The organism is Vagococcus fluvialis bH819 (genome assembly GCF_900163795.1).
In the GTDB taxonomy this organism is placed as follows: domain Bacteria; phylum Bacillota; class Bacilli; order Lactobacillales; family Vagococcaceae; genus Vagococcus; species Vagococcus fluvialis_A.
In genome coordinates this window covers 1-230,686 of sequence record NZ_FWFD01000009.1, presented here as the reverse complement: position 1 = coordinate 230,686, position 230,686 = coordinate 1, and the positions used below count along the sequence as shown (strand labels likewise).

Below are 230,686 nucleotides of genomic sequence, written 5' to 3'. Positions count from 1 at the left end.
ATTTAAATATTTTAGTCGTTTTTGCGATTATTTTGCTAAGTTATATTTTAACTTGGAGAAAGTGGTTTGATAATCATACGGCAGACGTTTTTTCTAAATTAGTTTTAAATATCACATTGCCTTTAAGTATGTTTTTAAATATGACACAAAAATTTACAAGATCAGAGTTTTTAGAATTATTTAAGGGAATTGCTTTACCCTTTACATCTATTATCATTACATTTGGCATTAGCTTTATTTATGCCAAAGTAACGAAGGTCCCCATAACTAGACGTGGTTCTTTTATGACTATGTTTACGGCAGCAAATACTATTTTTATGGGGTTACCAGTAAATATGGCGATTTTTGGAGAAAAAGCAATTCCATATGCTTTGCTTTATTATATGTGTAACACAACCTTTTTCTTTACGATAGGCATTCTTTTAATTGCCAATGATAATCCTGAAATTGATATAAAAAAAGCCAAATTTAGCTTTAAAAAATTATTAAAACAATTACTTTCTCCTGCTTTAATGGGATTTGTAGTGGGAATAATGTGGTTACTAACAGGAATCGATGTACCAAAGCCTTTGTTTGATTTTTCAACTTATGTAGGTGGGATGACAACAGCTCTTTCCTTATTTGTGATTGGAATTATTATTTATCAAACTGGGATTAAAAATATCAAAATGAATAAAGATGTAGCAGGTGTCCTTTTAGGGAGATACTTTATTTCGCCTTTAGTGGTTTACCTGTTATCATGGGTTATACCCGTTCCTCCTTTAATGTTAAATGTCTTTATTCTACAATCAGCCATGCCTGTTCAAAATGCTATGCCGATTTTAGCGAGAAGTTATGGAGCAGATGAAGAGTTCACAACAAGTAGTTTAACGTATTCAATTTTAAGTTATTTTGTGTTTATCTTAATCATTTTAAAACTATTCTTTTAAAATGTGCTATAATGCCAAAGGGTAAAAAAAAGAGAAGGAAGGTGAAAGAATGAATTTATTTAAACAATATAATTTTCAAGAATTTATAATGAACGCTTTAGATGAAAAGAAATTTCTTAAACCAACAGCAGTACAAGAAAAACTAATCCCAGTTATTATGAATGGGAAAAACGTAGTGGGTCAATCACAAACAGGCTCTGGAAAAACACATACATTCTTACTACCAATGATGAATGCAGTGGATACTGAAAAAGATGAAGTTCAAGGAATTATTACAACACCAAGTCGTGAGTTAGCTGAGCAAATTTATCAAGCTGCACTTCAAATTGCTAAACACTCTCCAAATGAAATTAGAGTGTCTCAATATGTTGGAGGAACAGATAAAAAACGTCAAATAGAGAAACTTAAATCAAGTCAACCGCATATCGTAATTGGTACACCTGGTAGGATTTTAGATTTAGTAAACAGTCAATCATTAAAAACATTTACAGCTAATCATTTTGTTGTGGATGAGGCTGATATGACTTTAGACATGGGATTTTTAGAAGATGTTGATAAAATTGCAGCAACACTTCCTAAAGATTTACAAATGTTAGTCTTTTCAGCAACGATTCCAAATAAATTACAACCGTTTCTAAAGAAATACATGAGCAATCCTGTTGTGGAACATATTAAACCTTCATCTGTTATTTCAGATACAATTGATAATTGGGCTATTTCAACAAAGGGACAAGATGTTAATAAAGTTATTTATCAATTATTAAACATTGGACAACCTTATTTAGTTATGGTTTTTGCTAACACTAAACAACGTGTAAATGAAATTGCAGCTTATTTGAAAGAACAAGGTTTAAAAGTGGCAACCATCCATGGAGATATTCCTCCACGTGAAAGAAAACGTGTCATGAAGAACGTCCAAAATTTGGATTATCAATTTGTTGTGGCAACTGATTTAGCTGCTCGCGGAATTGATATTGAGGGTGTTTCTCATGTTATTAATGCAGAAATTCCAGTTGATTTGGAATTCTTTATTCACCGTGTCGGTCGTACTGGTCGTAATGGATTGGAAGGAACTGCCATTACATTGTATCAACCAAGTGATGAAAATCAACTGGCTGAATTAGAAAAATTAGGTATCGAATTTCATCCTAAAGTGATCCGTGGTGGAGAAATTGTCGATTCATATGACCGTAATCGTCGTGAAAAACGTGAAAAATCACAGAAACAATTAGATATTTCAATGATTGGTTTAGTTAAGAAGAAAAAGAAAAAAGTAAAACCAGCTTACAAGAAAAAATTACAATATGCTATTGATGATAATGAGAAACAAAAACGTAAAATCGATCGTCGTCAAACAGATCGTGCAAAGAGAAAATCAAGAAAACAAGATTATTAAATCTAAAAGAGACAAGTACAATCTACTATTTTTAGATTGTGACTTGTCTCTTTGTTATTTTAAAAGATATTCTTCTCAAGTTTAACGCAAATAATACCATCTTCAATAAATTCATCAGAAACAACCTGATAGCCCAGTTTTTCATAAAAAGGAACGGCTTGTTTTTCACCGTGAATTCGTGAAAGTGTACAGCTGTTTTTGCGGCCCTGTTGTTCAAGTTCTAAAATAACACGACGTCCAAGCCCTTTTTTTCGCCATTCACGTTTAACACAAACTCGGTCTGGCCTAACAGTTGTTATATCATCTTGTTGGTATCGACCAGTGGCAATCGGTGTCTTATCGTAAAAAATGACAAGATAATTCGTTTGATCGGAATCATAGGCATCAAATTCCGCTTTAGGTGAAATTTTTTGTTCTTGAACAAAAATTAGTGTTCTTAAGTAATAAGAAGCTGCTTTTACCCATTGTCGATTATCAAAAATAATTGAGATCATGAGAACCATCCTTTTCAAGTTTTATTAACACTTATATCATAACATGTTTAAGGAGATATCTATGAAAAAAAAACTAATAATAATTATTTTAAGTCTTTTGGTTTTAGTAACAGTCGTCTTAGGTGTCGGTGTTAACTATTTATTTAATTATGCGATTGTTTCAGGAGAAAAAGAGTTTATTAAATCAGAAAGTAAAGAAAATATGGCTAAAAACTGGTTGTTTGCAGATAAAAAATTGGAAACAATAACTGTACAATCAGAAGATAATTTAAGGTTACAAGCAAAATTGATAACAAATAAAAAGCCAACAAACAAAACAGTCATTGTTGCTCATGGTTATATGAGCGAAGGAAACGCAATGGGAAGATATGCACAACTATTTTATGATTTAGGTTATGACGTTCTGGTTCCAGATAATCGAGGTCATGGAAAAAGTGAGGGTGATTATACTGGTTTTGGTTGGTTGGACCGAAAAGATTATGTTAAATGGATAGATGAAATCATCACGCGTCAAGGCGTAGATGAAGAAATTATTTTATTTGGTGTAAGTATGGGAGCTTCAACAGTTATGATGACTAGCGGAGAAAAATTACCTAAGCAAGTAAAAGCAATTATCGCTGATTGTGGTTATGACACTGTCCAAAATGAATTAACCTATCAAATAAATGAAATGTTTAATTTGCCGGCATTTCCATTAATCCCACTGACATCTATTTATACTAAATTAAGAGTAGGTTATTCTTTTAAAGAAGCCAGTGCAGTAGATCAACTTAAAAAGAATAAGTTACCGTTGCTTTTAATTCATGGAGATGAGGATGATTTTGTTCCTACAGAATTCGTTTATAAATTAAAAGAAGCAACAAAAGGACCAAGTGAACTTGTTATTTTTGAAGGTGCAAAACATGGAATGAGTTATAGCACTAATCCAGACAAATATAAAACTATAGTGTCAAATTTTTTATCAATGTATTTAAATAAATGATGTTTTATTATTTTAATCTACAAAATTTTAAATAAAAATAAGTCAGTTGACAGAGTTAATTCTTTTCATTATAATTTGATAAGCGAGTAAAGAACAAATTTTGTCAGCAGTGAAGAGAGCTTTCTGTCAGGTGAAAAGAAAGACTGCTTAAAAATATTGGCTACTTTACCAAAAATGATAAGAAATTATCACGACTTACTTTGCGTTAAAAAGTACTTAAGAGGTAATGAATGCTAAAGCATCGTTGCAATCAAGGTGGTACCGCGTAAATCGTCCTTGACTGCAAGGTGCTTTTTTCTATTTTTAGGAGGAAAAAAGATGAAACCATTAACAAGTGTTGAAGTAAGACAGATGTATCTAGATTTTTTTAAATCAAAAGGTCACCAAGTAGAGCCAAGTGCCTCTTTGGTACCGATTGAAGATCCAAGTTTATTATGGATTAACTCAGGTGTTGCCACATTAAAAAAATATTTTGATGGTACTGTGACACCTGAAAATCCCAAAATTACAAATTCACAAAAAAGTATCCGCACAAACGATATTGAGAATGTTGGTAAAACAGCTCGTCACCATACGATGTTTGAAATGCTAGGGAACTTCTCAATTGGAGATTATTTTAAGAAAGAAGCCATTCATTGGGCGTGGGAATTATTAACAAGCGAAGAATGGTTTGCTTTAGATAAATCTAAATTATATGTGACTGTCTATCCAGAAGACACAGAAACTCGTCGAATTTGGCATGAAGAAGTTGGCTTACCACAAGAATCAATTATCGATATTGAAGATAATTTTTGGGATATTGGAGCTGGACCATGTGGACCAGACTCTGAAATTTTCTATGATCGTGGTCAAGCATTTAACGATGTGTCAGAAGATGATCCAGAGAATTACCCTGGTGGAGAAAATGAGCGTTACTTAGAAATTTGGAACTTAGTATTTTCTGAATTCAATCACACAGAAAACCATGAGTACGAACCATTACCACACAAAAATATTGATACAGGCATGGGATTAGAGCGTATGGTATCGATCTTCCAAGATGCACCGACAAACTTTGAAACGGACCTGTTCTTACCAATTATTCACGCAACGGAAGAAATGTCAGCTAATAAAAAATATGAGGATGATTTAGCGACAAAAACATCATTTAAAGTGATTGCAGATCATGTCCGCGCAGTATCGTTTGCAATTGGTGATGGTGCGTTACCATCTAATGAAGGTCGTGGGTACGTGCTACGTCGCTTATTACGTCGTGCTGTGATGCATGGTAAAAAGTTAGGGATTGATGAAGCTTTTCTTTATAAATTAGTACCAGTTGTGGGGAACATTATGGAGAGTTACTATCCAGAAGTTTTAGAAAAACAAGCGTTCATTCAAAAAATTATCCGCACAGAAGAAGAAAGATTCCATGAAACAATTAATGATGGCTTACAAATTATTACCGATTTAATTGCTTCTATGAAATCAGAAGGAAAAGATACACTTGCAGGAAAAGATATCTTTAAATTATATGATACATATGGCTTCCCGGTTGAATTAACAGAAGAAATGGCAGAAGAACAAGGCCTTAAAGTTGACCACGAAGGATTTGAAGTTGAAATGACAGCTCAGAGAGAACGTGCTCGTGCTGCTCGTTCAACAGAAAGCTCAATGAATGTTCAATCAGCTGTTTTATCAGAACTTAAAGCTGAGAGTGAATTCATGGGATACACTGAAACAAAAGCAACGGCAAAATTAGTGGCAATCGTTCAAGAGGATGCTATCCAAGAAAAAGTGTCTCAAAAAGACGCACAACTTGTTTTTGATATCACACCTTTCTACGCTGAAATGGGTGGACAGGTTGCAGATAAAGGAACGATTCAAACAGCGTCAGGCGAAATTGTAGCGAATGTTTTAAATGTTAAAAAAGCACCAAATAGTCAACCACTTCACTTAGTAGAGGTTGTTGGTGAATTAGTCTTAGGTCAAACTTATGAACTAGTTGTTGATGAGATGTTACGAAATAAAATTATTAAAAACCATACAGCAACCCATCTTTTACACCGTGCTTTAAAAGATGTATTAGGCGAGCATGCGAACCAAGCAGGTTCATTAGTTGCTTCAGGTAACTTACGTTTTGACTTCACTCACTTTGAACAAGTAACAGCTGAAGAATTGGCTGAAATGGAGCGCAAAGTAAATGAAAAAATCTGGGAAAGTATTCCAGTATCAACCATCGAAACAGACGTAGCAACAGCTAAAGAAATGAGCGCTATGGCATTATTTGGTGAAAAATATGGTAAAGTTGTCCGTGTTGTGAGTGTTTCTGATTACTCTGTTGAGCTATGTGGTGGGGTTCATGTTAGAAATACATCTGATATCGGTATCTTCAAAATTGTTTCCGAATCAGGAATTGGTGCTGGTGTAAGACGGATTGAGGCAGTAACAAGTAAAGAAGCTTTTGAACTTTTACATGAAGAAGAAATGGCGTTAAAAGAAATTTCTCATATGGTGAAAGCACCGCAACTTAAAGAGGCAGTTTCAAAAGTGAATACCTTACAAGAACAGTTACGAGAGTTACAAAAAGAAAATGAAGCTTTATCATCTAAATTAGCAAATGCTGAAGGAGATCAAATCTTTAAAGATATCCAAACTGTTAATGGTGCAACTGTAATTGCCGCTGAAGTTAACGTAAAAGATATGAATCAATTACGCCAATTAGCTGATCAATGGAAACAAAACGACTACTCAGATATTTTAGTTCTAGGAACAGCCCAAGACGGAAAAGTCAGCTTACTTGTGGCTATGAATAAAGAGATGAACGCTAAAGGCTTAAAAGCGGGTGACTTAATTAAAGAAATCGCTCCTAAAGTTGGCGGTGGCGGTGGTGGTCGTCCAGATATGGCTCAAGCTGGGGGCAAAAATCCGGCAGGTATGAAAGATGCTTTAGCAGCTGTGATAACATGGTTGGAAAGTAAATAGTAGGGTGTAAAAAAAGGCGCTTAGTTCCTCCAGTTGCCGAAAGAGCTGCCTATTTTTACTAAACTGAAAATAAAATAGTAAGGAGATGATTTTTTAGTCATCTCTTTATTTATCTAGGAGAATAAACATGACATTAGAAGCGATTATTTTTGATATGGATGGTGTTCTGATTGATTCTGAAAAATTTTATATGGAATCAGAGCAACTTATTTTAAAATCATTTGGAATAGAAGTGGAACCGCTTCACTTTAGAAAATATTGCGGAACGACACAAGATTATATTTGGAGTCATATTAAAGAAGAGTTTGATTTACCAGTTTCAGTGGCAGAATTGAAAGAAATAGCACCTGAATACTTATTGAAACTATTTAAAGAAAAAGGGGTAGAGCTGATACCGGGTGTCAAAAAGGTTGTCACTGATTTAGCAGACTCACCTTTAAAAACAGCAGTTGCCTCTTCAACGGGTAAAAAATTAATCAAAGAACATTTAACTGAGTTAGATATTGTGACTTGTTTTGATACATTGCAATCCGGAGAAGAAGTAGAGCATTCAAAGCCGGCACCAGATGTTTTCTTGAAAGCAGCCGAAGTGTTAGGTGTTAAACCAGAAAATTGTCTTGTTATCGAGGATTCACGAAATGGTGTTCTTGCAGCAAAAGCAGCGGGAATGACTTGTATTGGTTTTAATAATTTAAATTATCCACCTATTGACATCAAAGAAGCAGATGAGATTATTACAGACATGTCAGTTTTAACGTTAGATTTTTTAAAAGAAGGATATAAAAATAGTAAGCTTATATAAGTTTTGAACTCAACGGTAGAAAGTACTGTTGAGTTTTTTATGTGTCGTAAATATAAAATATAGATTAAATGTAATATTTGTAATTTATTTGTAATATTAGTTGCTTTATTGTCATAATATATTGTAGAATAAGGTTAAGAAAAGAAATAGTTATTTAAAGAAAGGATGAGTGAAATGAAAAAAGTAAGCGGATTATTTATAACAATGTTACTTCTGTCACTTTCTGCTCCAATGATCTCTTTAGCTACAGATGAGGTTTCCACAACATCAAGTACTAAAAAAGAGCAAGTCACTCCTGTTCTTGAAGTGAAAAATTTATTTGTAAAAGATGTTAACTTACCAACGGGTACCAAATGGGATGCTTCGTTAGGGTTTAATGGTGTAGAAATGTCAGATGGAACAAAACTTGCATGGAAAGACGTTGTTAATGATTTAATAGTAACAGGAGATGTGAACTCAGAACAACCTGGTACATATCCGGTGACATATACTTATGGGAATAAAAAAGCAACGATGAACGTGACTGTAAAAATGATGGAAGTAGTAAAAGTACAGGCAATTTCACTTAAAGATATCAATCTGCCATTAGGTATTGAATGGCAGCCAATTAACAGCTTTAATTATATCGAAATGTCAGATGGAACAAAACTATCATGGGAAAAAGTTGCTAAAGATATTAAAGTGACGGGCGTGGTAGATTCTCAAAAACAAGGAGTTTATAAAGTTAGTTACTCTTATGAAGATCAACAAGGCACAGCAAACGTGACTGTAAAAGATATGGAAGTTATTAAAGTACAAGAAATTTCAGTAAAAGATATTAATCTTCCAATTGGTGAAAAATGGGATGCTTCCCAAAATTTTAACTATATCCTATTATCAAATGGTGTCAAACTTTATTGGAAAGACGTTGTTAATGATATCAAGGTGGATCAACAGGCAATTGATACTAATCAGCCAGGAACACATAAAGTAACTTATACTTATGATGATAAGTCAGCGTCAGCAAATGTTACAGTTGGTATTTTTGAAGTTATTAAAGTTCAGCAAATTATATTAAAAAATACGACAATTCCTAACGGTAGTAAATGGCAGACATCTGATAATTTTGTAACCGCTAAAATGTCAGATGGAACTGAGAGAAATTGGGCAGAAATTTCTAAGGATATAAAAATAATTGGAACTGTAGATACAAATAAAGATGGTGTTTATAAAGTAACATACAGACTAGAGGATAAAGAAGAAACAGCAATGATTACTGTGACAAGTAAAAAAATACTACCTCAAACAGGAGAAAGCAAATCAACAATTATGTTTGTTATAGGTGTACTACTAATTCCTTTAGCTGCTGGAATAATGATTTACAAGAAGAAAAAAATTAATTTAGATTAAAATCGAAAAGAGGTTGACCATTTTAGGTCAGCCTCTTAATTATTTATGTGAATAATTTTTAATCGTCAAGGAATAAAAAGTTTACTTTACAGGCTATTGGAAGTAAACAGCTCTTCCGCCACCTTGTTTTTATTTTTTAAATAGCTTTTTATCTTATATGACTATCACAAATTCTATTTTTTTGATACACTGAATTACAAGAGGAAAAGGTGAAACGATGAAAGAAAATTATAATTATCCGTTAAATCCCGAATGGACAACAGAAGAACTGATCTTAGTAGTGAATTTATGGGGTATCTTAGAAGCAGCTTATGAAAAAAAAGTCACGGCTGAGGATTTTCTAAAAAACTATACTGAGTTTAAAACCGTTGTCAAAAGTATTGGAGAAGAACGTGAACTTGGTCGAGATTTTGAAGAAGCTTCGGGTTATTCTTTATACCATGTAGTTAAGCAAGCTAAAATCCAAAAAACGGGTATCCTTAAAAGAAAGGATTTTGACAAATGACAAATGAGACATTGATGAACCAAGTTATTGACTGGGTAAATGAAGCGGCAGATCAAATACGAGAAAAATTAATGTTACCAATTGAAATTGAAGAAAAAAGCAGCCGTCATGACCTAGTTACGAATGTGGATAAAGAAACTGAAACTTTTTTAGTTAATAAAATCAGAACATTTTACCCGGAAGACCATATATTAGGTGAAGAGGGTTTAGGAGATCAGTTAAAGGATACAAAAGGACGAGTCTGGATTATTGACCCAATTGATGGAACGTTAAATTTTGTTAAACAGCAGGAAAATTTTTGTATTATGATTGGTATTTTTGTAGATAATGTACCGATTTTGGGCTTTATTTATGATGTTATAAAAGATGAATTCGCTTATGGTGGACGTGAAACAGGAGTCTTTGTTAATGGTAAACCAGTAGAAAAAATAAAAAATATTGGTTTAAGAGATGGCTTAATTGGGGTTAACGGGGCAATGTTTTGTCACAATATATTTAAAGTTAGAGAAATCGCCACTGAAGCTGTGGGAGTCCGCATGTTAGGGTGTGCTGGACTTGATTTTCTCAATGTGATTAGAGGTAAACAAAATGGCTATATTTCAAATTTAGCACCTTGGGATTTTTCCGCAGGGGTTGCGCTTAGTGAGCCTTTAGGGTTAAAATGTTCTAAGTTCGATGGAAGTCAATATGACGTTCTAGGTGAGCGGCAATATTTTATTGTTGCAACTGAAAAAACCTATAATGAAATAGTAAATTATTAAATTTTTTAAAAAAAATCGTGAAATGAAAACTTTTCACTTTTTTTCAGGCGTTTTTTTTGTTATAATAAGCAGTCGGAAAAATTAGGCAAGCAAGGCTTGTCTATTGTTTTAATAGAGTGAGGAGAGTCTATAATAGTGAAATTAAGAGAAGATATTCGTAATGTGGCAATTATTGCCCACGTCGATCATGGTAAAACAACGTTGGTTGATGAATTGTTGAAGCAGTCAAACACATTTGATGATCATGCACAAATTCAAGAGAGAGCCATGGATTCAGGAGATATCGAAAAAGAACGTGGTATTACAATTTTAGCTAAAAATACTGCCATTAACTACAAAGACAAACATATCAACATTTTAGATACACCAGGACATGCTGATTTTGGTGGCGAAGTTGAACGTATTATGAAAATGGTAGATGGTGTTATCTTAGTAGTAGATGCTTATGAAGGGACTATGCCCCAGACACGTTTCGTATTGAAAAAAGCTTTAGAACAAAAATTAACACCAATCGTTGTTGTTAATAAAATTGATAAAGCAACAGCTCGTCCTGCAGAAGTTGTGGATGAAGTTTTAGAATTACTAATCGAATTAGGTGCAGATGATGACCAATTAGAGTTTCCAGTAGTTTACGCTTCTGCCGTGAATGGAACGACTAGTTTATCAGATGACCCAGCAGATCAAGAAGCAACAATGGACTATGTATATGATGCTATCTTAGAACATATTCCTGCACCTGTTGATAATAGTGATGAGTCATTACAATTCCAAGTATCGTTATTAGATTATAGTGATTATGTTGGACGTATTGGTATCGGCCGTGTGTTCCGTGGAACAATCAAGGTCGGGGATCAGGTAGCTTTAATGAAACTTGATGGCGAAGTTAAAAAATTCAGGGTAACCAAACTTTTAGGATTCTTCGGTTTAGATCGTGTAGAAATTCAAGAAGCTAAAGCTGGAGATTTAATTGCTGTTTCTGGTATGGAAGATATCTTTGTTGGAGAAACAGTTACACCTGTTGATAACCAAGATGCATTGCCAATCTTACATATTGATGAGCCAACATTACAAATGACTTTCTTAGTTAATAATTCACCATTTGCTGGTAAAGAAGGTAAATACGTTACTTCACGTAAAATTGAAGAACGCTTATCTAACCAACTACAAACGGATGTGTCACTAAAAGTTGAAGAAACAGAATCTCCAGATAAGTGGACTGTATCAGGCCGTGGAGAGTTACATTTATCAATTTTAATTGAAAACATGCGTCGTGAAGGCTTTGAATTACAAGTTTCTCGCCCAACAGTTATTTATCGTGAAGTTGATGGAACTCTTTGTGAACCTTTCGAACGTGTTCAAATAGATACACCAGAGGAGTACATGGGTGGCGTTATTGAATCATTAGGTCAACGTAAAGCAGAAATGCAAGATATGATTAACTCAGGAAACGGTCAAGTAAGATTAGTCTTTTTAGCACCTGCTCGTGGATTAATTGGCTATTCTACAGAATTTATGTCACTGACTCGTGGATACGGCATTATGAATCACACGTTTGATTCTTATTTACCTGTAATTTCTGGATTAGTAAGTGGTCGTCGTAACGGTGCGCTTGTTTCTATTGATCAAGGGAAAGCAACTACGTATAGTATCATGAGTATTGAAGAACGTGGAACTGTTTATATTGAACCAGGTACTGAAGTATATGAAGGTATGATCGTCGGACAAAATAGCCGTGAAAATGACTTAGGTGTTAATATTACTAAAGCCAAACAAATGACTAACGTTCGTTCTGCTAATAAAGATCAAACATCTGTCATTAAAAAACCAAAAATATTGACGTTAGAAGAATCATTACAATTCTTAAATGATGATGAGTACTGTGAAGTAACACCAGAAAGTATTCGTTTAAGAAAACAAATTTTAAATAAATCTGAACGTGAAAAAGCAGCTAAAAAGAAAAAAACTGCTGATAACTAAGAAAATGAGGCGATATCGCCTCATTTTTTTTTGTATATTTTACTATTTCATTTTGTATAGTAAAAAAGCCTAGAATTAATGCAAAAATCTTCTCATTTTGAAGAAATATAATGGTTTTTTTGCTATAATGGAAAAGATTTGATAAGAAAGGGTGTTCGTACATCATGAGTAAAAAAGATAGCCTCATCCAAGGCTTAAATCAAAAACAAAAAGAAGCGGTAATGACAATTAACGGTCCGCTTTTAATTATGGCTGGAGCTGGTAGTGGGAAAACACGTGTTTTAACTCATAGGATTGCGTACATTATCCATGAAAAAGATATTAATCCATGGAATATTTTAGCTATTACTTTTACGAACAAAGCGGCTAAAGAGATGAAAGAGCGTGTTGTTGATATTTTAGGCACGACAGGAGAAGATGTCTGGGTATCTACTTTTCACTCGATGTGTGTTCGGATGTTACGTCGAGATGTAGATGTAATAGGCTTTAATCGTAATTTCACGATTTTAGATAGTAGTGATCAGTTAACTTTGATGAAACGAATTTTAAAAGAAGAAAATATTGATCCAAAAAAATATGATCCACGTAGTATGATTAGTGCAATTAGTAATGCTAAGAATGAATTATTAACACCAGAATTATATACAGAACGTTATACAGGCTTCTTTGAGAAAGTTGTGGGAACTTGCTATAAACGTTATCAAAAAGAATTGCGTCAAAATCAATCCATGGATTTTGATGATTTAATTATGTTAACGATTCGTTTGTTAAAAGAAAATCCAGATATTTTAAAGTACTATCAAAATAAGTTTCAGTATATTCACGTAGATGAGTATCAAGATACTAACCATGCTCAATATACGTTAGTTAATATGTTGGCTAAGAGATTTAATAATTTATGTGTTGTTGGGGATGCTGATCAAAGTATTTATGGTTGGCGTGGTGCTGATATGCAAAATATTTTAGATTTTGAAAAAGATTATCCAGATGCAACGACAATTCTTTTAGAACAAAATTATCGTTCAAGTAAAAATATCTTACAAGCAGCGAATAGTGTGATTGATAATAATGATAACCGTAAGAAAAAAGCACTTTGGACTGATAATGATGAAGGTGATAAAATCATTTATTTTCGTGGTGAAAATGAACGTGATGAAACACAATTTATTGTCTCTAATATACAAAAATTAGTAGCTGAAGAGAATAAACAATATGGAGATTTTTGTGTTTTATACCGAACAAACGCAATGAGTCGTGTGGTTGAGGAAACATTCTTAAAGTCTAATGTTCCTTATAAAATGGTCGGTGGACATAAGTTTTATGATCGTAAGGAAATTAGAGATATTTTAGCTTATTTAAATGTAATCTCTAATGAGATGGATTCTTTGAGTTTTGAGCGGGTAGTTAATTCTCCAAAACGTGGAATAGGACCTGGGACAGTCCAGAAATTACGTGATTTTGCAGATATTCATTCTTGGTCATTACTTCAAGCAGCAATTGATGTCGATTTGACAGGTATTACTGGGAAAGCGCGTAATGAATTAGCTGGATTTGGTGCAATGATGGAAGATTTTAAAAACATGATTTCATTTTTAAGTGTGACAGAGTTAGTAGAACAAGTTCTAGATAAAAGTGATTATAGAGAAGATTTAAGACGGCAAAATACTTTAGAAGCTCATTCTAGACTAGAAAACTTAGAAGAGTTCTTATCTGTGACAAAAGAATTCGACAAGCGTTTCGAAATAGGTGACTATGATAGTGGAGAGCCAGAAGAAGAACAACCAAATAAATTAACGCTGTTTTTAAATGATCTAGCTCTAGTTTCTGACATCGATAGTTTAGAAGAAGGTCAGACACAAGTGACATTCATGACACTTCATGCGGCAAAAGGCTTGGAATTTTCTCATGTTTTCTTAATGGGAATGGAAGAGGGTGTTTTTCCACTATCAAGAGCCTTACTTGAAAATGATGAATTAGAAGAAGAACGACGTTTAGCTTATGTAGGAATTACCCGGGCAGAGGAAAAATTATTCTTAACAAACGCCTTTAGCCGAACTCTTTATGGCCGAACTCAGTACAACCGTCCCTCACGCTTTTTAGGTGAAATTGATGAAAAAGTGATGGAATCATTTGGACGTGAAAATAAAGTGGTTCGACAAACGCCAATTGGTGAAAGAAAAACACGTTCTAGTTACATTCAGCCAGAAAATACTAAGGTTTCTAGTAAAGTTCAAACGGGTGGTGAAACAAGTGTTTGGAAACCAGGGGATAAAGCAGAGCATAAAAAATGGGGCGTAGGAACAGTTGTTAAGGTTTCTGGGACAAGTAAAGACTTAGAATTAGATATAGCCTTTCCACAACAAGGAATCAAGCGATTATTAGCTGCCTTTGCACCAATTACTAAAGTAGACTAAGGGAGTGATAGGAATTGGATAAAGAACAAGTAAAAACAGAACTTTTGGAACGCAATCAACAATTAAAAAAATGGGCCAAAGAATACTATGAATTAGATACACCAACTGTGGAAGATTCTGAGTATGATCAGTTATACCAACAATTAGTAACTTTAGAGGAAGCTCATCCAGAACTTGTTTCATCTGACTCAATCACTCAGAAAATTGGTGGACAAATTTCATCTGGTTTTACTAAAGTAACTCATAATATTCCGATGATGAGTTTAGGAAATGCTTTTAATAAAGAAGATTTATTGAGCTTTGATCAGCGAATTAAAAAACTAACAGATATTACAATAGAGTACATGGTCGAATTAAAAATTGATGGATTGGCAATTAATTTACGCTATGAAGATGGTCAATTTGTACAAGGGGCAACACGGGGAGATGGTTCTGTTGGCGAGGACATTACTCAAAATTTAAAAACAGTTAAATCGATTCCTATGAAGTTAAAAGAACCTTTAACTGTTGATGTTCGTGGGGAATGTTACATGTCAAAAAAATCATTTATTCAACTGAATGAAACGCGAGAACAGTCAGGTGAAAACGTCTTTGCAAATCCGAGGAATGCAGCAGCAGGTAGTCTAAGATTGTTAGATTCAAGCATAACGGCTCAAAGAAATTTAAGTACATTCATTTATTCTGTAGCTGATACAGATAATTTTATGATGAGTACTCAAAGTGATTCGTTAGAGAAATTAGATACGTTAGGTTTTAAAACGAACCAACAACGTAAACTGTGCCAGTCTATTGAAGAAGTTTGGGACTACATTGAAAGTTTTCTAGATCATCGTCATGAGTTAGATTATGAAATTGACGGCATTGTAATCAAGGTTAACGATTTCAATGCACAACAAGAAATTGGCTTTACGGTGAAAGCTCCTAAATGGGCAATTGCCTATAAATTTCCAGCAGAGGAAGCTGAAACAGTTATTAGAGATATTGAATGGACGGTTGGTCGAACAGGTGTTGTGACCCCAACTGCTGTGATGGATCCAGTGCAATTAGCTGGTTCAACAGTGGCTCGTGCCAGTCTTCATAATGTCGATTTAATTAAAGAAAAAGATATCCGATTATTAGATGCAGTGATGATCCATAAAGCAGGAGATATCATACCTGAAGTTACGCGTGTCTTAGTTGATAAAAGAGATCCATCAAGTAAACCATACGAAATTCCAACGCATTGCCCTGCTTGTGAGTCAGAACTTGAGCGAATTGAATCAGAAGTAGCCTTAAGATGTATGAACCCAATGTGTCCAGCACAGATTAAAGAAGGACTCAACCATTTTGTATCAAGAAACGCGATGAATATTGATGGCTTAGGCCCTCGTGTTTTAGAGCAGATGTATGACAAAGGGATTATTAAAAATGTAGCAGATTTATACTTTGTGACAGAAGAAGAATTATTGACGTTAGATAAAATTAAAGAGAAATCAGCCAATAATATTTTATCAGCAATTTCAAATAGTAAAGATAATTCGTTAGAAAAATTAATATTTGGTTTAGGGATTCAACATGTAGGAGCTAAAGCAGCTAAGTTGATTGCTGAGAGATTTAAATATTTGGATGAGATCATAAAGGCATCTAAAGAGGAAATTAGTGCCATCGATGCGATTGGGCCAGTGATCGCTGATAGTCTGGTAAAGTATTTTGAAAATGAAGAAGTTCATGAGCTAGTTTCTGAATTAAAGCGTGCAGAACTTAATTTGGCATATTTAGGACAAACTGCAGAAGATTTAAATCAAATAGAGTCTCCTTTTAAAGATAAGGTGGTTGTTTTAACAGGAAAACTGACACACTTTAGTCGCAATGAAGCGAAAGAAAAAATTGAAGCACTAGGTGGAAAAGTGACGGGAAGTGTTTCTAAAAAAACAGATATCGTTGTAGCGGGTGAAGAAGCAGGAAGCAAGTTTGAAAAGGCAGAAAAACTTGAAATTACAGTGTGGAATGAAATTCAGATGGTAGATGCCATTGAAAATAGTACAAAAGTTGAATAAAATAGTGTAATGTATAAGTATTATGATTATTAGTAATGTAAGGAGCGAAAAATAAATATGGCAATCTCTAAAGAAGAAGTCAAACGTGTAGCTAATCTATCCAAACTTCAGTTTAGCGAAAATGAGTTGGAAGTTTTCACAACACAAATGGGGCAAATTATAGAAATGGTAGAACAATTAGAAGGTGTAAATACAGAAGGTGTCGCATTTACATCTAATGTAGCATCTGAAATCAGTGTTTTAAGAGACGATATTGTGATTCCTGGTGAATCTCGTGAAGAACTACTAAAAAATGTTCCAGAAACAAAAGATGGCTTTATTAAAGTGCCAGCTATTATGGATAATGGGGAGGCAGGCGCATAATGAGCGAATTATTTAAGTTAGGTGTCAAAGAGCTATCAGATAAAATTCAAACAAAAGAAGTCTCAGTAACAGAAGTAGTGAAAGAAACTTTTTCTAGAATAGAAGCAACAGAAAATCAATTAGAAGCTTTTATCACATTGAATGAAGAAAAAGCGATGGCAATAGCTAAAGAATTAGATGCTAAAGGGCCTTCAAGTGACAAACCGCTTGCAGGAATTCCAATTGGGATTAAAGATAATATTGTAACTAAAGATTTATTAACGACTGCAGCAAGTAAAATGCTACATAATTTTAATCCACCGTATGATGCGACAGTTATGACAAACATCTACGGATCAGACATGATCCCTGTTGGTAAATTAAACATGGACGAATTTGCTATGGGCTCATCAACTGAAACTTCATATTTCAAAAAAACAAAGAATGCTTGGAGTGCTGAAAAAGTTCCAGGTGGTTCTTCAGGTGGTTCAGCAGCGAGTGTTGCTGCCGGACAAATCCCAGCTTCACTTGGATCAGATACTGGAGGAAGTATCCGCCAACCAGCATCATATAACGGAATCGTAGGAATGAAACCAACATATGGACGTGTGTCACGTTTTGGTTTAATTGCTTTTGCTTCAAGTTTAGATCAAATTGGTCCTATGACTCGTAATGTAGAAGACAACGCAATGATTTTAAATGCAATTTCTAGTTATGATGTTAATGATAGTACAAGTTCTAAAAAAGAAATTCCTAATTTTTCATCATTGATTGGTGAAAGTGTTAAAGGAATGAAGATTGGTGTACCAAAAGAATTTATGACAGAAGGCGTGGATCCTGAAGTTAGAAAATCAATCGAAGAAGCGATTAAAACATACCGAGAATTAGGGGCAACTGTGGAAGAAGTCAGCTTACCTCACTCACCTTATGGCGTACAAGTTTATTATATTATTGCTTCATCAGAGGCCTCATCAAACTTACAACGTTTTGATGGAATCCGCTATGGTTACCGAACTGAAAATATAACAAATTTAGAAGATGTATATATCAATTCCCGATCTGAAGGATTTGGAGCTGAAGTTAAGCGTCGAATTATGTTAGGTACATTTTCATTAAGCTCTGGTTTTTATGATGCTTACTTTAAAAAAGCGGGTCAAGTCAGAACCTTAATTATTGATGATTTTAAACAAGTTTTTAGTGATTACGATTTAATATTAGGACCTGTTTCACCAACTATCGCTCATGATTTTGGAACGGATAAAGATGATCCAGTGACAGCTTACTTGCGTGATGTGCTAACAATTCCTGTTAACTTAGCAGGACTTCCTGGAATTAGTTTACCTTGTGGATTTTCTGAAGGAATGCCGATTGGATTGCAATTAATTGGTAATTACTTTGAAGAAGAAAAAATCTATCAAGCAGCTAGTGCTTTTGAAGCAGCAACAGAGTTTCATAAGATGAAACCTGTGATTTTAGGAGGTAATGCTTAATGAATTTTGAAACAATTATCGGACTTGAAGTTCATGTGGAGTTAAAAACAAACTCAAAAATCTTCTCATCTTCTGCAGCACATTTTGGGGCAGATCCTAATACAAATACAAACGTAGTTGATTTTAGTATGCCAGGTGTCCTACCTGTGATGAATAAAGGTGCTTTAGAATTTGGTATGCGTGCAGCACTAGCTTTAAACTGTACGATTTCTCAATCAACTCACTTTGACCGTAAAAACTATTTCTATCCAGATAACCCAAAAGCTTATCAAATTTCTCAAGCAGATGAGCCAATTGGTCATGACGGATGGCTTGAAATTGAAGTTGAGGGCAAAAAGAAAATTATCCGTATTGAACGTGTCCATTTAGAAGAGGATGCCGGTAAAAACATTCATGGTACAGATGGCTTCTCATATGTAGATTTAAATAGACAAGGAACACCATTAATAGAAATCGTCTCAGAAGCTGATATGCGCTCACCAGAAGAGGCTGCAGCGTATCTTGAAGCTATCAGATCAATTATCCAGTTTTCTGGTGTCAGTGACGTTAAAATGGAAGAAGGTTCAATGCGTTGTGATGCGAATATTTCGCTACGTCCTTATGGTCAAGAAAAATTTGGAACAAAAGCTGAGCTTAAAAATCTAAATTCAATTAGTAATGTAAAATTAGGTTTGATTCATGAAGAAAAACGTCAAGCAAAAGTTTTATTATCAGGTGGCGAGATTCAACAAGAAACAAGAAAATACGATGAGGCAACAAAATCAACCATTTTAATGCGTATCAAAGAAGGGGCTAGTGATTATCGCTACTTCCCAGAACCTGATGTTCCACGTATTGAGATTTCAGATGAGTGGGTTGAAGAAATTCGTCAGAGTATTCCTGAGCTTCCTGCGGCAAGACGAGCGCGTTATGTAAAAGAACTAGGATTACCAGAATATGATGCTATGGTTCTAACACTATCTCGTGATATGTCAGACTTCTTTAATGCTACTTTAGAAGAAGGCGCGGATGCTAAGCAAGCTTCTAACTGGTTGATGGGTGAGGTTTCAGCTTACTTAAATAGTGCAAAATTAGAGTTGTTAGAAACTAAATTAACACCTAGTAATTTAGCTGGGATGATTGAAGTTATCGCAGATGGCACTATTAGTTCAAAAATTGCTAAAACAGTCTTCAAAGAATTAATCGAGAACGGTGGAAACGCACGTGAAGTAGTTGAAGCTAAAGGATTAGTTCAATTATCAGATCCTGCTCAATTATTGCCAGTTATTAATGATATTTTAGATAACAATGAACAATCTATTGAAGATTTTAAAAATGGTAAGGGAAGAGCTGTCGGCTTCCTAGTAGGACAAATTATGAAAGCAACAAAAGGTAAAGCAAACCCAGGTGTTGTTAATAAACTATTGACGGAAGAATTATCGAAACGATAATCTAGTCAAAAAAGGAGTAAGGCCATGAAGGCAAGACTAATTTATAATCCAACATCTGGTAAAGAGTTACTTAAAAAGAATCTAGCAGATATTTTAAATGTTATGGAAAAAGCTGGTTATGAATCCAGTGCCTACGCTACCACAGCAGAACCTTTTTCAGCTAAGAATGAGGCTAAGCGCTGTGGATTAGCAGGTTTTGATTTAATTGTTGCAGCAGGAGGAGATGGTACCATTAATGAAGTGATTAATGGTATTGCTCCACTTAGCGAACGACCTAAAATGGCAATTATTCCAGGAGGCACAACTAATGATTTTGCGAGAGCTCTTCATATTCCACGAGATAATGTGGTTAAAGCAGCTGAGGTTATCTTAAAAAATCAAATGATTAAATCAGATATTGGTAAAGCTAATGATACTTATTTTATGAATATTGGTGCAGGTGGCTACTTGACAGAATTAACTTACGAAGTACCTTCTCAATTAAAAAGTGTTTTTGGTTACCTTGCCTATTTAGTGAAGGGAGCAGAAATGTTACCTCGTGTTAAGCCAATTGATATGAAATTGATTTATGATGAGGGCGTTTACGAAGGGAAAGCTTCTATGTTTTTCTTAGGCTTAACCAATTCAATTGGTGGGTTTGAACAAATCGCACCTGATGCTCAATTGGATGATGGAAAATTTTCATTAATTATTGTTAAAACTGCTAATGTATTAGAAATAATGCATCTTGTGACCATGATGATTAATGGTGGCAAACATGTGAATGACCCTCGTGTTATCTATACAAAAACATCAAAATTTTATGCAGAAGCAAAAGACAAAGATTTTCGTATGATGATTAATTTAGATGGAGAGTATGGTGGGGATGCACCGATGACATTTGAAAACTTGAAACAACACATTGAAATTTATGCTAATTTAGATGATATTCCTGACTCAGCAGTGTCTGGTGATATGGAAGAAGCAAGTGACCAGTTCGTTAAAGAAATGGAGCAATTAACGAACGAAGATTTAAATGGAGATGGAACAATCTCTGGAAACGAATAAAGAAAAAGGGCGGACTATATGACGAAAGAAAAAAAAGTAATACCTGTAAATAAGAATGACAAAGTATGGATAAAAATTGAAGATTTAACCCATGATGGGCGTGGTGTTGGTAAAGTTGATTATTATCCTATTTTTGTTGAAAATGCTATTCCTGGCGAGGAAGTTGAAGTAAGAATCTTAAAAATAACAAAAAAATTCGCTTATGGTAAGGTATTGCAATGGAAAGTCAAAAGTGAAAATCGTGTGGAAGATATTGTATCTGATTGGATCAGAACAGGTATTGCGCCATTACACCACATGACTTATGAAGCTCAATTAGAGTTCAAACAAAACCAAGTTGATAAAGTGATAAAACGTATTGGTGGGTTTGAAAATGTGGAAGTGAAAGCTGTTAAAGGAATGGAGGATCCATCTAAATACCGTAACAAAGCACAAATTCCAGTGCGCAAGGTAGAAGATCGTCTTCAAACAGGGTTCTTTAGAAGAAATAGTCATGATTTAGTTCCGATTGAAGACTTCTATATTCAAGAACCAGAAATTGACGCAGCTTTAATCGCAATTAAACCTATTTTAGAACAATACAATGTAAAGCCATACGATGAAGAAAAACAAGGTGGAAACCTTAAAAATATTGTAATCAGAAAAGGACATTATACAAATGAATTAATGATTGTTCTGGTAACGAAAAAGAAAAAAATCTTTAAAATTGGAGAAATATGTAAAGAAATCACTGCAGCTGTCCCTAATGTGACTTCAATTATTCAAAGTATCCATACTGAAAATAATAATGTTATCTTAGGCAAAGAATTTGTCCGTCTATACGGGAAAGAATATATCGAAGATCAGTTACTAGGGAATACGTATCATATTTCTGCTAAATCATTTTATCAAGTTAATACAAAACAAGCAGAAGTTTTATACCAAGAAGTTATTGAACGTGCTGAATTAAAAAAATCAGATATTGTTTTAGATGCTTATTGCGGTATTGGAACGATTGGTTTATCATTAGCAAATCAAGTTCAACATGTTTATGGTGTAGAGATGGTCCAAGATGCTATAGATGATGCAGAGAAAAATGCTGAAATTAATGGTATTGAGAATGTAGACTTTAAAGTAGGTAAAGCTGAATTTGTTTTCGAAAAATGGCTAGAAGATGGGATTAAACCAAATGTTATTATTGTTGACCCTCCAAGAAAAGGTTTAACAGAAAGTTTTATCGAAGCAAGTTCTAAAATGAATCCTGAAAAAATTGTTTATGTATCATGTGATCCAGCAACATTTGCTCGTGATTTAAAACTATATGCAGAACGTGGTTACACGCCGGATTATGTCCAACCAATTGATATGTTCCCGCAAACGTCACATATTGAGTGCGTGACAGTTTTAACTAAATAAAATCAATTTTATAGAATTCTAAAAAAATAGGTACCTCAAGATTAATCTTGAGGTACCTATTTTTAATACATTTAAAATAACTGGTTAAGCATTAAACATTGATCATAATAACTAGATTCAGCAATCGACTTATTAGGAGTAACCATAATAACTGCAACACCTGAAAGTCGGGTGAATTTTTTTAAAAGAGGCATCAAATTAATTAAGAAAGTAGTTGAGTCATTGGCTGAATCAAAAATAATGATATTTTGTTTCAAAGCAAGAGCACGAATAATTTGATAAATCATTTGTTCTGTTTCATTTAGAGAATTAGCAGGCTGAGATAATTCTTTTTTATCGATTTTAAAATGTATTAAAATATGATCTACTGTATTTAAATAATTCTTTTTATTTTTTTTTGAGATACCAAGTAATAAATTGTCTTGAACGGAGAGAAACGGAATCATGGTATTCTCTCGTCCCATAAGAGCGTAATAATTATCTTGCTTCAATGATTTAAAGAAAGAAGAAATATCGCTTCTATGGTTTTCTTGGTTAGATTCGAGTATAAGTGATAATTTATTTGAGAAATAACTAGAAAAAATTTCTTCTTGTCTGGTTCTACTTTCATTTATCATACGGTTTGATGCCTCCTGCTTAAAAAGAGTGTTGTGTAACTATAGAAACCCAATAAACAACCTAAAAAACTTGTTAAACATAATTTACTAAAATTAATTAAGATTATTGTAAAAGTTTTTCTGAAAGAATTACTTTTAACGTGAAATTCAAACAAAGTTGCTTCATTATATGGAGATAAACCATTTCTTACAGGTGTGGTTACTTTTGAATCTTTAGTTAATTTTGATACAGTTGATTGCTGATTAATGTTATTTGTTTCATGAATGGAAAGTAATTCTTCATCAAAGTAATTATTAACCATATTTCGATTGATATTAACAGAACGATTAATTAATTGATTCTGAAAAATTAAGAATAATAGCATAATAAAAGATAGACTTAGAATGATTGGAAGTAAAAGATCCATTAATAAGTGTTTTAAAATTATCTTTTTTTTAATTCCTATGTATTGCATGGTTTGGATGTCTTCTTTTCTATTTTTAGCAATATAAATACTTAATAAAAAGAAGATAAATATAGAACTAAGCAAGGATGCAACATAAAAATTATCATAAATAGTTGTAATATAATGATTGCTACTTATCAGTTGTTCATTAAAATTAGTGTTAGCTTGAGGAAGTATCGTCTTAAGATAATCCCATTTTTTTGAGATAAAAGACATCATAGCTTCTTGTGAATAGATAAGCTGAGATATAAAAGTCAATAAGAATAGTAGCAATGAAAATAACAAGAAAAATATGATAGTTATTTTCTTGTGATATTTAGCTGCTTTGTACGATTGTGTTAGAGTAGTCATTCTCTCAACCTCCATAATCAAAATTATAACTATTAGTTGTGAAAAATATATGAATAATCAAAAATAAAAAAAAGACTTTAGTTTAAATTCTAAAGTCTTTCTATCTTATTTCTTATTTTCAGTAGAAGAACTACTACTTGAGCTACTATTTTGTGTTCCGTTGTACTCTTGATATGTCTTTGTTTCATATAAATCTTCGGTTGATTTATTTCCGTGTTTAGAATAAACACTCGTTGATTTATTTCCTTTTTTCTCTTCAATAGCCTTTAATTTTTCTAAACCATTTTTATAATCGTAATCTTCTGGATTGATTGGTTCTAAGCCACTTTCAGTGTAAAATCTTAGTAAATCACCATTTGTTAAAGCGTCAGACATATTTAATTGTGTACTGGCTTTATTTCGAATCACATCTATTTCACTTAATTGGTCTTCGGTCAAGGTTTCTAAAAGTTCACTTGTTTCATTCAAGTAAACTGACTGTCCGATAATAGTATATTTAGGTGTTAATATGGTTCCATTTCTAAAGGCTACAATTTGATCGTTATCTTTAGAAAACAGATCTTGACCTAATTGAATATATTTAGAAGAATCGATTCCTAGTAAGTGTAAAAGAGTAGGTAGGACATCAATTTGTCCACCATATGTTTCCATTACTTTACCATTATCTTGGCCTGGAATATGATACATCACGGGAACACGTTGCATTTGTGCATCATCAAAATCGTTCCAATCATCTTTTGATTTTCCAACTAGATCAGCTAAATACTTGTTTCTTGAATTTGAAATACCATAATGGTCTCCATAAAGAACAATAATGGAATTATCATACAACCCACTTTTTTTCAAATAATCGAAAAATTCTTTAACAGCAGTATCTAAATAATTTGCTGTTGCAAAATAGCCATTAATTGTTGTATCTGGCGTTTTAGCAATTGGGAATCCAGCATTCTCATCTTTAAATTGAGAATAAGGATAGTGGTTTGTTACGGCAATAAATTTAGAGTAGAACGGTTGTTGTAGATGTTCTAAATACTTAACTGATTGTTCCATAAAAGGTTTATCATGTAAACCGTATTGGAATGAGTTTTTTTCATTAACATCATAATAACTTGCATCAAAGAAATAGTCATAGCCTAAATGCTTGTAAGTCTCATTTCTATTCCAGAAAGCTCCACCATTACCGTGGAAAACAGCACTTGTATAGCCTGCTTCTTGATTTAAAATGGCTGGTGCTGCTTGGAAGGTATTTTTATCACCTAATTGAGTAAATAAAGGACCTTGTCCTAAGCCAAAAAATGAATTTTCTAACATTGTTTCAGCATCACTTGTCTTACCAGAACCTACTTGATGGAAGGCATTGTTAAAACTATAAGTTTCATTTGCATGGTAGATACTGTTTAAGAATGGTGTGACTTCGTGTTCTACACCGTTCTCATCCTTTAATTTATAATCAATTAAAAATTGTTGGAAACTTTCTAAATGAATGTAGATAACGTTACGATCTTTAGCTATTCCAAACGTTTCCTTGTTTGGTTTTGATTGGTGCTCTTTAACATAGTTTTGAACATCAACTAAATCATTCTCACTGGCTTGAGCCCGTCTTTGGTTCGCATGGTAAGTCTGAACACCATCATAAACGGTAAAGACGTTCATACCTAAATATTTAACAATATGATCACGAGAGAAGGTTCTCTTTAGTAATTCTGGACGATCCATTTCTGCTAGCGTTAAATTAGCTGCAAAAAGGAAGACTGAAAAACTTGTTACTGCAAGAGCAGTTCTTGCTTTAATGGGACGGTCATCTAACTTAATTACTTTAAAAGCAAGTAATCCGATTAAAACAACAATATCAATCCAATATAAGAAGTCATATGGTCTAAACATGCGAAGCGCACTTTCTCCTAAACTAGATGAGACTTTTCCAGCACCGAGCATTGTATTAACTGTAATAAAATCAGTAAATTCACGGTAATAAATGACATTTGAAAATAATAACAGCGTTGTTAATGCCGAAATTATTATTATCGCAGTATATGCTCGTTTTGAATTTTTAACATATAATGAAGCTGAGAATAAAAAAATCGTCGTGGCAATTGGACTTAGAAAAAGAATGAAGTATTGAAAAGGACTTTCAATTCCTAAGTTAAAATCTACTAGGTATGCCATGATTGTTTTCGCCCATGTTAAAAAAGCTAAGAGCGTGAAAAAACCTAACCTCGTATTCAGTAGATTTTTATAGTAATTATGTTTCACATTTAAACTTCCTTTCTTACATTCCAACCCTTATTTACTAACTTTTTAGTTATATTAAACATACTAACACATTTTACCTTTATCATGAAAGAGTGTCAATTCCTATAGGTACCATTTTAAAAAAATTAAGACTTAAGTCTTAGATAAAAAAGTGTGGAACGCAAGAGACTAAACTGATATAGTAATATATAGTAAAGAAAAATGAGAAAAGAGTATTTTAATGAGACGAATAATTTTAAAAAATAAAGTAACACCTAAATTTAAAAAAAAGTATCCTTTAGTTCGTAAAGAAGATCTAAATCAAGATAGTGATGTAACTAACCCAGAACAAGTTTCCTTTTTTTCTGAAAATAATCAATTTATTGGTTATGGTTATTTAGGAATCCAGAATAAAGGATACGGTTGGATCTTAAGTTTTGATGAAGAACAACCAATAAATTCTGATTTATTAAAAGGAATATTAAAGAATGCAATTGAAAAAAGAAAAATGTATTTTCAAGATGACCAAACAACAGCTTTCCGACTTCTGAATGGTGAAGGTGATGGATTGGGTGGTTTAACTATTGATTGGTACGACCATTATTTAGTTTTATCTTGGTATAACGAAACTATTTACCATTACAAGAAACAGATGTTAGCTGTTTTAAAAGAAGTGTTGCCAGAAGTGAAAGGATTCTACGAAAAAATTAGATTTCAATCTGATACTATAGACAATTCATCATTTGTAGAAGGTCAAGTTGCCGAAGAGCCGTTGATTGTTAAAGAAAATGGTGTTAATTACGCTACCTATTTAAATGAAGGTTTAATGACAGGTATTTTTTTAGATCAAAAAGAGGTCAGAAATTATTTAGTTGACGGCTTTGCTGCTGGAAAATCATTACTTAATACTTTTAGCTATACAGGTGCTTTTTCTGTTGCTGCCACTGTAGGAGGTTCATATGAAACGACTAGTGTTGATTTAGCTAAAAGAAGTATTGAAAAAACAGAAGAGCAGTTTAGAGTAAATGGCATCGATCCAAGTAGTCAAAAAATTCTTGTAATGGATGTGTTTAATTACTTTAAGTATGCAAAGAAAAAAGAGTTATCTTTTGACATAGTCGTTCTGGATCCACCAAGTTTTGCAAGGAATAAAAAGAAAACTTTTTCGGTAAGTAAAGATTATGGTAAGTTAACAACTGAAGCTGTGGATTTAATTAATCCTAAAGGTCATTTAATCGCCTCGACCAATGCAGCTAATGTAACAATTGACAAATTTACGGAGATGGTTGAAAAAGGTATTGTGGAAACTGGACGTAAATTTTCTAAGAAAAAAACGTTTAGACTCCCCAGTGATTTTGAGGTATCTAAAAATTTTCAGGATGGTAATTATTTAAAAGTTTTAATTTACGAAATTTTATAAAAATGGTCAGAGAAATGATAGATGGGATAGATAATTATGTCTAAATTAAAGGTTAGAAACATAACGCTAGGAAGTGAACAACCTAAGGTATGTGTGTCACTAATAGCGAGTAATTTTGAAGAGTTGTTTGCAGAAGCGATGAGAATCAGTCGTTTGGACTGTGATGTGATAGAATGGCGTGCGGATTATTTTATGTATGTTAATGATATTTCATTTATGAGAAAAGCAGCTTATTTTATAAGGTACGCTATTGAAGATAAACCATTAATCTTTACCTTTAGAACATTAGGTGAGGGTGGTGGACAATATATTGAACCAGAATATTATTTTGAATTAAATCGTTATATGGTGCACACTGGTCTAGTGGATGTAATCGATTTAGAATTAGCATTATTAACTGAAATTCAAACAGATGTAATCCATTTTGCTAAACAAAATAATGTAAAAGTTTTAATTTCTAGTCATGATTATCAAGGAACACCTAATGAAAATCAGCTAACAGAAATGATTTATGATATGAGATATTTAGGAGCAGATATTTCTAAAATAGCGGTCACACCAAATGACATGCAAGATGTGCTGACGATTTTACAAAGTTCCAACAAAATTAATACTGAAAGAGAAGATGTTCCTTTTGTTATTATTGGGATGGGAGAAGTGGGGCGTTTAACAAGATTAACTGGTGAATTATTTGGTTCAGTTCTAACGTTTGCTTCTTCAGGAAAATACAATTCAGCGCCAGGTCAAATACCTATACCGGAGTTGCGTAGGGGATTAGACGTAATTGGAAAAAGAGATGAAGGTGTTTATTTTGGTAAAAAAGAAAAAGCATAAAACAAATGCAGTTCGATTACTCGAACAAAAAGGAATATCTTTTAGTATTTCTGAATATGCTTTTTCAGAAGGTCATACAAGTGCTAAAGAAACTGCTAAAGAATTAGGACTGGATGAAGCAAGTATATTTAAAACACTTGTTGCTGTTGGAAATAAAACGGGACCAATAGTGGGGGTAGTTCCTGGTAATAAGGAATTAGACTTAAAAAAGATTGCCAAAGCAAGTGGTAATAAAAAAGTAGAGATGTTACCAATGAAAGAATTAGAGCCTTTAACAGGGTACATACATGGTGGCTGTTCACCTATTGGAATGAAAAAAAAATTACCAACTTTTGTTGCGATAGAAGCTAAAGAGTTAGTTTTTTTTCATTGTTCAGCAGGAATGAGAGGCTTACAGTTAAAAATTAATCCTGAAGAGATAGTGAAACTACTTAATGGAGAATTTGCGGATATTACAATATAAAACAAGAGGCTGACATTTTAGTTAGCCTCTTAATTATTTATACAACAGTTAGTAATTAAAATAGCTAGCAACTTCAGCTGCATGTTTACCAGCGACATGTCCTGTCACAAAAGCAGCAGTAATGTTATATCCGCCAGTATATCCATTAACATCTAATAATTCCCCGGCAAAGAAAAGACCATTAACTAATTTACTTTCCATCGTTTTAGGGCTGATTTCTTTTAGTTCGACCCCACCACCAGTGACAAATGATTTATCTAATGGATAAGTATCGTACGCAGTGAACATAAAGTTTTTAATTTTATTAATGAAAGCAAGTTTTTCTGCTTCTGTTAATTGTTTTAAGCTATTAGAGGAGTCAATATTCACTTCATTTAATAGAAATTCTAAATAACGTTCTGGCAAGAGATTTTTAAGTCCGTTTTTAATAGATTTACCACCTTGTTCTTGGATACGTGCATCAACCTCTTTTAGAATGTCGTCTTTTTCAAGATGAGGTAGAGCATCCAATGAAAGTGGTACTTGGGGGTTTCCTTTATCTAACTCTTTATTTACAAACATACTACATCTTAAGGCAGCAGGTCCAGATACACCAAAATGAGTAAATAGGATATCCATCTCATGAGAAACAATAATTTTTTCTTTATCAGTTAGAACGGATAGTTTAATATCTCGTAAAGATAAGCCTTGTAGCGTTTTATTTAAAATAAATGTATCATTTGATTTTATAGGTGATTCTGTGGGAAAAAGCGGTGTGATTGTATGACCAAATTTCTTAGCAAATTTATATCCATCACCAGTTGATCCCGTGTATTGAAATGTTTTACCACCGGTTGTCAAAACAACACAGGGAGCAAAATACTCTTCACCTAAATCAGTTGTGACACTGGCTATTTGTCCATCTTTAGCTTTAATGTTTCTAGCAACTGATTTCATGATAATTGTAACGCCTAATTCTTTTAGTTTTTTCGCAAGTCCTTCTACTATGGCTTTTGATGTATTCTCTACAGGGAAAAGCCTACCATGATCTTCTTCTTTTAATGGAACACCGTTTGTTTCAAAAAATTCCATAATGTCGTAATTTGTGAATTGTGAAAAAGCACTATATAAGAACTTTCCGTTTCCGGGAATAAAGTTTATGATTTCTTCAGGAGGTCTGTTATTTGTCACGTTACAACGTCCGCCACCAGTTAATCTAAGTTTTTTACCTAACATTCTATTTTTATCAATAATAGCGACTTTTGCTCCATTTTCAGCTGCTGAAATGGCAGCCATCATGCCACTTGTACCACCGCCAATTATTATTACATCAAAGTGATTCATATTTAACCTCCTAGTATTTCGTTCTCTATTTTAACATAAAATTTTTGTATTATCGAAAAATTACGATATACTATGACTAATCAAGAAAAGGTGTGTGATAATATGACAGAAACTAAACAATACTTAGCCAATTTGGAAAAAGATCTTAAATTAAAGTACGCAGAGCAAAAGGAATTTATTCAAGCAGTTCAAGAATTTCTTGATACAGTAGAGCCTTTTTTAATTAAGAATCCTGAATTTGTAGAAAAAAATATTTTAGAAATGCTTTTAATCCCTGAAAGAGTAATCGAATTTAGAATCCCATGGATGAATGATAATGGCGATTGGAAAGTTAATATTGGGTATCGTGTTCAGTATAATTCTGCATTAGGTCCTTATAAAGGCGGCATGAGATTGCACCCAACAGTTAATCAAAGTATTATGAAATTTTTAGCATTCGAGCAAATTTTTAAAAATAGTTTAACCTCACTTCCAATTGGTGGTGGTAAAGGCGGGAGTGATTTTGATCCAAAAGGAAAATCAGATGGAGAAATCATGCGTTTTTGTCAAAGTTTAATGCAAGAATTACAAAAATATATTGGGCCAAATGAAGATGTTCCTGCAGGGGATATCGGAGTTGGTGCTCGTGAAATTGGTTACTTGTTTGGTGAATACAAACGTCTTAATGGTTATCATGCCGGCGTTCTTACAGGGAAACCTTTGTCATATTGGGGTAGCTTGGCAAGAACCGAAGCAACTGGTTATGGCTTAGTTTATTTTGTTTCACACTTATTAAAAGACCAAAATGATAGTTTGGAAGGCAAAAAAGTATTAGTTTCTGGTAGTGGAAATGTGGCAATCTATGCAATTGAAAAAGCGCAAGAATTAGGCGCAATGGTATATGGATGTTGCGATTCATCAGGTTCGATTATTGACCCAGACGGAATTGATTTAGCTCTTTTAAAAGAAATTAAAGAAGTGAAACGAGCAAGAATTAATACTTATCTGGAAGTCCGTCCGAACGCAGTGTTTTATCCCAATCAATCCGTTTGGGAGCTGGATTTCAAATACGATATTGCTTTACCATGCGCAACTCAAAATGAAATTCCAGAGAATTTAGCTGAAAAATTAGTTGAAAATGGTGTTAAAATCGTTGCTGAAGGGGCGAATATGCCAACCACTCTAGAAGCCTTAGAAATTTTAAAAGAAAATAATGTCATCTATTGCCCAGGCAAAGCAGCAAATGCTGGTGGTGTAGCTGTATCTGCCTTAGAAATGGCCCAAAATGCACAACGTTTACCTTGGACATTTGAAAAAGTAGATGCAGAGTTAAATCTTATTATGAAGAATATTTTTGAAACTTGTCGAGATACATCGAATGAATATGTTGGAGACTTCGACTTAGTTGCTGGAGCAAATATTGCCGGTTTTGAACGAGTAGCCAAAGCGATGTTGAGTCAAGGATTGGTATAGACGTTTGTTACAAGTAACAAGTTTTGAAATATTTGATGAAAATAACTACCAAAATTTCAAAAAAATGGTAAAATGTAGTGGTAATCGTGTCTAAAGACACAACAAAATATAGGAGGATGATTATGTCTCATATTAGTTTAGATTATTCTAAAATGGATAAATTTATTGGTGAACATGAACTTGGTTATATGCAATCAAGCGTTACTGCAGCTCATACTGCTTTAAGAGAAGGTACAGGAGCAGGTAATGACTTTTTAGGATGGATCGATTTACCAGAAAACTACGATAAAGATGAATTCGCAAGAATCAAAAAAGCAGCAGAAAAAATCAAATCAGATTCAGAAGTACTAGTGGTAATCGGAATTGGTGGTTCTTATTTAGGAGCTAAAGCAGCGATTGATTTCTTGAATCACTCATTCTATAACTTATTAGATAACGAAGAAAGAAAAGCACCGCAAGTTTTCTTTGCTGGAAATAGCATTAGTTCTTCATATTTAGCTGATTTAATCCATGTGATTGGAGATCGTGATTTCTCAGTTAACGTGATTTCAAAATCTGGGACAACGACTGAACCAGCTATTGCTTTTAGAGTATTCAAAGATTTACTAGTTAAAAAATATGGTAAAGAAGAAGCCAACAAACGTATTTACGCAACAACTGACAGAGCTCGTGGAGCTGTTAAAGTTGAAGCTGACGCTGAAGGTTGGGAAACTTTTGTTATTCCTGATGATGTTGGTGGACGTTTTACTGTCTTAACACCAGTTGGTTTATTACCAATCGCTGTGACAGGTGCTGACATTGATAGCATGATGAAAGGTGCTGCTGACGCTCGTATCGCTTACAGCAATGACGACTTAGCAACTAACGAAGCTTACCAATACGCTGCACTACGTAATGTTTTATACCGTAAAGGTAAAGTAACTGAGTTATTAATCAATTACGAGCCAAACTTACAATACTTCTCTGAATGGTGGAAACAATTATTCGGCGAATCAGAAGGTAAAGATCAAAAGGGTATTTACCCATCAAGTGCTAACTTCTCAACTGACTTACATTCATTAGGTCAATACATTCAAGAAGGTCGTCGTAATATCTTTGAAACAGTTATCAAAGTTGACAAAGCGCGTCACGAATTAACTATTCCTGAAATGGAACAAGATTTAGATGGTTTAGGTTATATTCAAGGTAATATGATTGATTTTGTTAATACAAAAGCTTTCCAAGGAACGTTATTAGCTCATACTGATGGCGATGTTCCTAACTTTGTTTTAACTATTCCTGAAACAGATGCTTACACTTTAGGTTACATGATGTACTTCTTCGAAATCGCAGTAGGTATCTCAGGTTACTTAAATGGCGTAAATCCATTTGACCAACCAGGTGTGGAAGCTTATAAAGCTAACATGTTCGCTCTTCTAGGTAAACCAGGATTTGAAGATTTAGCTAAAGAATTGAATGAACGTCTGTAAAAAATAGATTGCACTATTGATCTAAATATATATCATTACAGGTTAGAAAAGACACTTAAACTTTTGAAAGTTTAGGTGTTTTTTTATTTATACTTTACAACATAGACAATGAAATAATAAAAGCTAACATATTAACTAACTCAAGTTAAAAAATACTCTCATAGTAATTTCCTCTTTTAATTTATTTTATCGATAAAAAATTAGAAAGCGTTCTCTAATATACTATGGTTAATTGTAATTATTTTCACAAAATATAGAACTAAAAAGAAAATCATGTTATCTTAGGTGTGTTAAAAGAAAACTAGGGGGAGAATTAAAATGGCGATTGAAAAATTTGAAGCAGTAGTGGAAAGTGTTAATGGGTTGCAAGTATCATGTAAATCTAGAGAATTTGAGTTTACTTTGGATGAGCCTAAAAACTTAGGCGGAACAAATACTGGTATGAACCCTGTAGAAGCATTACTTAACTCTTTAGGTGCTTGTAAAGTAATTGTAGCTAAGAGTTTTGCAAGAATGCATAAAATTGACTTGAAATCGATTAAGATTGAAATAGAAGGAGAATTAGATCCTGACGGTTTTATGGGAAAAAATAAAGAAGCTAAAATTGGTTTTTCTAAAATCACAACTAATTTTTTTATTGAAGCTAATAATACGGATGAAGAAATAGAAAAATTTGTGACATTTATTAACCGGACTTGTCCAGTTGCAGATACTTTAGAAAATTCACCAATGATGATTTCAAAAATTATTAAATAAAATTTCTATCAAAAAAATAAAATAATGATCTTTTTATGAACGGTTGATAAATAACATTAATTTCAATAATAAGTAGATTCATTATTTCTAATTGTGTGTAATCTTTCATTTAACAAATTAGCAATATTTTGTTATAATTCATTTCGTAAAGTCTGAAATGGGAGGTGGAAGTGGCATGGCTAACAAAAATACACAAGGAAAATCAAAATTAGTTTTGAAATCTGTCCTATTTATTTATATTGTTGAACTTATTTGGTTCTTTTATTCTCAAATTATTGTAAAACTAATGAATGGACAAAAAATTGATTTAGAATCTAAGGAACTTGGTATTATTTTAGTAATTGGATTATTAGCTATTATTGTCTTTTTTGTCCTGAAAAAATCACGAAAAATAGGGAGTATATTGATAGGTGGCTTAATTGTAAGTGTTCTGTTATTTTGTATAATTGCGCCTTTGTTTGATGTCTATATTCCGATGATTTGGCAACTTTTTCACAATTTAAAATAAAATGTTGGTTTATTTAAACCAACATTTTTTTGTTTTATTAATTAATAATGGTTTTTTTCTGAAAGCGAGTATGATAGACTGTATACAGTGAAATAAAAGGAATGATAGCGATGTTAAATCTTTCAGATAAAAGAGAGCATTTTCGTTTTCCTGCTTATGATGATGAAGTAGGAGTAAAACTTGAAAAAAAGCGAAATAGAGAATTTTTAAAAGATATATTGGATGATGGATTTATTTATAATGAACCAATATCTTTTCCAAATAACTCAAGTAGAAAAAAAACAAAAAATAATATAGCTATTGATCCCGTAGAAATAATTGATGCACCTGATTATTTTGGAAAAGAGGCTGTATTAGAGACTGAAAAAATTTCAGCAGAACCCAAAGTTTCAAAAACAGCTTTTCATGAAAAAAAGGTTAAGTTAGATAAAAAAACAGTTTCGATTGAGAAGAAAAATACTTATATGGCTTCAAATAGTCAGAACTACAAATCGCCACAGTCTAGTTTCTCTAATAATTTGTTTGAAACAGATAATTATGGAAATGCTAAACATAAAAAGGCAGATAAAGGACGTTCTCAATTTGAGTCATCTTATGATTTACCTGGAGAAAAGAGTAAAACAATATTTAAACCCAAACATATTCCAGCCTCTTTAATTGAAGATAAAGGATCAGAAGATAGACCAAAACATAATCGTGAATTAATTGTTGATGAGCTAAGAAAAGTTTCGACTAACAATTTAATGATGATGGAAGAACAAATAGTCCTTGATCCAGTGTATGGAGAATCCTTTAATGATAACAGTATAAAAGAAGTTGAAATGGTAGATAATAAAAAAAATCAACGTCTTGAAAAAACATTGTCTGGTATTATTGAAGAAGAAAGTAGTATGAAGTTAGACAGTTATTATTTTGATTAGTTGAATACTTACGCGGTTCTATTACCCGTGTAAGTATTTTTTATTGATTATTTAAATAAATTGTACGATAATAAATAAGACATTTATGTAACAACATTAAAAGTACATAAGAGAAAAGGGGATTTTTTTATGGAAATTCATAAAAATAAAACATATCATTTTGTAGGAATCAAGGGCTCAGGTATGAGTTCATTGGCCTTATTATTACATCAAAAAGGATTTAAAGTTCAAGGATCTGATGTAGAGAAATACTTCTTTACTCAACGTGAATTGGAACGGGAACATATTAAAATATTACCTTTTAATGAACTGAATATAACAGATGATTTAATCGTGATTGCCGGAAATGCATTTCCAGATTCTCATGAAGAAATTCAAGCAGCTTTGAAAAAAGGATTAAAAGTAATTAGATATCATCGTTTTTTAGGTGACTTTATTGAAATGTATACAAGTATTGCAGTAACTGGTTCACATGGTAAGACAAGCACTACTGGCTTACTTGCTCATGTACTATCAGGAGTTGAACCAACTAGCTATTTAATAGGTGATGGAACAGGGCATGGGGAAATGGATGCTAGATTCTTTGCGTTTGAAGCTTGTGAGTATCGTCGTCATTTCCTATCTTATCAACCAGATTATGCCATAATTACGAACGTTGATTTTGACCATCCTGATTACTACGAAAGTATTGATGATGTGTTTAGTGCCTTTCAAGAGTTTGGAACAGGTGTAAAAAAAGGTATCGTTGCTTTTGGAGATGATGATTACCTGAGGAGATTGAAAAGTAACGTACCTGTTTATTATTATGGGATTAATGATAATGATGATTTTCAAGCTATTAATGTTGAGAGAACGACAATCGGCTCTCATTTTGAAGTGTTGCACAAAAATAAAATTATTGGTAAGTTTACAGTTCCAGCTTACGGATTACATAATGTAATGAATGCTCTTAGTGTTATCTCAATTAGTTATCTGGAAGGGTTAGATATGCAAAAAGTAGCTGACGAGATGGTTACTTTTAATGGTGTTAAACGTCGCTTTAGTGAAAAAAAAGTAGCTGATATGGTTTTAGTGGATGATTACGCACATCATCCAGCAGAAATTCAAGCAACTATTGATGCTGCAAGACAAAAATACCCAGAAAAAGAAATAATTGCTGTATTTCAGCCACATACATTCTCTCGTACGATTGCTTTATTGGATGAGTTTGCAATGTCACTAGATTTAGCAGATAAGGTTTATTTATGTGATATATTTGCATCGGCAAGAGAAAATGCCGGAGATGTTAAAATTGAAGATCTAGGCTCTAAAATTTCTAAAGGTGGAACAGTTGTAAATATTGATGATATGTCACCATTATTAAATCATAAAAATGCTGTTGTTATTTTTATGGGAGCTGGCGACGTTCAAAAATTTGAAGTTGCATATGAAACGCTTTTAGGTAATACTATAAGAAATAACATGTAACTGTTATTTGAAATGAGTTGGAAGGTGTGTGCAAAAGATGCTGAATCATCCAAAGAAAAATGGTAAAAAGATTAATGAGTTGGTAGAGGGTGAATCTTTAAGTATTACTGAAACGATTGAAGATAGCCAATTGTTATTGTACTTAGGTTTAACTAATGACGCTAATCCACTATACATTCAACACCAGTTCACAGAAAAAACAGAGTATGGTCAGCCCATTGTACCAAGTATCATGCTAATGGGAATTATTTCAAGTGTTATTTCTAAACACTTACCAGGTCCAGGATCAAATATTGTTAATTTTTCTTTTAATTTAATTCAACCTGTTCATCATTATGAGACACTTACGTTTCACTTTGAAGTGATTAAGATTGATTTGATGAAAGAAGTTGTTACAATCTCTGTAAGGGGGCAAAATTACGAAGAAGAACGAGTACTAGATGCTGTCGTAATGGTAAAACCAACGAAAATTAATGAAGATGATGAAAAGGACGTGGATATCTATGATGGACAATAATCAACAAGTTCAAGAAACAACAGGGTTATCTAAATTTTACAGTAAAGTTTATGGTTACCTTGGTTTAGGAATTTTATTAAGTGCGATGACGTCGTATGTTATGCTTAATTATTTTAAAGCGCAAGTAGCACAATTTTTAAATGGTGGCAGCCTTTATTTACTGTTGTTGTGGGGTGTACAAATTGGATTAGTTGTTTATCTAGGGAAAAATGCCTTTACTAACTCTGGTAAGACACTAGTGGGTTATATGGTCTATACTGTTTTAACAGGAATAACACTGTCTCTTACTTTGGCTATGTATACGACTGGGACAATTGTATTGGCTTTTACGACTACAGCCGGAATGTTTATCGGAATGTCTTTAATTGGTATTTTTATTAAGAAAGACTTAACTGCCATGGGACACGCGATGTACAGCTTGTTAATTGGTGCATTGATTGCGATTGTTTTAAATGTTTTCTTTATGAAAAGTTCTGCAGTAGATTTATTTATTTCTTTAGCTATGGTTGTTATTTTCTCTGGTTTAATTGCTTACGATAACCAAAAAATCAAAAAAATGTATCTACAAGCAGGGGAACAAACAGCTTCTGGATTAGCAGTTTATTGTGCTTTAACACTTTACTTAGATATTGTAAACTTATTCATCTACCTATTACGTATCTTCGGTAGAGATTAAAACTTAAATTTTTCGGACTGAAAAGTAGTTCTTACTTTTTCAGTCTTTTTTTATGTAGTAGATTCTTTTAGCAATCCCAAGCTATTTTTGTTAAAATGGTTTGGAAGTAGGGTGGAAATGGAGTGACAATATGTCAAAAAATAAATTACTATTAGTCGATGGCAACAGTATTGCTTTTAGAGGATTCTTTGCCTTGTATCAATCATTAGAAAGATTTAAAAATACTAACGGTTTACATACCAACGCGTTATATGCTGTTAATAATATGTTAGAAAACGTCTTAGAAAAAGAAAAACCAACGCATGCCTTAGTAGCTTTTGATGCGGGTAAAACGACCTTTAGGCACTCAGTTTATGATGAGTATAAAGCAGGACGCGCTAAAACGCCAAGTGAATTTAAAGAACAGATGCCTTATTTAAGAGATTTAATTGAAGGTTTAGGGATGAAACATTATGAGCTTGAAAATTATGAGGCAGATGATATTATTGGAACTCTTGCAACTCAAGTAGATAAAGACTTGTATGATGTGGTTATTATTTCAGGAGATAAGGATTTAACTCAATTAGCTTCTGACAATGTGAAAGTTAATGTGACCGTGAAAGGTGTGAGTGAAATTGAATCATATACACCAGAACATATCATGGAAAAGTATGGACTAACACCGAATCAGATTATTGATATGAAAGGTTTAGCCGGAGATCAATCAGATAATATTCCTGGAGTGACAAAAATAGGTGAAAAAACAGCGATTAAGTTATTAAAGGAGTTTGAAACTGTCGAAGGTGTTTATGAGAATGTTGAAACGTTTAAGAAAAGTAAAATGAAAGAAAATCTAATCAATGAAAAAGAAATTGCATTGATGAGTAAACAACTAGCCACAATCAACGTAGACTCACCCATTACAGTTAAAGTAGATGATTTAGTTTTTAATGGAAAAGATTTAGATAAATTAATTCCGTTTTACAAAGAAATGGATTTCAATACATTTTTAAATAAGTTAGATACTAGTTCCGTTGATGTCGAAATCGAAGAAAAAAAAGAAATTTCATTTGAAATTATTGACCAAGTGGTTGAAGACATGTTTGTTCCTGATATGACTCTTTATGTGGAAATGCTGGAAGAGAACTATCACACTTCAGAAATTGTTGGGATAGCATTTGGGAATCAAGATCATTATTATGTGAGCACTCAACTAGATATTTTAGAAAACCCAATATTTGTTAATTGGTTAGAAGATGAGAGTTTGAGTAAAAAAGTATTCGATGCTAAACGGACGACAGTTTCTTTAAATCGTTATGATATCAAAGTGACAGGGATTAAATTTGATCTACTATTGGCTTCGTATTTAATTGATTCAGCCAATAATAGTGAGGATTTAGCTGAAATTGCACAAAAATTTAATTACTATGATGTCGATCGTGATGAAGTGATTTATGGTAAGGGAGCTAAACGTGGTCTTCCAGAAGATGAATCAAAAACGCATGAACACTTAGCTAGAAAATTAATGGCTATTGAAACTCTTTATGAGCCAATCATGGGTGATTTAGAAAATAAAAATCAATTGGACTTATTTTTTGATATTGAACTTCCTTTAGCTAAAATTCTAGGTGAGATGGAGATTAAGGGGATTACGGTTAATGCAAGTCGTCTTCAAGAGATGAGAGGTGAGTTTGCGGAAAGACTATTAGAAATTGAGAAAAAAGTTTACGCAGAGGCGGGTGAAGAATTCAATCTAAATTCACCTAAACAATTAGGTGTTATTTTATTTGAAAAAATGGGACTTCCAGTTGTTAAGAAAACAAAAACGGGTTACTCTACAGCAGTTGATGTATTGGAAAAATTAAAAGGAGAATCGCCTATTATTGAAGATATTTTAGCATACCGTCAGATTGCTAAAATTCAATCAACTTATGTAGAAGGTCTACTAAAAGTCATTTTTTCTGATAATAAGATTCATACACGCTATGTTCAAACTTTAACTCAAACAGGGCGATTAAGTTCTGTTGATCCTAATCTTCAAAATATTCCTATCCGTTTAGAAGAAGGACGTAAAATTAGACAAGCCTTTATTCCTCGTGATAAAGATTGGCAACTTTTTTCTTCAGACTATTCTCAAATTGAGTTAAGAGTGCTGGCACATATTTCAGATGATGAGCATTTGAAGGCAGCGTTTCTTGAAGGACAAGATATTCATTCTAGTACTGCAATGCGCGTTTTTGGCGTTGAAAAAGAAGAAGATGTGGATAGTAATCTTCGTCGCCAAGCGAAAGCCGTGAATTTTGGGATTGTTTATGGTATAAGTGACTATGGCTTATCTCAAAATTTAGATATTACCAGAAAAGAAGCCCAAGATTTTATTGATACCTATTTTGAGAAATATCCAGGTGTGAAAGACTACATGGAATCTGTGGTTCGTGAGGCAAAAGACAAGGGTTATGTAGAAACGTTGTATCATCGTCGCCGCTATTTACCTGATATCAATGCTCGTAACTTTAATATCAGAAGTTTCGCAGAAAGAACAGCTATTAATACGCCTATCCAAGGAAGTGCTGCTGATATTCTTAAGATTGCGATGATTCAAATTGATGCAAAACTAAAAGAAGAAAACATGGAAGCCGCTATGTTACTACAGGTGCATGATGAGCTTGTTTTTGAGGCACCTAAATCAGAAATCCCTCGATTACAACAAATTGTAGAAGAAACGATGGCTCATGCAGTAGAATTAACAGTGCCATTAAAAGCAGATAGTAGTATCGGAAACACTTGGTATGAAGCTAAATAAAATGAATAAGTAAAAGGAAGAGGCGGTGTGGAATTGAATTTATCAATAGTATATAGATAAAGACCTCCACTTATGTCTTACCGATTATTTTATATAAGGAGTTTTTTTATGCCGGAATTACCAGAAGTTGAGACGGTCCGAAAAGGATTAGAGAATCTTGTTAAAGGAAAAACCATTGAGAATGTTGCTGTTTATTGGCCTAGAATTATTGAAACTCCTTTTGTCGATGAATTTAAAATTAATTTAATCGGTGAAACGATTGAGAATGTCGAACGTCGAGGTAAGTATCTTATTTTCAAGTTAACTCACTTTGATATGATTAGTCATCTACGGATGGAAGGTAAGTTTGAGTATCATTCCAGTGAAGATGCGTTATTGAAACATAGTCATGTGGTGTTTCATTTTAATGATAATACAGAATTAAGATATTTGGATGTTCGTAAATTTGGCCGTTTTGTATTATTTCCTAAAGATACGGCGAATGAGTATAAAGGGTTAAAAAAATTAGGTCCTGAGCCAGTTGCTTCAGAATTTGATTTAACGATGTTTATGAAAGAATTAAAAAAGAAAAAGAAAAGTATTAAGCCTTTGCTACTAGATCAGATTTTAGTAACAGGGTTAGGTAATATTTATGTGGATGAAGCATTATTTAGAGCACAAATCCATCCTGAACAAGAAGCTAATACCCTGAATCAAGCAGAGGTTAAACGATTGCATCGAGAAATTATTGCTGTGTTAGGCGAAGCTGTAGAAGCGGGAGGTACCACGATTCGATCTTATAAAAATGCTCTTGGAGATGCAGGATCTTTTCAAGTATCTTTACTCGTTTATGGTCAAAATGGAGAAAGTTGCCCGAGATGCGGTTCAGAGATTTTAAAGAAAAAAGTTGCTCAACGGGGGACACATTATTGTCCAATTTGCCAAGTGTACCATAAGAGGAAAGGAAGTTAATATGTCATTTGTATTAGGATTAACCGGAGGAATAGCCTCTGGAAAAAGTACTGTTAGTCAATATTTTTTAGAAAAAAATATTCCAGTGATTGATGCAGATATCATTGCTAAGGAAGTAGTAGAACCCAGAACGCCAGGACTTGCTAAGGTGATTTCACACTTTGGATCGAGTATTCTAACAGAATCTGGAGAGCTTGATCGAAAAAAACTTGGAGAAATAATCTTTAATAACGAGAAGGAAAGAGTCGAGCTGAATCATATTTTACACGGTGAAATAGAACATCGTGTAGATCAATTATTATCAGAGATGAAACAAGAAAATAAACCATTAATAATTATGGATATTCCTTTATTATATGAAGTCGATTATCAATATAAATGCGATGAAGTTATGACCGTTTTTGTTTCACAAAATACGCAAGTCAAACGGTTAATGACAAGAGAAGAGCTTAATGAAGAGGAAGCATTGGAAAGAATTAATACGCAAATGCCTTTAATTGATAAAGCATTACTTTCAGATGTTATTATTGATAATGAAGGGTCGATTCAAAATACTAGATTACAAGTAGACAGATGGCTTGCAATATTTGAACAAACAAGATAAAAGAAGCGATAAGCTTCTTTTTTTGTTTACTAATTAAAGGTAATCAGACTATACCTTTCTAGTTATCTCATGTTATAATAGCACTATTAATAAAAGAAATTTTCAGTAAATACTGATAAAATAGATGAGGTGAAGCAGATGCAATGTCCAAAATGTCATTATAACGGTTCTAGAGTAGTGGATAGTCGACCTGCTGATGATGGTAGAGCTATTAGAAGAAGAAGAGAATGTGAAGATTGTGGATTTAGATTTACAACCTTTGAAAGAGTAGAAGTTGCGCCTATTTTAGTTGTGAAAAAAAATGGAGCGCGCGAAGAATTCAATCGTGAAAAAGTACTAAGAGGTCTAGTTAGATCAGCTGAAAAACGTCCTGTTTCAATGGATGCAATGGAGCAAATTGTCATTAATGTCGAAAATCGAGTACGTAGTTTAGGTGAGAATGAAGTGTCAACAACAAAAATTGGTGAATTTGTTATGGAAGATTTAGTTAATTTAGATGAAATTGCCTATATTAGATTTGCTAGTGTGTATCGTCAATTTAAGGATATGAGCGTTTTCCTTGAAGAACTACAAGAAGTGATTGATAAGGAAAACAAATAAAAGAGAGTGAGCGATACCAGTGAACGAAGCATGGTCAAAATTAAAACCAAAAGATAAGTTTTCTGTAAAGAAAGCACAATATATTTCTGAAACGGATTATGTCGTTTTAAGCATGTTATATCAACCAATTATCGGTATGGATGGTTGGTCATTAATTAATGCATTACTGGTAGAGGATAAAATCGGGAAAAATCAAAAAAATCAGCAACATAGTGTTTTGTTGAATCAATTAGATATTGGAATTCCTAATTTTTATTTAGCTCGAGAAAAATTAGAAGCAGTTGGCTTGTTAAAAAGTTTTGTCAAAAAATTAGACAATGAAAGTCATTTTATTTACATTATCCAACCACCGTTAGAACCAAGTGTCTTTTTACATGATGACATACTTTCACTTTTATTAATCGAGAAAGTAGGATATCAAAAGGCAGAGGAATTAGGCCATTTATTTGATTATTCTACGGAGGATATGGGAGATTATATTGAGGTGACTAAATCTTTTACAGATGTCTTTAATTCTGTTTCTTCAAGATTAAAGAATAAAGAAGAAGAATTAATCAAAATTAAAGAAGTTGTGACGCCTAAAGTAAAAGTGGAAGAACTTAACATAATTACCAAATCATTTGATTGGCTTTTTTTTAATAGTTTAATTGAAAATTTGCATATTGAACAAAATCAAATAGAAGTTGAATTAAAAAGAACGATTGAATTGTTCCATCAACTCTACGGTATTAACGAACTTGAAATGTTCGATTATATTAAACAATCAGTTGATTATGTTAGCAATCGAGTGATTGAAAAGGACTTTAAGCAGTCTGTCTATAAAGGGTATCACAGTAGAAAAAAACAAGAAACTGTTCAAAATAATCAAAAAGATACTGTTAAGCGCTCTTTGACAGAAACTGAAAAAGAACAACTCAGAAAAAATTCGTTACGTTTAACCGGTTTTACAGATCAAGAAATTGCAGTGATCAACTCATGTGAAACAATTCCTCCTCTTGTTTTTTTAAAAGCTATAAAAAAACAAAAGGGCGGCTTTGTAAGTTTTAGTGAGAGTCAAACAATTGAAAATTTGAAAACTCAGTCAGGTTTGCCTGATGCAGTAATAAATGTAATTATCCATTATACACTTGTTGTTCAGGGAAAGCCTTCTATTGTTCAAAGCTTAGTTATGTCAATTGCTAATGACTGGGCACAGAAGAAAATTTTTTCACCGGAAGATGCAGTGAAGCAAGTGCAAAATCTTCAGAGAGAAAGAGAAAAACCAAAACAAAAAAAGAAAACAACATATATCAATCAAAATCAAAGAAAAGAAACGTTACCAGATTGGGCAAGAGAAGAAAATAATAAAAAAAATACACCACTTTCTAAAGATGAAGAAGCATTTTTTCAAGAGCAACTAAAAAAATTAACGAATAAGCCAAAAGAAGGTGACAATTAATGGAAAATATTGGAAAAGGAATTGATAAAGCATTAAAAGCTAAAAATTTTACAGGGAAACTAGATCAATTAATGGAAGATGTTATGAATGATCCAGATGTTCAAACATTTATCCAAGATAATCGTGAAAAATTAACGGATGATGATATTGTAAAAAGCTATGCGAAATTGTATGAATTCGTTCAAGAAAAAAAGAAATTCGAATTGAAAGATGCTACAATGATTGCGCCCGGCTATGAACCGCGTCTATTTATGAATTTTCATTTCATAGACGTGACTTATGTACCAACAGAAAGTTTAATTAAACAAAAAGAGCAAGCGGTAATTAGAAACAGAGTGAAAGCAATGGATATGCCAAAAGACATTAGAGATGCTAGGATGGATTATTTTGAAATTGACTTAGAACGTAAAGAAGCCTTTTTAGAAGCGATTAAATTTATTAATAATTTTGAAGATTCACCAAAGTCATTCCATCAAGGATTGTACCTTCAAGGAACGTTTGGCGTGGGAAAAACGTATCTTTTAGGGGCTGTTGCCAATACGTTAGCGGAGAAAGGTTTTCAAACTACGTTAGTACACTTTCCGACTTTTGCTGTGGAAATGAAGCAGTCAATTCAAAAAGATACTGTGGGTGAAAAACTAGATATGGTTAAAAAAGCTCAGGTATTAATGATAGATGATATCGGAGCAGATTCAATGAGTAGCTGGATACGAGATGATATTTTAGGAGTAATTTTACAGTACCGGATGCAAGAACAACTGCCAACATTCTTTTCTTCTAATTTCAATATGAAGCAACTAGAAGAAGAGCATTTACGTGTTACACAACGTGGAGAAGAGGAGCCGTTGAAAGCTAAAAGAATTATGGAACGTGTGAGATATCTAACAAAAGAGATCAATATGATTGGTGAAAATAGACGGATAACCGAGTAGGAAAAGTTTGCTGAAAACAAGGTGAAACTGATTGACAAAGGGATTGCGGACTAGTATAATTATTTTTGTTGCTTAAGGGGTGATTGAATGAAGTGGGCATTGGCTGAATTAAACAAATTCAAGAATAGTCAAGTGGATTTTAAAGAAGCATTAAATCTAAAAGAATCTTTACAAACAAGAGAACCATTTATCTTAGATTTGGAAGCTGTTTTAGTTGAAGGATTTATTCAAGTAGATAAATTAGGTTATCTCGCTCATTTTACAGTAGAGACTGTGATTACTTTACCTTCATCTCGTTCATTAGAACCTGTAGAAGTTCCGTTGTCTTTAGTAATTGATGAGGAATATATGACAGATTCTCAGATTGAAGCATTAAAAGATATAAGTGATGAGGAAAAAGAATTAATCATACCTTTAGAAAAAGATTTGATTGATTTAACTGAGGCAGTAGAGGATTATATATTGCTTAACCTACCATTACAGGTTTTAACTGCTGAAGAGGAACAAAGCACATTAGAACTTCCAAAAGGAGATTTTTGGCAAGTTTTATCTGAAGAAGACATCGCTTTTGCGGAAAGTATAGATTCAGAAACTAAGATTGATCCTCGTCTTGCAAAACTATCTGAGTTACTTGTAACAAAAGATGATGAGTAAGATTGGAATATATGTGTTTTTATAACACGTTTTTTATTGTTTAGGGAGGTGTAACAACTATGGCAGTACCAGCTAGAAAAACGTCAAAAGCTAAAAAAGCAAGACGTCGTACTCATTACAAATTGTCAGCCCCAGGTTTAACAGCTTGTTCAAACTGTGGCGAAATGAGAAAAAGTCATCATGTATGTCCTTCTTGTGGTCATTATGATGGAAAAAACGTTATGACAAAAGAAGCATAAAACATTTTTGTGAAAATGTAAAAACTGTAGACTAACCATGGGGTCTACAGTTTTTTTATATTCAGATGAATCTTATAAAAATGTTATGTAAACCTAAAGCGGTTGTGAAAAGTAATAGAGAAGAGAAAAAATATTTTATCTCCAGATAAAAACATTTAAACTAAAAACAACAGGCTAGCATTTGAGGCAGCCTGTTGTTTTTAATTTAATATTTAATACTATTTGTTTGGCTATAGTAACCGTGTAGGGGTCTTTCTTGCATTTCATAAAGTTCATCAATTGTTACGAAAGTATAACCTTTTCGTCGTAAGTTATCAATCATTTCAGAAACTGAGTTGACTGAAGGTTGATGGATATCATGTAAAAGAATGATAGCACCATTATGAATATTATTATTTACTACGCTGTTAATCATGTATGGGTTTCGAGATTCCCAATCTCGAGTATCAATACTCCACATGATAGCAGGTTTAGAAACTAGAGTTGAAACATTGTAGTTGATAGCTCCATAAGGTGGTCTGAAAGTTTTAGGTAACTTACCTGTAGCGTAATAAATAGCTTTATCTGTTTGACGCATTTGACTTTGAACTTGAGAGCTCGATAAACTTGTTAATTGTGGATGAGAATAACTGTGGCTTCCAATTTGATGTCCTTCGTTACTAACTCTTTTTGCGACGTTTGGATAAGCATTGACCCCATTACCAACCATAAAAAAGCTAGCTTTGACATTTTTAGATTTTAAAATATTTAAGAGTTGTGGAGTTGTTATGGGATTTGGCCCATCATCAAAAGTCAACGCAACGTATTTTTTATTTTTATTAAGTTTAGGAATAGCTCCTTTTATTTGTTTTTCAGGTAAAAGGTGATAGTTGACAGCAGGAGCAATTTCTTTAGGTGTTAATTTAACTTCTTCAACACCAAGTCCACGTCCTTTTAATGATACAACAAAATGATTATCTTTAAATTTTATCTGACTCCGGCTAATTACCGACATGTTTAAAACCTTATCAATAATATTACTTGGTTTTGAAGATGTGTCTAATATTTTTTGACAAACTATTTGGTGGACTGCCAGTAAACTTTCTGTATTAGGAATCAGTTTATTCATATCATAATTTTGAGCAGCATCTGTATTAATATAACCAATCCATTTATTTTTATTGTAGATGGTGTAATAGCTTGAGCCGTTATAATGATAATAAATACCTCGAGCTGTTAAAGTTTTGCCTTTCACAGTGTCCGTTGTATTTTGCTTACTCCAATTGAAATCACGCCAGACAGAATAATTGCTATATGAAAAAGTAGTGTCTTCCCAAAGAGAGTGATAAATGCCTTGTGGTCCTTCTGCAAGTGAGACACCATTCTTATTTACATAACCTAACCATTGATTTTTGTTATTAAAAAGTGAATAGTATGTGCTACCATTGTAATGTTTATACATTCCTTTTGCATATGTCGTTTGATTACGGTAGTTACCTGTAGTATTTTTCTTTTTCCAATTAAAATTTTGCCAGAGATCGTAATTACTTGTTGTTATAGAAACGTATTTGTTGAATTTTTGGTAAGATCCTTCAGGAGAATTTTTAACACTTGCTCCTGTTTCGTTAAGGTAACCCATCCATTTACCTTTATTATCATAAACACTTAGATATTTATTACCGTTAAAGTGATAATAAATGCCTCGAGCTTTGTAAGTATTACCGTAGTATGTAGAACTATGACCTCGTTGATTCCATGAAAAACTATTCCATAAATCATAATTTTTACTTTTAATCGTAATATACTTGTCATATGAGTGATATGTTCCCTGTTGTCCATCAGCTAAAGAAGTTGCTTTTTCATTGATATAGCCAAGCCAGCGATTTTCGTTATTATAAACAGAAAGGTATCGCTCCCCGTTAAAATTATTATAAATTCCCTTAGCAAGCAAAGTTTGTTTCATATGTTTATCAGATTTAGATTTAGGTGTCCAATTAAAATTATTCCACAAATCATAATTTTTTTTTGTTAGAGTTATGTATTTACCGTATGAAACGTAATTACCTTGTTTACCATCAGATTTAAGGGTATCTTTTTCTTTGATATAACCAACCCATTTCTGATTTTGATCAAAAACTGAGAGGTAATTTTCTCCATTGTAATGATAGTAGATACCTTTAGCAAAAAGAGTTTTATTTAAAAAATTTGAAGTGTTATTTTTTTATCAAAATTAAAATTTTGGTAAATATCTTGATTGTTATTAGTGATATTTATGTATTTTTCAAGTGGCTGATAGCTACCTTGAGGAGTTTCAGAAAGTGAAACCTCTGATTTATTAACAAAACCGATAAGTTCGTCTTTAGAATTAAAGATAGATAAATAAGTTGTCTCTTTAACTGTAATTTCTTCTTGTATTTTGAAAGTTTTTTGTTGTATTAAAACTGGATCAATTGTTTCAGTTAATTTTATATCTTTAAAAATAATTGTTGATGAAGTGGAGTTTGGAATAGTGGCATATTGATTTGTTTCAGTTCTTTGGATATCCGTTTGATTAATAAAACCTGTCACACCATTAGATGCCTCGAAATAATAATAGACTTCCTTTGTTGATGTTTCTATTTCTTTGCTTAGCTCAAGTATTAGATTACTGAGTATTTGAGAATCTTTCGGATTTTTATTATTTTCTAAATCCTCAGCTGATTCGAAATATGAATTGCTTTCTTTTAATAAAATACCGTGTTTTTTAGGAGATAAAGTTGTTTCTTCTAATGATTTTTTGAGTGTTTCCTCGCTTGTACTACTATTTGTACTTTGATTAACACTAGCAGTATTGCTAATCTCTGAACTTGAATTTTCGAATTCTGATGTTGATTTTGTGATATCTGTTATTGTACTGTTTGTTGTAGATGCACTAGCTGTAGCTAGAGTATTGACAGAACTTAAACTTAATAAAGCACCAACGCATATTAACTTAACCCATTGCTTATTCATTTGTACAACCTCCTTTATACCTTTCATTATACCAATATCAGCAGAAAAAAATAAGACTGATTCCTTATTATTATGAGAAAGAATGAAATAAAAAAAAGAGCCTGGGCTCTTATTTTTTTTCTGATTTGTTTAATCCGAAAGGTACACGACTTTCGGTACCATTTTTTATTCTTTTAATATTATCTCGATGTCTTATGATTATAAATAATGTAATCGAGGCAGCTAAAATTGTGAGTAGCCAATCTTGTTGTTGTAAGATAGCAGGGAAAAATATGGGTAGTAAAACAGTTGAGGTTGCGATAAGTAAAGCACTGAGCATACTTGTTAAACTAACCATACTTGTCAAATATAGTAGAATAATAAAAATACTAGCCGAATAAACAAAAAACAAAGGGCTATATGCAAGTAACATTCCAGCACTCGTAGCTACGGCTTTTCCACCTTTGAATTTACCGAAAATAGGGAATGTATGACCTAATATCGCAGCTACACCAAACCATAAAGGGTTAAGTGGTAAGTTAAAAATAATAGGAAGAGAAGTGGCTAATGTTCCTTTTAAAATATCCATGAATAAAACAATAGTTCCAGCTTTTTTCCCTAAAACTCGAAATGTGTTAGTTGTTCCTGTATTTCCGCTGCCAAAATTTCTAATATCTTTTTTATAAAATAGTTGACCAATCCAAACCCCAGATTGTAGTGACCCTAAAAGATAAGCAATCACTAAAAATAATACTTCTTTCAACAAAAAAACCTCCTTAGGTTAAAAGTAATTTTACCACGAAAGGTTTATTGCGACAATAGAATTAATAAGAGAAAGTCAGAAGATAATATAGCAAATTTATGTGTAATTAATTTTTTAAAATTGAAATAACTTGATACCATTTTTTATCGTCAGTTTGATATTTTTTGTAATTTGCTCCAGACATAGAAAAACCTAAAGCAGTAACCACAAAACCAGTAATCATCATTCCCACACTAATTAAAACAATTTTTTTACTAAATTCTTTGGAATATTTCATTAGAATAGCCTTCCTTTCTGCCTAAAAATTCTAGTTAATGGAGTACTTAATTTTTTGGTTAATGAAAAAATAACTTGAGAAGAGTAGGTTGTTCCAAGTAATAAAAGTAAGCCTAATCCAGCTGTGAAGATACCAACTCCTAATTGTGTCACGACATAGTAAATGCCGCTATTAAAAGTCGCCCCCACTAAACTCACGATACCTGTAAGTAAAAAAGCAAAACTTAAAGAACCTAATGTTAAAGGGAGACACCATAAAATAATAATACCTGAAGCAATCAATAAAATAATAGATAATAAAATTGATAACCATAGCGGTGAACCAATAATTAATAAGGTCCAAATTAAAGGACTTTTTGAATTTTTATGTATAACGTCGATGGGTTGATTTTTTTCTTTAGTAATAGTGGCTACAATATCATCTATTGCACCAATTTTAGCAACAGCTGATTCCTCTGTAAAGCCATCTTCAATGTAATCTGCAATGATTTCTTGATAATAATTGATGTGTGTTTCTGTATCGAGAACATTTCTTTTCAGTAGTTCACGTCTTAATGTAGTAATAAATTGATTTTGTGTCATCCTTCGTTAGCTCCTTTTATATAGTAATATACTTTTTCAATTTCAGACCATTCATCGTTAAATGAAATGAGTTTTTGAATCCCTTTAGTCGTTATTTTGTAATATTTTCTTAACCTCCCATTATGCTCAACTGAATAGGAAGAGACGAAAGAATTAGTTTCTAATCTTTTTAAAATAGGATAAAGAGTTGATTCAGATATTTCTAAAATGGGGGTCATTTTTTTGATAATCATGTATCCATATGAGTCGGCTTCTTTAAGAACAGCTAATACACAGTAATCAAGTAAACCACGACGTAATTGTATATCCAAAACATTATCCCTCCTGACACCTTATACTATACGAGACGATGTATAAGGTGTCAACAGGTATCTGATGAAATCAGACCAAAGTCTTACAAAATAAAATGGCATTTTAATTAAAAAAATGAATGTTAAATGAGTTAAAGTTTAGGGAAATCCGTTTAATTGTTATAAAGAATAAATAATAGGTATTATAAATGTAAAATATAGGTTTAAATCATGTAATTCATAGAATTATAGAATAACTGATGATATACTCAATGCAGTACAAAATGTACATAATAAAGCTTTTTAGGGGGAAATATTATTGTTTAAGAAGGTATTTAAGTATGCTGGCGTTTTAGCATTGGTTGTAACGTTGACTGCATGTGGTGGGAAATCAGATGGAGACAAAAAAAATTCAGATGGTTCAAAGTCAATTGATAAATTATCAGTTGGATTCGTTCCTTCACGTGACCCAGAAGAAATTGTTTCTGCTACAGATCCTTTAAAAAACTTGCTACAAGAAGAGTTGAAAAAAGAAGGATATGACGTTAAGAACATCGATATTACAGTAGGTACCAACTTTGAAGCTGTGGGTGAGTCGTTATCATCTGGAACATTAGATGTTGGATTTATACCAGGTGGAACATATGTATTATATGATGATGGTGCTGAAGTACTATTAACTGCAACTCGTGCAGGTCTTTCAATTGATTCTGATAAAGCAAAAGATTGGAATGATAATAAGCCAACAAAACCAACAGATAAGCAAGCTGAATCATATCGTGCGCTTATGATTGCTGGGCCTTCATCAAAAGGACAAGCATTAGCTAAAAAAGTTAATGAAGGAAAAGAATTATCTTGGGAAGATGTTAATGGGGCTTCTTGGAGTGTAATGAGTTCTTCTTCACCAGCTGGTTATATTTACCCGAGTTTATGGATGAAAGAAAACTTTGACAAAAACTTATCTGAGTTAAAAAATATCGTTCAATCTGATTCTTACGGTAGTGCCTTTGCTCGTTTGGCATCAGGTCAAGTTGATGTTGTATTAGCTTATGCAGATGCTCGTCGTGATTTTGAAAAGAATTGGACAAAAGAATATAACCGTGAAAAAGGTATCTGGGATGAAACCAACGTTATTGGCGTAACACCAGCTATTTATAATGATACAATTTCTGTTAGTAAAAATTCTAAGGTGATGGATGATGATTTGAAAAAAGCTTTACAAAAAGCATTTATCAATATCGGAAAAACTGAAGAAGGTAAAAAAGTTATCGAGATTTACAGTCATGAAGGTTATAAAGAATCAACATCTAAAGATTACGACAATGAACGTAAAGCTCAAAAGATGATTCAAGAATCAACTAAAAAATAAATGCCTCTTTTTGATAGAGATGAATAAACTGTGGCTATGTAAAAATAGCGACAGTTTATTTTTAAGAAAGGAATATTATGATTAAATTTGATAATGTCCAAAAGAAATACCCGAATGGATATGTTGGACTAAAAGACATTAATTTAGAAATTGAGCAAGGTGAGTTTGTTGCTATTATTGGTTTATCAGGTGCTGGAAAATCAACATTAATTCGTTGCATTAATCGGATGCACGATATTACAGATGGTACTTTAATGGTGAATGGAACAGATGTTAAAAATATTAAGGGAAAAGAAGTACGTGATTTCAGAAAAACCATTGGAATGATTTTCCAATCGTTCAACTTGATTACACGTGCCTCAGTTTTAAAAAATGTTTTAATTTCAGCGGTACCTGAATTATCTTGGTGGAGAAGATTATTAGGGGTTTTCCCAGAAGAGGCAAAAATTACTGCTTTAGAAAGTTTAGACAATGTTGGCATTTTAGATAAAGCGTATATTCGTGTGGATCAACTATCAGGTGGCCAACAACAACGTGTAGCATTAGCACGAACATTAGCAAAAAAACCAGAAGTTATTTTAGCTGACGAGCCAGTCGCAGCACTTGATCCTGTGACAGCAAAAGTTGTTATGGACGATTTTAAACGAATTAATCAAGATCTAAATATTTCTGTTTTAATCAACATTCATCATGTGGACTTAGCTTTAGAATACGCTGATCGTGTGATTGGTATTCGTAAAGGTGAAATTGTTTATGATGGTCCCTCAGATAAAGTTACACAAGACGTGTTAGATAAAATTTACTTGAAAGATGAACAGGAAGGTAAATAAACATGAAAACACTATTGAAAGGAAAAACCATTACTTTAAGCAATGGAAAAACGGTGATCGAAAAGCCATCAATCACACCATTTGTAGTTTTAATTCTTTTTGTTTTTACTGTTATTGCAATGAAAGTAACTAAATTTGATTTTTATGCACTTATTACTCGTGGAGAGCAATTTTTTGTTATTTTGAAAGGAATGTTTCCGCCAGATTTATCATTTTTAGATCGAGTTTGGGCACCGCTTTTTGATACGATTAAAATGTCTTTATTAGGTTCACTAGTTGGAGCAATTGTTTCAATCCCCTTAGCGTTGTTAGCTTCATCAAATATTGTACATAATCGAATGATTACAGGTTTTTTTAAGCTATTATTTAGTATCTTACGAACGTTACCAACAATTGTGACTGCTCTTATTGCCACTTTTATTTTTGGTCTAGGTACAATGGCAGGAACTTTAGCTATCTTTATTTTCACTGTAGCTTATGTTGGAAAACTAACCTATGAGCAAATTGAATCACTAGATATGTCAACTTTTGAAGCCTTGGAATCATTAGGTATGACACGTTTCCAAGCTTTCCGCTATGCAGTGGTACCAGAAATTTTACCTACTTTTTTATCAACGACTCTTTTTAATTTTGAAGGTAATTTAAGATATGCTTCAATTTTAGGTTATGTTGGAGCTGGTGGATTAGGTATTATTTTAAATGAACAATTAGGTTGGCGCGAATATGCGAATGTAGGAACTATATTAGTCGTTTTAGTAATAACAGTTGCTATTATTGAAACAATCAGTGAATACGCACGTAAAAAGTTACAATAGATGAAGGAGAACATAATGAATCAAGCAATAGAAGCAAAATTAAGACAAGAACCTTCTAAAAAAATGCAGTATTTACTGTTGACAACGATTATTGTTGGTTCTTTTATTTGGTCGCTTTCTGCGATTCAATTTAACGCAGTAGATGAAGGCGGTTGGAAAATAGCAAGTAAGATTATTCAAGGGATTTTAACACCCGATATGGACTTACTATGGAATTTTACTAATCAAGGTGTTTTTTACTTATTATTTGAAACAATTTGTATTGCATTTATAGGAACTATTTTTGGAGCTATTCTTTCGATTCCAGTCGCTTTTTTAATGGCACCAAGTATTGTTCCAAAACCAGTTTACTTAGTCATGAGATTTTTAGTTATTGTGATTAGAACAGTTCCGGCATTAGTTTACGGATTAATGTTTGTTCGTGTGACAGGACCAGGACCATTTGCAGGCGCTATGACGATGTCGCTAACATCAATTGGAATGGTCTCAAAACTATATGTAGACATCATTGAAGATATTGATCATGGTGTTCTTGAAGCAATGGATTCAATGGGATGTACAACATTTGAAAAGATTCGTTTTGGCATTATTCCTCAATTAATTGCTAACTTTTCATCAATAACAATCTATCGTTTTGATATGAATTTAAGGGATGCCACTATTTTAGGTTTAGTAGGAGCTGGTGGGATTGGTTCTCCACTTATTTTTGCGATGAACTCATATCGTTGGAATCAAGTAGGCTCAATTTTAATCGGTTTAATCATTCTTATCTTAATTGTTGAGGTTGTTTCTAACAAATTAAGAAATAAATTAGTTAATGGATAAGGGAGAGTTCAATGAAGTTAACAATATTATCAACAAGTGACACTCATGGTTACTTATATCCAACAGATTTTAGAAAAAGAGAACAATCTTTGGCTTTCGGCTTAACAAAAGTTAAAGAAAAAATGCTAACAATTGAGAATTCAGTTGAAGGATCATTATTAAAGATTGATAATGGGGATTTCTTGCAAGGTTCACCATTAAGTTATTTTTTAGCTAAAAACCCTGAAAAAGGCTCTATGGCTGATGTTATGAATGAGATGGGTTATGATTGTGGTGTTTTAGGCAACCATGAATTTAATTACGGATTAGAGTTTTTAGAAAATACTATTAATAAATTAAACTATCCAATTATTTGTGCGAATATTTTAAAGGATAATGGTGAATTTTTAACCAATTGTCCTTATATTATTACTGAGCGTGAAGGAGTAAAAATAGCGATTTTAGGATTAACTACGCAATATATTCCTAACTGGGAACAACCAAAAACAGTTGAAGGTTTAATCTTTAAATCAGCTTTAGAAACGGCTAAAGAGTTTGTTCCTAAATTAAGAGAAGAAGCAGATGTTATAGTTGTTAGTTATCATGGAGGATTTGAACGTGATTTAGAAACAGGAGAACCCACAGAAGTTCTAACAGGTGAGAATGAAGGTTACGCACTTCTTCATGAAGTTGAAGGGATTGATGTTTTATTAACAGGACATCAGCACCGTGTAATTACGTTAAATGAAGGAACTTGTCCGGTGACACAACCAGGAGATAAAGGCCGATATTTAGCTCGTGTCGATCTAAACTATGATGCGACGAGTCGACAAGTCACTCATTCAAAAGCCTCTTTAATCGAAATGGAACAAGTCACTGAAAATAAAGAATTGCATACTCATTTTTTACCATTATTAGATCAAGTCGAGAATTGGCTGGATGAACCACAAGGATCGGTAAGTGGTAATATGATAATTACAGATCCGATGGACGTCAGAATACATAGTCATCCGTATATTGAATTCATCCAAGATGTCCAAAAAGAAGTGACTGGAGTCGACATCTCAGGTACTGCATTATTTGATAATAATGGCACTGGTTTTGGTGAAAGCATTAGCATGCGTGATATTGTAACGAACTATATTTACCCAAATACTGTCGCTGTTTTAAATATTTCTGGAGCGGACTTGAAAGAGGCTTTAGAAAGATGTGCAAGCTACTTTGATTTGGATCAAGAGAATCAATTATGTGTAAGTAAAGAGTTTTTAGAGCCTAAAGTTGAGCATTACAACTATGATCTTTATAGTGGAATTGATTATTGTTTTGATATCACAAAAGAAAAAGGCAGCCGTGTAACACAATTATGTTACAATGGCCAAGAAGTGAAAAATGATGATCGTTTAGAAGTAGTGATGAATCAATATCGCGCAGTTGGTGGTGGGGACTATTTTATGTTTGGACCTGATAAAATTGTGAGAGAAATAACAATTGATATGACTGAACTGATATCAGATTATTTGCAAAAATACCCACAAATAAAAGCGACTCAACCAACCAATATAAAATTAAAAAAGTAATATTATTAAAAGGGATTGAAATTGACAAAATAGTCGGTTTCAATCCCTTTTAACACTTATTTTAAATAATCTATTGCTTCTTCTCGCGTCATATAAAAGTGAATACCATAAGTTGAATCAATCCAGCGATTATCGCAAAAATAGTCAGAATAAATCCATTCACCTTGATGGTAAATAAAATTTTCATCAACTAGAGATTGTGCATCATCATAAGTCTGAGTGTAATCAATATTTTTAATACTTAATACTTTTGCTTTATCACAACGACACGTATTATTTGTTGCTGAAGAACGTTTGGCGTCTGATGGAATGAGTAATTGAACCATTCTAAAATCCATGCATTGTTTGTAGGCAATAAATGCGCCAGTTTCTGGACAGGATAAATTTAGATAAAAAGCCTTTTCTTTGTTTTTTAAGTTATCTAATTGACAATCTACAATTAAAGAGTGTCTAAAGTTTGTTTGATCAACATTTGCATGGTTAAAACAGCAATTATTTAAGGTAGCTCCCAAAAAAATAGCGCCTTTTAAATTAGTACTGGAAAAATCACAAGAACAACAAATTGTATTAGAAAAATCAAAATATGACAAATTTTCGTTGGAAAAATCTTTATTAGTTAATTGTTGGTTAATAAAGTTAGACATTATTTTTTCCTCCATTTGAGTATTATTGATATATTAACTTAGTGTTTAAAGTCAATTTTAACAAAAATTAAACTAACAGATGTTAATAGACCAAGGCATAGAAAATAAATAAATGCAGTTAAAAAAGTCTCACTCCGTTCAACTAAAAAACCGATAGCAAGCTGTGCGACAGCACCACCTATTATACCGCCAGTTGCGATAGTCGAATAACTAGGAGCAAACTGAGCACCTTCGAACATTTTCATTGGAATTGCCATTAATGTAACAAAACCAATGGTCAAAAATAACGTTGCAAACCCAAGTACGAAAATAAATAAAAAGGGTTTATGAACAAAATAAGCAATAAATGCTAAGATCGAACCAATGATAGAGGTTACAATGATAACTAGTTTGTCTTTATGCTGAAAAAATTTACTGACAATATAGCCACCGACAATCGCACCGGTTAATGCAAAGACGCCTACTGCTGAACTAATCATTCCAGATTGTGTTAAAGTGACACCTCGATAAGAAGTTAAGAAAGTCGGTAACCAGTTATTTAAGCCGTACAGAAGATTGTTAATAAAAAATGCAGCCATAAATAAAAACCAAATAGTAGGGTTCTTCCAAACGGTGAAGATAGAAACACTTTCTTTTATTGTATGATCAATTAGCCCCTTTTTATCCTTTTTAGGAATTGAAAATGAAATAATCAAAGCTATAATAAGAGAAACGATCGTTAAAATACTATAAGCAAATCGCCAACCCTTCACTTCGATGATTGGAGATAGAAGGATAGGACCTAAAACACCTGCAACCCCAGATGATGAAATCAAGATTCCTTTTGCAAACGTTCTTTTTTCGACTGGAAAATTATCGATGACTTCTTTACTAGAAGAAGAAGCATAACCAGAATGAGCAAACATACCTGTAAGTAAGCGAACAGCTAAAAGCATTTGGATACTTTGACTCATTCCAAAAATTAAATCAAACATACCGATTAGTATTACTGATGTAATAACGACAGCTCTAGCTCCGAAACGATTGATTGCAAAGCTCATTGGAACTTGCATTAAAGCATAACCAATAAAAAAAGCACTTAAAATAAGTCCTTTGGTACTTTCTGACATTGGTAAATCTTTACTGATAGAAACAATCGAAATACCAACAGATAGTTTATCGATATATACCATGAAATATCCTAAAAATAAGGAACCTAATAAAACATTTAAATTAACGGGTTTCTTTTCTTGGTGCATATGACCACCCTTTCTTAATAACTACTCAGTTAAATATACACTTAAAAATGAAAGTAGGAAAGCCTTTTTTAGCTAAAATGGATATTTGATGGGCTACGTTAAAGTATTTTAAATTAAAATTCTCTTTCAAAGCTTTGCAACTTTTCAAAATTTATTATAGAATAGAAAAGTAGACGAAATGAAAAGGTGAAGCCAACTTGTCATCAAGTTGTTTTTTTTTGTTCTAAAAAATTTACTTTATCTTAAAATCATTTTGACGTACTATATAAAGAAGTGATTAGATATTTTTAGTATCTATTTAAATGATGTAAAGGAGTTTTTTCATGGTAGATAAAATTGAAAACCAATATGATGATACGTCGATTCAGGTTCTAGAAGGTCTTGAAGCTGTTAGAAAAAGACCTGGGATGTATATAGGCTCGACAGATTCTAAGGGGTTGCATCATTTAGTATTTGAAATTTTTGATAATGCGGTTGATGAAGCACTGTCTGGCTATGGTAATGAGATAGATGTAACAATTCATCAGGATAATAGTATTAGTGTTAGAGATTATGGTCGAGGTATGCCAACAGGGATGCATACATCTGGTAAGCCGACTGTGGAAGTTATTTTTACGGTACTTCATGCAGGTGGAAAATTTGGGCAAGGTGGCTATAAAACTTCAGGTGGATTACATGGAGTTGGAGCAAGTGTTGTGAATGCATTATCAAGTTACGTTCATGTTGAAACAGTTAAAAACGGTGAAGAAGTACAGATAGATTTTAAAGATGGTGGACACACAGATGGAAAACTAAAACGAATTAAATCATCTAAAAAGAAAAATGGTTCACTGATTACGTTTAAACCAGACCCAACAATTTTTTCAATGACTGTTTTTTCTTATGACATATTAGCGGAACGTTTAAGAGAGTCTGCCTTTTTACTTAAGGGGATTAAAATCACGCTTAAAGATGAACGAAATGAACAAGAAGAAGTATTTCTTTATGAAGACGGAATTAAACAATTTATTGATTATTTAAACGAAGATAAAGATACATTAACGCCAGTTATTTATTTTAATGGTGAAAAAGAAGGGATAGAGGTAGAATTTTCATGTCAGTATAATGATGGTTATTCTGAAAATACATTATCTTTTGTAAACAATGTCAGGACAAGAGATGGTGGAACCCATGAGGCTGGAATGAGAACTGCACTAACTAAATCGTTTAATGATTATGCAAGAAAAGCAAGTTTATTAAAAGAAAAAGATAAAAATTTAGAAGGTAGTGACTTTAGAGAAGGGTTATCAGCTATCATATCGATTAGAATTCCTGAAAACTTATTACAATTTGAAGGGCAAACTAAGGGGAAATTAGGCACACCAATTGCTCGTAATGTTGTAGAAACAGTTATCAGCGAACAATTAGGATTTTACTTACAAGAGAATAGTGAAATGTCTCAGATGCTAATTAGAAAAGCAATCAAAGCTCGTGAAGCCCGTGAAGCAGCAAGGAAAGCTCGTGAAGATAGCCGAAATGGTAAAAAACGTCGTAAAGGTGAATCATTACTATCTGGTAAATTAACACCAGCGCAATCAAGAAATCCTAAGAAAAATGAATTATATTTAGTCGAAGGGGATTCGGCTGGTGGCTCTGCCAAGCAAGGCCGGGATCGTAAATTCCAAGCTATCTTACCCTTACGTGGAAAAGTTATTAATACAGAAAAAGCAAAATTACAAGATATTATGAAAAATGAAGAAATTAACACGATGATTTATACAATTGGTGCGGGTGTGGGTGCAGATTTTGAGATTGCTGATTGTAATTACGATAAAGTTATTATTATGACCGATGCAGATACCGATGGTGCTCATATTCAAGTTTTGCTTTTAACTTTTTTCTATCGTTATATGAAACCTTTAGTTGAAGCCGGAAAAGTGTATATCGCTTTACCGCCTTTGTATAAAGTTCAAAAGGGTAATGGAAAAAAAGCAATTATTGAGTACGCTTGGACGGATGAAGAATTGAAACAAATTACTAATAATATAGGTAAAGGATACATGCTTCAACGTTACAAAGGTCTTGGTGAAATGAATGCAGATCAGTTATGGGAAACAACTATGGATCCAGAAACAAGAACATTGATTCAAGTTACTATAGAAGATAGTGAAAAAGCTGAGCGACGTGTGTCTACTTTAATGGGTGACAAAGTAGAGCCACGCCGCCGTTGGATTGAAAAAAATGTTCAATTCTCACTAGATGAAGATGGTAGTATTTTAGAAAGTACCACGCCAACAGAAAATGCAGGAACTACGGATAATAACTTTCCAGAAATTAATCTGTTTGATGAATAGAAATGAAGGAGAGATATGATAAATGAGTGAAGGACACGGAATTCAAAAGTTAACTCTAGAAGAGATTATGGGTGATCGTTTTGGACGATATTCAAAATACATTATTCAAGATAGAGCTCTACCTGACATTCGAGATGGATTGAAACCGGTGCAACGCCGTATTTTATATTCAATGAATAAAGATGGTAACACATATGAAAAAGCATTTCGTAAATCAGCAAAATCTGTAGGGAATATTATGGGGAATTACCATCCTCATGGTGACAGTAGTATTTATGAAGCAATGGTCCGAATGAGTCAGGATTGGAAATTGCGCAATCCTTTAATAGAAATGCATGGGAATAACGGTAGTATGGACGGCGATCCACCTGCTGCCATGCGTTATACTGAAGCTAGACTTTCAGAATTAAGCGGAGAATTATTAACTGATATCGAAAAAGAAACAGTCGATTTTGTCTGGAACTTTGATGATACAGAAAAAGAACCCACTGTTTTGCCAGCAAAATATCCGAATCTTTTAGTTAATGGTTCAACAGGTATCTCAGCTGGTTACGCTACAGAAATACCAACACATAACCTTGCTGAAGTTATTGATGGAGCAGTTTATTTAATCGACCATCCTAATGCCTCTTTAGATAAATTAATGGAATTTATTCCAGGCCCAGATTTTCCGACAGGTGGTATTTTGCAAGGGAAAAAAGAATTGAAAAAAGCTTATGAAACGGGTAAAGGAAAAGTAAACCTACGTTCTAAAACAGCAATTGAACCACTAAAAGCTGGTCGTGAACAAATTGTTATTACTGAGATTCCTTATGAAGTGAATAAAGCTGTTTTAGTAAAAAAAATGGATGAATTACGTTTGAATCGTCGTTTAGAAGGAATTTCAGAAGTTCGGGATGAAAGTGATCGGACAGGACTTAGAATTGTTGTTGAATTAAAAAAAGAAGTCGATGCAAATGCTGTGCTAAACTTCTTATTTAAGAATACTGATTTACAAATTAATTATAATTTTAATATGGTGGCAATTAATAACTTGCGTCCTGAACAAGTAGGACTACAAGCCATTTTAGGTGCTTATATTAGTCATAGAAAAACAGTTATTAGAAAACGTAGTGAGTTTGATCTTAAAAAAGCAAAAAACCGACAACATATTGTTAGTGGTTTGATCAAAGCTTTATCAATTTTGGATCAAGTGATAGCAACGATTCGTGGTAGTAAAGATAAAAAAGATGCGAAAATGAATTTAGTTGCTTCATATGCCTTTACAGAAGAGCAAGCAGAAGCAATTGTGTCATTACAACTTTACCGCTTAACTAATACGGATATCACAGCATTAGAAAAAGAAAATAAAGAGTTAGCTGAATTAATTGAAAAATTGATGCTGATTTTAAATAATGAAAAAGAACTTCTAAATGTGATGAAAACAGAATTAAGAGCAGTTAAAAAGCAATATCAATCGCCAAGAATGACTAAACTAGAAGAAGAAATTCAAGAAATTACGATTGAAACGGCTGTTTTAATTCCGCAAGAAGAAGTAATGGTGAGTATTACAAAAGAAGGCTATGTTAAACGCAGTAGTCTAAGGTCGTTTAGCGCTTCTAAAGAGGACCAAATTGAGATGAAGGAAACAGACAACTTAGTTTTTAGCGGACAGCTTAATACGCATCACCATCTTTTAATCGTGACTAACAAAGGAAACATGATTTATCGTCAAGTTCATGAATTATCAGATAAAAAGTGGAAAGACGTTGGGGAGCATTTCTCGTTAACGATCACATCTCTTGAAGCGACTGAAAAAATAATAGCCGTTTTCCCTTATGCTGAAATCGGAGAGAATCTTCAATTTGTTTTTGTGACAAAAGAAGGTATGATTAAACGGACTAGCATGAGTGAGTTTAACATTTGGCGAACCTATAAGAGTCGTCCGACATTAGGAATGAAATTAAAAACGGACACAGACGAAGTGATAGCTGTTGAATTAATTGATGGGACTCAAAGTAAAGATATTTTATTAGTGACCCATTTAGCGTTTGGATTATATTATGATTTAGAAGAAGTTCCTGTAGTTGGTGCAAAAGCTTCAGGAGTTAAAGCGATTAACCTAAAAGATCAAGATTATGTTGTGAATGGTCTTATTTTAGAGAAGAATGAAACATGTACTATTACGTTAGTAACTCAACGTGGTTCAGTAAAACGAATGAAAGTAAATGAGTTGAGTAAACTTGGTCGAGCAAAACGAGGGTTGATGGTGCTTCGTGAACTGAAAAGTAACCCACATCGTGTGTTTGCTGTTATTAAAAATAAAAAAGATCAAATAATACAAGTACAAACAGAATCGAACGCTGTTTATGCGATTAACTATAAGGATTTAGCGATTAATGATCGTCAGTCTAACGGTTCATTTGTTAATGATGAAAAAGTTGATGGTGGCGTAATCGAAGTGACAACACAAATTATTGAATAATCAATTAAATTTTAAAAACTACGAAACACAAGAATATTTTTGTGTTTCGTAGTTTTTTTAATTAAAGCACTTAAGCATGAATAGTTAGTGAAAAAATAATAATAATCACTTCTGTTATATGTCAGAAAGGAGGTTTTATCTTTCTGTTATAGTACAGAAACAGATTGAATTGATACAGTTTTAACAAGAGTTAATTTGTATAAAAGCTTATAACAATGCTTTTCAGAGTTAATTTTTAATAAAAAATAAAAATTAACCCTTTTTTTCACTATAACACTTGCATTGAGGTGTTTTTGTGTTATACTGAGCATGTAAAACATAAACGAAATAAAAAATTAAAAACAACAATTTTAAGGAGGCTCTCAATAATGGGACATTGGGATGGATTTAAAGGCGACAAATGGCGTACAAGCGTGGATGTTAGAGATTTTATTCAAAAAAACTACTCTGAGTACAAAGGTGATGACAGTTTCTTAGAGCCAGCTGCTGAAAGTACTGAAAAATTATGGGAAAAATTACAAGAATTATTCGAAGTACAACATGAAAAAAATGGTGTGTACGACATGGATAGTAATATTCCTGCTACAATTACTTCACATGAACCTGGTTATTTGATTAAAGAAGAAGAAAAAATTGTTGGTTTACAAACGGATGTGCCATTGAAACAAGCGTTTATGCCTTATGGTGGTATTAACATGGCAAACAATGCTTTAGTTTCTAACGGTTACGAAACTGATGAAGAAATGACAAAAATTTTCTCTGATTGGAGAAAAACACATAACCAAGGTGTCTTTGACGCATACACTCCTGAAATGAGAGCAGCTCGTAAAAATAAAATTATTACTGGACTTCCAGATGCATACGGACGTGGACGTATTATCGGTGATTACCGTCGTCTAGCTTTATACGGAATTGACTTTTTAATCGCTAAGAAAAAAGAAGACCAAGCCAATACTGGTAACAAAGTAATGACTGATGACGTTATCCGTTTAAGAGAAGAAATTGCTGAACAAGTAAGAGCTTTAAATTCTATTAAAGAAATGGCAACTTATTATGGCTTTGATATTTCAGTTCCAGCTAAAAATGCTCAAGAAGCAATCCAGTGGACTTATTTTGGTTACTTATCAGCTATTAAATCACAAAACGGTGCAGCAATGTCAATTGGACGTGTTTCTGCCTTCTTAGATATCTACATCCAACGTGATTTAGAAAATGGTGTTATTACTGAAAACGAAGCTCAAGAAATGATTGATCATTTAATCATGAAATTACGTATGGTTAAATTTGCTCGTACACCAGAATATAACCAATTATTCTCTGGCTATCCAATTTGGGCTACTTTATCAATCGCTGGTATGGGGGTTGACGGACGTTCATTAGTAACTAAAAATGATTTCCGTATCTTACATACATTAGTAAATATGGGACCATCTCCAGAACCAAACTTAACAGTTTTATATTCATCTCATTTACCAGAAGGATTCAGAACATTTGCTTCACATATTGCAAAAGAAAGTTCTTCAATCCAATTTGAAAATGATGATTTATTAAGAGCTAACTGGGGATCAGATGATTGTGCCATTGCTTGTTGTGTATCTGCAACTGTAATGGGTAAAGATATGCAATTCTTTGGTGCTCGTGCTAACTTAGCTAAAGCTGTTCTTTACGCTATCAATGGTGGTGTGGATGAAAAAACAAAAGCTCAAGTTGGACCTAAATACCGTCCAATGACAGGTGAAACATTAGATTATAATGAATTCATGGAACGTTATAAAGATATCATGGATTGGTTAGCAGAATTATATGTTAATACATTAAATGTGATTCATTTCATGCATGATAAATATGCTTATGAAGCGCCACAATTGGCGTTTATGGAATCTGAATTAAAACGTACATTCGCTACAGGTATTGCTGGTATCTCTCATGCAACTGATAGTGTTATGGCAATTAAACACGGTAACGTCAAAGTAATCCGTGATGAAGATGGTTTAGCAGTTGATTATGTGCCTCAAAATGAATTCCCAACTTATGGAAATGACAATGCTGAAGCAGATGCAATGGCTAACTGGATTCTAGAATATTTCATGACTCAAATTAAACGTCAACATACTTACCGTAATTCAACACCAACAACGTCACTTTTAACAATTACTTCTAACGTTGTTTATGGTAAAGCGACAGGTAATACACCTGACGGACGTCGTGCAGGTAAACCACTTGCTCCAGGAGCTAACCCAAGTTACCAAGATGGTAAATTCTTAGGTGAGAAAAATGGCTTATTAGCATCATTAAACTCGACAGCTAAATTAGAATATACTAACGCTCAAGATGGTATTTCAAATACTCAAACAATCAATCCTAACGGTTTAGGTAAAGATGACGCAACTCGCGTTAACAACTTACGTAATGTTATGGACGGATACTTTGACAATGGTGGTTACCACTTAAACGTTAACGTATTTACAACTGATTTGTTATTAGATGCTCAAGCGCATCCTGAAAAATATCCAAACTTAACAATTCGTGTATCTGGTTATGCCGTTAAATTCCGCGACCTTTCTCCAGAACAACAAGCAGATGTTATTTCAAGAACTGCTCATGAAAAAATGTAATAAAAAATAAATAATGAAGAGGCGGCTGAAGACTTCGGTCGCCTCTTTTAAAATAAGGGATGGAAAGTTATGACAGAAAAAGTTACTGGAAGAATTCACTCAACTGAAAATTTTGGAACTGTAGATGGACCAGGAGTTCGTTTTATCGTATTTATGCAGGGATGTCGCATGAGATGCGAGTTTTGTCATAATCCGGACACATGGAAGATCAATGGTGGACGTGAAGTGACAACTGATGAAATTTTAGAAGAAGCTTTGCGTTATAAGAGTTATTGGGGCGAAAAAGGTGGCATCACGATTAGCGGTGGCGAACCACTTTTACAGCCAGAATTTATCACTGATTTATTTAAAAAAGCCAAAGCTCATGGCATTCATACAACTATTGATACCTGTGGCCGACCGTTTACTTATGAAGAACCATTTATTAGTCAGTTTGATGAACTAATGAAATATACAGATTTATTATTATTTGATATTAAACATATTGATAATGAACAACATAAAAAATTGACAAAAAATCCGAATGATAATATTTTAGAAATGGCAAAACATTTATCTGATATTAACAAACCAGTTTGGATTAGACATGTCTTAGTTCCTTTTAGAAGTGACTATGATGAGTATTTAGTTCGTTTAGATGCTTTTATCAAAACATTGAACAATGTAGATAAAGTTGAAATTTTACCTTATCATACAATGGGACGCTATAAATGGGAAGAGTTAGGTTTAACGTATCCTTTAGAAGGAATCGATCCACCTACTCAAGAACGCGTGAAGAATGCACAAGATATTTTACATATTCAAGATTATACGAAATATCAAACGAGATAGTTGACTTTTATAATTGAGTTGCTATAATCTAATGATACTAATAGTAAAAGTACTTACTAGGGTTCCGTAATCATTTGATTAGTCTGGACCGAGAGTAAGCCCGTAGGTAATCAATCCTACGTACACGGAAGGATAAAAGCCTGGGAGATTTTTATTTCTCAGGCTTTTTTGTGTAAATTTTAAATTATAAGGAGAGATTGGTATGAATCGTAGTTGGTTTTTAATTTTAGTTGCAGCAGTTTTTGAGGTGATGTGGGTTGTAGGTCTAAAACACGCATCAAACCCATTAGAATGGGGAGGAACGATCATCGCAATTATGGTGAGTTTTTATTTAATGATTAAAGCAGGGGAAAAATTACCAGTAGGAACTGTCTATGCAGTATTCGTTGGACTTGGAACAACAGGAACTATTTTAATGGATGCTTTTGTCTTTAAGCAACCAGTCAATATAATGACAGTTGTATTTTTAGTTATTTTATTAATCGGAGTGATGGGGTTAAAATTATCATCTGACGATAAAAAAGAAAGTGAGGCAAAATAGTATGGCTTGGATTAGTTTAGTATTCGCAGGAGTTTTTGAAATGCTGGGTGTTAATAGTATTAATCAGTATGTGACAGAAAAATCAAAGAAAAACTTGGCTAAATTAATTGCGATGTTTGGCTTAAGTTTCATCCTTCTTTCTTATTCAATTGAAAGTTTGCCGATGAGTACGGCTTATGCGGTATGGACCGGAATCGGGGCTTCTGGAGGGGCTATTTTAGGAATTATTTTCTACAAAGAGCCTAAGGACCCTAAACGTCTTTTCTTTATCGGCTTAATTTTGTTTGCAGCAGTTGGATTAAAATTAATTAGTTAGTTGGCAACGTCCTTTTAGTTTTCCTATGGTATGATAATAGGAAAACTAGGAGGCGTTTTTTGATGGTAGAAAATATTAGTTTAATAAAACCGAGTATGGATTTTGAAAAGGGAATTTTAGCATATCAGGTTGAATTTTCGGAGTTCGTACATGGATCAAGTCTACTTGCTGAATTCGAAACGATTAATGGCTGGCTGGAGTATTTAAAATTATCAGAAAATAAAGAAACAATACCTAATAAAAATTTTGTTCCATGTATTGAGTATATGTTGGTGAATAATGACAGCAAAAAGGTTTTAGGATTATTAAATTTAAGACTAGAATTAAATGACTATTTAACTAAAATAGGTGGCTATATTGGTTATTCGGTTGCACCTTCTGAAAGGCGAAAAGGTTATGGCAGCCTGATGTTGAAAGAAGGATTGAAACTTGCTAAAACGTATCATATTGATCCAGTGTTATTGACATGTGATGATGATAATCTAGGTTCAGCTAGTGTGATTGAAAATAACGGTGGTGTCTTAGAGAATAAAGTATATATTGAAGAAGACAAAGTTTGGGTTAGAAGATACTGGATTGAAAATAATTAAGTCTGTGATTATCTAAATTTTCTTTCATAAACCTATTAAGATATTTTGGATTTATGCTATAATGAGGAGCAAGATATCGATATTGGAGGAATTAAAATTATGTCAAAAGTATTAGTTTTCGGACATCAAAACCCAGATACAGATGCAATTACATCTGCTATTTCTTATGCTTACTTACAAAATAAATTAGGGCTAGAAGCCGAAGCCGTTGCATTAGGCACACCCAATGAAGAAACATCATATGCACTTAACTACTTTAATGTTGAAGCGCCTCGTGTGATTGAAACAGCTAAAAATGAAGTGGATAGTGTCATGTTAGTCGACCACAATGAAGCACAACAAAGTGTTTCTGATATTAAAGAATTAGACGTTTTAGCTGTTGTGGATCACCACAGAATAGCAAACTTTGAAACAGCCAATCCTTTATACTACCGAGGCGAGCCAGTTGGTTGTACCAACACAATCATCTTAAAATTATACAAAGAACATGGTATTGAGATTCCTAAAAACATTGCTGGATTAATGCTTTCTGCAATCGTTTCAGATTCATTGCTATTTAAATCACCAACATGTACAGAAGAAGACGTGAAAGCAGCTAAAGAATTAGCTGAGATTGCTGACGTTGATGTGAACGTTTATGGCTTAGATATGTTAAAAGCTGGAACTAACTTATCAGATAAAACAGCATTGCAATTAATTGATGCTGACGCTAAATCATTCCCAATGGGTGGCAAAAACTTACGGATTGGTCAAGTTAACACTGTTGATGTGAACGATGTATTATCTCGTCAATCAGAATTGGAAATTGAAATGGCCAAACAAAATGAATTAAATAGTTTTGACATGTTTGTTTTAGTTATTACAAACATCTTAGAAAGTGACTCAGTCGTTCTTGTAGTTGGAGAACCTAAAGACAAAGTTGAATCTGCTTTTGGAGTTAAATTGGTAAACAATCAAGCAGTATTGAATGGTGTCGTATCACGTAAAAAACAAGTCGTTCCACCATTAACAAACGCATTTAACTAAAAAAGTAAAAGATCAAAACAAGAGATTTTATAACTTTTGTTTTGGTCTTTTTTTGAAAGGTGTTCCTTGTTATGATTGTTAAAATAAGTAATAATATATTCAATCCAGAAAAACAAAAACTAACTGAAAAGCCTATCTTTAATCAAGTGATTACCTATTTAATAGAACAACAAAATCAAGAAGTGACTTTACGAGATATTAAAAAAAATGTATCTGAAACAACTGATTTTGATCGATTGATCGATAATTTAATTGATTCTGATTTTGTAGAAAGGTATCATGGAAAATACTCGTTTTCTGGAGTCTTTGTTTCAAAAGAAAAACAAAAAATGCTTAATGAGCAGACAATAAATTATTTAAATAACGAAAAAATTTCTTTTATATCGCAATTTAATGAGGAAGTGAAATTATTACCTGTTGAAGAGCGTTTCTTGATTATTTTATATGAATTGTTTAAGGATCAATATTCATCAAAAATAACAGTTTACGAGCAAAGCGATCAAGCTAAAAAGTGGTTGAGATTGCCTACTAGATACACGGAAGTCCAAGTAAAAAAAGCCAGATATATTTCAATGGGAAGATATGTACCTTATTATTCCAATAATTTTGTTGATTTTTTTAATTATTTAAAAATGAGTCACAATGAGTCGCTAGATTCTTTTGTCAGAATTAGAAATAAGATCGGTGACGTGAACCAAGAATATTTTTTAAATTACTGTGAAAGAAAATTACGTCGCTTAGAAAAAGGAAAAGAATTATGGGTTCAAAAAAATGATATCTTTATGGAAACTTTATTTGAAATGGGCTATATAGCTATTAACAAGGATCAATACAGCTTCAATATGGTGCGATTATCATCAGAAAAACAAATTCCTTCTCTTTTAAAAATCCGCACTGAATTAATCGAAAATATACAAGGCAATTCTTTAGATCGACAAGAGCTGATGTTTATTGTTTCTTGTATTATAATTGAATGGTTAGAGCATCAAAACCTAATTCAAGACTTCAAAAAATATCATGGTGTGCTATAATAAAACATATAGTTTGGCATAACATCATTCGTTTTATATAATTGTTGTATACAAGGGGTGATGAAGTGTTTAAAAAAAATTAAAACTATTGAAGAATTAAAAAATAATATTTTAACGAATGAATTAGTATTTGTTTATTTTAGCCAACCAAATTGTAGTGTTTGTCATGGGCTAAAACCTCAAGTTGAAAGTAAACTTAAAGAATTTAGAAAAACTGTGGTGTTTATTGAAGTAGACGCAGTAGAAATCCCTAAAGTTTCAGGTGAATTTTCTGTTATGACAGCACCGGTTATCTTATTGTTTGTTGAGGGAAAAGAATATATGAGAAAAGCTCGATTTATTCCAATTCAAGAATTATATAGTGATGTAAAAAAAATCGTTGAGGGAACGGAAGCAGCGAAATTAATCGAGAGGGTGTAAGAATGAAGAAATTTTTTTCAATTTTAGTATTTGTTGTCATATTAGCTGGTGGAGGTTACTTTGTTTATAATGAATACATGCGAACTCAAAAGCCGGATGCAGTCGCAGTTGACACAGGAAAAATTACGGTAGATGAAATAAATCAAAAAGAATTTGAAAAATTAGATAAAGAAACCCAAGAAATTGCCAAAAAATATAAGTACCTAGAAAATTTTGAATCATTTGATCAATTAGATACTTTAAAACAAGAAGATGGTAGTTATAAGGTAGATAAGTACTCGGATGAAAAACTATTTTTAAAAGTTGCATCTAAACAAAAAGATGGTAGTGTCGTTGGAGTTTTTGATTCAAAAGAGTAGAATCTAGCAAAATGTTAGGTTCTTTTTTCTTTTTCACACAAAACTGTGATAGAATAGGTAGGACTTAGATTTAAGGAGCGAATAAATGGAATTATTAAAGTACACAATTAAAGATGAAAAAGGAAGATTGGATAAGGTTTTAACAGAAGCCTTCAAACAATTTTCAAGATCACAAATTCAAGCATGGTTAAAAGGTGAACATGTAACAGTAAATAAAGAAATTACCAGAGCGAACTATAAGGTTAAAGAAAATGACGAGATTATTATTGATCGTCCAGAGCCTCAAGTAATTGAAGCAATTGCTCAAGATATTCCTTTAGATATTGTTTTTGAAGATGACCAAGTAATGGTGATTAACAAACCCCAAGGAATGGTTGTTCATCCCTCAATGGGGCATCCTGATGGAACGCTTGTTAATGCGTTAATGAATCACAGTGATAAGTTGTCAACGATTAATGATGTGATTAGACCAGGGATTGTTCACCGTATTGATAAAGATACCTCTGGGTTACTGATGGTCGCTAAAAATGATGAGTCTCATCTCTTCTTAGCAGAACAATTAAAAGAAAGAAAAGCGTTAAGAAAATATGTGGCCTTAGTTCATGGTGTGATTCCTCACGAAAAAGGATCAATCAATGCGCCAATCGGTCGTAGTAAAGAAAATCGTCAAAAACAAGCTGTCGTTAAAGATGGAAAACCAGCTGTGACTCACTTTGAAGTATTAGAACGATTTGGTAAATTTACTTTAGTTGAATGCCAACTAGAAACGGGTAGAACACATCAAATTCGTGTTCATATGGATTATATTGGCTTCCAAATAGCAGGGGATCCTTTATACGGACCTAAAAAAACATTAAAAGGTAATGGTCAGTTCTTACATGCTAGAACGTTAGGCTTTGAACATCCAACAACCCATGAAATGATGACTTTTGATAGTGAATTACCAGAAATTTTTGTAGAAACTTTGGAAGAATTGCGCAAAAACATTGATTAGTTATTAATTTTAAGGTAAGATGATTTTAATAAATAAATAGAAGTCCTTTAAGAGTAGTCCAGAGAGGCTAAGAAGGAATTAAGTTAACCAATACTAGGGTATGTTGTACCTTGAAGTGGGTTAATTAATTTAAGTAGACAAATTCCCTCTTATTCTTTCACGGATAAGAGTTTTTTTATTGGATTTTTTTAGGAGGAAGCTAAGTGTTTGAAAATGAAATTGTTGATAAAATGACAATGAGTAGAGCTTTAACACGTATTACTTACGAAATCATAGAACGTCATAAAGGAATTGACGATATTGTTTTAGTGGGAATTAAAACAAGAGGAATCCACTTAGCAAGAAGAATTGCCGAACGATTAAAACAACTAGAAGGAATTGATGTGCCTGTTGGTGAGTTAGATATTACATTGTATCGTGATGATAATCATGAAGCTAAAAAAGAAGAACCCACGATTAACGCTTCAAATGTTCCATTTGCTATCGAGAATAAAGAAGTTATCTTGGTAGACGATGTTATCTTTACAGGAAGAACCATCCGCGCAGCACTTGATGCCATTATGGACATTGGTCGCCCAGATAAAATTTCACTGGCTGTCTTAGTCGATCGTGGACACAGAGAGCTTCCGATTCGTGCTGATTATGTAGGGAAAAATATTCCAACAGCAAAATCAGAACAAATTATTGTTGCGGTTGAAGAAGTCGAAGGATCAGATCGAATTTTGATCAGAAAAAATAAATAAGCTTTTTAATCAAGTCCAGAGAGACTAGGAAAAGCGAAGCAGATAGCTATATAGGGATAAATCTATTCTTTTATTGTCGATGTCTGTTTTCGTACGCCTCGTTTCTAATTTAGATACGAGGCTTTTTTTATACAAAAGGAGAAGATAAGAATGAATAAAGAATTTAGAAATCCAGATGTGGTTTTAGATATACATGATAAACCAAGCGGAATAAAGTGGTTAGGTCTTAGTTTGCAGCATCTCTTCACCATGTTTGGGGCAACGGTCTTAGTCCCCATCTTAGTTGGCATTAATCCAGGAATTGCCCTTTTCAGTTCAGGGTTAGGAACGTTAGTTTATCTTTTTGTAACAAAAGGAAAAATCCCAGCATATCTAGGAAGTAGCTTTGCTTTTATTGCTGCCATGCAGATGTTAATGAAAGATGCAGGTTACCCAGCCATTGCGCTAGGAGCTTTAACAACGGGAATGGTTTACTTGATTGTTTCCATGATTGTTAAAAAGGCGGGTTCAGCTTGGCTTGACCGCTTGTTACCACCGATTGTTGTTGGACCAGTTGTCATGGTAATCGGACTTGGCTTAGCAGCGAATGCCGCCAATCAAGCCATGTTTGAAAATTTAGGAACACCAGAACAACTTTATAATGTGAAATACATTGCAGTGGCACTTATTACTTTAGTTTTAACAATTATCTTTAACATGTATTTAAAAGGTTTCTTAGGGCTAATACCGATTTTACTAGGAATTGTTTCTGGCTATATCGTTGCTTTAATTTTCGGAATCGTTGATGTTCAACCGATTAAAGATGCGGCTTGGTTTGCAGTACCAAACTTCCAAGTACCATTTGTTACTTACTCACCTAAATTATATATAACAGCGATTGTCACTATGGCACCTATCGCTTTTGTCACCATGACGGAGCACGTTGGTCACTTGATGGTTCTTAATAAATTAACCAAACGTAATTTCTATGAAAATCCAGGCTTACACAAAACTCTAATGGGTGATGGGTTAGCGCAAATTGTTGCAGGTCTTGTAGGTGGACCTCCTGTAACGAGTTACGGAGAAAACATCGGCGTGTTAGCAATTACACGAGTTCACAGTGTCTTTGTTATCGGAGGAGCAGCCACATTAGCGATGATCTTAGGATTTGTTGGAAAATTAACAGCCATCATCCAAAGTATCCCTGGGCCAGTTATCGCCGGAATCAGCTTTATCTTGTTCGGAGTTATTGCTTCAAGTGGGTTGAAAATACTAATTGATAACAACATTGATTTTAACCAAAAACGCAATTTGCTTATTGCTTCAGTCATCTTAGTTATCGGAATTGGTGGCTTAACTTTCCAAGCAGGTACAGTAGCAGTCTCAGGTATGGCTTTGGCAACTTTATTCGGAATCATAATGAACGTGGTACTACCTCAACAAGCTAAAAGTGAAACGGAATAAATAAAATTTAACTTAATCAATAGGAGGAACGTACATGATAGTGACATCGGAAAAAATTAGTTTAAAACATCTTTTAACAGCGGAATCATTGAGTGATCAGGAAGTCATGGGCTTAATTCAAAGAGCTCAGCAGTTTAAACAAGGTGATAGGTCACAGCTAAATGAACAACAATTTTTCACAGCGAATTTATTTTTCGAAAACAGCACGAGAACTCATAAGAGTTTTGAAGTAGCTGAAAAGAAATTAGGAATTGATGTTATTGAATTTGATGCTAAAACTAGCTCTGTTTCAAAAGGAGAATCTCTTTATGATACAGTGTTGACGATGTCAGCTATCGGTGTTCATGCCTGTGTCATTAGACACGGTGAAGAGAATTATTACAATGAATTAATAGAAAGTAAAACGATAACTACTTCAATCATAAACGGAGGAGATGGGAGTGGTAATCATCCAACACAATGTTTACTTGATTTATTGACTATTTATGAAGAATTTGGTGAATTTGAGAATTTAGAAATTGCGATTTGTGGGGATTTAACCCATTCAAGAGTTGCTAACTCTAATATGAAAATGTTAAAAAGACTAGGTGCTAATCTTTTCTTCTGTGGTCCAGATGAATGGTACAACAAGCAATACGAAGCATACGGCGAGTTTATCACAATTGATGAAGCAATCAAAAAAGTTGATGTGATGATGATGTTAAGAGTACAACATGAACGTCACGAAGAAGGTCATGCTTTTTCAAAAGAGAATTATCACCGTGATTACGGCTTAACAAATGAACGTGCCCAACAAATGAAAGCTAAAGCAATTATCATGCATCCGGCACCAGTTAATAGAGATGTTGAGCTAGCAGATGAATTAGTAGAATCATACCAATCACGAATTACACAACAAATGAGTAATGGTGTCTTTATGAGAATGGCGATTTTAGAAGCCATATTACATGGAAAAGCATAGGAGGGAAAACATGAAAACATTAATTAAAAATGGTTATATTGTGACAAAAGATAATGAATTGAACCAAGTCGATGTTTGGATAGAAGGCACTAAAATTAAGGCGCTTGGAAATCTTGAAACAGAAGATTTGGAATTTGATCAAGTGATAGATGCTGAAGGCGGCTTAATTACACCAGGTTTAGTCGATGTTCATGTCCACTTTAGAGAACCAGGATTTGAATACAAAGAAACCATTGAAACAGGAAGTGCATCTGCAGCTAAAGGTGGATTTACCACAGTGTGTGCTATGCCCAACCTTAACCCAGTCCCAGACACGAAAGATAAATTAAACGATGTTAATCGAAGAATTGAAAAAGATAGTCACGTTAAGATTCTCCAATATGCACCAATTACAAAAGAATTAAATAGTGAAGAATTAGTTGATTTTAAGGCCTTAAAAGAAGCAAAAGCCTTTGCCTTCACAAATGACGGTGTCGGGGTTCAAACAGCAGGTATTATGTATCAAGCCATGGAAGAAGCTGCAAAAATTGATATGGCAATTGTCGCTCATACAGAAGATGAATCGCTTTTGTTCGGTGGGGTTATGCACAAAGGTCAGATTTCAGAAAAACTAGGCTTACCAGGTATCATGAGCGCCACAGAGTCCTCTCAAATCGCAAGAGATGTATTACTTGCAAAAGAGACAGGTGTTCACTACCATGTGTGTCACGTTTCAACAAAAGAAAGTGTTGAAGTGATTAGGCAAGCAAAAAAACATGGTGTTCATGTAACCTGTGAGGTTTGTCCTCATCATTTAATTATGAAGGATACAGATATTACAGAAGACAATGGCCGATTCAAAATGAACCCACCGCTTAGAGCGACTGAAGATCAACAAGCTTTAATCGATGGTTTACTAGATGGGACGATTGATTGTATCGCAACAGATCATGCCCCTCATAGTCATGAAGAAAAAAATCAAAGTATGGTTCATTCACCCTTTGGTATTATTGGTAGTGAGACAGCTTTTCAGTTAATGTATACACACTTTGTTCAAACGGGAAAATTCACTTTAGCGCAAGTAGTGAAGTGGATGACCCAAACACCTTCTGAGATATTTAATTTAAAAACAGGAACGTTAAATATAGGCAGTTGTGCGGACATTGCGATTTTTGACTTAAATAAAAAGTTAACCATAGAAGATAACTTTGTTTCAAAATCTAATAATACACCTTTTATTGGTGAAAAAGTCACAGGAGAAACACTATATACACTAGTAGATGGTCAAATAGTTTGGCATAGGGGAGAGTAGAAAATGAAACGATTGTTGATATTAGAAGATGGAACATATTTTGAAGGTGTCGGCTTTGGTGCACCAGGAATTGGAACAGGAGAAGTTGTTTTTACGACTGGAATGAGTGGGTACCAAGAAGTTTTGACTGATCCAAGTTTTAAGGGACAAATGATAATGTTTACTTACCCAACAATCGGAAATTACGGAATTAATCGAGATGACTTTGAATCAATGGAACCATCATGTAACGGAGTTATCGTTAAAGATTATGCAAGAGTAGCATCAAATTGGCGGAGTAAAATGACTTTAGATGAGTTTCTTAAAAATAAAAAAATACCGGGGATTTCAGGTATTGATACCCGTGCGTTAACTAGAAAATTAAGAGAATCTGGCACGATTAAAGGAAGTATTATTGATGTAGTAAACGATATTAATCATGAGTACGATCAATTAAAAGCAACCGTCTTACCTAATAATCAAGTCCATGAAGTGTCAACAACTAAAGCCTATCATATTCCGGGAGTGGGTAAAAACGTAGTGGTTGTTGACTATGGAATGAAACAAAGTATTTTAAGAGAATTAGTGGCTAGAAAGTGTGGCGTAACCGTTGTCCCTTACCATTACACAGCAGAACAAATATTAGAGTTAGCTCCTGATGGTGTTATGTTATCAAATGGACCAGGAGATCCTAAAGATGTCTTAAAAACATCTAGTATGATTTTAGGAATTCAAGGTAAAGTACCAATCTTTGGGATTTGCTTAGGTCACCAGTTACTTAGTCTTTCAAATGGTGCTGACACATTTAAATTGAAATATGGCCATCGTGGAAGTAATCATCCAGTAAAAGAGATTGCGTCGAACCAAGTTTACTTTACTTCTCAAAATCACGGCTATGCGGTGTCTCGAGATAGTTTGGATACAACAGAGTTAATGTTAACGCATATTGAAATAAATGATGGCACAGTTGAAGGAATTAAACATAAAAAATACCCATCATTCTCAGTTCAATTTCATCCAGATGCAGCACCGGGTCCACATGATGCTGTGTCATTGTTTGATGAATTTGTAGAATTAATGGAAACTTGGGGGATAAAAAATGCCGAAAAGAAATGATATTAAAAAAATATTAGTGATTGGTTCTGGTCCAATCATCATCGGACAAGCTGCCGAGTTTGATTATGCAGGTACACAAGCCTGTTTAGCGCTGAGAGAAGAAGGATACGAGGTTATTCTGATTAACTCTAACCCAGCAACCATTATGACAGATAAAGAAATTGCGGATAAAGTTTATATTGAACCAATTACGTTGGAATTTGTAGCAAAAATATTAAGAAAAGAACGACCTGATGCAATTTTACCAACTTTAGGTGGACAAACAGGGTTAAACATGGCGATGACTTTATCCGAAAGTGGGATTCTTGATGAACTAGATATTGAGCTTTTAGGTACGAAGTTAAGCGCGATTGATCAAGCAGAGGATCGTGATTTATTTAAACAATTAATGGAAGAATTAGGCGAACCAATTCCAGAGAGTGCGATTGTTACAACAGTTGAAGAAGCGTTAGAATTTGCAAAAGAAATTGGTTACCCTTTAATTGTTCGACCAGCTTTTACTTTAGGCGGAACAGGTGGCGGGATGTGTGACGATGAAGAATCGTTAATTGAGATTACTAAAAACGGCTTACATCTCTCACCTGCGACACAATGTTTAATCGAAAAGAGTATCGCAGGTTACAAAGAAATTGAATATGAAGTGATGCGAGATTCCAATGATAACGCCATTGTGGTCTGTCACATGGAAAACTTTGATCCAGTTGGGATTCATACGGGGGATTCGATTGTCTTTGCCCCATGTCAAACTCTATCAGACGTGGAAATTCAATTTTTAAGAGATGCGTCATTAAAAATAATCAAAGCGTTAAAAATTGAAGGTGGCTGTAATGTGCAGCTTGCCCTAGACCCACACAGCTACAAATATTACGTGATTGAGGTCAACCCTCGAGTAAGTCGGTCTTCAGCATTAGCAAGTAAGGCAACAGGCATTCCAATAGCAAAACTTGCTGCAAAAATTGCGGTTGGTTTAACACTAGATGAAGTGAAAAATCCAGTCACTGAAACAACCTATGCAATGTTTGAACCAGCACTAGATTATGTAGTAACCAAAATTCCGAGGTGGGCCTTTGACAAGTTTGAAAAAGGTAACCGTAAGCTGAGTACTCAGATGAAAGCAACTGGAGAAGTGATGTCATTAGGCCGTACGATTGAAGAGTCGCTACTTAAAGCAGTTCGCTCTTTAGAAATTGGAGCCTATCACATTGAACTAGAAGAATTAACCCCTTTGTCAGATGATGAGATTACCTATGGCATGATTCACGCTCAAGATGATCGCTTGTTCTATGTTTCAGAAGCTATTAGACGAGGCTTTACAATTTATGAAGTTGCTGACTTTACTAAAATAGATGTTTTTTTCTTAGATAAATTACTCCACATTGTTGAAGTAGAAACTCAAATCAAAGAAAACAAACAAAATATCGAAGTATTGAAAGAAGCGAAGCAACTTGGTTTTTCAGATGTTTACATTGCGGATAAGTGGGAGATGTCAATTAAAGAAGTCTATGACCTAAGAAAAGAAAAAAATATTTTCCCAGTTTACAAAATGGTAGACACGTGTGCCGCAGAATTTGCGTCTAAAACACCTTATTTTTATGGAACATATGAAATAGAGAATGAAAGTATCAAATCAGAAAAAGAATCGATTATCGTTTTAGGCTCAGGACCAATTAGAATTGGGCAAGGTGTGGAATTTGATTACGCCACTGTTCATTCAGTAAGAGCGATTCAAAATGCCGGGTATGAAGCGATTATTATGAATAGTAACCCAGAAACAGTTTCAACAGATTTTTCCATCTCAGACAAGTTATACTTCGAACCTTTAACCCTAGAAGATGTGATGCACGTCATTGAATTAGAACAACCAAAAGGCGTCATCGTCCAATTTGGTGGACAAACAGCAATCAACTTAGCAGAAGGGTTAACAGAACACGGAGTTAAGATTATTGGAACAACGATCGAAGACTTGGACCGTGCTGAAAATAGAGATAAATTCGAACAAGCATTAAAAGAATTAGGGATTCCGCAACCAGAAGGGGCAACAGCGACTAATACTGAGGATGCCATCGTTATCGCTGAAAGAATTAAATATCCTGTTTTAGTTAGGCCGAGTTACGTTCTAGGTGGACGTGCCATGGAAATTGTCTGGAGTACCAGCGACTTAAAGAGATACATGAAAGAAGCGGTGAAAGCCTCGCCAGAACACCCGGTTTTAATTGATCGTTATTTAGTGGGGACAGAGTGTGAAGTAGATGCTATCTGCGACGGTGAGAATGTCTTACTACCAGGTATCATGGAACATATTGAGCGCGCAGGAGTCCATTCAGGAGATTCGATGGCAGTTTATCCACCACAAAATTTATCGGAAGAAGTGATTGGAAAAATTGTAGATTATACAAAAAAACTTGCGTTAGGATTAAATTGTAAAGGTATGATGAACGTTCAATTTATCGCCCAAGATTCAGAAGTTTATGTGATTGAGGTTAACCCACGAGCTAGCCGAACGGTACCGTTTTTAAGTAAAGTTACTGGTATACCAATGGCGCAAGTCGCAACTAAATGTATTTTAGGGCAAGATCTAACAGAACTAGGCTATGAAGATGGTTTGTATAAAATATCTGACTTAGTTCATGTTAAAGCGCCAGTCTTTTCATTTGCGAAGCTTCAAGAAGTAGATACTCAACTTGGACCTGAGATGAAATCAACAGGTGAAGTGATGGGAACAGATAAAACACTGGAAAAAGCTCTTTATAAAGCTTTTGAAGCAAGTGGCATGCATTTACCGAATTACGGATCAGTTTTATTTACTATCGCTGATGAGTCAAAAGAAGAAGCACTTCAATTAGCCAAGCGATTTAGTGAAATTGGCTATGGACTTGTTGCGACAGAAGGAACTGGAGAATTTTTCAGAAGTCACGGTTTAGAAGTAAAAGTTGTCTCTAAATTAGACCAAAATAGTCAAGTAAATGTCTTGGATATGATTCGTCTAGGACAAACGCAACTGGTAATTAATACCACTGGAAATGAATCACAGCCAAAATCAGATGGATTTAAAATAAGACGAGTTTCAGTTGAAAACGGTGTGCCGTTAATGACCTCATTAGATACAGCTGATGCGATTTTAAAAGTTTTAGAAGATCGTAACTTTTCAGCCATCGCATTATAAAAGAATAAATAAAGGAGAGGGATTATGAAACAAGAAATGATGCTTATTGAGAGCCAGATTGAGCTGGCACCAAGAATATTTGAGTTAACATTGAAAGGAGAAATGGTAGACCAGATGGAAACATCTGGTCAGTTCCTCCATATTCGTGTCCCTCGTTCTGATTTATTATTAAGAAGACCTATTAGTTTAGCTGAAGTGAACCATGAAGAATCGACGTGTAAAGTAATTTACCGAGTAGATGGCTGTGGAACTAGAGCGATTAGTGAATTAACTAAAGGACAAGAAATCGATGTCTTAGGACCTTTAGGAAACGGCTTTACCACAGAGTTTGTAAAAGAAGATGATGTGATTTTTGTTGTAGGTGGAGGAATTGGTGTCCCACCTCTTTACGAATTAGGAAAAGGATTGAAAGATAAAAAAGCTAAACTAGTCTTTCTCCAAGGATTTGGCACAAAAGATGCCATTTTTTATGAAAAAGAATTTTCTGAATTAGGCATGCTAATGATTGCAACAGATGATGGTTCTTATGGCTATAAAGGTCATACGGGGCATTTAATTGAAAAAGCATTAAAAGTTTATCCTAATCCAGCAGGTGTTTTTGCTTGTGGTCCGACTGGATTACTTAGAGCCGTTGAAGGAGCGTTCACTGATCATCCACATGTGTATCTATCAATGGAAGAAAGAATGGCCTGTGGTGTAGGCGCTTGTTATGCCTGTGTGTGTCAATCGAAGGAAGACCTCACAGTGAATAAAAAAGTCTGTGATGAAGGACCAGTCTTTAAGTCAGGAGAAGTGATTATATGAGTCGATTAAGTGTGAAATTACCAGGTTTAGATTTGAAGAATCCAATTATGCCAGCTAGTGGTTGTTTTGGCTTTGGGGATGAATACAGTAAATATTATGATTTAAGTGTTCTAGGTTCGATTATGGTTAAGGCTACGACCTTAGAAAAGCGTTACGGCAATCCATCCCCTCGAGTAGCAGAGACACCAAGTGGCATGTTAAATGCAATCGGCCTTCAAAATCCGGGACTAGAAACCATTATGGCGAATCAACTACCTTCTCTTGAGAAGTATGATTTACCGATTATCGCAAATGTTGCCGGTTCTTCGGAAGATGAATACGTTGCTGTTTGTGCAAAAATTGGGGACGCTCCTAATGTAAAGGCGATCGAGCTTAATATTTCTTGTCCAAATGTTAAAGAAGGTGGGATTGCTTTTGGAACAAGCGCTGAGGTTGCTGCTAGTTTAACTCGCGCAGTCAAAAAAGTGGCTAAAGTGCCGGTCTACATTAAACTTTCTCCCAATGTAACAAGTATTGTTCCCATCGCAAAAGCTGTGGAAGAAGCTGGAGCAGATGGTATTACGATGATCAATACGTTACTTGGAATGCGAATCGATTTAAACACAAGAAAACCTGTTTTAGCTAATGGAACAGGTGGTTTATCAGGTCCTGGAATTAAACCAGTTGCCATTCGGATGATCAATGAAGTCACACAAGCTGTTGATATACCGGTTATTGGTATGGGTGGCGTGAGCTGTGTGGATGATGTGATTGAGATGTTTCTAGCAGGTGCCAGTGCGGTAGCTGTAGGAACAATGAATTTTACAGATCCGTATATTTGCCCGAAACTAATCGAAGAATTACCTAAGCGATTAGATGAATTAGGAATTGAAAGTATTGAAGCGTTAATAAAAGAAGTGAAGGAGTCACGTCAATGAAACGACCAATTATTGCCTTAGATTTTCCAAGTAAAGTAGAAGTTGACCAATTTTTAACTTTATTTCCGAATGATGAAAAATTATTTGTCAAAATCGGCATGGAATTATTTTATAGAGAAGGTCCAAGCGTTGTTAGAGAATTAACGACATGTGGACATGATGTGTTCTTAGATTTAAAACTACATGATATTCCAAATACTGTAAAATCAGCGATGAAAAATATCGCTTCATTAGGTGTAGCGATTACTAACGTTCATGCGGCAGGTGGTCGTGAAATGATGATAGCTGCTTTAGAAGGACTTAAAGAAGGTGCACAAACAGGTAGAGACGTACCTAAATTAATCGCTGTGACACAACTAACTTCAACGAGTGAAGAACAGATGCAGTCAGATCAATTAATTAAAGTGAGTTTAGAAGAAAGTGTTGCACATTACGCTAAAATGACAGAATTATCAGGTCTTGACGGGGTTGTTTGTTCAGCCTTAGAAGTAAGTACTATTAGAGATAAAACAAGTGAGAACTTCATTTGCTTAACTCCAGGAATTAGACCAAGCAACAGCGAAAAAGGGGATCAAAAACGTGTCATGACTCCTAGTCAAGCTAAAGCAATTGGTTCAAGTTACATCGTAGTGGGAAGACCGATTACTCAATCGGAAACACCTTATGAGAGTTATGTACAGATTAAAAATGAATGGAACGGTGAAAAATAATGAAACAAATCGCAGAACAATTATTAGAAATTAAAGCAGTGGCACTTAGTCCAAATGATCCTTTTACATGGGCAAGTGGTTTGAAAAGCCCGATTTACTGTGATAACCGTTTAACCATGAGTTTTCCAAAAGTTCGCCGTGACGTGGCACAAGGGTTAGCCAAAAAAATCAAAGAAACATATCCAGAGGTTGAAGTTATTGCAGGAACAGCGACAGCTGGTATCCCTCACGCAGCATGGGTTGCAGAGATTTTAGATTTACCAATGGTTTATATCCGTGGTAAAGCTAAAGATCATGGTAAAAAGAACCAGATTGAGGGGCAAATCTCTGAAAGTCAAAAAATGGTCGTTGTTGAAGATTTAATCTCAACGGGAGGAAGCGTACTTGAAGCGTGTGTTGCTGCTGAAAATGAAGGAGCTAAGGTTTTAGGTGTTGCAGCCATCTTCACTTATGAATTACCAAAAGGTATCAAAAATTTTGAAACTGCTAAAACATCGTTTGTGACCTTAACGAACTACAGTGAATTAATCGAGGTTGCTACAGAAAAAGACTATATTACAGAAGCAGACGCTGTTTTACTTAAGAAGTGGAAAGAAAATCCAGCAGAGTGGAATAAATAGAATATTTAATTAACAAGGAGATAACTTAATATTTCTTTGTTTTTTAGTATGATTAAAATTTAATAAGATATTAAATAACATAATTTGAAACAAGGTAGCGTGTAAAAATGTTATCTTGTTTTTGTTTTTATTAAGTTCAAAAAAAGAGTAGTCTTAAAAAATATCACTTCAATAAATATGTTCATTTCACAAATTTTAGATTATAAAAACATTTACATTTTGAATAATAACTCTTAAAAGTGTAAACGCTATATTAAATGAATAAAATTTTAATAATAAAGAACTGTCGTTGTTTTTTTGTGGTATTATATAACTATAAACAATATAAATTAACTCTTTTTATTTGTTTGTATCAATGTATTGGAAAGGGTGATGATTTAATTTATGAAAGTAACTGAATTACCAATTTTTCATGAAATTTCTCAAGGTCAAAAGAAATCATTTTTAACGGGTGAAAATTTCAAAAGCCAAGACGTATTAGGTGTTCATCAAATGGTTAAAGATGACACAGTGTATTATATTTTTCGAGTCTGGGCACCTCAGGCATTAGAAGTTTTTCTGGTAGGAGATTTCAATAATTGGCAAGATACAGAATTAATGTCTAAGGATGAAGAGACAGGTATTTGGGAAATTACTACAAACACACCTCAACAAATGGATTTGTATAAATATCACATTACACAACTTAATGGTCGTAAAATCATGAAGATTGACCCTTTTGCCAAAAAATTTGAACAAAGACCAGGTACTGCAGCTGTCGTTTATACTGAGACAGAAAAAAAATGGAAAGATGGACTTTGGAGAGGCAGAAATAAACGCATTAAACATGATAAGAGACCGCTAAACATATACGAAGTACATGCAAGTTCATTTAAACACCATTCTAATGGAGAGCCATACGGATTTAAAGAACTGAAAGATGATTTAATTCCTTACCTTATAAAGATGAATTATACTCATGTTGAATTTATGCCGTTAATGGAGCATCCTTTAGATCAGTCGTGGGGATACCAGTTAACAGGTTATTTTGCTTTATGTTCTTATTATGGAACGCCAGAAGACCTACAAGATTTTGTAGAAGAATGTCACCTAAACAACATTGGAGTGATTGTTGACTGGGTTCCAGGACACTTTTGTGTGAATGATGACGCACTTGCTTATTATGATGGAACACCGCAATTTGAATACACAGAAGAAGATCGAGCTAAGAATGTTCGTTGGGGATCAATTAATTTTGATTTAGGAAAACCAGAAGTCCAAAGCTTTTTAATCTCTAGTATTCTTTATTGGGTAGAGCATTTCCATATTGATGGTATCCGAGTTGACGCAGTTTCTAGCATGATTTATCGAAATTACGATGATGGACCATCTACGCTTAACCATGAAGGTGGTACTAGTAATTTAGAGGGATGTCATTTTTTAAAAAAATTAAATGCTGTCATGAAACATAAGCATCCTGAAGTTTTGATGATTGCTGAAGAAAGCTCATCTGAAACAAAAATCACAGGAAGTATCGAAGATTCTCTAGGTTTTGATTATAAATGGAATATGGGTTGGATGAATGATATTTTACGATTCTATGAGATGGACCCGTATTTTAGAAAAGATAATTTTAATTTAATGACTTTCTCTTTTATGTACATGCTGGACGAACGCTTTATCTTACCTTTATCTCATGATGAAGTCGTTCACGGGAAGAAAAGCTTAATGCATAAAATGTGGGGAGACCGATACAAACAATTTGCTCAACTGAGAAATTTATATACTTATTTAATGACACATCCAGGGAAAAAATTATTATTCATGGGAAGTGAATTTGGACAATTTCTTGAATGGAAGTTTAATGAATCCTTAGAATGGGCAGATTTAGAAGATGAAATGAATCAAAAAATGCAATTTTTCACTTCTGAATTGAATCAACTTTACAAAGAATCGTCATCTTTATGGGAATTAGAAGACAGTTCTCAAACAATTGAAATTATTGACGCTGATAACAGGGATGAAACGGTTTTATCTTTTATTAGGCAAGGCAAAAAGAAAAAAGATTTCTTGGTTGTTGTTCTAAATATGACACCAATTGAGCGAACTGATTTTCAAATTAGCGTTCCTTTTGAAGGAACATATACAGAAATCTGGAATACGGAAATGAAGGAATATGGCGGGACATGGGAAAGTCACAATATTGATTGTGAAACTTTTAACAATGGTGGAGAGTCTGAACATATCATAAAAACAATTGTCCCCGCATTAGGTGTTATTATTTTAAAGCCAACTGAGATTAAAATGACTCGAAAAAAATAACTGATCGAGAGGAGGCTGATGAAGGTTTGACTTCATCAGATTAGTATGAAAAAAGAAATGTTAGCAATGATTTTAGCAGGTGGTAAAGGCTCTAGACTTGGAAAATTAACTCAAAATAATGCTAAACCAGCAGTGCCTTTTGGGGGAAGATATCGAATTATCGATTTCACTTTGAGTAATTGTATTAATTCAAATATTTCAAATGTTGGAGTTGTTACACAATATGAGCCACTTGTTTTAAATTCACATCTAGGTAACGGGGATAGTTGGGGACTAGACGGAATTAATTCAGATTTAACAATATTACAACCATTCTCTGCCAACGATGGTAGTAAATGGTTTGAAGGAACGGCGCATGCCATTTTCCAAAATATGGATTATATTGACCGCATGGATCCTGAGTATGTATTAGTTCTATCAGGAGATCATATCTACACGATGGATTATGAAAAAATGTTAGAAGCTCATAAAGAAAAAAATGCCTCTCTTACGGTATCAGTTATTGAAGTACCTTATAAAGAAGCTTCACGATTCGGGATAATGAATACAGATAAAAATAATCGTGTGATTGAATTTGAAGAAAAACCAGAGGAACCTAAAAATAATTTAGCTTCAATGGGAATTTATATCTTTAATTGGGCTTATTTAAAAGAATTCTTCCTAACAACTCATCAAAAAGATGGTGAGATGTTAGATTTTGGTAAACATGTTATTCCTTCATATATAAACAGTGGAGAACGAGTTTATGCTTATGCTTTTAAAGGTTATTGGAAGGATGTAGGGACAGTAGAATCTTTATGGGAAGCTAATATGGAGTTTATTGATCCTAATAATGAACTGAACATACGTGATCGTAATTGGCGAATTACCACAAGACATCGCGTGTCTCCACCACAATTTTTAACTGAAAAAGCAAGTGTCAATGAATCTTTAATTTCTAGTGGCTGTTATGTGTCAGGAAATGTGAATCATAGTATCATCTCAACAGATGCTCAAATTCAAGAAGGAGCAAAAGTATCCGACAGTGTGATTATGTCAGGTGCTAGAATTGGAAAGAATGCGGTCGTTTATAAAGCCATTGTAGGCGAGAATGCTGTTGTAGGTGACAATGCAGTTATTGAAGGAAAAGAAGAAGTAGCTGTTGTAGGAAATGCTGAAATAATAGGAGTGTGTAGCGATGAAGACTAATAAGACATGTGCAATTTTAGCAGATATAAAAAAAATAGATGATTTACTACCATTAACTACCAGAAGACCCGTTTCTTTATTGCCGTTTGATAGTATTTACCGAATGATTGATTTTAATTTATCAAATGTTATCGATGCGGACATTCATTCGATTTATATGATTTTTAATCAAGGAATGACACAATCCGTAATTGATCATATTAGTGGTGGTAAGGAATGGAATTTAAGTAGTTTACCAAATCGCTATTTCATGCATTTCTTTGAAGGACTACAAGAGCGTGAGCCTGAGGATGATCATTATTATGATTCGGTTATTGAATATATCGAAAAATCAGATTCAGAATTCACTGTTTTTATGGGGAATAAAATGTTATGCAATCTTGATTTGAGTCAAGTAAAAAATGTCCATAAAATGCATCGTGAGGACATTACAGTTGTTTATAAAAAAATGCCTAAAAATCAGATTGCTGCAGGAGATATTATCTTAGATATTTCTAAAAATGGCAAAGTGGAAGGTATCTCAACTGCAAAAAATATGGAAACTGAGTTAGATAATCTGTTTATGAATATTTGCATCGTTAAATCAGATTGGCTAATTCAAGAATTAAAAAAATGGCGAACAAATGAAGATATTGTGACGATAGAAGATGTTTTAAAAGATGCAATGAAATCAAAAACAACGTGGGCATTTGAATATACAGGCTACTTAAGTAATATTTTTGATATTAAATCATACTATGATGCCAATATGGAAATGCTTGAATCCACTAAATTTTTATCATTGTTACATTCCAGTAAAAAAATCTATATGAAAAATATTAATGAAGTACCAACCTACTACTCAAAATCAAGTAGTGTAAGTAACAGTCAAATTGCTGCAGGATGTTTAATATATGGTAATGTGTCACGCTCGCTAATATCTTCTGGAACAATAATAAATGAAGAGGCAGAAGTTAATAACTCGATTATCATGGCGAAGTCAACGATCAAAAAGAATGCTATTGTGCGATACGCTATTTTAGATAAGAATGTAGTGATAGATGAGGGTGTACAAGTGATTGGTACATCAGAAAAACCAATTGTTATCAAAAAAAATGCTCATATTGTTGAAGATGTTATTCAAATGGAGGAACAAGTAGATGAAAGTCTTATTTTGCACAGCGGAGTGTAATCCGTTTTTTAAAACTGGTGGATTGGGCGATGTAGCAGGCGCTTTACCTAAAGAGTTAAAAAGAAATGGTATAGATGTAAGAGTGGTTTTACCCTTCTTTTCAAAAATTTCTCAAGAACTAAAAGATCAGTGTCAAGATATTGTAAATTTTACAGTCAATGTAGGCTGGAGAAAACAGTATTGTGGGATTAAATATTTAAATCATGAAGGTATCGATTATTACTTTATTGATAATTTATATTATTTTGATCGCCCTAATATTTATGGAGATTATGATGATGGCGAAAAATTCGCCTTTTTCCAACAGGCTATTATTGAAATGCTAGAGAAAATTGATTTTGTTCCTGATGTAATGCATCTCAATGATCATCATACAGCGATGATTCCTTTTTTGTTAAAAGAAAAATATAACTGGATTTCTGCTTATCAGCATATAAAAACAGTTCTAACGATTCATAATCTCGAATTTCAAGGGCAATATGGACCTGATCTTTTACCTGAATTATTTGGTATCGGAACCGATCGTTTTGACGATGGTACCTTACAATTTAATGGGGCATTGAATTTTATGAAGGCGGGTATCTTGTACGCTAATAAGATTACAACAGTTAGTCCAAGTTATGCCAGAGAAATCCAAACGACAGAATTCGGTTTTGGTTTAGATCCTATTTTAAGAATGGAATCTCATCATTTGAGTGGTATTTTAAATGGAATTGATTATGATGTCTTTAATCCAGAAACAGATGAGCGTTTAAATCACCATTACAATGTAGATAGTTTAGGTATTAAACAACTAAATAAAAAAGACTTGCAAGAGCGTCTAGGTTTACCAGTTAGAGAAGATGTTCCAATGATCGGTATGGTAAGTCGACTAACTTATCAAAAAGGCTTCCATATTTTATTACAAGAGATGGAGAATTTATTACAATTTGACGTACAAGTTGTTTTACTTGGCACAGGTGACCCAATGTTTGAACAACAATTTGAGTACTTTGGCTATAAATATCCTGAAAAAACAAGTATTAATATTTCTTTTGATGAAACTTTGGCTCAGCAAATTTACGCAGGATCAGATTTATTCCTGATGCCATCTGCCACTGAACCGTGTGGGCTTTCACAAATGATGGCCATGAGATATGGTACTCTACCAATCGTTCATGAAATCGGAGGATTAAGAGACAGTGTTCAATCTATGAATCCAATTACAGGTGAAGGAACTGGTTTTGGATTTGATAATTTCCAACCCTATTATTTGATGGATGTTATTAAAAAAGCGGTATTCTTATACTATGATGACCGAGAAATGTTTAACAATCTAATGAAACAAGCAATGACTAAAGATTTTAGTTGGAAACAATCGTCACAACAATATATAGCACTTTACAATGAATTACATAGTTAATTATTTTGTTCGTGTATTGAAAGGTAGATAAAAAATATAATGACATTCACCAAGAAAGAATTTAAAATCGAATTTAAGGAGAGGCTGCAAGAGCGCTTTGCACTTTCAGTCTCAGATGCATCAAGTAAAGAGTTATATGAGACACTCGGTAAATTAGTTACCTCTCATTATAGTGGGAATTGGAAAAATACGAGACAGGGCTATTTATCCGAAAAACAAAAACAAGTTTTTTATTTTTCAATTGAATTTTTACCAGGAAGAATGCTGAAAAGTAATTTACTTAACTTAGGAATTCTTGATGTAGTAGAAGAAGGACTGAGTGATTTAGGAATTGATTTAGAAGATTTAGTGCAAGAAGAACCAGATATGGCATTAGGAAATGGTGGTTTGGGACGATTAGCATCATGTTTTATGGACTCACTTGCTTCGATTGGGATGCCAGGTAATGGTAATGGTATTCGTTATGAATATGGCTTGTTTAAGCAACGTTTTGTTGACGGCTATCAAGTTGAATTACCGGATGAGTGGCTTAACCGTGGAAATATTTGGGAAGTACGTCGTGAAAGTAAAGCGGTGAATGTCCATTTTGGTGGTAAAGTGGACTTAATTGAAGAAGCTAATGGCCAATTAAAACCGATATATCGTGGTGGCTATTCAATTAAAGCGATTCCTTATGATACAGGAATGACTGGCTTTGAAAATGACACAGTCAATACAATGCGTTTGTGGAGTGCTGAGGTTACTCAAGAAGACAAAGCGAAGTTTCAAAATTTTGAAGGTAGACAAGAATTAGAGAATTTAACATCTGTTCTGTATCCAGATGATTCTAATGAACAAGGACGCCGCTTTAGGTTATCACAAGAATATTTCTTCGTATCAGCAGGGATGCAAAGTATTTTTAACTATTATAAGACGTTAAAATTACCAATGATTGATATGAATAAATATATCGCCATTCATATCAATGATACTCATCCAGCTATGTGTGTGGCTGAGTTGATGCGTTTATTAGTGGATGAAGAAAACATGTCTTGGGAAAAAGCATGGGATGTGACATCAAAAGTGATGAGTTATACCAATCATACGATTATGTCTGAGGCTTTAGAAAAATGGCAAAGTTCATTAATGAAAGAAGTTTGTCCTCGTATCTTCCAAATTATTGAAGAAATTGACCGTCGTTATGTAGAAGAATGGCAAGGTGTTTTTGATGATGACTTAATTAAGCGAACGCGTATCATTCGTCATGATCAAATTCATATGGCTCATTTGGCTATTATCGGTTCTCATTCAGTAAACGGAGTTGCAAAATTACATTCAGATCTTTTGAAATCAGTTGTGCTAAAAGATTTTTATGCCATTTATCCAGAGCGTTTTAATAACAAAACAAACGGTATTGCTCAAAGACGTTGGTCTCAATTAAGCAATCCAATGCTATCAAAAACGTTAGATGAATATATTGGTAAATCATGGCGTAAGGATACAACTAATTTACGTTTATTATTAAATCATCAGGACAATAATAAATTACTTTCAGATTTAGAACAAACAAAATTTGAAAATAAAAAGAAATTAGCTGCTTATATTAAAGAACATAATGATGTAACAGTTTCACCTAATGCTATTTTTGATATTCAAATCAAACGACTGCACGCATACAAACGTCAGTTAATGAATTTGATGCATATTATAAAATTATATTTAGACTTAAAAGAAAATCCTGAATTAGATATCACACCTAGAGTCTTTATGTTTGGAGCTAAAGCTGCACCCAGTTATCATTTTGCTAAGTCAGTAATCAAATTAATCAATGAGACAGCAAATTTAATCAATAACGATCTTGATATTCAAGATAAAATTAAAGTTGTCTTTTTAGAAAATTATAATGTGAGTTTAGCTGAGTTAATCATTCCAGCAGCTGATGTGAGCGAACAGATCTCTTTAGCATCTAAAGAAGCATCTGGGACATCAAACATGAAGTTTATGTTGAATGGTGCCATTACTTTAGCGACTCTTGACGGAGCTAATATAGAGATTAGAGATGCTGTCGGTGAAGAGAATATCGCAATTTTTGGGTTGACAGAATCTGAAGTATACCGTTATTACAATGAACAAAATTATAATTCAGCAGATATCTATCATAATAATCCAGTCATTAATCGAGTTGTTAATGCATTTGTAGATGGCACAATTCCGAATTGTTGTATGGAAGGACAAGAAATTTTTGATTCTCTAATTACTTATAATGATGAATTCTTTGTGTTAAGAGACTTTATGTCTTACTGTGATGCACAGGCTTGGATTGATGCCAGTTATAAAGATACTAAAAAATGGGGCAAAATGAGCTTAAATAATATTGCCCATGCTGGTCATTTTTCAGCAGATGATACTGTAAGAAAATATTCTGAAGATATTTGGCAAATAGAGCCAATTCGTAAGGGTTAGAAGAGGGGAAATCATTTTTGGACATTCAATATAATTCATGGTTAACTAAGTTTAAACAGCCCTTTGGTGCAATTAAATCAAATGATAAAGTTGAATTTAATATTTTTGTTGATTCCAAAGAGATAATTCACTCTGTCTCTTTGGTTATAAAAAAACAACAAGAAACCATTGAGATTGAAGAATTACCAATGACATTATTTGAAGAGAACAAGTACAAGTGCCACTACCAAGTAAAAAAAGGTAGTGGTTTGTATTTGTATTGCTTCAAAATACATGCTATCAATAAAGAGGGGCATCATTTTCATTTATATTATGGTAAAAATAAAACAGGTGGTCAGGGTCATCAGTACACGAGTGAGGCAGAAATTAGTTGGTATCAGCTAACAAGTTATTCTCAAATAGATGAAGCTCCTAGTTGGTATCGTAATGCCTGTTTTTATCAAATATTTCCAGATCGTTTTTTTAATGGCAATCCAGAAAAACAAGTAAATTCACCTAAAAAGAATACAATGATTTATGGAAGTGAAGAAGATCTACCTTTTTATATTAAAGATGAAACAGGAGACATTAAGAGATGGGATTTTTATGGTGGTAACTTAAAAGGGATTAAAGAAAAAATTCCTTACCTAAAAGAGTTGGGAATTACGGCACTGTACTTGAATCCTATATTTGAAGCCAATAGTAATCATCGTTATGATACCAATGATTATTTTAATATTGATCCTGTTCTTGGGACAAATGAAGAATTTAGGGATCTTGTAAATACATTACATGAAAATAATATGAATATTATTTTGGATGGTGTTTTTTCACATGTTGGTCGCAATAGTCGCTATTTTAACTATTCTGGAGAATACGGAAAGTATATTGGTGCCTATCAGAATCCTGAATCCAAATATTTCAGTTGGTTTAATTTTTTTAATTTTCCAGATGAGTATAAATCTTGGTGGGGAATTGCCGATCTCCCAGAAGTGAATAAGCACATTCCTTCATTTCAACAATTTATTTATGGTGACCAGGAGAGTGTTTTAGCTAAATGGGAAGATTATAATATTGATGGTTGGCGATTAGATGTGGCAGATGAGTTACCTAATTTCTTTTTAAAAGGGATCAGAGAAAAATTAAATCAAAAAGAGAATCAGGTATTAATCGGTGAGGTCTGGGAAGATGCTTCTAATAAAATAGCATATGGCGAAAGTAAAGAATATGCTTCTTATCCAGTTCTACATGGTGTCATGAACTATCCTTTGAGAGAGCAAATATTAGATTTAATCAATGAACAAAAGCCTGTTTGTGATGTTATCAGTGAGATGGTTACTTTAAAGGAAAATTATCCAAAATACTTTTATTATAATGCGTTGAACAATATTGGTACGCATGATACTGACCGGATTTATACAGAGTGTGGTGGGTCATATCAGAAGGTAGCGTTAGCTTTTGCTTTACTGTTTATGGTGCCTGGTGTTCCTTGTATCTATTACGGAGATGAAGTAGGACTAGAAGGGGAGAAGGATCCAGATAACCGTAGATTCTATCCTTGGAATTCACAGAATATAACCCTTAAAAAAGTTGTCCAAAACTGGACTAAATTAAGAGAAAGTCATCTTTCCTTATCAGAAGGTAATATATATTATCTATATAACACTAAAAATAATTTGATGGCGATTCATCGTTATGTTGATTCTGAAGAAAGTCTTTGTTTATTTAATTTCAGTGACTATGAAAAAGACTATTATGAAACAAGTTGGCAATGTGATGAATTAAATGCAATAGCAGTGTCCGAAATATTAAAAAGGTTTGACATCCCTAAGTTGAATGTATCAAAACAACACTATTTATTTTTAGTAAAGTCGAAACATAATAAAATATAAAAAAATATCCCCACTTTTTAAGTAAAAAAATTGACAACTTTGTTAATTAAAAGCTATTATATTAAAAAGAAATGGGGTTTTTTATGTTTAAAACGTATGAAAAAATACTTTATTCAATTGTTAATGTCTTTTTGTTTATATTGGCACTCTTGATTATTGCTTATATGGCCAGAGATTTGATAGGAGCGTTTAATTTAATTATGACTCCTTATGATCAAAGGTCATTGGAAGATATATCGGGTTATATTCTTTCTTTCTTTATGTTATTTGAATTTATTGTAATGATTGTTAAATACATTGAAGATGCTCATGATATTCCAATAAAATATTTGGTGATTATTAGTATTACAGCAATTTTAAGGCAACTTTTGGTTGTTCATAACGATGGATTACAGACACTATTATTAACTGTTTCAACGTTAGTATTAGCTATAGTGCTTTATGTACTAGAGCTCGCTAAAAAGAAAAAAATAGAAGATAAAAAATAAAAATTAGGGGTGAGCAAAATGGGATTAAATGAATTTATTTTAGGCTTAAATAATTTAGAGAAAATCACAAGAGCACCAGGTTTTTTTAAATATACAAAACATACGGTCGCGGCTCATTCTTATCGTGTAGCTTCGATTGCTCAAGTTCTAGGTGATATTGAAGAAGCTAACGGTGTGTCAATTGATTGGAAATCATTATATGAAAAATCTTTGAACCATGACTATACGGAGCGTTTTATTGGTGATATTAAAACACCGGTGAAGTATGCAAGTAAAGAACTAAGAGGGATGCTTCAAACTGTTGAAGAAAAAATGACTGAAGAATTTATTTCGCAAGAAATTCCTAATCAATTCCAAGATATTTATAGGAGACGTTTGTTTGAAGGTAAGGATGATAGCGTGGAGGGAGAAATTTTAGCAATTGCAGATAAAGTTGATTTACTTTATGAATCTTTTGAAGAAATTGTAAAAAGTAATCCTGAAGAAGTTTATATGGATATGTTTATTGAGTCTGTGCAAACTATCCACGCCTATTCACATAGGCCTTCAGTTAAATACTTTTTTCAAGAAATATTTCCTGAATTATTGAACAAAGATTTTTATGGTCGAGAGCATTTTATTGCTAAGATAGATCAAATTCATATTTAGTTATTTTAAAACAAAAAATGCTTAAATATATGCAACAAAACCATTGTAGTCTTAAATGTTATATGATAGAATAGTTATTGTAGTAATTGGATACGAGATTAGGAAAATATTTATTTTATATATAATTCTCCTATTAAGCGTCACATTTATTGCAATAATTCGCGTACAAAGATGCGCAATAGGAGGAACAGCACATGGCTAACGGTACAGTAAAATGGTTTAACGCAGAAAAAGGATTCGGATTTATCACTCAAGAGGACGGAACAGATGTATTTGCTCACTTCTCAGCTATCCAAGGTGAAGGATTCAAAACTTTAGAAGAAGGTCAAGAAGTTACTTTTGACGTAGAAGAAGGCCAACGTGGACTTCAAGCAACAAACATCGAAAAAGCTTAATTAAAGCTTACAAAACACTAGAGACTTGTTTCTAGTGTTTTTTTTGTCTAAAATAAGTGTTCAAAAAAAGAGGATGACCTAAATAAAAGTCATCCTCTTTTGTGTATTCACGAAAACCCTGATAGTTCGGGGTGAAATTAGCAACTTCTATGACAACTGAAGTTAAACGCCTTTTTCACCACTCTTTTTTTGAGCTCTTCTTGCAAAGAATGGGAAGATTGTTCCTAAACCAATTAAAATAATTGGAGTTAAAATATTCATAATAAATTGGAAAATGTAAGCTCTAGGGTCTTCAGCATAAGGAATCTTAGGTACAGCGCCTAAAATACAAGCGAAAGCTGTAAATAAGAAGCACCATAAACCTACAATATAGCCAATTTTGGGATTCTTGATGAATTTATAATCAGAATCAAACTCTTTATGCATTTTATTAATCATCATATAGGCAAAGAATACCCATAGATAACGAAGTGGCATCACGATTGAGTTTAAGTTTAGTAACCAAACATAGTTATCGTTCATATTTTTAATTCCTAAGCCAGGAACAATAATTAAAATACTCACTAAGATACCTGTTAAGATATAGCCTTTAACTGGCGTTCCTTTAGCGTTAGCTTTAGAGAAACTTTCAGGAATAAATTCCTTATCTGAATCAGCTAAAAGAATTTTAAGTGGCGCATCAATAGAAAAGGCAAGAGCTGAAATTTGAGCTAACATTTGAGCAATTGCGTAAACAACAACGAAGAAGTTACCCACGTTGTAATAAGCACCTAATTTTCCAAAGGCTTCATAAGCACCATTAGCCATTAAATCTTTAGGAACATTGTTACTATCAAATAACATACCCATTGAGAACGAACCTAAAATCGCACAAACACCGATCATAATAGCTAAAACAAGCATTCCTTTAGGAAATTCCTTTGATGCATTTTTTGTTTCATTCACATAAGGAGAGATTTTTTCAGCTCCACCAACTGCGAAAACTAACATTGAGATGGTTGTAAAATAGGCAAAATCAAATTTAGGAATATAAGATTTAATATTTCCCATATCTGGTGTAGCAAATGAGGCCCCAGTTAGAGAAGGTGCTGATACTGCTAATAAAATAAATAATAATGACATGATAAACATCGCAGTTCCTGCAACGCCACCAATCCTTTTTAATGTGGTTAATCCTTTTGAAGAAATCCATAAAAAGAATAAGAAAATCGCCAAACAAATCATAGCAATCGTTGTTGCGCTAGCTGTGTTAATAAAATTACCATTTTGTTTAAAGATCCAGCTTAGAGAAATAATAATACCTTGAGGTTTTTGTGCTAAGTAGGGGATATGCACGACCCAATAAGTCCAAGCAGCAAAATAACCAATTTTCTTAGTTGTTGTATTCTTAACCCAGCTACTAACACCACCAGGGCTGTCTTTAAATGTTGAACCTAATTGTCCGACTATTAATGCGTATGGTACAAAGTAAAGTGCCATGATAAGTATCCATGAAACTATAACAGAAAGCCCTTGTGTCGCATAATTATTAACGACATTTCCTAGACCCCATACAGAAACGAAAGCAATGATAGCAACGTTGTACCATCTTAATTGCTTAGATTTATCCATATTAAAATCACTCCTTTATATTTTAGTTACTTTAATATCATAATGATTAAGAGAAGGTATGACAATCAAAATATTAAGAAAAGAAGCTTAAATGATAAAGATATTAAAATTAAGTGAATTTTGAATAAAAAAAGAACACTTAAAAGTAAGTGTTCTTAGATAAATTTCATTTAAGGTGCTGTGCTAGAGCTCTCTTTTGTCGTTAACGATTTCTTATTAGGATTTAATAAATCAGTTGTATCAGAGTAATTAAGTCCTTTTAATTTAAAGATATCCTTACCATATGATAAACCAACACCACGGGTATCATCAAAACCAATACCACTATAAAACACATAGTATTGACCGTTGTCTTTTAATAAAGCACTCTTATAAAGTCCTTTACCATCGAATTGATGTTTATCACCAGAAGGGAAGATGATAGGTGTTAAATCGTCCCATGTTTTACCATCTTTAGATTTAGAGTAGTAGACGTTCATAACATGACGTTGAGAGAGTTGAATTGTCCCATCACTCTTGAATCCAGAAACAACTGTTTCATAGCCCAAATCTGTTTTTTGTACATCTAAATGCCAATGTTTCATCCCATCAGCATTAGAATAAGCCATTTTGACTTCAGTTGGTTTTGTCCATTTTAAGCCATCTTTACTTGTACGGTGCCAAATTTTAAAGCCATTAGCAACATACCAAACTTGATAACCGTTTTCATCTTTTACAAAGTCAGGAGAAATCCAATCACCTTTTTTACGATTCGCTTTATGGATCACTTTTTTATCGCTCCATGTTTTACCATCAGAAGAATCTATACGGTAAATGACAACATCTCCAGAAATATCATCTACATAACGCCAAAATAATTCTAAACGATTTTCTTCTTTGTTATAAATGATATTTGTATCAGAATCATACTGCAATGGTACTTCGCCATTAAATTTTTCTGACTTAGGTTCGTCTAAAGGGTTGTTATCGTCTGGGATCCATTCAATTAAATCGTTAGATTTGAAAACATGTGGGTTCTCATAAGTAGCAACGCCTTTAGGGTAGGCAGTAATTCCCATCCAGTATTTATAGCCATTCCATTTTTCTGGAAAACTAATAACAGATGGATGCGTATTTTCAATTGTATCATAAGCAGTAGGTAAGATGAGTCTTTCATGAGCATTAGCATGACTGACTACTTTTTTACCACTAACATACTGCACATTTGCATTATTAACGAATCCTTTTTTCTCTTTTACATATGTTATTGTATTAGGTAAAAATAAAGCAACTCCGGCAAATGCTACGATTAACATAAAGCAATTAAGCTTCCAATTTTTTAAATCTTTTTTGAAAAAATAACGATAGATAAAATAACTAAATCCAAATACCATAATACTAATTCCAACAAAAACTATTAACGCTTCTCTAAATCTCATAATTGTCCTCCATTTAATAACGCTTTATCAATTTTTTCTTTATTGGGTGTGATAAACAGTGTTTTTTGATTCTCATATATAACATAACCGGGTTTTGCCCCGTTTGGTTTCTTGACATGTTTCACTAATACATAGTCTACAGGAACTTGGGCCGATAGCCGATATTTTGAATAATATGCGGCTAGATTAGCTGCTTCTAATAAGGTTTCTTCGTCCACATCGTTACTGTTAATGATAACATGGGAACCAGGAATGTCTTTGGCATGTAGCCACGTATCAGTTTTTTTAGCTGATTTCAAAGTTAATTGATCATTTTGGAGGTTATTTTTACCTACAGAAATAATCAAACCAGTTGAAGATATGAATTTTTCAGGTTCACTTTTCTTTACTTTTTGCTTTTTCTTTCTTTGTCGATCTTTAATATATTTTTCGGCAATTAATTCTTCTCTAATTAAATCGATATCTTTTGGTGTGGCTAATTCAAGTTGATCAGCGACAGATTCTAAATATATTTGCTCAAAATTAGCTTTTTCAAGTTGTTCTTTAACAATTTTAACGCTGTTTTTTAATTTCTGATAGCGTTGGAAGTATTTTTGAGCATTTTGATTAGGAGATAGGGCTTCATTTAATGAAATATCAATAGGCTCATTATCTTTATAATAATTTAATAAGGTCACTTTTTTAGCTCCTCGTGGTACTTCGTGTAAAAAAGTTGTTAGAAGCTCACCTTTAATTCTAAAAATTTCTGCATTATCCGCATCAATTAAAGCTTGATCAAATTTCTTTACCTTTTTTTTGATTTTAGCTAAATCATTCTTAATTTTTTTAAAAAGTTCTCCAGCTTGCTGCTTAACGCGGTCCCTTTCAGCTTTTCCTTCATAGAAACCGTCTAATAAATGACTTAGTGACTTATAATAAACAAAAGTATTCTCCATCGATAAGAAGGGAATAGGGGTAAAGAATTCTTTTCCTTCTAATTGGTAAAGACAGGGGTTAGTCTGTTCGGATAATTCAGAAAAAAAGGCTTGCCAAATATTAAATTTATTTTTTAAATCTAAGTTTATTCGATAAGCTAACTCAGACGCGGTATCTTTACCAAAGCCTTGGAAATTATTTTGAATAAATGACGCATCTATATTGTCTGCTGTATTCATTAATTCAAATAATTGATTGTAAGGAATTTCAAAAGGATTTATTTTTTCTTGTTTAGGTGGAGAAATATAGTCTGCACCGGGTAAGATTGTACGATAGCTATTCATACTCGAACCAACATGTTTTATAGCATCAATTATTTTGTTAGATGACTGATTGAATAAAATGATATTGCTGTGACGGCCCATAAGTTCGATTGTAAGGATGATATTTTCTAAGTCTCCAATTTCGTTTCTGCTGGAAAAAGAAAAATGTAACACACGATCATTTTCTTTTTGAGAAATAGATTCAAGTAAACTTCCTTCGAGGTATTTTCTCATTACCATACAAAAATTAGGTGGAGTAGAGGGATTTTTATAATTAATTTCAGTCAGTTGAACACGAGAGTAGGAAGGATGAGCTGATAAAAGTAATGTATGATTTTTACTTTTATTTCTAATAACTAACATCAATTCATTCTCATAAGGTTGATGGATTTTTGAAATACGGCCACCAACAAGTTCATGGGTTAATTCTTTTGATATTAAGTGGGTAAATATACCATCAAATGACATATAGTTTCTCCTTTAAATTTAATAAAAATAGGGAAATAACAACCAAATTGTTATTTCCCTGTTTAGTTCTTTTAGTTTGGTCCGTTACCTTTGAACCAACCAGTCTTAGCATTGATTGTTACGACATAAAGTGGAAATTCTTCTGCTTTACTTTTCGGGAATATTTTTGAATTTGTAGTGGCGTATAAGTTATAGAAACCTTCACCATTTTCAATGTAAACAGGTTCAAGATAATAGCCACCTTCAGCTACGTAGCCTCGGCTAATAACTTCGGAAATAACTTTTTCTTGAATTCCAGGGTTCCAAGCCCAAGCATCATCATTATTATTGATATTACCGTCTTTACGATTTCCCCATTTATAATTAGGGTCTGTTGCTTTAAACGTACCACTAGAGTTGTTGTTATTATTGTTATTTGGGTTTGCTTGAATTTGTTGCTCTTGTTGAGCTATTTTTGCTTGTTCAGCAGCAAAAGCCTCAGCTTCAGCTTGTTTCTCTTTTTCTTTTTCATCTAGGAAAGCTTTTACTTTATCAAGTTTTTCAGAAAATTCTTTTTTAACTCCTGGGTCTTTGATAGCTTTAATCGCTTTTTCAGCGTCATCATATTGCTCTTTTGAAGCTTCTTTGACCACTTGATCTTCTTTATAAACAATAGACAAACTATCATTTGCTTTTGTTAATGAAGATTTTTGCTCTTCTGCTTCAGAAAATGCTTTATTATAAAGAATATCAAAGCCATCTTTTTCAGTTGCAATTTTATTCATCGATAGTTTATCTGCATTTTTTACATAAACTTTTGTATCCAATTGATCCGAATCAATAATAGGCTTTTTGAAAACTTCGTTGATCGCATTTTGCTTATTAAACTTTTCTTCAACAGTATCGAATTCTTTTTTTAAGTCCGCATAATCCTCTTTGCCCTTTAGTTTTTCTAAAGATTCTTTTGCTTTTTTGATGTCATCTTGTGTCACATTCTTTTTTAGGTAGATATGTTCAGACGAACTATATAGAGAATTAAGATTTAATTCTGTCGTTGAAACAAGTTCAGTTGTCGCTTTTTCTTCATTCTTTTTTTGTTGTGTAGAGTAGAAAGTTAAGCCTCCTACGATAAGGACAACTGTAGCAGACAATCCAATAATTGCTTTAGTTTTCTTTTTATTAGAAGAAGGTTGTTCTTTATTAGATTTAACCTCAACAGATTCTTTATCATCACTGACTACCACTTCAATTTCATTGATGGGTTCATTATTTACTTCTAACGGATCTTCAGAATGGATATCTAATGATTCTTCTTTATCAATAAAAGTTTCTTCGATCTCAGTTGTATCTTCAGAAGAGATATTTTCGTTAGAAATAGGTTGGTTTTTCTCTGTTTCAGGCTCTTTTTTTTCTTCTGATTGGTTGCTGATTGTTTCAGCTTCTTCAATAGTATCTGAAGTGTTATCTACTGATGTTTTTCCACGATGCTTAAACGTGGGCTCGCTGAAATTTTCATCAGACTTATTTTCAGTTTCTTTGAACGTTTTAAATGTTTGTGTTTTTTCAGGGTCAAAAGTTGCGTCATTTTCATTTTGTTCATTCATCGGAATAAAAAGGTCACAGTTTGGACAATACTCTTCTCCAGATTTGAATTGATGACCACAATTAGGGCATTTCTTAATTTCATTTGTCAAAATAATGTCTCTCCTAATCTTTAAAAATAGCTTTTCAATTAAACTATTATATACCATTATGAGTTAAAAATATAGTGAAAACTAAATATCTAACAAGATCAGTTACTGTTTTTATGATACTTGGTATTCTCAATCTTAAAATTATAAGTTATAATAGGACTATTAACAAAATAAGGTGGTTATTCAATGAAGGTAAAGACTACGAATAATGAGGGATTAGCGGGACAATTATTAACCGTATTAAAAAAGAAAAAAACGATAGCGATAATAGTTGTAGTCATAGCTTTTTTTATTATTAGTCATTTATTTGTTTCGGCATACAGAGAAACGATAAGAGAAAGACAGATAGAGTCAGTAGCGAAAGTCACATTTAAAAACAAACAATTTAAAAATGTTAAAAACGCTGATATCAATACAATACTATCGAGTAAAGAACCTGTTGTTTTAGGAATTATTAATCCTACCAACAATAAAGGTTACGATGAACTTGAAAAAATGTTTAATGAAGCAAAATCAATCGAAGGACTTCCAGAAATAGTGTATATTTATCAACCGATTTATGGTAATCAAAAAAGCGTTGATAATTTAAAATTAGACAAAAAAAATAATTTTTTGTTGATTGAAAATGGAAAAGAATCAAAACGATATGCATTTGATACATTAAAAAATGGTGCTTCAGAATTAGTTGATGAAGTAAACTTAATGATTAATCCTAAAATTCCGCAAAAAAAACCAAAGCGTGTTGAAAAGAAAGATGAGCTTGATTTTAATCCTAATCCTAGCGATGGCACACACACATCTGAAGTTGAATTTGAGTAATTATATATTGACTTTTATATTTTTTATGGGTAAGATATGTTTATTATTTTAACGAAAGAGGGATTGTCATGGAACAAATAACAAATAAATTTTCAGATTTTAAATTGAATAGCTTTTCATGGCAAACTTGGCGTAGATAGTTGTATTTAGGCTAATCATTTGGCGTGGGTACAGCTTTTTAGAAATTATTCTAAAAATATGTATCTATGTTGGGTAAAGATGAATTATACCGCATAGATTATGCGGTTTTTGTTTTGTCTATTATGATAGATGAGCGATAACCAATAATAGGTTATCGCTCTTTTTTTATTCTAAAGGAGGAAATATAAAAATGAAAAATAAAAAATTAAACATCACACTTATCTTATTATTCAGTTTCTTAATATCTAGCTTTATTATGGATAGTCAAAAATTAAAATCTGAGAATAAAAAATCAGATATTCCGGTAGTGGGAATCCTGCAATTTGTAAGTCATCCGGCATTGGATCAAATTTATCAAGGCTTAATTGACGAATTGAGAGAACAAGGATACGAAGATGGAAAAACGGTGAAAATCGTTTTCCAAAATGGACAAGCAGATCAAAGTAAGTTAACAAGCATGAGCCAACATTTGTTAAATGAAAAGTCAGATGTCCTTGTAGGAATAGCTACACCAGCTGCACAGGCACTCGCTAATCAAACTAAGGATATTCCCATTGTATTAGGAGCAATTAGTGATCCTGAAAGTGCTGGATTAGTCTTAGATAATGATAAACCAGGAGGAAATATTACAGGTGTTAGCGATCAATCACCTATTAAAGCCCAATTAGATTTAGTTCATCAGGTTTTACCAGAGAAGAAAAAAATGGGTGTTTTGTATTCATCTGCAGAAGATAACTCAGCTTATCAAGTAGATAAAATATCAGAAATTGCCACAAAAGAAGGGTATGATGTCAAAAAATATGCAGTCCCTTCTACAAATGAGATCCCACAAATGATGCAAGTTATGGCAAAAGAAATCGACTTTATCTATCTGCCAACAGATAATACAATGGCTAATGCCATGCAAACAATTGTTGATGTAGGAAATCAATATAAGATTCCGATTATCCCTTCTGTTGATACAATGGTTGAACAAGGTGGATTGGCAACGGTTGGTATAAACCAACATCAATTAGGCGTTCAGACAGGCAAGATGGTTGTTGATATTTTGAAAGGAAATAAAGAACCTAAAGATACACCTATTTATACTTTTGATACAGGTGATACAGTTGTGAATAAGAAACAAGCTCAATTATTAAATATCACAATTCCAGATAGTATTTTAGATAAAGCTATTATTAAAGGAGGACAATAAAATGATTGTATCAACAATTGCACAAGGTTTTTTATGGGCTGTTCTGGGATTAGGTATCTTTTTAACCTTTAGAATTCTTAATTTTCCTGATTTAACAACAGAAGGAAGTTTTCCTTTAGGTGGCGCTGTTTGTGTCACTGCAATTACACATGGCATATCTCCGATAATAGCGACTTTATTGGGCATTATAGCTGGAGTGTTAGCCGGTCTTACAACAGGTTTATTATTTACAAAAGGAAAAATACCGATTATCCTATCAGGAATATTAGTGATGAGTGGTTTAAATTCTGTCATTTTATTTATCATGAAATCACCAAATCTTTCATTATTAAATCAGAAAAAAATATTTGATAGTTTAAACTTTTTGAATTTACCACCTAATTTCGATAAAATTATCATTTCTCTTATTGTCTTAATAGTTGTAATTGGAGGTATTATCTTTTTTCTAACAACTAATATAGGTCAAGCATACGTTGCCACAGGAGATAATGAAGCAATGGCCAAATCGTTTGGCATTCATACAGATCGAATGAAAATTTTAGGTTTGATGGTTTCGAATGGTATTATCGCTCTTTCGGGTGCATTAATTGCCCAGAGTGAAGGTTATGCAGATGTGAATAAAGGAGTGGGAATCATTGTTATTGGTCTAGCTTCAATTATTTTAGGAGAATTGCTGTTTGGTAATTTGACTTTACCAGAACGCTTAATTGCGATTGTCATTGGTAGTATTTTATACCAACTTTTAATTTTAGTCGTAATCAAACTAAAATTTGATACGACTTATCTGAAGTTATATTCATCATTTATTCTAGCAGTATGTCTAATGGTTCCACAAATTAAAGATAGAATTTTTCCTAAAAAGGAGGTTATTAAATGAGATCACCCATACTAACCATTAAAGACGGTATCAAAGTAACTGATTCAGGCATGCGAATTATGGATCAACTAAATTTAGAAATTAACCAGGGTGATTTTATAACGATTCTTGGTGGAAACGGAGCAGGTAAATCCACGCTATTCAACTCAATTAGTGGTAATTTATTTTTAACTTCGGGTGAAATAATAATCAACGAAACAGTTATAACTCAACTTTCGGAGGAAAAACGAGCAAAATTTATCGGGCGAGTATTTCAAGATCCTAAGTTGGGAACAGCTCCCCGAATGACTGTTTCAGAAAACTTACTCATTGCTAGTTTGAGAGGTAAAAAGCGAGGCTTTTCTTTAAGAAAGTTAGCTAATAAGGAAATTTTGTTTCATGATCTTTGTAAAACGATTGGTAATGGTCTAGAAAATCATTTAGATACGCCTACAGGAGATCTTTCAGGAGGACAAAGACAAGCATTAAGCTTGTTAATGTCGACACTACAAAAACCAACCTTACTCTTGTTAGATGAACATACAGCCGCACTAGATCCTAAAACTGCCAAACATTTGATGACTTTGACAAATAATATTATAGAAGAAAATCATTTAACTTGTCTAATGATCACACATAGAATGGAAGATGCTTTGAAATATGGAAACCGTCTATTAGTGTTAGAACAAGGTAAAATAAAAAAAGATTTTAATCAACAAGAAAAAGAAAAATTAACAATGTCAGATGTCTTATCCTTTTTTTAATATATTAGTAATATGTAAACCATAAATTAGTTCTAAAGTCCAATAATAATTAGAACTTCCTTACGCTATAATAGAGTCTAAGGAGGTTTTTTTATGTTAAGTTTTGTCTTAGCTTTTGTTATATTAACCATTTATAATTATAAACATCAAAAAAGATTATTTAAAATAATGCATTACCGAGAGATTAATCATTATATTTTAGGGTATGGAGTAATGCTCTACTTGTTGATTATGTTAAAAGAAATTATTGGATTTCCAAGTTTATCAAATTGGCAGCGAGTTCTAAACGTACAAGGCAATATTTTTGATCCTAATATTAGTTTTATCCCATTTGGGACAGGAATACTTCACTCAGATTATTTAAATATCCTTATGTTCGTTCCTCTAGGATTCTTATTACCTCTTATGTGGAGCAAATATCACTCATTTAAAGAAACCTTAAAGTATGCCTTCTTCTTATCACTATTTATTGAGTTAAGCCAATTATTTACACGATTTAGAGCAACAGATATAAATGATCTTATCACTAATACTTTTGGAGCTGTTATTGGATGGTTGTTTTACTTAGCTGTATCAAAATGGCTTTTAGAAAAAGTAAAACCAATCCCTTTGTTTCAAGCAAGCCATTTTTTCTCTTTCGAGCCTAAGATGTATGTTTTGATTGCCGCAATTTGCAGTTTTATGAGTTAGGAGATTAAGATGAGTATTAAACTAGTTAAGGTAGATCAAGTTACAGATCAGCAACTTTTTATTTTTAAGAAGTCATTTTTACAAGAAAAAGAATTAATTCACGGTTCTTCTGGTCTAACAACAGCACCGGATATTAAAAAATGGAGAAAACAAGTGACAAAAAAAGAATTGAAACCATTAAAAAATCAAACAAAAGTAACGCAGTTTATGGCAGTAGACGAATTAAATAACTTAGTGGGAGTGGCGAGTGTGAATCATCAGTTGACTGGACAACTTCAACTAAATGGAGGTCATATTGCATATTCTGTTAGTAAACTTTATCGAGGAAAAGGGTATGGAAAGCAAATTCTAAAAGAAGTCTTATTTTTCTCAAAAATAGAGTTGCAACACTCACATGTATTACTCACATGTGAGTCAAATAATAATTTTTCTAGAACTGTTATTCTGTCGAGTGGTGGAATATTAGAAAGCAGAATCCAGATAAACCAAACAAATATAGAACGTTATTGGATAAATTTAAATAAAAATAATACTTTATAAAAAAGAAATCGATGTTTATACATTTCGATTTCTTTTTTTATTAACTTCTTATAAGTTTAAAAGAGGTTAGTTTCAGTTATTAATAACTGTTCATTATTATTTTTAATGGTTAGTTTTAGCTTTTTGTATGGTATACTGATTCTAAAGTAGGTGAGAATTATGATAGACATATTTCCAAATATAACAGATAATTTCGCGTTAAATTTTTTAAATACTCGATTAATGAGGAATGGAAAAGTAATAGAATTAATTCAATCGGTTGAAAATTTAAAAGAATGGTCAGAGTCTCCTATCGAAAAGAGTTCATCATACAATACACAACTTTCAATATTCAGTACTTACATAGAAGGAATAGATACGTTAGATCCTGTAATTACATTTAGAAACTATTTACACGAATTATTGGTTAGTTTCATCAATAGAGAAGTGACTGAAAATGAAATAAAAGAGCTAATTGAAGAAGAAACGCTAGCAAATCCTTTTTCTCTTATTTTTGTAGATAAAAAAGTGATTTACGTACCCACTAAAAATGGTTTAGAAGGTATTAAAGCCTTAGTTTTTTTATCGCTATCAGAACTCATTGAATCCAAAGAACTAAATAAAATAAGTCGGTGTGCTAATGATAGCTGTCCACTATTATTTATTAATAAAAACGGTAGAAGAAAATGGTGTTCGATGAAAATATGTGGTAACCGTTCCAAAGTTGAACGCTTTGAAAATAAAAAAAATAAATAAAGTATTTTCATTGACTGTGTGGTTACAACAAGATTTATACTAGTCGCAATAAAAGAAAGGTGATAGTAGATATGAAAAAAGTAATCAGTCAAATAGTCATTAGTTTAACCGTAACGGGTGTGGTGTTAACTTCTATTTTTATAATAGGAAATAATTACCAATTTAAAGAAGAAAAAATAGCAGTTAAAATAAAAAACAAAACATTGTCTTCAGTTATTGTGACTCCTAAAAAGGGAGAAGTAAAAGGTGTTATTTTCTTTGTTCATGGTGATGGCCCTCAAAACGCTACTCAGGATGGTGGTTATTATCCAATAATGGAACGTTTTGCTAAACAAGGGTTTGCCTCTGTTTCATGGGATAAACAAGGAGTAGGACAATCAAGTGGAAATTGGTTAGATCAATCAATGCAAGATCGCGCTAATGAAGTCAGTGATGTCATTGACTGGACAAAGAAAAATCGCCCAGAATTATCGGCTAAAATCGGCTTGTGGGGAGCTAGTCAAGCAGGTTGGGTAATTCCTAAAGTTGATAAAATGAGAGAAGATATTCAATTTTCTATCTTACTTGCTCCAGGAGTGAATTGGCTAAGTCAGAGTACTTATTTTACTGAAAATCAAGCCAAAAATAATGGTAAAAATGAAAAAGAAATCCAAACAGAAATTGATGGATTTCAAAAAGATAGTGATTTAATTTTAGAAAAAGAGAATTATGAAATATACCTTAAAGCTGGCGGAACAAGTAAAATGACAGAAGATCGTTATCAATTTGTTAAACGTAGTATGACTTTAGATGCTACTAATGATTTAAAAAAAATGAACAGTAACGTTCATCTGATTTTAGGTGAAAAAGATAAGAATGTAAATTCAAAGGATACAGAAAAAGCTTATAGAAAAAATGTGAATCCTGATAATTTGACAGTTAAAATGATAAAAAATGCAGAACACCGAATGGTAAACCCTTCGATTGCTAATTCTGAATTTTTAATGACCATTACAGCTGTGTTTTTACCTAAATATTATTTAGTAAGTGAAGAGTTTTTAAATTATTCAGAAAAACTTGTTAGAAATGAATAAATAAAATTAACTGAAACTAGTACATTTGTATTGGTTTTTTTATACAGTTGAACTGTACATTCTAACTGTATAGTAGTACTATATAGTTAGAATAAGGAGGTAAGTAAATGGAGAGGCCTAAACTACCCTTAACTGAAACTGTTTTTTATGTGCTAACTGCTTTTAAAAAACCAACATATGGTTATCTTGCTATAAAATCTATTGAAGAAATGAGCGAAGGAACTGTAAGAATTGCAGCTGGTACGATGTACGGAGCTATTGAAAATTTACTCAAGCAAAATCTTATAGAACAATTACCTTCAGAATTAGAAAGGCGAAAAATGTACCAAACTACAGAACTAGGTAACAAATTGCTGGTATTAGAAATTGAGCGAATGACACATTGTATATCGATTTGGAAGCAATCTTTAAAAGGAGAGGATTAATCTTGGAGAAGAGTAAATGTAAATATTTTTCAACTATTGAAAAAGAAGAAGCGTGGCTGAATAAAATGATGATAAATGGTTGGTCACTTATAGAGGCGCCTGGATTTGGGCAATATAGATTTATTGAAAATGATAATAATAATCTAGTTATCCGAATTGATGTCAGAGAGTTCAAAGAATATACTGAACGAAATGCATATGTTCAATTTATCAGTGATTCTGGTTGGGAGTATATAAAGTCAAGAGAGAAGAGTCATAAACTATATTTTTTAGGACAACTTGATAAGAGTAACGAATTATTTTCAGATGATCAATCAAAATATGAACGAGAATTACGATCTAAGAAAAAAATTGATACAACTAACAGTTTAATTATGCTATTTTATGTAATTCTTTTTTTTAATGAAAAAGATAAAGCGATTTTGTTTGATTTGAAAAAAGCCTTTTTAACACCAGGAATTTGGGAGAAAACAGGGGAAGCATTTAGAAAAGCCTTTTTATTTGAGTTACCTTTTGCGTTAGTGAGACTTTTGTTAGCGTTTGGCCCCTTTATTTTATTTGGTTATTTAATTTATCAATCATATTTAGTACGTAAGTCTATTAATCGATACAAACAAAGAACCTGAAATATTACTTCAGGTTCTTTTTACTGGACTATTTCCATCCGTGTATATTTAGCTTCTCGACTAATATGTTGATCAATTAGAGGAACTAGACGTTTGAAATGCTCTGTCTGTGTATGTAGATTCAGTGCCTCCTCATCAATCCAACGTTCTAAAAATAGGAAATGGCCTTCTTTTTTTAAATCTCGCGTCAATTCATAAGAAATACATCCAGATTCTTGTCGTGTTTTATAGACTAACTCTTCGTAATAGGGGAGGACAAGTGGAATTGATTCTACAATTATAAAGTCTTCAGCAATAAGTAATAACATTATTCTCTCCTTTATTTTTATTATGATCATTGTACCTCAAAGAAAAAGAGGGGGTCAATAAAAAAATCAATCCGAGATTATTCTCAGACTGATCAGGTGTCACTATGATTACCATTTTTTATTGAAGCTTTTACTGTAATCTTCTTTCGATGTTTCACTTAATTCAATAGCACATTCTTTATAGGCAGCTTCCCAGCTTGGTTGTCTAGTATCTTTATAGCCTTTTTCAGTGATAACATAATTTTCTGGTTTCAGAATCCAAACAATAGCTTGTTTTTCAACTAAAGTTTTAACAGATGATAAAATAACTTCGTCAGTAGCATTGTTATTACTTAGCTCTTTAATTAACGCTGTAACATCTGTAGTGAACATTTTTCCAGTGTAAGCATGTTCCCAGTGAAGCATAACATTAGAATTTAAAAGTGTATCCTCTTTACTCAATGATTTGTTTAATTTAGCAACATCTTGATCACTTAAGTTTTCTGCTACAGCAAGAAAACTAGGCTCTTCAATTATTTCAATGATTTTATCCATGCTAAATTTTAAACTGTAGTTGTGATTTCGTAAATCTTCTACACCTAAGCTTTTAGCAAAATCATCCGCACCTTTAGATACAAAAAGATTAAAGGGTAGGGTATTTCTCCAAGAAGCAGTCATAATAGTGATAGTCTCTGTGATCAGCATTGATTTTAATTCTTTTATCTGTTCATTTGATTCATGTGCAATTTCAGTGCTAAGAGTCACTGCAGTTTTAACTAGATCAGCAAAATAAGCAGTTCTACCGTTAATCAAAATTTCTCGATTGTTTCTGATTGTCTCCAATGTTATTTCTTTGGTTTGTATACTATTATTCAAATATTCCAGCTCCTAAATCTATTTTTTACTTATTTATTATAGCATTAATTTATGGGTTTGTATTTTTTTATAATGTGAATTTTTCAAAGAGGGCAGATGAACTATTTTTTAAAATTAAGAATAAACTAAAATTTCTCTTATTGGTTTACATAATATATATTAAACCAAGTTGATTTTAGAAGTTAAAATGTAGGTGTTTATGATTATTTTTAAGCATTCAATATAAATTCTTTATCTGTTTGTGTCTGTGACGTTTCATTTTCTATAAAGTTTATGGATGCTTGGTTGGTTATCTTTATGCACGTGAGCAATAATCTTTGTTATAGATAAATTCAACCATAATAAGTTAATAAGTTAATTAATTCTTTTAACATTTCATAAGTAATTTCTTGGCGCCAAAATTGACGATTCATTGTGTAACCAATTTCACAAAAAGTACCATTTTCAGCTAAAGAAACACTGATGATTCCAATAATTTTATATGTATTAATATCTTTTGTTTTTATAAAATAAAGCATTATAATAGTTATAACTAATTAAATTAATTGGAGGACTTTATTTATGCTTTTGGAAGAACAATTTGATCATATGGCAACTGGTAAAATGTATAACGATGTGACACCTGAATTAATCAACTACAGAGAACAAATTATTTTTAAAACAAATAAATATAATAAGAGTTTTGGTCACTCTGAACTGATTCGTACTGACCTATTGCGCCAAATTGTTGGAAAAATGGGGAAAACAGCGCATTTTGAACCTAATTTTAGGTGTGAGTTTGGCAAAAATATAATTTTAGGCGAAAATTTTTATGCTAATTTTGATTGTATCATGTTAGATGGCGCTAAAATTACAATTGGTGATAACGTCTTGTTTGGTCCTAGAGCAGGTATTTTTACATCTAATCACGCGATTGATCCTATTGAACGTGCTAATGGTGGTTGCTACGCAAAACCAGTAACCATTGGAAATAATGTGTGGTTTGGCGCTAATGTCACTGTCAATCAAGGTGTGACAATTGGCGATAATACTGTTATCGGTTCTGGTAGTGTTGTCACAAAGGACATTCCAGCTAATGTAGTGGCTGCAGGAGTACCCTGTCATGTCATTAGAGAGATAACTGAACAGGATAAAACAGATTATTCGGCTATAAATAGCTAGTTAGAATGAACGTTCTAGTTCGGTTTCAACTGAGCAAGTGGGTGAATTTTCATCAGGAGCTTCTACATAAACTATTTTGTTAAAACCAATTTCAGTCCAAAATTTCAAACCAAGATAATTAGAACCAGAAACGAGTAATTGACAGGTATTTATTCCTTTTTGACGGTATAAATTGTCTAATAATTCGATAGTTGATCTTCCAATGATATTTATACTGATAGGAGGGTTTCCAATTTTTTCTCTGATATCTTCTAATGGCTTTAAAGGCTCTCGACCTTCAACTTTAAGGAAATATGGAATAGATTCTTCGAAAATTTGATTTAAACTTTCTTGATGATCATTTGTACTTTTGGCTATTTTTATCATAACTGGTTTCTCCTTTACTCTAAAAACTATTGATTAATCTAACTGAATTATTGTCAGTAATCTCTATAATTTGAGTCTTTAATTGATTTTTAAGAACATAAACAGGGACACCATTACTATCAATACAGTAAGAAATTGGGATAGACACGCCACAATTTTTATAAGACCCATCAGAATGACTTGCTCCAATGACAATGGTATTAAATTTTTTTGCTATTTTAATTGCTTCGTTAAGCCAAAGGTCAAACTGCTCTTCTTTGAACATCCCGACTCCTATTGGTTGTAGTATAAAATCGTAATGAATAAGTGGTAAATCACGCATACCTTTAAGAATTTCCATACATAAGAGAAATCCAACGTTCTTTTGATGGTGAGAATCAGTGAAAAAGACTGGATTTACTAATTTTTCTTCATCATGTGAAGCTGTTTTTTTCCTGTTGTAAAGAATATCTCCGAAAGCGTCAATAACAATAGCCGTATCGCCATGATGACGTAAAGAACTAATGATATAGGTATGATATTTTTTAGCAAGCATCTTAGCTTTATTCAAACTATCAATGTTGTTTAGATAACCTTCAGGAAACAACATATAATCAATGTCAGGATAGTCAATTAGTAGTTTCTCAAGTGTTTCTAAATTATTTTCATGTTTTGCTTGGCAGAGTAGTGATTTCAATATTAATCACTCAATTCATCATAATTTTGTTCTAAAAACGCAAGTATACTATTTCTTATCTCATCATGTTTACTAGGTTGATAAGCTGTTTCTGGATTACTCCAATTAGAGGAATCATAAAGCCAAACAGGCATTTTACGGCGTTGTTCCTCTTCCCATTGATAACGCGGAAAGATATGCGCATGGAGGTAATTATCTGTATTTCCTAGAATATCATAGTTAATTCGTAAAGGTTTTAGAACCTCAATTAATGCGTCACCAATAATCGACATATCAAGAAGAAAAAGAGAACGTTCTTGTAAAGATAAATCGTTTAGAGAGTGTATTTCTTTTTTAGGAAGTAACACACAGTAACCTGGTAAAAATTGGACATCACCAAATACTAGAAAACCGCCTTTTAATTCTTTAATGAGCATAGGATTTGTTCCGTTTTGAGCCGATTTAATTCGATTTTCCTGCCATTTCATTTAATAACCTCCTTCTATCCATTTAAATTAAAGAATATCTAACAATTCACTAAAACCACTAATAATAAAATCAGAAGGATAGAGCAGACTTTCCATTTGAAACCTTGCCATACCTTGTTTAATTCTAATAGCTTTCATTCCCAACTGTTTAGCAGGGATTATATCATTATCAACACGGTCCCCAATGTAAACAGCAGATGAAGCATTTATATTGGCTTTCTCTAGCGCAAACTTAAAAATTTCTGGATCAGGTTTCTTTATATTTACATCTGCTGAAGAAACAATCAGTGAGAAGTAATCGAGAATTTCAAAAGAAGTTAATCTTTCTTTCAGTCCTACTCCTTGATTAGCAATGATTCCTAACTTATATTTTTGAGATAAGAGATATAAAATTTCTTTTACATTTGGATAAAGACACTCGTTTATATGTTGCCATTCAGGGCGTTTGTCTCTAACGTTAAATGCTTGCCAAGTGGCGTATAAAGGGCGTTTTTCATTTTGTTTGTAGTTATCTTCAATCATTTTTAAGTACGTACTTGGTGATACTTCGATGTTTTTTGTAGTTAATTGATGACTGCATCGAGTTGCATAATTAAGATAACTCTTTTTCTCATCAACTAGTGTTTCCCCAACATCGAAAAAAATCCATGAAATATCCTTCATTTTAGATACCAACTCCTCAATTCAATATTTAAAAAAGTAATAAAACCAAGAACATCACTAAAAATACGATAAAAAATGGTGGAATAAATTTAAAAATCCAAGCACTCAATTTTTTACCAACTTGTCGTTCTTTTTCAAATTCAGTCTTTTTTTGATCTTTTTTGAAATCTTTAAGACTTCGTGCTAAAAATAAACCATTTGTTTTATCCATAATAAATGCCATTAATAACAAAAACGTAGTAGTGAACAAACCGATAAAAGTAAATGCCAAAAGTGGTGTGAATTGATTTAATGAGGATTCCATAGTTAACACCTCACTTTAAGAAAGCTTGAATGGCTGCGAGTTCAGTGTCTGTCGGCATTATTTTGTGAGTATCAATCTCAAGCCATTTTTCTTTCGAAATCCCTAATAGTGCATAGAATTCATCATCAGAAATCTGTGTTTGTTGTCTTTTTCGGCTGACATCAGTTAACGCAATGATTAAATTAATTTCCTCGTCAGATATAGCTTGCTTGTCCAATTGATCAACCATTAATATTTCTTTAATCGAGTTCTTCGTTAGTAAATTACCTAAACCTTCAGCAGAACGTCGTATTTGGCGCATTAACCAATCTTTTTCTTCATACATATAAATTCCTCCTTAATTTTGTTAGTACTAATCAGAACTTAAAACAGCATGTTTGAATCATTTTCTCTCTCCTGTTCTAAAAAGACAGTTCTTTTCTACCTTTCTTGAAAGTAATCTCTTTCCGTAAAGGTAGACATAATATTTTTACGTGAAACTTGTTTAGTAATTTTTTAAATAAGTTAATAATTCAATTTTTAAATTTTCTGACAATTGACCTTCTGTTTCTAGTTTAAAATAAATGGCCTCTAGAAAATTATTAAAGTTACTTTGAATTTGGTAATCGATGACTTCTGTTAAAAGGAGTTTGATATTTCCTAGCCACTCCATAAATTCCTCTTCTGTTAATTTTTTATTTCCTAATAACTCAAGGATTACTACTGCCAGTCTTCTATCCTCTTGATGCGTTAAAGGTTCTTGAAGGTGTTTAAAAACAGACTCAATCGTTTTTAAAGCTCTCCTACTCTATTTTTACCAAAATCAGTGTGACAACATGAAGCTGCTAAAAAATCAACTCCCTATGCAATAGCATGAATCCACCCGTATTTCGTTGAGTGACCAGTTTGGCTTCTTTCTTTTCTTAAATATAAAATAGCTTGATTAAAAAAGTAATCTTTCTCTTCTTTTGTGAGCTGTCCATAGTACTTGTTTTCAACCTCATCATCTACAGCAATCAAACAAGCATTCATAAGTGCTGTGAAACTTCTTTGAAGCGTGCTAGGTATTCGTTGATGATATTGATCTAGAGTAAATTTCTCTTGAATTAATGAAAGTGAAATAGCATTATAAACAAGTTCATCTCTAATTACTGGATCAACATCCCCAATATGGTCGATTAACCATGTAACTTCATTATCTGTCCAAGTCATTTCTTCTAATTGTTCTAATTTACTTCTTACGATATTTTCCAAAGTATCACCTCTAGTCTTAGAATTTGATTTTTTTCTTGATTAAGAAAACTGTTGTTGCTCCTATAGTTACTAAAGAGATAATCATGAAACTGATAATCATCCATTCAGGCGCTTTAAAGACAATCGCAGTATAGATAATAATGGTAAATGGGATAATTTGTTTTAGAAAAAGATTCGTCACATTACTGTTGTTCTTTTCCTTCTTATTCCAAGAAATCTCGACGAATAACTCAATGAAAATTAATCCGATTATTAAGAAAGCTACAAGTTTGGGGAAGGAAATAGAAATTTTTAATAAATAGACAAAGGCACTTAGAACTAAGTTAAACACGCCAAAGAATAATAAGCATTTTCCTCGTAGTTTATTAGTGAAAGGTAAATATTCTTCCTTGTTCTTTCTAAAAAAATAAGAAGTATCGTTCCAAAGAGCATTTGGTGTAAACCGGGACAAGCTTCCGAATAAGCTTACAAAAGAAATGGCTATAAAAAACCAGACTGTTTCATTCATTTAAATCATCTTCTTTCTAACTTTTTTTATGACTAATTGTGGCCATTTTTCTTGCCAATTTTTCTTTGTGACTCGATTTTGATAGGTAAACATTCGTTCAGAGTCTTCTTCAAAGTAAGGTGTTGGTTGTACTAAGAAGGAAGTAATGTCGTCAATTCCATAAGGTGCTAAGAGTTCTATATTGCCTTCTTTAAGTCTTACGGAGATTGCTGTACAACGTTCAGGAAATTTGGACAAGGCATCTAGACTGCTTTTATAAGGTGCTGTGTTTGGATTATGAGAATGCATGTACACTTGATTTTTAAGCTCCCATTGATAATTAGGATAGCTACTCTTAAGTTCTAGTTCTAATCGAAGGGTTTCTTCATAAGTAATGGTTGGGTCAAAAAATATGACATCCACATCTGTTGTGAGTTGCGGTGCTTTTTTTTCAGATAAATAATCCCAAAAATAATTTCTAATTGTTCCAGCGCATAACCAACAATCCTTTAACTCGAGTTTTTCTATTATGTTTAAAAGAGCCATTAAGTTAGGTTCATCTCTAATAATTTGTTTAAATTCATCTAAAGTCATTACCTTGTTCTTTCCTCTTCTGCGTAGTTCAATATTAGTAGTATAGTAGTATTGAAACTTTGTTGCTTTTTATTGTTTAAAATATCTATTTGATAAGACTTAATACTCATCATTTTGTCCCCCTCAACTATAGTAATAAACTTTCTAAGTGCCACATGTTAATTATATCACTATCAAGTTAATTTTTGAATTTTGACAAAAGAGACAATCTATAATAATATTCATTGTAGGGAACGTATGTTTTTTCACGCGAAAGGAAACTAGAAAAATGAGCCGAGAAAAGATAAATAAACTAATTGAAATCGAAAATCAAAACCTACCTTGGTTTGTTAAAGAGTATTTGCACTCTAAAAGTATTGTCCCCTACTCTGCCGTGACTTTATATGAGTACGCCAAAGAGTTTCGTCGCTTTTTTGAGTGGTTAATCTCAGAAGATATCATCTCAGCTCCTACAACTCTAAAAATTGAGTTAGAGGACTTAGAAGAGTTAAGAAAAGAAGATGTAGAGCTATACAAATCTCATTTAATGCACTCACCAAAAGTTGGGACAGTAAAAGATAGTCGCTCTCGTTCGTTTGTGACGGTTCAACGATCCATTACAGCTCTTCGCTCATTGTTTAAATATCTAAATACACAAACGGAGACAAAGAACAACCAAGTCTACCTCTCTCAAAATGTTTTTCTGAAAATAGAAAACGTTAAGACAACCAAGACGCTCCAGGAACGTTCACGGAGTATTGAAAAGAAACTCCTACTGGATGATGAAGCGATTCTCTTTCTATATTACATTGATCAGGATTATGAAAACACTCTAACAAGCCACCAAGCAAAAGCAGCTTTTAAGCGAAATAAGATTAGAGATTTAGGGATTATTGCTTTGTTTCTAGGAACTGGGATTCGATTATCCGAGTTAGTGAATATGCAAGTATCTGATCTAGATACCCTGAATTTAGAGGCGACAGTCATTAGAAAAGGTGGATTTAAAGATATCGCTCTAATCTCCTCTTTGTTTATTGACTACATTGCTCAATACGAAGAAGCGCGTCAGCAACTTTACGCGCCAGATTCTCAAGAGAAAGCTTTATTTTTAACCACTTATAAGGGAGCAGCTAAAAGAATTGAACCTTCGACTGTTGAAAAAATGGTGGCTAAATACTCTAGTTCATTTAAAACGAGAATTACCCCCCATAAATTGAGACACACGGTAGGGACTCAACTCTATAAGAAAACCAATAGCTTATTGACTGTCTCTCATCAGTTAGGACAAACGGGAACAAGTGCGACAGCGATTTACACTCATATAGTGGATTCGGAACAAAGAGATGCCATGAATGATTTGTGGAATGATAACGAATAAAACCAGAGAAAACCGATATTTTTTCGGTCTACTCTGGTTTTTTGGTGATAAAAGAAGTTAAAAAAAGATAAATAATCCCTAGAATAGGTAAAACAATTGGAACTAGTCGATTAAGTTGATAGCTTAAAATGGTTTCTTCAAAGAGACCTGATTGAGCGGTATGTAAAATCGCATAATTAAAGGCAGAAAAACCGATAATTGAACCTATACTTAAAATGAATAGGCTAAAAATTAATAGTTGAAAAGCTATGTATAGTTGTATCATACGCGGTGTTTGTCCTAAGAGTAACATGGTGTGATGCTCTTCTTTTTGGGTTAGACTAAATAATTTTATATTTTTCTTCATGTTAAGTAGGGACATAATAAATAAGATACCAGTAATGATCACAGCACTATAAGCAAAAATTGCAATTGGTAGTAGATATGGCGTATTAAACTGAGCCTCTTCGATATTATGTTCAGCTTCCCAAAGCATCCCTTGTCTAATGAAGGAGAAAAAAAGAGCCAGATGTAACATAAAAAAGGTAAAACCACTTAAAAACAAATTACCGATTGTTGTTAGGATAATTCCTTTGGATCGAATGACTTCTTTTATCGCGTCTTGAAACGCATAGTAGACAACCATTAACTCACCTCTTTTTTGAATGTCTCAGCAAGTATCGATTCTCCTTTACTCTTTAGGTAAATATAGGGAATCTCTTTGTATTTTTTGTATTTCTCTGGATTGAGATTGAAATCTACGACTAACATATCACCGTATCTTTCTTCTAAAGCAATCATCTCTCGTAAGGCTACTAAGATTTTTTCAGAATCTCCTGTTACAAAAGAATTGCTTAATTGAGCTCTCGTTTCTTTATCTAAGTAATTTAAACTATGAGTGCATTCTTTTCCGTAATTTTTATTCCAACCTTCTTTAGCTGCGATGGTCCAGGTCATTGTTTGAACAACTTCTTCACGTGCTAATCGTAAATAAAACTCAGCTAGTAGCAATTGATTTCTTAGGGTTGCTTTTAAAATATTTGGTACCATCCACCAAAACTCGGTGATTGAATTTTCGACTTGCAGTTGGCTTGGTTTAGTTAAGTAGTAGTCTGATTCCGTTGGTACAGGGAGATTTTTTATTAGGTTGTCTTTATCTTCTATAATTAAAGTTAAGGAATCTTCAACTAAATAGTCTGTCAAAGTCTCTAGTAATCTAATTTGTAAGTCGATTCTAAGACCATCAACGTACTGAACCAAATAAACGTACCCTTTTCCTTTTAATAGCTCGTTAGGACAAACAGGATCATTCTCAGGTTCTGTCATGATTAAGATCTCACCGAATGTATTTAAAAAGCTAGGGTCTTTTATATATTTATCTAAATCCGTTGTAAAAAAGACCACGTCATAGTCTTTGAACTTGTCCTCTGGAATATTAGGATTTACTCTTGAGCCATTCATTCCGAAGACTTTTAAATCTTTTTGTTCACGGAAAAATTGTTTTAATTGTTGCATGGTTTCTGACATACTTAGTTGCCTCCTTCTTTTTTCATGTAGTAATTGATAAAGGTTTGCCCACGAAGGATCACCTGATTTTCTTTGATAACATCATAGCCAGACGCTTCAAAGAAAACTCGAGCTGTTTTTGAGGCATAGGTAGTGAAAGTCTCGCCTGGATGCTTATTTTCTAAAAAAGAAAGTAGTAATTGAGCAACGCCTCTTCTTTGATAAACAGAGTGAACGTATAAATGATCTAAGTAACCCGTATCATCCATATCAGCAAAACCAACAATTCGATCTTCTAGCGTCACAATAACTGCTTGATGATTTTCTAAGCCTTTTTCCCATGTTTCTGGATTAAAGTCAGCCCACGCTTCTACTTGATTTGAAGAATAGTCCTGTTTGTTGACTGTCTTAATTGTTTGTTTGATCAATGAGATAACTTCATCTCTATTTTCTTTTTGGTATTTGTCAATCTTCAACTAATAACTCCCCTTCGCTTAATCTAACAACATCATCGTTGAACTAAAGTATTGCTCAATAAAGTGAACTTTTTGATAAATCTCTTCTGTAGATACAGTCACACCCTCTTTAGCAACTATCCACTTATCTTCTATATCATCCTCTCTAACAATAACTGCGATGACTTCTCCTTTAAAATGTGTTCCCGTACAATCTGTTTCATCAAAGATATAAGCATCTTGCCATTCATCATCACCAGCAATGATTCCTTCTACATAACCATAATTTAGTGGGTAAACATTATTAAATCTATCCACGTAGCCTTTGGGGCGATCAATGGTCACTGTCACAGAAAAACGTTTCATGGCTTCCACTCCTTAAATCAATTTTGGTTAAACTTGCGGTAGGAATTGGGTAGGCTGTTTTTTTATTGGAATAAGCCTTTTTATTAATATGATGGAGAATGATATTAATTACTCCACCATGCGTTACAAGGCAGATATTTCCATCTGAGTTTTTGGTAAGGACTTCCCATGTATCGATAATGCGGTGATAAAATAATTCAGGACTCTCGCCTTCCGGGTATTTTTCCGTCCAATCTAGGGTTCTAAAATAAAGATTAGGATATAACTTTTCAGCTGTTGCGTTAGGCATACCTTCTAAAAGACCGTTATTCATCTCTCTTAAACGAGGATCATCAGTAATGGGCATCTCTGGTTGATAAGTCTTAAAAATAGCAGTAGTTTCTAAAGCTCGAGGTAAGTCACTGGTATAGAGATGATCTATCTGTAATTCTTTAAACTTCCGTCCTAGTTGATGAACTTCTTCTCTCCCTTTTGGAGTCAGAGGTGATTTTGACCAACCGCCTCGAATTTGATCATCATCTTGTCCATGCCTGATTAAATAAACAAACATTTAACACACCTACTTTTCAATTAGAATTTTTTGAACGGCTCTAGAATCATCCACAGATAATTCTAAGTTATTTAGGCGATACACATCTGTATGGGTTACTTTTTGAAGTTGATAGACAGCAGGTTTAACATCAGCGTCTTTAACATCATAAGTAAAATAAAATTGATAATTAGTAGGTCCCTCAAAGGCGATATCCGGAACGGCTGTATCATCGAGCTGTTTTGTAATTTCTTGAATGATTTTAATCTCTTCTTTATCTGTTACTGTTTGATAAGGTTTGAAGTTTTCAGCGTCAGTTTCAGTTTTTTCAACTTCGATGCCTGATAGTTTAATACTAGGATTATTTTGAGAACAGCTAACTAAAAAAATGAAACCAAGTAGAAAAAAACTAACTATTACTCGTTTATTTTTCATATAAAGCGCCTCCTTTAGTGTTCTTTAATTATATCGTTAAATAGACTGAGACACAAAAAGAAATGAGGCTCCTAAAGACAAGAACCTCATTTCTTTTTGATTAATCCGCACGTAAAGCAATTGCCGCGTCTTTTTTCGCAGCTATTTTTGCTGGAATATGTCCACCAATCATAGTTAGAACGGTTGAAACAGCAATCAATATTAACCCGTGAATAGGATTTAATTGTGCCACATTTTTTAAATCTGTCATATTGTATAGAAGACTGTTAATTGGAAAAGTAGCAAGCCAAGCAATACCAACGCCTAATGCACCTGATGCGATACCTAAGATACAAGTTTCAGCATCGAACACTCGGGTAATATCTTTTTTTCTTGCCCCTAGAGCTTTTAATACACCAATCTCTTTTGTTCTTTCAAGGACAGAAGTATAAGTAATAATTCCAATCATAATCATACTTGTTACTAGAGAAATACCAGCAAAAGCAATTAAGACATAAGTGATAGCGTCCATTAAACCACCCGTTAAATCGGTCATGGTACTAGCTAAATCTGAATACAGAATACGATCTTTTTTATCTTTTCCTTTATTGAAGTCGTCAAGATAACTTAAAACAGCTTCTTTATCCTGGTAGTTGTTTGGGTAAATCATAATGCTGTTTGGAACGCTTGATCCACCTAAATAGGCTAAGGTACTTTCTTTAGTCATCTCATCTAAAGGTTCATTGCTCATGACATTATTTTGACTTTCTTTTTGTGCTTTGACAATGTCAGAGTCTTGATTTTTTTCTACGATTTTAGAGGTTAGTTCATTACTATAGGCAAACCCAGGAGCTAGCAAATTCATTGTAGAGGATGATTTTACTCTTAGGATACCACTCACTTTTAAAGTTTCATTCTCCTTAGTGTTATACATATTTTGATACTCTTGACTTGGTACAAAATTACCAGTTGGCAGTTTTGTGTAGTAATCGTTATTTGAAATTAGCTTTAATTCTGTTCCAATAATAGTATCAAAGCTCAACGTATCATTTTCTTTAGCATCAACACCGATATTTTTAAGTGCATTGATGTTAGTACTGTTATTTCGATCCACAATTAAAACAATATCCGTTTCATCTTTAGGATAATCTCCAGCTAGAACTGTATAATTTTCTTTTAGAAAGTCATTAGAAGAACCATCTGAACTGGCAGGAAATGATGAAACACCAACACCTGTCATACTAGACATAGCACTTGCCATGGATCCACCTGTTTTACTGGCATCATTAGAGAATGATACAGGCTGGACTTTTCCATCTACTTCTCGTAATAAGTTCATGTTAACCAATCTTGTATAACCAATGCTGTTACTTAATTTAGGATCAATATTTTTAATGTAATCAACATATTTTTGATCTAGTTTATTTGTGTGTTGGGCTTTATCGCTATCACTCGTTTTTAAGGTGATTTCTTTTTTAGTTGAAAAGCTACCTTTATCAGATCCTAATGCTTCTTTAGGATTTTTGGTTTGATCGGTTGTGACTTTAGAGATAGTAATTGGAAATTTAGATAAAGTTTCTGATTGTGTTTGATTAATCTGTTTTTGGAAGCCGCTAGACAAGGCTAAAACAATACCAATACTAATGATACCAATACTTGAAGCAAAAGCAGTTAAAAAAGTTCTGCCTTTTTTAGTTCTTAAGTTGTTAAATGATAATTTTAAAGCCGTTATAAAGCTCATTTTTGTTCTTTTTAATTCGAACTGATCTTTTTTTTCTTTTTCAATATGAGGGTTTGAATCTGTTTTAATCCGACCATCAGAAAATTCGATGATTCTTCCAGCGTATTCGTGAGCTAACTCTGGATTATGAGTTACCATAATGATGAGTTTTTCTTTAGATAGCTCTTTGATTAAATTCATAATCTGAACACTTGTTTCAGTGTCTAAAGCACCAGTTGGCTCATCACAGAGTAAAATATCTGGATCGTTAGCTAATGCTCTAGCAATAGCTACCCGTTGCATTTGACCACCCGATAGCTGATTGGGCTTTTTATTCATATGATCTGTCAAACCAACCCTATGCAAAGCATCTTCAGCATGTTTTCGTTTAACCTCTTTTGAAACACCACTAAGTGTCATGCCTAATTCCACATTTTCAATGATTCCCAAATGACTAATTAAATTATAGCTTTGAAAAACAAAGCCGATTGAATTATTCCGATAAGCATCCCAATCACCATCTTTAAAGGTTTTTGTTGATTTTCCATCAATCACCATATCCCCTGAATCATAGTTATCCAATCCACCAATAACGTTTAACATCGTCGTCTTACCAGAACCACTAGCGCCTAATATTGCGACAAATTCTTGTCTTCTAAATGCAACTGAAACACCATCCAAAGCTTTTGTGACAGTATCCCCTACTTGATAATATTTTTTGATATCTTTTAATTCTAGCATCTGACCATCTCTTTCTTTAAGTAATGTTTAAAATATTAACATAGCTTTATTAACTCAAAATGAACAAAATTCATGTTGGATTCATCTCGTTCTGTTAAACTAATGAAAAGAAACAAGGAGGAAATCTATATGAACTATATTTTAATTGTTGAAGACGATGAAAACTTAGCGCTTCTTTATCAATCAACACTAAAAAAGCGCCAATTTAAGACAGTTATTGCTCAAAATGGAACTGAAGCTTTAGAACTATTTGATAACTATACGATTGATTTAGTCATTAGTGACATCATGATGCCAAACATGGATGGCTTTCAGCTAATTGAAGCCGTTCGTTCAGCGGGATATCAACTACCTTTTTTATTTATTACAGCCAAAGACTCATTTGAAGATAAAAAAAGAGGCTTTAAACTTGGTATAGATGACTATATGGTTAAACCAATTGATGTTAATGAAATGTTGCTACGTGTGGAAGCACTTTTGAGGCGAGCAAAGATTGTTTCAAGTCAAAAATTAATAGTAGGCGCTACGACTTTAAATAAAGAAACATTAGAAGTCAGTGATAATAACAAAATAGAGATGTTACCTCAAAAGGAATTTTTAGTTTTATACAAACTATTATCGTATCCTAATAAAATTTTTACTAGACAACAATTGATGGATGAAATATGGGGAATGGCATCGGATTCTGATGAAAGAACGATTGATGTTCATATTAAAAGACTACGAAATCGTTTAGAAAGTAATGCTGATTTTTCAATTGAAACAATTAGAGGACTTGGCTATAAAGTGGTTGTTCATTCATGAGAAAAAAATTACATTCACAACTCTGGATTTATTTTACCTTTTTTATCTTTTTCACAATCCTTTTTGTCCTAATTCTCTTTTTATTTTTAATTTTTCTTTTAAAAAAATATAATCTCTTAATTAATGGTCACTCAGAGCCTATTTTTCCTATCCTAATTGTAATGTTAATTAGTTTATTTATTGGTTTAGCACTTTCTGGCTTTATTGGAAGGAAAATATTAAAACCAATTGCCAAGTTAAGGGAATCGATGGGATTAGTTGCTAAAGGAGATTTTTCTATTCAGTTGGAAGAAAATCAAAAAATAAATGATGTTAATCAGCTGTATCATGATTTTAATGTAATGGTTACTGAATTACGGAGTATTGAAAGTATGCGTCATGATTTTGTTTCAAATGTTTCCCATGAATTTAAAACACCAATCGCAACTATTAGAGGTTATGTACAACTTTTACAGGATGATTCTCTTTCTTCTGGTGATCGAGAAATCTATCTCCATAGAATGCTAGATGGAACGCAGCAGTTGTCTTATTTAACAGATAACATTTTAAGATTAACAAAATTAGAAAATCAAAAAATTGGCTTAGAATATCACTCATTTCGTTTAGATGAACAGATTAGAGAAGTTATTCTCTTCTTACAGCCTAAATGGGAGCCACTAGAGATTGAATTTGAACTAGATTTGCCGACGACTTATTACACGGGGAATGAAGAATTGCTTTACCAGGTTTGGCTCAATGTTGTGGAAAATGGCATCAAGTATAATCAAGAGAAAGGTAAAATTAAAGTGATGCTTTTCTCTACTCCAGACGCTCTTTATATATCCCTTTCTGATAACGGTATTGGGATGTCTGAATCAACTGTTCGTCACGCCTTTGATAAATTCTATCAGAATGATGGTAGTCGGCAGTCAAAAGGGAATGGACTGGGTCTGCCTTTAGTTAAGCAAATAATTGGTTTACATCAAGGAACGGTTGAGATTGAGAGTGAATTAGCTGTTGGTAGTGAGATTAAAATACTATTACCTATAAAAAGAGTGAGTTAAAAGTCTGATTTGATATGACTTTTAACTCATTTTTTTATCTTCATTTAAAAAAATTATCATATTATTTCGGTTAATCATATAGCATGCTGCTTTCTTTGTGATCATATCATTCTCTTTTAAAAATTTAAGTGTATGCATATAATGACGATAACTGACACCTAGATATTCAGCAATTTCAGTATGTTTTTCATGGTATTCATCATCAATTGTAATATCAAGTAATAATTTAATTAGTCTAATTTTTAGTTCTTGTGTTTGTTGCTCTTTAAAGTGTTCTACTCTAAGGAGTAATTTTTTTCCAATATAATTAGCTAAAAAATAAAGAAATTCAGCATTGGGAATAAGTTTTGATTCTACTAAATCCATAGGAATCCCCAGACAAACCGTGCTTCCTAAAGCAATAACATCTTTAGTTTCTTCTTCTGCTTGGATAATGGTTAAATCCCCAATTAAATCTTGCTCATTTAAAAATTGTAAAATTAGTTGCTTGCCATTAGTTTGAGATGTCATAATCTTAGCTCGACCTGATAGAATGACATAAAGATAAGCCGGAACTTCATTTTGTCTGGTTATAAATTCTCCTTGCTTAAATTCAAAAACGATTGATTGAGACAGAATTGTAGTATCTATTCCTGCCATTTTTTGTTCAAAATTAATGGTTGATAAAGGGTAAAGTATTTTTTTCATATTTTCACCTCATAGTGTGCTATATCTCATACTAACATGTTTGGAAATGAGATACCATAGGCTTATCAAAGGAAAAAGGTGGTTATATTTATGAAAAAATTATTGCAATCATTACTGTATTACTTTATTAGTGCAATTGGTATTTCTTTAACGATTAAAGCCAATGTTGGGGTGAGTAGTTTTAATTCACTGAACGTCTCATTAAGCAATTTATGGGGTATTCAAATTGGGACAGTCACAACTTTATTAAATGTTAGTTTTTTAATAGGCTGCCTTATTTTAGATAAAGAACGTCGCATCTCAAAATATGTTCTTATGTTGGTTGCTGTTATGAGTTTTGGAGAAGTCATTAATTTTGTTTACTATCACCTATTAGGTAATATAATGTTGTCAGCTTATTCTCTACGTTTAGTTGTTTTTTTAATAGGTGTTTTGATTGCTGGAGCAGGTACCGGACAAGTTTTACGGTTGAGCTTATTAAAATTTCCGATAGAATCTTTTTGTCAGCTACTCGCAGATAAAACTAGATTTAAATTTTCAACTTATCGTTATGGTGTAGACATTGTCTGTGTTGTTATGTCTGTATTTATCTCCCTTACTTTTTCATTGCCTATCGTGATTAGAGAAGGAACGCTTATTAGTTTATTTCTACTTTCAGGAGTTATCAATTGGTCGAAAAATAAAAGTTTTTAAGCAGGTAAAAACTTGAATCCTCCCATTCAATATGAGAATATAAGAATTGAAGTATTTAATGAATAGGAGTTCATAAATGAAATTATCTGAATTTAAAATAAAATTGCCAGAAGAAATTGTGGAAGAACTAAAACTTTCAGAACAAAATACGATCTTTTTGAAAAAAGAAAATAATCGCATTGTTATCGAACGAAAGAAAAATACAGCAGAATTTCAAGACGTCTCCTTAAGATGGTTTTTAATACCTGTTATTCTAAGTAGCCTAGCTTTCTTTAGTTTCTTTTATTTTGAAAATAGTACTCAAATTCCAATGACTGGTGATCAATCTATTGCAAGTGCCGTTTCTGCTCTAGGTTTACTGAGTGGTGGGATATCTTTTATCTTCTTTTTTATTAAAGAAAAAAGGAATCATAAAAAGGATAATTTGAAGGATATTCTTTGGCGTAATGTACCAACCGTTATTTTTTCTTTTATTGTGATGTTGTCTTTAGGTATTTTATGTTTCTTTTGGATGATTGGTATCATGTTTGATGGCGCGAGTTTTGATATTTATACAGCGACCATGATTTTCTTTCTATTTACAGCTATTATTAATTACCTAATGATTTATGCCGCCCTAAGTTTTACATCGAACATGATTGTCAATCTATTAATTTTTGTCATAATCGGTGGTGTCTTTTTCGCAATGTTAACTAATAGCGAGAGTAAATGGTGGCAACATAATTTTAGTTTTTTAGGAACAAATGAAGCGGTTAATAGTTGGCAATTTAATTTAACTTTAATGTTATCAGCTTTATTATTAGTTGCTCTGATTGATTATCTTTTTGTTAATTTAAAGAAAAATGAGTACACTGGTTGGAAATTACTTATTTTAAGAATTCTTTTAACGCTAATGGCAATTTCATTAGGAGCTGTTGGTTTTTTCCCTAATAATGGGACAGGTCAATTGCATGTACTGCACACAAAAGCGGCCAACTGGCTTGTACTTTTAATCATTATTTTAATTATTGGAATTAAGTGGTTACTACCCAAAGTAACAAAAGAGTTCCTAATCATCTCTTATGGTATTGCGATATCTTTAGTTATAGCTAATTTTCTATTTCAAAATATTGGGTACCTCTCTTTAACTGTTTTTGAATTAATTGCTTTTGGTTTAGCTTTTAGTTGGATCTTATTAATGCTACAACATATCCAGAAGCTAACGCATTTTTCTAACACAGTCTATGAAATTGATCTTGAAGAAATCTAAAAAACATTCAACACAAAAATAAAATTGTGTTGAATGTTTTTTTATATTATTTTGGTTTACATAAAATAGTTATAAATATTATTTTAATGAGTGAATAAATTCTTTGTTTTTTGACACAGCAGATGTATCTTTAGCATCTTCAATCATACTAACTACAAGATATTTGCTTTCTTTGGCATCATAAGCTAAAACAAAGCTATTTTCCTGGCCTTTAGTGTCTTGTTTTTCTTTGATTTCTGCTGTTCCGGTTTTAGCTGCAATGCTATTATCACCTGTGGCTAAAGGGTGTGCAGTTCCGTTTTCATCTTCTACTGTTTTAATGAGTGAATTTGTGACTAACTCAGTAGCTGATTTTGATACAACGCCTTCTTTTTGTTTGACCTCTTCTCCAACAAGTATTTGTGGGTAGACAACGTTACCTTGATTAGCAAATGCTGAATACATAACCGCTTGTTGGATTGGATTAATCAGTAGTTGTCCTTGACCATATGAAGTATCAGCTAATAATATCTCAGATTTAATCTCATCATTACTAATTTGAGCGGGTGTCATTGGAATATGGACGTTCATTTTTTCTCCAAAAGGAAATTTTTTAAGCCCTGCTAAATACTTATCTTTTCCAATTTCTAATGCTTCTTGAGCAAAATAAATATTATCTGAATGAATCAATGCTGAATCCATGTTAACTACTGTTGCGGCATCTGTTATTCGGGTCACGAAATAATCGCCCCATGAACCATCTTTTTGCCACTTAAGCCCGCTAATTTCATGTGTTTTTTCAGGTGTTGTCACCTTTTCATCAATTCCAATAGCTGCTGTGATGGCTTTAAAGGTTGAGCCAGGGGCATAACCAGTTCCAAAACGTGCTAAGAATGGATTTAGCGGATCTTTTGCTATAGAATCGTATTCTTTTTGTGACATGCCTAAAACAAATTTGTTTGGATCGTAAGAGGGTGAGCTAACAATTGCTTTTAATTGTCCATTAGTAGGTGTTGTTACGACGGTTGACCCTGGTAAATTATCCAACGCTTCAAATGCACTTTTTTGAATTTGACGGTCAATTGTTAACTGAATATCTTTACCGTCTTGTTTTTTTTGTTCGATAAGGGTTTCTAAAAATTCTCCATTTTCATCAACAATCTCAATTTTCCCACCTGTTTTACCTCTTAATGCTTTATCAAACTGAGCTTCTAAACCTGTCTTACCAATTTCATCAAATCCTGTTAATGATTGGTCCTTTTCGATTTCCTCTGCTGTAGTTTTACCAGTATAACCAATTAACTGAGCACCTGCTTGTGCTAATGGATAGTACCGTTTGTTCACTGTTTGATTACTAATACCTGTTGTTTCATATTTTTCTAATTCTTCATTGAAATCCACTATTTTTATTGGAACGAAAGAATCTTCTTTGACCCACTCTTGGGATAAAATTCCCATTAATTGCTCTTCGGTCATATCAAATTTTTTACTAATCTCAGCTAGAGCTTGTTTTTTTGCGTCTCCTTCACCTAATTTGTTAGGGATAATTCCAAACTGAGGATAAGCATGTTCTGTAGCTAACGGCTGTTTGTTAACATCTTGAATTTCTCCTCGTTTAGGTGGCTCACTACTAATATAAACTTTATTTCCCTTTTCCATTTTAGAAAAAATTAAAGAGTAATTCCAATCAATAAGATATTGTCCATCTTCTTTGATTAATTTACCTGTCATTTTTTCCTTTTCTAATTTTCCAAAAGGTGTTGTCATATTGAAAGATAGATTAAACTCTTTTTTTGAGAGATTCTCAATATTTCCTTTAATACCAGCTATTCCTAAGCCATTAAAAATAGAATCGTATTTTTCGCTCACTTTTTTTTGATCTAACCCTTGATCTTTGACAGACTTTTTAGATAAAGTTGTTGCTAATTTATCAAAGTCTTTCTTTTCAAATGAAGTGACAAAATTATCCACGGCTTTTTTCTGTAATGATTTATCATGCTGCTGATAGGCAAAGTATCCTCCACCTGCTGCTAATAAAATAGCTGCAGTACTTGCACTAATAATTATTGTTTTTTTATTCATAGTACCCTCACTCTCACATTTCTTTTTTACTATAACATAGATTATTTAGTCAGGAAATGAGCTTACGTTTTTATTAATAATTTTTCTATCATAATCAAGTATCCATTAATTATATTTAGGATGATCGCAGTTCATTAAAAAAAGCCATATAATCACACTGATGATATGGCTTTTTTTGTCGTCTATTTCAATGTTTCGATATAAGATTCAGCTGCTGAGTAGTCACCCACATACGGTGTATCGACACCTTTTATTTTTTGATACTTATCTTGTCCTTTACCAGCGATAATAACTGAGTCATTTTTTTCAGCAAGTGAAAGTGCAGTTTGGATTGCTTCTACTCTGTCTACAATAATTTTTTGATTAACTTTTGGATTATTGATAGCCGCACTAATTTCCATAGCGATATCTTTAGGATTTTCTGAACCAGGATCATCAGCTGTTAAAATCGCAACATCTGTTAGCTCAGATAAAACTTGACCAAAGTCAGTACGTCTAGAAATACCTTTATCACCTGTGCTTCCGATAACCGTAATAATCTTACCCATTGGATGCGCTTGTTTAGCAAAAGTTAGTAGATTTTTTAGACTAGAATAATTATGAGCGTAATCGACAAAAACATTAGCGCCATTAGGATGTTTTAAATGCTCCATTCGACCTGGAACAAGTGTATTAGCTAACCCCTTTTTAGCCGCTTCTTTATTAGCACCAGCTATTTTTGTTGTAATCAAACTTGCTAAGGCGTTATCTTTATTGAAATCACCCATTAACTTGATTGTGTAGGTTTCATTAATATCTAAAGAATCTTCATGAGTAGAGTGGACAGTAAAGTCTAACAAACTATTATCGACAGTTTCCCAAGTATAATCAGCTTCTTTATCTGTACTACTATAAGAATAGTAGGGAATATTTTTACTTTCAGTTAATTCTTTTAATAAAATATAATCTTTTGTATCCGTATTTAAGACCATTCGTTTTGAATTTTCAATTAGTCTTCTTTTACAATAATAATAATCATCAAATGTTGGGTGCTCGATTGGCCCAATATGATCTGGTGAAATATTTAAAAAGATACCCACATCAAAAGTTAAACCATAGACACGATTCAACTTATAAGCTTGAGATGAGACTTCCATGATTAAATGGGTCATTTTATTAGAAACGGCTTCTGCCATCATTTTGTAAAGATCTAATGATTCTGGTGTCGTCAGAGCTGATTTAAAATAGTTTACACCATCTAAAGTTGTATTCATCGTTGATAACATAGCTGTTTTATTATCCGTTGCTTCATCTAAAATAAATTTTGTGAAGTACGCAGCGGTTGTTTTACCTTTGGTTCCTGTAAAACCAATAACTGTCAGCTTTTCTTGTGGTAAATCATAAAAATTCATACTAATTAAAGCCATTGCTATTCTAATATCCGTTACAATAATGCCTAACTTACTGTTAACTTCATAAGGTGTCTCTGAAATGTAATATTCTAAACCAGCTTCGATTGCTTTTTCCAGATATTCTTCTTTAAAGTTTAGACCTTTGCAAAAGAATAATGTATCAGGAGTTACTTTTCTTGAATCATAAGAAAGTTCCTTTATTTCTAATTCTACTGGTAGAGGTAAATTATAATACCAATTATTTTTGTAAACATACTCCTTTAATAAACCTGCTTCTTTTAATAAATTATCAATTTTAGTTAGTGTTAGTGTCATAGTCAACATCCTAGTATTTTTGTAATTAATTTATTTTAAAGATAAGTAAATTAATCCATTTTTTAATTCTATTTTATAGTATTGGGTCATTTTTTGTATGATTTGTTGTTTTTTTGAGTCTTCAATTGGCTGAAGCGACAATTGATGAAATAATTGACCAAGTAACCAAAGGACAGTTTCGTTAAATCCATGATTATGAGTGTCAGTTGTTACAGGTGTTTTAACAGTTCTTTGTTGCGAATTTTTTAAAGTTATATCTTGCAAAGTGGCATCAATCCAGATAATTTCATCTCGTCTAATGATTGCTTTTTCCAATTCTTCTAGTGTATTCACATACAGTGACGTCATCACAAAAGATCATCTCCTTTACGTCTAGGAACATCATATCATTTTTTGACAAATTTTCGTACCAATAAAAACATTAAATCTTCATTTTTTTTAAGTAAAATGAACTTACATTAAGGAAAGGACTGTTTAAATGAAACGCTTTATTTCATTACTATTTAAACTAGGACTAGTTTTTCTATTGTGTTACATATTTTTAACGCCAGAAGGTTCTGTCCGCCTAGGTATTCTAAGATCAGGTGATGTCAAAGGCTCAATAAATGCTGATATTACAAAGCTATCCGAAAATAAAGATCATTCCGTATATCAAATAAACAAAACTGTTGAAGACAAAGAAGGAACATCAGGTTATTGGAAGACACAAAATAAATCAGTTATTTACTGGAGTCAATCACTTAATCGTATTTAATCTTTTGTTCGCTTTACAAAGAGAACGTATATTCGTATAATCTTTTTAAGGAGCGAAGGATAAATGATTAAGTTAGACCATATAAAGAATAGTAACGTTGTAGAGATAATTAAAGAAAGTCAGCACTACCTCTCTTTCAATTGGGAGGATGAGGGAGCTTTTTTCATCATAAGAGTGCTTTTTGAAAAAGAAGTTCATCTGTCAATTTGTCAAAAAAGTGACAATGCCTTGTCTTTTGAGATAGAAAATAATCGTTTAAACCGGTTAAAGCAATTGTGTTTTGGTTACACTAAACCGATGAAAATAGTTAAAGGAAAAAACTGTCTCTACTTACAGTCTATTCCAGTAAACGAAAAGAAAAGCAATATCTTATTTTTGTGATAAGATATTGCTTTTTGTTATATTTTCCTGATAAATTCTAACATCATTTCTTTTAATATCTCAATATTCTGCTCATCAAATTTAGTATCTAATCCTGTATGAATATCATTAATATAATACCCAAATAAAGGTAATTTTTTAGCGGCAACCACTCCAACGCTATTTTTGAAAATCAATTGATCTGAAGTATAGATATGAGTCAGAGCTGGACCAAAGTGAGTAAATTTAGTTTCAGGTAGTGACACTTCTTCAACCGCCACCTTCAGTTGAGTAAATTTAAACGACTCTCTAAATTTTTTCTTATGAACAAAACAAAAGGTGTTTCCATTTGCGACACAATCGAAGTTGATTAAAGGGGTATCTTTGACCTCTGCTTCATGCTTTCGTTTAAAATTAGCAGCGCCGACTAACCCGATTTCTTCCTGATCAAAAAAGACAACACAAACTTTTTCACGCTCTTCCTTAGGTAAATCTTCTAAAATTGCTAGTAAAGTTGCGACCCCTGATGTGTTATCGTTAGCCGTATGTTTGTTGGCAAACCCTTTTGTTAATTGATAGAGGTATAAAATACAACTGATTCCTAAAATTAAAGCCATTAACACGTGGTTAATACTAAAATCAGCGATTAATGAGCCTATATGGTAGCTTGTAAAGTGAAGCAGTAAAATAGTGGGTAATAAGACCCAGACTTGGCTAATAAAAAAAGAAAGCCAGTTACTAAATCCCATAAATACCGGAATTACCCCATTAGGTTGAGTATCATAATGAGCTGTTAAAATAACCTCCGCAGTTTCTAGTTCCCCAATAACTAAGTTAGTGCCATTTTTTTCAAAAGCTTCTTCTCTTATCTGATAGTCGTAACTATTTAAATGTTCTTTTAACCATTTAATAAAGCGTTGTTTTTCCATTAATGATTTTCTGACTTGATACTGATTTAATAATGTTTGACTGCTACATCTCATTTCCTACGCCTCCTTGACCTGACATCTTTTAATCTATGTTATCTTTTCGTGTTCCCCTTTACAATAAGAACAAACGTTCGTATAATTAGTATATCAAATAAATGGAGTGATGATGTATGGCAAAAGAAAATTTAATTGGTGTGGTTGATAAAATTAAATGTTTATCGATGTATCCTAATATTTTACTACGTTTTACCTTAGTTATCGGTAGTGATAAAGTAAATTGTTTGGTGACTGATAAAGCTATCTGTCATCAACTACTCTTTTTAGAGAACGGTAAAAAAGAAGTCGCGTTGTTCGGTCAATACAATCAAAAACAGCAGTTGATTGTCAAAAAATTAGGGATTAGACATTCGGTAAGTATGGATAGACCCTTTTTAAAGGAGTGTGGCGCTTAATGAAATTGAATAATTATTACCATGATCGTGGGATTCAAAAATACATGGGCTTTTATCTCTCTGAACATACGAGAGAAATTGATAAAGAAAATCGTGAATCTAGGCGCTTTAATTTTGGATTAGAAGAGATGTCTTATGAAGCGATTTCTGAAGTCATTGAGATAGCTTTAGTGAAGGATCTACCCGTAGTGATTCAACCTAACGTGAAATCAATGGATAATCGAGGTTTTCGAGATAACATCATGGGAAAAGTTCTTGGTTTTAACGGAGATATTCTATTCCTTAGTAATGGACAGATACAGCTGGATTTAATTCGACACATTGTCATCACACCAAGTGTAAAGTGGTATTTGAAGGAAGGTGTCTCTTAAAGTGTGGCAAAAAAACAACCAATATTTTGATTACAGTGAAGAAAAAGTGGAGCCTATTTTATGTATTGATATGAAATCTTTTTATGCTTCAGTGGAGTGTGTGGAACGAGGTGAAGACCCTTTAAAAGCATTGCTTGTTGTGATGAGTGGTGGCGATTCACCTGGTGGGTTAGCCTTATCAGCATCACCAAAAGCAAAAGAAATCTTAGGTATTAGTAATGTCAGTCGAAGGTTTGAAATCCCCTATCATAAAGAACTCATTTTTGCGGAACCTCGTATGAATTTATATATTGAAAAGAATCTTCAACTAAATAATGTTTTTAAACAATACGTGTCAGATGAAGATATTTTGATTTATTCGATTGATGAAACCTTTGTCCGAGTGAAGGGATCGCAAAAATTATTTGGCCTCTCCCCTTACCAATTTGCTGAGCACTTTAGAGATGAAATCAAACTAAAATTAGGTCTACCGTGTACTGTAGGTATTGGCGACAACATGCTCCTAAGTAAACTAGCTCTGGATAACGGGGCCAAACATGAGCCGAGCATGATTGCTTCTTGGCACTACGAAGATGTTCCTGAAACCGTTTGGAAAATTAAAAAGATGACGGACTTTTGGGGGATTAATACCAAAACAGAAAAACGGTTAAATAATAAAGGAATTTATTCTATTTACGACTTAGCTCACTATGATTTTTTTAAGATGAAGGAATCTCTGGGAATTATTGGACAACAGTTAATCGCTCATGCGTGGGGAATTGATCGAACAGATATCTCAGAAAAATATACGCCAAAATCCAAAAACATTGGTAACAGCCAAGTATTGCTGAAAGACTATACTAATCCAGTTGAGACTAAACTTGTTCTTCGTGAGATGACAGAACAAGTTGCGGCAAGACTTCGAGCAAGAGAGATGCAAACTAGTTGTGTGCAGGTATCGATAAGTTATTCTAGAACGGAACTTTCTTCTGGATTTAGTCGCCAACTGAGTATTCCTAAAACGAATAGTTCAAAAGAATTAGTTTCCTATTGTTTACAACTTTTTGATAAATTTTATGATGGGAGTGCTGTTCGGAATGTTGCGGTTAATTTTTCCAAGTTGTCTACTGATACGTCTCTTCAACTTAATTTGTTTGATCAACCAGAAGAAAGCATGAGTAATCAGCTGCTTGATACAACGATTGATCAGATTAGAAAAGAATATGGATTTGATGCGATTTATCATACGAGTAGTTTGATGGAAGGCGCGACAGCTATTGCTCGCAGTCATTTAGTTGGTGGACATGCTGGTGGGATGGATGGGTTGTAACTTAATAACTTTTAACTCCTCGGTAGTATCATCTATTCTCTTATGTCATCAAATACCACTACCCTATTTATGAACCAAAGATTTCATTATATATTTTGAAAACTATAAATCGTATCATTTGTACTATTAAAGTCTTATATGTTAGAATTCACTTGTAACAAAAAGAATATCAAGGAGGTTTTTCTATGACTGATAAAGGTTTTACGGATAAAGTAAAAGGCAAGGCAAAGGAAGTGACCGGTGATATTACAAATGACAAAGGTATGAAAGCTGAGGGAATTGTCGATCAAGCGATTGGTAAAGCAAAAGAGGTCAAAGCAGATATTAAGGATATTTCCGAGGAGTTAGTCGAAAAAGCCAAGGAAAAATTAGATAAAAATAAAGATTAGTTAAATTAATAGATTTTTGAGGTTGGCAAATTTTATTGTCAGCCTCTATTTTTTGCAAAAAAACAAGCTAGAAAGCAAATAATCACCTTCTAGCTTATTTTTTATTATTCACTTTTCCTTGTCTTTCTTCTAGTAAGGAAAATAGCACTACTTGTAATGAGTGTCAGTAAACCTAGATAAAACATTTTATTGTTTAATTTTTCCCCAGTTGCTGGGAATTGTTGCTTTTTATTCGTCGTTTTTTTCTGTGGGTCTATTTTGTTTATAGTTGTGACTGGTAATATCGAGATATCTTTATTATTTCGTGTATTTATGATATCAAAACGGTCATAAGTTGTCTCATAAGTTGCTATTTTTTCTTGAGCAACTGAGTATTGGTACGTATCTAAAAGTGAGTCATATTTTTTTAACTCTTTAAAGCTGTATTTCCATTGACCATTTTGATCTGGAGTAACATCGATTGATTCCATAAGTAAATTTATTCCAAAAGTAGTCTGTTGATATAAATTTACTCTTACTTTTTCTGGTCGTTTACTTAGTTGTTTACTATCGTTTTTCCAGATGATATTACCAGAAACTTCTAATGTTTCTTTGTTTTGATAGGTGTTTCTAAAATTCGTTATGTTTCTTTGATAAGTTATCTCAGTTTGGTAATTTTTAATTTTTTCTTGTTCTACTCGGTACTCAATTTCATTACCTTCTTTATCATATTTTGGTAAATCATTAAAAGTATGTTTGTAGTTATTTTTTTTTTTGACTTCTATCTTTTCAATGGCATGTTGATCACCATAAAGTGTCACTGATACTTTTTCCGGTCGAGTATTTAACTTGTTATCGGTGTCTATCCACTCAACTGCTGCTTTCATTTCAATCAATTCATTGTTTTGATAATGATTTGTGATGATATGTTGATTGTTTTGAGAGTGATACTTTTCTACAGCTACTTGTTTTGTTGTGTAGCTGATTTCTTTGTTTATTTCATCGTTTTTAGCCAAATTTTTAAATTCAAATACCCAAGTATCTGTTTGTTGAGCTGAAACAATTTTAGTATCAATTAATTTTTGATTAGCATAAAGTTCAATTGTTACAGCTTCAGGTCGAGTGTCGAACTTATTACTGTAGTCATTCCACGTAATGTTACCTTCTACTGTTGTTTTTTCTTCATTCACAAAAGTATTCGTAAAATTAAATCCATCAGCTTTAACAGAGTATTCATTAGGCATATTACTCTGTTCTACGGTATAAGAGTAAGTCTTACCTTCTGAATCAACTTTCTTCAATTCATTAAACGCATAGGTACTTGTATCTGAAGTTGTAGAGATTACTTTCTCATCAACTTTCATTCCGTTCTGTTTAAGAATAAGCGTTAATTTCTCAGGACGAGTGTCGAACTTATTACTGTAGTCATTCCACGTAACGTTACCTTCTACCGTTGTCTTTTCTTCATTCACAAAAGTATTCGTAAAATTAAAACCGTCAGCTTTACCAGTGTATTTACTAGGTAGATTACTTTGTTCTACGGTATAAGAGTAAGTCTTACCTTCTGAATCAAATTGCTTTAATTCATCAAACGCATAGTTACTGGTATCTGAATCTGTAGAAATCTCTTTTTCATCAATTTTCAAACCGTTCTGTTTAAGGGCTAGTTTTAACTTCTCAGGTCGCGTATTGAATTCATTGCTGTAGTCATTCCACGTAACCTTACCTTCTGCTTTTGTTTTTTCAGGATATGTGTAAGTATTGATTATCAGGCTATCAGCGATACTTGTTTGATAGTTATCAATCGATTCTTGCACAATTTCATAGCCATAAGGCTCTAGATAATCATCATATTGTGGCAAATCATCAAAACTAAAATACCATTGATTATTTTGCTTATTTAAAGGAGCAGTTACCTTTATTGTTTTAAAAGGATTATCAGATGTTGACTTACCATCACTATCTTTTTGAATAAGCATTAGTTGCACATGATCTGGTCTACTAGAAAGTGATTCATTGCTATCAATCCAATTAATAGAGCCTGATAGATCAATGGTAGCAGTGTTAATGAATTTATTCTTAATTGTAAAGGAAGTTCCTGCCGTACTTAATTCATCCTTATTTAACAATTGATATTGATTGACGTCTCTCTGTGAAATGGTGTATTCATACAACTCACCGTCACTATCGAATTTAGGTAAATCTTTGAATTCAGCATAATCATTCATTTCTTTGGTAATCACTTTTTCTTGAAATTTCACTCCATTTTGATTTAATGACACAGAGGTACTATCAGGTCTGAGGTTTAATTTATTTTCTTCATCATCCCAAGTAACATCAACGACAATTGTTTTTTTATCTGTATTACGATAAGTATTCACAAATAAACTAGTATCATTAGAAATTTGCGTTAGTTGGTAGTTGTTAGGAACCTTTTCGTCTACTTTATATTTTATGGTATTCCCTTGTTCATCGTATATAGGTAGATTAGTTATTTCGTGGTACCATGTATCACTATCATCATTAGGGTTTTGAACAGTCACTTGTTCATCAAGAACTTCACCTTTATTGTTTGATAAGACAAAAGTGATTGATTCAGGACGAGTATTAAATTTATTGTGATAGTCATCCCATTTTTTGGTGATTGTTAGAGACTTAGTTTCCAGATTTTTATACGTATTAGTGATTAAGACATTCTTACTCACATCTCCAAAATCTAATGCGCTAAAATTATCAGGAAGCCATAGATAGCTAGTTTGATAATCCATTAAAGTCGAAGTACCACTACCAATATTTTCAATAGCACTATAACGGTAAGGAACACCGGTTGTATCATAACGTGGTAATTGACTAATCTTAAATGAAAATTCATCTCTACTTGTATCAGTCGTATCTAAGATTAACGTTTTTAAGAAGCGCTCATTTCGAAAGAAATCAATCGAAATTTTATCAGGACGTGTATCAAATTGATTATGGTAATCATCCCATTTTTTAGTCCCATTAATTTCAATGGTTGCTTGGTTTAGGTATTCAAAAGTGATATGTCTCTCATCTATTGAAAGAGATTTAGTATAACCTTCATTTAGAAAATCAGTTTCATTTTCAACAACAACTTGATATGAATAGTTGTTGTTTGTCGTATCATCTGTATTTTTTTGACTACCAAAAGAATAACGATAGTCGTTGTTTCTATTTAAAGCCAATGTTTGCGTCTGATCTGTTGGTTGATTGTCACGGAATAAACGTAAATTAATCGTTTCAAGGCGTGTTCCAAATTTGTTTTCATAATCTAAAATCGTCACAGTTCCTTCGATTTCAATTTCATCAGAAGTTCGGTAACTATTTTCAAATTTAAACCCTGTACTAGTTTGAAGTGGTCCTCGTGTTTGATAATCAGCAACTGTTTCTTGTCTAGCTGAGTAAACATAAAGATTACCATTTTCATCATATTTGGGAAAATCCGTGACCGTTTTTTCCCATGTATCAGTATTACCTTCTAGTTGTGTGCTCTTATCTGATAAGAGGCGATTATTTTGAAGAATTTCTACAGCGATATGACCAGGCCTTTTACCAGCGACTCCACCGTTGTCATCCCAAATACTTTCAAGGGTTAAAGAAACTTTTTCAGTATTTAGATAGGTATTTTTAATGATATCTCCTTTTAATTCTGAATGATAAGGAGAGTTTTCGGGAAGCGCTTCTTTAATCGTATAACGATACTCTTCTCCGAGACTATCATACTTAGGTAAATTTTCGAAGGATGAGGACCAAATATTCTCTTGTTTAGAGCCTGACACTAACATGTCTTTTAAGTAAGCATCATTTTGATAAAGTTCCACTTTTACTGAATCTGGTCGTGTATCAAACTTATTAGAGTAATCATCCCACATTTTGGTAATTTGTTTTGATACTTTGTCAGTATTTTTATGCTGATAAATAACATCTAAAGGATTACTTGCCTCAATTTTTTGCGTGTACTTATCGACTTCACCAAAATAAATTGTATAGTCGTAAGGTGTGGCATTAGGATCGTACTCTAACAAATCATCAAAGGTATAATGCCATACATCCGTATTATTAGTTGGAACTATTTGTGTCTGCCCAGTTGGTTGATTATTACGAAATAGACTAATTTCAATATTTTCAGGACGCGTGAGGAATTTGTTTTGATAATCATCCCAAGTAATCGCACCACTAACTTCTCTTTTACCTTCGTAAGTATTAGTAACCGCAAAGCCATCTTGACTAGATCCAGATACTTCAGTTTTGAAATCTGGAATTGCTGTAGTTTCTAGTGAATACTCAATCAACTCACCATCTGTTGTGAACTTTCTAACTTCTTCAAAGTTATCGTCAAAATTGTTCTCAGCTGTTAACATCTTATCATAGGATAAATCATGATTGTTAGTCAACGTTGCTGATACGTCAGGCTTATTCAGACTATCAGGTACGCCCTGCCACTTAACTTTGACTGGAACAACTGTCAGAATATCTGTAAATTTTCGGTTAGTGATTGTCCGAATTTCAGTGTCATCTTCAGTGACCCCAGTTTTTAAATTAATCTCAGTTTGATTTGAGGCATTTAACTGATAACCATCCGGTGCCTTTGTTTCAACTAACAGATAGTGATCAAATGTCAACTCGTTGAAAAATATCTTACCATTACTGTTGGTTTTTTTAATATCAACTATCTTTTCAGGATCGATTTTATTGCCCCTATAAAGGGTAAATTCAGCATCCGGTAACATAATACTTGTGTCTAAGGCATCTGCTTTATTTACAATAACACGCCCTGTTTTTCCTTCCACACCACCACCAGTTGAAGGCACAACACCAGAAACGCTTGTGGTAATGCGATGCTCACTATCTTTAGAAATATTACTTCCAGAAATAGATAAATTATTACTCATCACAAAAGGCATCCCTAAAGAATTAGGTGGATAAATTGGATTACTTGAAAAAAGTAAAGTGACTTTATTATTGGAAAAATCTTTTAGTAAGTCTATTTGAAAGGATCGTTCTGTATAAATTAACCGGTAATCCTGACCTTCAATCAACGGTTTATCTAAGCGAGAAATCGTATCATGTTCTGTTAGTTTAATGGTATTTTTAATGACTTTCATATTTTGCCATTCATTATTAGTCAAACTAACGTCTTTAATAGCTAATTCATTTAAATTAATCGTTGTTTTCCAATTGACTATATTGGTTCCTATATTGTTGGTTCCGGTCTCACTCAAAAAAGTTGAACCATCAGATATTGGGACCACGGAGCCACTAAACTCTTGCAAACTAGTATACTTATCTTGATACAAACCATTCATACTTAAGTCTTTTATACCATCGGGAATCATTTTACTAGTCGTCCTAAAGACGACACGACGTTGATAACTATTGGGTTTAAACTTAGCCGTAATTTCATTTGTTGCTGCATTGTATTGACTAGTGGCATTATAGTCGTTAGACCAGCTAGTTGATGAAGCTGAGTAGGAATATTCTAGTTTAACAGAGTTTGGGACAAGTTCTAGACCTTCCGTTATGGGAATTTTTAATTCAGCATTTTCAGCTAAATTTATTCTATTCTCATTAACATAAGCGATCCACTCAATCTGATTATTTTTTGGAAGGTACGTTCCAGTCATTTTTACTAGTGGCGACTTTCTCTGATCAGTAACTGACCATATCGCTTTTTTAGGACTTGTTCCATTTTTTGCTGGAGAATAGTTATAATCTGCTGTATTTTTTAATTTTCTTTCTTGATCAACAAAGGCAACTTCACTTACATCTGAGTTATATCTGATTTGATAAACAAACTTCCCAGCATTTTCCAAGTGAAGACTAAATCCATTTGTTTTACCATCTGGACGTTTTTTTAAATCTAACGTATATTTATCAGGTGAAACGGCTGTAAAACTATTTGTATTGCCTGTTGAACTTTTCTCAACAATGATTCCTTTATTTTCTTTAGATTCATCTAAAATAATATAACCTGAATCAAGTGTGTCAGTTATTTCTATTTTCTCTAATGTATCTACTTCTTGATACGGCCTTGGTTTGTTAGCAGTTATTGTCCAAGATGCTACATCATCTTTTACGGAACCTCTTTTTTCAACGGCGCTGTCTATATTACTCTTAGTTGGAGGAACTTTAACAGATGCTAAGCTATATTGCTTAGCAGAGTCGATACGATTACTTGCTAATCCTGATTCTCCACCTAGATATTTTGTTTGATAGTTAATCACTACTTTTTCGGTAATATCGCCTTGAAATTTAATTTTAAAACCTTTATTAGTCGGTTCTGAGACGTGTGGCAAGTTAGGTGTTAATTGAATACTTTCCTTAATAATCTCATGATTACTTCCTGAAATAGCATCTGTAATTATTGCTTCATCTTTAGGAATATGAACATTTTCAGGATTATAAACCGCTTCCCAAAACAAGGGTTGTCCACTTGCATAAGGTTGGGTACTACTTTTTGTGATAAGTGTAGCTCCTTGAACATTAACTTTCTGTATGTCGCTAGTCGACTTACTACCTGTAAATCTAGCAGTTGAGCTAATATTACCAATGACTCCAAAAGCAAGTGTTGTCTTTGTATAAATAATATAAGTTTCTTTTGAACCAGCAGGAAACTTAATATTTCCTTGACTATCTTTAACAAGTGTCACAGGTTCTTTTTCAATTATTTTAGAACCATCTATAGAAACATCTGCTGTGTAAGCCTTGATAATATCCAATTGTTTTAGATTGGTACCATCAAGTGTTTGTTTTAGAGTAGCACGCGTTAAATCTTCTTGGAGAGGATTTACAATAATTTTCCAGCTTAAGGATGTATAATGATTATTCTCTATTTTTTGATCAATAAATTGATGCGAAACTTGGGCTTGATTTGATTTGACATACACAAACCCACTCTCTATAGACGGAGGTACCTGTGTAAAAGGAACTTCATGTTTTCCTGGAAAATCTCCTGAATCTCTTTGAATTTGAAGCATGGCATAGATAGAGCCTCTAATCCCATTTAAATTTTCATTCGCCTTAAAAAAACTAATTTTAGCATGTCCCTCCGGACTGATAATAATCGTTCCGTGAGTTTCTCCTGATTGATCTTTTAGAGGTTGCGCTTTTCCCACAGAATTATCAATATACATTTTAACAAGATCAGTTTTCGGTAAATCAAATTCGAAATAATCTCCCTCTTGAATATTTAAGTAAAGTTCTTCTGGAATATCAAAATCATAAGTAACGTTGATTTTGTCACCTACAGAAATCGGAGCAAGTTCTGTTCCTGAATTTGTAATTTCAGCATCTTTTAGAATAGTAGGCTTGCCAACTTTATCTAAAGAAAGTTTATTTTTTCCGGTTAACGTTGTAATATCTTGCGTTTCTCTGCGTTCATTTTGTTCACTAGCAGACTTTAGTTCTGGAATTGATTCTGTGGTCTCTTGTTTTTTTATTTCTTCGGTTATTTTTGGTTCGGATACAGAAGATGATTCTGTTGAGCTTACGACGGAATCATCTGTTTGCTTCTTTGTTTCTTGGGTTATGTCTGTTTCCTCTACTCCTTCCCCAAACGCTATAATCGTATTGACTGATAATGAAAGATTAGTAACAATTCCCATCAAAAGCACCAACAGTAAAAATAAATTTTTACTTTTTTTCACTTCAAGTCCCCCTCTTTTATTTTTTGTAAAAAACGACGAATAAATGATTTTTGTGATGCAACTAAAAATGCTTTATCTGAAAAAGGTTTCTAATTATAGCTATCGACATTTTTAATCATTTTCTTAACGTTTTCTAATAAAATAAATTGAAATTTGTTAATTTGACTTATGATTAAAATACAGTCATAATGTTAAAATGATAGTTATTATTAATACTAATTTTATAATAAATACATTTAACACAGAAATTTAAATCAATAGAAATGAGGATTTTTATGGGATTATTTGATGGATTAATGGGGAACGCGAGCCAAGTGAAACACTCAGAAGTTGAAAGAGAATTAGAAACAGTTTTAATATCTGGAGAAACTATTGATCTTGCTTTCAAATTAGTAAGAGATTTAATTGTTTTTACAGACTCACGCTTAATTATTGTTGATAAACAAGGAATGACTGGGAAAAAATGTTCTTACAAATCAATTCCTTACCATAGTATTTCACGATTCAGTGTTGAAACATCAGGACATTTTGATTTAGATGCTGAACTTAAAATTTGGATTTCAAGTGGTGTTGAACCAGCAGAGTCACTGCAATTTAGAAAAGATAAAAATATTACTGCCGTTCAACAAGCATTGGCTATGGCGGTTTTAAAGTAGTTTATTAAGAATAAAAACATTATTTCAATGGAGAAATCTGTTGAGATAGTGTTTTTTTTATTTGGTTATCGTATATTATTAAGTGAAATAATAGAATTATAGGAGTTGGGTAAAATGGAAATTTTTAAAACAATTTTTTTAAATACTGAGTTAATGAAAATTTTGGGAATAACATTTTTATTTGGTTTATCTTTACATATATTAAAATTTACTATCCAAATAAAGCAAGCGCAAAAAATAAATCGAACAATTCATAGTTTAGCTGATAACTCTTTAGAATTAACACCTAAAGAGTACTTAGAATTAAGAAATAAAAAATTATATGGTGAAAAAGCACGACATGCTAATACTCAAAATTTTTCTGGTGTCTACATCCTTCATAATATAAGTAAAGATTTAATTTATGTTGGACAAAGTATTAAAGTGTTAGATAGAATTGGCAATCATTTTAAAGGGAATGGAGATGTTTATGCGGATTATAAATATGGAGATGAATTTAAGATTCGAACAATTTCATTAGATTTAAGTCCTTATGATAATTTAAATGACCTAGAAAGACATGCGATTAAAGTATTTGGTGCTTATGAGAAAGGGTATAATAAAAATCGTGGGAATAAAAGATAGCTATTATTAAGGAGTAATTTATTTTGAAATAGAAACTAATTTATACAGTGCTAGTCATTGTGACTGCCCTATTTATATTTATTCATGCTAACTCCAATCGATCTTTAAGATTTACGGTAATGCTTCACGGATTTCCTAAAGAGGCGCTTCATTCAAAAATTAACTATTCATTTCAAGATGGAGAGAATATAAAATATTACTTTTTAGATCCTACACCCGTTAGTTCAGCAACCGGACCTACAAATGCTTGGGAAGTTAAAAAGGTCAGTGTTTTTTATTTTTCTAGTTATTTTGGCGCTTAATAATCACCATGTATTCCTTCCCTATTCTTTGTTATAATATCTTTTTTTGGAGCAGGTTATATCTTAGGGACTGCTAAAAAGGGAGAAAATAATGAGAAAAAAGTTGAAGTAAAAACAAGTAGTTCGACGACAAAAATATCATCTAGTACGACTCAAGAAAGCAGTAAAGAATACACAAGCATAAGTTCAGTGAACAACGAACAAATTGCGCTAGATAAAATGGTTTCTTTAACAGGTAGATGGCAGTTCCACAATCAGGTAGTAATATTTATATTCATGAAGATGGTCATTGGTCGACGAGCGGTGTTGGTCCAGGAACTGATAGAGAGTTGAGTACTCAATTATTGTCAATATGATCAAGCTAGTAGTACAATCCAACTAAACGTCGATGGGAAAGCCACTAGTTTACAAATTATATCGAACACTGAAATAATTTAAAATTCTGGAGACGATGAATCAAGTCGATATGTTTTAATTCAATAAAATACTAAAATAATTAGTTTCTTTGATATGAGGTATTTGATGTTAATATATTATTTACTTTTAATAACTATTTCAGAGGGGATTATGTTTTGTTTCATATTTGCTGAAATAAGACTAGCAACATCAGAAGGTTTCATGAAGCGGCTTGTTTTTTCATTTGTTAGAATACCTTCCCAAAAATCAGTTTCCATACCACCCATATAAACACCACAAATACTAATATCAGTTGTTTTAAGTTCTAAATTAAGGCTCTCTGTAAAACCTTTAACACCAAATTTACTAGCACAATAAACAGATTCATTTATTTTACCTTGAAGTCCGGCTGTTGAAACGATATTAATAACTAAGCCACTATTATTTTCTTTCATCATAGGCAATACTTCTTGTGTACAAAAAATAGTGCCTTTTAAATTAGTATCAATCATTTGGTGAATAGCTAATTCTGGAATGTTTTCAGCTAAATCAAATGAGCCAAGACCGGCAGCGTTAATTAAAATATCAATTTTTCCTAACGTATTCTCTATAGCCCGAAATATATTGGAGACAGATTCTTTCTTAGAAACATCTACAGAATAGCAAGTAGTATGTTCTAATTGGTTTTGAATATTTTTTAGTTTGTCCATACTTCTGCCAAGTAGGACAACATGATTGCCTTCTTTTGAATATTCTTTGGCTAATTCAGCACCCAGTCCACTACCTGCTCCAGTGATAACAACTAATTTCATCATATAATATGACCTCTCTCTGTATGTTTTATTAAATACATTTTATCAAATAAAAGACTGTACTACCATTTTTAGTTTATGTATATATATAGGAAGATGACACAAAGAAACTCACTTTTCTGAATGTTTATTTTTTCTAAGATTATAATTGGTGATAGTGAATATAATAATTATCATACCAATGTAAAATAGTTTGTTTTTTCTTTTTTCTCCCGTATTATTATCTTCTAAAGTAGTGATCCTTTTTTTAATTGTTCTCTCAGATGTATTATTGTCTGTTTTGGATGTAAAAAATTCTTCATTAGTTCTTATATCAAGATTCTTAATAGAATTGCCAATTATTTTTTCTGATAAATGTTCCATTTGATTTTCTTGAGATGGTGACGTAGATTCTAAAGTATTTATATCCTGTTCCTGTTCTGCTTCTGTTTTACGATTGTTTTCTGCAAAAGCACTAATGGTATTAATCGACAGTGAAAAATTTGTAACAATGCCCATTAAAAGAACCATCAATAAAAATAATTTTTTATTATTTCTCATTTTAACCTTCCTTTCTAAAAAAGATTCTTATATTTATTATCGGTATATTCTAATTAAATTTTTAGCTGATTTTAATAAAAAATGATATTTTACAGATTTATTATCTACAAAAAAATAAAGGACTAGTCAAATTTTATCCTTTTTATTTAAAAATAATGATATAATTATAGGCGTAGTTATTTAATATGTTTAGTAATAAAGAGAGAATTTGGAGGATATATGTATGGAAAAGGAAAATCAAAAAGAAGCATTAAAAACATTAGGTAAAAAAGTAAGCGCTTTAAAAGAAAAGATTACAACAGAAGAAGCGACAAAAACATCTTTGATCATGCCTTTTTTTAGCTTGTTAGGTTATGATGTATTTAATCCTTTGGAATTTATTCCAGAATTTACAGCAGATGTTGGTATAAAAAAAGGAGAAAAAGTTGACTATGCTATTGTTGTAGACAATACACTCACTATTCTGATTGAAGCAAAGGCAATAACTGAAAAATTAAATAAACATGATTCACAACTATTCAGATATTTTGGAACAACAAATGCTAAATTCAGTATTTTGACAAATGGTCAAGAGTACCGTTTTTATACAGATTTAGAGCAAACAAATAAAATGGATAATATCCCTTTTTTAACCTTTAATATATCATCATTAAAAGAATCTCAAATTCCAGAAATTCTTAAATTTAGTAAAAATAATTTTGATATTAATGAAATAGTAAGTAGTGCTTCTGAATTAAAATATATAAATGCTTTGAAATTCTATATGGATGAACAATTTGAAACACCTTCAGAAGATTTCGTTAGATTTTTATCTAATAATATCTATGATGGCGTTAAAACAAAACAAATTATCGATAAATTTACACCTATTGTTAAAAAAGGTTTAAATCAAATTATTACAGAACTTGTTAATGAAAAATTATCTTCCGCTCTTAATACATCTGTTGAAGTAAAAGAAGTTGAATCAAAAGAAACTGAAGTAAAATCATCTATATTAGATGACTCAAATATTGTAACAACTCCTGAAGAATTAGAAGCGTTCACAGCAGTTAAAGTATTGTTAAATGAGGTTATAGATATCGAAAGATTATTTTATAGAGATAATCGCAGTTATTTCAATGTTTTATTGGATGATAATATTAGGAAATGGATACTACGATATTATGATTCTTCATCTAATAAAAGAATTGAACTAAATAATCCTGAACGAACAATCATTGAAGTCACTTCTCCATTAAATATTTTGAATTATAAAAATGAAGTATTAGAAGTTATTCATCAGTTTATCTAATTGTATTGTTTTAGTGGTTACTACTATTTTGTATATTTAAAAGCAAAAAACTTTCGATATCATTTTATCGAAAGTTTTTGCTTTTTCAGTTATCACAAACCCTTATTTCTTCTTACCTTCGTCCTCGTCCATCTTAAGAACTGCCATGAAGGCTTCTTGTGGAACTTCAACTGAACCGATTTGTTTCATCCGTTTCTTACCATCTTTTTGTTTTTCAAGAAGTTTACGTTTACGTGAGATATCCCCACCATAACATTTAGCTAATACGTTTTTACGTAGTGCTTTAATATCTGTACGAGCTACAATTTTAGTCCCAATAGCTGCTTGAATAGGCACTTCGAATTGTTGTCTTGGAATTAATTTTTTCAATTTATCAACGATTGCTTTACCACGTTCGTAAGAGAAATCTTTATGAACGATAAAGCTTAAAGCATCCACGTTTTCTGCATTAAGAAGGATGTCCATCTTAACTAAATTACTTGAGCGATAACCGGTTAATTCATAATCAAGTGAAGCATATCCTTTTGTTCCTGATTTTAATTTATCAAAGAAATCAAAAACAATTTCTGATAAAGGAATATTATAAACCACATTAACACGGTACTCATCTAAATAATCCATTGTGATAAATTCCCCACGTTTACGTTGAGAAATTTCCATAACAGCTCCTACGTATTCATTAGGAACCATAATTTGAGCTTTAACAAAAGGCTCTTCTACAGTATCAATCATACTAGGTTCTGGGAAATCAGCCGGATTATCAACAATAATTTTTTCGCCATTTGTTTTATTTACATGATAAATTACAGACGGGGCTGTTGTAATTAGATCTAAATTAAATTCACGTTCTAAACGCTCTTGAATAACATCCATATGAAGTAAACCTAAGAACCCACAACGGAAACCAAAACCAAGTGCTTGTGATGTTTCTGGTTCAAATTCTAGAGCTGAATCATTTAATTGTAATCTTTCTAGAGCTTCTCTTAAATCAGTATATTTTGATGTATCAATTGGATATAAACCACAATACACCATCGGATTCATCTTTCGATACCCTTTTAGAGGTTCACTTGCAGGGTTGTTGGCTAAAGTTACTGTATCCCCTACTTGTGTATCTTGGATATTTTTAATACTGGCAGTAATATAACCAACGTCACCTACCATAAGAAAATCTCGTGCAATTGTTTTAGGTGAAAAAATACCTACTTCTGTAACTTCATATTCTTTCCCATTTTGCATTAATTGGATAATATCTCCCGGTTTGACAACACCATCCATGACACGAACATTTAATACGACACCACGATACGAATCATAAACAGAGTCAAAAATTAAAGCTTTTAAAGGTGCTTCTAAATCACCATCTGGTGCGGGTACATTTTCCACAATTTGTTCTAGAATATCCTCGATACCGATCCCTGCTTTAGCGCTCGCAAGTACAGCATCTGTAGCGTCAATCCCAATAACTTCTTCGATTTCACCACGAACTCTTTCAGGATCTGCTGCTGGTAAGTCAATTTTATTAATAACTGGTAAAATTTCTAAATCATTATCCACTGCTAAATAAACATTAGCTAGTGTTTGAGCTTCAATTCCTTGAGCGGCATCAACCACTAAAACAGCACCCTCACAAGCGGCTAAACTTCTTGATACTTCATACGTGAAATCCACGTGTCCTGGTGTGTCGATTAAGTGAAAAATATACTCGTTTCCATCTTTCGCATTGTATGTTAGTTCCACAGCATTCAATTTAATTGTAATGCCGCGTTCTCTTTCTAAATCCATTGAATCTAATAATTGATCTTGCATTTCACGATCAGATACAGTATCTGTGTGTTGTAAAATACGGTCGGCCAAAGTGGATTTACCATGGTCAATATGTGCTATGATGGAGAAATTACGAATAGATTCTTGCCTTTTTTTCATCTCATTCAAATTCATATATATCTCCTACTTTCTTTTCAATCAGCATTTTTAATTATACCAAGCTTTAAGCAGTTTTTAAAGTATTTTAAGAAGGAGTTTGCTATAATAATTAGGAAAACAATTTTAGGAGCCTAAAAAATGGATAAAAAAGAAATTAAAGATTCGTTAATTTTAAAAAAAGTTGAATTAAAACACATCAAACAATTCAATGAGTTACTTCGTTATGTCTTCCAAGTAACTGATTCAGATATTGAAGAAGGTGGCTATGAAGACGAATCAGAAATTATTCGTGCTAAACGTCCTGTTCTTCGTGAAGCTGACGTGTATGGTTGGTTTACTCATGAAGAACGTTTAATATCTCAATTAGCCATTTATCCTTGTGAAGTGAATATTCATGATTCTGTTTATAAAATGGCAGGAGTGACAGGTGTTGGAACCTATCCTGAATACTCTAATTTTGGTTTAATGAGTGATTTAATCGGTTTAGGACTTAAGAAAATGCGTGAAAATGAACAATGGATTTCTTATCTTTATCCTTACAGCATTCCCTATTACCGTCGTAAAGGTTGGGAAATCATGTCAGATAAGGTAACCTTTGAAATTAAAGATACCCAACTTCCTAAACGTGTTGAAGTCCCTGGTTATGTGGAACGTGAAGATATTCATCATGAGGATGTCTTTAAAGTTTATGATCAATTTGCGGAGGTCAATCATGGAACGATGATTAGACAAGATTTAAATTGGGAAGAATATTGGCGTTGGGAAAACGAAGAAGAAAGAACTGCGGCCATTTATTATAATCGTGAAGGTGAACCGCAAGGAGTTTGTTTTTACTGGATTGCTGAAGAAATTTTTCATATCAAAGAAATGTTCTACTTGAATCAAGAAGCTCGACATGGTTTGTGGAATTTTGTTTCTGCTCATTTTTCAATGGTTGAATTAGTTCAAGGAGAAACTTATAAAAATGAACCGATTGCCTTTCTATTTGATGATAGCGAGATTAAAGAAACGATCGAACCTTATTTTATGGCTAGGATTGTCGATGTAGAAAAATTTATTGAATCGTATCCGTTCATCACAACAGGAAAACCATTCCATTTTGTGGTTGAAGATCCGATAGCTGAATGGAATAACCGAGTCTTTGGTTTGATTTGGGATGAAAACGATGACTTAACGATTACCGACGAGCCAATTGGAAATCCTGTTCAGATTGATGTTCAGACGATGGCTGCTTTATTTATGAGCTATAAGCGACCTTCTTATCTTTATAGAATTGAGCGATTAAAGACGGATAAAGAAACCTTGAGAACTTTAGAAAGAATTATCCCTGATCAAGAAGCTTATTTTAGTGACTACTTCTGATAGGAATAGTAAAACAAAAAAACACGTGCTAGAAAGAGCTATATTTCACTCTTTTTAGCACGTGTTTTATCTTTATTCTACTGACTCTTTATAAAAGTCTAACTGATTGTCAACTAACTCAATGATGACTTTTGTTTTTGGCGGAATTTTTCCACCAACAATTTCTTTTGCCAATGGTGTTTCGACCTCTTTTGTCAAGAATCGTTTAATTGGACGAGCACCGTAAATCGGATCATATGCTTGTTCGGCAATCCAGGTTTTAGCGGTATCAGACATCTCTAAATAAATGTCTTGATCACTTAGACGTTTAGTTAATTGTCGGATCATTTTAACAATTATTTCTTTTACGTTGTCTAAACTTAAAGGTGTGAATAAAATCGTATCATCAATTCGATTCAAGAATTCTGGTTTGAAATGAGCTTTAAGCATCGTCATAACGGCATCTGATGTTTCGCTAGAGATTTGACCTTCTTCAGAAACGCCCTCTAGTAATAATTGTGAACCGATATTACTTGTCATAATTAATACTGTATTTTTAAAATCTACTACACGACCCTTAGAATCGGTCAAACGACCATCGTCTAAAACTTGCAGTAAAATATTGAAGACATCAGGATGTGCTTTTTCGATTTCATCTAGTAAGACGATTGTGTAAGGGCTTCTTCTAACAGCTTCCGTTAATTGTCCTCCTTCTTCATAACCAATATAGCCAGGAGGTGCCCCAACAAGACGAGAGACACTATGTTTCTCCATGTACTCACTCATATCAATACGGACCATGTGTTCTTCCGAATCAAAAAGATTTTCCGCTAATGATTTAGCAAGCTCTGTTTTACCGACACCAGTTGGTCCTAAGAACAGAAATGAGCCTAATGGTCGATTTGGATCTTGAAGACCTGCACGTGAACGAATAACAGCATCTGACACAGCATCCACAGCTTCATCTTGTCCAATCACACGCTCATGCAAGGTGTGATTAAGTCGCAATATCTTTTCTCGCTCCCCTTCTTCTAATTTAGAAACGGGAATCCCTGTGAGACGTCCGACAACAGTAGCAATTTCTTTATCAGTAACAACTTCTTGAACCATTTTAGTATCACTGTTATCTTCTTTTGCTTCCAACTCTTTTAATTCTTGCTGTAATTTAGGAATGGTTCCATGTCTCAAAACAGCTGCTTCTTCTAAGTCATAGTTACTTTCAGCATTTTCTAACTGCGTTTTAGCAGCATCAATTTCAGTCCGTTTTTTATTGACTTTATCGACTTCTTCTTTTTCAGTTTCCCACTGCATTTTCAAAGTATTTGTTTCTTCACGTAATTCTGATAGCTCTTCTTGAAGTAGACTTAACCTTTTTTTACTAGCATCGTCCTCTTCTTTTTTCAGAGCTGCTTCTTCAATTTCTAATTGCATGAGTCGTCTGGTTACTTGATCTAGCTCTGTTGGCATAGAGTTCATCTCAACACGAATGGTCGCACATGCTTCATCCACTAAATCAATCGCTTTATCTGGTAAATAACGATCTGTAATGTAACGACTAGAAAGTGTTGTAGCTGCAACTAAAGCATTATCATGAATATTAACACCATGGTGAATTTCAAAACGTTCTTTCAACCCACGTAAAATACTAATAGTATCCTCTTCAGTCGGTTCTTTGACTAAAACTTTTTGGAATCGACGTTCTAAGGCTTTATCTTTTTCCATATATTCTCGGTATTCGTCTAAAGTTGTTGCACCGATACAATGCAACTCACCACGAGCAAGCATCGGTTTAAGTAAGTTTCCTGCATCCATACTACCTTCAGTCTTACCAGCACCGACAATAGTATGAATTTCATCAATAAACAGAATAATCTGTCCTTCACTTTTTTTCACTTCTTTAAGGACTGCTTTTAAACGCTCCTCAAACTCACCTCTAAATTTAGCACCAGCAATTAATGCTCCCATATCTAATGAAAAAATAGTTTTATCTTTTAAATTTTCTGGGACATCTTTTTTGACGATTCGTTGCGCTAAACCTTCGATAATAGCTGTTTTACCTACACCAGGTTCTCCAATTAGAACGGGATTATTCTTTGTTTTTCTTGAAAGAATTCGGATGACATCACGAATTTCTTCATCTCGCCCAATAATTGGGTCTTGCTTGCCACTTTTTACAGCTTCAACCATGTTAGTAGCATATTTTTCTAAAGCCTCATATTGTTCTTCTTGATTTTGAGAAGTCACACGGTCCCCTCCTCTAATGGTTAATATTTTTTCATTGATTCTTTCTTCTGTAATTTGTTGACTTAATAGATACTTAGTTAGTGGATGGTTTTTTAATTTCATTAACGCGGCCACAATGACTTCTGTTGCTAAAAAGTCATCCCCTAATTTTTCTCTAATTTTATCTGCTTCTTGAAGTAAATTAAATAAATTTTGACTTAAATTTTGTCCATACTGTATGTTACTACCACTAACTTGCGGTAATTTGTCTATTTCTTGATCAATTACTTGTTCAAATAACTCAACGTTAAGACCTAAACCACTATATAAGTTTCTAGCAAAGTGATTAGGTTGTAGGAATATTTTCCATAAATGGACAATGTCTATATTTTGTTGTTGTCTAACCATCGCTATTTGTTGTGCTTCTGCGATTGATTGTTGTAAAGTTGTTGTCATTTTTTCGATGTTCATTGTCATTCCTCCTTTAACTTATGATTACATTTTACTCCATTGGTCAAAAATGGTCAAACGATATGCTATTATTTTTTATAAATTTTTCAAAAAATAATCCTCTAACAATCACAAATACTAAACGTGATTGATTAGAGGATTCTAAAGATATTAAAACCAATAATTAATTTTTTTTCTATCGACTTCTTTTAAAGTAACCCCGATTCCATCACTCTCTAAAGCTCTCATTCTACCCCTTTTAAGGCTAAATTCCTCAATAATAACATCTTCTTTATAGTAACGATTAGAGGCTGATAAATCGCCTGGTAATGTAAATGATGGATGATTGGCTATGATTAGATTCAAACTGCGACCGACACCAGACTCAAGCATACCACCTATCCAGATAGAAAGATTAGTGTTGTGAGTGTATTCTAATATATCTAAACATTCTGTCAGACCACCCACTCGAGGAATTTTTAAATTAATACTTTGACAACTTCCTAAAGTATGGGCTAATTTAACATCACTTAGTGATCGAATATTTTCATCTAAACAAATAGGTGTGTTGATTTTTTTTTGTAAAAGAGCATGTTCGTAAAAATCACTCGTCCCAAGAGGTTGCTCGATCATCGCTAACGAAAAATTATCAAACTGCTTTAACAGTTTTTCATCAGATAAATGATAAGCAGAGTTGGCATCAACCATAATAATTAAGTCAGGAAAAGCTTCTCTAACATTTCTAATGTAACTAATATCTTTTCCTTTGTTAATTTTAATTTTTATCCGAGTATATCCCTGTTGAACGTATTCTTTTACCACCTTTAAAAGGGTTGCTTCGTCTTTTTGGATACCAATGCTCACACCAACTGAGATTGGTTTATTTGGCAAACCAATATATTCAGCTAAAGAAATTTTTCTTTCTTTAGCAAAAAGATCCCAAATAGCCGTCTCAAGTGCTGCTTTTGCCATTTGATTTCCTTTAACAGGTAAAAATAGGTCTCTTATTTGACGAGGTGAGTATAAAACTTGTTTTTTTAGTAGAGGGATTAAATAGTTTTTAATAATAAGCCGATCATTTTCTAAAGTTTCTTCAATATAATCAGGAGCTTCAAAACTAAGCAATTCTCCATAACCATTTGTTTTATTAAATGATTCTATGACGAAAATATCAGTTTTTTTTTGAGTTAGTTCACCATAACTTGTCCTAAAAGGAGTCAACAGATCTAAGGAATGTTCATAGGCGTAAACATCCTTAATTTCAATTCTTTTATCCTCAATAACAGCGTACAAAATATCATAAAAATAATCAGGAGTTTCTAAGTGAACACAATGACCGACACTTTCGATAACCACTATAGGGATATTTTTTTCTTTTTTTAGTTGTTGTCCAATTTGAACGTATTTTTGATCTAAACTACCAGCAATAAAAGTCGTAGGTATGTTATCAAATAAATCAGTCTTTAAAAAAAATTCTTGATTAGCTACTGAACCTGATAGCAGTGAAAGTATCATTGATTGTACATTTTGCTTCTTTTTAGTAGTAATTTCTTTGCTTACTATACTTTGTGGTAATAATTTTTGACTAGCAAATAAGGGATCGTCTTGCCACCAATCAACAAAAGAAGTCATTCCCATTTGATTTAATTTTTCAGCTAATTTTTGATCAGAATTTTTTCTCAGTTCTTTCTCTTTTTCGTTCCGAAGTCCTATAGATGCACTTTCTAAAAATAAATGAACCACTCTTTTAGGATAATGATAAGCATAAGTCTGTGCTACACGACCACCAAAAGAATAGCCTAGCAAATAAATTTGTTCTAATTTTAGTTCGTTAAAAATTTCTTCTAAGGCATTGGCAATTCTATACAGTTGATAATTTTCAGCGTGAGTTGATTGTTCTGATTGACCATGACCAAGTAAATCAATTCCAATAATATTCCAATCAGTTTTATTCTTTAAAAAATCAAAGGTTGTGTGATCACCCATAAAACCATGTAAACAAATTAATGTTTTTTGATTTTTCTTTTGTGAATTTAGGTAATGAATAGCGTACGTTCCAACTGTTGTTTTTATGGTTAACATAATATATCTACCGTTAACTCGTTATCGATTATTCGGGACATTTCTTTTCGTTTAGTCATTTCATTTTCTCTATCAGTAACAATTTCAACAATCCTAGATTTATTTTCAGCCATAATCTCTGGTAATATACTTTTCCATTCAGATAAATTAACTACTTTTAAATGATCATAACCAAATCCTTTAGCTAACGCTTCTATATTTAAAGATTGTGGCGTTCCGAATAAAGGTTCAAAGACTTCTTTTGGCAATTCTCCTTGTGGTAACATAGAAAAAATGCCACCACCATCATTATTAATCACAAAAATAGTTAAAGGTAAATCTTCATTTTTACCGACGGCTAATCCGTTTAGACTATGAAAAAAAGATAAATCTCCGATAATTAAGCCATTCCAAACATCAGGATTACTAGCAACCATTCCAAAAGCAGATGATAAAATACCATCAATTCCGTTAATGCCACGTGTCCCAAATAAATTAAACTTTTGGGTAGTACATGACAACACAGTATCAACATCTCGAATTGGCATACTATTAGAAATGAATAATTGGCCCTTTTCTGGTGTGTTCGCTAAAATATCAGCTATAATTGTTGTTTCTGAATGTTCTTTTATTAATGGTGTATTAATTAAAATTTGATTAATTTGCGTATCTAGCATAACCCAGGTATTTAGCCAGTTAGTTTTAGCCGTTATTTTAGCATGGTTTATACTTTCCTCTAACCATGAATTATGGTCTGATTCAATGACTAGATTACATTGATTTGAATAATCTAGTATCATTCCCGAATCATCAATCAAACAGTACTCGCCTTGGTAATTAGCTAAAAATTGATTTAGACTTTTGGAAAGTAGTGCCCGGCCTAGTCGAATAATTACTTTGGGTTGCAGTTCTTCATTAAGTCCTACTTGTTTCATTAACAAATCATGGTGATTAATAATAACGGAAGATTTAATCCCACTTGTTTTTAAATTAGCTAAGCTATCACTAAAAATTGGCCAACCTAACCTTTCAGCTAATAACACTAATTTATCCAAGTTGATCGATTCGGTAACTTCTCCTAATAAAAACAGACCTTTTTCTTCTTGGAATAATTTACTCACATCTTCTGGAAAATCATTGACTACCTTTTTTCCAACCATCCGTTTTTTTCGTTTTATTTCAGGTAACTTAGTTTCTAAACTAGGAATTAAAGGTTCTCTAAAAGGAAAATTAGCATGAACTGGTCCTTTGGGTGTTGTTTCAGCTCTTGAAATTAACTGAAACATTTGGTTATAACTATATTGAAGCATTTTTGGAGCCTCTTCAGCTAAAGGAAATTCCATAGAAAATTTAACTTTGTCACCATAGAGATGAACTTGTTCCATTGTTTGTGGTGCCCCGACATGTCTCAATTCATGAGGACGATCTGTTGTTAAGATAATCAAAGGAATTTGACTCTCCTTGGCTTCACAAATAGCCGGGAAATAATTAGCTGCGGCGGTACCCGATGTGCAGACACAGGCAACTGGTTTTTGTTTAACTTTTGCTAAACCTAATGCAAAAAATGCCGCTGAACGCTCGTCAACATCCATATAGACCTTAAAATCTGAATCTTGTTGTAAAATAATAGCTAAAGGCGTTGATCTTGAACCAGGAGACAAAATCACATCTTTAATTCCACTATCTTTTAATCCTTCTATACTTGCTTTTAAAAATCTGGTCAGCCTCTCACTCATTTATTTGTCCTCCTAACGCTCGTAACATCGGTTGAAATTTAACTTTTGTTTCTTCTCTTTCTAATGTAGCAATAGAATCCTCTACAATACCACAACCAGCATAGAGAATCGCTTGGTTATCACAAATATAAGCTGATCTAATGCCGACAACCACTTCCCCAGTGTCCTCTAAAATATTTCGCCACCCAAGAGGACCACCATATAAACCTCTAGGATAATACTCATGGTTTTTAATCCAATTTATCGCTTCTTTTTTAGGTAATCCCCCAAGTGCCGGTGAAGGATGTAATGCCGCAATTCCCTCTGAAAAGGTCACTTCTTTTTTTCGTTCTCCCTTAATAGGTAAAAATAAATGCTGAATATCTCTATTTTTTAGTAACGAGACAGGTATTTTTTTATCTAAAGAGGTTGTTAATTTAGTCATTTCTTCCTGCAACCAGCGAACTACGTAATGATGTTCTATCACATTTTTTTGATCACTCAATAATCCATCACCTAATTGTTGATCTTCTTTTAAAGTCTTACCTCGTTTGATTGATCCAGCAACACAAACAGTTGAATAGTCTGTTGTAGTTGCTTGAAGCAACCGCTCAGGAGTGGCACCGATAAAATAAGATTGATTCTTAGCTACGACAAAACGATAAGTATCAGGTTGCTCTGCTCTCAATCTTTTGAGCACATCGACTGGATTAATTGATTTTTCAGTCATAATTTTCAGTTGTCTAGCTAAAACAATTTTGTTAAGTGTTTCAGATGATTTTAGATGGGCAACAGATAATTCTACCTCTTGTAGCCAATCTTCAATTTTTAATTCTTCTTTGATCAAAATTTTATTAATTTTTTTAGTCGATGGTCGTTCTAATTGTCTAAATAGGTACAAATTTTTTATTTCTTCTTGCCACTGAACGAATAAATCTTCTGTGGAATTAACTAACATATTAATGGTTACCCATTGTTGATTCTGTTTTTCGGTTCGAATGATCTTAGGTAAATAAGTGACTGTTTGACTGAGTTCTCCCCAAATTTCAGAACTATCAGTGGTTTCATCAAATAACCCAGAAATCATTTCTATTGGTCCTGTCATTTCAACAGAAGCATTTGTTATAATTCTGGTGAATACTGCAGGAAGAGAGCCAACACCGTAAATCCCGCTATTATCAGTTGCATTTTCAAAATAAAAATGTTCAGCATAGTGGGTACTGGTTCTCTCGTAATCAGAAATTAATGGATCAGCATTTATATTAAAAACCCAACTTATCAGTGTGGGTTCTGTTATTATTTCATTTTTTAATTTTTCTGGTAACTCAAAATTAATTAGTTCTTTTTTCATATTTTTTTAACTCTTTCATTAAGTGACTTTTGTTAATTTTACCGGAAGTCGTTCTAGGTAATTGTTTCAAAAAATACCATTCTTTTGGCAATTTAAATTTAGCTAAACGATCTTGACCGAATGAATCAAGCTCTTTTTCGGATAAATTAGTAACGATAAAAGCAATTGGAATTGCTCCCCAAGTAATATCTTTTTTACCGACTACAGCTATTTCTTGAATTTCTACATTTTCAAGGAATGCTTGTTCTAATTCAGCTGGATAGATGTTTTCTCCACCAGAGATAATTAGTTCGTTTAGACGACTTTTAACATAAAGATAGCCTTCGTCATCAAGATAGCCTAGATCCCCTGTTTTAAACCAACCATCAGAAGTCCATGCTTTAGTTTCTTTTAAATAGTTCGTGATGACTTGGGGTCCTTTTAACCAAATCTCCCCTATTCTATTTTTGGGATTTCCAATTTTTAAAGAAATTCCTTCTAAAGGTAAACCGGAAGCGCCTATTTTTGATTTAGCATCGTGTTCATTCAAAGCAATCACCTGGGAACAAGTTTCAGTCATACCAAAAGACTGAACAACTGAGACATGATTCTTATGACAAGTTTCAATTAAATGAAGAGGAACACTGCCCCCTCCCACAAGCATTATCCGAAAATTATCAGAATAGCCTTCTTTAGGGTAGATAGACATTAGTTTCTCTAACATCACAGAAACGACAGAAACAACTGTAATCTGTCCTTTCTGTAATTCTTTTGTTAGGTATATTTCATCAAAAGAAGACATGAGATGAACAGTTAAGCCTAAAATTAAACTCCGACAAATAATAGATAAACCACTAATATGAATTAAAGGTGTTGCACAAGCCCATTCGTCTTCTGACGATAGCTTTAAATTTTTTTGTGTTGCCATGCAACTAGCATAGTGATTATCAAATGTTTGAATGACTCCTTTTGGATTGCCTGTGGTACCAGAAGTGAACATAATAGAAGCATTATTTGTTGGTGTATGTATTTCATTTTGAATTGAATGAATCACTGAAATTTGATCTATTTTTTCAAAAGGGTAAAAGGCAATTTTTTTGAGTTTTTCTTTTTGTTCTTCATCACCTAGGACGATCTTTGTTTGAGCTTCATTTAACTGAAACAGAAGTTCCTTCCTTGTTAATCTAAAATTAAGGAAAACAATTTCTCGATTAAGTTCCCATAGACTCAAGATAGTAAAATACATTTCCAACGAATTTTTACCAATTAAGGCAACACGTTTGTTATTACCAATAAGTGAAATTAGTTTATTTTTTTTTATATTAACCAAGTCGTAAACTTCAGAAAAGGTATAGAATTCGTCATTAAAGCGAATCGCTATACCTTTTCTGTTTTTAGCAACTTGTGTTTGTAGCCAAGTTTGCATAGTTAGCCTTCTTTTTAAGGAAATTTTGGAAATTGATCAAAATCAGGTTGACGCTTTTCTTTGAATGCGTCACGACCTTCTTGTGCCTCTTTCATTGTGTAGTATAAAAGAGTCGAGTCGCCAGCTAGTTGTTGAATTCCTGCCAAACCATCTGTATCTGCATTAAAAGCAGCTTTTAACATACGTAAAGCCAACGGTGATTTTTGTAAAATTTCTTCACACCAACTAATTGTCTCTTCTTCTACTTGATCAAGTGGAACAACCGTATTGATCCATCCCATATCTAAAGCTTCCTGTGCTGAATATTGGCGACACGTAAACCAAACTTCCTTCGCTTTTTTATGCCCAATATTACGAGCTAAATAACCTGCTCCATAACCACCATCAAAACTGCCAACATTAGGTCCAGTTTGTCCAAATTGAGCATTATCAGCAGCAATCGTTAAATCACAAACTAATTGTAAAACATTACCACCACCAATTGACCACCCCTTAACCATTGCAATAACAGGTTTTGGAATGACACGAATTAAGCGCTGTAAGTCTAAGACATTTAGTCTAGGAATGTTATCTTCCCCCACGTAGCCACCATTTCCACGAACTTTTTGATCTCCACCAGAACAAAAAGCCAGGTCACCTTCTCCAGTTAAGATGATAACACCAATACTTTGGTCATCACGACTGATCGAAAAAGCATCGATCATTTCAAAAACTGTTTTTGGTGTAAAAGCATTGTGAACATGTGGTCGATTAATACTTATTTTAGCAATTTTTCCAAGTCTGGAAAAAATAATTTCTTCATATTCTTTAATTGTTTCCCATTTATTCATTAATTGCTTCCCCCTTAAAATTGTACTTTTTCATTATACATTGTTTTTAGTATTTTCATAAGAATTTTGTTTGTATGAACTAAATCATGTGTTATACTCCCAAAAAAGAGGTGAATAACTATTAATTTTTTAGAACATTTAAATATTAAAATAATCAAACAAACAAATGAACAAATTGTTTTAAAAATGGAAATTGATACTCACCATAAACAACCCTTTGGATTAGTTCATGGTGGTATTAACGCTGTTTTAATCGAAACAGCAGCAAGTTTAGGTGGTATGCTTAATAAAGGACCTGATAGTGATTATGTTGTAGGGATTGATTTACAAGTGAACCATCTTAAAGGTATTTCAGAAGGTATTTTAACAACAATTGCTCTACCTAATCATGTAGGTAACACTACTCAAGTTTGGGAAGCGACTATTTTTAATGATAAAAATGAAAAAATAGCTGTGGGGCGATGTACTTTGTTAAACCATAAAAAGTCGTAAATCATTTTCATGTTTTACGACTTTTATATACTATTATTCTGCTTTTGAAATGGACTCACTTTTATCTTTTAAAATATATATCGGCCTTTTTTTTGTTTCCAGAAAAGTCTTTCCTAAATATTGACCTACAATTCCTAAGCAGAATAACTGCAATCCGCCTAATGCTAAAATAATACAAATCATCGAAGGCCAACCACTGGTAGAATCACCATAAACAGCAGCTCGGATAAAGAAGAAAATTAAAGCGCCACTAGCTACTATAAATGAAAACAGTCCAACAAAAGCAGATAAGACTAAAGGAAAGACAGAAAACGCAATAATCCCATCTAGAGAGTATTTAAATAGCTCCCAGAATGACCATGAAGAATCGCCTTCACTACGTTCAATATTTTCATACTCTAAATAGTATGTATTAAATCCTACCCAACTAAATAAACCTTTTGAAAAACGATTGTATTCTTTTAACTCTAAAATAGCATCTACCATAGGACGCTTCATTAACCTAAAATCACGAGCGCCATCAACAATATTAACATCAGATATTTTATTAATCACACGATAAAAACTTTTAGCAAAGAAAGAGCGGATCTTAGGCTCACCTTCTCTTGTGACTCTTCTTGTTCCAATGCAATCCAACTCATGATCATTTTCCAAAAGTTCAAACATTTTAGGTAAAAGAGAAGGTGGATCTTGTAAATCCACATCCATTACTGTTATAAATTCACCACTGGCATAGCTTAATCCCGCATATAGGGCAGCTTCTTTTCCAAAGTTTCTTGAAAAAGAAAGATACTTGACTTGATTAGGATCTTCTTTTTCAAGTTGTTTTAACATACTAAGTGTTTTATCTTTTGATCCATCATTGACAAAAATAAATTCAAATTCAATTTGTGGAATTAATGGTTTTATTTTTAAGACTTCATTATAAAATGTGTTGATTGTTTGTTCTTCATTATAACAAGGAACAATAATTGATAGTAAGTTAGACATAAACTAACTCCTTTCTAAAATGATAACTTATGTCATCATAACGTAAAAAGCTTTAAAAATAAAGCTATTATCACACAAAAAAACAGGACTAGTCTATTACTAATCCTGTTTTGAGATATTATTTAGCAGCATTCACTTTTGCGATTTCAACAATTAAGGCTGTTGCTTTTTGCATACTTTCAACTGCTACAAATTCAAAGCGTCCATGCATATTTTCTCCACCTGCAAAGATATTTGGTGTTGGAAGTCCCATATAAGAGATTTTAGAGCCATCAGTACCACCACGAACAGGTTCTTTGTTTGGTTTGATGTCTAAATTCAACATAGCTTCTTCAACTAAATCAACAATAGTCATGTCTTTTTGGATAACTTCTGCCATATTGTAGTAAGAATCACTCATTTCTAATTTAATGCGATCTTGACCGAAATCTTTATTAAATTTATCAACAATTGATTGTAATAAAGCTTTTCTTGCTTTAAATTTATCCATATCGTGATCACGGATAATATAAGACATAGAAGCCTCATCAGGGATACCTTTTAAATCTAATAAGTGGAAGAACCCTTGATAACCATCTGTTTTTTCAGGTACTTCTTCTTGTGGTAAAGCATTTTGTAAATCTATGGCTACTTGAATTGCGTTAATCATTGTGTTCTTAGCTGTACCTGGGTGAACATTTTTACCTTCAATGGTAATTTCAGCACCTGCGGCATTAAAAGTTTCAAATTGTAATTCGCCAACAGGTCCGCCATCCATGGTGTAAGCAAAGTCAACGTCAAATTCTTTCACGTCAAATTTATCTGCGCCAATGCCGATTTCTTCGTCTGGTCCAAAAGCAACCATTATTTTACCATGTTTAATTTCAGGGTGGTTAATTAAGTACTCCATTGCTGTCATAATTTCAGCAATTCCTGATTTATCATCTGCTCCAAGAAGTGTAGAACCATCTGTCGTAATTAAAGTTTGACCTTTATAATTTAAGAGATTTGGAAAATCAGTTGTCGTTAATTTGAATTTTCCTGCTTTATCTAAAGAAATATCTGATTTTCCATCGTAATTTTCAACAAATTGAGGATTCACCCCAACCGCGTTAAAGTCTGCTGTATCCATATGAGCGATAAATCCCATACTTCTGACTTCTTTATCAGTATTGCTTGGTAATGTTGATATTAAGAAACCGTTAGATTCATTGTAAAAGACATCTGACATACCAATTTCTTCTAATTCTTTTTTTAGCACTTTGGCAAATTCAACCTGTGTTTGTGTTGTAGGTGTCGTTGTGCTTGTTGGATCACTTTGCGTTTCTGTTTGAACATACTTGATAAAACGGGGTACTAAATTTGTATACATATTTCTCTCTCCTTTAAATAAATTCAAATGGGTTTGTATTGGTTTCACTCATAATAAATGAAACATCCCAGTTGTTTTCTAATTTCCATTCATTGAACAGTTCGATGTATTTTTCCTTACAACGCTGTTCAATATAGTGTCCAGGATCAATGACCGATAACTTTTCTTCAATCATGTCATGTGCTGTATGATAGTACACATCTCCTGTAATGTAAACATCTGCTCCTTTTTTCAGAGCGTCTCGGTAAAACTTCTCCCCACTGCCGCCACAAATGGCCACTGTCTGGATTTGTTTATCCTTCGTATTAGTAATTAATCTTAATCCATCAAGATGAAAGGTTTTTTTAACTTTTTTTGTAAAATCAACTAAAGACATGGGTTCTTTTAATTTTCCTATACGACCCAAACCGTAGTCATCCTTAATATTAGTAAGCTCAAAAAGGTCAAAAGCTGGCTCTTCATAAGGATGATTTTTTAAAAGTGTTTCAATCACACGTTTTTCTATTTTTTCTGGAAAAATAAATTCAAGTTTGTCTTCATCAACAATTTCTAAATCGTCGACTGACCCAATATAAGGTTTAGCCTCATTTATTGGTTTAAATCGACCACTCCCACTTGATGTAAAACTACAAAATTCATAATTATTTCCGTAGCTGCCAACTCCAATTTTACCAAGTGACTCTCTTAAAAGGTTACTATGGCTTCTGGGAGCATAAACTACTAATTTCTTATAATGGAATGAATGCGTTTGAGTGATAAAATCAAGGACTTCTATTTCCAAGTCCTCACAAAACCAATCATTTAAACCAGGTTTAACAATATCCATATTAGTATGTGCTGCGTAAACACTTATGTCATGTTTTAAAAGATCAACATACATTTTAGTTTGAAAATCATCAGTTGTTAATCTTTTGATAGGTCTAAAAATAGGCGGATGTTTAGCCACGATTAAATCAATTTTTTTATCAATAGCTTCTTTAACAACTTCAGGCCTAACGTCTAAAGTCATCATAACACGTTGAACTGGTTTGTTTAGTGTACCTAAGTGGAGACCAACAGGATCGCCATTTTCAGCTAAGTACTGAGGGCAATATTGTTCAAAACGATCAATAAATTCTTGACCTGTGATTGTCATTTTAACACCTCCTCAACCATTTCTATTTTTTTATTTATATCTGCTATTTTTTGGGAGACATCTTTTGTTGATTTTTTTAATTGCTTCAGAATATTTTTATCTTGCTTTAACTCACTTTCCCATTTCTCTTTAAAAATAACCGTTCTATTTTTTAATAAAATCGGACCAAACATAATTTCTTCTTCAGTTAAAGGTATATTTTTATCAGATTTTATCGCAACGATAATTTCATACGTTTTTTCATTTTCATAAATAATTTCTTCGTTTTCAATAATATAATTATGGTCAACCAACCACATACGCAAAGTTTGCTCACCGATATTAGCTTGTAATATTAATACTTCTTTTCCAGATAGTCTTCTTTGTAGATAGCCACGATTTAAAATATCTCTAATCAAAGTTCCTCCCATTCCGCAAATCGAAATAGCTGTGACATTGTCGGAGGAATTTATAACCTCTAGTCCATCACCTTTTCTGACAGAAATTTGTTTAGTTAAGTTAAGTTCAGCGACTAAATGTTTAGCTGATTGATAGGGACCCTCCACGACTTCACCAGCAATGGCGGTTTGAATTTGTTTATTTAAAATTAAATTTGCAGGTAGATAAGCATGATCCGACCCAATATCTGCTAATATCGCATTCTTTGGTACGAATTCTCCTACCCGTTCTAATCTTTTTGATAATTGTTTATGATCCATATATCTACCTTCCCGTTCTTCTACTCATAGCATTATTATAACACTAAAAAAAACTTTTTAAATAACTTAGATCAATAAAAAAAAGAGTTATCATGAATTGATAACCCTTTCTTAATCTTATTCTAAAAAGTCTTTTAATTGTTTAGAGCGACTTGGATGTCTTAATTTTCTTAAAGCTTTGGCTTCGATTTGACGAATACGTTCTCTTGTTACACCGAATACTTTTCCGACTTCTTCTAAGGTTCTTGTGCGTCCATCATCTAAACCAAAACGCAAGCGTAATACATTTTCTTCACGGTCAGTTAATGTATCTAACACACTCTCCAATTGTTCTTTCAACAACTCATAAGCGGCATGTTCAGCAGGGCTTGTTGCATCTTGATCCTCAATAAAATCTCCTAAATGAGAATCGTCTTCTTCCCCAATTGGTGTTTCAAGTGATACTGGTTCTTGAGCAATTTTTAAAATTTCTCGTACTTTTTCTGGTGTTAATTCCATTTCAGCACCAATTTCTTCTGGAGTGGGTTCGCGACCTAAATCTTGAAGCAATTGACGTTGGATACGGATTAATTTATTAATTGTTTCTACCATATGAACTGGAATACGAATTGTTCTAGCTTGATCCGCAATCGCACGTGTAATTGCTTGTCTAATCCACCATGTTGCGTAAGTTGAAAATTTAAATCCTTTTTCATGGTCAAATTTTTCAACGGCTTTCATTAATCCCATGTTACCTTCTTGAATTAAATCTAAAAATTGCATACCACGTCCAACATAACGTTTAGCAATACTTACAACCAAACGAAGATTGGCTTCTGCCAGTTCTTGTTTAGCTTCTGGATCTCCTTCTTTAATACGCAAAGCTAACGCAACTTCTTCATCAGCACTTAAAAGAGAAACACGACCAATTTCTTTTAGATACATACGAACAGGATCATTAATCTTAACACCAGCTGGTGCAATTAGATCTTCTTCTGGCTTTTCTTTTGCTTGTTTTTTTGTTGTTACTTTTAGACTATGCTCACTAGGATCTCCATTTTCGTCGACAACACTAATACCAGAGTCTTCTACTTTTTGGATCAATTCATCCATATCATCTGAATTTAATTCAAAAGGTGTCGCCAATTTGTTTGTTAACTCAGTATAGTTAACTGAACCCTTTAATTTATTTTCTTTTATAAACTTATTTAGTTCTTTTTTGTATGCTTCTTGATTTTTATTTTCTGACATAAAAGAAATCCCCCTTTTAAATTAAATAGCTTTTAATTGCTGTTGAAGTTGAATAATTTTGAGCGTTGCGTCGCCTTCTAACTCTCTATTACCAAGCTTACTCGCCTCTTTCTGTTCAAACTTTAACTGCTCTATCTGCTGCTCTAAAATTGCTCGTCTAAGTACTAACAAACAATCTTCTAATTCTTGTTTTGTACTTTCATTGCTTAAATTTTGCATTGTCACATTAATTAAGACATTTTTCAATTGATCTTCTTTTAAATAATTAAGAAAATCAGCGACTAAAATTTCACCATTCATAGAAATATAATTATTTAAATGAAGGTACAACTCTTGATAAACATCATGAATAAAAATAACATCTTCTCTTGCTAATAGGTACTGGTAACTGCTGCGTTCAGTTAAAACACGATAAATAAGTGTCATTTCAGCTTTTTCAACTTGATTAATTTTTTTTACTTCATGAAATTTTGGAATGACTATTTCTCTTTGAAATTCAGAAAATTTTGGCGTTGAAAAGTCGTTTTTATAACTTTGTTTTTTTGTTCTTAATTCAGATTGCAAAGTATCTTTAGAAATTAAAAATTCTGCAGACATCTGTGATAAAGCCGAATCGACTTCGACCATAGACGAGACTTTAGCTAACTCTGTTAATAACTCATCAATATACAAAAGTTTATCTGTTTCAATTTGAATATTTTTATCACGTTTTAAGTATTCTTTTTTGAACTGAAAAACGGTATCTCGACTTGTTTTGATTAGTTCATTTAAAGCATTATTTCCATATTTTACGCGATAATCATCTGGATCTTGCTTATTAGGTATGGAAATAATTTGAATAGACATTGTGCTTTGAGAAGCAATAAGATCTATGGCTCTACTTGTGGCTTCAATTCCCGCATTATCACCATCATAACAGATTAAAACATCTTCGCTTACCTTTTCAATTGCATTAATCTGGTCCACTGTCAAACTTGTTCCCATCGTTGCGACACCGTTTTTAACACCAGACATCCATGCAGAAATTACATCCATGAAACCTTCAAAAAGAATTACTTCATTTTTTTTTCTTATTTCAGCTCTAGCTTGATGAAAATTAAATAAAACAAATCGTTTATTAAATAGTTCTGTTTCAGGGCTATTTAAATATTTGGGTTGATCACTTGAATCGAAAGACTCTTCTTCAAGAATTCTACCAGAAAACCCAATAATTTTACCTTGAAAATTAGTAATAGGAAACATAATTCGTTGATAAAAACGATCTAACCAATTGTTATTATCTAATTGAAATAATAATCCCGATTTCTTTAAAGCATCTTCAGAAAAATTTTCTTTCTTAAGAATCTTATAAAGAAGCGTTCGATCAATTGGCGCAAATCCAATTTTAAACGTTTTAATTACATCTTCTGTTAAGCCTCTATCTTTAAGATAGGTCAATGCTTTTTCTCCAATTTGAGTATTCATTAGAATATGGTGATACAAATCGGCTGTTTTTTCATGAATTTCGATTAATTGGTGTTCCTCTAAAGCTTTAGGAGATAACGTTTTCGGCATACTGTCTAGATTGAAAGATACTTCAATCGATGATAGATTAGCCACTTTTTTTACAGACTCAGGAAAGTTTAATCCTTCGATTTCTTGAATAAAAGAAAAAACATTGCCACCTTTTCCACATCCAAAGCAATGAAAAATTTGTTTGTCTTCTGCCACAGAAAAAGAAGGTGTTTTTTCATTATGAAAAGGGCAAAGACCTACATAATTTTTTCCTGATTTTTTAAGTTGGACATATTGACCAACCACATCCACGATATTTGTTTGTTTTCTTATGTTTTCTATTGTTTCTTGAGGAATTAACTCGGACATATAGACATTCCCCCTTAACTTTTGAAGTAATAAAAGTCGCACTGAAAACAGCGCGACTATACGACATAAATCTACAAAATAAAGTATACCATATTCGTGAAAATTTACCAGTTTTTTGATTGATTTTCATGAAAAAATTATGCTCTCACTGAATCTTTTACAATTAATTTATCTAAAATTAGTTTTCCTACAAAGGTTATAATAACAAGGATTGCAAAAATTGGTAATGTATCACTTGTTAACATCGAAATTTCAAGTAAACCTTTAAAGAGCATGGCGGCTACATATGTTCCAATAGTTGTTGTTATAGCTAAGAATACACGTAATAAATTAAAAGGCATACAAGCTTTAATAACTGCCATTGCACTTACAGCAATAAGCATATAATACATTAGTGTTGTGATATCAATTTGTGCCCAGTTATTGGCATTTCCATAGAAATAAATAAATAGGACATTTAAAATGACTAAAACTGCATTAGGTAAAGCTCTTCTAAGTGCTGTAGGTAAAAATTTAGTCGTGACTTTTCGTTTATCGTTTTCAAATGATAAGAAGAATGTTGGATACCCTTCGATAGCTAAATCAAGTAGTGTAATTTGAATAGGAATAAAAGGAAACGCAACAGCTGTCAGAGCACATAAAATTGAAAGAACTAAAGAATAAATTGTTTTGATAAAGAAAATACTTGAAACTTTAGTCACATTATTAACGACACGACGTCCCTCAAATAAAACATCTGGAAGTGTTGTGAAATCAGAATTTAGTAACACTAAATTTGCAATCTGACGTGTGGCATTGTCCCCTTCGGCCATAGCGATACTACAGTCAGCTTCTTTAAGAGCGAGCACGTCATTGACACCATCACCAGTCATGGCTACTACATGTCCTTGAGCTTTTAATTCTTCAACAAGAATTTTTTTCTGTTGCGGTGAGACACGTCCAAAGACACGGTACTCATTAACAACTGATCTAACTTCTTCATCTGATGTTAATTCAGACAAATCAATGAATTTATCTGAATTTTCTAAACCAGCACGTCTTGCAACGTTGGAAACAGTTACCGGATTATCTCCAGAGATTACTTTAATATCCACACCTTCTTCTTTTAAATAAGCAAGCGTTTCATTTGTATTTGCTCGGATTGGATCATCGATTTTAAGAATTGCTAAAGGTTTTAAGTTTGGTAACTCAGATTCACTTAGAAAAGATTGTTCACTAATCCCCATCATTAAGACACGGTAACCCTCTTTTTGAGCTAATGCAATATCTGTTGGCAACTCACTTTCTTTAAATAGACGCTCAGGAGCACCTAATGCAATCACTCCAACAGAATCTAACACCATCGCTCCCCATTTTCTCTCAGAAGAAAAACTGATGACATCATTTGCTGTATAAGCAGTTGAAGTTTTATAGTGGTTTCTAATAGCTTGCATTGTAATATTATTATCTGATGAATTGTTTAAATAACTTCCGATAATTTCAGAAAATTTTTCATGATAAGCAGGATCTAAAATTTTTGTTTCTTGAAGTTTCATTTTACCTTCAGTAATAGTTCCTGTTTTGTCCAAACAAATAACATCTACATGGGCTAAGGTTTCTACAGAATACATGTCTTGGACTAGAACTTCTTTTTTTGCTAATTTTGCCACAGCAGTAGCTAGCGCAATCATAATAAGTAGAACCATTCCCTTTGGTAACATACCTAAAAGTGCAGCTGCAGAGGCCACAACAGAGGATTTTAATTCACCATCGCCAAAAAAGAAAGCTTCTGCAAATAAAATTAAACCTAAAGGCACAATAACAAAACTTGTAAACTTCGCAACTTTTCTAATAGAAGATACTAATTCAGAGGTAAATGGTTTATGGATTTTAGCTTCGTTTGCAATTTTAGTTGCATAATTATCTTTACCCACATGAATAACTTGACCGTAGCAACTTCCACTTGAAATAAAACTACCAGATAATAATTCGTGATCCTTCGTTTTAATAATCAAATCAGATTCACCTGTTAAAAGAGCTTCGTTAGCTTCTACTTGACCACTGACAACAAGCATGTCAGAAGGGACTTGATCTCCAGCAACTAATTTTACAATTTCATCTAAGACAATCTCATCAGATGAAATACTTATTTCTTGTCCATCACGAATAACCATTGATTTATCTTCATTAATAATTGATAGTTTAGCTACTAAGTTTCGTGCTCTAATTTCTTGAATAATACCTATTGTAATATTCATTAAAATGATAACCATAAAGAACAGGTTACTAAATGCACCAACTAGAGCTAAACAAATTCCGATAATCAGATTAAGTAAGTTAAATAAAGTTAAGACATTATCTTTTATAATATCTTTATTAGATTTAGAAACATCCTCATCAAAATTATTTTGTTGTCCTTGTTTTATTCTTGAGTTAACCTCATCCAAGGTCAACCCGATTATTTTTCTATCCATTTTTATTCAATCATTCCTTTATTTTTTGTTTAAAAGACTATCCTAAACATTATACCTGTTCTTCATTTTAAAAGAAACAATATTCATAAAAACTTTACACATAGAAAAAACACAAACTACTTTTCAGCAGTTTGTGTTTTTTCACTACCTTCTTTAGTAGTACTCAGATCTTGTTTACCAGGTAAATCCGCATATCTTCCATTACTAATTCCAAATGTGATATATGCATTTGAGGCAATGTATTGATTATATAAACTCATTTTAACAATTTGACCTTTTTCTTGTTCTGAATCCATGTAGTAGATACCATAAGTAATATTGGCGCCTTTAGAATTGAAGTCATCGTAAATTAATTTAGGGATGTCTCCTTCTAATTGGCCAAAGTAAGACTTAATGTAAGGTTGACCATACGAGTAAACAACTTTGACAGATTTTGAATCTTTTCCTGTTAATCGAGTACCTGCTTCAACCGATTGAGAAATAACTTGTCCATAAGGGATGTTATCAGCAAATACTTGTTTAACTGATACTTCTAATCCCTCAACAGCCCCTTGAGCGCTCTCAGCAGAATAATCAGCAAAATTAGGGACAACAGCTGCTTTCCCAACTGACACTTTGACTGTCATTTTATCATGCTTGGCAACTTTTTTATTCTTTTCGATATTTTGAGATAGAATTTTTCCTTCCTCTACTTTATCAGAATCAGCTTCTTCATAAGTCATTGCAACCCCATTTTTGTTTGCCCATTCTTGAACTTCACTTTTCATTTTGCCTGTAAAGTCAGGTACGGTTATATTTTTCTCAAAGGTTTCTTTTCCTTTTGAATAATAAACATTGACAGTATCACGACGTTTGTATGTATCTGCAGTCACTTCTTTATCATTAAACTCAACTTTAGTAAATTTCCCTTTTTCAATTTTGTCACTATACTCTGTTAAAATATTTAAATTTTCAGCCTTATTCTTTGTAACAAACTGGTTAGCTTCTTCTTGTGACAATGTTTTGAAATCTGGTAATTTAATCACTTCTTCTGGATTAGGACCTTCACTAATTGTAAACTTAACTATTTCCCCTTTTTTAACATTTTTCCCAGAGTTAATATCTTGTTTCATTACTATATTAGCTTCTTCTTTTAAGGAGAAGGCCTGTTTTAATTCAAGTTCCATACGATTTTCATTCGCCCATTTTTTAACATCAATAATTGATTTATCAGCAAAATCAGGCATTTTCACATGAGTCATTTGATAGTAAAAAATATAAACAATGATAACAGCAATAACGCTTGAAATACCTATGATTATTTTTTTGTTTCTTTGTTTTTTTTTGTATTCTGGATCAATCGACACCTCATGTAAATCATCTGATATATCTTCTGTTGGCTCTTTTAACAACAACGCATTGGATTGTTGTTCTTCAGTCTCAACTAAGTCAGGACTATCAAAAAGTTGAGCGTCATTAGTTTGAACTTCGGAAGCTGATTTAGCTTCAACATTTCTACGTTGCTTTCGTTTTCTTATTTTTTTAGGTCCTTTATTTTCTTCACTTTCATTATCTATAGGTTCTTCACTTTTTAGACTTTCTTTGGGTTTCTCATTCTCTTTTTTACTTTTCATGGTATTTTTATAATTATCATTTGAAAAGTTTGATAAAAAATCACTCATAATCTTTTAGAACTCCTTTTTTCAATAAAAATGCTTTGTCAGATTGTTGGGCAATCTCCTGAGAGTGAGTAACGACAATGACGCATTTATTATGTTCGTGAGCCAATGTTTTAAAAATCTTAACAATTTCTTGCTCCATTTCTTCATCTAAATTTCCTGTGGGTTCATCAGCTAAGATGATATCTACATTAGTTGCTAAAGCACGTGCAATCGCAACTCGCTGCTGTTCTCCACCTGAAAGCTGGTTAACAATCCGACTTGATTTATCTTTTCCAATACCAATATAATCAAGAAGATTATAGGCCACTTTAGTATTATCGGTCGGTAATTTATTTTCAGTAATTGCCATTGGCACCATTACATTTTCAACACCTGTCAAATAAGGAATTAAATTATAATGTTGGAAAATAATACTAATATCATTTCGACGGTAGTTTTCATAACCGATTTCTTTAATATTTTTATTTTCGTAATAAATGGCTCCCTTTTTAGGAGAATCTAAGCCACCAAGTAACGATAAAAGGGTTGTTTTACCCGAACCAGACTGGCCTAAAATAGTATAAAAAGTTCCTTTTTCAAAATCTATATTGGTGTCTTTCAAAATATAACGAAGTTTATCGCCATCTTGATAAAAATAATCTAATTTTCTTGCTTTTAGAATTGCCATCTTTTTTCCCCCTTTACATCATTATTTTCTTTGGATTAAGTCGCATAATATAGACTAATGGTGCTACAGTAGATATTAACACAACTCCAATACCTACAACATAGAATAAAATAATGTAAGAAGCATTTAATGAAATTTGGTATGCGTCTATGACATCATCTTCCGACACAGAATTATTTGTTAATTGGTTTAATTGCCAATCATCTTGACCGCTAAATCCCGCGTTTTCGGATTGCTCCGTTTTTTGTGTTTGCATTAAAGAATTTGAAAATCCTTTTGCTAACATATTTCCTGTGAAAACTGAAATTGTAATAGCAATAATTGCAACAGTCACTACTTCGATAACAATTTGTGCAATCACTTTACTTCTCTTTTCACCTAGAGCTAAGTAAATCCCCAGTTCATGCTTGCGATCTCTCAAGAATAAAATGGTGACTAGTGTAATAATTAAAATTGAAGCTAAAACTGAAATAATCAACACTAGTTTAGAAATTTTTGACATGCCTTTTACCGGCCCTGCGACTTGATCAAATTTATCTGAACTAATCAAAATTTTGCTATATTTAGCTTTATTATCAGTTAATATTTTTTCAGCTTTAATTCTGAAATCTTCTACCATTTCTGGTTTTTTTAAAATGTAAGTTGCTGATCCAAAATCTTCTTCTAGATTTTTTTTGAACTCTTCTTTTGAAATACCTTCAAAATTTTGTGGGAATTCTTCAAAGTTTTTTGTGGCCATTTCCTTATTTAATTTTTGAACAAAATCATTTGGTGCGTAGATAGCATTAACCCTTTCATAGTAATTCATGCTGTCCATCATCTTGTCATCTTGACTTTTTTTCTTACTACCTTTTTCAGCTTGAAGTACTTTAAAAGTACCAATAACTTCTACAGGGACATCTTTAACAATCTTTTTTTGATCTGCTTTGGTTTCTTCTCCATCACTCTCTTCACCGCCACCACTCATGCCCCCATACATTACATTGTAGTCTTGCAAGACGTAGTCAATGGTCATTTTATCACCAACGCGAAGATTATTTTCTTTAGCAACTTCCTCTGAAATAACAACGACTGCTTTACCATTTTTTATTTCATCTTTTTCAAAGACACGACCATCTTTCATCTCAATAATATTATTTTTAGAATCTAATATCTCATTAAAGTTAACTCCTTTAAGATTAAACCAATTCATTCCAGGTTCACCGATTTGAAAATTTTCATCTTTAGATTGAACCATTTTTAATTTTTCAGTCATTGGTCGAGATTGAACCGAATAATCAAAGTAATTAACCTCATCTAAATCACCAATCTCTTTTAACACTTTTGGCTTAGGAGGTTTAGCAGAAGCAGATTCATATACTTTTTCATCAGCTTGCCCATCTTTATCTATTTTTTCATAATCTTGAGTAACAGTGGCTACAGCCCCTAATTTTTTTTTAATCGTTGATTCTACACTCTTAGTTCCTTGATCAATCGCTATAGCACCTGCCATAACATTTCCTAAAATAAAAATAACTGCAAATAAAATAAGTGATTTTCCTTTTCTTCTTTTCAAGCTTGCCATCGCCCTTTTAAAATAATTCATTTTCATTCACTTCCTTCTTTATCTCTTTTAATTTATTCTATCATTCTTTTATTATAGACGCACCTTAAAACAAGAAAAAAGAAGGATAATTACCCTTCTTTTAAAGTAGTTACTTAACAATTAATTTGTCTAAACTCGCAAATGATAATGCCATAGCTGCTATTTCACGAAGTTGAACTAATCGGTTATTGCGAATTTGCTCATCTTCTACCATCACCATCGTATTATCAAAGTATGATTCAATAAGTGGATTTAATGCTTTTAAAGCCTCAAATACTTCAGCAAGTGATAAACTGTGGGCTGTTTCGGTAATTTGTTTGAAAGCTTCATATAATGCTTTTTCTGAATCATTTTCAAATAAATCAGGATTAACTTTAACTGAGGTATTTAAATCTAGTTTACTTGCTAAATTAATAACCCGTGTCAATGATTCCACTGTTGGTTTAAAGTCACTTTTTTCTGCATTATCTCTTAAAATTGTAGCAATCTCAAACATTTGATTTAAGTCGTCCTGTTTGCTTTCCACAACAGCTTCTACAATATCATGACGGATATTCTTTGTATTAAACCATTGTTTCATACGTCCCATTAAGAAATTGTGAATTCCTTCTTTTGTATCATTTAGATGTAAGCCAAAGATTGCTTGATTATTATTAATTTTTTCTTCAATGACAGTCTGTAATTGTTCGAGTGGGAATTTCCATCCTTTACTCTCAATAATTCTAATATTACCGTAAGCTTGTCGTCTAAGAGCATACGGATCATTTGAGCCTTTGGGTGTTAAACCGACTGAAAAGAACGTCATCAATGTATCTAATTTGTCTGATAAAGCAAGAACAGCACCAATATTACTCTCAGGTAGCTCACCGTCACTTGATTTAGGTAAATAATGTTCTTTAATTGCTTGTGCGACTTCTTTAGATTCATTATGTAATAAAGCATAACGTTCACCGATTACTCCTTGAAGTTCAGGGAATTCGTCGACCATTAAGGTTACCAAGTCGAACTTGTAAATTTCACTCGCTCGTTTTAGGTGTGTCAATTCTGCTTTTGTTAAACCGACTTCTGTTCCTATAATTTGTGCAATTGCACCCACTCGTTCTTGTTTTTCATAAATTGAACCGATTTTTTCATGGAAAGTTACTTGTTTTAATTTTTCAACATAGTTTTCGATAGGAATTTTAACATCTTCCTGGTAGAAAAACTCAGCATCTTCTAACCTTGCTTTAAGAACTTTGGCATTGCCTTTTGCTACATTATCAATGTGCTCAGCATTACCATTTCTAACTCCAATGAAGTGATTTAATAATTGGTTATTCGTATCTAACACTTCAAAATAACGTTGGTGCTCTTTCATAGAAGTGATTAATACTTCAGCAGGAACCGATAAATACTGCTCTTCAAAATCACCAACGAAAGCAGTAGGATATTCAACTAAATTGTTAACTTCTTCTAACAGTTTTTCATCCAAAGGAATAATCCAATTATTTTCTTTAGCAATAGCTTTAATTTGTTCTGAGATGAGTTCCTTTCTTTTAACAGGATCTGCAATAACATATTCTTGTGCTAGCATTTTTTCATAATCTTCTGCATGATTCATCGTTGTTTCCTGTCCTAAGAAACGATGTCCACGTGTTGTGCGTCCACTTCTAACTGAAAATAGTTCCATATCAATCAACTTGTCATCTAGTAAACTAATTAACCAGTGAACTGGACGAATAAATTTATAATCATAATCAGCCCAGTGCATTGAAACAGGGAAAGTCATTTGAGTGACAATACTTGGTAAATTAACTAAAACTTTTTCAGCCTCTTGACCTTCAATGAATTTATTAACATAGACGTATTCTTCACCGTTAAACTCTTCAAAAAATAAGTCATCAGTTGTCGCTTGTTGTCCACGAGCAAAACCAATTGCAGCCTTGCTCCACTCACCTTGATCATTTTGAGCAATTCTTTTAGCAGGGCCTTTAGCTTTTTCTTCAATATTTTCTTGTTTTTCAGCTAACTCATTCACTCGAATAGCTAAACGTCTTGGTGTTGAAAAAATTTCAATATTACTAAAATTTAAACGATTATCTTTTAAAAATTGAGTTGTTTTTTCAGCTAATTGATTAGCACTAGGTGTGACAATATGTGCTGGTATTTCTTCTAAACCAATTTCAAATAAAAATTGTTTTGTCATCTTATTTTTCCTCCTCTGATAATTTTTTTAGGAGTGGAAAACCTAATTTTTCTCTTTCTTCAACGAATGACTTAGCAAGTTCACGAGCCATATTACGAATACGAGCTAAGTAACCAGCTCTTTCTGTTACAGACACTGCTCCACGAGCATCTAATAAGTTAAATGTGTGGCTACATTTTAAAACAAAATCATAAGCCGGATGAACTAACCCTTTTTCAATACAGCGTTTCGCTTCTTTTTCATATGTATCAAAAAGTCCTAACAGCATGTCTTGATTACTTACTTCAAAAGAATATGTTGAATGTTCAAATTCTGGTTGGATAAATATTTCTCCATATTTAACACCTTGTGTCCACTCTAAGTCGTAAACACTATCCACTTCTTGAATATAAGAGGCTAACCTCTCGATACCGTATGTGATTTCTGAGGTTACAGGTTTACACTCTAACCCGCCAACTTGTTGGAAATAAGTGAATTGAGTAATTTCCATACCATCTAGCCAAACTTCCCAACCAAGACCAGCACAACCCATTGAAGGATTCTCCCAGTTATCTTCAACAAAACGAATATCATGTTGCAAGGGATCAATTCCCAATAATTTTAAACTCTCTAAATATAATTCTTGAATATTTAAAGGAGAAGGTTTCATAACTACTTGAAATTGATGATGTTGATACAGACGGTTAGGATTTTCTCCATAACGGCCATCATTGGGACGTCTTGAAGGTTCTACGTATGCTGCATTCCAAGGCTCAGGTCCGATAGCTCTTAAAAAAGTATAAGGGCTCATTGTTCCAGCACCTTTTTCAGTATCATAAGATTGCATGAGCATGCAGCCTTGATTTGACCAGTATTTTTGAAGCGTTTGAATCATTTCTTGTACAGTTAACTTGTGACTCATCTTTTTTCCTCCTTTAATTGTATACAAAAAGTCCCTATGTTTGCTTAAACAAACATAGGGACGATAATTTAATTTATCGCGGTTCCACCCTACTTCCAATCCAAATGATGACTGGCAGCTTCATTACTTTACTCAAGAGTGCCTTTTCAAAAAAATTTTATTTCTTGGCTTCCACTTTCCCAAAATCGCTATCAATAAATTTCTTTTTACTTTTCTCTGTCTACGTAAACAATATTTATAATTTTATATTAATCTTTAGAACGATTATTGTCAATATGAAAGAGATTATTTATCCTCTTTCAACATATTTTCCCACGATTTCATTGTTGTAATAAATTTTTTGCTTTTCAATTGAATCCCTACGTATTCATCATATAATTCATCAAGTGTTTTTCTAATTGAAAGTTTTGTTTCAGGTTTTAGTTTTATAGTACTGATTTGCTTATAATTAATTCTTGAAAACAGGCGAATAAAATGAATAGCATTCATTTCAAAATGCGATCTTCTTTCATCCATGTGAAAATGAGATTCGCACAAGAGCCCTGAATAAGAAGAAGAAAAATCAAAGCGACCTTCTGTTTTACCACATATCGCACACCGATCCCAATTAATTTTCACACCAAACCTTTCTAAGATCTGAACTTCAAAAATATTAGTGATGATTTCTGGGTCATAGTTTTTCTCTAAAAGAGTTAATGCTTCTAATGTAAAACCGTACAAGGCTGGATCATAAACACCATCCTCAATTGCTGTATCAACTAAATTCAACAAATAAGTAGCATAGGCAGAAATAAAAATATCTTGCTGAATATTTTTAAACGGATAGATTTCTTTTACATTATTTAAAAAAGACAAACCTTCTAATTTTATGTCAGCTATGTACACAGCTTTTGTATATGGTTGGATAGCAGCTTGAAAAGGGTTATTTTTTCGATTAGCATTTTTAACAAAAAACATTTTTTTTCCATGAGATTCAGTAAATAATTTGACTAATTTATCCTTTTCTCGATAATTTTTTGAAAATAAAACAAGTGCCTGAACTTCTTCTTGATGTCTCAAAAAACCTGTTCCTTTCTTATAAAAAAAGATTGAGGTTGACGAAATGGTCAACCTCATCATTTATTTTTTAATAATCCATTTCGCGATAACCGAAATTTTGTAAATCTTTTTGTTTATCACGCCAATTTTTTTGAACTTTAACCCATAATTCAAGATAAACTTTATCACCTAATAAATTTTCAATATCTTTACGACTTTTAACGCCAATGTTTTTCAGCATCTTACCGCCTTTACCAATGATAATTCCCTTTTGACTATCACGCTCAACGATAATAGAAGCTTGAATATGAACTTTATCATACTCATCTCGCTTCATACTTTCTGTTACCACAGCAATCGAATGAGGGACTTCTTGTTCAGTTAAGTGAAGTACTTTTTCTCTAATTAACTCTGATACGATAAAATACTCAGGATGGTCTGTTACTTGATCTTCTGGGTAGAACTGTGGTCCTTCCGGAAGGTCTCCCACCAAAGTTTTTAGAAGAGTTTCTACATTATTACCCTCAGTTGCAGAAATAGGGATAACTTCATTAAATTCTAACTCATTTTGGTAGTCTCTAATGATTGGTAATAAATCATCAGGTTTTACTGTGTCAATTTTGTTAATGATTAAGTAAACTGGCGCTTCTGATCGTTTTAATCTTTCAATAATAAAATCGTCTCCACGTCCTCTTGGTTGGTCTGCACTAACCATAAATAAAACAGCATCCACTTCACGTAAAGCGCTGTAAGCTGTCTCTACCATAAAATCACCTAATTTAGTTTTAGGCTTATGAATTCCTGGTGTATCAATAAAAATAATTTGTTCTTCTTTAGTTGTATAAACACCTTGAATTTTATTACGAGTGGTCTGTGCCTTATCACTCATTATCGCAATTTTTTGAGCTACAATTCTATTTAATAATGTTGATTTTCCAACATTTGGGCGCCCAATAATTGCAACAAAACCAGACTTAAAACCTTCTTTATACATCATATTCCTCCATTATATTATCATTTGCCATATTTTAGGTATAAAAATTACAATACCTATTAAACATGCTAGAACAGCACTTAGCAATACTGCACCTGCTGCCATATCTTTTATTTTTTTAGCAAGAATATGATAGCTCTTATCTGTCACTAAATCAACAATTGTTTCAAATGCTGTATTTATCGTTTCTGTTATTAAAACTAAAAAGATAGCTACAAGAATAAATAACCATTCTATATTAGATAAATGAAATAGAAAACTTAAAAAAATCACTATAATCATTAAAGAAATATGATACTTCATATTTCTTTCTTCTTTCAAAACAGTTACCAAACCGTTAGTAGCATGTCTAAGTGACTCAAAAAATGATTTGTTCTTTCTTATTTGCTTGTTATCTTTTAAGTCCATAATCATCTAAAATCTTTCTTTGAAGACCAAACATTTCTTTTTCATCAAGTTCAGTCATGTGATCAAATCCGTTTAAATGCAAGAAACCATGTACAACTAAAAAACCTAGTTCTCTTTCAAAAGAGTGATTAAATTCAGCTGCTTGTTCAGCTACTTTTTCTACTGATACAATAATATCACCTAAGTTTCTGGGGATTCCAAATTCTGAGAAATCGACAGATAGTTCGTCAATCCCTTCATCTTCTAATGCAAAACTAATGACATCAGTTGGCGCATTTTTATCTCGATATTGGCGATTAATAGTATGAATTTCTTCGTTGGTCACAAAAGTCACTGACATCTCCGTATCATCTGCTAAATCTAGAGTAGATTCTTTTGAGGCAAACTCAATGATATCACTTGTGAGTTTTAACTGAGTATCAGTTATTTTTTTTGTTTTATCAACAATTGTAATATCCATTTTTAGACCTTTCTTCCTTCCTGTTCTTGTTTCATTTTTTCTGCTTCTGACTTCATTTTTGGGTATTTAATCCGCGAATGGAAGGTACTACATAAGCCATCAACAATTGATTTTTCAATTATGGCAATTTCGTTTAATGTTAAGCCACTTTCGTTTAATTGTCCATCTTCAAGTCTTGAACGAATTAAGCCATGGACAAATTCTGAAATTTTTTGATTAGTTGGATGATCCATCGCTCTAACTGCAGCTTCTGCACTATCAGCGATATTTATAACACCAGCTTCTCTTGATTGTGGTTTAGGACCTGGATATCGAAACATCTCTTCCATAGTATCTGCGTTTCGTTCTTGTTCTTTAATATAAAAATACTTCATCAACGTTGTTCCGTGATGCTGTTGACACACATCTATAACAAATTGAGGCATTTTTGCTTCTTCTAAAATTTTAACCCCTTCAGTTACATGACTAAAAATAATTTCTTTACTATCAGATGGCAGTAAAAAATTATGTGGGTTTTCAACACCATCAGGTAGGTTTTCAACAAAAAAGTTAGCGTGTTTTATTTTTCCAATGTCATGGTAATAGCAGGCTACCCTAGTTAATAATGATCGCCCACCAATTTCAGCTACTGCGTTAGCACTAAGACTTGCAACCATCATACTATGATGGTATGTTCCTGGCGCTTCCTGTAACAATCTTTTAAGCAATGGTTGGTTTGGATTACTTAACTCATTTAAAATAATAACACTGTCATCTGTAAATAATAATTCAATATACGGATGCAGTCCAATCGAAAGAATAAAGGAGAATATTCCACCAGCCGAAGCAATAAAAAGACTTGTTAATGTTTTGCTATCACCGAAGTCTAAACCTTGATAAGCAGTTAAGATAGCAATAAATACGAAAGGAACTATAATTAATAAGAAAAAGGCGGATTTAATTTGAGATTCAATTCTTTTTCTGACTAAAAATGTTGCAATACACCCACTAAAGGCGTAAAACAATGTAATAACAAGGAGCGTTGTGGTTCCTGCTAAATTATAGAAAATAAAAATAGAGAAAATGGATTGGAACATTGCTATTAAAAGTCCCCACTTTCGGCTCATAAACATTGTTAAAATTACTGGAACAAATGCCGAAGGGAATAACAGCGACACATTACTAAACGTATCTTTTTGAAATAAATAAAGTAACTTCATAAAGAAAATTGAAATTAAAATACTACACACATAAAAAATAGTATTTTTCATAACAGTGTCTTCATCATCTTCAGTTTTAGAAATAAAATAAATTAAAGACAATTGTAAAACTAAAGTCAGAACCAAAGCTAACATTGGAAACACAGAAGTTGATTGATTAGCTAATCCTAAAATTTTTATTTTTTCCATTGCCTTTGAATCAATCTGTTCAGCTTCACGAACAATAATTTCACCTTGATAAATCATTACTGGTTGGACATTATTTTTGGCATTTTCTTTCATTTGCTCTGTAGCTTTTTCATTAGCAACTTCATTAACAACGATACTTTTATCAATGATAGAATTAATTGCTTGTCTCATGCTTGTTGTTATGTCAATATATTGCAAACGCTCTTTAGCGTTTTGCTTTTCAGTCTGTAAATTTGAATTTCTAATTTTACGATTCATGACTTCACTAACGACTGATTTACTTTCTTCTTTAACTCGTTTTAAATCACTAGAAGAATACGAAAATAATTGTTCATAAAAAGAATCAGGATAGGATTGAAAGTAAGCTAAATCATTAGGATTAAGCTTTTCAAATTGAGATTTCAGCATAGGAATTTTCTCTTCAACACTGACTTCGTTTACTGTTTTTTTATCCTTATCTTTAGCTTTACTCACGTTATCATTGTACGTTTTTTCAGCATCTGAATTAGTTTTCTCAACCATTTCAAACATTTTAGAAACTAAGGTACCTTGTGCATCAGCTTTAGTCCCATCATAAGTATATTCTGGTGAAATACTTTCTATTGCAAGTCTCTGTTTTTCTTCTGTTTCAGATTTATTTTCAATTGTTTTATTAGCTCTTACTGTCTCTTCTGCTAACTGCCCCTCTTTAAAAACTTTTTGCTTTTGTGCAACACTGCCCCTCATAAAAACAAAAAGAATAATTGACATAACAATCAGAATAACCGGAATAAACTTCTTATCTAGCAAATTCGGTATTTTTTTTATATCAATTTTCATTACTATCCTCCTTTACTAAATGTACCCTATTTAACCAGCAGAATACGCTTTAATAATATCAGCAACTACCGGGTGTCTCACGACATCTGTTGTAGAAAACTCAACAAATTTTATTTTTTTGATTTCTCTTAGAATTTCCTGAGCATGTACCAATCCACTTGTTACCCCTTTAGGTAAATCTATTTGCGTCGCGTCTCCATTAATAATCATTTTTGATTGATTACCTAATCTTGTTAAAAACATCTTCATTTGTGATTTAGTCGTATTTTGTGCTTCATCTAGGATCACAAATGCTTCTTCAAGAGTTCGTCCTCGCATGTAGGCTAAGGGAGCAATCTCTATTACCCCTCTATCCATTAATCGATTCGTATGCTCCATCCCTAAAATAAGATACAAAGAATCATAGATAGGTCTTAAGTAAGGATTTACTTTTTCTTGTAAATCTCCTGGTAAAAAACCTAAGCTTTCACCCGCTTCAACTGCCGGACGAGTTAGGATGATTTTTTCAACTTCGCCATTTTTTAAAGCTGCAACCGCCATACAAACCGCTAAAAAGGTTTTTCCTGTCCCAGCCGGGCCCACTCCAAAAACAACATCATTTTTTTTGATTGCTTCTACGTAATTCTTTTGCCCTGTATTTTTAACTCTAATAGGAGTTCCCTTAGAATCTTTGATAATTGTTTTTTCATATAATGATAAAAAATTAGCCAAATCATCTTTTTTAGCCATTTGAACAGCCGTTACAATATCTGTTGTATTAATCTTATGTCCCCTCAAAGCCAATTTTTGAAGGTTCTTTAAAATCTCATGGGCATAAGTAACATTAGGCTCTAGTCCTTTAATTTTAATTACTTCACCACGACTAGTTATATTTATATTTAAATACTCTTCTAACATCGTTAAATGCTTATCATGTGCCCCAAATATTTCATTAACTTCTACCTGTTCATTTAAAACAATATCAATTGATTTTTCATCTACATTTGCCAAATAACTTACAGCTCCTTTAATAAACTATCATTAGTAAATAATACCATAAATATTGATTATGAAAAAGGGAGAGCTAAAAATAGACAAAAAAATAAGCAGTGAGTTAGATACTCACTGCTCAATGGATTCTAAGATATTAATTCTTTAACCAAAGCATTAATTTTTTGTCCGTCAGCTTTGCCCTTTGTTTTAGGCATTACAGTACTCATTACCTTCCCAAAATCCTTCATTGATGTTGCTCCCACAGATGCAATAGCCTCTGTAATAATAACTTTAAGCTCATCATCTGAAAGTTGTTCTGGTAAATAGCGAGCAACAATTGAAATTCCACTTTTAGCTTGTTCAACCAAATCTTGTCGATCTGCTTTTTCAAACTCAACGAGTGACTCTTTCCTTTGTTTCATTTCACGAGACACTAAAGTCAATTCTTCTTCAGGAGATAAATTATCCCCTTTACTGATTTGTTCATTTTGGATAGCAGTTTTAATCATTCTAAGAATGGCTAAAGTTTCCTTATCCCTGCTTCTCATCGCTAATTTAATATCATCATTTAACGTATCTAAAAGTGACATAATATCAGATCCATTCATTAAAAACTAGAATTTTTTACGCTTTCTTGCAGCTTCAGACTTTTTCTTACGCTTAACACTTGGCTTTTCGTAAAATTCACGCTTGCGGTATTCTTGTAAAGTACCAGTTTTTGAAACGGAACGTTTAAAGCGACGAAGAGCGTCATCTAATGATTCGTTCTTACGAACAACAGTTTTTGACATATAAATCCCTCCCTCCAAACTTTTAGGTAACCGTTTTTCATAAATTACATTAAAACAAAAAACCGTTCGTAGTATATTATACCTAATGTGTTTTTTTCAGTCAACTACCTCTTAAGGTTTTTTTGAGCATTTTTGACATTTTCCTAAAATTTCGAATCTATGTGATTCAATTTCACAATCTGGAAGCTGTTCATTAAAAAACGTCATAGGGCATAGATTGATCTCTTTTGTAGCACCACAATCTGTACAAATAAAGTGATGATGATGTGAATGTTTGTGACAACTAGACACATCACAATGAAAACGAACTTTTTTCTCACCCATTAATTCAGTTTCCTCAAGTAATCCCATTTTAGTAAAATCTCTTAAATTACGGTAAATAGTATCATAACTAATTCCAGAATGTTTTTTATTCATAAAGTCGAAAACTTCGATTGCACCAAGGTATCTGTTCTCTTGAATCAAAAAAAGTAAAATTTCTTCTCTTTTTTTAGTATATTTGTAGCCATTTTCTTTCATAATTTTAATGGCACTTTCTAATTGTTCTTTCACTATTTCACCTCACTAACTTCATTACGTTAACTACATTATATGATATAATATTCCATATGTAAAAAAATCGAGAAAGGAACAACTAAATGACCAACAACCAAATTTATATGTACATTATTTCTGATTCAGCTGGTGAAACAGCTTCTAAGCTAGCTCACGCTTCAATTGCTCAGTATGACCAACTAGACGTAGATGTCCAATTATTAAAGCAAACTTTCATCGAAGACCCTAGTGATTTAATGGTTGCCTTAGAAGAGGCAAAAAATTTAAACGCTATTGTACTTCAAACTCTGATTTCTGAAAAGCTAGTTCGGTTATCTAATGACTATTGTCAAAAAAATAATTTATTTACAATTGATGCTCTGTCCCCTATCGTTAATGAAGTAAAGAAAAGAACAGGCATTGAACCTAGCCGCGTTCCCGGAGCGTTACATTTTTTAAACGAAAACTATTTTGAAAGAATTAATGCTATGGAATTTGCTGTAAAATACGATGATGGTAAAGACCCTCGTGGTTTCTTAGAAGCGGATATTCTTTTATTAGGAGTTTCAAGGACTTCGAAAACACCTCTAAGTTTATTCTTAGCCAATAAAAATTTAAAAGTTGCCAATTTACCATTAATTCCTGAAGCTCATATTCCTTCACAAATTTGGGAAGTTGATCCCAAGAAAATTGTCGGACTGACCAATGATCCTAAAATTTTAAATGCTATTCGTGAAGATCGGATGCGTTCATACGGATTGAGACCAAATACAGCCTATTCTGATATTGGTAAAATAAAAGACGAGTTAAAGTTTGCTAATGAGCTTTACGAAAAGATTGGATGCCTTATTATTAATGTTGCCCAACGTTCGATTGAAGAAACAGCGTCGATTATTTTAACAGAACTTGGATTAGAAGATCACAGCTATTTTTGCTAATTTAACATCAAAGAGGTTAACGTGAGTTTTCACATTAACCTCTTTTTTATTTAACCGAAATGATAAAACTCTTTTCAAAAAGATCATCTTTGTGAATTAAATTCATTCCAACTTTTTCCTCTATTTTACCAGTAGATTCAATTGTATCCGCAATGCCAGCCCAAGGCTCGATACAGACAAAAGGGGCTTCTTTTGGATAAGGTGACCAGATACCAACATAAGGTAGCTCCTTATATGAAATTGTCACACCATGCTCTGTTACATCTGATAAAATTGAAAAGGCATTTTCACCTTTTGTTTCTAAAACAAGCGCATCCTTTTCGAAGATACTTCTTTCAATTTGTATGGATGTGTTTGTTTGAGCCAAGGTTTTTTCTGCTAAATTAATATATGCTCCATCTAATGGTAATGTAAATCTAGATTTTGAAGGGGCAAAATGAAGATAATAATCATTAAAATCTGTATTATCAGTGAGAGGAATATTAAAAGCAGGATGGCCTCCCACACCAAAGTACATTTCTTCTGATCTAGTCGTTACTTGATAAGTGATTTTTAAATCGTTAGCTTCTAATTGATAAATGATTCTAAAATCAAAGTCAAAAGGATAATTTATTAACGTATCAGCGTCACTACTTAGTAAAAATGATGCTGAATTCATAGTTGTTTCTTCTATTTTGAAATTCATATCACGAGCAAATCCATGTTGAGACATTTGATATGTTTGTCCCTTATAAGTGTATTTATTTTCTTTTAATTTTCCAACGAAAGGAAATAAAACAGGCGCATACCTTCCCCAATATTTATTATCAGCTTGCCAAATATATTCTAAATTAGCTTCTTTTAAAATAAAACTGCATAATTCTGCACCTTTTTCATTAATCTTTACTTGGCACGTACTATTCTCCAAAATAACTGACATACTATAACCTCCTACAAAAATTAAATAATGGTTTCTTTTTTTAATTCTTCTTTAAATCGGTCATTTTTGATCTTAATGAATGTTCCTTTCATACCTAAAGACCTAGCTTCAATAATTCCTGCCGATTCAAGTTTTCTGAGTGCATTGACAATAACTGAACGAGTGATACCAATCTCATCAGCAATTATCGATGCTGTAATACGTCCTTCGTTTCCTTCTAAAGTATCAAAAATTGCTTTTATAGCTTTTGTTTCGCTATAAGAAAGAGTGTTTATTGCCATTTTTACATTAGTTGATTCTCTTACTCTTTTTTCTATTTCTCGAGATTGCTGATACAGTATTTGCATACCAACTACAGTTGCACTATATTCTGCCAAAACGAGATCATCTGAATTAAAAGGTATTTCCAAGCGGCCTAAAATAATGGTTCCTAAACGTTCGCCCGCACCATAGATAGGAACAACCGTTGTGTACGCTTCTCTGATACCCGTTTCTTCCCGAAGTTCAATCGGGAAAACGGTCATTTCACTATCTATTTTAATATTTTCAGTTGTTAAATCAACATGGGAGATACTACGGATGTAATTTTTAGGGAATTGTTGTGCTAGTAACATATCTTTTACTCGCTCATTATTGAAGTCATGTAAAACAATGTACCCTAAAACAATTCCTTCTTTATTAATAATATACGCATTACAATCTAAAATATCTCCTAATGTATCAGCCATTTGGTTATAGGGTAGATCAGAAGATAAACTAAATGTATTTTCTTTTTGTAATAATTCATTTATCATTCGTGTTTTCACTAGTAATGTATCCATTAAAAACTCCCCCTCGAATATAATCAACTTGGTTATAAAATATAACGACTTAAATCTTTATCCGTTGCTATATGGTTTAATTTTTCGTTGACATAGCTTTCAGTTATTGTAATCTCTCCCATTTGCATATCTGGCGATTCAAATAGTAAATCTTCTAATAATTTTTCAAGAATTGTGTGTAAACGTCGAGCACCAATATTATCTGTTTCACTGTTCACGCTGAAAGCAATTTTGGCAATCGTTTCAATTGCTTCTTTAGTGAATGTAACCGCAATATTTTCAGTGCCTAAAAGAGCAATATATTGCTTCACAAGAGCATTATCTGGTTCTGTTAATATTTTAATGAAGTCCTCTGTTGTTAAGTCATCTAATTCAACTCTAATTGGAAAACGGCCTTGTAATTCAGGTATCAAATCACTCGGTTTACTCAGATGGAAAGCTCCTGAAGCAATAAATAGGATATGATCTGTTGAGATTGTCCCGTATTTAGTACTAACAAGGGAACCTTCAACGATTGGCAAAATATCACGTTGAACACCTTCTCTAGAAACCTGACCAGAATTTTCTGATTTTGATGTAATTTTATCAAATTCATCAATGAAAATAATTCCGTGATTTTGAGCCAAACGGATTGCTTCACTATGGATATCAGCATCATTCACTAATTTTTCTGATTCTTCATTAATTAAAATCTCACGTGCTTCTTTTACTGTTAATGTCCGTTTTACTTTTTTCTTAGGTGTTAATGCACTTAAGGTATCATTCAAATCAATACCCATTTGTTCTAATCCGTTATTCATGGCAGGAACATTTTTCTTTTCTTCAACTTCAATCGTAATTTCTCTATTTTCAAGTAAACCTTTTTCAAGTTGAGATTGAACAGTTTCGCGACTCACACGTATTGAATCATTGACTTCTTCTTTTTCTTCCTCTTGATTATTTCCCATACCATTCATCATATTCATCATCATATCAAACTGATTAGTATTTTTCTTTTGTTCTTTTTTAATTCCAGGAACCAATAATTTTACTAAACGTTCCTCAGCTTTTTTTAATGCTTGTGAGTAAACACGACTGTATTGTTCCTTTTTAACAATCACAATGCTTGATTCTACAAGATCACGAATCATCGATTCCACATCACGACCTACGTATCCAACTTCTGTAAATTTAGTAGCTTCGACTTTTACAAAAGGAGCGTTTACAATTTTAGCTAAACGTCGAGCAATTTCTGTTTTACCGACACCTGTTGGTCCAATCATTAAAAGGTTTTTAGGGGTGATTTCTTGTCGCATGTCTTCATCTAGTTGCATACGACGGTATCTATTTCTTAAAGCAACAGCTACTGATTTTTTAGCCGTATGTTGTCCAATAATATACTTATCTAATTCAGATACGATTTCTCTAGGTGTTGTTTGATTAGTTGTCATAGTTATCATTCCTTTAAAATTGTTCTACAATAATATTGTGATTGGTATAAACGCAAATATCTCCAGCAACATTTAAAGCTGCTTCTGCAATTTCACCTGCAGTTAATTCTTCTTTACCATTCGCTTTTAACGCTCTAGCTGCTGCTAATGCGTAGTTACCGCCTGAACCTATGGCTAAAATACCATCATCTGGGGCAATAACCTCGCCGGTACCTGAAACGACTAACATTTCTTTGTCATTCATAACAATTAGCATCGCTTCAAGTTTTTGCATCATCTTATCGCTACGCCATTCCATTGCAAGCTCTACAGCTGCTCGCATTAAATTCCCTTTAAATTCATTAAGCTTACCTTCAAATTTTTCTTCTAAATTAAATGCATCTGCTACACTACCAGCGAAACCGACAATCACTTGATCATTGTAAATTCGACGAACCTTTCTAGCAGTTCCTTTCATCACAACTGATTCTCCCATTGTTACTTGTCCGTCTCCGGCCATTGCAAATTTTCCGTCTTTTTCAACAGCACAAATTGTTGTTGAATGAAATGTTGTATATCCCATAATATTCGTCCTCTTTTCTAAGCTCTCGGATGAAAATTCCGATAACTTTTTTGCAGTGTATCTGTTGTTACATGTGTATATATTTGTGTCGATGACAAACTAGAATGTCCTAATAACTCCTGTACTGTTCTTAAATCTGCCCCGTTATTTAATAAATGAGTTGCAAATGTATGTCTAAACATATGCGGATGAATATCCGTTGTTAAACTACTTTTTTCAATAATTTTTTTTAATATGTATTGAATACCTGAATCAGTTAATTGATCGCCACGATGATTCACAAATAAAAAATCATGTGATTTCTGCCCTTTTAACATCAATTCCTTTCGAGCAAAATTAATATAATCAATCATTGCATCTTCAGCAAATGAACCAAAAGGAACATAGCGTTCTTTATTTCCTTTTCCAAAAATTAGTACAACCGATGAATCAAAATCAATATCTTTTATTTTGATATTCGCACATTCCGTCACTCGAATTCCAGTTCCATAAAGAACTTCAAGTAACGCTCTATTTCGATTGTCTAAAGCATCATCTCCTTGTATCTGTTGAAATAACGCATCCATTTCTTTTTCGTAAAAAAAACGAGGTAATTTAGCTTGTTTACGTTTCATTTGAACATAAGAAAATGGATTATCTTCTAAAATATTATTCTTGACTAGAAACTGATAAAACGATCGTAAACTTGAAATATTTCGACTAATTGTATTTCGACTATAGTTTTGATCATGCAATTGAGATAAATAAATCCTGATATCTTGAATTGTTACCGACAAATAGTCATCATTTCCAGTTTCCTTTAAAAAATTAAAAAAATTTATCACATCATCATGATATGCTTCTTTTGTTTTTTCGGAATATTGCCTTTCAATCATAATATATCTTAGAAATTCAGTTAAGTTATCCATTGTCAGATAAAGTCCTTTCAAATAAATTACAAGACAAATGTAACATAATCAATAATCTAAAACAAATGAATTGTCAGAATTTAACGAATTATACAGAAAAAGGGCACAATTTGTTCACAAAAATAGCACTCGAAACTATCGAGTGCTAAAAACTATCTTTTTTCCAATCCATTGTTTTTTCTAAATGTCCTGTTTCATCAATCAACTCTGAAACAACTTCGAACCCTTCTTTGATATAAAAATTTAAAGCTCGCCTATTCTCAACATAGACGCTTAATGACAATTTATCATATTTTCCTTTGATTTTTTTTAACATCTGTTTACCTATCCCTTTACCTTGCGCATTGTTTTTCACAAAGATTCCGGCAATGTTATTTTCTTCAAGTCCAACAAACCCTAAAATTTCTTGATTTTCTTCATAAACATAGACAATCGCTTGTGGCAACATTTCTTTAACAAAAGGAAATGCTTCTTTCCAATATGAAGCGTCAATAAATTTATGAGCGTCAATATTAGCACTTAACCATATATCAAAAACTTGTGGCCACCTAATATCTGTGGGATCTACTAGTTGTTTAATCATCTTATCTCTCGATCTTTTTAATGTCTTTTAACGCACGATCAGCAATCGCTTGGTATCGTTCTTTTTTATCTCTAATTTTCATTGGTAATTCAGGGAAGATACCAAAGTTAGCGTTCATTGGTTGGAAATTTTTACCTGACGTATGAGTAATGTAATGTGCCATACTTCCCATTGCAGTTGTTTCTGGGAAAACAATAGGTTCTTTATTTTTTGCTAAACGCGCTGCATTAATCCCTGCAACTAGACCACTCGCTGCACTTTCAACGTAACCTTCAACACCAGTCATTTGTCCAGCAAATAAAAGTGTCGGACGTTTTTTGGATTGATACGTTGGTTCTAATAATTCGGGTGAGTTCATGAATGTATTACGATGCATCACACCATAACGAACAATCTCAGCATTTTCTAATCCTGGAATCATTTGAATAATTCGCTTTTGCTCTCCCCATTTTAAATGGGTTTGGAATCCAACAATATTGTAAAGTGAAGCAGCTGCATCATCTTGGCGTAATTGAACGACAGCGTAGGCACGTTTACCTGTTTTAGGATCTTCTAACCCAACTGGTTTTAAAGGACCAAAAGTCATTGTTTTTTCACCACGAGCTGCCATAACTTCAATTGGCATACAGCCTTCAAAAAACTTTTCTTTTTCAAAAGATTTTAATGGTGCTACTTCTGCTGTGATTAAAGCTTCTCTAAACGCATAGAACTCTTCTTTGTTCATGGCACAATTTAAATAAGCTGCTTCCCCTTTATCATATCTTGATTTAAGGTAAACTTTATCCATATCAATCGTATTTTTATCTAAAATAGGCGCAGCTGCATCGTAAAAGTATAACCCTTCTGATTCCGTAAATTCTTTAATACTTTCGGCTAAAGGCTCACTTGTTAAGGGACCTGTTGCAATAATCGTAATGCCATCCTCTGGAATTTCAGTGATTTCTTCATGATGAACTGTTACATTTTCATGATTTGTTACTTTATCAGTTATGTACTGAGAAAAACTTTCCCTATCCACTGCCAAAGCACCGCCAGCTGGGACTTGGTTCACATCAGCTGAGTCAATAATGACAGAATCCAAATAACGCATTTCTTCTTTTAAAAGACCAGCAGCTATTGTCACACTATTACCTCTAAGGGAATTCGTACAAACAAGTTCCGCAAATTTATCCGTGTGATGAGCTGGTGTTTTTTTGACCGCTCTCATTTCATATAAATCAACTTTGATACCGGCCTCAGCTACTTGAAACGCCGCCTCACTACCGGCAAGACCAGCACCAATTACAGTTACTTTCATTTCTGTCATTAAAAAAACCTTCTTTCTTTTTTAAAAAAATACTAAAGAGGTTGTGACAGAAGTGTTCAGCTTCAAGAAATAAAAAGGAAATCGCGAAAATTGCTTTTCAAATTTTTGTAATTTTCGGCTTATTTCCGAATAAGCTACTTCTGTGACACCGTTTAGTTTGTTAAAAAGAGAGTGTGACTTACTTTTGTCACACTCTCTCGACGATAGTATTATACACAATTTAATTAGTAATAGACAACATTTTATTTTTGGACATCCTCTGTATAATCACAATCACTACAAATAATCTGTTGACCACCACGGACTTTTTTAAGCACTAAGTAATGTGAACATTTTGGACAATCTCGACCAATTGGACGATCCCATGACGTAAACTCACATTCAGGATACTGGTCACATCCAAAGAAGATACGATTTTTCTTCGTTTTCTTCTCAATAACGTCTCCCTTTTTACAAGTTGGACACGTCACACCGATTTTTTTAACGATAGCTTTTGTATTACGACATTCTGGAAAATTACTGCACGCATAGAATTTACCATATTTACCTAATTTAATTAACATTGGATTACCGCATTCTTCACAGTCAAATCCAGCTGGCTCATCTTTTAACTGGACTTTTTCAATTTCTTTTTCAGCGATTTCAAGTTCTTTTGCAAAAGGTTTATAGAATTTATCAACAACATCTACCCAATTCTCTTGAGCAATTGCTATCATATCTAAATCTTTTTCCATTTCTGCAGTAAAGTTAACGTCCACTATTTTAGAGAAGAATTCACAAACTAATTTATTAACAATTTCTCCAAGTTCTGTTGGTTCAAAACGACGAGCAGTTAATTTAACATAGTAACGTCTTTGAATAGTTTCTAAAGTTGGTGCATATGTGGAAGGACGACCTACGCCATTTTCTTCTAAAGTTTTGATTAATGTTGCTTCACTAAATCTAGCTGGTGGTTGTGTAAAATGTTGTTTTTGCTCGATATCTGCCGACTTCACAACGTCACCCTCAACTAAATTTGGTAAGATATTCTCTTTATCTTCTTTTCCGTCATCTTTTCCTTCAATGTAAACTTTAGTAAAACCAGCAAATTTTACTTTTGAACCATTGGCTACAAATTTGATTCCGTTTTGTTCAAGATCAACACGCATTGTATCTAAAATAGCTGGTGCCATTTGACTAGCAACTGTTCTTGCCCAAATAAGAGAGTATAATTTAAATTGATCTTTATCTAAAAACTCCTTCACTGATTCTGGTGTTCTTAAAATACTTGATGGACGAATTGCCTCGTGAGCATCTTGTGCCCCTTTAGCATTTTTAGCTTTCTTAACGGTTCCACCTGTATATTCTTTACCATATTTTTCAACAATAAAGTTAAACGCTTCTTCTTTTACTGTATCAGAAAGACGGGTTGAATCTGTACGCATATAGGTAATTAACCCGACTGTGCCTTGACCTTTTCCTAATTTAATACCTTCATACAGCTGTTGAGCAACCATCATAGTTTTTCTTGTTCTAAAATTTAACTTACGAGCTGCTTCTTGTTGCATTCCACTTGTTGTAAAAGGTAAAGCCGGATTTCTCTTACGTTCTTTCTTAGTTACTTTTTTAATATCATAATCACGAGAAGTTAGTTTGTCTGTAATTTCTTTTACTTCCGCCGCATTATTTAATTTTAATTTTTTTCCATCAATACCATAAAAATTGGCTTTAAATTTGGATTTACCTTTAACAAAATCACCAGTAATACTCCAATATTCTTCTGGTTCAAAAGCTCTAATCTCTTCTTCTCGGTCAATAATAATTTTAAGAGCAATTGATTGAACACGACCTGCACTCAATCCTTTTTTAACTTTCTTCCATAGTAAAGGACTAATAGAATAACCTACTAAACGGTCTAAAATACGACGGGCTTGTTGAGCATCTACTAAGTCAACATTGATTTTTCTTGGTTCTTTAAAAGCTGCTTTCACAGCGTCTTTTGTGATTTCATTGAAAACAACCCGATTATTATCTTCTAAATCTAAATCTAAAATATGGGCTAGGTGCCATGCAATGGCTTCCCCTTCCCTATCCGGATCGGCTGCAAGGTAAACTTTATCCGCCTTTTTTGCATATTTTTTTAACTCTTTAATAATTGGACCTTTACCCCTAATATTTATATATTTTGGGTCATAGTTATCTTCAATATCAATACCCATTTTACTTTTAGGAAGGTCACGTATATGACCGACACTCGCTACGACTTTATAATTTCTGCCTAAGTATTTCTCGATCGTTTTAGCTTTTGCTGGGGATTCTACGATTACTAAATATTTATAACTCATGCTTTAATCCCTTTCTTTCACTTATTTTATCTTTTGATTTTTTTTGTTCAACAATCGATAACCATCTTAGTCCATTAAACAGATGTTTGTCAAGAAGCGAATGTATTTTTTAATTTTTACAGTTGCCATTCCTCAAGTATATCCGAAGATTTCCATGTACATTTAGCTCCATCTTGAATCAAAGATAAACACCCTTCTGAGCGATCCACAATTGGATTTCCTGGAACTGCAAAAACATCTCGTCCTTCTTCTAATGCAAGCTGCGCTGTAATAAATGTACCACTTTTCTTTTCTGCTTCCACAACGCAAACACCTTGACTAAGTCCAGCAATTATTCGATTTCGACTTGGAAAATGATAAGCTAAAGGCTTTGTTCCTGGTAAATATTCTGTCATCAATAAATGATTATTTGCTATAAATTCTTGCAATCGCCAGTTCTCTTTTGGATAGACACAATCCAGTCCGCACCCAATAATCGCAACAGTTTGTCCGTGATGTCTAATAGCTGCTTGATGAGCGTATGTGTCATTACCTTTTGCTAAACCACTAACAATTGTAATTTCTTTTTCACACAGATTCGGTACAAGAGTTTCAATCATTTTTTTGCCATGAGGAGTTGCTTTTCTCGACCCTATAATAGCTAATTTTTTAGAAGATAATAACTTAATATTTCCTTGATAAAATAGAGCAATAGGAGGATTATATATTTCTCTTAAATTTTCAGGGTAATCCTTATCCATTATAGTGATAAATGAATAAATTTCCAAAAAGTCTAAGAAATCATTTAAAGAAATTTCTTGCATTCGATTAAATGATTGTGAAAATATCTCTTGATACTGTTGTTTAACTCGTGCAACTTTTATCGCTTTTTCAACTGTTAATAAATCTTCAGGATAATCGATACTATATTGTAAAATTAATAATAGGCCTTTATTACCTATCCCTTTTAAATGCTTTAATTGAAAAATGAATAATTTTTGTCTTAACATAAAAAACCTCCTATTTAATGTACTACAAATAAAGTACGTAAATAGGAGATAACTTTCTTATTTAGATCATATTTTTAATTGGTGCAAATGTTTTTCGATGAATTGGGGTAATACCTAATTCATCTAAACCAGCTAAATGTTTTTTTGTTCCGTAACCAGAATTATTAGAAAAATCATAGCCAGGAAACAATAAATCGTACTCTTCCATCATCTTATCTCGCGTCACTTTAGCAATAATACTAGCACAGGCAATAGATATACTTCTAGCATCTCCCTTAATAATTTTTTCTTGAGGGATAGGTAGATCTAAAACCATGGCATCGATTAAAAGAAAATCAGGTGCTTTTTCTAAATTTTGAACTGCTGCTTTCATTGCTAATTTTGTCGCTTCATAGATGTTAACTTGATCGATGACTTGGTGATCTATTATACCAATTCCGATAGCTATCGCCTGTTTTTTAATCTTCACAAATAATTCTTCACGTTTTTTTAAAGACAATTGCTTGGAGTCGTTCACTTCATACAAATCAAAATCTTCTGGCAAAATAACTGCTGCTGAAACAACTGGACCAGCTAATGGTCCTCGACCGACTTCATCAATTCCAGCTATCCATTTATATCCAGCTTTTTTTGCTTCTTTTTCAAATATCTTCATTTCTTCAAAATGCTCATGTAATTTTTCAGTTTTAAGCAAACGATTTTTACATATTTTTACAGCTGATTGGACACTTTTTCTCTCATCTTCAGTAAATTCCAGTAATCTTGGATCATTTAACGAAGTGACGTCAACTAATACTTCTTTTACTTGTTGCGTTGTTAACTTGCTCATTTTAAATCCTCAACACGATCTAGCGTGTACTGCCCTAATCGACCATCACGAATTTCTTGGACAACCATAATACTAGCACGATCATAATTGTCTTTAAATCCTCTTTTTTCAGTGATTAATAACAAAATGTCGACTGGCGATAACTCCAGATCCTTTTCCGTTAATTGATATCTTTTACCTAACTGCTCTGGGTAATGTTTTTTAAAGTATTCCAACCCAAATAATGCCAAATCATCCATGTGAAGTAAAGTATCTTTAATTGCTCCTGTTAAAGCTAGTTTTCGCCCAATTTCTTGATCTTCAAACTTCGGCCATAAAATTCCTGGTGTATCCAATAATTCTAATTCATTACCTGTTTTTAACCATTGCTGTCCTTTGGTAACACCTGGTGTATTACCTGTTTTCGCCATATTTCTTTTAGCTAAGCGATTTAGCAAGGTTGACTTACCAACGTTTGGAATGCCAATACACATTGCTCTAATAGGTCTTGGTTTCATGCCTCTTAAACGCTGGCGTTCTATTTTTTCTGCTAATATCTCTTTTGCTTTAGGAACAATTTTCTTAATCCCTTTACCTTCATTTGCATTAATATTTAAACAAGCATGTCCTTGGGCTTCAAAATATCTTTGCCATCGTCCAGTTTCAATTGGGTCTGCTAAATCAGCTTTATTTAATAAAATAATTCTCGGTTTTTGTTGAATTAAACTATCTAACATTGGGTTTCTGCTTGAAATTGGTAATCTTGCATCAACTATTTCTAGAACGATATCGACTAATTTTAATTTTTCTGATACTTCTCTGCGGGCTTTCGCCATATGACCTGGGAACCATTGTATTGTCATTTTATCCACTCCTAATTACTATACTATCTTACTATGAAAAATTGGATAATAAACAATTCTAGCTTTGCCTAAAATAGACGTTTGACTAATTGTGCCAAATGACCTACTATCCTTACTCAATCTCCTATTATCGCCTAAAACAAAATATTGATTCTTAGGGATTTTTTTTGTCCCTAAAATTTCTGTAGAATCTAAATCTGTTGTAAATACATACTCATTTTTATGTTTTTTTATATCTTTTAAAAAAGGTTCATCAATTTTTTCATTGTTGATGTAAAGCTGATCTTTTTCATATTTTACATGGTCGCCAGGAAGTCCGACAACTCGTTTAATGTAGGTATTCCCATCTGGCGAAGTAAACACAATAATATCAAAACGATTTATTTGACTGAAATTTTCCATTACAATAAAATCATTTTCCTTCAGAGTCGGTGACATTGATTTACCAGTTACTTCGACTGGTACTAGGATAAAAGCTTGTAAGATAACCGCAAACACAGAACAAACTACAATTAATTTTATCCAATGCCACACAATATCCAAAATTTTCTTTTCCAATTTTTCACCGTCTTTCTTCCATATTATATGATATATAAAAATCAATTAAATTACTAGTCATTCACGCTTTAAAATTAAAAAAGGTTATAAAAGAAATTAAATTTCTCCTACAACCTTTGATTCTTATTTATTTTTTAGGACTTCGACTGCTTTATTATATTGAATGTCGTTGTCTTTCCAATGATTTCTGATACTGTCTTCTAATTTCTCAATTGATTCTTTATTCATGACGCCAGTCACTTCTAACTTATTATCAGTTTGATAAGCATGTACTGCACTAACTGTTTTCTCCGAATAAGAATCACTATCTTTATCAACACTATAACCTAGTTCATTCAGATACGTATTAATAATTTTCACATTAGGACTAATAACACCTTCTCTATATTCCATAGAACGATCAATGACCCTATTTTTTAGATAAGCTGGGTAATCAACTTTAATCGTTGGTTCTACACCCTTTTTATCAATCCATTTTCCGTCAGGGGTTAACCACTTACTAATGGTTAACTTCACTTCACCATGTCCTTCGATCGGAACCATTGTTTGGACAGTACCTTTACCATATGATTTAACACCAATCACTTCTAAACCATGGGCTTTGAAAGCACCTGCCATTATCTCTGATGCACTAGCACTATTTTCATCGATCAAAATTACAGATGGTTCTTTTATTTTTTTGCCATTATCCAATTTTTTACTCGCTACTTCTTCTTGTTTCACTTTTGCTTTATTTTCGAAACCAACAATTATTTTTCCATCTTCAATAAAACGACTGGTCATTTTTTCAACATTTTGGAGAACACCACCCGGATTTCCTCGGACGTCAATCACAAATTTCTTAGCACCGTCTTGTCTCATTTTATCAATGGCTTTGTCAAATTCATCTGATGTCGTTGTATTGAAACTGTTGATCTTAATATAGCCTATGGAAGGGTCTTTTTTATCAATATTAGCCTTAACAGATTCAACAAGTACTTTATCTCTTACAATTTCAACATTAAACGTTTCGTCTCCTCGTAAAACATCTAGTTTCACACGGGTTCCTTTTTTTCCACGAACCTTTGAAACTACTTCTTGAAGTGGTTTATCCTTTGTATCTTTACCATCTACCTTTACAATTATATCACCTTTTTTAAGTTTTGCTTTTTCAGCTGGTGATCCTTCAATTGGTGGTTCTGCAATCGAGGGATAATCATTTTCAAGCATCATAGTTGCCCCAATACCTTCAAAACTTCCAGATACACTTGTATCAAATTCTTCTGCCTCTTCTTCTGGGAAAAAACTAGAGTGAGGATCCCCAATTGCTTCTGTCATGCCTTCTAAAGCACCAGTTACTAATTTCTTTTGATCAACGTCTTCAATATATTGACTCGTAATTAATTCATTTAGCAATTCAATATTTTCTAAATCATCTTTGCTACTTCCCTTTGTTAATTTACTCATCGGATTGTTTACTTCATAAACAAACAACGTGATACCTGATGCTAGAATCCCTACAATCACAATAGTTATAATGTATTGGGTAAGTGATATTTTTTTTGAATCAGTTTGTTTCATATATAAACCGCATCCTTCATTAGTTAATTATTTTCAATATAAAGTTCCCACAATTTATCAAATATATCCATATTAGGAATATAGTAAGCATTTGTTTCTAAATAATGAGAAATTTCATCATAATTTTCAGATTGTTTAGGAAACTGAAGGTCTTTAAAAATATCCTCAGCTAATTTTGACTCATCTGTTTGTTTAAGCTTGCCTCTAAACGTTTGGGCATAATGATAAAAGCTACGCTTCATTTGCTTTACCATCCCATATTTTCTTTAAAAATTCTTTTCTAGAATGACTTGATAGTTTATATCTTTCAGGATTTTTTTTATAAAAATCTTGATGGTATTCTTCAGCCTCATAAAAGGCAACAGCTGGTTCAATTGTTGTCACTATCGGATCAATGTAATAACCTGAATCAATTAATTTTTGTTTACTTACTTGTGCTAATTCTTTTTGAGTAGTATTTGTATAATAGATAACCGGACGATAGCTGTCCCCACGATCTTCAAATTGACCAAATGCATCAGTTGGATCAGTTTGTTGCCAATAGATTGTCAGAAGCTCTTCATAGCTAATTAAATTAGGATCAAATTCAATTTTGACTGCTTCTGTGTGACCTGTTTTTCCAGAACAAACGTCTTCATACGTTGGGTTATCAAAATGTCCACCGGTATAGCCGGATAAAATTGTATGAATGCCTAGATGTTGATCAAAAGGCTTGATCATACACCAAAAACATCCTCCTGCAAATATTGCTGTTTCTTTCAATAGCATTCACATCACTTTTCTTTAGATTTTTGTTTGGATGTATCTTTCGTTGATTCTTTAGATGTTTCTTTTGATTTTTTATCTTTAGATTCTTCTTTGGGTAAGTATAAACTAAAACTAATATCATCATCAATTAAATTAATTTTCTTAGCTTTAATTGCTAACCCATTTTTCATTTTAAATTTGTCTAAGTGAAGATTAATAATCTGTTCATCTGCATCAATTTCAATCCAATTAGGTAAGTCTGTTGTTGACGAGATATAATTAATCATCGCTGGAATCGGAACATTTAAAGACCCTACCGAAAGACTTTTAGCCCTCAATTGAACGTTGCCATCACTCAATACAAAAGGATCAAAGTATAAATAGAAATGTGTTTCATGTCCTAATAGTTTAAAAGTGCCATCAATCATTGCATCGTTTTCTAAGTTAAATGAATAATCTACTCCAGATTCTTCCATCATGTCTTTCATAAAAAAATTAAGAGATTCATTAATTTGGGCTTTTTTCATGTTTATATCTAATATTGCTTTATTTTTTGTTTCAATTTTGGGTTCTGATTTATCGTAGGTCATTCTTGGTGTTGTTATTCGGTTGATCAATACTAAAGAAAAACCAACTAAAATAGCTACTAAAACAATAAAAGCTATTCTCCAAGGATTATTAAAAAATTGGACTGCTTTTGAATTTTTAGGTTTTTCTTGTCTATTTTCTTTTTTTGTCATTTTCACACCTCATGTACTATTTCTGTAACCATTTTTGTTTAGTTGATTCCATTTTTAAGCGGAATGCATTGGATATAATTTGATAACCAAGATTATTGGGATGAAAACTATCCTCTTCTGATATCAAATTATTAATTAAATCTTGACTACTTTTACTTTTAGATTTTTTATTGGTCGTAGTAGAATCTACGGTTGCTTCAATATCTGGTAAACCATTATATATTTCATCGTTAATTGGTACAAAATAAGCATTTTTTTGCTTTTCTACAAATTCTTTGCTTCCTTCATTCCAAAAATCTACAATATCTTGCATTTCTTCTATTTCAGAAAAATTCTTATAAAATGGATTATAAATACCTAGTTGATATATCGGTGCTTTTGGATTTAATTTTCTAATTTCAGAATATAAATCTTCTAATTGTTTTTGATATTTAGTACGTGGTTTACTAAATGTTTTTAATGATAATTTATCAAATATTTTTGTCTGAATAACTTTCATCAAATCATTGCCACCTACTGTTAAAAGAATAACATCAGCTTTTTTTATTGATTCTTGTATTTCTTCATTTTTCTTGATTCTTTTTAATATTTGATCACTACGATCACCAGATTTACCATGATTATCGGCTTGAACAACATCAATCGGATACCTCTCGCTTAAATCAGTTTGGAGCAATGGAACGTAGCCACCTGTATGCGTTGTGTCTCCGATACCTTCAGTTAAAGAATCCCCTACTGCACTAATTCGCAGGATATCCATGTGTGTTTCATTTTGCTTGGAGTGTTTGTCAGTTGAACTTATTTTTTCCGCTTTAGGAATTATCATTGATCCTACAAAAAAGGTTACTAGTAAGGTAACAAAAAATAAGCCAAAAAAAGATGTACTATTTTTAATTTTTTTCATTTAATCCCTCGATTTAAAAAAGCAGACCAATTGATCTGCCTTAACTTTTTTTAATTAGTGTAAAACATAACCGCAAAAGCACCTTTACCTGCATGTGTCGCAACAAGCGGTGTTGTTCTTATAATTGGAATTTTTAATTCAGGTAATACTTTTATAATAGAATTTTTTAATTCAAGAGAGATATCCATGCCATCAGCTTCTGAAAAACCCAAACAATTGATTGAATACGTCTCTAATTTTTCTTCTAAATTAGACATCCATTTAGTGAATGTTTTATTACCACGACCTTTAGATATTACTTCCAATTCGCCATTTGTTAACTGACAAAGGACTTTCATATTTAAAAATCCTGAAACAGCACCAACTAATTTACCAATACGACCACCTTTAACTAAATTATCCAAAGTAGCAACACCTATATATAGTTGTGTTTTATTTTTAACTTCCTCAATACGCGTTACTATTTGATCCATAGTAGCCCCGTTTTTAGCTAGAGTAGCAGCTTCATACACTTGAAAACCTAATGCCTGATCAATGTAATCACTATCAACTACTGTCACTTTTGATTGGGACATTTGAGCAGCTTGACGTGCTGTATTAACAGTACCACTTAATTTTTCAGTCAGATGAATTGAAATAATTTCACTCCCATCTTTACCTAGCTCATCATAAAGTGCGATAAATTCTCCAATAGGTGGTTGACTTGTTTTAGGTAGTGATGGTGAATTTTCCATCATTTTAATAAATTCGTTTTTATCTAATTCATTTTGATCAGCGTAAATAGTCCCGTCAATCATAATTGACAAGCTGATTGTATTAATTTCTAGGTCCTTCATTCTATCTGAATCGATAATGCAAGAAGAATCCGTTACAATTTTTATTTTTGTCATTCTCAAACCTCTTTCAAAAAACAGCATATTCGTGTAGAATAGTAATAATCTATCTGTTGTACAGTATAACAGATAAAAAAATTTTTTTCACTTAAAATATGAAAGGATGTTTGATATGGAACAAACGACTTTTACGAAGAAGTATTTAATCGTTAATGAAGTTTTTAACGCCATCACACATGGTATAGGGACTGGTTTAAGTATTGCTGGTCTTGTTTTATTAATAATAAAAGGAGCACAAATGGGTTCCCCGATTCGAATTGTCTCTTACTCTATATTCGGTGCTTCTATGATTTTATTGTTTTTATTTTCAACTTTATTTCATAGCTTGATTTTCACAAAAGCCAAAAAAGTGTTTCAGGTTTTTGATCATAGTTCGATTTATCTGCTAATTGCGGGAAGCTACACTCCCTTTTGCTTGGTAACGATTCAAGGCTGGTTAGGCTGGACGTTATTCGGCATCGTTTGGTCAATTGCGATTGCAGGTATTGTCTTTAAATCCCTTTGGTTACAAAAACGTGGAAAGACAGATGTCGTTCTTTATATTATTATGGGATGGATTTGCTTAATTGCCATTAAACCACTTTATATTGGTTTAGGATCGACTGGATTTCTACTGTTATTTTTAGGAGGGGTATCCTATACTGTTGGTGCAATCTTTTATAGTATGAAAAATGTTAAATTTATGCATGTCGTATGGCATTTATTCGTCATGTTAGGGGCTATATTTATTTATTTTTCGATTTATTTATTTACTTAGATAGAAAGCTCTTTCTTCTAGATTGCTCACTGTTAGTGACGTTTCTATGAGATCAGTCTTTTATCTCCTGGTTATTAAAAATGACCTGTATAAATTAAAAAGAGTCTAGCATATCAATTTGTTAGGCTCTTTTTTTATGTATCATATTTTTAGGACTAAAGACCAATGTAATTACTGTTATTATTTTATATAATAGCAATATAAAAGGAATTAATGAGGTAGCTGTATATGGAAATATTTTTAATTTACTCCGCTAATAATAGTTTTTTATCAAAAGCAATCAAATGTTACACTAAAGAAAAATACAATCATGTGTCACTAGCACTGGATATTAATCTAAAAGATACTTATAGTTTTGGTAGAAAAAAAATGAATAATCCTTTAGTTGGTGGTTTTGTTAAAGAGGATTTTCACGATTCTTTTTTTCTTACTAGCCATTGCTTAATTTATTCTCTAGAAATAACAGAAGATGAGTACACACAATTACAAAAAAATATTAGTTATTTCGAAATAAACAAACAACTTTTTCAATATAATCTTTTAGGATTAGTTGCTCTATCTATGAAATACTGCTTAGAACGAGAGTATGCTTATTTTTGTTCAGAATTCGTAGCGACATTATTAACAGAAAGTCAAATAGTAACTTTTCAAAAAAGAAATCAACTTATCACGCCACATGACTTATTAGCGATAGATAATTTAACAAAAGTGTATGAAGGACAAATGATTAATTACTTACTGGAAAGCACTGCATATTCTGATCCTTTAGCAGAATTATCTTATGTTTGAATAAAAAAACGTCGTCCAACTCCCAAATGGGACTGACGACGTTTTATGCTAAAGCTTTTTTAAGCATTTCGTTGATACGTTTCAAAATCATGAGGGTAGATATTTTTATCATCTACTTCTCCCTCACTTGTACTAACAATATTCCATTCTTCCCAATCTAAATAAGGAAAGTAAGTATCTCCTTCAAATTTAGCTTTAATTAACGTTCTATAGAGAACATCGATATGTGGCAAGAAGTTTTTATATATTTCTCCACCACCTGTGATAAAAGTAATTCCTTCAAATTCATTAGAAAATGCTAAAACCTCTTCCACAGAATGCATGACTAAAGCGCCATTAGCATCATAATTTTGGTCAGACGTTAAAACAATAGTTTGGCGATTAGGTAGTAAATGTTTCCCCATTCCTTCAAAAGTTTTTCTTCCCATAACAATGACATTATTTTCAGTCATTTGTTTAAAGAACTGTAAATCATTTGGCAAATGCCAAGGAAGTACTTCCTCTTTCCCTATTAAACCATTTTCATCCTGAGCCCATATAGCTGCTATCATTAATAAATATCCTCCCAAATAATTCCTTTGTCCCTTATACCGCAATTGGTGCTTTAATTGATGGATGCGGATTATAACCAGTTACTTTGATATCTTCCATTTCAAAATCAAAAATAGATTGTTTTTCTAAATTTAATTCAAGTGTTGGAAACTCACGGATTTTTCTTGATAATTGTTCTTGAATTTGCTCCATATGATTTAAATAAAGATGAGCATCCCCAAACGTATGAACAAAATCACCAACTTCTAAACCTGTTTCATGAGCAATTAAATGCGTCAACAAAGCATAACTAGCGATGTTAAAAGGCACACCTAGAAAAACATCAGCACTTCTTTGATAAAGCTGACAACTTAGTTTACCATTTGCTACGTAGAATTGGAATAGGGAGTGACAAGGTGGCAATGCCATGTTTGGAATATCTTCTGGATTCCAAGCAGAAACAATTAATCGTCTTGAATCTGGATTATGCTTGATCATTTCAATTAGATCACTGATCTGATCAATCGTTTCTCCCTGACTTGTTTTCCAGTGACGCCATTGTGACCCATAAATATTTCCAAGTTCGCCATATTTTTCAGCAAATTCTTCATTTGATAAAATTTGTTCACAAAATTTTGTCATCTCTTTTTTATAAATCTCATTAAAATTTGAATCAGATGTAGCTCTGCGACCAAAATCAGTCATATCAGGACCGTGATAGTCTGAGCTTTTAATGTAACGTTCAAACGCCCATTCATCCCAAATATGATTATTATGTTCTAATAAATATTTGATATTTGTACCACCTTTTAAAAACCATAAAAGTTCGCTTTTAATTAATGAAAAAGGAACACGCTTTGTTGTTAGTAATGGAAAGCCCTGACTTAAATCAAAACGAATTTGATGCCCAAATAAACTTTTCGTGCCAGTTCCTGTTCGATCATGTTTTTCTGTGCCTTCTTCTAAGATCTTTGTTGCTAAATCTAAATAAGCTTGCTCCATTTAAAATTCCCCCTACTCTTCTATGTATTGACTTAGGTATTCCCAACGTGCCATTTTAGTTTCTAATTTTTCTTCATTCTCTGCCACTTCTTTTTGCATCATTTGCAGTTTGACCGCGTCACTTGAATGATTTAACATATCAGATTGTAATGACTCAATTGTTGTTTCAAGAGTTTCAATATCATCTTCAATTGTTTCCCATTCTTTTTGTTCCATATAAGTTAATTTATGTTTTTCTGTAGTATCTTGTTTTGTTTCCTTTACAGTTGATGTTTGACTAACTGTTAGTACCTCATTTTTTTCAGTACTTAAATATTCACTCATTGAGCCGAAGAATGGTTCAATAACACTATTTCCTTGAAAAACTAATAATTTCTCCATTGTTTTATCTAAAAAGTATCGATCATGACTCACCGTAATAACTGCTCCGGCAAAATTATTTAGATAGTCTTCCAAAATAGTTAAGGTTTCAATATCTAAATCATTTGTTGGCTCATCTAAAAGCAATACATTAGGTTGCTGAATTAAGATATTTAATAGATACAAACGTCTTTTTTCCCCACCAGACAACCGACTAATAACTGTTCCGTGCATATTCCTTGGAAAAAGGAAGCGTTCTAACATCTCTGTTGTAGAAATTGTAGAACCATCTTTTTGTTCCACTAACTCCGCTTGTTCCTGTAAGTATTGAATCATTCGTTTACTTTCGTCTAAGCCTTCATTTTCCTGCGTATAGTAGCCAATTTTGACTGTTTCACCTAGATCAATGGTACCACTGTCTAAGTTTAATTTTCCAGCAATTAAGTTTAGCAATGTTGATTTCCCAGCACCATTTTCTCCTGTAATACCTAGTCTCTCTCTCGACTGAATCAACAAGCTAAAATCGTTTATCAACTGTTTTTCTTCAATCGAAAAATACGCATGATTGATTTCTAAAACTTTCTTACCTAAGCGTTTAGTCCCAACCGAAATATCTAAATTTTCTTTGTTATCGCTACCTGAAACCGCTTCTTTCAGTTCACCAAAACGATTAATTCTAGCTTGTTGTTTAGTTCCTCTAGCCTTAACACCCGCACGCATCCATGCTAATTCTTGCTTAAACAACTGTTTGTTCTTATGACTTTGCTTTCCTTCAACTTCTTCTCTTTCAGCACGCAAGGTTAGATAAGATTCATAATTTCCTTCATACTCATGAAGAACTCCCTTAGAAAGTTCCATAATTCTATTTGTAACTCGATCTAAAAAGTAACGATCATGAGTTGTAATAACAAGAGATCCTTTGTAATCTTTTAAATAGTTCTCTAACCAGCTAATACTCTGATAATCCAAGTGGTTAGTTGGCTCATCTAAAAGTAATAAATCAGGAGCTTGGATCAATACTTGCGCTAACCCAAGTCGTTTTTTTTGTCCACCAGATAATTCCGAGACTTTCTTTTCTAAAAATAAAATACCTAGCTTACTTAAAATTGTTTTAGCATTCGTATCTGCTAACCACGCATCTTCTCGATTCATCAATTCTTCAGCTTGTTGATACTTTTTTTGAAACACAGGGTTCTCACCATCATTAGCTAATTGACTTAAAGCTAATTCATAACCCTTAACAGCCTTTATAATTGGAGAATTGCCTTCAAAAACAGTATCTAAAACAGTTAAATTTTCATCAAAATTTATTTGTTGTGATAGGTAACCTATCTGATAATCATGTGGATAATCAAGACCTCCCACTTCTGCTTTATCAAGACCAGCTAAAATATTCATTAAAGTTGACTTACCGGTCCCATTTATTCCAATCAAACCAATGCGGTCTCCTTCACGTATTAAAAAAGAAACATCAGTTAATAGATCTTTTATTCCATATGATTTTTTTAAATTATCCGCACGCAGAATTTTCATTCATCTTCCCTACTCTCAAAATAGTCCAACCTATTCTACCAAATATATGGATTTGAAACAAGCGTGATGAAAAAGGCGTTTAACACCAAGCAACTGGAAGAACTTATAAACAATCCATGCTTTGGGGATTTTTATAAGTTGTGAAGTTGTCGAGGGTGTTGCTTTTTGAATCCAAACTACAAGCATGATGAAAAAGGCGTTTAACACCAAGCAAAAAAAAGACTGCCTCTTTTAAAGGTCAGTCTCTATCACTCTATTAAAATTTATCTGAATAAACATCTGTTACTATTTTCTCAGCGTCAATAACAATATATAATTTGTTATCTGCTGATATTTTTGTTGTTTGGTAAGTATTGTCTAATCCTTCTTGACCAGGCGTTGCTTTGTCTTTATATGGGAAATAAATTAAATCACTTGAACCATCGTCGAAATTAATACTCATTTTTTCGATATCTTGATATTTTACGGCTCTAGAGAACATTCCTAACTCTAAACCACCTAAATTAATATCATCTGTTTGTACGTGATCTGCTTCTTGGAAAATTTCTATTTTTAACCCTTCACAAGGATTAATCTTTTGGAAATCACTTCCGTTTATTCTACCGTAACTAGTCGTAACTTTACTAATCCACAAGTCACCAATATGTTCACGTTTAATTGTCCATGTTTCATCATTTCTAAAATAGAATTTGAAGCTGTTCATTTCTTTTGACATCTATGATCTCCTCTTTCCTCTTGATTATTACATAATTAGTATACCATGATAAAAACAAAAAATAAACAAGTTTATTAAAAAATTCACAAATTGTACTGATTATTTTATGTGAGATAAAAATGAACTAGTTGTTACAATTACTCGCTCATGTTTTCCTTTACCAATTAAACAATCTTTATCAAACATTTCAAAAGAAAAACATATTTTTTTCTCTGTGCTTTCTTCTATGTTAGCAATAACCATTATTTCAGCACCTACAAGGGAAGCTTTTATGTGTTTGAACTCTATAAAAGTTCCCACAGTTGTTTGTGTCTCAGATAAAGGTGAAGAGCATAGAGTCATGCATGTATTTTCTGCCATGGCAATAGCACTTGGTGTTGCTAGAACCTCAAGTGTACCCGACCCCATATTTAGAGCTGTTTGATTATCTGTTACGATAAATTCTTTTCTTAATATCATTTAAGACTCCTCCTTTATAAATGTTTCAGCAGCTTTTAGTAAGCTATTTTTTTCATTTAGAAGATTACCTTGAACAACTTGTTTTTCTAAATAAGCTAATGTTTTTCCTAGCCATGGTCCGGGAGTCTTATCTAAATAAGTTAGGAGTTCTTTCCCTCCAACCGATAAATCTTTAATTGATTTAATAGCTAGCTCTTCATACAACTGTAGAGCTAATTTCTCATCGCTTGACTGATTCATTATAAATCTGACTTGTTCAACATAAGAAACAATTTCTCGACCAGCTTGATATAAATCTAAATTCTGCCACTCTTTTACTTCTCTATTTTTAAGCTGAAAAACACCTTCTTTTACTGCTATGATCATTCTATTAGAAGCTTTCCAACCTTTCAATAATAGAGAAGTGTCCTTAATTTTTAAAGAATAACAAATTAATAACCAAGCGATGATTTCATTCTCTATTACTTTTCTATCATCTAACAATAAAAGATTATTTAACTCCGATTCTTTATTCTTAAATCCTGGGCAATAACTGAAACATCCTGTCTCAGTAAATAATCTTAACCCTTGATTTCGACTTTCACCCATTAATAATTTGATCCATTCAACATAGATTCGCTCAACAGAGATTTTGCTTAATAATGAATGGTGTGTCTGAATAGCTTGCAGCGTCTTTTCTTCAATTGAAAAACTTAATTGACTCGCAAACCTTAACCCTCTCATCATCCGAAGAGCATCTTCATTAAATCTTTCAGAAGCATCCCCCACAGCTACGATTACTCTATTTTTGATTGCTTCAATACCATTAAAATGATCTATGATAATGCCATCTTTATTCATTGCTAAAGCATTCATTGTAAAATCACGACGTTTTAAATCTTCCTCTAAAGATCTGACAAAAGTTACCTCATCTGGTCTTCTATAGTCTTGATAAGTAGACTCTGTTCTAAATGTTGTGATTTCATATTGTTCTTCATCAAACAGTACCAAAACAGTACCATGCTCAATGCCTACATCTATTGTTTTTGGGAAAATCTGTTTTACCTCTTCTGGAAATGCACTAGTTGCAATATCAACATCATGTATTTTATGGTCCAAAATAATGTCACGGACACTCCCTCCAACAAAATAAGCCTCATAACCAGCTTCTTCAATTTTTTTAATAATGGGCAGTGCTTTTATAAATTCCGTAGGTAGCTTATCTATCTTCATCTTTATTATTCCAATCTCTTAATTTTTTTCATTTTTACGAGCAAATCGATACTTATCTCTTTGATTGAACTTATTCATGTTTTCATTAAACGTTTCTGCCAAATTAATATCAAAAGAATTTGCCATAATAATCGTAGAGATTAGAACATCACCTAACTCTTCTTTAATACTATTTGGTAGCTCTGTTTCTTTCTTTTGTTTTTCACCATAAGTATGATTAATTTCTCTAGCAAGTTCTCCTAATTCCTCTGTTAATCTAGCTAATTGAACTAAGGGAGAAAAATAACCCTTTTCAAATTGATTAATGTAGACATCTAATTCCGATTGCATTTCTGTTATTGTTTTTTCATTTTTAGTCATTTCTTTTTCAGTCCTTCATCTATCTCTATTATATATCTTATAAAATATAAGTTAATATTTCAACTACCTTCTCTTGTAGGCTTATATTCTTAGTGATAAGATAACAATAAGGATGTGATTAGATGAAGTTTAATAAACAAACAATAATTGAAATGATCATTATTTTTTTAGGTGCAAGTATTTACGCTTTTGGACTAGTAACATTTAATATCCCAAATCAATTAGCAGAAGGTGGAATGACAGGTATTACTTTAATTCTTTTCAATCTTACAGGATTTAATCCAGCATACAGTACTTTACTTTTGAATATACCATTAATACTTATCGGTTTCAAAATTTTCGGAATCCAAACATTAATTTACACTTTAGTTGGAACTTTTTCTTTATCTATGAATATTTTATTTTGGCAAAATATGAATATTGCTATTTCTGTCGAAAATGATTTGCTGATTGCCGCTCTTTTAGCTGGATTATTTGGCGGGATTGGAAGTGGGATTATCTACAAAGTAGGAGGGACAACGGGAGGAACGGATATTGTAGCAAGAATTTTAGAAAAAAACTTTGGTTTAACGATTGGACGCTCTCTTTTGATTTTAGATATAATGGTCCTTTTGCTCTCTTTAACTTATCTTTCTATCAAAGAAATGATGTACACCCTAATAGCAGTCTTCGTTTTTAGCATTGTTGTTGATTTTGTTCAAGGTGGAACATATAGTGCCAAAGGTATTTTTATTATTTCTGATAAAAATGAAATCATCTCAACTCGAATCCTAACCGAGTTAGAAAGAGGAACTACCTTCTTAAAATCAGAAGGGGCCTACTCTAATCAAGAAAGAAATATTATTTATTGTGTAGCAACTCATCCAGAAATCAATGCAATCAAAGATATCTGTAAAGAAGAGGATGAAAAAGCCTTTATCTCTGTCATAACTGTCAACGAGGCTATTGGAGAAGGGTTCTCTTATGAAAAAATGAAAAAAATGAAACGAATAAAAAAATGAAGAAGTTGACATATCGTCTTCCTCTTCATTTTTTTGATCTAATATATTTGTAGCTAATTAAACTCATTAGCTAATTCTGTACCATCTAACACTCTTAAAGCACCATTTCTGAGTGCTTCCATTTCAAATTCACCAGGAATCGCTGAAACTGGTGCAATAAATGATACTCGTTCTGTCACCCAGTTGATGATGCGTTTAGAATAAGCAAATCCTCCGGTGATAACGATTTGATCAACTTGTCCATTTAGTACTGTGCCAAGTTCACCAATCCCTTTGGCAACTTGGTAAGCCATTGCTTCTAAAATAAGTTCAGCTTCCTTGTCACCTGCATCAATTCTTTTTTCTACTTCAATACCACTATTTGTTCCTAAGTATGAAATCATACCACCTTTTTTACGTGTCCAACTTGTGATTTCTTCTTGCGTCATTTGATAACAAAAAGGAATAAATTCTTTCAAGCATAAGCTGCCTGTTCGTTCCACAGAAAAGGGACCTTCATCATCAATTGATAAATCAATCATCCGACCTTTTTGATGCGCACTTATTGTTGAACCGCTTCCTAAATGAGCAACGATCAAGTTTGTTTCTTCATAAGGTTTGCCTAAATCTTCGGCAGTTTTCATCGCAATCGCGCGCATATTTAACATGTGACCGATACTTCGACGATTAACACCTTTCAAACCAGAAATACGAGATAAATCATGAAATTGATCCACTGTGATTGGATCGTAAATCATCGCAATACACTCTGATTTAGCTTTTTCTTTAAATCCTTGAGCTAACATCGCACCTAAATTAGAGGCATGATGAACGTCTGTTTTATTAACTAACCAATCAATCATTTGATCATTGACTAGATAAGCACCTGCTTCTACTGGTGGAAGTGAACCTCCACGGCCAACAACAGCATCTAATTCAGAAATATCGATGCCCTCTTTTTCTAAAAACGTTGTAATTAAAGCTAAACGGTAATCGTATTGATCTGCAATTGTTTTAAATTCAGCTAATTCAGAATCATCATGAAAAACATTTTCATTTAAACGTTCCTCTTTATCTTCATAATAAGCAATTTTAGTTGATGTTGAACCTGGATTGATAACTAATATTTTTTTCATTTCTTTACTCCTCACATTGCACAAGCAATCATTAATGAATTTATTTTTTCTTCAGCTGTTGAGCCACGAGAGGTAATAATAATTGGCACGGTTGCTCCCAAGACAAGACCTGCCATTTTACCATTTCCAAAAGTCATCATACTTTTTCCAAGTAAATTTCCAGAAACAATATCTGAAACTAGTAAAACATCTGCCTCTCCTGCTACTGGACTTTCATATTCTTTTTCTTTGGCAATTTCTGTACTTAGAGAAAGGTCAAGAGATATCGGTCCTTCTACAATTGCTTCACCAAACATACCGATTTCAGAACGTTTTTTTAGTTCTTCTGCATCTAAAGAGGCTTGTAGTTTTGGATTTACATTCTCGCTAGCGTCCAAGACAGCTACTTTTGTTTTTTCATACCCCAATTGCTTGGTTAAGTCTAAAACATTCATTAGAATAGCTTGTTTTGTATCAATATCAGGTGTTAAAACCATACCACCATCTGTTAAAAATAGTAATTTATGATAATAAGGGATCTCATTAATCGACACATGGGATAGCACACTCTGTTTCCTAATACCTTTTTCTTTATTAACTACCGCCTTTAATAAATCTCTTGTTTGGATATGCCCCTTCATTAGGACGTCTCCCATACCTTGACGAATTAAAGACACGCTTTTCTCAGCTATTTCTGTCTCTCCTGAAACATCAACAATTTCTAATGTTGATGTTTCAGTGATTGACAATTCATCTAGGCCCTCTAGTATTTTAATTTTTTCACCCACAAGAATAGGAAAAAGAATTTTTTCATCATAGAGTGACATAACAGCGGAAAGTGTTTGTGAATCAGTTGGATTAGCAACGACCACTCGTTTTAATTTATCTTGATTTGTTGAAAGGTGTTTTTTTAGTGCAGCAAATGACTCTAAAATCATTTCAACACCTCCATTTTCCTAATTTTTTAGTAACATTAAGTTCGGATCACCTAAAGCTTTTTTAAAGGCTGCTAAAGCATTTTGTGCTTCCACACCATCCACTAATCTGTGATCAAAAGCAAAAGATAATCTCATAATTGAAGCAACTTCCATTTCACGATTCGCATTAACAACAACTTCATCAGAAATACGAGAAATTCCCATAATCATTGATTCAGGATAATTAATGATTGGCGTTGACCAAACACCACCAGCATCAGGCATTCCACCAATATTAGTGATAGTTGCTGAACTACCGCTCATATCGGCACGAGTTAATTCGTTCGCCATTGCTTTTTTAGATAAGTGAGAAATTTCTTCTGCAATCTCAAAGACGCTCTTACGATCAGCGTTTTTAATCACTGGTACAAATAAACCATGTTCTGTGTTTGTCGCAATCCCAATATTAATATTGCCACGATGAACAATTTCAGATTTTGTCATATTAACTGAAGCATTTAAAGAAGGATAAGCTTTTAACATTGCAACCATTGCTTTAACAACATATGGCAAGAATGTTAATTTAACATCTTCTTCTTTCGCAATTTCTTTGTACATGTTACGGTGTTCCACTAATTTTTCAGTTCTTAATTTATCAAAAACAGTTACGTGTGGAATTTCAGTTCGACTTGTTACCATTGCTTTAGCAATTGCACGACGTGTTGGCGTCATTTTTTCAACCCAATCTTCACCTTGAACTGTAACTGGCGCAGGAGCAGCTTTTTCTACTTTTGGTGCTGAGGCAGAAGCTGGTGTTGCTGATACTGTTGATGTTACTACTTCTGGAGTAGGAGCTGACGAGCCTCCTGCCAGATAAGCATCCACATCAGATTTCAAGATTTTGTTATTTGGTCCACTAGCAACAACTTGTGCTAAATCAACTTGTTGTTGTCTTGCATAGCGACGAACAGATGGTAATGCTCTCACAATACCTGTTGTTTTTGAAGTACTTGTAGCAACTGGTGCTGCTGAAGCCACCACTTCTGTTTTAGCTTCTGCTTTTGGTGCTGCAACTGGGCTATCACCTTTATTAATTTCAATAATAGCTTCATCCACTTGAGCCACGCCTTCAGGAACTAAAATTTTAACCACTGTTCCTGCCACTGGTGACGGAATTTCCATTGATGATTTATCATTTTGAATCTCAACTAAAGGATCATCCACTTTAACGACATCGCCTTCTTTTACAAACCATTGTAAAATATCCGCTTCTGTCAATCCTTCTCCAACATCTGGTAATTCAAAAACATAATTGCCAGAGCTTTCTGATGGTGCTGCTTCTACTGTTTCAACTTTAACTGTCTCAACAACTACATCATCACCTGTATTGATTTCAATAATACCTTCATCTACTTGAGCCACACCGTCTGGTACTAAAATCTTAACCACTGTTCCTGCTACTGGTGACGGAATTTCCATTGATGATTTGTCATTTTGGATTTCTACTAAAGGATCATCCACTTTAACTACGTCGCCTTCTTTAACAAACCATTGTAAAATATCTGCTTCTGTTAAACCTTCTCCAACATCTGGTAATTTAAATATATAAGCCATGAGTCATCCTCCTATTTTCTATTCAGCCATTGTCTTTCTAACTTGTTCTTCAATTGTTTTTGCATTTGGTAACCAAATAGATTCTGCTTGACCAAATGGGAAGTGACTATCTGGTGCAGCGACACGTCCGATTGATGCTTCAAGTTCATACATTGCACCTTCAGCAATTTCAGCCATAATTTGATTGCCAATACCTGTTAAACGTTGCGCTTCTTGGACAACAACGACACGTCCAGTTTTCTTAACAGAAGCTAAAATAGTATCAATATCAAAAGGAGCAACTGTTCTTAAGTCGATTAATTCAACTGAGATACCATCCTTAGCTAATTTTTCAATCGCTTTTTTAGATTCATGAACCATCGCACCATAAGTCACGATTGTAATATCAGTTCCTTCTTGAACGATATTTGCTTTATCTAATTCAATAACATATGACTCTTCTGGCACTTCTTCTTTGATAGAACGGTATAATTTTAAATGCTCTAAGAAGTAAACTGGGTCATTATTTCTAATTGCTGCTGTTAATAAGCCTTTTGCATCATAAGGTCCACTAGGAATAACCACACGTAAACCTGGTGATTGACTAAACAGTCCTTCTAGGTTGTCTGAGTGAAGTTCTGGAGTTCCAACGCCACCGCCAAATGTTGAGCGAATCGTTACAGGAACTCCTTCACTTCCACCCATACGATAACGATGACGAGCTAATTGACCAAGTAAACCGTCAATTGCTTCCATCGTAAAACCAGAGAATTGAATTTCTGGAACTGGCCTGTAGCCACCTAAAGCCATTCCCATAGCCATTCCCATAATGCCTGACTCAGCTAAAGGTGTATCAAACACGCGATCTGCGCCTAACTCATTACTCATACCATCGGTTACACGGAAAACCCCACCGTTTGTTCCTACGTCTTCACCAAAAACTAAAACTTTTTCGTCACGTTTCATTTCTGCTGTTAAGGCTTCATTAATAGCCTGTACCATATTTTTAATAGCCATCTCTATTTTTCCTCCTTAGCTTGATGCATTTTAATTTCTTTTGCGATACGAGGGGTTGGAACTTCAAACACATTACTCAATAATTCAGATACTTTTTGTTTTGGTTCGTTATCAGCAGCATCAATTGCATCATTCACTTCTTTTGTTGTTGCATCAATGACATCTTGCTCCATTTCTTCTGTCCAAATACCTTTTTCTGTTAAGTATTTTTTCATTCGAATCATATAATCTTTTTTAATCCACTCATCTAATTCCTCTTGACTACGATATCTTGTTGGATCATCTGATAAAGTGTGTGGTCCGAAACGATAAGTTAGTGTTTCAATTAATACTGGTCCATTACCAGCCATTGTATATTCTCTGGCAAGCTTAGTTACTTCATATAATGCAAGTGGATCCATACCATCAACTTGAATTCCAGGAATTCCTGCTGCTGCTGCTTTTTGAGCTAAAGTACCAGCTTTACTTTGCATCTCACGAGGAACAGAAATACCGTATTTATTATTTTGAACAATAAAGACTGTTTGAGCATTGAAAACACCCGCAAAGTTAATTCCTTCATAGAAATCACCTTGTGATGACCCACCATCTCCAATGTACGTCATAGCCACTTGATCTTTACCATCACGTTTATAAGCCATACCTAATCCTGCTGCTTGGACATATTGAGAACCAATAATAACTTGAGCAGGTAAACCATGTACATCTTCTGGTAAAATGTTTGCTGCCACATGACCACGGTACCAAAGAATGGCATTTTTCATTGGCATACCATGCTGAACCAATGGAATCACGTCACGGTATGTTGGAAATAGGAAATCTGTTTTATTCATGGCGAAAAGTGTTGCTAATTGTGAGGCTTCTTGTCCCTCAGAAGGAGGTAAGTTTCCAATACGACCTTGACGACCAGCTAAAATAAGACGCTCATTTACCGTTCTACCCCAAACTAAAACTTTCATCATTTCAACTAGCTCTTCATCCGTTAAACTACTCTTTAATCCTTTATTAACGATCTTGCCTTTTTCATCTAAAATCTGTACTAAGGGAACTGCTTCTTCACTTTTTTTAACCATGTCATTAAATAATTTATAATCTTGTTTACTCATAATATTTCGCTCCTTTTCTTAATTAAAATTCAATTTATAGTCATCTGAACTTGAAATACCTAATTTTTTATTAAACAAATAGTTAAAGACAAAGCCTAAACAAATTGGAACAACTAAAAAGGCAATGACCACTTTAATCACATTACCCACGCTCCAGCCTCCTGGTGCTAATGCCAATGCGTTGATTGGTCCAATTAATCCACTAAATCCAAAACCAGCACTAAACGGTGTGCCTTGTAAGTCTAAAAAGGCTGCTAATGAACCTGTAATCGCTGCATTACATAAAATTGGTAACATAATTTTTGGTTTTTTCACTACATTAGCCATTTGCATTTTTGGTGAACCAATAAAATGAGCTAGAGATGTTGGAATGGCGTTGGCTTTCCATCCAGCAATACACAAACCAAACCCAGCTGCACAAATCCCTAAATTAGCTGCACCTGATGCAATTCCTGATAAAGAAATAGCTGTAGCAATTCCCACTGTAGCAATTGGTGAAACAATCATCATTGAGAACATTAAGGCAATAGCAATAGCCATTGGAACAGGCTGTAAATCTGTCAATGTCGCAATAAATTGACCTAACATCGTTGTTAGTGACTTAACATAAGGAAGTAATAATAATCCCAGACCTCCACCGACAACGGTTACAATTGTTGGAATAACTAATATTGTAAAGGCTTGCAATTTTTCACCTAAAACTAAAATAATCAGTACTGCGATTGCTGCTGTAAGACCTGTATTAATAACATCTCCAGATCCTTGAAAAATAAAACCACCATCTGGATTTACTCTAGCAACTCCAGATCCTACCACACAGGCCATTCCTAATGAACCAATTTGAATGGGAGTAAACTTAAAATTGATTGCCACTGCTACTCCAACAACGATTGGCATTAGAGATTGAGCGATTCCTGTTGACGTTAGACCAAAAGACCAATCCAACGCTTTCGATAGTTCACTTAGAAGAGCACCAGGAATAAGCGACACCACAACTCCTAAAGCAACACCATTTAATATGTTCATTGTAAATTCTTTTGGTTTAACACTCTTAATCGACATATAATCATCTCCTATTGATGAATTTCTTTTTTAGATATGAATGGGTAATCCTAAACCGACCTCGGCAGCTTCCATAATCGTTTCACTAATCGTTGGATGTGGGTGAACGGTTAAAGAAACATCTTCTAGTGTTGCATTAGTTTCAATCGCTAATGTAATTTCAGAAATCAAATCACTCGCATTAACACCGGCAATTTGTCCTCCTAAAATTTCACCAGTTTCCTTATCACTAACTAATTGAATTAAGCCTTCTGCTTTGCCCATAGATAGAGCACGACCATTTCCTTGGAATGGAAATTCCGACACTTTGACTTGATAGCCTTTTTCTTCTGCTTCTTTTTTAGTAAACCCTGTAGATGCAAGCTCTGGATCAGTAAAACAAACAGCAGGCATGGCACGATAATCTAGTGAAACATCTTGTCCATCAATTACTTCTGCCGCAACTTTTGCTTCATAACTCGCTTTATGCGCTAAGGCAAGTCCTGGAACAATATCACCGATAGCATAAACATGATCTAATGTTGTTTGACACTTATCATTAATTTTAATCAATCCACGTTCATCTAGCTCAACGCCAATTCTTTCTAGTCCTAGCTCTTGAGTATTGGCTTTTCTTCCAACCGATACTAAAACATAATCACAAATAATTTCTTTTTCTTCTCCATCTACTTCATACGTAACCGCAACATTTTCTTCAGTCGTTAAAGCAGACTTAGCAAGTGCGTTCGTTTCAATAGAGACATCTAATTTTTTAAATGATTTTTCTACAAATGAAACAAGTTTTTTATCAAAATTCGGTAAAATAGCTGATTGACCTTCTAATATAGTGACTTCTGTTCCTAGATTAGCAAAGACACCTGCTAGCTCACTTCCTATGTATCCCCCACCAATGACAACTAATTTTTTAGGCAGTTCTTTTAATCCTAATAATCCTGTAGAATCTAGTACTCGTTTACCAAATTTAAATCCAGGAATTTCAATTGGTGTACTACCTGTAGCAATAATGGCATTTTCAAATGTATACGTCTCGCCACCAAATTCATGCATCACACGGATTCGGTTTTCATCCATAAAATAGCCTGTTCCTTCAAGAACTGTTATTTTATTTTTTTTAAGTAAAAATTTGACACCATCTGTTAATTTTTTGACAACTTGCATGTCTTTCCATTCTTGAATTTCCGTGAAATCCAAGCTAATATCTTTAGCTTCAATTCCTTTAAATGGAGAATGGGCTAAACTATGATAATGATGACTAGCTTCAATTAGTGCTTTTGAAGGAATGCATCCCACATTTAAACAAGTACCTCCTATATGAGTCTTTTCAATTAACGTAACATTTTGTCCTAGTTGAGCTGCCCTAATTGCTGCTACATATCCCCCAGGTCCTGCTCCGATAACTACTGTCTCTAAACTAGTTTCGAAATCACCGACAACCATTTTCGCTACTTCCTTTCTTTTCTACTTTATAATGCTTAGTTTGTGAGGTATACTAAATTAGTCTATTTAGTAAAGCCTTTTCAAGTAAGCGTTTTATTTATGTGACACTCTTAGTATAGGGCTCATTTTCACATATTTGAAATTGGCAATTTCTATAGCAAGATCAATTTTATCAAAAAGGGGAGGATTCGATGGAATTCAGACAGCTAAGATATTTTTTAGAAATAATCAAGGCCCAAAATTATTCTCATGCTGCTAAAAACTTATTTGTAACACAACCCACGCTTTCATGGAATATGAATAAACTTCAAGAAGAACTTGGTGCCAAGCTTCTATACCAAGTAGGCAACAAAGTTATGCCAACAACAGCAGGAACGATTCTATTTGAGCAAGGTCAAAAAATAATCAATGATTTAGATGATTTAACTGAACAAATTGAAACAGATCATATATATGAAAAAAAAGAACTAACTATAGGTTCAAATGCTGTCATATCACCTGTTTTTATGCCTTTAATTCAACAATTTATGTCAATTTATCCTAATTTTTCAATTACAATAGAAGAAGATGGTTCTGTAAAAACACAACAAAAGGTTGCAAACGGTGAATTAGAAATCGGGATTGTTTCATTCCCAATTACTGAAGGAAATCTTGAAATTGAACGAAATATTTTTGAAGTTTTCAAATATGATGCTTATGTCTTGATGAGAGAAGATCATCCTCTTTCTAACAGCAAAGAATTAAGTATTAAAGAACTAAAAAATGAAACTTTTTCATCTATGAGTAAAGACTATGTCTTATGGCATGTTTTAAAAAATAAAGCACGAGAGTATGGCTTCTCCCCTAAGATTAATTTAATGAGTAATAACCACGAAGTACTTGTTAATTCCATCTTAAAAGACAACTCAATTGCCTTATTACCTATTCAATTAAAAGAAATATACAAGAGCGCTCCCCTCACTTGGATTCCGTTAAAAGATAAAATAAAACCCTTTGATATTGTCGTTGTTCATAAAAAAGATCAGCCACTTAGCCCGGCAGCAGCCCTTTGTTTAGAATTTATAACAAACCAAAAAAAGATCATTATCGATTAATTCTATAGCCTTATAGAATTTATTGATTCGCTCAATTTACTCCTTTTACCTATACTTAGGTTGTTACTTAATTAACAAATTAGAAAGGAGTTTTATGTATGAGCAAGATTTTAATGATGGGTGCAAGAGAAGATGAGAAAGAATTTGCATTGAGGTGGGCTGAAGAAAATCAAGCAAGTGTTACCGTGACTAACGAAATATTAAGTGATGAAACTTATCACCTATTAGAAGGTTTTGATGGCATCAGTTTACAACAAACAATGGGAATTCCTATCGAGATGTATCAAAAATTAAGACAAGATGGTTTTAAGCAAATTGCTCAGCGCTCAGCTGGTTTTGATATGTACCATTTGGAAGAGGCAAAAAAACAAAAAATTTCTATTACAAATGTCCCTGCATACTCCCCTAATTCAGTAGCCGAATTCACGGTAAATAGCGCTTTAAATTGCCTTAGACATACCGAATTAATTCAAAAAAGAGTTACTTCTAATGATTTTACTTGGGATAAAAAGATCCTTTCAAGAGAAGTTCGCTCGTTGACAATCGGTATTTTAGGAACTGGACGAATTGGACAGATTACTGGGGAAATCTTCAAAGGGTTTGGCGCTGAAATTATTGGATATGATTTATATAAAAATCCCAATGCTGAAAAAATACTAAGGTATGAGGATAATTTTGACCATTTCCTTGAGCAATCAGATATTATATCCATCCATATGCCACTAACAGAAGATAATCATCATTTATTCAATGAAGAAACGTTTAGTAAGATGAAAAAAAATTCAATACTAATTAACGCTGCTAGAGGAGCCATTGTTGATACGAAGGCATTAATACAGGCCCTAGATCAAGAAAAGATTTCTTGCTGCGCACTAGACACATATGAAAATGAGATGCCTTATGTGACTAAAAATTGGCAAAGCAAGCCTCTTGAAGATCCTATCTTAGAGGAATTAATTAAAAGAGACGACGTTATTTATACACCGCACATCGCTTTTTATACTGAAACATCTGTTGAAAATCTAGTTTATGGTGGATTAGATGCTTGTCTTTCTATTTTAAATACAGGTACTGCAGACACAATTGTGAATCCATAAAAAAAAGCGACACTCACAAAAGATAATTTTGTGAGTGAACGCTTATTTTTTTAATTCTGAATATTTTTTTGAATAGTTTAAAAATGCTTGTTCATCATTTTCTTCAAGAGCTTCATTTATTTTTTTTAGTAACTCTTGTAGTTGAAAATTAACTTCTTCCTCTTTTAAAAAAAGGTTGATTTCTTTTGCAATTTCTTTTTCTAACTTAGGATCTAGTGACTGGTAAGGGTTCTCTTCAATGATTGACAAATAATAATTAGAAGAATACATGCCATCAAAAGAAATGCCTACAAATAAAGGTGCTTTTCTATTCATTCGAATATCGTGAAATATTTGATTCGGGTCACTAAACAATACACTTTGATTCACCATTTCTAACCCAACACCTTCAACAGTTTGATCTGTTATTAATAATCCTCTTGGTGTCGATAAAACATCTTCCACAAAAGTCACTCGATCTAATAAAAACTCATGATTCAAAAGATAATTTAGAATCCAATAAGATTCTCTTTTCTTTAAAGATACCGATTGAATTAACCAGTTAACAAATTTTTTCTTACTTGCTAGTTCAATCATCATTTTACCACCCTTCGTTTTCAATTAAAGAGGCAACTTCAAGATCTCCTGGTTCCATACTAATATATGCTTTTAACAATCGGCCTGATTCTTCAGTATTTCCTTCTTCTCTCAAGAATAAAGCGTAATCTTTAACAAATTCAGGATCATCTAGTAAAGTACCTTTAGCCGCTTCATAATGCTCGCTTGCCTTAGAAAAATCTTCTAAGCCATTATAAGCTTGAGCCAAAATCCACTCAGCAAAAGATTGCTCTTTTACTTCTAATGTGTTAATTAATTCAATAACTTCATCAAAATTATTTTCTTTTAATAACAGTTCTGCTAATTTCATTTTCGAAATATCCGCTTCAATCTCCAAAGAAATAACTTCCTCTAAATATTGTTTGGCTTGCTCTTTATCTCCTAAATGATAAGATGTTTCAGAAGCAAGATGATACAAAGCTGTTTCGTATGGATTTTGAGAAATACCCAGCTCAATTGTTTCAATCGTTTCTTCATGGCGACCTTCATCAAATAGAATTTGTGCTAAAGGATAATAAACTTGACTAAACGCCTCATCCATTAATCTAACCTGTGTCAACAGATCAATTGCTCGCTCATTTTCTTCTAATTGATAATATGTTAAAGCTAACTGAAATAAACGCTCAACAGTTTCTTCTACTTCAATTGCTTCTTCTAAATAAGTTACCGCTTGTTCAAAATCACCGATTCTAGATAGAGAAACGCCAATTCTTTCAGAAATATTAATTGGAGATTCTTCAACAGACAAGATTTCTTTCAATTCTTCATATACTTTAATTGCCTTAATATAATCTTCATTTGAAAAGTATAATTCTGCCAATGACAAATCTAACAATGGTTCATTTGGTAATAATTTTTTAGCTTGATTTAGTTTACTTTCACTTACTTCTGGAATATTTAACATTTGATAAATATCTGCTTGTGTGATTAAACTTTGTGCGTATAGATCACTTGTTTCTTCGATTGACTCTAAATAAGTAAAGGCTTTATCCAAATCATCGTTCTCAATAGCAATTTCAGCTAATGATATTTTAAATGTCTCTTCTTCTGGAAATTCTTCAAATAATTTAAGATACAAAGCTTCTGATTCCTCAACAAATCCAAGTTGAAATAAATTATCAGCTAATTGTAATCTTTCTTCTGCTAAATCCTCGATTTGAGCTTTTTCAAAAGCAAGTTTCGCTGCAACTAAATCTCCATTTGATAATGCTTGTAACATTTCTTTACTATTAGACATATTATTCCCTCAACTGTTCTTTTTTATAGTTCGATATTCTTCAATTACTTCATACATTTCCTCAATTAAAGGTATTTTTCTAACTCCAAGAGAGCCAATTTCTTTTATATAGGCTACATTTTCCTGTCGATCAAGTTCTGTAACAATGCTTTCAGCTAAGTCAGACGATAACATTTGCTCTGGAAGCGATAAATCCTGAGCAACAATCTGTTCAAACCAAACATAAAATTTTTCATACTCAAAATTAAAATTACCTACTTTTTTACTCCACAAAAGATGAATAAAAAAACCAATATATTGTTTCTGAGCCATATTCAAATAGTGTGCTTCGCCTAAATGGTAAAAAGCCTTAGTAAAAGCTGTTCCAAAAGGGATTAAATAAGTCACCTGATTATCATTTAGAACTGTTTTAATAACCGTCTCAATATAAGGTGAAAAATTTTTGTAATTAACCGACTGTGAGGCTTGATACAACTGTCTTAGTAAATCAGCATTTTTAGTAACAGCTAAATTCACTAAAGAATAAAAAGAGGTTGCCCATAATTGAGGTTTTTCTAACTCACTCAACATTGTATCGTAAACCAAAACATCTGGCAAAACATATTGTTTGACAACTGGGATTGTTTTTTCATTTAATAAATAAGTTTCACCTATTAAAGAATCAACAAATCCTGACATTGTCGTTGGTAAATAGATAAAAGTCGATAAATAAAGAGAATTATTGACTAACTGGCCACAAACATGATAAATTTCAGCTTTTCCACCACCAAGAATTAAGGTGTCACTAGGCAAGTTAACTTCTTCAATAAAATCTAAAATCTCATGGTATGCCTCAACTTGTTGAAGTCGTTTATTATTGGGGCAGATATACCAATGAAATTTTTTATCTGAGCTAAAAAGAGTCGTGAATTTTTCATAAAAATATTCGTAAAACGGTTGCGTACATACAAACAACACGCAAGAATGTTGATTTATATGATCAAAAAAACCTTGTAATACTAGCCTATTTACAGATTCAGCATATACAATTTCTATTTTTTGCTCTTTTTCTATCCGCAATTTCCTCATCCATTTCACCTTCTTTCTACTATTTTAACATAAAAAAAAAGATCATCGAGATGATCCCTCTTACTTTCTTGTAAAAAGCGAAACAACTGCTATAACAATAACAGCTCCCAAAATAGAAGGTACAATAGCCATTCCCGCAAGATGTCCGCCCCAGTCACTACCAAATAACTTCTGACCAACACTAGATCCAACTAAACCAGCAATAATATTAAAAATACAGCCCTTTGGATTTTTACCACCAGTTAAACTTCCTGCTATAGCACCTATTACTGCACCAATTAATAATACCCAAATCCAATACATGGTATAACCTCCTTACTTTTGTTACCTTTATTGTAAGTTAATACCAAAAAAATAGTCAAGCATAAATTAATAACCTTGACTATTGAATATATAAACTCTGCTGACCAGTTTTAATGTAAATTTGTTCAAAGATATTTTTTTTGACTATCACTTCTTTTCCGTAAGGATCGTTTAGAAAGACTTCTTCCTGATTAAAACCTATGATGACTGCTGCATGATGTTTAATCGAAAATTGCTTCATTCCGTTTCTGGTTGGCCAATCTACCAGATCATTATCCTTAGGTTCTTGATAATCAATGGTTGTAATTACCCAAACTGGATGACCTTCATGAACTTTTTCTAGTATTTCATTTAAAGGTAATCCACTACTATTGACTACTTTATAAGGTGATTTTACTACTTGTGTAGCTAATTCATAAATAGGTTCTACATTAACTCCTGATCCTGGTGTTTTTCCAGAAGCATCTCCAACAAACCCCATATCAGGATCCCCAAAATAGTTATGCTTATCTTGATAAGGTTCTTTTTTTATTTTTTCTTGAAGAACATTTTTATTATAGTCATAAGAATAGTAGTTTAGTAACATACTCAAAGCAGTTACTTCACAGCCATTTTCTAATGATGGTTCATCTAATTGGTTGGCTAAAGAAACTGGTAAGCGATAATCCTCTGTGTTATCAATCAGCATACTTGAATCACCACCTGTACCGACCAATAAATTAGTTTTACGTTTTAAGTAAATATAACTTGTTTCTTTTGATACTTTAGCATTTTCAATTGCCATAGACACAATTATTTTTGTCCCCAAAAAACCCGCAATTGAAATAACCAAGATAATAAAAATTTTAGCTATCTTTTTCATAAATAATAATCCTATAGGGCCACCCAAGTTTCTAATAATTCCTCTAACATTTTCTTAACAAGCGCCACTCGTTCTTTATTTTTTTCAGTATTTGCTAATAATAATTGGTTATACATAAAGTCATAAAGTGATATTAATTGATCAGGAACATCACTCTCTGTCGTAGGTGCAACTGCATATTTTAATTCTAAAACAATATCTTGAACCTTTATTAACTGAGAGTTAACTTCTTGTAAATTTCCATTATCTAAATGATGAATTGCTATTTTTGAATGTTTAATTCCAGCCTCATAAAGTATTTCAATCAATTTTTTTGGTGAAGCTGTTAAAATCTGATTATTTACGTATGCTGAATTTCCTTTGTTATTATATGTCATAATATACTCCTTAATTATTACTAAAAATCTTTGTCAATAAAGAATGACTCTGAATACTGTTTAATATACTGACTAGCAATTTTATCAGATTGATTTAACTGGGTCATTTTATCGAACAGCACAACTTTTTCATTATCTAAGTAGGTCATTAATTTTTTTAACTCAGTAAATAAAAGCTTTAAATTATTTTTATCTTGCTCTTTTAAATTTGTTAAAGGTAAACTTTGATAAACTTCCATTAATTCCGTATTTTTATTAAGAATCTCGGTTGCTTCTTCTATATCTTGTGTTTCATCCCATAGAGAAATATTATCGAGCATTTTTTTTATTAAAACTCCTGGTTTATCTGTAAGCTCAGCCAAAAAAGTTACACACTCCTTACGTTATTATTTTCCTGATCCAAATGAATCTAATTGAGTGATTAGAGTAGCCATTTGTTGTTCTGCTTGCATCATAACTTGATCCAATCTAGTGAATGTCCTAACATAGTAATCACGTTTTTTATCTAATTTTTCAGTAAATCGATCAATTCGTTCATCTAAATCTTTAAGACTTTTCTCATAAGATTCTTTTTTAGTAGTATAAACACTCTTTTGACCTGCTTGATCTTTTAAATAAGAATTCATTAACTCATTTAGTTTTACTGTATAACCAAATTCTTTCTTATCAAGTTCCATAATAGCATTGCCATCTTCATCTTTAATAACATTGCCAAATTCATCTTTTTTCTCAACCATTGTTTTTTCAGCGTAATAGAAAAAATTTTGAACGTTTTGTGGGTCTTCCTTTAGTAATTCTTTAAACTTCTCTTCATCTAAAGAAAGAACTCCTTTTTTATCTACAGAAATCCCTACTTCTGAAGGAAACTTAAAAGTAGTATGAGGATTTTGGTCTGGAAGACCTGTTGCCAACATCTTTAAGCTAGATTGAAGTCTAGAAGCCGTACTATCTCCTGCTAATGGGCCTGGTTTATTGTCTTTTTTGCTCGGGTCACCAACATCCATTTTTTCATTTAGGAAGTCCATTAAACCATTGTACTGCTCTACAAATGCGTTGACAGCTTCTACTGGTTTATCCAAATCCCTTTTTAAGCCAACTGTTACATTCTCCTCTGTTTTTCCATGTAAATGGATGGTTACCCCTTCAACAACATCACTAACATCATTAGACGTTCGTTCGACTGCCATTCCGTCAATTGTAAATTTAGAATTTATTCCTTTATTATAAGTTGGAGCATTGGTTGCTGAGTTTTTATCCATTCCAAGATCACCTAATAAAGCTTGATCCCCACCAACATTAAAATCTGTTGCGCCCGTTTCAACATTACTAAGAACTAAATGATTATCAACAATCGTTGCTTTAACCCCAGTTTCTTTTGATTCACTATTAATTTTATTCGTAATATCTTTTAAGCTATCATTTTGATTAATTTCGATGGTTATTTTCTCACCATCTGGATCTTTAGAATCTAATTCTAAATTCCCAGAAGTACCTAAACCGTCATAAATGGTCTTCCCATCCATTTTTTCAATATCACCAGAAACTTGTCGAGAAGAAGTAGCTATCTGTTGCACGGTAATATCAAATGAATCTTCCATCGCTTTATCAGTACCTGAGATGGTCACTTTATCAGGTTTTGAACTTGTTGTCACCTTTGAATTCCATGTTTCATTTTTTTGAAGTGTTTCGATTGTTTTGAATAAGGAGTTCATTCTCATTCTAACGTCTTTCCATGCGTTTTGTTGCTCAAGTATTAAAGATTTTTGATTATTCATTCTTAAAAGAGGAGTAGATTCCGCCTCAATCATTTGATCAATTTGTTCTGAACCAATTCCTGAATAACTTCCTAATGTAGAACTTATTCCTGTTGGACTTGTTACTGCTGGCATAGTATCATCCTTCCTTATTCACTATTATCCCTACCATCTTCCAAATATTAGCAATTGAATCTAACATTTTTTCTGAAGGGATCTCTTTAACAATTTCATCCGTTTCTGTATCAACTAAAGTAATCATTGTTTTATGCGTTGTTTCGTGGATTTTGAATTCCATCTTAACGTCTTTTCCGTTCAATTGACGATTGGATTCTTCAATTATTTTCTCTAATTGCTCTCTCTTATAATCTGAAAGACCGTTAGAAAAATATTCATTTCCTTCTGGCTCTCTAAATTTTTCATTTTGTGTATTTGTCTCCAAGTCTGTTGTAACTTTTGTGACTGGTGCAATACTTTCAACTTTTTCCACATTATTATGAGCACTTAACCAATTTACATGATTAATATTAAGCATAATTTTCACTTCCTCCAATTTAAGTAACTTAGTAAAGAAAAGCCGACCAAATATTTCAGTCGGCTTAAAAATTAATTACTGTAATAGAGAAAGAACACTTTGTGGCATTGCATTAGCTTGTGCCAACATTGAAGTTGCTGCTTGAGAAAGAATATTATTCTTAGTGAAGTTCATCATTTCTTCAGCCATATCTACGTCTCTAATACGAGAAT

219 protein-coding genes, 1 pseudogene and 1 riboswitch (1 of these 221 cut by a window edge) are annotated in these 230,686 nt (G+C 32.9%); of the genes and pseudogenes, 105 read left to right on the top strand and 115 right to left on the bottom strand.

The window, feature by feature from the left end:
• Positions 1-929: the 3' portion of an AEC family transporter gene (locus FM121_RS07395; RefSeq protein ID WP_086951533.1), read on the top strand. 13 nt of this gene lie to the left of the window's left edge; 929 of the gene's 942 nt are visible here — the last part of the coding sequence; the start codon falls outside the window, past its left edge; its stop codon occupies positions 927-929.
• A gap of 49 nt (positions 930-978) precedes the next feature.
• Positions 979-2,325 (top strand): DEAD/DEAH box helicase, encoded by a 1,347-nt coding sequence (locus FM121_RS07390; protein ID WP_086951532.1) that lies wholly within the window; start codon positions 979-981, stop codon positions 2,323-2,325.
• Between the two features lie 59 nt (positions 2,326-2,384).
• Here the strand turns inward: FM121_RS07390 and FM121_RS07385 are convergent, their stop codons facing one another.
• Positions 2,385-2,819, bottom strand: coding sequence for a GNAT family N-acetyltransferase (locus FM121_RS07385; RefSeq protein ID WP_179203817.1), 435 nt, complete (start codon positions 2,817-2,819; stop codon positions 2,385-2,387).
• A 61-nt stretch (positions 2,820-2,880) separates the two neighbouring features.
• On the opposite strand from FM121_RS07385, the gene FM121_RS07380 reads away from it, so the two are divergent.
• The 14 genes from FM121_RS07380 (at position 2,881) to rlmD (ending at position 22,350) form a co-directional block, all read left to right on the top strand.
• Entirely contained in the window at positions 2,881-3,801 is a 921-nt protein-coding gene (locus FM121_RS07380) for an alpha/beta hydrolase (protein ID WP_086951530.1), read from the top strand.
• Positions 3,802-4,119: 318 nt separating this feature from the next.
• Complete coding sequence (gene alaS / locus FM121_RS07375) at positions 4,120-6,762, top strand: alanine--tRNA ligase (RefSeq protein ID WP_086951529.1); 2,643 nt, start codon at positions 4,120-4,122, stop codon at positions 6,760-6,762.
• A gap of 127 nt (positions 6,763-6,889) precedes the next feature.
• Positions 6,890-7,564 carry an HAD family hydrolase gene (locus tag FM121_RS07370; protein ID WP_086951528.1) on the top strand — a complete coding sequence of 225 codons (675 nt, stop codon included), beginning with the start codon at positions 6,890-6,892 and terminating at the stop codon, positions 7,562-7,564.
• Between the two features lie 174 nt (positions 7,565-7,738).
• Positions 7,739-8,953 carry a bacterial Ig-like domain-containing protein gene (locus FM121_RS07365; protein WP_179203816.1) on the top strand — a complete coding sequence of 405 codons (1,215 nt, stop codon included), beginning with the start codon at positions 7,739-7,741 and terminating at the stop codon, positions 8,951-8,953.
• 217 nt (positions 8,954-9,170) lie between these two features.
• The gene (locus FM121_RS07360; RefSeq protein WP_086951526.1) at positions 9,171-9,458 is read left to right on the top strand and encodes a UPF0223 family protein; all 288 of its coding nucleotides are present in this window, start codon (positions 9,171-9,173) and stop codon (positions 9,456-9,458) included.
• Complete coding sequence (locus FM121_RS07355) at positions 9,455-10,219, top strand: inositol monophosphatase family protein (protein WP_086951525.1); 765 nt, start codon at positions 9,455-9,457, stop codon at positions 10,217-10,219. The genes FM121_RS07360 and FM121_RS07355 overlap by 4 nt, the downstream gene beginning before the upstream one ends.
• 135 nt (positions 10,220-10,354) lie before the next feature.
• Complete coding sequence (gene typA / locus FM121_RS07350; protein ID WP_086951524.1) at positions 10,355-12,196, top strand: translational GTPase TypA; 1,842 nt, start codon at positions 10,355-10,357, stop codon at positions 12,194-12,196.
• A gap of 164 nt (positions 12,197-12,360) precedes the next feature.
• Positions 12,361-14,610, top strand: a complete 2,250-nt coding sequence (pcrA, locus tag FM121_RS07340; RefSeq protein WP_086951522.1) for a DNA helicase PcrA — start codon at positions 12,361-12,363, stop codon at positions 14,608-14,610.
• Between the two features lie 14 nt (positions 14,611-14,624).
• Entirely contained in the window at positions 14,625-16,646 is a 2,022-nt protein-coding gene (gene ligA / locus FM121_RS07335) for an NAD-dependent DNA ligase LigA (protein WP_086951521.1), read from the top strand.
• A 57-nt stretch (positions 16,647-16,703) separates the two neighbouring features.
• Complete coding sequence (gatC, locus tag FM121_RS07330; RefSeq protein ID WP_086951520.1) at positions 16,704-17,009, top strand: Asp-tRNA(Asn)/Glu-tRNA(Gln) amidotransferase subunit GatC; 306 nt, start codon at positions 16,704-16,706, stop codon at positions 17,007-17,009.
• A complete protein-coding gene (gene gatA, locus FM121_RS07325; RefSeq protein WP_086951519.1) occupies positions 17,009-18,478 on the top strand; it encodes an Asp-tRNA(Asn)/Glu-tRNA(Gln) amidotransferase subunit GatA in 1,470 nt (489 codons plus the stop codon). The genes gatC and gatA overlap by 1 nt, the downstream gene beginning before the upstream one ends.
• A complete protein-coding gene (gene gatB, locus FM121_RS07320) occupies positions 18,478-19,908 on the top strand; it encodes an Asp-tRNA(Asn)/Glu-tRNA(Gln) amidotransferase subunit GatB (RefSeq protein WP_086951518.1) in 1,431 nt (476 codons plus the stop codon). The genes gatA and gatB overlap by 1 nt, the downstream gene beginning before the upstream one ends.
• Positions 19,909-19,932: 24 nt before the next feature.
• Positions 19,933-20,955: a diacylglycerol kinase gene (locus FM121_RS07315; RefSeq protein ID WP_086951517.1), complete on the top strand. Its 1,023-nt coding sequence runs from the start codon at positions 19,933-19,935 to the stop codon at positions 20,953-20,955.
• An 18-nt stretch (positions 20,956-20,973) separates the two neighbouring features.
• Positions 20,974-22,350 carry a 23S rRNA (uracil(1939)-C(5))-methyltransferase RlmD gene (gene rlmD, locus FM121_RS07310; protein ID WP_086951516.1) on the top strand — a complete coding sequence of 459 codons (1,377 nt, stop codon included), beginning with the start codon at positions 20,974-20,976 and terminating at the stop codon, positions 22,348-22,350.
• Positions 22,351-22,421: 71 nt separating this feature from the next.
• On the opposite strand, the gene FM121_RS07305 is transcribed toward rlmD, so the two are convergent.
• The 3 genes from FM121_RS07305 to FM121_RS07295 all read right to left on the bottom strand — a co-directional run bounded on the left by FM121_RS07305 (position 22,422) and on the right by FM121_RS07295 (position 26,017).
• On the bottom strand, positions 22,422-22,967 hold the full coding sequence (locus FM121_RS07305; protein WP_086951515.1) for a hypothetical protein: 546 nt from the start codon (positions 22,965-22,967) through the stop codon (positions 22,422-22,424).
• Entirely contained in the window at positions 22,964-23,764 is an 801-nt protein-coding gene (locus FM121_RS07300; protein WP_086951514.1) for an FtsX-like permease family protein, read from the bottom strand. Before FM121_RS07300 ends, FM121_RS07305 begins: the two co-directional genes overlap by 4 nt.
• 105 nt (positions 23,765-23,869) lie before the next feature.
• Complete coding sequence (locus FM121_RS07295; RefSeq protein ID WP_256958425.1) at positions 23,870-26,017, bottom strand: LTA synthase family protein; 2,148 nt, start codon at positions 26,015-26,017, stop codon at positions 23,870-23,872.
• Between the two features lie 220 nt (positions 26,018-26,237).
• Between FM121_RS07295 and FM121_RS07290 the strand changes: the two genes are divergently transcribed.
• The 3 genes from FM121_RS07290 to ybaK are packed head-to-tail and all read left to right on the top strand — an operon-like array spanning position 26,238 to position 28,713.
• On the top strand, positions 26,238-27,416 hold the full coding sequence (locus tag FM121_RS07290) for a class I SAM-dependent rRNA methyltransferase (RefSeq protein WP_086951513.1): 1,179 nt from the start codon (positions 26,238-26,240) through the stop codon (positions 27,414-27,416).
• Positions 27,417-27,452: 36 nt separating this feature from the next.
• Positions 27,453-28,250 (top strand): type I 3-dehydroquinate dehydratase, encoded by a 798-nt coding sequence (aroD, locus tag FM121_RS07285; RefSeq protein WP_086951512.1) that lies wholly within the window; start codon positions 27,453-27,455, stop codon positions 28,248-28,250.
• On the top strand, positions 28,213-28,713 hold the full coding sequence (ybaK, locus tag FM121_RS07280; RefSeq protein ID WP_086951618.1) for a Cys-tRNA(Pro) deacylase: 501 nt from the start codon (positions 28,213-28,215) through the stop codon (positions 28,711-28,713). Before aroD ends, ybaK begins: the two co-directional genes overlap by 38 nt.
• 48 nt (positions 28,714-28,761) lie before the next feature.
• Here ybaK and FM121_RS07275 read toward each other — a convergent pair whose 3' ends face one another.
• Positions 28,762-30,036 (bottom strand): NAD(P)/FAD-dependent oxidoreductase, encoded by a 1,275-nt coding sequence (locus tag FM121_RS07275; protein ID WP_086951511.1) that lies wholly within the window; start codon positions 30,034-30,036, stop codon positions 28,762-28,764.
• 102 nt (positions 30,037-30,138) lie between these two features.
• Between FM121_RS07275 and gdhA the strand changes: the two genes are divergently transcribed.
• From gdhA to rpmF, 16 genes are all read left to right on the top strand, one after another.
• Complete coding sequence (gene gdhA, locus FM121_RS07270; RefSeq protein ID WP_086951510.1) at positions 30,139-31,488, top strand: NADP-specific glutamate dehydrogenase; 1,350 nt, start codon at positions 30,139-30,141, stop codon at positions 31,486-31,488.
• Between the two features lie 122 nt (positions 31,489-31,610).
• Positions 31,611-32,957 carry a glucose-6-phosphate isomerase gene (locus tag FM121_RS07265; RefSeq protein WP_086951509.1) on the top strand — a complete coding sequence of 449 codons (1,347 nt, stop codon included), beginning with the start codon at positions 31,611-31,613 and terminating at the stop codon, positions 32,955-32,957.
• A gap of 318 nt (positions 32,958-33,275) precedes the next feature.
• Complete coding sequence (locus FM121_RS07260; RefSeq protein WP_086951508.1) at positions 33,276-33,713, top strand: OsmC family protein; 438 nt, start codon at positions 33,276-33,278, stop codon at positions 33,711-33,713.
• Between the two features lie 175 nt (positions 33,714-33,888).
• A complete protein-coding gene (locus FM121_RS07255; RefSeq protein ID WP_086951507.1) occupies positions 33,889-34,221 on the top strand; it encodes a hypothetical protein in 333 nt (110 codons plus the stop codon).
• Between the two features lie 110 nt (positions 34,222-34,331).
• On the top strand, positions 34,332-35,141 hold the full coding sequence (locus FM121_RS07250) for a hypothetical protein (protein WP_086951506.1): 810 nt from the start codon (positions 34,332-34,334) through the stop codon (positions 35,139-35,141).
• A 129-nt stretch (positions 35,142-35,270) separates the two neighbouring features.
• Positions 35,271-36,608, top strand: coding sequence for a UDP-N-acetylmuramate--L-alanine ligase (gene murC / locus FM121_RS07245; RefSeq protein WP_086951505.1), 1,338 nt, complete (start codon positions 35,271-35,273; stop codon positions 36,606-36,608).
• A gap of 37 nt (positions 36,609-36,645) precedes the next feature.
• Positions 36,646-37,125, top strand: a complete 480-nt coding sequence (locus FM121_RS07240) for a MaoC family dehydratase (protein WP_086951504.1) — start codon at positions 36,646-36,648, stop codon at positions 37,123-37,125.
• Positions 37,115-37,801 carry a Bax inhibitor-1/YccA family protein gene (locus FM121_RS07235; RefSeq protein WP_086951617.1) on the top strand — a complete coding sequence of 229 codons (687 nt, stop codon included), beginning with the start codon at positions 37,115-37,117 and terminating at the stop codon, positions 37,799-37,801. The genes FM121_RS07240 and FM121_RS07235 overlap by 11 nt, the downstream gene beginning before the upstream one ends.
• Before the next feature lie 130 nt (positions 37,802-37,931).
• The gene (polA, locus tag FM121_RS07230; protein WP_086951503.1) at positions 37,932-40,583 is read left to right on the top strand and encodes a DNA polymerase I; all 2,652 of its coding nucleotides are present in this window, start codon (positions 37,932-37,934) and stop codon (positions 40,581-40,583) included.
• Positions 40,584-40,691: 108 nt separating this feature from the next.
• Entirely contained in the window at positions 40,692-41,534 is an 843-nt protein-coding gene (gene mutM, locus FM121_RS07225; protein ID WP_086951502.1) for a DNA-formamidopyrimidine glycosylase, read from the top strand.
• Position 41,535: 1 nt separating this feature from the next.
• Positions 41,536-42,138, top strand: coding sequence for a dephospho-CoA kinase (coaE, locus tag FM121_RS07220; RefSeq protein ID WP_086951501.1), 603 nt, complete (start codon positions 41,536-41,538; stop codon positions 42,136-42,138).
• Between the two features lie 138 nt (positions 42,139-42,276).
• Complete coding sequence (nrdR, locus tag FM121_RS07215) at positions 42,277-42,738, top strand: transcriptional regulator NrdR (protein WP_086951500.1); 462 nt, start codon at positions 42,277-42,279, stop codon at positions 42,736-42,738.
• 19 nt (positions 42,739-42,757) lie between these two features.
• The gene (locus FM121_RS07210) at positions 42,758-44,176 is read left to right on the top strand and encodes a replication initiation and membrane attachment family protein (RefSeq protein WP_086951499.1); all 1,419 of its coding nucleotides are present in this window, start codon (positions 42,758-42,760) and stop codon (positions 44,174-44,176) included.
• A complete protein-coding gene (gene dnaI / locus FM121_RS07205; protein WP_086951498.1) occupies positions 44,176-45,108 on the top strand; it encodes a primosomal protein DnaI in 933 nt (310 codons plus the stop codon). Before FM121_RS07210 ends, dnaI begins: the two co-directional genes overlap by 1 nt.
• A gap of 87 nt (positions 45,109-45,195) precedes the next feature.
• A complete protein-coding gene (locus FM121_RS07200) occupies positions 45,196-45,762 on the top strand; it encodes a YceD family protein (protein ID WP_086951497.1) in 567 nt (188 codons plus the stop codon).
• Between the two features lie 59 nt (positions 45,763-45,821).
• Positions 45,822-46,001 (top strand): 50S ribosomal protein L32, encoded by a 180-nt coding sequence (gene rpmF / locus FM121_RS07195; RefSeq protein ID WP_086951496.1) that lies wholly within the window; start codon positions 45,822-45,824, stop codon positions 45,999-46,001.
• Positions 46,002-46,206: 205 nt separating this feature from the next.
• Here the strand turns inward: rpmF and FM121_RS07190 are convergent, their stop codons facing one another.
• From FM121_RS07190 to FM121_RS07170, 6 genes are all read right to left on the bottom strand, one after another.
• A complete protein-coding gene (locus tag FM121_RS07190) occupies positions 46,207-47,943 on the bottom strand; it encodes a polysaccharide deacetylase family protein (protein WP_143597068.1) in 1,737 nt (578 codons plus the stop codon).
• Between the two features lie 233 nt (positions 47,944-48,176).
• Complete coding sequence (locus FM121_RS07185; protein WP_179203815.1) at positions 48,177-48,971, bottom strand: GW dipeptide domain-containing protein; 795 nt, start codon at positions 48,969-48,971, stop codon at positions 48,177-48,179.
• A 109-nt stretch (positions 48,972-49,080) separates the two neighbouring features.
• Positions 49,081-49,713 (bottom strand): glycerol-3-phosphate 1-O-acyltransferase PlsY, encoded by a 633-nt coding sequence (gene plsY / locus FM121_RS07180; RefSeq protein ID WP_086951493.1) that lies wholly within the window; start codon positions 49,711-49,713, stop codon positions 49,081-49,083.
• Between the two features lie 106 nt (positions 49,714-49,819).
• Positions 49,820-49,990 (bottom strand): hypothetical protein, encoded by a 171-nt coding sequence (locus FM121_RS14445; RefSeq protein ID WP_179203814.1) that lies wholly within the window; start codon positions 49,988-49,990, stop codon positions 49,820-49,822.
• On the bottom strand, positions 49,990-50,571 hold the full coding sequence (locus FM121_RS07175) for an HAAS domain-containing protein (RefSeq protein WP_086951492.1): 582 nt from the start codon (positions 50,569-50,571) through the stop codon (positions 49,990-49,992). Before FM121_RS07175 ends, FM121_RS14445 begins: the two co-directional genes overlap by 1 nt.
• Positions 50,568-50,882 (bottom strand): PadR family transcriptional regulator, encoded by a 315-nt coding sequence (locus FM121_RS07170; protein ID WP_086951491.1) that lies wholly within the window; start codon positions 50,880-50,882, stop codon positions 50,568-50,570. The genes FM121_RS07175 and FM121_RS07170 overlap by 4 nt, the downstream gene beginning before the upstream one ends.
• A gap of 298 nt (positions 50,883-51,180) precedes the next feature.
• Between FM121_RS07170 and FM121_RS07165 the strand changes: the two genes are divergently transcribed.
• From FM121_RS07165 to FM121_RS07145, 5 genes are all read left to right on the top strand, one after another.
• Complete coding sequence (locus FM121_RS07165; protein ID WP_086951490.1) at positions 51,181-52,230, top strand: phosphate/phosphite/phosphonate ABC transporter substrate-binding protein; 1,050 nt, start codon at positions 51,181-51,183, stop codon at positions 52,228-52,230.
• 77 nt (positions 52,231-52,307) lie between these two features.
• Positions 52,308-53,060, top strand: a complete 753-nt coding sequence (phnC, locus tag FM121_RS07160) for a phosphonate ABC transporter ATP-binding protein (protein ID WP_086951489.1) — start codon at positions 52,308-52,310, stop codon at positions 53,058-53,060.
• Positions 53,061-53,062: 2 nt separating this feature from the next.
• Complete coding sequence (gene phnE, locus FM121_RS07155) at positions 53,063-53,875, top strand: phosphonate ABC transporter, permease protein PhnE (RefSeq protein WP_179203813.1); 813 nt, start codon at positions 53,063-53,065, stop codon at positions 53,873-53,875.
• Positions 53,876-53,890: 15 nt separating this feature from the next.
• Positions 53,891-54,700, top strand: coding sequence for a phosphonate ABC transporter, permease protein PhnE (phnE, locus tag FM121_RS07150; RefSeq protein WP_086951488.1), 810 nt, complete (start codon positions 53,891-53,893; stop codon positions 54,698-54,700).
• An 11-nt stretch (positions 54,701-54,711) separates the two neighbouring features.
• A complete protein-coding gene (locus FM121_RS07145) occupies positions 54,712-56,256 on the top strand; it encodes a bifunctional metallophosphatase/5'-nucleotidase (RefSeq protein ID WP_086951487.1) in 1,545 nt (514 codons plus the stop codon).
• A gap of 56 nt (positions 56,257-56,312) precedes the next feature.
• Here FM121_RS07145 and FM121_RS07140 read toward each other — a convergent pair whose 3' ends face one another.
• The gene (locus FM121_RS07140; RefSeq protein ID WP_179203812.1) at positions 56,313-56,900 is read right to left on the bottom strand and encodes a pentapeptide repeat-containing protein; all 588 of its coding nucleotides are present in this window, start codon (positions 56,898-56,900) and stop codon (positions 56,313-56,315) included.
• Positions 56,901-56,938: 38 nt separating this feature from the next.
• Entirely contained in the window at positions 56,939-58,138 is a 1,200-nt protein-coding gene (locus FM121_RS07135) for an MFS transporter (RefSeq protein ID WP_086951485.1), read from the bottom strand.
• Positions 58,139-58,461: 323 nt separating this feature from the next.
• Between FM121_RS07135 and parE the strand changes: the two genes are divergently transcribed.
• The 31 genes from parE (at position 58,462) to FM121_RS06980 (ending at position 95,311) form a co-directional block, all read left to right on the top strand.
• Positions 58,462-60,471 (top strand): DNA topoisomerase IV subunit B, encoded by a 2,010-nt coding sequence (gene parE, locus FM121_RS07130; RefSeq protein WP_086951484.1) that lies wholly within the window; start codon positions 58,462-58,464, stop codon positions 60,469-60,471.
• Between the two features lie 22 nt (positions 60,472-60,493).
• Complete coding sequence (gene parC, locus FM121_RS07125; RefSeq protein ID WP_086951483.1) at positions 60,494-62,935, top strand: DNA topoisomerase IV subunit A; 2,442 nt, start codon at positions 60,494-60,496, stop codon at positions 62,933-62,935.
• A 368-nt stretch (positions 62,936-63,303) separates the two neighbouring features.
• Entirely contained in the window at positions 63,304-65,550 is a 2,247-nt protein-coding gene (gene pflB / locus FM121_RS07120) for a formate C-acetyltransferase (protein WP_086951482.1), read from the top strand.
• A gap of 69 nt (positions 65,551-65,619) precedes the next feature.
• A complete protein-coding gene (gene pflA, locus FM121_RS07115; RefSeq protein ID WP_086951481.1) occupies positions 65,620-66,381 on the top strand; it encodes a pyruvate formate-lyase-activating protein in 762 nt (253 codons plus the stop codon).
• Positions 66,382-66,426: 45 nt separating this feature from the next.
• Positions 66,427-66,530: riboswitch (guanidine-I (ykkC/yxkD leader) on the top strand.
• A 53-nt stretch (positions 66,531-66,583) separates the two neighbouring features.
• Entirely contained in the window at positions 66,584-66,922 is a 339-nt protein-coding gene (locus FM121_RS07110; RefSeq protein WP_086951480.1) for a DMT family transporter, read from the top strand.
• 1 nt (position 66,923) lies between these two features.
• The gene (locus tag FM121_RS07105) at positions 66,924-67,238 is read left to right on the top strand and encodes a DMT family transporter (RefSeq protein WP_086951479.1); all 315 of its coding nucleotides are present in this window, start codon (positions 66,924-66,926) and stop codon (positions 67,236-67,238) included.
• A gap of 62 nt (positions 67,239-67,300) precedes the next feature.
• On the top strand, positions 67,301-67,828 hold the full coding sequence (locus FM121_RS07100) for a GNAT family N-acetyltransferase (RefSeq protein ID WP_086951478.1): 528 nt from the start codon (positions 67,301-67,303) through the stop codon (positions 67,826-67,828).
• Between the two features lie 99 nt (positions 67,829-67,927).
• Positions 67,928-68,854 carry a manganese-dependent inorganic pyrophosphatase gene (locus tag FM121_RS07095; protein WP_086951477.1) on the top strand — a complete coding sequence of 309 codons (927 nt, stop codon included), beginning with the start codon at positions 67,928-67,930 and terminating at the stop codon, positions 68,852-68,854.
• Positions 68,855-68,925: 71 nt separating this feature from the next.
• The gene (locus FM121_RS07090) at positions 68,926-69,885 is read left to right on the top strand and encodes a DUF1803 domain-containing protein (protein ID WP_086951476.1); all 960 of its coding nucleotides are present in this window, start codon (positions 68,926-68,928) and stop codon (positions 69,883-69,885) included.
• 60 nt (positions 69,886-69,945) lie between these two features.
• Positions 69,946-70,305 carry a thioredoxin family protein gene (locus tag FM121_RS07085; RefSeq protein WP_086951475.1) on the top strand — a complete coding sequence of 120 codons (360 nt, stop codon included), beginning with the start codon at positions 69,946-69,948 and terminating at the stop codon, positions 70,303-70,305.
• Positions 70,306-70,307: 2 nt separating this feature from the next.
• Positions 70,308-70,664, top strand: coding sequence for a hypothetical protein (locus FM121_RS07080; RefSeq protein ID WP_086951474.1), 357 nt, complete (start codon positions 70,308-70,310; stop codon positions 70,662-70,664).
• Between the two features lie 85 nt (positions 70,665-70,749).
• Positions 70,750-71,658, top strand: a complete 909-nt coding sequence (locus FM121_RS07075; RefSeq protein WP_086951473.1) for an RluA family pseudouridine synthase — start codon at positions 70,750-70,752, stop codon at positions 71,656-71,658.
• Between the two features lie 203 nt (positions 71,659-71,861).
• On the top strand, positions 71,862-72,401 hold the full coding sequence (gene pyrR / locus FM121_RS07070) for a bifunctional pyr operon transcriptional regulator/uracil phosphoribosyltransferase PyrR (protein WP_086951472.1): 540 nt from the start codon (positions 71,862-71,864) through the stop codon (positions 72,399-72,401).
• Positions 72,402-72,545: 144 nt separating this feature from the next.
• Positions 72,546-73,844 (top strand): solute carrier family 23 protein, encoded by a 1,299-nt coding sequence (locus FM121_RS07065; protein WP_179203824.1) that lies wholly within the window; start codon positions 72,546-72,548, stop codon positions 73,842-73,844.
• A gap of 34 nt (positions 73,845-73,878) precedes the next feature.
• A complete protein-coding gene (locus FM121_RS07060; RefSeq protein ID WP_086951470.1) occupies positions 73,879-74,805 on the top strand; it encodes an aspartate carbamoyltransferase catalytic subunit in 927 nt (308 codons plus the stop codon).
• Positions 74,806-74,815: 10 nt separating this feature from the next.
• Positions 74,816-76,096, top strand: coding sequence for a dihydroorotase (locus FM121_RS07055; RefSeq protein ID WP_086951469.1), 1,281 nt, complete (start codon positions 74,816-74,818; stop codon positions 76,094-76,096).
• Positions 76,097-76,099: 3 nt separating this feature from the next.
• Positions 76,100-77,191, top strand: coding sequence for a carbamoyl phosphate synthase small subunit (locus tag FM121_RS07050; RefSeq protein ID WP_086951468.1), 1,092 nt, complete (start codon positions 76,100-76,102; stop codon positions 77,189-77,191).
• Positions 77,175-80,354, top strand: a complete 3,180-nt coding sequence (gene carB / locus FM121_RS07045; RefSeq protein ID WP_086951467.1) for a carbamoyl-phosphate synthase large subunit — start codon at positions 77,175-77,177, stop codon at positions 80,352-80,354. Before FM121_RS07050 ends, carB begins: the two co-directional genes overlap by 17 nt.
• Positions 80,355-80,378: 24 nt before the next feature.
• Positions 80,379-81,158, top strand: coding sequence for a dihydroorotate dehydrogenase electron transfer subunit (locus FM121_RS07040; RefSeq protein WP_086951466.1), 780 nt, complete (start codon positions 80,379-80,381; stop codon positions 81,156-81,158).
• On the top strand, positions 81,155-82,075 hold the full coding sequence (locus FM121_RS07035; RefSeq protein WP_086951465.1) for a dihydroorotate dehydrogenase: 921 nt from the start codon (positions 81,155-81,157) through the stop codon (positions 82,073-82,075). Before FM121_RS07040 ends, FM121_RS07035 begins: the two co-directional genes overlap by 4 nt.
• A complete protein-coding gene (pyrF, locus tag FM121_RS07030; RefSeq protein WP_086951464.1) occupies positions 82,072-82,785 on the top strand; it encodes an orotidine-5'-phosphate decarboxylase in 714 nt (237 codons plus the stop codon). The genes FM121_RS07035 and pyrF overlap by 4 nt, the downstream gene beginning before the upstream one ends.
• The gene (gene pyrE / locus FM121_RS07025) at positions 82,785-83,405 is read left to right on the top strand and encodes an orotate phosphoribosyltransferase (RefSeq protein ID WP_086951463.1); all 621 of its coding nucleotides are present in this window, start codon (positions 82,785-82,787) and stop codon (positions 83,403-83,405) included. The genes pyrF and pyrE overlap by 1 nt, the downstream gene beginning before the upstream one ends.
• A 384-nt stretch (positions 83,406-83,789) precedes the next feature.
• Entirely contained in the window at positions 83,790-85,706 is a 1,917-nt protein-coding gene (gene glgB / locus FM121_RS07020; RefSeq protein ID WP_086951462.1) for a 1,4-alpha-glucan branching protein GlgB, read from the top strand.
• Between the two features lie 45 nt (positions 85,707-85,751).
• Complete coding sequence (locus FM121_RS07015) at positions 85,752-86,894, top strand: glucose-1-phosphate adenylyltransferase (RefSeq protein WP_086951461.1); 1,143 nt, start codon at positions 85,752-85,754, stop codon at positions 86,892-86,894.
• Positions 86,884-88,065, top strand: a complete 1,182-nt coding sequence (gene glgD, locus FM121_RS07010; RefSeq protein ID WP_086951460.1) for a glucose-1-phosphate adenylyltransferase subunit GlgD — start codon at positions 86,884-86,886, stop codon at positions 88,063-88,065. Before FM121_RS07015 ends, glgD begins: the two co-directional genes overlap by 11 nt.
• Complete coding sequence (gene glgA, locus FM121_RS07005; RefSeq protein ID WP_086951459.1) at positions 88,034-89,467, top strand: glycogen synthase GlgA; 1,434 nt, start codon at positions 88,034-88,036, stop codon at positions 89,465-89,467. Before glgD ends, glgA begins: the two co-directional genes overlap by 32 nt.
• 39 nt (positions 89,468-89,506) lie before the next feature.
• Complete coding sequence (locus tag FM121_RS07000) at positions 89,507-91,909, top strand: glycogen/starch/alpha-glucan phosphorylase (protein WP_086951458.1); 2,403 nt, start codon at positions 89,507-89,509, stop codon at positions 91,907-91,909.
• 17 nt (positions 91,910-91,926) lie between these two features.
• On the top strand, positions 91,927-93,780 hold the full coding sequence (locus FM121_RS06995) for a glycoside hydrolase family 13 protein (RefSeq protein ID WP_086951457.1): 1,854 nt from the start codon (positions 91,927-91,929) through the stop codon (positions 93,778-93,780).
• An 83-nt stretch (positions 93,781-93,863) separates the two neighbouring features.
• The gene (locus FM121_RS06990) at positions 93,864-94,268 is read left to right on the top strand and encodes a phosphate-starvation-inducible PsiE family protein (protein WP_256958424.1); all 405 of its coding nucleotides are present in this window, start codon (positions 93,864-93,866) and stop codon (positions 94,266-94,268) included.
• Positions 94,269-94,286: 18 nt separating this feature from the next.
• A complete protein-coding gene (locus FM121_RS06985; protein ID WP_086951455.1) occupies positions 94,287-94,916 on the top strand; it encodes a YfbR-like 5'-deoxynucleotidase in 630 nt (209 codons plus the stop codon).
• Positions 94,917-95,110: 194 nt separating this feature from the next.
• Positions 95,111-95,311: a cold-shock protein gene (locus FM121_RS06980; RefSeq protein WP_086951454.1), complete on the top strand. Its 201-nt coding sequence runs from the start codon at positions 95,111-95,113 to the stop codon at positions 95,309-95,311.
• A gap of 162 nt (positions 95,312-95,473) precedes the next feature.
• Here FM121_RS06980 and FM121_RS06975 read toward each other — a convergent pair whose 3' ends face one another.
• The 4 genes from FM121_RS06975 to FM121_RS06960 all read right to left on the bottom strand — a co-directional run bounded on the left by FM121_RS06975 (position 95,474) and on the right by FM121_RS06960 (position 101,719).
• Positions 95,474-96,922 (bottom strand): APC family permease, encoded by a 1,449-nt coding sequence (locus FM121_RS06975; protein ID WP_086951453.1) that lies wholly within the window; start codon positions 96,920-96,922, stop codon positions 95,474-95,476.
• A gap of 170 nt (positions 96,923-97,092) precedes the next feature.
• Positions 97,093-98,340 carry a glycoside hydrolase gene (locus tag FM121_RS06970; protein WP_086951452.1) on the bottom strand — a complete coding sequence of 416 codons (1,248 nt, stop codon included), beginning with the start codon at positions 98,338-98,340 and terminating at the stop codon, positions 97,093-97,095.
• Positions 98,337-100,046 carry an NFACT RNA binding domain-containing protein gene (locus FM121_RS06965; RefSeq protein ID WP_086951451.1) on the bottom strand — a complete coding sequence of 570 codons (1,710 nt, stop codon included), beginning with the start codon at positions 100,044-100,046 and terminating at the stop codon, positions 98,337-98,339. Before FM121_RS06965 ends, FM121_RS06970 begins: the two co-directional genes overlap by 4 nt.
• Before the next feature lie 71 nt (positions 100,047-100,117).
• Positions 100,118-101,719: a cell division site-positioning protein MapZ family protein gene (locus FM121_RS06960; protein WP_086951450.1), complete on the bottom strand. Its 1,602-nt coding sequence runs from the start codon at positions 101,717-101,719 to the stop codon at positions 100,118-100,120.
• Positions 101,720-101,905: 186 nt separating this feature from the next.
• On the opposite strand from FM121_RS06960, the gene FM121_RS06955 reads away from it, so the two are divergent.
• The 10 genes from FM121_RS06955 (at position 101,906) to FM121_RS06910 (ending at position 109,583) form a co-directional block, all read left to right on the top strand.
• Entirely contained in the window at positions 101,906-102,538 is a 633-nt protein-coding gene (locus tag FM121_RS06955; protein WP_086951449.1) for a hypothetical protein, read from the top strand.
• Positions 102,539-102,869: 331 nt separating this feature from the next.
• Positions 102,870-103,874, top strand: coding sequence for a tryptophan ABC transporter substrate-binding protein (gene trpX, locus FM121_RS06950; RefSeq protein WP_086951448.1), 1,005 nt, complete (start codon positions 102,870-102,872; stop codon positions 103,872-103,874).
• A gap of 1 nt (position 103,875) precedes the next feature.
• Positions 103,876-104,751, top strand: coding sequence for an ABC transporter permease (locus FM121_RS06945; protein WP_086951447.1), 876 nt, complete (start codon positions 103,876-103,878; stop codon positions 104,749-104,751).
• Positions 104,748-105,494, top strand: a complete 747-nt coding sequence (locus FM121_RS06940; protein ID WP_086951446.1) for an ABC transporter ATP-binding protein — start codon at positions 104,748-104,750, stop codon at positions 105,492-105,494. The genes FM121_RS06945 and FM121_RS06940 overlap by 4 nt, the downstream gene beginning before the upstream one ends.
• 93 nt (positions 105,495-105,587) lie before the next feature.
• A complete protein-coding gene (locus FM121_RS06935) occupies positions 105,588-106,184 on the top strand; it encodes a VanZ family protein (RefSeq protein WP_086951445.1) in 597 nt (198 codons plus the stop codon).
• A 9-nt stretch (positions 106,185-106,193) separates the two neighbouring features.
• Positions 106,194-106,724: a GNAT family N-acetyltransferase gene (locus FM121_RS06930; RefSeq protein WP_086951444.1), complete on the top strand. Its 531-nt coding sequence runs from the start codon at positions 106,194-106,196 to the stop codon at positions 106,722-106,724.
• 159 nt (positions 106,725-106,883) lie between these two features.
• A complete protein-coding gene (locus FM121_RS06925; protein WP_086951443.1) occupies positions 106,884-107,459 on the top strand; it encodes a CGNR zinc finger domain-containing protein in 576 nt (191 codons plus the stop codon).
• 71 nt (positions 107,460-107,530) lie between these two features.
• Entirely contained in the window at positions 107,531-108,532 is a 1,002-nt protein-coding gene (locus FM121_RS06920) for an alpha/beta hydrolase family protein (protein ID WP_086951442.1), read from the top strand.
• 107 nt (positions 108,533-108,639) lie between these two features.
• Entirely contained in the window at positions 108,640-108,957 is a 318-nt protein-coding gene (locus FM121_RS06915; RefSeq protein WP_086951441.1) for a PadR family transcriptional regulator, read from the top strand.
• A 2-nt stretch (positions 108,958-108,959) separates the two neighbouring features.
• Positions 108,960-109,583 (top strand): DUF2812 domain-containing protein, encoded by a 624-nt coding sequence (locus tag FM121_RS06910; RefSeq protein WP_086951440.1) that lies wholly within the window; start codon positions 108,960-108,962, stop codon positions 109,581-109,583.
• Positions 109,584-109,603: 20 nt separating this feature from the next.
• Here FM121_RS06910 and FM121_RS06905 read toward each other — a convergent pair whose 3' ends face one another.
• The 3 genes from FM121_RS06905 to FM121_RS06895 all read right to left on the bottom strand — a co-directional run bounded on the left by FM121_RS06905 (position 109,604) and on the right by FM121_RS06895 (position 111,264).
• Positions 109,604-109,891 (bottom strand): putative quinol monooxygenase, encoded by a 288-nt coding sequence (locus tag FM121_RS06905; RefSeq protein WP_086951439.1) that lies wholly within the window; start codon positions 109,889-109,891, stop codon positions 109,604-109,606.
• Positions 109,892-109,999: 108 nt separating this feature from the next.
• On the bottom strand, positions 110,000-110,746 hold the full coding sequence (locus FM121_RS06900; protein WP_086951438.1) for a hypothetical protein: 747 nt from the start codon (positions 110,744-110,746) through the stop codon (positions 110,000-110,002).
• A 332-nt stretch (positions 110,747-111,078) separates the two neighbouring features.
• Entirely contained in the window at positions 111,079-111,264 is a 186-nt protein-coding gene (locus tag FM121_RS06895) for a GNAT family N-acetyltransferase (protein WP_086951437.1), read from the bottom strand.
• Between the two features lie 43 nt (positions 111,265-111,307).
• On the opposite strand from FM121_RS06895, the gene FM121_RS06890 reads away from it, so the two are divergent.
• Positions 111,308-111,907 (top strand): sugar O-acetyltransferase, encoded by a 600-nt coding sequence (locus FM121_RS06890; protein ID WP_086951436.1) that lies wholly within the window; start codon positions 111,308-111,310, stop codon positions 111,905-111,907.
• Here the strand turns inward: FM121_RS06890 and FM121_RS06885 are convergent, their stop codons facing one another.
• From FM121_RS06885 to FM121_RS06840, 10 genes and pseudogenes are all read right to left on the bottom strand, one after another.
• Entirely contained in the window at positions 111,908-112,273 is a 366-nt protein-coding gene (locus FM121_RS06885) for a hypothetical protein (protein ID WP_086951435.1), read from the bottom strand.
• 19 nt (positions 112,274-112,292) lie between these two features.
• A complete protein-coding gene (locus tag FM121_RS06880; RefSeq protein WP_086951434.1) occupies positions 112,293-112,949 on the bottom strand; it encodes a hypothetical protein in 657 nt (218 codons plus the stop codon).
• A 2-nt stretch (positions 112,950-112,951) separates the two neighbouring features.
• Positions 112,952-113,416, bottom strand: coding sequence for an HIT family protein (locus FM121_RS06875; protein WP_086951433.1), 465 nt, complete (start codon positions 113,414-113,416; stop codon positions 112,952-112,954).
• A 27-nt stretch (positions 113,417-113,443) separates the two neighbouring features.
• On the bottom strand, positions 113,444-114,079 hold the full coding sequence (locus FM121_RS06870; RefSeq protein ID WP_086951432.1) for an HAD family hydrolase: 636 nt from the start codon (positions 114,077-114,079) through the stop codon (positions 113,444-113,446).
• Positions 114,080-114,107: 28 nt separating this feature from the next.
• Entirely contained in the window at positions 114,108-114,383 is a 276-nt protein-coding gene (locus tag FM121_RS06865) for a hypothetical protein (protein ID WP_086951431.1), read from the bottom strand.
• Between the two features lie 10 nt (positions 114,384-114,393).
• The gene (locus tag FM121_RS06860; RefSeq protein WP_143597067.1) at positions 114,394-114,684 is read right to left on the bottom strand and encodes a hypothetical protein; all 291 of its coding nucleotides are present in this window, start codon (positions 114,682-114,684) and stop codon (positions 114,394-114,396) included.
• 183 nt (positions 114,685-114,867) lie between these two features.
• Positions 114,868-115,152: pseudogene (locus FM121_RS06855) on the bottom strand (DUF2785 domain-containing protein); the annotation flags it as partial.
• Between the two features lie 71 nt (positions 115,153-115,223).
• Complete coding sequence (locus FM121_RS06850) at positions 115,224-115,616, bottom strand: DUF2785 domain-containing protein (protein WP_086951428.1); 393 nt, start codon at positions 115,614-115,616, stop codon at positions 115,224-115,226.
• Positions 115,617-115,632: 16 nt separating this feature from the next.
• Complete coding sequence (locus FM121_RS06845; RefSeq protein ID WP_086951427.1) at positions 115,633-116,124, bottom strand: hypothetical protein; 492 nt, start codon at positions 116,122-116,124, stop codon at positions 115,633-115,635.
• Positions 116,125-116,697 (bottom strand): nucleotidyltransferase family protein, encoded by a 573-nt coding sequence (locus FM121_RS06840; protein WP_086951426.1) that lies wholly within the window; start codon positions 116,695-116,697, stop codon positions 116,125-116,127.
• 268 nt (positions 116,698-116,965) lie between these two features.
• On the opposite strand from FM121_RS06840, the gene xerS reads away from it, so the two are divergent.
• Positions 116,966-118,054 carry a tyrosine recombinase XerS gene (gene xerS / locus FM121_RS06835; protein ID WP_086951425.1) on the top strand — a complete coding sequence of 363 codons (1,089 nt, stop codon included), beginning with the start codon at positions 116,966-116,968 and terminating at the stop codon, positions 118,052-118,054.
• 28 nt (positions 118,055-118,082) lie between these two features.
• On the opposite strand, the gene FM121_RS06830 is transcribed toward xerS, so the two are convergent.
• The 7 genes from FM121_RS06830 to FM121_RS06800 all read right to left on the bottom strand — a co-directional run bounded on the left by FM121_RS06830 (position 118,083) and on the right by FM121_RS06800 (position 123,764).
• Entirely contained in the window at positions 118,083-118,679 is a 597-nt protein-coding gene (locus FM121_RS06830; RefSeq protein WP_086951424.1) for a hypothetical protein, read from the bottom strand.
• Positions 118,679-119,560: an aminoglycoside 6-adenylyltransferase gene (locus tag FM121_RS06825; protein WP_086951423.1), complete on the bottom strand. Its 882-nt coding sequence runs from the start codon at positions 119,558-119,560 to the stop codon at positions 118,679-118,681. The genes FM121_RS06830 and FM121_RS06825 overlap by 1 nt, the downstream gene beginning before the upstream one ends.
• A gap of 2 nt (positions 119,561-119,562) precedes the next feature.
• A complete protein-coding gene (locus FM121_RS06820; RefSeq protein WP_086951422.1) occupies positions 119,563-120,015 on the bottom strand; it encodes a GNAT family N-acetyltransferase in 453 nt (150 codons plus the stop codon).
• A gap of 18 nt (positions 120,016-120,033) precedes the next feature.
• On the bottom strand, positions 120,034-120,360 hold the full coding sequence (locus tag FM121_RS06815; protein WP_086951421.1) for an inorganic pyrophosphatase: 327 nt from the start codon (positions 120,358-120,360) through the stop codon (positions 120,034-120,036).
• A complete protein-coding gene (locus tag FM121_RS06810) occupies positions 120,329-120,910 on the bottom strand; it encodes a histidine phosphatase family protein (RefSeq protein WP_086951420.1) in 582 nt (193 codons plus the stop codon). Before FM121_RS06810 ends, FM121_RS06815 begins: the two co-directional genes overlap by 32 nt.
• A 9-nt stretch (positions 120,911-120,919) precedes the next feature.
• A complete protein-coding gene (locus FM121_RS06805) occupies positions 120,920-121,324 on the bottom strand; it encodes a hypothetical protein (RefSeq protein WP_086951419.1) in 405 nt (134 codons plus the stop codon).
• Positions 121,325-121,424: 100 nt separating this feature from the next.
• Positions 121,425-123,764 carry an ABC transporter ATP-binding protein/permease gene (locus FM121_RS06800; RefSeq protein WP_086951418.1) on the bottom strand — a complete coding sequence of 780 codons (2,340 nt, stop codon included), beginning with the start codon at positions 123,762-123,764 and terminating at the stop codon, positions 121,425-121,427.
• 129 nt (positions 123,765-123,893) lie between these two features.
• Here FM121_RS06800 and FM121_RS06795 point away from each other — a divergent pair, with 129 nt between their 5' ends.
• Both FM121_RS06795 and FM121_RS06790 read left to right on the top strand, forming a co-directional pair.
• Positions 123,894-124,568 (top strand): response regulator transcription factor, encoded by a 675-nt coding sequence (locus FM121_RS06795; RefSeq protein ID WP_086951417.1) that lies wholly within the window; start codon positions 123,894-123,896, stop codon positions 124,566-124,568.
• On the top strand, positions 124,565-125,611 hold the full coding sequence (locus FM121_RS06790) for a sensor histidine kinase (RefSeq protein ID WP_086951416.1): 1,047 nt from the start codon (positions 124,565-124,567) through the stop codon (positions 125,609-125,611). Before FM121_RS06795 ends, FM121_RS06790 begins: the two co-directional genes overlap by 4 nt.
• Positions 125,612-125,632: 21 nt before the next feature.
• Here FM121_RS06790 and FM121_RS06785 read toward each other — a convergent pair whose 3' ends face one another.
• Entirely contained in the window at positions 125,633-126,298 is a 666-nt protein-coding gene (locus FM121_RS06785) for a cyclic nucleotide-binding domain-containing protein (RefSeq protein WP_086951415.1), read from the bottom strand.
• A gap of 84 nt (positions 126,299-126,382) precedes the next feature.
• Here FM121_RS06785 and FM121_RS06780 point away from each other — a divergent pair, with 84 nt between their 5' ends.
• On the top strand, positions 126,383-126,991 hold the full coding sequence (locus FM121_RS06780; protein WP_179203823.1) for a YczE/YyaS/YitT family protein: 609 nt from the start codon (positions 126,383-126,385) through the stop codon (positions 126,989-126,991).
• A 76-nt stretch (positions 126,992-127,067) separates the two neighbouring features.
• Positions 127,068-128,240 (top strand): AbrB/MazE/SpoVT family DNA-binding domain-containing protein, encoded by a 1,173-nt coding sequence (locus FM121_RS06775; protein WP_086951413.1) that lies wholly within the window; start codon positions 127,068-127,070, stop codon positions 128,238-128,240.
• 78 nt (positions 128,241-128,318) lie between these two features.
• On the opposite strand, the gene pbp4 is transcribed toward FM121_RS06775, so the two are convergent.
• The 3 genes from pbp4 to FM121_RS06760 form a co-directional block, all read right to left on the bottom strand.
• Positions 128,319-130,301, bottom strand: a complete 1,983-nt coding sequence (gene pbp4, locus FM121_RS06770; protein ID WP_086951412.1) for a penicillin-binding protein PBP4(5) — start codon at positions 130,299-130,301, stop codon at positions 128,319-128,321.
• A 182-nt stretch (positions 130,302-130,483) separates the two neighbouring features.
• Positions 130,484-132,007, bottom strand: a complete 1,524-nt coding sequence (locus tag FM121_RS06765) for a UDP-N-acetylmuramoyl-L-alanyl-D-glutamate--L-lysine ligase (protein WP_086951411.1) — start codon at positions 132,005-132,007, stop codon at positions 130,484-130,486.
• A gap of 30 nt (positions 132,008-132,037) precedes the next feature.
• Positions 132,038-132,358, bottom strand: coding sequence for a hypothetical protein (locus tag FM121_RS06760; RefSeq protein ID WP_086951410.1), 321 nt, complete (start codon positions 132,356-132,358; stop codon positions 132,038-132,040).
• Positions 132,359-132,485: 127 nt separating this feature from the next.
• Between FM121_RS06760 and FM121_RS06755 the strand changes: the two genes are divergently transcribed.
• Together FM121_RS06755 and FM121_RS06750 are read left to right on the top strand one after the other, a co-directional pair.
• Positions 132,486-132,761 carry a hypothetical protein gene (locus tag FM121_RS06755; RefSeq protein ID WP_086951409.1) on the top strand — a complete coding sequence of 92 codons (276 nt, stop codon included), beginning with the start codon at positions 132,486-132,488 and terminating at the stop codon, positions 132,759-132,761.
• Between the two features lie 63 nt (positions 132,762-132,824).
• A complete protein-coding gene (locus FM121_RS06750) occupies positions 132,825-133,142 on the top strand; it encodes a hypothetical protein (RefSeq protein WP_086951408.1) in 318 nt (105 codons plus the stop codon).
• A 17-nt stretch (positions 133,143-133,159) separates the two neighbouring features.
• On the opposite strand, the gene FM121_RS06745 is transcribed toward FM121_RS06750, so the two are convergent.
• Positions 133,160-134,104, bottom strand: coding sequence for a M28 family peptidase (locus tag FM121_RS06745; RefSeq protein WP_086951407.1), 945 nt, complete (start codon positions 134,102-134,104; stop codon positions 133,160-133,162).
• 116 nt (positions 134,105-134,220) lie between these two features.
• Between FM121_RS06745 and FM121_RS06740 the strand changes: the two genes are divergently transcribed.
• From FM121_RS06740 to FM121_RS06725, 4 genes are all read left to right on the top strand, one after another.
• A complete protein-coding gene (locus FM121_RS06740; protein WP_086951406.1) occupies positions 134,221-134,502 on the top strand; it encodes a hypothetical protein in 282 nt (93 codons plus the stop codon).
• The gene (locus tag FM121_RS06735; protein ID WP_086951405.1) at positions 134,502-134,873 is read left to right on the top strand and encodes a hypothetical protein; all 372 of its coding nucleotides are present in this window, start codon (positions 134,502-134,504) and stop codon (positions 134,871-134,873) included. The genes FM121_RS06740 and FM121_RS06735 overlap by 1 nt, the downstream gene beginning before the upstream one ends.
• A gap of 70 nt (positions 134,874-134,943) precedes the next feature.
• The gene (locus tag FM121_RS06730; protein ID WP_086951615.1) at positions 134,944-136,182 is read left to right on the top strand and encodes a Y-family DNA polymerase; all 1,239 of its coding nucleotides are present in this window, start codon (positions 134,944-134,946) and stop codon (positions 136,180-136,182) included.
• A 185-nt stretch (positions 136,183-136,367) separates the two neighbouring features.
• Positions 136,368-136,571, top strand: a complete 204-nt coding sequence (locus tag FM121_RS06725; protein WP_086951404.1) for a CsbD family protein — start codon at positions 136,368-136,370, stop codon at positions 136,569-136,571.
• 104 nt (positions 136,572-136,675) lie between these two features.
• Here FM121_RS06725 and FM121_RS06720 read toward each other — a convergent pair whose 3' ends face one another.
• Complete coding sequence (locus FM121_RS06720) at positions 136,676-144,214, bottom strand: Cna B-type domain-containing protein (RefSeq protein ID WP_086951403.1); 7,539 nt, start codon at positions 144,212-144,214, stop codon at positions 136,676-136,678.
• A 275-nt stretch (positions 144,215-144,489) separates the two neighbouring features.
• On the opposite strand from FM121_RS06720, the gene FM121_RS06715 reads away from it, so the two are divergent.
• The 3 genes from FM121_RS06715 to FM121_RS06705 all read left to right on the top strand — a co-directional run bounded on the left by FM121_RS06715 (position 144,490) and on the right by FM121_RS06705 (position 145,796).
• Entirely contained in the window at positions 144,490-144,870 is a 381-nt protein-coding gene (locus FM121_RS06715; RefSeq protein WP_086951402.1) for a PH domain-containing protein, read from the top strand.
• A gap of 114 nt (positions 144,871-144,984) precedes the next feature.
• A complete protein-coding gene (locus FM121_RS06710; protein ID WP_218778618.1) occupies positions 144,985-145,494 on the top strand; it encodes a GIY-YIG nuclease family protein in 510 nt (169 codons plus the stop codon).
• A 119-nt stretch (positions 145,495-145,613) separates the two neighbouring features.
• Positions 145,614-145,796 (top strand): hypothetical protein, encoded by a 183-nt coding sequence (locus FM121_RS06705; protein WP_143597066.1) that lies wholly within the window; start codon positions 145,614-145,616, stop codon positions 145,794-145,796.
• Positions 145,797-146,329: 533 nt separating this feature from the next.
• Here FM121_RS06705 and FM121_RS06700 read toward each other — a convergent pair.
• Complete coding sequence (locus FM121_RS06700) at positions 146,330-147,007, bottom strand: SDR family oxidoreductase (RefSeq protein ID WP_086951400.1); 678 nt, start codon at positions 147,005-147,007, stop codon at positions 146,330-146,332.
• A 108-nt stretch (positions 147,008-147,115) separates the two neighbouring features.
• Positions 147,116-147,544 carry a hypothetical protein gene (locus tag FM121_RS06695; protein WP_086951399.1) on the bottom strand — a complete coding sequence of 143 codons (429 nt, stop codon included), beginning with the start codon at positions 147,542-147,544 and terminating at the stop codon, positions 147,116-147,118.
• A gap of 223 nt (positions 147,545-147,767) precedes the next feature.
• Between FM121_RS06695 and FM121_RS06690 the strand changes: the two genes are divergently transcribed.
• Complete coding sequence (locus tag FM121_RS06690; RefSeq protein WP_086951398.1) at positions 147,768-148,835, top strand: type I restriction endonuclease; 1,068 nt, start codon at positions 147,768-147,770, stop codon at positions 148,833-148,835.
• Between the two features lie 102 nt (positions 148,836-148,937).
• Here the strand turns inward: FM121_RS06690 and lepA are convergent, their stop codons facing one another.
• A complete protein-coding gene (gene lepA, locus FM121_RS06685) occupies positions 148,938-150,776 on the bottom strand; it encodes a translation elongation factor 4 (protein WP_086951397.1) in 1,839 nt (612 codons plus the stop codon).
• A gap of 123 nt (positions 150,777-150,899) precedes the next feature.
• Here lepA and FM121_RS06680 point away from each other — a divergent pair, with 123 nt between their 5' ends.
• Positions 150,900-152,123 (top strand): GNAT family N-acetyltransferase, encoded by a 1,224-nt coding sequence (locus FM121_RS06680; RefSeq protein ID WP_086951396.1) that lies wholly within the window; start codon positions 150,900-150,902, stop codon positions 152,121-152,123.
• A gap of 72 nt (positions 152,124-152,195) precedes the next feature.
• Here the strand turns inward: FM121_RS06680 and clpB are convergent, their stop codons facing one another.
• The 6 genes from clpB to menB form a co-directional block, all read right to left on the bottom strand.
• Entirely contained in the window at positions 152,196-154,796 is a 2,601-nt protein-coding gene (clpB, locus tag FM121_RS06675; protein WP_086951395.1) for an ATP-dependent chaperone ClpB, read from the bottom strand.
• 150 nt (positions 154,797-154,946) lie between these two features.
• Complete coding sequence (menC, locus tag FM121_RS06670) at positions 154,947-156,857, bottom strand: o-succinylbenzoate synthase (protein ID WP_086951394.1); 1,911 nt, start codon at positions 156,855-156,857, stop codon at positions 154,947-154,949.
• A complete protein-coding gene (menD, locus tag FM121_RS06665) occupies positions 156,851-158,572 on the bottom strand; it encodes a 2-succinyl-5-enolpyruvyl-6-hydroxy-3-cyclohexene-1-carboxylic-acid synthase (protein WP_086951393.1) in 1,722 nt (573 codons plus the stop codon). Before menD ends, menC begins: the two co-directional genes overlap by 7 nt.
• Positions 158,565-159,902 carry an isochorismate synthase gene (locus FM121_RS06660; protein ID WP_086951392.1) on the bottom strand — a complete coding sequence of 446 codons (1,338 nt, stop codon included), beginning with the start codon at positions 159,900-159,902 and terminating at the stop codon, positions 158,565-158,567. Before FM121_RS06660 ends, menD begins: the two co-directional genes overlap by 8 nt.
• Complete coding sequence (gene menE, locus FM121_RS06655) at positions 159,883-161,307, bottom strand: o-succinylbenzoate--CoA ligase (RefSeq protein ID WP_086951391.1); 1,425 nt, start codon at positions 161,305-161,307, stop codon at positions 159,883-159,885. Before menE ends, FM121_RS06660 begins: the two co-directional genes overlap by 20 nt.
• 14 nt (positions 161,308-161,321) lie before the next feature.
• A complete protein-coding gene (gene menB / locus FM121_RS06650; RefSeq protein ID WP_086951390.1) occupies positions 161,322-162,137 on the bottom strand; it encodes a 1,4-dihydroxy-2-naphthoyl-CoA synthase in 816 nt (271 codons plus the stop codon).
• A gap of 120 nt (positions 162,138-162,257) precedes the next feature.
• Between menB and FM121_RS06645 the strand changes: the two genes are divergently transcribed.
• On the top strand, positions 162,258-162,629 hold the full coding sequence (locus tag FM121_RS06645; protein WP_086951389.1) for a hotdog fold thioesterase: 372 nt from the start codon (positions 162,258-162,260) through the stop codon (positions 162,627-162,629).
• 33 nt (positions 162,630-162,662) lie between these two features.
• Here the strand turns inward: FM121_RS06645 and FM121_RS06640 are convergent, their stop codons facing one another.
• The 21 genes from FM121_RS06640 to FM121_RS06540 form a co-directional block, all read right to left on the bottom strand.
• On the bottom strand, positions 162,663-163,619 hold the full coding sequence (locus FM121_RS06640; protein WP_086951388.1) for a glycosyltransferase family 2 protein: 957 nt from the start codon (positions 163,617-163,619) through the stop codon (positions 162,663-162,665).
• A 118-nt stretch (positions 163,620-163,737) separates the two neighbouring features.
• Positions 163,738-164,970 (bottom strand): peptidase T, encoded by a 1,233-nt coding sequence (gene pepT, locus FM121_RS06635; RefSeq protein ID WP_086951387.1) that lies wholly within the window; start codon positions 164,968-164,970, stop codon positions 163,738-163,740.
• A 13-nt stretch (positions 164,971-164,983) separates the two neighbouring features.
• A complete protein-coding gene (locus FM121_RS06630; protein ID WP_086951386.1) occupies positions 164,984-166,105 on the bottom strand; it encodes a Nif3-like dinuclear metal center hexameric protein in 1,122 nt (373 codons plus the stop codon).
• Positions 166,102-166,803, bottom strand: a complete 702-nt coding sequence (locus FM121_RS06625; RefSeq protein ID WP_086951385.1) for a tRNA (adenine(22)-N(1))-methyltransferase — start codon at positions 166,801-166,803, stop codon at positions 166,102-166,104. Before FM121_RS06625 ends, FM121_RS06630 begins: the two co-directional genes overlap by 4 nt.
• Before the next feature lie 117 nt (positions 166,804-166,920).
• Positions 166,921-168,033: an RNA polymerase sigma factor RpoD gene (gene rpoD / locus FM121_RS06620; protein WP_086951384.1), complete on the bottom strand. Its 1,113-nt coding sequence runs from the start codon at positions 168,031-168,033 to the stop codon at positions 166,921-166,923.
• Between the two features lie 21 nt (positions 168,034-168,054).
• Positions 168,055-169,896: a DNA primase gene (dnaG, locus tag FM121_RS06615; protein ID WP_086951383.1), complete on the bottom strand. Its 1,842-nt coding sequence runs from the start codon at positions 169,894-169,896 to the stop codon at positions 168,055-168,057.
• A gap of 137 nt (positions 169,897-170,033) precedes the next feature.
• Complete coding sequence (locus FM121_RS06610) at positions 170,034-172,349, bottom strand: cation-translocating P-type ATPase (protein WP_086951382.1); 2,316 nt, start codon at positions 172,347-172,349, stop codon at positions 170,034-170,036.
• A 116-nt stretch (positions 172,350-172,465) separates the two neighbouring features.
• Positions 172,466-174,010, bottom strand: coding sequence for a PASTA domain-containing protein (locus FM121_RS06605; protein WP_086951381.1), 1,545 nt, complete (start codon positions 174,008-174,010; stop codon positions 172,466-172,468).
• Positions 174,003-174,677 carry an ABC transporter ATP-binding protein gene (locus FM121_RS06600; RefSeq protein WP_086951380.1) on the bottom strand — a complete coding sequence of 225 codons (675 nt, stop codon included), beginning with the start codon at positions 174,675-174,677 and terminating at the stop codon, positions 174,003-174,005. The genes FM121_RS06605 and FM121_RS06600 overlap by 8 nt, the downstream gene beginning before the upstream one ends.
• 13 nt (positions 174,678-174,690) lie before the next feature.
• A complete protein-coding gene (locus FM121_RS06595) occupies positions 174,691-176,268 on the bottom strand; it encodes an ABC transporter permease (RefSeq protein WP_086951379.1) in 1,578 nt (525 codons plus the stop codon).
• Positions 176,269-176,371: 103 nt separating this feature from the next.
• Positions 176,372-178,447: a glycine--tRNA ligase subunit beta gene (gene glyS, locus FM121_RS06590; RefSeq protein ID WP_086951378.1), complete on the bottom strand. Its 2,076-nt coding sequence runs from the start codon at positions 178,445-178,447 to the stop codon at positions 176,372-176,374.
• 1 nt (position 178,448) lies between these two features.
• A complete protein-coding gene (gene glyQ, locus FM121_RS06585) occupies positions 178,449-179,348 on the bottom strand; it encodes a glycine--tRNA ligase subunit alpha (protein ID WP_086951377.1) in 900 nt (299 codons plus the stop codon).
• A gap of 285 nt (positions 179,349-179,633) precedes the next feature.
• Positions 179,634-180,407, bottom strand: a complete 774-nt coding sequence (gene recO, locus FM121_RS06580; RefSeq protein ID WP_256958423.1) for a DNA repair protein RecO — start codon at positions 180,405-180,407, stop codon at positions 179,634-179,636.
• 67 nt (positions 180,408-180,474) lie between these two features.
• Positions 180,475-181,380, bottom strand: a complete 906-nt coding sequence (gene era / locus FM121_RS06575; RefSeq protein WP_086951376.1) for a GTPase Era — start codon at positions 181,378-181,380, stop codon at positions 180,475-180,477.
• Between the two features lie 12 nt (positions 181,381-181,392).
• On the bottom strand, positions 181,393-181,788 hold the full coding sequence (locus FM121_RS06570; protein ID WP_179203822.1) for a diacylglycerol kinase family protein: 396 nt from the start codon (positions 181,786-181,788) through the stop codon (positions 181,393-181,395).
• Positions 181,772-182,248, bottom strand: a complete 477-nt coding sequence (gene ybeY / locus FM121_RS06565; RefSeq protein ID WP_086951374.1) for an rRNA maturation RNase YbeY — start codon at positions 182,246-182,248, stop codon at positions 181,772-181,774. Before ybeY ends, FM121_RS06570 begins: the two co-directional genes overlap by 17 nt.
• Positions 182,249-182,250: 2 nt before the next feature.
• Positions 182,251-184,455 carry an HD family phosphohydrolase gene (locus FM121_RS06560; RefSeq protein ID WP_086951373.1) on the bottom strand — a complete coding sequence of 735 codons (2,205 nt, stop codon included), beginning with the start codon at positions 184,453-184,455 and terminating at the stop codon, positions 182,251-182,253.
• 30 nt (positions 184,456-184,485) lie between these two features.
• Complete coding sequence (locus tag FM121_RS06555) at positions 184,486-185,445, bottom strand: PhoH family protein (RefSeq protein ID WP_256958422.1); 960 nt, start codon at positions 185,443-185,445, stop codon at positions 184,486-184,488.
• Between the two features lie 128 nt (positions 185,446-185,573).
• Entirely contained in the window at positions 185,574-186,017 is a 444-nt protein-coding gene (locus FM121_RS06550) for a GatB/YqeY domain-containing protein (protein ID WP_086951611.1), read from the bottom strand.
• Positions 186,018-186,041: 24 nt separating this feature from the next.
• Positions 186,042-186,218, bottom strand: a complete 177-nt coding sequence (gene rpsU, locus FM121_RS06545; protein ID WP_086951372.1) for a 30S ribosomal protein S21 — start codon at positions 186,216-186,218, stop codon at positions 186,042-186,044.
• Positions 186,219-186,329: 111 nt separating this feature from the next.
• A complete protein-coding gene (locus FM121_RS06540) occupies positions 186,330-186,770 on the bottom strand; it encodes a Fur family transcriptional regulator (RefSeq protein ID WP_086951371.1) in 441 nt (146 codons plus the stop codon).
• An 86-nt stretch (positions 186,771-186,856) separates the two neighbouring features.
• On the opposite strand from FM121_RS06540, the gene FM121_RS06535 reads away from it, so the two are divergent.
• Positions 186,857-187,690: a pyruvate, water dikinase regulatory protein gene (locus FM121_RS06535; RefSeq protein ID WP_086951370.1), complete on the top strand. Its 834-nt coding sequence runs from the start codon at positions 186,857-186,859 to the stop codon at positions 187,688-187,690.
• A 46-nt stretch (positions 187,691-187,736) separates the two neighbouring features.
• Here FM121_RS06535 and FM121_RS06530 read toward each other — a convergent pair whose 3' ends face one another.
• The 18 genes from FM121_RS06530 to FM121_RS06440 form a co-directional block, all read right to left on the bottom strand.
• On the bottom strand, positions 187,737-188,609 hold the full coding sequence (locus tag FM121_RS06530) for an aldose 1-epimerase family protein (protein ID WP_086951369.1): 873 nt from the start codon (positions 188,607-188,609) through the stop codon (positions 187,737-187,739).
• 20 nt (positions 188,610-188,629) lie between these two features.
• Positions 188,630-189,430, bottom strand: a complete 801-nt coding sequence (gene codY / locus FM121_RS06525; protein ID WP_086951368.1) for a GTP-sensing pleiotropic transcriptional regulator CodY — start codon at positions 189,428-189,430, stop codon at positions 188,630-188,632.
• A 32-nt stretch (positions 189,431-189,462) separates the two neighbouring features.
• Positions 189,463-190,860, bottom strand: coding sequence for an ATP-dependent protease ATPase subunit HslU (gene hslU / locus FM121_RS06520; RefSeq protein WP_086951367.1), 1,398 nt, complete (start codon positions 190,858-190,860; stop codon positions 189,463-189,465).
• 13 nt (positions 190,861-190,873) lie between these two features.
• The gene (gene hslV, locus FM121_RS06515; protein ID WP_086951366.1) at positions 190,874-191,422 is read right to left on the bottom strand and encodes an ATP-dependent protease subunit HslV; all 549 of its coding nucleotides are present in this window, start codon (positions 191,420-191,422) and stop codon (positions 190,874-190,876) included.
• Between the two features lie 17 nt (positions 191,423-191,439).
• Positions 191,440-192,330: a tyrosine recombinase XerC gene (xerC, locus tag FM121_RS06510; RefSeq protein WP_086951365.1), complete on the bottom strand. Its 891-nt coding sequence runs from the start codon at positions 192,328-192,330 to the stop codon at positions 191,440-191,442.
• Between the two features lie 145 nt (positions 192,331-192,475).
• Entirely contained in the window at positions 192,476-192,913 is a 438-nt protein-coding gene (locus tag FM121_RS06505; protein WP_086951364.1) for a GNAT family N-acetyltransferase, read from the bottom strand.
• A 1-nt stretch (position 192,914) separates the two neighbouring features.
• A complete protein-coding gene (gene trmFO / locus FM121_RS06500; RefSeq protein WP_373385074.1) occupies positions 192,915-194,210 on the bottom strand; it encodes an FADH(2)-oxidizing methylenetetrahydrofolate--tRNA-(uracil(54)-C(5))-methyltransferase TrmFO in 1,296 nt (431 codons plus the stop codon).
• Positions 194,211-194,461: 251 nt separating this feature from the next.
• Complete coding sequence (gene topA / locus FM121_RS06490; protein WP_086951362.1) at positions 194,462-196,543, bottom strand: type I DNA topoisomerase; 2,082 nt, start codon at positions 196,541-196,543, stop codon at positions 194,462-194,464.
• Between the two features lie 116 nt (positions 196,544-196,659).
• A complete protein-coding gene (gene dprA, locus FM121_RS06485; protein ID WP_086951361.1) occupies positions 196,660-197,532 on the bottom strand; it encodes a DNA-processing protein DprA in 873 nt (290 codons plus the stop codon).
• A 61-nt stretch (positions 197,533-197,593) separates the two neighbouring features.
• Entirely contained in the window at positions 197,594-198,361 is a 768-nt protein-coding gene (locus FM121_RS06480; RefSeq protein WP_086951360.1) for a ribonuclease HII, read from the bottom strand.
• On the bottom strand, positions 198,358-199,203 hold the full coding sequence (gene ylqF, locus FM121_RS06475; RefSeq protein ID WP_086951359.1) for a ribosome biogenesis GTPase YlqF: 846 nt from the start codon (positions 199,201-199,203) through the stop codon (positions 198,358-198,360). The genes FM121_RS06480 and ylqF overlap by 4 nt, the downstream gene beginning before the upstream one ends.
• Positions 199,204-199,221: 18 nt before the next feature.
• The gene (gene lepB, locus FM121_RS06470) at positions 199,222-199,761 is read right to left on the bottom strand and encodes a signal peptidase I (protein WP_086951358.1); all 540 of its coding nucleotides are present in this window, start codon (positions 199,759-199,761) and stop codon (positions 199,222-199,224) included.
• A gap of 123 nt (positions 199,762-199,884) precedes the next feature.
• Positions 199,885-201,321 (bottom strand): S41 family peptidase, encoded by a 1,437-nt coding sequence (locus tag FM121_RS06465; protein ID WP_086951357.1) that lies wholly within the window; start codon positions 201,319-201,321, stop codon positions 199,885-199,887.
• A 23-nt stretch (positions 201,322-201,344) separates the two neighbouring features.
• Positions 201,345-201,563 carry a YozE family protein gene (locus FM121_RS06460; protein ID WP_086951356.1) on the bottom strand — a complete coding sequence of 73 codons (219 nt, stop codon included), beginning with the start codon at positions 201,561-201,563 and terminating at the stop codon, positions 201,345-201,347.
• Positions 201,553-202,089, bottom strand: coding sequence for a peptide-methionine (S)-S-oxide reductase MsrA (gene msrA / locus FM121_RS06455; RefSeq protein ID WP_086951355.1), 537 nt, complete (start codon positions 202,087-202,089; stop codon positions 201,553-201,555). The genes FM121_RS06460 and msrA overlap by 11 nt, the downstream gene beginning before the upstream one ends.
• Before the next feature lie 5 nt (positions 202,090-202,094).
• The gene (locus tag FM121_RS06450) at positions 202,095-202,808 is read right to left on the bottom strand and encodes a YpmS family protein (protein ID WP_086951354.1); all 714 of its coding nucleotides are present in this window, start codon (positions 202,806-202,808) and stop codon (positions 202,095-202,097) included.
• Positions 202,809-202,824: 16 nt separating this feature from the next.
• Complete coding sequence (locus FM121_RS06445; protein ID WP_373385073.1) at positions 202,825-203,703, bottom strand: SGNH/GDSL hydrolase family protein; 879 nt, start codon at positions 203,701-203,703, stop codon at positions 202,825-202,827.
• Positions 203,704-203,762: 59 nt separating this feature from the next.
• Positions 203,763-204,602, bottom strand: a complete 840-nt coding sequence (locus FM121_RS06440; protein ID WP_086951352.1) for a DegV family protein — start codon at positions 204,600-204,602, stop codon at positions 203,763-203,765.
• Between the two features lie 115 nt (positions 204,603-204,717).
• Here FM121_RS06440 and trhA point away from each other — a divergent pair, with 115 nt between their 5' ends.
• Entirely contained in the window at positions 204,718-205,362 is a 645-nt protein-coding gene (trhA, locus tag FM121_RS06435; protein ID WP_086951351.1) for a PAQR family membrane homeostasis protein TrhA, read from the top strand.
• Positions 205,363-205,590: 228 nt separating this feature from the next.
• Positions 205,591-206,151: a hypothetical protein gene (locus FM121_RS06430; protein ID WP_086951350.1), complete on the top strand. Its 561-nt coding sequence runs from the start codon at positions 205,591-205,593 to the stop codon at positions 206,149-206,151.
• A gap of 59 nt (positions 206,152-206,210) precedes the next feature.
• Here FM121_RS06430 and FM121_RS06425 read toward each other — a convergent pair whose 3' ends face one another.
• From FM121_RS06425 to FM121_RS06395, 7 genes are all read right to left on the bottom strand, one after another.
• Positions 206,211-206,702, bottom strand: a complete 492-nt coding sequence (locus tag FM121_RS06425) for a dihydrofolate reductase (protein WP_086951349.1) — start codon at positions 206,700-206,702, stop codon at positions 206,211-206,213.
• 34 nt (positions 206,703-206,736) lie between these two features.
• Positions 206,737-207,684: a thymidylate synthase gene (locus FM121_RS06420; protein ID WP_086951348.1), complete on the bottom strand. Its 948-nt coding sequence runs from the start codon at positions 207,682-207,684 to the stop codon at positions 206,737-206,739.
• A 12-nt stretch (positions 207,685-207,696) separates the two neighbouring features.
• Complete coding sequence (locus FM121_RS06415) at positions 207,697-209,577, bottom strand: ABC-F family ATP-binding cassette domain-containing protein (RefSeq protein WP_086951347.1); 1,881 nt, start codon at positions 209,575-209,577, stop codon at positions 207,697-207,699.
• Positions 209,578-209,833: 256 nt separating this feature from the next.
• A complete protein-coding gene (locus tag FM121_RS06410) occupies positions 209,834-210,292 on the bottom strand; it encodes a hypothetical protein (RefSeq protein WP_086951346.1) in 459 nt (152 codons plus the stop codon).
• A 99-nt stretch (positions 210,293-210,391) separates the two neighbouring features.
• Positions 210,392-210,751: a thioesterase family protein gene (locus FM121_RS06405; protein WP_086951345.1), complete on the bottom strand. Its 360-nt coding sequence runs from the start codon at positions 210,749-210,751 to the stop codon at positions 210,392-210,394.
• Positions 210,752-211,963: a CCA tRNA nucleotidyltransferase gene (locus FM121_RS06400; RefSeq protein ID WP_086951344.1), complete on the bottom strand. Its 1,212-nt coding sequence runs from the start codon at positions 211,961-211,963 to the stop codon at positions 210,752-210,754.
• A gap of 18 nt (positions 211,964-211,981) precedes the next feature.
• Positions 211,982-212,323 carry a nucleotide pyrophosphohydrolase gene (locus FM121_RS06395; protein WP_086951343.1) on the bottom strand — a complete coding sequence of 114 codons (342 nt, stop codon included), beginning with the start codon at positions 212,321-212,323 and terminating at the stop codon, positions 211,982-211,984.
• Between the two features lie 122 nt (positions 212,324-212,445).
• Here FM121_RS06395 and FM121_RS06390 point away from each other — a divergent pair, with 122 nt between their 5' ends.
• Entirely contained in the window at positions 212,446-213,324 is an 879-nt protein-coding gene (locus FM121_RS06390; protein WP_086951342.1) for a YitT family protein, read from the top strand.
• A 53-nt stretch (positions 213,325-213,377) separates the two neighbouring features.
• Here the strand turns inward: FM121_RS06390 and buk are convergent, their stop codons facing one another.
• From buk to lpdA, 7 genes are read right to left on the bottom strand one after another with little or no spacing between them, the layout of a single operon-like run.
• Entirely contained in the window at positions 213,378-214,439 is a 1,062-nt protein-coding gene (gene buk / locus FM121_RS06385; protein WP_086951341.1) for a butyrate kinase, read from the bottom strand.
• 11 nt (positions 214,440-214,450) lie between these two features.
• Positions 214,451-215,356, bottom strand: a complete 906-nt coding sequence (locus FM121_RS06380; RefSeq protein WP_086951340.1) for a phosphate acyltransferase — start codon at positions 215,354-215,356, stop codon at positions 214,451-214,453.
• An 18-nt stretch (positions 215,357-215,374) separates the two neighbouring features.
• A complete protein-coding gene (locus FM121_RS06375; RefSeq protein ID WP_086951339.1) occupies positions 215,375-216,949 on the bottom strand; it encodes a 2-oxo acid dehydrogenase subunit E2 in 1,575 nt (524 codons plus the stop codon).
• An 18-nt stretch (positions 216,950-216,967) separates the two neighbouring features.
• Positions 216,968-217,945, bottom strand: coding sequence for an alpha-ketoacid dehydrogenase subunit beta (locus FM121_RS06370; RefSeq protein WP_086951338.1), 978 nt, complete (start codon positions 217,943-217,945; stop codon positions 216,968-216,970).
• 2 nt (positions 217,946-217,947) lie between these two features.
• The gene (gene pdhA, locus FM121_RS06365) at positions 217,948-219,051 is read right to left on the bottom strand and encodes a pyruvate dehydrogenase (acetyl-transferring) E1 component subunit alpha (RefSeq protein WP_086951337.1); all 1,104 of its coding nucleotides are present in this window, start codon (positions 219,049-219,051) and stop codon (positions 217,948-217,950) included.
• A gap of 18 nt (positions 219,052-219,069) precedes the next feature.
• Positions 219,070-220,113 (bottom strand): PTS transporter subunit IIC, encoded by a 1,044-nt coding sequence (locus FM121_RS06360; RefSeq protein ID WP_086951336.1) that lies wholly within the window; start codon positions 220,111-220,113, stop codon positions 219,070-219,072.
• 30 nt (positions 220,114-220,143) lie between these two features.
• Positions 220,144-221,550, bottom strand: a complete 1,407-nt coding sequence (lpdA, locus tag FM121_RS06355) for a dihydrolipoyl dehydrogenase (protein ID WP_086951335.1) — start codon at positions 221,548-221,550, stop codon at positions 220,144-220,146.
• A gap of 191 nt (positions 221,551-221,741) precedes the next feature.
• Here lpdA and FM121_RS06350 point away from each other — a divergent pair, with 191 nt between their 5' ends.
• Both FM121_RS06350 and FM121_RS06345 read left to right on the top strand, forming a co-directional pair.
• Positions 221,742-222,644, top strand: a complete 903-nt coding sequence (locus FM121_RS06350; RefSeq protein WP_086951334.1) for a LysR family transcriptional regulator — start codon at positions 221,742-221,744, stop codon at positions 222,642-222,644.
• Between the two features lie 98 nt (positions 222,645-222,742).
• Complete coding sequence (locus FM121_RS06345) at positions 222,743-223,741, top strand: D-2-hydroxyacid dehydrogenase (RefSeq protein ID WP_256958421.1); 999 nt, start codon at positions 222,743-222,745, stop codon at positions 223,739-223,741.
• Positions 223,742-223,783: 42 nt separating this feature from the next.
• Here FM121_RS06345 and FM121_RS06340 read toward each other — a convergent pair whose 3' ends face one another.
• From FM121_RS06340 to FM121_RS06295, 10 genes are all read right to left on the bottom strand, one after another.
• Positions 223,784-224,317 carry a YpiB family protein gene (locus FM121_RS06340; protein ID WP_179203811.1) on the bottom strand — a complete coding sequence of 178 codons (534 nt, stop codon included), beginning with the start codon at positions 224,315-224,317 and terminating at the stop codon, positions 223,784-223,786.
• 4 nt (positions 224,318-224,321) lie between these two features.
• Positions 224,322-225,575: a tetratricopeptide repeat protein gene (locus tag FM121_RS06335; RefSeq protein WP_086951332.1), complete on the bottom strand. Its 1,254-nt coding sequence runs from the start codon at positions 225,573-225,575 to the stop codon at positions 224,322-224,324.
• Positions 225,576-225,584: 9 nt separating this feature from the next.
• Positions 225,585-226,643 (bottom strand): hypothetical protein, encoded by a 1,059-nt coding sequence (locus tag FM121_RS06330; protein WP_086951331.1) that lies wholly within the window; start codon positions 226,641-226,643, stop codon positions 225,585-225,587.
• Positions 226,644-226,703: 60 nt separating this feature from the next.
• The gene (locus FM121_RS06325; protein ID WP_086951330.1) at positions 226,704-226,946 is read right to left on the bottom strand and encodes a GlsB/YeaQ/YmgE family stress response membrane protein; all 243 of its coding nucleotides are present in this window, start codon (positions 226,944-226,946) and stop codon (positions 226,704-226,706) included.
• A gap of 79 nt (positions 226,947-227,025) precedes the next feature.
• A complete protein-coding gene (locus FM121_RS06320; RefSeq protein ID WP_086951329.1) occupies positions 227,026-227,808 on the bottom strand; it encodes a C39 family peptidase in 783 nt (260 codons plus the stop codon).
• Between the two features lie 11 nt (positions 227,809-227,819).
• Positions 227,820-228,185, bottom strand: a complete 366-nt coding sequence (fliS, locus tag FM121_RS06315; RefSeq protein WP_086951328.1) for a flagellar export chaperone FliS — start codon at positions 228,183-228,185, stop codon at positions 227,820-227,822.
• Positions 228,186-228,205: 20 nt separating this feature from the next.
• On the bottom strand, positions 228,206-228,547 hold the full coding sequence (locus FM121_RS06310) for a hypothetical protein (protein ID WP_086951327.1): 342 nt from the start codon (positions 228,545-228,547) through the stop codon (positions 228,206-228,208).
• Between the two features lie 24 nt (positions 228,548-228,571).
• Positions 228,572-230,074, bottom strand: coding sequence for a flagellar filament capping protein FliD (gene fliD / locus FM121_RS06305; protein ID WP_086951326.1), 1,503 nt, complete (start codon positions 230,072-230,074; stop codon positions 228,572-228,574).
• Positions 230,075-230,078: 4 nt separating this feature from the next.
• Positions 230,079-230,474: a flagellar protein FlaG gene (locus tag FM121_RS06300; protein WP_086951325.1), complete on the bottom strand. Its 396-nt coding sequence runs from the start codon at positions 230,472-230,474 to the stop codon at positions 230,079-230,081.
• 75 nt (positions 230,475-230,549) lie between these two features.
• The coding region (locus FM121_RS06295) for a flagellin (protein ID WP_086951324.1) at positions 230,550-230,686 on the bottom strand (137 nt) is incomplete at its 5' end.

Bases quoted from the DNA above. Each gene is read 5' to 3' on its own strand.
- FM121_RS07055 (WP_086951469.1), top strand. From the start codon at position 74,816: ATGAAAACATTAATTAAAAATGGTTATATTGTGACAAAAGATAATGAA.
- FM121_RS06785 (WP_086951415.1), bottom strand. From the start codon at position 126,298: ATGAAAAAAATACTTTACCCTTTATCAACCATTAATTTTGAACAAAAA.
- FM121_RS07370 (WP_086951528.1), top strand. From the start codon at position 6,890: ATGACATTAGAAGCGATTATTTTTGATATGGATGGTGTTCTGATTGAT.
- pbp4 (WP_086951412.1), bottom strand. From the start codon at position 130,301: ATGAATAAAAAAACAATAATTATTAGTGCAAGTACTGCAGCTATTTTA.
- FM121_RS07315 (WP_086951517.1), top strand. From the start codon at position 19,933: ATGAAGGCAAGACTAATTTATAATCCAACATCTGGTAAAGAGTTACTT.
- FM121_RS06595 (WP_086951379.1), bottom strand. From the start codon at position 176,268: ATGAAAATGAATTATTTTAAAAGGGCGATGGCAAGCTTGAAAAGAAGA.
- FM121_RS07290 (WP_086951513.1), top strand. From the start codon at position 26,238: ATGAGACGAATAATTTTAAAAAATAAAGTAACACCTAAATTTAAAAAA.
- FM121_RS06775 (WP_086951413.1), top strand. From the start codon at position 127,068: ATGAAATTATCTGAATTTAAAATAAAATTGCCAGAAGAAATTGTGGAA.
- FM121_RS07305 (WP_086951515.1), bottom strand. From the start codon at position 22,967: ATGATAAATGAAAGTAGAACCAGACAAGAAGAAATTTTTTCTAGTTAT.
- FM121_RS06660 (WP_086951392.1), bottom strand. From the start codon at position 159,902: ATGAAAAAAGAACTAATTAATTTTGAGTTACCAGAAAAATTAAAAAAT.
- FM121_RS06895 (WP_086951437.1), bottom strand. From the start codon at position 111,264: ATGCTTTATTTTATAAAAACAAAAGATATTAATACATATAAAATTATT.
- FM121_RS06335 (WP_086951332.1), bottom strand. From the start codon at position 225,575: ATGTCTAATAGTAAAGAAATGTTACAAGCATTATCAAATGGAGATTTA.
- FM121_RS06970 (WP_086951452.1), bottom strand. From the start codon at position 98,340: ATGAGATTTAGAGAAGCGTTAATAGTTTTTGTTGGAATTAGTATTATG.
- FM121_RS06750 (WP_086951408.1), top strand. From the start codon at position 132,825: ATGATTAAGTTAGACCATATAAAGAATAGTAACGTTGTAGAGATAATT.
- FM121_RS07385 (WP_179203817.1), bottom strand. From the start codon at position 2,819: ATGATCTCAATTATTTTTGATAATCGACAATGGGTAAAAGCAGCTTCT.
- FM121_RS06450 (WP_086951354.1), bottom strand. From the start codon at position 202,808: ATGACAAAAAAAGAAAATAGACAAGAAAAACCTAAAAATTCAAAAGCA.
- FM121_RS07355 (WP_086951525.1), top strand. From the start codon at position 9,455: ATGACAAATGAGACATTGATGAACCAAGTTATTGACTGGGTAAATGAA.
- FM121_RS06915 (WP_086951441.1), top strand. From the start codon at position 108,640: ATGGAGAGGCCTAAACTACCCTTAACTGAAACTGTTTTTTATGTGCTA.
- pflA (WP_086951481.1), top strand. From the start codon at position 65,620: ATGACAGAAAAAGTTACTGGAAGAATTCACTCAACTGAAAATTTTGGA.
- FM121_RS06340 (WP_179203811.1), bottom strand. From the start codon at position 224,317: ATGATTGAACTAGCAAGTAAGAAAAAATTTGTTAACTGGTTAATTCAA.
- FM121_RS06570 (WP_179203822.1), bottom strand. From the start codon at position 181,788: ATGGACTTAAAAGATAACAAGCAAATAAGAAAGAACAAATCATTTTTT.
- glyQ (WP_086951377.1), bottom strand. From the start codon at position 179,348: ATGAGTCACAAGTTAACTGTACAAGAAATGATTCAAACGCTTCAAAAA.
- phnE (WP_179203813.1), top strand. From the start codon at position 53,063: ATGAAAACACTATTGAAAGGAAAAACCATTACTTTAAGCAATGGAAAA.
- FM121_RS07000 (WP_086951458.1), top strand. From the start codon at position 89,507: ATGACATTCACCAAGAAAGAATTTAAAATCGAATTTAAGGAGAGGCTG.
- FM121_RS07390 (WP_086951532.1), top strand. From the start codon at position 979: ATGAATTTATTTAAACAATATAATTTTCAAGAATTTATAATGAACGCT.
- FM121_RS06940 (WP_086951446.1), top strand. From the start codon at position 104,748: ATGAGATCACCCATACTAACCATTAAAGACGGTATCAAAGTAACTGAT.
- FM121_RS06795 (WP_086951417.1), top strand. From the start codon at position 123,894: ATGAACTATATTTTAATTGTTGAAGACGATGAAAACTTAGCGCTTCTT.
- carB (WP_086951467.1), top strand. From the start codon at position 77,175: ATGCCGAAAAGAAATGATATTAAAAAAATATTAGTGATTGGTTCTGGT.
- phnE (WP_086951488.1), top strand. From the start codon at position 53,891: ATGAATCAAGCAATAGAAGCAAAATTAAGACAAGAACCTTCTAAAAAA.
- FM121_RS06350 (WP_086951334.1), top strand. From the start codon at position 221,742: ATGGAATTCAGACAGCTAAGATATTTTTTAGAAATAATCAAGGCCCAA.
- FM121_RS07110 (WP_086951480.1), top strand. From the start codon at position 66,584: ATGAATCGTAGTTGGTTTTTAATTTTAGTTGCAGCAGTTTTTGAGGTG.
- FM121_RS06395 (WP_086951343.1), bottom strand. From the start codon at position 212,323: ATGACTAAAAATGAAAAAACAATAACAGAAATGCAATCGGAATTAGAT.
- FM121_RS06600 (WP_086951380.1), bottom strand. From the start codon at position 174,677: ATGGCAATTCTAAAAGCAAGAAAATTAGATTATTTTTATCAAGATGGC.
- clpB (WP_086951395.1), bottom strand. From the start codon at position 154,796: ATGAACATCGAAAAAATGACAACAACTTTACAACAATCAATCGCAGAA.
- FM121_RS06420 (WP_086951348.1), bottom strand. From the start codon at position 207,684: ATGGAGCAAGCTTATTTAGATTTAGCAACAAAGATCTTAGAAGAAGGC.
- trhA (WP_086951351.1), top strand. From the start codon at position 204,718: ATGGAACAAACGACTTTTACGAAGAAGTATTTAATCGTTAATGAAGTT.
- msrA (WP_086951355.1), bottom strand. From the start codon at position 202,089: ATGCTATTGAAAGAAACAGCAATATTTGCAGGAGGATGTTTTTGGTGT.
- dprA (WP_086951361.1), bottom strand. From the start codon at position 197,532: ATGTTAAGACAAAAATTATTCATTTTTCAATTAAAGCATTTAAAAGGG.
- xerS (WP_086951425.1), top strand. From the start codon at position 116,966: ATGAGCCGAGAAAAGATAAATAAACTAATTGAAATCGAAAATCAAAAC.
- FM121_RS07185 (WP_179203815.1), bottom strand. From the start codon at position 48,971: ATGAATAAGCAATGGGTTAAGTTAATATGCGTTGGTGCTTTATTAAGT.
- FM121_RS06735 (WP_086951405.1), top strand. From the start codon at position 134,502: ATGAAATTGAATAATTATTACCATGATCGTGGGATTCAAAAATACATG.
- FM121_RS07275 (WP_086951511.1), bottom strand. From the start codon at position 30,036: ATGAATCACTTTGATGTAATAATAATTGGCGGTGGTACAAGTGGCATG.
- menE (WP_086951391.1), bottom strand. From the start codon at position 161,307: ATGCAAACTTGGCTACAAACACAAGTTGCTAAAAACAGAAAAGGTATA.
- FM121_RS06840 (WP_086951426.1), bottom strand. From the start codon at position 116,697: ATGACTTTAGATGAATTTAAACAAATTATTAGAGATGAACCTAACTTA.
- FM121_RS07075 (WP_086951473.1), top strand. From the start codon at position 70,750: ATGGAATTATTAAAGTACACAATTAAAGATGAAAAAGGAAGATTGGAT.
- FM121_RS06400 (WP_086951344.1), bottom strand. From the start codon at position 211,963: ATGAAGATAGATAAGCTACCTACGGAATTTATAAAAGCACTGCCCATT.
- FM121_RS07050 (WP_086951468.1), top strand. From the start codon at position 76,100: ATGAAACGATTGTTGATATTAGAAGATGGAACATATTTTGAAGGTGTC.
- FM121_RS07145 (WP_086951487.1), top strand. From the start codon at position 54,712: ATGAAGTTAACAATATTATCAACAAGTGACACTCATGGTTACTTATAT.
- FM121_RS07135 (WP_086951485.1), bottom strand. From the start codon at position 58,138: ATGCACCAAGAAAAGAAACCCGTTAATTTAAATGTTTTATTAGGTTCC.
- ybeY (WP_086951374.1), bottom strand. From the start codon at position 182,248: ATGGATATTACAATTGTTGATAAAACAAAAAAAATAACTGATACTCAG.
- FM121_RS06325 (WP_086951330.1), bottom strand. From the start codon at position 226,946: ATGTATTGGATTTGGGTATTATTAATTGGTGCAGTAATAGGTGCTATA.
- FM121_RS07080 (WP_086951474.1), top strand. From the start codon at position 70,308: ATGAAGAAATTTTTTTCAATTTTAGTATTTGTTGTCATATTAGCTGGT.
- FM121_RS06415 (WP_086951347.1), bottom strand. From the start codon at position 209,577: ATGAAAATTCTGCGTGCGGATAATTTAAAAAAATCATATGGAATAAAA.
- gdhA (WP_086951510.1), top strand. From the start codon at position 30,139: ATGACAGAAACTAAACAATACTTAGCCAATTTGGAAAAAGATCTTAAA.
- rlmD (WP_086951516.1), top strand. From the start codon at position 20,974: ATGACGAAAGAAAAAAAAGTAATACCTGTAAATAAGAATGACAAAGTA.
- FM121_RS06875 (WP_086951433.1), bottom strand. From the start codon at position 113,416: ATGAAATGGCAGGAAAATCGAATTAAATCGGCTCAAAACGGAACAAAT.
- menC (WP_086951394.1), bottom strand. From the start codon at position 156,857: ATGTTAACCATAAAAACAACAGTTGGAACGTACGCTATTCATTACCTA.
- FM121_RS07360 (WP_086951526.1), top strand. From the start codon at position 9,171: ATGAAAGAAAATTATAATTATCCGTTAAATCCCGAATGGACAACAGAA.
- codY (WP_086951368.1), bottom strand. From the start codon at position 189,430: ATGGATACATTACTAGTGAAAACACGAATGATAAATGAATTATTACAA.
- menB (WP_086951390.1), bottom strand. From the start codon at position 162,137: ATGAATAAATGGGAAACAATTAAAGAATATGAAGAAATTATTTTTTCC.
- FM121_RS06865 (WP_086951431.1), bottom strand. From the start codon at position 114,383: ATGGAATCCTCATTAAATCAATTCACACCACTTTTGGCATTTACTTTT.
- FM121_RS06300 (WP_086951325.1), bottom strand. From the start codon at position 230,474: ATGCTTAATATTAATCATGTAAATTGGTTAAGTGCTCATAATAATGTG.
- phnC (WP_086951489.1), top strand. From the start codon at position 52,308: ATGATTAAATTTGATAATGTCCAAAAGAAATACCCGAATGGATATGTT.
- FM121_RS07260 (WP_086951508.1), top strand. From the start codon at position 33,276: ATGGCGATTGAAAAATTTGAAGCAGTAGTGGAAAGTGTTAATGGGTTG.
- FM121_RS06460 (WP_086951356.1), bottom strand. From the start codon at position 201,563: ATGAAGCGTAGCTTTTATCATTATGCCCAAACGTTTAGAGGCAAGCTT.
- FM121_RS06935 (WP_086951445.1), top strand. From the start codon at position 105,588: ATGTTAAGTTTTGTCTTAGCTTTTGTTATATTAACCATTTATAATTAT.
- coaE (WP_086951501.1), top strand. From the start codon at position 41,536: ATGTCATTTGTATTAGGATTAACCGGAGGAATAGCCTCTGGAAAAAGT.
- FM121_RS06465 (WP_086951357.1), bottom strand. From the start codon at position 201,321: ATGAAACAAACTGATTCAAAAAAAATATCACTTACCCAATACATTATA.
- gatC (WP_086951520.1), top strand. From the start codon at position 16,704: ATGGCAATCTCTAAAGAAGAAGTCAAACGTGTAGCTAATCTATCCAAA.
- FM121_RS06425 (WP_086951349.1), bottom strand. From the start codon at position 206,702: ATGATAGCAGCTATATGGGCTCAGGATGAAAATGGTTTAATAGGGAAA.
- dnaG (WP_086951383.1), bottom strand. From the start codon at position 169,896: ATGTCCGAGTTAATTCCTCAAGAAACAATAGAAAACATAAGAAAACAA.
- FM121_RS06560 (WP_086951373.1), bottom strand. From the start codon at position 184,455: ATGAAAATTGATATAAAAAAAATACCGAATTTGCTAGATAAGAAGTTT.
- ybaK (WP_086951618.1), top strand. From the start codon at position 28,213: ATGAAGGTGTTTATTTTGGTAAAAAAGAAAAAGCATAAAACAAATGCA.
- FM121_RS06715 (WP_086951402.1), top strand. From the start codon at position 144,490: ATGGGATTATTTGATGGATTAATGGGGAACGCGAGCCAAGTGAAACAC.
- FM121_RS07100 (WP_086951478.1), top strand. From the start codon at position 67,301: ATGGTAGAAAATATTAGTTTAATAAAACCGAGTATGGATTTTGAAAAG.
- FM121_RS06990 (WP_256958424.1), top strand. From the start codon at position 93,864: ATGTTTAAAACGTATGAAAAAATACTTTATTCAATTGTTAATGTCTTT.
- FM121_RS07095 (WP_086951477.1), top strand. From the start codon at position 67,928: ATGTCAAAAGTATTAGTTTTCGGACATCAAAACCCAGATACAGATGCA.
- parE (WP_086951484.1), top strand. From the start codon at position 58,462: ATGGTAGATAAAATTGAAAACCAATATGATGATACGTCGATTCAGGTT.
- FM121_RS06920 (WP_086951442.1), top strand. From the start codon at position 107,531: ATGAAAAAAGTAATCAGTCAAATAGTCATTAGTTTAACCGTAACGGGT.
- hslV (WP_086951366.1), bottom strand. From the start codon at position 191,422: ATGGGATATACAACATTTCATTCAACAACAATTTGTGCTGTTGAAAAA.
- topA (WP_086951362.1), bottom strand. From the start codon at position 196,543: ATGAGTTATAAATATTTAGTAATCGTAGAATCCCCAGCAAAAGCTAAA.
- FM121_RS07300 (WP_086951514.1), bottom strand. From the start codon at position 23,764: ATGACTACTCTAACACAATCGTACAAAGCAGCTAAATATCACAAGAAA.
- buk (WP_086951341.1), bottom strand. From the start codon at position 214,439: ATGAAAAAAATATTAGTTATCAATCCAGGTTCAACATCAACTAAAATT.
- FM121_RS06405 (WP_086951345.1), bottom strand. From the start codon at position 210,751: ATGATATTAAGAAAAGAATTTATCGTAACAGATAATCAAACAGCTCTA.
- FM121_RS06945 (WP_086951447.1), top strand. From the start codon at position 103,876: ATGATTGTATCAACAATTGCACAAGGTTTTTTATGGGCTGTTCTGGGA.
- FM121_RS06700 (WP_086951400.1), bottom strand. From the start codon at position 147,007: ATGATGAAATTAGTTGTTATCACTGGAGCAGGTAGTGGACTGGGTGCT.
- trmFO (WP_373385074.1), bottom strand. From the start codon at position 194,210: ATGAAAGTAACTGTAATTGGTGCTGGTCTTGCCGGTAGTGAGGCGGCG.
- FM121_RS06345 (WP_256958421.1), top strand. From the start codon at position 222,743: ATGAGCAAGATTTTAATGATGGGTGCAAGAGAAGATGAGAAAGAATTT.
- FM121_RS06965 (WP_086951451.1), bottom strand. From the start codon at position 100,046: ATGTCATTTGATGGTATATTTACCCACTTAATATCAAAAGAATTAACC.
- FM121_RS06320 (WP_086951329.1), bottom strand. From the start codon at position 227,808: ATGAAAAAGATAGCTAAAATTTTTATTATCTTGGTTATTTCAATTGCG.
- FM121_RS06710 (WP_218778618.1), top strand. From the start codon at position 144,985: ATGGAAATTTTTAAAACAATTTTTTTAAATACTGAGTTAATGAAAATT.
- FM121_RS06975 (WP_086951453.1), bottom strand. From the start codon at position 96,922: ATGGATAAATCTAAGCAATTAAGATGGTACAACGTTGCTATCATTGCT.
- gatB (WP_086951518.1), top strand. From the start codon at position 18,478: ATGAATTTTGAAACAATTATCGGACTTGAAGTTCATGTGGAGTTAAAA.
- FM121_RS06800 (WP_086951418.1), bottom strand. From the start codon at position 123,764: ATGCTAGAATTAAAAGATATCAAAAAATATTATCAAGTAGGGGATACT.
- FM121_RS06905 (WP_086951439.1), bottom strand. From the start codon at position 109,891: ATGTTATTACTTATTGCTGAAGACTTTATAATTGTAGAATCAATTCCA.
- FM121_RS06695 (WP_086951399.1), bottom strand. From the start codon at position 147,544: ATGAGAAATAATAAAAAATTATTTTTATTGATGGTTCTTTTAATGGGC.
- FM121_RS06705 (WP_143597066.1), top strand. From the start codon at position 145,614: ATGCTTCACGGATTTCCTAAAGAGGCGCTTCATTCAAAAATTAACTAT.
- FM121_RS06480 (WP_086951360.1), bottom strand. From the start codon at position 198,361: ATGAGCAAGTTAACAACGCAACAAGTAAAAGAAGTATTAGTTGACGTC.
- pyrF (WP_086951464.1), top strand. From the start codon at position 82,072: ATGAAACGACCAATTATTGCCTTAGATTTTCCAAGTAAAGTAGAAGTT.
- aroD (WP_086951512.1), top strand. From the start codon at position 27,453: ATGTCTAAATTAAAGGTTAGAAACATAACGCTAGGAAGTGAACAACCT.
- FM121_RS06430 (WP_086951350.1), top strand. From the start codon at position 205,591: ATGGAAATATTTTTAATTTACTCCGCTAATAATAGTTTTTTATCAAAA.
- FM121_RS07035 (WP_086951465.1), top strand. From the start codon at position 81,155: ATGAGTCGATTAAGTGTGAAATTACCAGGTTTAGATTTGAAGAATCCA.
- FM121_RS07265 (WP_086951509.1), top strand. From the start codon at position 31,611: ATGTCTCATATTAGTTTAGATTATTCTAAAATGGATAAATTTATTGGT.
- pflB (WP_086951482.1), top strand. From the start codon at position 63,304: ATGGGACATTGGGATGGATTTAAAGGCGACAAATGGCGTACAAGCGTG.
- FM121_RS06640 (WP_086951388.1), bottom strand. From the start codon at position 163,619: ATGTCTAACTTACTATCAATTATTGTTCCTTGTTATAATGAAGAACAA.
- pdhA (WP_086951337.1), bottom strand. From the start codon at position 219,051: ATGAGTAAACAAGATTATAAATTATTTAATGACATGGTTAAAAAAAGT.
- era (WP_086951376.1), bottom strand. From the start codon at position 181,380: ATGTATAAAGAAGGTTTTAAGTCTGGTTTTGTTGCAATTATTGGGCGC.
- parC (WP_086951483.1), top strand. From the start codon at position 60,494: ATGAGTGAAGGACACGGAATTCAAAAGTTAACTCTAGAAGAGATTATG.
- FM121_RS06730 (WP_086951615.1), top strand. From the start codon at position 134,944: ATGAAATCTTTTTATGCTTCAGTGGAGTGTGTGGAACGAGGTGAAGAC.
- FM121_RS06890 (WP_086951436.1), top strand. From the start codon at position 111,308: ATGCTTTTGGAAGAACAATTTGATCATATGGCAACTGGTAAAATGTAT.
- FM121_RS06380 (WP_086951340.1), bottom strand. From the start codon at position 215,356: ATGATTTTAGAGTCATTTGCTGCACTAAAAAAACACCTTTCAACAAAT.
- glgD (WP_086951460.1), top strand. From the start codon at position 86,884: ATGAAGACTAATAAGACATGTGCAATTTTAGCAGATATAAAAAAAATA.
- FM121_RS06790 (WP_086951416.1), top strand. From the start codon at position 124,565: ATGAGAAAAAAATTACATTCACAACTCTGGATTTATTTTACCTTTTTT.
- glgB (WP_086951462.1), top strand. From the start codon at position 83,790: ATGAAAGTAACTGAATTACCAATTTTTCATGAAATTTCTCAAGGTCAA.
- fliD (WP_086951326.1), bottom strand. From the start codon at position 230,074: ATGCCAGCAGTAACAAGTCCAACAGGAATAAGTTCTACATTAGGAAGT.
- FM121_RS06630 (WP_086951386.1), bottom strand. From the start codon at position 166,105: ATGACAATCACAGGTCAAGAATTTATTGATCGTTTTGAACAATATTGC.
- ylqF (WP_086951359.1), bottom strand. From the start codon at position 199,203: ATGACAATACAATGGTTCCCAGGTCATATGGCGAAAGCCCGCAGAGAA.
- FM121_RS06810 (WP_086951420.1), bottom strand. From the start codon at position 120,910: ATGTTTGTTTATTTAATCAGGCATGGACAAGATGATGATCAAATTCGA.
- FM121_RS06390 (WP_086951342.1), top strand. From the start codon at position 212,446: ATGAAGTTTAATAAACAAACAATAATTGAAATGATCATTATTTTTTTA.
- FM121_RS06725 (WP_086951404.1), top strand. From the start codon at position 136,368: ATGACTGATAAAGGTTTTACGGATAAAGTAAAAGGCAAGGCAAAGGAA.
- trpX (WP_086951448.1), top strand. From the start codon at position 102,870: ATGAAAAATAAAAAATTAAACATCACACTTATCTTATTATTCAGTTTC.
- FM121_RS06625 (WP_086951385.1), bottom strand. From the start codon at position 166,803: ATGGATCATAAACAATTATCAAAAAGATTAGAACGGGTAGGAGAATTC.
- FM121_RS06955 (WP_086951449.1), top strand. From the start codon at position 101,906: ATGAAGGTAAAGACTACGAATAATGAGGGATTAGCGGGACAATTATTA.
- FM121_RS06860 (WP_143597067.1), bottom strand. From the start codon at position 114,684: ATGCGCCAAATACGACGTTCTGCTGAAGGTTTAGGTAATTTACTAACG.
- lpdA (WP_086951335.1), bottom strand. From the start codon at position 221,550: ATGGTTGTCGGTGATTTCGAAACTAGTTTAGAGACAGTAGTTATCGGA.
- hslU (WP_086951367.1), bottom strand. From the start codon at position 190,860: ATGACAACTAATCAAACAACACCTAGAGAAATCGTATCTGAATTAGAT.
- FM121_RS07365 (WP_179203816.1), top strand. From the start codon at position 7,739: ATGAAAAAAGTAAGCGGATTATTTATAACAATGTTACTTCTGTCACTT.
- FM121_RS06885 (WP_086951435.1), bottom strand. From the start codon at position 112,273: ATGATAAAAATAGCCAAAAGTACAAATGATCATCAAGAAAGTTTAAAT.
- FM121_RS06740 (WP_086951406.1), top strand. From the start codon at position 134,221: ATGGCAAAAGAAAATTTAATTGGTGTGGTTGATAAAATTAAATGTTTA.
- FM121_RS07090 (WP_086951476.1), top strand. From the start codon at position 68,926: ATGATTGTTAAAATAAGTAATAATATATTCAATCCAGAAAAACAAAAA.
- FM121_RS06845 (WP_086951427.1), bottom strand. From the start codon at position 116,124: ATGAATGAAACAGTCTGGTTTTTTATAGCCATTTCTTTTGTAAGCTTA.
- murC (WP_086951505.1), top strand. From the start codon at position 35,271: ATGGAAATTCATAAAAATAAAACATATCATTTTGTAGGAATCAAGGGC.
- FM121_RS06505 (WP_086951364.1), bottom strand. From the start codon at position 192,913: ATGATTAAACAACTAGTAGATCCCACAGATATTAGGTGGCCACAAGTT.
- dnaI (WP_086951498.1), top strand. From the start codon at position 44,176: ATGGAAAATATTGGAAAAGGAATTGATAAAGCATTAAAAGCTAAAAAT.
- rpmF (WP_086951496.1), top strand. From the start codon at position 45,822: ATGGCAGTACCAGCTAGAAAAACGTCAAAAGCTAAAAAAGCAAGACGT.
- FM121_RS06535 (WP_086951370.1), top strand. From the start codon at position 186,857: ATGACCAACAACCAAATTTATATGTACATTATTTCTGATTCAGCTGGT.
- FM121_RS07235 (WP_086951617.1), top strand. From the start codon at position 37,115: ATGGACAATAATCAACAAGTTCAAGAAACAACAGGGTTATCTAAATTT.
- FM121_RS07255 (WP_086951507.1), top strand. From the start codon at position 33,889: ATGGCTAACAAAAATACACAAGGAAAATCAAAATTAGTTTTGAAATCT.
- FM121_RS07105 (WP_086951479.1), top strand. From the start codon at position 66,924: ATGGCTTGGATTAGTTTAGTATTCGCAGGAGTTTTTGAAATGCTGGGT.
- FM121_RS07240 (WP_086951504.1), top strand. From the start codon at position 36,646: ATGCTGAATCATCCAAAGAAAAATGGTAAAAAGATTAATGAGTTGGTA.
- FM121_RS06370 (WP_086951338.1), bottom strand. From the start codon at position 217,945: ATGGCTATTAAAAATATGGTACAGGCTATTAATGAAGCCTTAACAGCA.
- FM121_RS06550 (WP_086951611.1), bottom strand. From the start codon at position 186,017: ATGTCACTTTTAGATACGTTAAATGATGATATTAAATTAGCGATGAGA.
- menD (WP_086951393.1), bottom strand. From the start codon at position 158,572: ATGAGTGAGAGGCTGACCAGATTTTTAAAAGCAAGTATAGAAGGATTA.
- FM121_RS06410 (WP_086951346.1), bottom strand. From the start codon at position 210,292: ATGTCAAAAGAAATGAACAGCTTCAAATTCTATTTTAGAAATGATGAA.
- pcrA (WP_086951522.1), top strand. From the start codon at position 12,361: ATGAGTAAAAAAGATAGCCTCATCCAAGGCTTAAATCAAAAACAAAAA.
- FM121_RS06805 (WP_086951419.1), bottom strand. From the start codon at position 121,324: ATGAAAAATAAACGAGTAATAGTTAGTTTTTTTCTACTTGGTTTCATT.
- FM121_RS06815 (WP_086951421.1), bottom strand. From the start codon at position 120,360: ATGAAACGTTTTTCTGTGACAGTGACCATTGATCGCCCCAAAGGCTAC.
- FM121_RS06830 (WP_086951424.1), bottom strand. From the start codon at position 118,679: ATGGTTGTCTACTATGCGTTTCAAGACGCGATAAAAGAAGTCATTCGA.
- FM121_RS07060 (WP_086951470.1), top strand. From the start codon at position 73,879: ATGATAGTGACATCGGAAAAAATTAGTTTAAAACATCTTTTAACAGCG.
- FM121_RS06375 (WP_086951339.1), bottom strand. From the start codon at position 216,949: ATGGCTTATATATTTAAATTACCAGATGTTGGAGAAGGTTTAACAGAA.
- FM121_RS06610 (WP_086951382.1), bottom strand. From the start codon at position 172,349: ATGGATAGAAAAATAATCGGGTTGACCTTGGATGAGGTTAACTCAAGA.
- FM121_RS06755 (WP_086951409.1), top strand. From the start codon at position 132,486: ATGAAACGCTTTATTTCATTACTATTTAAACTAGGACTAGTTTTTCTA.
- gatA (WP_086951519.1), top strand. From the start codon at position 17,009: ATGAGCGAATTATTTAAGTTAGGTGTCAAAGAGCTATCAGATAAAATT.
- FM121_RS06440 (WP_086951352.1), bottom strand. From the start codon at position 204,602: ATGACAAAAATAAAAATTGTAACGGATTCTTCTTGCATTATCGATTCA.
- xerC (WP_086951365.1), bottom strand. From the start codon at position 192,330: ATGGATAACTTAACTGAATTTCTAAGATATATTATGATTGAAAGGCAA.
- FM121_RS07380 (WP_086951530.1), top strand. From the start codon at position 2,881: ATGAAAAAAAAACTAATAATAATTATTTTAAGTCTTTTGGTTTTAGTA.
- pyrE (WP_086951463.1), top strand. From the start codon at position 82,785: ATGAAACAAATCGCAGAACAATTATTAGAAATTAAAGCAGTGGCACTT.
- FM121_RS06930 (WP_086951444.1), top strand. From the start codon at position 106,194: ATGAGTATTAAACTAGTTAAGGTAGATCAAGTTACAGATCAGCAACTT.
- FM121_RS06330 (WP_086951331.1), bottom strand. From the start codon at position 226,643: ATGAGGAAATTGCGGATAGAAAAAGAGCAAAAAATAGAAATTGTATAT.
- FM121_RS06690 (WP_086951398.1), top strand. From the start codon at position 147,768: ATGGAAAAGGAAAATCAAAAAGAAGCATTAAAAACATTAGGTAAAAAA.
- FM121_RS07175 (WP_086951492.1), bottom strand. From the start codon at position 50,571: ATGACACAAAATCAATTTATTACTACATTAAGACGTGAACTACTGAAA.
- pepT (WP_086951387.1), bottom strand. From the start codon at position 164,970: ATGTATACAAATTTAGTACCCCGTTTTATCAAGTATGTTCAAACAGAA.
- FM121_RS06825 (WP_086951423.1), bottom strand. From the start codon at position 119,560: ATGTCAGAAACCATGCAACAATTAAAACAATTTTTCCGTGAACAAAAA.
- alaS (WP_086951529.1), top strand. From the start codon at position 4,120: ATGAAACCATTAACAAGTGTTGAAGTAAGACAGATGTATCTAGATTTT.
- polA (WP_086951503.1), top strand. From the start codon at position 37,932: ATGTCAAAAAATAAATTACTATTAGTCGATGGCAACAGTATTGCTTTT.
- FM121_RS07250 (WP_086951506.1), top strand. From the start codon at position 34,332: ATGTTAAATCTTTCAGATAAAAGAGAGCATTTTCGTTTTCCTGCTTAT.
- FM121_RS06530 (WP_086951369.1), bottom strand. From the start codon at position 188,609: ATGTCAGTTATTTTGGAGAATAGTACGTGCCAAGTAAAGATTAATGAA.
- FM121_RS06985 (WP_086951455.1), top strand. From the start codon at position 94,287: ATGGGATTAAATGAATTTATTTTAGGCTTAAATAATTTAGAGAAAATC.
- mutM (WP_086951502.1), top strand. From the start codon at position 40,692: ATGCCGGAATTACCAGAAGTTGAGACGGTCCGAAAAGGATTAGAGAAT.
- FM121_RS06870 (WP_086951432.1), bottom strand. From the start codon at position 114,079: ATGAAGGATATTTCATGGATTTTTTTCGATGTTGGGGAAACACTAGTT.
- rpoD (WP_086951384.1), bottom strand. From the start codon at position 168,033: ATGTCAGAAAATAAAAATCAAGAAGCATACAAAAAAGAACTAAATAAG.
- FM121_RS07140 (WP_179203812.1), bottom strand. From the start codon at position 56,900: ATGTCTAACTTTATTAACCAACAATTAACTAATAAAGATTTTTCCAAC.
- FM121_RS06925 (WP_086951443.1), top strand. From the start codon at position 106,884: ATGATAGACATATTTCCAAATATAACAGATAATTTCGCGTTAAATTTT.
- FM121_RS06680 (WP_086951396.1), top strand. From the start codon at position 150,900: ATGGATAAAAAAGAAATTAAAGATTCGTTAATTTTAAAAAAAGTTGAA.
- FM121_RS14445 (WP_179203814.1), bottom strand. From the start codon at position 49,990: ATGAAATATTCCAAAGAATTTAGTAAAAAAATTGTTTTAATTAGTGTG.
- FM121_RS07190 (WP_143597068.1), bottom strand. From the start codon at position 47,943: ATGAAACAAACTTTGCTTGCTAAGGGAATTTATAATAATTTTAACGGG.
- FM121_RS07040 (WP_086951466.1), top strand. From the start codon at position 80,379: ATGAAACAAGAAATGATGCTTATTGAGAGCCAGATTGAGCTGGCACCA.
- FM121_RS06765 (WP_086951411.1), bottom strand. From the start codon at position 132,007: ATGACACTAACACTAACTAAAATTGATAATTTATTAAAAGAAGCAGGT.
- FM121_RS06605 (WP_086951381.1), bottom strand. From the start codon at position 174,010: ATGAGTGATTTTTTATCAAACTTTTCAAATGATAATTATAAAAATACC.
- nrdR (WP_086951500.1), top strand. From the start codon at position 42,277: ATGCAATGTCCAAAATGTCATTATAACGGTTCTAGAGTAGTGGATAGT.
- FM121_RS07085 (WP_086951475.1), top strand. From the start codon at position 69,946: ATGAAGTGTTTAAAAAAAATTAAAACTATTGAAGAATTAAAAAATAAT.
- glgA (WP_086951459.1), top strand. From the start codon at position 88,034: ATGAAAGTCTTATTTTGCACAGCGGAGTGTAATCCGTTTTTTAAAACT.
- FM121_RS06745 (WP_086951407.1), bottom strand. From the start codon at position 134,104: ATGAGATGTAGCAGTCAAACATTATTAAATCAGTATCAAGTCAGAAAA.
- lepA (WP_086951397.1), bottom strand. From the start codon at position 150,776: ATGAATTTGAATGAGATGAAAAAAAGGCAAGAATCTATTCGTAATTTC.
- rpsU (WP_086951372.1), bottom strand. From the start codon at position 186,218: ATGTCAAAAACTGTTGTTCGTAAGAACGAATCATTAGATGACGCTCTT.
- fliS (WP_086951328.1), bottom strand. From the start codon at position 228,185: ATGACATATAATAACAAAGGAAATTCAGCATACGTAAATAATCAGATT.
- glyS (WP_086951378.1), bottom strand. From the start codon at position 178,447: ATGACAAAACAATTTTTATTTGAAATTGGTTTAGAAGAAATACCAGCA.
- FM121_RS06360 (WP_086951336.1), bottom strand. From the start codon at position 220,113: ATGTCGATTAAGAGTGTTAAACCAAAAGAATTTACAATGAACATATTA.
- FM121_RS06980 (WP_086951454.1), top strand. From the start codon at position 95,111: ATGGCTAACGGTACAGTAAAATGGTTTAACGCAGAAAAAGGATTCGGA.
- FM121_RS07200 (WP_086951497.1), top strand. From the start codon at position 45,196: ATGAAGTGGGCATTGGCTGAATTAAACAAATTCAAGAATAGTCAAGTG.
- FM121_RS07015 (WP_086951461.1), top strand. From the start codon at position 85,752: ATGAAAAAAGAAATGTTAGCAATGATTTTAGCAGGTGGTAAAGGCTCT.